Origin of the sequence: Pseudovibrio sp. Ad37 (assembly GCF_001623075.1) — a bacterium.
Lineage (GTDB): Bacteria > Pseudomonadota > Alphaproteobacteria > Rhizobiales > Stappiaceae > Pseudovibrio.
In genome coordinates, this window is sequence record NZ_LMCF01000024.1 from 57,672 (window position 1) to 239,042 (window position 181,371).

A 181,371-nucleotide genomic window follows, 5' to 3' on the forward strand; every position below is an offset into this window, starting at 1 on the left:
CTCGCACCGTGAAACAGGCTATGATTCTTTTTAGGGCCAATGTGGTAGACCTTCGCATGATCTATGGTGCGCAGATCAGCCTGAACAACATCACCTGACGAGACAATCGAGTTATAACAGGTTTGTGGAACACCCAAACTGCGAAGATGCTCTTCAATCTCATGGGATGGGCGCGGTGCGTTGGTAATCAGAACGACAGGCTTGCCACAACGCGCCTTATAGGTCTCAAGTGCGTCAATTGCTGCCGGAAATGCGCTCACTCCATTATGTAAAACACCCCAGACATCACATAGAATGCCGTTGAATTGATCTGCAATCTGGCTGAGGCCAGTGATGGGGGATTGCTGCTTCATATGATGTTCTCTTGGAGGAAACTTGGATACGCTCTTGAAAAAAGAGTAGAGTTGAGCCAAATCCTCATAGCCTGAGCAGGTGGCGACGACAAGTAGATATAATCACTGCTCATCTCGCATTGATATTGAGCGCAAATCTCTGTCACAAATATGATTTGGATACGCCATGTATATGCGGAACAACCTTTGAGACGGAGCGGTTATGGCGGTAAGACAACTTAGCGATACGACAATTAACAGAATTGCCGCTGGTGAAGTGATCGAGCGGCCTGCAAGTGTCGTCAAAGAGCTGGTTGAAAACGCAGTTGATGCTGGTGCTACGCGCATCGAGATCGTCACTGCGACCGGTGGCAAAAGCCTGCTGCGCATTACAGACAATGGTGCAGGCATGACGAAGGGAGACCTTCAACTCGCCGTTCGCCGCCATTGCACATCCAAACTGCCTGAAGATGATCTCATGGACATCCGGACCATGGGTTTTCGCGGAGAAGCGCTGCCATCCATTGGCGCAATCTCACGTTTGGAAATAACCACACGCCATGCCTCGGAACCTCACGCCTGGAAAATCGAAGTTGAAGGCGGTCAGGACAATGATATTGAGCCAGCTGCATTAAACTCCGGAACGCGCGTCGAAGTAAAAGATATCTTCTTCTCCGTACCCGCGCGTCTGAAGTTCCTAAAGTCTGACCGTGCTGAAGCAACAGCGATCACAGAAATCATCAAGCGGATCGCTCTTGCAAATCCAACAGTGAGATTCTCACTCTCTGGATCAGATCGCCGGCAACTGGAACTGCCAGCTTGTACCGGAGATGACGCAGATCTCGCCCGGATCGGACAAATACTCGGTGCAGAGTTTACAAAGAACGCTATGGAGATTGAGGCGCTGAGGGAAGGGATACATCTGTACGGATATGCAGGCCTGCCGACCTTCCACCGCGCCAACTCACAGCACCAGTTTTTCTTCGTAAATGGCCGTCCGGTAAGAGATAAATTGCTTTTAGGCTCCCTGAAAGCAGCATACTCAGACGTGCTATCTCGTGATCGCCACCCGATTGTAGTGCTCAACATCGATCTTGACCCTCACCAAGTAGACGTAAACGTACATCCGGCAAAGGCAGACGTACGCTTCCGAGATGGTCAGCTGGTTCGTGGACTGATGATCGGTGCTCTGAAGAATGCCTTCGTTCAGTCAGGTTTTAGAGCATCCACTGCAAACACCCAGTCTGCAATTAACGCCATTCGCCCAATGGGACAAAGCGCAGGCTTCAATGTTCATTCAGGCGCATCTATGCATACGCCGCAAGGCAATAGAGAAGCCCCTCAAAACTACTCATGGCAACAATCGTCCTATCGACCGGAAGAGAGTACTGCAGGTGTGTGGAGTGCTGCAGATATTCCGGAAGTTGGATCCAGCGAAATGCAGTTGGGTCTTATGGAAGCCAATGCACTTTATTCAGCACCAATGGATCAGTCGCAGTTGCCAGAGAACGAGCAGGGCACACAGGCCTATCAACTGGTCGACGCGCCATCCGCAGACTCACGAGCCCATGGACATCAGTTACTGGAAGACCGAGAAAATTTCCCGCTTGGAGCTGCCAGGGCGCAAATCCACGAAACTTACATCGTGTCGCAAACTAAAGACGGGTTGGTCATCGTAGACCAGCACGCAGCCCACGAACGTCTTGTCTATGAACAACTAAAAGAGGACTTGTCGAAACGCGATGTGTCTCGGCAGATGCTCCTTATCCCGGAAATTGTCGATCTCCCTGAAGAGGATGTCGCACGACTAGAAGAGCGTGCGTCAGAGCTTGAAGAAGTTGGCCTTGTTCTGGAGCGCTTCGGTCCGGGGGCAATTGCAGTGCGAGAAACCCCATCCATGCTAAAACGCCTTAATATCAAAGCGCTTGTGCAGGATCTTGCCGACGATTTTGCGGAGTTCGACAGCTCAACCCGCATCAGAGTGAAGCTGGATCTGGTTGCCGCAACAATGGCATGTCACGGATCAATCAGAGCAGGGCGGAGAATGCGACCTGAAGAGATGGACAATCTGCTTCGCGATATGGAAGCAACGCCAAAATCTGGGCAATGCAATCACGGCAGACCAACATGGATCGAGCTGAAGCTCTCCGATATTGAGCGCTTGTTTGGTCGTCACTAGTTTTTACGACAAAAACCAGAAGAGGCGGATCAATGATCCGCCTCTTCCAGTTCGTATTCTCGATTACACTAGGCAATCGATGGGTTCTGACATGTGGCCTCAGAAGTCCCGTTGAACACGGAGCAGGATTGAGATGATATCTTGTTGGCCGATTGGGCGAGTTGGGTTACCATTGTTGATTGTGTTATCTGGATAAAGATCACCCAAACCTAGGTTACGATACGCAACTTCAGTGCCGATTTCGAAGCCGCTCACTGGTGTCCAACCAATCTTACCAACTACATCCCATTGATTTTGATTCCAGAGCTGATTTGGACGAACGTTGGCGAAAGAGGCTTGAATGGCCGCATTCCACTCAGGAGAAAAATCAGCTTGGAAGCCCCATGCAATAGACCAAGCGGTTGAAATCCCGTCTTCGCCATCTGTAAGTGAGGTTGCATCCCAGACTACGTTCTGCCAGTCGCTGTTAACGTAGCCTAAGGCACCTTGAGCAAAAGTTGCTTGGACGACGCCTTGGAAGCCAGAAAGATAGCTTGTAAACCATGGAATGTTGAATTCAATACCGCCACCGACGGCCCAACCAAGCTTTCCAGATGGATAAGATTCAAGATAACGGATCTCTGTCAAAGCACCCATAATCTGTGCGGAACCCCAACCCTGATCAAGTCGGATGTTAGCAACAAGGTCAGGGAAGCGCATGCCACCGTAGCCTTGGTTAAATCCGGTGGAGTCAAGATATTCACCGGTAAAGAGGTTCTGCTGGCGAGCTGTTCTGTCTTCCACAGACCAGCTGGTGGACAAGCCGTTACCCAGATCGAAGGTATAACCAGCAAGCCAGAGGTTTTGGTCAGAGTACGCAACGGTGGTGATCGCACCGTAGGCATAACCGGTCCAGAAGTCATAGAAGGACTGTGCACGACCGATGGTCATACCGCCAAACTGTACGAACGCATAATCAAGCGTCATAACAGTGTTGTCCTGTTCAACCCCAAAAGAGCCGACTGGATTGTTCACGTTAGGAACAGAGCTGTCATCCTGAATAAAGCCAGGTGTGTCGACTGTTCCGAACAAATCAATGTAAGCACGAAGCAAGCCGTATTCTGTTTGAGTTCGGGCGTCCATGCGGAGGTAGCCACGTGCACGAGTGGATGTTGAATTTCTTGTCCGCTCAGACCAGTCGCTTGGGGCCGCCCCAAAGTTGTTGAAACGGTATTCTGCACGAACACGACCGCGAATTCTCAAACAGGTATCAGTGCCTGGAATATAAAAATATCCAGTACCGTAGGCGTCACAAATCTGGACGTATTCTACGGGCTCCGGTGCAACGGGAAGATCGGCTGCAAGGACCGGAGTGGCACTCATCATAAGCGCTGCTGCGGCGCTAGTTGTAAAATGGCGCATAATTCGACTCCTAAATCGGGTAGAAACCCACTCCTCAAACAAGGTTTATTGACAAAACTACTTAAGGCGGCCCAAATGCTGCCTAAGCAAAACTAATTTTATTGTTGTGTACGCGAATTCCCTGCAGCAATTGATGCCAGCACATGCTTGTTGATGCAATAATAACTCTAAGAATAACCTAGAGTTATCAAGCTAATCGAAACCGCTGTTTCATTCCTGCAACGCTTTTATCCCAAACTAGGTAGATGTATCAAATACAATTCAGGGGTGCTTCTAATTGAATTAAACCATTGTTATTATTCGTTAAAAAATCATTACGCAGATTTGCGAGCCCTTTTCCTATGCAAGCTGCGTCATTCGAATCATAGACACAAATGGGGTCCGTATCAGGGAGGTGTAACGCTCCATGATAAGTATAGTGATAGTATTTACAGGTATTCGAATTTTGCGTTGTTTTGGGAGAATTTGCGTTCTTTTGAGGACTGACGCGCCGCTATGCGAACTGTGAACCTCAATCCCGCAAATCTCTGTTTTTCAGGAGGCGGAGGGCCAATGCATCCTCTAGCCCACCCACACCGGACCAGATCCTCAGCCACAATATAGTGTCATCACCTCAGAACGTCGGACAGCAACGATCTGTTTCAATCAATTCGGCTGAAGACCCCATGCTCCCCTCTGCTCACAGTCCTCGTCCACCTGCGCCATTTCACACATCACGGCGGTCCTCTATCCAGCGCACAGAGGGGAGGGCAACAAAAAAGGCCTTCCCGAAACCACATCGGAAAGGCCTTCTTCTACCCTTTATATATACGGTCGCTCTGGGCTACACGCCGAGATACCTGAGAATGAGGATCTGACTGTCGCCCGCATGGCGTACATCCAGCCCTTCAAACCCGTCAGGGATCACTGGAGAAACGCTCGCATCTTCTTCCCAGATGCAAAGGGCGCCTTTATTAAGCCAGCCGCCAGCCACGGCACTGGACAGAGCCTTCTCGCCGAGTTCAAAGCGGTAAGGTGGATCCAGAAATACCAGGTCGAACGGAGCAATGGTTCCCGCTTCCCCTAAAGATGTCGCATCGCGTCGTAAGATCTTTGTGGCGCCCATCAGTCCAGTGGTCTCCACATTCCGGCGGATCAGACCACGCGGCTCAACAGCCTCTTCAACAAAGACGCAGTACTTGCCGCCACGGCTCATCGCTTCCAGACCAAGAGCGCCGGTCCCTGCAAACAGGTCCAGAACGCGTGCGTCCTGAACCGGGTTGTCATAGGAGTGAGCGAGCACATTAAAAATGGTCTCTCTCATCCGGTCACTGGTAGGCCGTGTGTTTTGTGTCTTGGGCGTAGCGAGAGCAGTTCCCCGAAAGCGTCCAGCAACAATTCTCACGATTTTCTGCCGCCTTTGTTTCCACGAGACGCACCAGAGCGATCACCACCTGGGCGACCACCACGTGCTTTATCGCCGCCAAAGCTCTTGCCGCCGCCACGTGGGCCTTTGCTGAAGCTTGGCTTGCCGCCGTCACGACCACCTTCACGAGGGCCCTTGCTAAAGCTTGGCTTGCCGCCATCACGACCACCTTCACGAGGGCCCTTGCTAAAGCTTGGCTTGCCGCCATCACGGCCACCTTCACGAGGGCCTTTGCTGAAGCTTGGCTTACCGCCATCACGGCCACCTTCACGAGGGCCTTTGCTGAAGCTTGGCTTGCCGCCATCACGGCCACCTTCACGAGGGCCTTTGCTAAAGCTCGGCTTACCGCCATCACGGCCACCTTCGCGAGGACCTTTGCTGAAGCTCGGCTTACCGCCATCACGGCCACCTTCGCGAGGGCCTTTGCTGAAGCCGCGCTTTTCGCCATCACGGCCACCTTCGCGAGGGCCTTTGCTAAAGCCACGCTTGTCGCCATCGCGACCACCATCGCGACCGCCTTCGCGCTTATCGCCACGTGGTCCCTTATTGAAACCACCACGCTTTTCATCAGAAGGCGCATCATCGCGGGAGCGACGGTTGGAGAAGCGGCGCTCACCTGGTGTTGGACCGGTATCGCCAGAATAACGCGCATTGTCTGCAGGGTTAAAGTCACCACCGCGACCACCGTCACGTTTTGGAGCATCTGCCTCAGCTGAACGTTTTGTGCCGCCATGAGCCAGATCGAAGTCACCGCGCTTGGTGCGGGTGCCAAAACGACGCTCTTCCGGCTTACGCTTCGCAGCGGTTCTGCCTTCGTCCTCATCAAAGCTTGGAGTGTATGTATCTACGCTGCCGTCTGCGCTGAACACGCGGCGCGGCTTGATGTAACCACCACGCTCGTTGCTGCCAAAGCGGGAAGGTCCAGCCTGACGGTCACGATCACCGAATGATTTGCGGTCGCCGCGGTCACGATCACCGAATGATTTGCGGTCGCCGCGGTCACGATCACCAAATGGCTTGCGATCGCCACGGTCACGATCACCGAATGACTTGCGTTCACCACGATCACGATCGCCGAATGGCTTACGATCACCGCGATCACGGTCGCCAAAGGATTTACGCTCACCACGGTCTTCAGAAGGCTTGCGGTCACCAAAGGTTGGTTTCACACCAACGCGCTTACGGTCACCAAACGGGTTCTGTTCAGAGCGTTCACCACCACTATCTTTCTGGTCGCTGCCATGGCGCAGTGGCTTGCTCTTGTTCTTAGCAAGAACAGCAGCAGCATCTTTTGCGCTGATCCAGCCACCACCGGCACCACCGGAAGATTTCTTTCTCTTCTTCAGTTCGGCTTGTTTGCTGGTCCGGGTATCCATCTGGTTGACGATAGGGGCGTCAAAGTCCAGGTCAGCTTCAGTAACAAGGCGTTCGCCCAGCTGGTCTTGAAGCACACGGCCACGGATTTCCTGCAGTTCACTGTCACCAAGGTCGCCCAGCTGGAACGGACCAAAGGAAATGCGGATCAGGCGGTTCACGGAAAGGTCAAGATGCTCAAGAATCCGCTTAACTTCGCGGTTCTTGCCTTCACGCAGGCCAATGGTCAGCCAAACGTTGTCGCCTTTTTCAGTGTCCAGTGTCGCTTCAATAGCGCCATAAAGAACACCGTCAATGGCAACACCGTCTTTCAGGGCATCCAGCTGCTCTTGAGTCACCTTGCCGTAGGCGCGCACGCGGTAGCGGCGCAGCCAGCCAGTTGCAGGCAATTCAATCACGCGGGAAAGGCCACCATCATTGGTCAGCAGCAGCAAACCTTCGGTGTTGATGTCCAGGCGGCCAACAGTCACAACGCGTGGCATGTCAGCAGGCAGGATGTCAAAAACAGTTTTACGACCCTCAGGGTCTTTATTCGTGGTTACCGTGCCACGTGGTTTGTGGAACAGCCAGAGGCGCGTCCGCTCACGGGTTGGCAGAGGTTTGCCATCAACGACAACCTTGTCTTTTTGGGTAACGGTAAAAGCTGGTGTTTCCAGCACGGTGCCGTTGACGCTGACACGGCCAGCTTCAATCCATGTTTCTGCATCACGGCGAGAGCACAGACCAGCACGTGCCATTGCCTTGGCAATACGTTCGCCTGCAACGGTGACTGTCTGATTTGGTTTTTTGTCGCCGGAGGATTTTTTGGTCTGCTCGCCAGATTTGCGGGGGGAGCTAGATGGTTTTTTACCGCTGTTTTTCATTGGCTCTTGCCCGGCGAACCGGGGCCTTTAACTTTCTACACTCTGATCAGATACACTGGATGAGCTCGCATAGGCGTCACCGCCTTGGCTGCCCAGCAGTCTGCCAGATGCCACACAATATTCGAATGTCGTTAGAGCGCGTTCCGTTTGATTGCATAGAACCAGACGATAAGAATTCACTCATAAAAAGAAAACGGAGCGCGACGCGTGGATGCATTCAAAACGCGGGCGTGCTCTATCCCGGTCATAACCTAAGAGGCGCCAGTTGGCAAAGGGGCAAAAGCAGACTCTCGATTTTTTTTCTGATTTTGTTGGCTCAGACTCACCTGACACTTTCATAAATGATGACAGCTTGAGTGATCAGAACATTTGCACGTCGCATAGGTCTAGCTCTTGTTAAACTGCTTTATCTCTTGTTTTTGCGTGTCTTTATCCAAAACCTGCTTCCACTTTTTAGCAATAAGCACTAGCTTGGCCCCATGAAGACGCCCACATTGAACTCTACTTTTATGGATCTGGCATTGGAGGAAGCGCGCGCAGCAGAAATGCGCGGCGAAGTCCCCATTGGCTGTGTTGTTGTAAAAGATGGAAGTGTCTTATCCTCTGCGGGCAACTGCACATTGGAGCTGAATGACCCCACCGCCCACGCAGAAGTGCTTGCCATTCGCGAAGCCGGAAAGCAGCTCAGCTCCCAGCGGTTGGAAGGTTGCGACCTCTACGTCACGCTGGAACCATGTCCAATGTGCGCCGCTGCCATCTCTTTCGCCCGCATCCGCAGGCTCTATTATGGGGCAGGGGATGCCAAAGGCGGCGGCGTAGACCACGGCGTCCGCTTCTACTCCTCCCCAACCTGCCACCACACCCCCGACGTCTACTCCGGCCTGGCCGAAACAGATTCAGCCGCAATGCTCAAAACGTTCTTTCAAGGGAAGCGGGGTTGAGTGAAGACTACCCATGAACTGAGATATGTTCTGAACCATTACTGGAAGCTTAGAGAATTTGAATTATGCATTTCCGTTACCTAAAAATCACAATGCAGGCGTGGCTCTTTTCCCTTGTATGCCTCCATTCTTCTTTCGTTTTTGCGCACGATTTTGAAGCTACGCTGGCATTGGCAAGGGGGGGGGATGTTGGTGCCCAAGTAGAGCTTGCCGGGATGTATGTACATGGGCGCGAAGTGCAAAAGGACTATGCTAAGGCGCTGAAATGGTTTCGTCTGGCAGAAGAACAGGGAAATGCAGAAGCACAATTTGGTTTAGGCGTAATGTATGAATATGGCTATGGAGTTTCACAAAATTTCGTGAGAGCTATTGAATGGTATCGTTTAGCAGCGATCTCCGGGAACTCTTATGCGCGATACAACTTGGGACTTTTGTACTACCAAGGGCAAGGTGCTTTGAAGGATTTGAAGGCTGCAAGAGAGTGGTGGCTCAAGGCAGCGGAGCAGGGCAATTCCCGTGCACAGTACGATCTTGGATTGCTGTTCGATTACGGTAGGGGCGTCCGTGAAGATAAGGTAGAAGCAGCAAAATGGTACCGCCGAGCGGCTGATAACGGACATCCAGACGCTCAAGCACGGCTTGGCTGGATGTATGTAGATGGCCGAGCAATGCAGAAGGACTATGCTAAGGCGCTGAAGTGGCTTCATCTAGCTGCAGATCAGGGAAATGCAGATGCTCAACTACGGCTAGGCATTATGTACTACAAGGGGAAAGGTGTACCGCAAAGTTCTGTCGAAGCAGCAAAGTGGCACCGCAGAGCCGCCGATAACGGACATCCAGAAGCCCAATTTTTACTTGGTAGTATGTACCACAGAGGCAAGGGGGTACAACAAAGTTTTACTGAAGCACTAAAATGGTTGCGCCTTGCTGTTGCACAGGGCAACGCAAATGCTCAGTTTGTTCTGGGACTAAACTATCTATCTGGCGACGGTGTACCAACAGACTATTCTGAAGCAATGAACTTGTTTCGTCTCTCAGCAGATCAGGGATATGTAGATGCACAGTATTACCTTGGACTACTGTATGATGCAGGCGACGGTGTGCCTAAGGACCACTTTAAAGCAGTTGGATGGTACCTTCTTGCCGCTAATCAGGGTCACGACCAAGCACTATTCAATTTGGGAAGCTTATTTTCAAAAGGAGATGGAGTCCCTCAAAGTGAGGCAGTCGCAAAAATACTATTGTCTCTTGCGGCGAAGTGGGGCAACGAAAAGGCACAAAATAATCTGGGCACGATGTACGCTAGAGGTGAGGGCGGTCGACAGGACTTCAAGCGGGCATACGTTTGGCTCTCAATTGCGGCATCTGGTGGAGACGATGTGGCTGTGCAAAATATGAACAAAATTGAGCAACACCTTTCATTGCAGGAACGTAACGAAGCGAAGCAGGAAGCTTCGGAGTTCCTCGCCAAGATGAAAAATCAGTGAGGCTTCTGCCTCACTATAACTCCTAAGTCGTCCTCTTCGCCGCGATCAAAGACCCTCCTGCAATCGCCAGCGCTGCGATTACGATGTTAGCGGCAAGGGTGCCTTCTCCAAACGCGATCAGCAGAAGCGTCGAGATTAAGGGCGCGCCATAAGCGAGGACGCCGAGCAGCTGCACGTTGCCGTGCTTCACGCCAAAGTCCCACGTGTAAAAGGCAATGCCCACGGGCCCCAGACCCAAACCAATCACGGCGATGATTTGTGTAAGATCCTGAGGGACAGCTGTGGTCTCCCAGAGGAAATGCGCGAGCCAGCCAAACACGGCAGTTAAAGCACAATAGCCGATCACCGCATCGGAAGAGGTGGTCTTGATCAGTCGGCTCAAAACAGAATAGCTGGACCAGATCAACGCACAACCCGCCGCCGCCACATAGCCAACAACGTACTCCCACTGCAGATTGCCTGCTGAACTGTCCCAGCCAAGCAAAACCCAATACCCAGCAAGAGCGACAAGAGCGCCGCCAACATGCCACCTTGTAATGGTTTCTCCCGGCAACAGGGCAGAGAACAATACAATGAGCAGCGGCCAGATGTAGGCAATCAGTCCGGCCTCAACAGCAGGCGCATTCTGCAAAGCAACAAAGTACAGCGCATGGAACCCAAACAATCCGCCAACACCAAGCAACCAGCCGGACAGAGGCAGCTTGAAGGCAGAACGCACATTAGCCTTTCCCGTCAACAGCTTGCCGGAGAGTGTGAGTGTCGCTACCGTAAACGTCATGGCCAGCAACTGGAACGGCGGAAACTGATCATCGGTCAGCTTGGTCAGCACAGCAAGCGTGCCCCATAAAACAATGGAGATACTCCCGACAGAGGTCGCAGCGCTGACCTTGCCAGCTGATTGGTTCTGTAACATTTAAAATTCCGCTTGAAGACTGAGGCCATCACATCGCTGGAGGTTCCAACGAAACCGACCAGATCCTGCCTCATTTCCTGCATATTAGAATTAGGCAAAACAGGAAATAGATTTTCTTTTTGAGATTTTCGAAAGACCGCGGTATCCCTGAGCAAGCAGTCCTCTTAAACAAGCTTTTGGACCAAGAGTGGAGATCTGGAACGAAGTCATGCCCTATCAAGCTGTCATCCGTGAATATGACCGGCTGGAACTCGGACACCACCACGCATTCGCGCAGGCTGTTGTTCCGTTACAGGGCGAAATGCAGATTGAAATTGGCGGCCACTTCAAGCAACTGACAGTCGGCTCCGTCTGCCTCATAGCGCCAGAAACCCTGCATGACAGCGAAACCACCTCCGGCAGCCGCTTCCTGATCATCGATGTTAGCGACAAAGCAGCCATCTCTCAATTCTTCCGGCACGCAAACGACTGCCACCAGGAACTCTCACCACTCGCACTAAAGTACCTCAACTTCGTCGCCTCACTCGCAGACACGTTTGAGGTAGACGCAAACGGCACTGCCTCCATCCTGAACACAGCGCTGGAACTGGCAACAGGCCGGACGACTGACTTCCTCAATCAAAGCACAGTCACAAAGCGATTGCAGAGCGTAAAAGAGCAGCTGCCCACTCACAACAAGATTTCGGATATTGCGAAAGAGGGCGGCTACTCAGTCAGCAGCCTGCAAAAGAAACTCAAAGCCTCCTACGGTAAATCCCCAAAACAACTGCAGCTGGAGATGCGGTTGGACAAAGCGCTCTCATTACTCAGATCATCCGATCAATCCATCGCCGCCATCTCCTTCCAGGTTGGCTACGAGAACGCCTCGTCCTTCACCAATATCTTCAAAAAACACTTCGGCCTGACGCCCTCTGAGTACAGAGCCCAGTACCGTGCTTCCATGATGAGCCACGGCTAAATCCGTGCAGCTGTGAGTTCTTTCTGAAACTCTCTCATTTTCATCAGCGGCTTTACTCTCTGTTTCATACGGCAACGATCAGCCCATGCCATTAGTCGTGCAGCCGATATAATCGGGCAGAAGAGGTGCGTCACAAGCAGGGCACCGTGGTAAAGGTAGATCAGGTGGTTCCATGCTGGAGTTTAACAGCCATACCAATCACAGAAACCCCTCAGGCAGAGCATGGGCGCTGCAGGCGATCCAGAACATTGAGGCGGACTACAATCGCTCGGCTGACACGCACCTGATCAAACTAAACATTCCCAAACTCACAAGGGCAGGGATTGATCTTTACCTGAAAGACGAAAGCACCCACCCAAGCGGAAGTCTCAAACACAGGTTGGCACGCTCGCTCTTCTTATATGGCATCTGCAACGGCTGGATCCGGGAAGGGACACCAATTGTAGAATCCTCTTCAGGCTCAACGGCGATCTCAGAAGCGTATTTTGCACGGCTGATCGGAAATCCTTTCGTCGCAATCGCTCCCAAGGCAACTGCAACAGGCAAGATAAGAGAGATCGAAGCGCTGGGCGGTGAGGTGCATTTGGTTGAGCCCTATCAGATCTATAAGGAAGCGGCGCGACTGGCGAAAGAACTGGGCGGCCATTATGTGGGCCAATTCACCTATGCGGAGCGCGCAACCGATTGGCGCGGTAACAACAATATCGCGCAAAGCCTGTTCTCCCAAATGGAACTGGAACGCTTCCCGGCACCCAAATGGATAGTCATGAGTGCTGGAACAGGCGGGACAACGGCAACCCTTGGTCGATACATCCGGCTCCATACTGAGGACTACTCCAAAACACAGCTCTGTGTGGTGGATCCTGAAAATTCGGTGTTTCATGAGTATTACCGAAACAGAGACAAAAGCATCGTCAGGAACAGACCCTCGCTGATTGAGGGGATCGGCAGACCGAGAGTAGAACCATCCTTCATGCCGGATGTCATAGACAGAATGATCGACATACCAGATGCGGCGAGTATCGCGACAATCAGATGGCTGGAAGGCGTGATCCTGCGCAAGTGCGGCGGCTCAACAGGCACAAACCTGTATGGAGCTCTCGCATTGGCCAAGGAGATGATGGAAAACGACCAGGAAGGCTCCATCGTCACTCTCATCTGCGACAGCGGAGAGCGGTATCTGGACACCCTTTACAATGACGATTGGGTGGCCAGTAAAAATCTGGATCTCTTACCCTACATGCACAAGCTCATCGACTTCGCCGAAATAGACAGCATTTAGCGTGCTTGTCAGGTAGGACAGTCTGTTCCAACTGGTCACAGACTGTGTGGGTCTCGAACCGACGACAATATGGTTGCCGTCTGCACCATCAAGGCAGATCATAGAAACCTAATGCATTGCCAGAAGGATCGGCAAACTCCGAATATGTAACGACCTCTGGTATTTCGACTGCTTCACCAGTGTCGATATTCAACTCAGATCGTACTTTTTGAGCAGCTGCCATCTCCTCCACTAGAAAGCGAAGGATGGTGCCACTTGATTGTGCGTCATCCGCTTCAAAGATTTGAAGCCAAACTCCCGGCGCAACCTTGAACTCCACGATGCCGGGAACTGGTCTGATTACTTCAGTGTCTGGGCCAAGAAAGTTCGTATACCACGCCTCTGCTTCTGCCAAGGAAGGCACAGGCACGCCAATAGTCACCTGTTGAAATGGCTCTGCCGAGACAATACTCGCGAAAGCCAACGAGGCAACACAGACCAATGCGAACCTGCGAGATTATATTTTGCAGCGAATTAAACGACATAATTTTTCCTTTATGACTTAAATATAGTAACTATACTTTATGTACATAAAGCCATTTGTCAACATCACCTCTTTTGGCCCCGGAATATTGAGAGTGTCACGGTCTCAAGCATGTTCCCCTTTTTGGGAAGGAAGAGGGGATGCAATCTTTAGAGATGTCGTGATGGCTGAAAAGTGTAATCCTGCGCAAATGTGGCGGCTCAACAGGTGCAAACCTTTATGGAGCTCTGGCATTGGCCAAAAAGATGATGGAATGCGATCAGGGAGGCTCCGTCCTCATTTGCGACGGAGATGAGCGTCATCTGAACATCCTTTAGGAAGATGATTGGGGGAGATGGTATTGGCATCCTAAACTACAAGCAGGCTTAGTTCGGGTAAGCTGGAGCTGGTTCTTGCCAGTTTGCTTTGGAGAAACACCAGTCGGTTCTGATTGTGTTCGCTATCAGCAATCACTGAGTCAACAAGTACCTATAGGTTCGACGTAGATGGCCATTTTTACATATCCAGGGTCGTTCTACAGACCCTGGAATAGACTGAAGTTTTTGACGTGAAGTCTCGACTATTTGGCAGCCTTTGAGGTCAGCTTCGCCAAAACACCGCGCATTTTCTCGATTACTGGGGACTTATCGACATTATCCAGATCCTTCATTGTTTCTTTCGGATCCTCATAAGCCAACCAGACCTGACCCTCGGAATCTTCATAGACCTGCACTTTGAGTGGTAGGAATAGACCTGCCCGCGGATCGATCTCCATCGCAGGTGTGCCAAGAGCCGGATTACCGAAAATCAGTAACTGGTTCGCTGGAATGGACATGCCAACTTTTTCGGCTCCTGCTGCATGATCAACACGAGCAAATATTGTTGCCCCTGCCTTTTGAGCAGTAGCCTCCAGTGCATCCATAGTCTCTTGCACTGCCTTGTTGGTGTTGACCTTGATAATATCTTGAGCCATGGCGGGATACAAACTTCCAAGTATTAGAGCTGAGGCCAGAAACAAACTACGCAAATCATTATCCTTCTTGTGAAACTAATTCGACGTGGGGGACATAAAGTTAAATGCAACAGAAGCCCAACATAAACTCCAAGCTGAAGAAATAGAGCCTTTCCCCTACCGGAGTTTATTTATTTAACTATGGAAATATTCTGACTACATATAAATTATTTTCACATGATCGTGTTTTGTGACTGGCAGCTACGGGATGAGGCTTTCAGCCACCTAGTAAACTTTATCCGAGTAGCGACATCATCTAAACGAATTGTCTCAGTCCTTGATGGGACCGCCAAGCGAGGGATTATGATCGTTCGTCCCTCGACGCCACCTGCTGTATTTGAAGTTTTGATTTCTAGTTGCGAATGCTTCTTAATTGCAATAAGTTTGTCTCTAGTGAAACTCAGCTCGAAGACTTCGACTGTTGAGGACGGAATAAGCCCGACTTTGCGCACACCATCAAGGAAGGCATCTTATGTCGACAAATACAGCTGCAGATACCTCAATTGACTTACCTACTAAATTTCGAAGTGCTGGATTGCGTTTCACAAAGCAAAGGTGCCTCATTGCAGAGCACTTATTTTCTGGTGGTCATCGGCATATAGACGCTGCCATGCTGTATGCAGAGCTTCTCGCAAACGGCAAGCACCTGTCTCTTGCCACAATCTACAACGCACTACGCGATTTTGAGCAGCATAATCTCATCCGGCGCATTGCAGTCTCAGCAGATAAGGTGTGGTATGACACGGATATTGGCGATCATCGCCATTTCTATGTTCCCACTGAAAATCGCATTATGGATTGCCCTGATCAGAAGCTATCACTCGCAAAGTTTGCCGATCCCCCAGAGGGGTATCAAGTGACGAGCATCGACATAGTTGTACACTTGGCACCCAAAAATTAAAGTTGGTGCTAGCAAACTCCAATGTCAGGCAGTTTCTTTCAAGATGATACCACTCTTCCATCCCACATCTTGTGCCTCTCTCAAAACAGCGAAATCAAGAACGCCTGCGAGACTTAGACAGTGACACGGGAATAGCCTTGCTCGTTGGGGTGCCGGATTGATCGCCTACGGAGTAAACTGGAACGAGGACATTCACCTCCGGGAAGTAAGAGGCGATGCAGCCCTGTGGCATGTCGTAGGGCACCACCTGAAAATCGAGAGCACGCCGATTGCGTCCATCTTCGCTCACCGTCCCGATATCAACCTTTTCACCCTTGGAAACACCCGCTCGTCGCATGTCGATCGGGTTCATGAACACCACCTTGCGCCCGCCAGAGATACCTCGGTAACGGTCGTTGAGTGTGTAAACGGTGGTGTTGAACTGATCGTTGGATCGAAGGCTCTGCAAGGTGAACGTGAGCTTGGGGGCTCTGGAGGTTTGCTGTGCCGATGTCGCAAGCGGAAGCGAGTAGCCGGAAAACTCAGCTTTGCCGGACTTTGTTGCCCACCTTCGGTCGGCAATCGGATTACTCAGATAAAATCCGCCCGGCGTTCGCACCTGGCCGTTAAACCCGGCAAACTCGGGCAGCACTTCCTCAATCTTTTCCCGAATGCGATCGTAATTCTCAATGTAATGCGTCCAGTTGACCACCTTGTTGCCAACGGTCGCTCTGGCCAGTCCGGCAATAATCGCAGGTTCTGACATCAAAAGATCAGAGGCTGGCGGATTTACTCCAGTAGATCCATGGATTCTGGAGAGTGAATCCTCCACAGTGACCATCTGCTCACCAGAACGCTGGTCGTCGTATTCAGTGCGGCCCAGGCTAGGCAGAATATAGGAGAGGGCACCTGTCATCAGATGACTGCGGTTCAGCTTGGTTGCTATGCTCACCGTCAGGCGACATTTGCGTATGGCTTCTTCTGTCAGGTTTGTGTCCGGCGCAGAGCGGGTAAAATTGCCTCCAAGGCTCATAAAGACCCGCAGCTTGCCCTCATTCATCATCTTGATGGATTCAACAGCATCAACACCGGCATCCATCGGCGGTTCAAACTCAAAGGCTTGCTGCAAAGAGGTGAGAAATTCCTCAGAAGGGTCAGAGGTAATGCCCATACGGCGAATACCCTGCGTGTTCGCATGGCCCGGCATAGGGCAAGCTCCAGCCCCCCGCTTGCCAACGTTTCCGCGAATAAACAGCAGGTTCATCATCTCGCGGATTGTTGCAACAGAGTGTTTGTGCTGGCTGATCCCTGTGCCCCACGTGATGATCGGGCGATCTGCCTGCACATAAATCGCAGCTGCTCTTTCAATCTCGTCGCGGGAGAGGCCAGACTGGTCTTCAATCTCTTTCCAAGGCGTCAGTTCAAGCGCTTTCTCATAGCTCTCAAACCCGTTGCAGTTCTCTTCAATAAACACCCGGTCAATATGGCTATGGGTGAGTATGCGCTCATAGTCCCACGCCAGAATGGTCTTCACCATGCCGCGTACAGCCGCCATGTCACCGCCCAGCTTCGGGGTGAAGAAATGGCTCGCAACAGGTGCGGAACCAAACCGCATCATCTCCAACTGGTTCTTGGGGTCTGCGTAGCGCTCCAGTCCGCGCTCTTTAAGCGGGTTAAAGGAGATCACATGTGCGCCGCGCTGGGTGGCTGCACGTAACACCGGCAACATACGCGGGTCAGTCGAGCCCGGATTGTGGCCAAAAACAAAGATGGCATCCGCTTTGGAGAAGTCTTCCAGACGAACAGTGGCTAAACGGCTGCCTATCGCTTCTTCAAGCGCAATTCCGCTGGCTTCGTGGCACATGTTGGAGCTGGACGGGAAGTTGGTGGAGCCATAAACACGCCCAAACAACTGGTAAAGGAAGGCGGCCTCGTTGCTCGCATGACCGGAGGTGTAAAACACGACCTCTTTGGGATCTTTGATGCCCCGCAGTTCTGCACCAATCTCCTTGAAAGCTTCAGCCCAACTGATCTCGTTATAGCGGTCCGTTATTCTGTTATAGCGCAGCGGCGCTGTCAGACGACCCTGATCCTCAAGGTCAATGTCGGAAAAAGTCTGCAGTTCAGAAACCGTGTATTCCTGAAAGAAAGAGTCTGTAACCCTCTTATCTGTCATCTCGGTGGCCACGGCTTTGACGCCGTTTTCACAAAACTCGATGGACGAAGTCTTTTCAGGGTCAACCCACGCACAGCCAGGACCAATAAAACCTTCAGGCTGGTTGGTTTTCAAAACTGTCTGGATTCCTGAAGTAAGCGACGTGTTTTGCAACAGAGCCTGACCACAGCTCCACACGGCACCCCAGCCACCAGCGGGAGCTGTTGATTTCTTTGCAATAATAGTGTCGGACACGCCGGACTCCTCAGGCTCTTAAAACGCCCACGAACTTGATGAGTCGCTAGCTGTAGCGTGTGAAGCTGTATCCACGGTTGCAACTAAACAGATTTAAACAATTCTCTTGTGCTAGCTTGACAGCCAGATCGCTGGGCGTTGCCATCACGGCAAGCGTTCCCACTCGGGCACTGACGGCTTTTTGCACCAGATCAGAGCTGCACCGGCTTGTTGTGATGACCAGATCAACGGATTCACCACTGCGCACGCCAGCACCAAGCGCTTTGTCCATGGCGTTGTGTCGGCCAATATCTTCACGCACAGCCAGTAGCTTATCACCACAACATACCGCAGCTGCATGCAAGCCTCCGCCATAAATACCGTTGAGTGTTTGCTTGGATTGCATCGCTTCAAACATGGCCCCAATGCTCGCGGTTTTGGGAGCAGGCTGCTGGGAAAGCGGGGTGAGGGCACGTAAGGCGGCACGAATGCTATCAAGACCGCACAGGCCACAGCCAGACGTTCCGGTCAGCAGGCGCTTGCGCTTCAAAGCCGTGAAGAACAACTCATCATCAATATCCAGATTGACGCTGATGCCTTCCTCGCCATGCTCATTCAGATTGATCGAGCGCACATCGCTGATGGAGGACACAATCGACTCGCTAATAGCAAAGCCAACGGCAAAGTCTTCCAGGTCTCTGGGCGTGGCCATAAACACAGCAAAGCCTTCTCCATTCAACGTCACCGCAATGGGGACTTCTGGAGGAAGTTTTCTGCCTTCAGCAATCGGTGTTTGCCACTCAGGGTCCAGAATAGACAACCCAGACTCCACTTCTTTCTATTCTTCTTATCAAGAGATTAGGTAGTTCTCGATCTTTTGGTCAAGCTCAACCTTTACCTCATCACGAAGCCCGGCGCTATCCTCCAATATTTCTCGTGCCTTCAAAAAATCAAGCACTTGATATTGCTTGATGTTTGGGAAGATCGAAAGATCAGGTGCGCGCATCTTCAACTTTTCCTGAGAAATGGTCTGCATGAGGATCTGGGTCGCCCCAAACACGCTTTCTGTCGCACTAGGAAAATCGCGTTTTTTACTTCTTTTGGGCGTGCCGACTACATCCACCGCAATCACCATGTCACAATCGCTCGGTAGTGCATCAAAGGGCAGCGGGTTTACAACGCCGCCATCAATGAGAACGGTATCGTTCAGGTGCACAGGCCGGAAGACAAACGGAATAGCGATACTGGCTGAGACCGCATCCACCAGATTACCTTCTGAAAACCGAACTTCCTCTGCCTTGTAGTAATCCGCGGCAATGGCCTGAAACGGGATGGAAAGCTCGGAAAAATCGTTCTTCAGCACATCCCCCACAAAGACTTCAAGCACGCGTTTGGAATCAAACTGACCAATGCTGGACTTACCACCAAGCAGATCCGCAAAGCGTTTGGGCATACTCACTTCAACCAGCTTGCTGAGCACCTTCTTCCACTCGCCAAGTGTTTCAAGAGTATACGCCTCAAGCTCGTCTCCGCTCACGCCACCTGCATATCCTGCACCAATCAAAGCGCCGATGGATGTACCGGTTATGGCATGAGGTGTGATGCCCATGTCATCAAGAGCTTGCAAAACCGGGATATGGGAGAGACCACGGGCGCCTCCGCCACCAAGGGCAAGGCCAATCTTGGGAGTGCTCATTGAAAGCCTGATCCTTTAATAACTCTCATTAAAAATATAGGTGCTCTGGTTTGCTTTCCAATTGAAAACCGAGAGAAATACCGTGATAATCACGAATGACGAACATAGATAAACAATAGATGGGCACTGGGGCAAACATATCAATTGATTTGGTGGCAGTTAAGCACACAGCTTGGCTGGTTGATATGAAGCAAGGCTCCAATCTTGCGGTGTAAATGATGAACTATTCCATGGGTTATCCGGCAGGCTTTGATCGAAATCTACTGCAGTTTTCTCAAGATCTATGGAACTGTTCGTCCCTGCAAAGCCGCTGGGAAGAACTTACCAGTTTTGCTGAAAAGCTGGGGTTTGAAAAGGGTGCCTACATCATCGTTCCCAAAATCGAAGGCCGTGTAGAAGACCGGCAGCCGATTTGCTTGTCAAATCACGCAGATGATTGGGTCGATCATTACAACAGCCATCATTACTACTTCAAAGATCCCGGTATGGATCACCTGCTCAGCGGCAAGAAAGCGGATCAGCTCTGGACGGATTACACCGTCAGACCAACCGGGAAGATTGATGAAGGCTTCTTCCATGATGTCCGCTCAGCGGGGTTGAAGTTTGGGGTGACCATCCCGGTGGACTGCTCCAACAAGCATTTGGTCGGTGGTGCCAGCTTTGCCTCTTGTGAACGGACACAGCTCGGCTTTGATGCACAGATGACGGCAAAGTATCCGATCCTGAAAGGTGCGGTGCAACTTTTCCATACCTACGCGCAAGAACCTGAAACCCTGAGTGAGTTTTTCGGGTTCACGCCGAGGGAGCATGAATGTCTGCTGTGGTTGACGGCGGGGAGGGCAAATAAAGAGATTGCCCACATCCTGAATCTCTCAGAGAAAACCGTAGAACATCACATCAAACGGGCCTGCAAAAAGCTGCGAGTGACGAACCGTACGCATGCCGTTGCTCGTGCTATGACCTTTCAGTTGCTTTCGCCCTAGGCCGTCGCAACTTTAAGGGGTAGGGGAAAATCCCCCATTGTTATGAGTTGTGCATTTATGCATAATCAAAATTGCTAGAGGTTGCACTTTAGCTCCTGCATGGCAACTTTTCGCCTCGTGCAGTTGTTTGTGGTAGTTTATCAATTTGATCTGTTGGTTGGGCACAGGCTGTCGTTGTCCAACTGAAAGTGTAGATAAATTTAACTCCTCCGAAGCTTGCTTCGGAGGTTTTTTTTGGCAATGACATCAGTCGGCACAAAAAAGTCGGAAAAAAAAGAGCGGCTCGAAAAGCCGCTCTCTGTAAACTCAGGTTATTGGGTAAAGAACCGCTTAGTCCTGCTGCTCACGCTCAACAGCGCGCCAGCCGATATCTTTGCGGTAGAACCCGCCCGGCCAGTTGATCTTCTCAACGGCCGCATATGCTTTTTCACGCGCTTGAGAAACAGTCGCCGCCCGCGCTGTGATGTTCAGAACACGCCCGCCATTGGACAGCAGTTTGTCATCAGTAGAAACAGTACCGGCATGGAAAATCTCCACATCCGGGTCAGCAGCAGCCTCAGTCAGGCCTTTAATCTCACTCAACTTCTCATAGGAGCCCGGATAGCCCTTGGTCGCCATCACAACAGTGATCGCAGGATCTGTGTGCCATTCCGCGTCTACCAGATCCAATGTCCCTTCAGCGCAGCCAAGCAGAATCGGCAGTAGATCGGTCTTCAGGCGCATCATCAGAACCTGACATTCCGGATCGCCAAAGCGCACGTTATACTCAATCAGCTTCGGACCGTCCTTCGTGATCATCAGACCTGCATAAAGCACGCCTTTGAACGGACAACCCTGCGTTTTCATGTCTGCAATGGTCGGGTGAATGATCTCTCTCATCACCCGGTCCCTCATCTCCTCGGTCATCACAGGGGCAGGGGAGTAAGCACCCATACCGCCAGTGTTCGGACCTTCATCACCATCGAACGCTCGTTTGTGATCCTGTGCTGTCGCCAGCGGGAGAGCATTCTTACCGTCTGAAAGAACAAAGAAGCTGGCTTCTTCGCCTTCAAGAAATTCTTCAACAACCACTTCTGCGCCAGCATCACCGAAGGCACCGTCAAAGCAGCTGGTGACTGCATCGAGTGCTTCCTGCTCGTTCATGGCCATGATGACGCCCTTACCTGCAGCAAGGCCATCTGCTTTCACCACGATCGGAGCGCCTTGCTCACGAATGTAGGACTTAGCAGCCTCGGCATTATCAAACCGGCGATATGCAGCGGTTGGCACGTTTGCGCGGGAGCACATGTCCTTGGTGAAACCTTTTGACCCTTCCAGCTGAGCAGCAGCCGAAGAAGGACCAAACACACGCAAACCAGCATGAGTAAGACTGTCAGACAGGCCATCAACCAGTGGAGCTTCCGGGCCAATTACAACAAAATTGATGTCGTGGAGGCGGCAGAACTCGATAACACTGCGATGATCAGTCGGGTCCAGTGCAATACACTTGGCAAATTGCTCGATGCCTGCATTGCCCGGGGCAACAAACAGTTCGTTCAGCACCGGAGATTTCGCCAGAGACCATGCCAGCGCATGTTCACGCCCGCCAGAACCGATCAGCAGAATATTCATTGAAGTAGACCCTGAAAATAAGAAGGGAACAGGTTCCCCAGTTGTGCGTCTAGGATGTGATGCAGCCTGTAGCATGAGTATGGCTCACAGTAAACGAACAACAGCTCTGGAGAGACCAAAATGCCCCGTCCATCAGTCGAACTGTTGCTGGTTACACCACTGTTTATGAATGAATTCTTCGAGCTTCTGGCAAAATGGGGAGAGCAAGACACCCTTTCAGAGCCGGTTCGTTCGCTGGAAGAAACTGCCCGCAGGTTGCTGGTAGACCCAAGTGCAGGGCAGGCATGGTTGATCAGGAGCACGGGAAAAAGCCTCGGGTTTGTGCTCGTAAGCTATCGGTATAGCGTACGGGCCGGCGGCAAAGTCGGGTTCATTGAGCAGGTAGCGCTCGCTCCAATGGAAGGGATTGAGCGACTGTTACCTCCTGTGCTGCAAGCATTGGAGGATGATCTGGCACAAAAGTCTGTCGTTAAAATGGAAGTTTCGCTGAAGAGACCGGAGCGAAAGACCAGAAAACAGTTCTTCGAGGAATTTGGCTTCTTGACGCAAAGTGTTGATCTGTTGGAAAAGACAATTCACTACGAAGAGGAATTTCCTCTCAGCTTTTAAAGCGAACTTGGAATTTGCTGTGTGAAGGGAAACAAGCGCAGATAAGCTCCAGACATGACGGTGAGGTGGCAATGTTCAATACCAAAGACACTGGTCCAGTTGCAGATGCAGTAAAGCGTCATTGGGTTGACACGCGCTTGCCGCCAGGCCTTCGCCCCTTTGCTCGTCTTGCCAGGTGGGAGCGGCCAATCGGCTGGTACCTGCTTATGTGGCCGTGTTTGTGGTCTCTGGCCCTTGCATCCAATGCAGCAGGATCTGCCATCCCAAACATCTGGTACGCCGTGCTGATGTTTATCGGCGCAGTGGCAATGCGCGGCGCAGGCTGTACCTACAACGATATCGTTGACAAGGATATTGACGATAAGGTCGAGCGCACACGCTCTCGTCCAATTCCCTCAGGTCAGGTCTCCAGCAAACAAGCCAAAATCTTTATGGCACTGCAAGCGCTCGCCGGTTTGGTCGTACTGCTGCAGTTCAACACCTTCACCATCGTCCTGGGCATATCCTCTCTGGCAATTGTTGCTGCCTACCCATTCATGAAACGCATCACCGACTGGCCACAGTTCGTGCTTGGTCTGGCGTTCTCCTGGGGGGCATTGATGGGATGGGCCGCTGTCTTTGGCAGCCTGTCACTGGCACCGGTACTGCTGTATTGCGGAGGTATCCTCTGGACAATCGGCTACGACACCATCTACGCCCACCAGGATAAAGAGGACGACGCTTTGGTCGGTGTGCGCTCAACAGCGCGATTGTTTGGTGAAAAAACCCGTCAGGCTCTTGTCATTCTTTATGGCGCAACAGTTGTTCTGTTTGCAGGCGCCTTCATTGCTGCAGGCAGTGGCCCACTTGCATTTGCTGGATTAGCGCTTGGTGCGTTTCACCTGCTGAACCAGATCCGTGTATTGGACATTGACGATGGCGATCAGTGCCTTCAGCTCTTCAAGTCCAACTCAACCTTTGGCTTGATCCTGTTTATCGGATTGGTGCTGGATGGCCTCGCGACCTATTACCTTTAGAGCGTATTCCTGAAAAGTGGTTTCGGTTTTCAGATAAGAATACGCGTGAAAATAAAGGCTGAGAGCATGTTATGTGAATGGAAATGAACACAACAGGCTCTAAGAGTTTCAACGCCGCAAAGATGTGAAACGGCGGGAGCTGGCGAAAATCTTCTGCAGTCGTGTTGGCTTGCCTGTTTCGCGGCCAACAAGAAAACGCGGGCGTCGTCCAGTCAAGGCACGAAGCTTTCTGCGTGGCAGCGCCTCACCTTTAGAGCAAGTGTTAAGTCCAAGACGGGCCAACTTTGAGGTGCCATCGCTATCAATCATGAGCAGTGGTAGTGCCAAAACATCTGACCAGGCTTCCCAGTAATCCGCTGTCAGCTCCATATCTGTGCTGGTATAAAGCGGAATGCTCAAGGCATGATCGCGACGCAGTAAAATGACCTGATACTCAAGCTCATCACTAATCTCATTGACTGTCGCTCTGGCACCAACACCAGAGTAAGACCCAAGCGGAACCGTTAAGGTCAGCGGAAGACCGCCCATCTCACGGCGTATAAGCACCTTGTCTGGATCAATGCGAATATCGGATCTGTTAACGCCCGGTGTTTCAAGAAGATCATCTGGCAGCTCCGCTTGCATACGAAACGGCAGCGAGACACTCACACGATTAGTGTGGTTGTCGTTGCTCGCAAGGCCCAAAAACTGCGATTTGTAGTTGGTCACGGAACTGCCCCTCCCTCCACAGGTGTGGAGGTTTCAATTCATCATCTTTTCAAACTAGAGGAAAATTACAGGGTAGAATCTGCGTAAGTTCTTAACTCGAATGGTTAAAAAACTCTGTTTTTAAAGAGGCTTAGCGAACCTTTTCCGAACTTGATAAAATTCTAACTATCTTTAAGTGGGCTCATTTATACGCCAAGCCATACTTGGCAAGTTGCTGCAATTTCTGCGTACAGCCCCGCGATTATTGGCAGGTGTGCTTGCTCTTAAGACAGGCACGCCCTAAACACGAAGAGCAAGATAACAGGAGGTCCATGCGAATGTCTGACGCAATTGCCAATTCAAAGCTTGAAGAGCAGGCAGTGAGCTTGGTGGAAGCTGCAAAAGCAGCCGGCGCCGTTGCAGCAGACGCAATCGCAGTTACGGGCATGTCACTGTCTGTTTCCGTGCGTGAAGGCAAGGTTGAAAACACCGATCGCGCAGAAGGCAATGACGTTACACTCCGCGTATTTGTCGGCAAGCAGGTTGCCAGTATTTCGTCCAATGCAAGTGACGATCCTGCTGAGCTTGCAGCCCGTGCCGTTGAAATGGCAAAGGTCACGCCGGAAGATCCATACGCTGGGCTTGCTGAACCTGAGCGTCTCCTCAAAGACATCCCTCATCTGGACCTGATAGATCCACGTGAGGTGAATGCCGATGAGCTGACCAGAACCGCGCTCGACGCTGAAGCTGCGGCTCTCGCAGTTGAGGGCGTCTCCAAATCAGGCGGTGCAGGCGCAAGCTGGGGGCTTTCTGGCATTGTGCTGGCGACAAGCCACGGCTTTGTTGGAGCCTATCAGCGTTCCCGCTCAGGCTTTTCCATGACAGCCATCGCTGGCGAAGGCACTGGCATGGAGCGTGATTACGAATTCGATTCCCGCACCTATTGGGATGATCTGATGTCTGCGGAAGAAGTGGGCCGGATTGCAGCAGAGCGCACCGTGCGCCGCCTCAATCCGCGCCAGCTGGAAACCCGAAAAGCGCCGGTGGTTTATGAACCACGCACAGCGCGCTCCCTGCTTGGTCACTTTGCAGGCGCGATCAACGGAGCAGCCATCGCCCGTGGAACCAGCTTCCTGAAAGATAAAATGGGGCAACAGGTCTTCGGTAAAGGCATCACCATCTCCGATGATCCGTTCAAGGCGCGCGGTGGCGGGACCGCTCCATTTGATGCGGAAGGCACTGGAGCTCAATACCTCAACATGATCGAGGACGGTATTCTGGGTCATTGGTTCCTTGACGGATACGCTGCGCGTGAGCTTGGCCTGACCTCAAATGGTCGTGCACGCCGTTCCGGGTCCTCCACCTCTCCAAGCGCAACCAATCTGACGCTTCAGGCGGGTGAGAAAACACCGGAAGAAATCTTAAGAGATATCGGCGAAGGTTTGTTGGTAACGGATTTGATTGGTCACGGTGCAAACGGTGTAACAGGTGACTACTCCCGAGGAGCTTCTGGTTACTGGGTCGAAAATGGCGAAATCGCCTATCCAGTGAGCGAAATCACCATCGCAGGCAACCTCAAGGACATGTTCCTGAACCTGACACCGGCATCTGATCTGGACGAACGATATGCAGTGGCTACGCCAACAGTGGTTATCGAAGGACTGACGATTGCCGGAAGCTAACAAATATAGCGTGCAGGAAGATTTGGAGCTGCTGGTTTCAGCAGCTCTGGAGGGCGGCAAGATCGCCCTTTCTTATTTTGGGAACTCACCAAAAAACTGGACCAAAGAAGGTGACTCTCCGGTGTCTGTCGCTGACATCGAAGTCGATCAGTTTCTGGCCTCCAAACTGCGTGAAGCTCGCCCCGACTACGGTTGGCTTTCGGAAGAAACGGAAGACGATCTCGTCCGTAAAGACTATGAGACAGTTTTTATCATCGACCCTATTGATGGAACACGTGCGTTTTTGAATGGGCGCGATGAGTGGTGCCTGTCGCTGGCAGTGGTCAAAAATGGTCGCCCTACAGCTGGCGTAATTTTTTGCCCGGTGCGTGATGAGCTTTACACCTCCGTAGAGGGAGGAGGCAGCTATCTCAATCAGGAAAAGATTGCGGTTTCAGACCGCCCGTCCGTCACCGGCGCCTACATCGCAGGCCCAGTCAGTTTCCTTGAAAAAGAAGGTGTAAAGAGTGAGCAGATTCGGTTCAGTCCGTATCTGGGCTCACTTGCCTACCGTTTTGCACTGGTTGCCTGTGGGAAATTGGATGCAGGTCTGGCGCGTGCAAGAGCCCGCGATTGGGACCTTGCCGCAGCGGATTTAATCATCAGTGAAGCTGGCGGCCAGTTAGTAGACTTGTCTGGATCGACCCTCTACTACAATAAAACTAGAACAAATCACCCCGGACTAGTAGCATCTTCTGCCAAATTGTTTAAAAGGCTTCAGGGAATATCCGTAGAGGATTAATCCTTATCGGTTTCCGGTCGGACTCTCTGTGAAGAAGGTGAGCGAACACTATGAGTGCTCAAGAAGAAAACCAACAGCTACTTCACCTCGTGTTTGGTGGTGAATTAGAAGATATCAGCAATGTTCGCTTTAAAGATCTTAAGGATCTGGACATTGTAGGCATCTACCCGAACTATGCTGAGGCACACGTCGCGTGGAAAGCAAAGGCGCAAGGTACCGTTGATAACGCATTGATGCGTTACTTTATTGTACACATGCACCGTCTGCTTGATCCGGGCGCAGAAACCAAGTAAGTACTGCGCCTCCCGGGAATTCTGCCCGAACTCAAATGGGCTTGTGAAATGTTGAAAAAACTAGGCAAACACCCGCTTGTCATGAAGCTTGCGGGCACTGCCATGGCGTATTATCTGCTCTTTGTCTACAAGAGCAGTAAACTCACCATCGATCCTCCAGAGGTCTATGAGGAACATGAGGAGGGTGCACCATTCATCGCGTCCATGTGGCACGGTCAGCATTTCATGTTGCCCTTTGCTTGTCCAAAGCACTGGGACATTAGGGTTATGATTTCCCGCAGTGCTGACGGCGAAATGCAAGCGGTTTGCGCATCAAAACTGGGGCTGGGTACAATCCGGGCCGCTGGTGCGCAGCGCTCCAGTCAAATCAAAAAACGTGGAGGCATGCGCGGCTTTATTGAAGCTGTGCGCGTACTCAAAGCAGGCGCCACAGTCTCCATGACAGCAGACGTGCCTAAAGGCCCTGCGCGTAAGGCAGGCAAAGGCATCGTACAGCTGGCCAAGCACTCCGGTCGGCCAATCCTGCCCGTAGCAATGGCAACCAGCCGTCATTATGACCTTGATACTTGGGATAAGGCATCCATCAATTTGCCGTTCAGCCATATTGGGTTATGCTTTGGTAAACCTATTCCTGTGCCGGCTGATGCAAGCGATGAACAGGTCGAGGAAATTCGTCAGCGTCTGGAAAACAGCATGAACGAAATAACTGACAAAGCTTACGCAATCGCCAAATCAGGCAAATAACAAACACTGGCAGAACTGGGTCCCATGAGTTCAGTGATCTTCAGAGTCTATCAAGGTCTTGGCCGTCTGGCCGCGCCGCTCCTTGTTGGCTTGTACAAGTTGCGCGCCCGCCAGGGTAAAGAAGATCAGAACCGCAAAGGGGAACGGTTTGGTGTCGCTTCCAAAGAGCGCCCATCTGGCAACCTGATTTGGATTCATGCCGCAAGTGTAGGAGAGGCCAACGCCGTCTTGCCGCTTGCAAAGCAGGTCGTTGACAGTGGCTCCAAAGTTCTGCTCACAACAGCGACGCTGACATCTGCACAGGTGGTGGAAGCCTCAGCGCCTGAGGGCGTGATCCATCAGTTTGTTCCTTATGATACGCGCGGCAACATCAAGAGGTTTCTGAACCATTGGTCACCTTGTCTGGCAATCACAGTTGAATCAGAAATCTGGCCTGCAACATTTCATGAGCTGGAAAAGCGGCAAATCCCACTGATCATCGTCAACGGACGCATGTCAGAAGGTTCCTTTTCAAATTGGAACCGTGTTCCCTCCTTTGCCCATTCAGTCTTTGGAACCGTTGATTGCGTGCTCGCCCAGTCAGATGACGATGCAGCCCGGTTCAAGCAATTGGGTGCAATCCGCGTCAGGCCTACGGGCAATATCAAGTTTGACGGCAATATCCCTGAGTGTGACCCGGTAGAACTCGCTGACTTTAAAGATCAGCTCGAAGGTCGCGCACGATGGCTTGCAGCCAGCACGCACCCAGAGGAAGAAGTTGAGATTGCCAAGGCTCATCAAGAGCTCAAGCACAAGTTTGATCGCTTGTTGACGATTATCGTTCCAAGACACCCGGTCCGGGCACAGGAAATTCGTGACGAGCTGGAGCAGATGGGCCTTGTGTGCACTCAGCGCTCTCGAGGCGAAGCCATTACCAATGCGACCGATATCTATATAGCAGACACGCTCGGCGAGCTTGGCTTGTTCTATCGTGTTGCACCGATTGTGTTTATGGGCGGCTCTCTGAGGCCAATCGGTGGGCACAATCTCCTTGAACCAGCTCAAGTGGGCTGCGCGATCCTATCTGGTGTGCACACTCAGAATTTTGCATGGATCTATCGTCACTTCTCAAAGGAAGAAGGCGTTCTTCTGGTACACAATACAGGTGAGTTAGCTGCTCAAGTCGAAAGCCTGCTTCACAATCCAGAAGATGTTCAAAAACGGGCTGATACAGCAAAAGCGCTGGTCGAATCTGGACGCGGTGCTCTTGCGGCGACACAGCTTGAGCTGCAGCAGTATTTGCCTGTGAAGCAGCCAGCAGCAGGGAAGGAGTAGAAGATGAACGCTCCTGACTTCTGGTGGACACGAAACGGAACCTGGCAAGCCAAACTCTTGAGCCCGTTAGGTGCTCTTTACGGCTACATGGCGACACGTCGTTTCAAGTACAATCCCAGATACAAAGCCCGCCAGCCTGTCATCTGCATTGGCAACTTCACAGCAGGCGGTACCGGTAAAACACCATTCGCGCTGGCGTTGAACGCCCTGTTGAAAGAGGCTGGCCACAAACCCGGCTTTCTTCTGCGTGGCTACGGTGGTTCGATTAAAGGACCGCTGCTTGTAGAGCCGTCAAAATATGCTGCCGCAGAAGTCGGCGATGAAGCGTTGTTACTGGCACGCCGCGGCCCAACTGTGATCTCTGCTGATCGTACAGCTGGTGCCAAGCTTCTGGAAGAGCAGGATATTTCTGTCATCATTATGGATGATGGGTTCCAGAACCCGTCTTTACATAAGGACTTCTCTATCGTTCTTCTGGATGCGAAGACCGGTATTGGCAATGCCAGATGTATTCCGGCTGGTCCATTGAGAATGCCGTTCAAGAAACAGCTGCAGCAAGTTGGTCTGCTGATGGTTGTGGGTGAGGGCGATGCGAGTATCGATCAGCAGATGGCGGCACAGCAAGCTGGGATCGATTTGATGCACGCCGCAATCCGTCCTGTATCTGCGGATGCCTTGGATGGGGAACGCGTGCTTGCATTTGCTGGAATTGGTCGACCTGAAAAGCTCTATGCCAGCCTGCGGGAGGCGGGAGCTGAGGTCATTGAGACCATGTCCTTCCCAGATCATCACTACTTCACGAAAGAGGACGCACGCCTCATACTGCGTGAAGCTGAAGCGCAGGACTTGCTGCCAATCACGACCACAAAGGATTACGTGCGTTTGGATGGCCGTGAAGAGCAGTCGATCGCGCGGCTTGCAAACGTGACAAGTGTGCTGGAAGTGGAGATGAAAATCGCTGATCCAGACGCCCTCATTGAGCGCCTGAAACCTGTGCTGGACTGCGGAAAGTCTTAGGCCTGTAAGCCGTTGCTCTCATAGGCTTTAAGGGCTGCATCCGCATCAATGTACGCTTCCTGGCGAGATACACTCCAGTACTTGAGTTCTTCAAGCATGATCGTTTTGCCAGTGATCGCACACTTTACAAAGTTACCTGGTGCTTTCACCTGATAATCACCATCTAAGTATTGGATACGTGCTTCTGTTGGAACGCGTGGCTGTTCAAAACGGTTCATTATTTCAGCATCCAGAGTTGTTGCGTTTTTCCTTTCTTACCGCTCAAACCTTAAAAAGGCCAGCGGTAAGAACAAGCATCTTATGCAAATCAATCTGGCAGCAATTAAGCAGCTGCCAGTTTCTCCTTGCGGATCTTGTCGATCGTTCGCCAGCAAACATATTGGGCCAGAAAGGCGAAGACGACACCGCCAATAGCTTGCCCTGCCAGAACACCATTTGCCTGGTAGAAGTAAGCGCCAGCAATGGTGAACGGGATAGTCCCAAGAGTTGCTCTGCCCCAGTTAAACAGCATGGAGTAAATTGGGAAACCCAGATTGTTGAACACAGCATTGGTGACAAACAAAGCCGCATTGAACAAGAAACCAGCTGCCGCAAATGTACAGAAGAAGAAGACCAGTGAGGCGCTGTCACCTTCAGCATTGAAGAACTGCACCAGTGGCTCCTGCAACATAAACAGCAAACCCCAGGCTGACAGCGTGTAAATTACGATCAGTAAAAGAGAATCCTTCACAACCTTGCTAAGCCGGTCGAATTCCATGGCCCCAAAATTCTGGCCAATAATAGGACCAACTGCGCCGGAAAGAGCGAACAGCGCGCCGAAAGCAACAGGAATAATCCGGCCTACAATTGCGAAGCCCGCGACTGCTCCATCACCAAACTGGGCCATTTCCGCAATAATCCAGGCATTACCTGCTGGTGTTGCGATGTTGGTCAACATTGCTGGTGTCGCCACTTTGAACAGATCGACCGTATCGCTGACAGTCTTCGAAATCTCAGGCTTGCCGAGCATGTTGTGCTTGATGATCAGGATATAAAGGCCAACACCAACCATCACTAGGCGAGAAACAACAGAAGCGATTGCAGCACCAGTGATGCCCATATCAAACCCGAAAATTAGGATCGGATCTAAAATGGCTGTCACAAAGCCGCTGGACAAAGTCACAAACATCGCACCACGTGCATCACCCACGGATCTCAACAGTGCAGAAAGCACCATTGCACCAACGAGGAACGGCATGGAAGGCACGACGATGTAAAGGAAGAGCAACGTAAAATCGAGCGTTCGCCCAGACGCCCCGAGCAACATCGCCAGATCATCCAGAAATGCCAGACTACCAGCCACGACAGCGAGTGATATCAGTGTTGATATTATAAGCGACATGCTCACAAGGCGGTGTGCGCCTTTCACATCACCTTGCCCGATACGCCGGGCAACGGAAGCACTGGCGGCAATGGAAAGTCCAATGCCAATTGCAGAGTTGAAAAACATGATGGTTCCGGCATAGCCAATTGCCGCCGCAAGTTCTTCAATACCCAACTGTGCAATGTAAAAAAGGTTTGCAAAATCAACGAGAAAAATAGCAATCAATCCGACTGAGCCGGTGGATGTCATGACCAGCACATGGCGCATGGTCGAGCCATAGGTGAATTTTGCATCCCGTGTGCCGGATGAAGTTGGTCTGGACATAAAAACTCACTTTTGGCGATGCTGATAGCAATCGCAAGAGAGGGCCTCAATGACCCTGCAATCGTGTATCTTTCCGCTGGAACAGTGTTTCAGCATCTTCTTCAGCTCGGTTTGTAGGCTTTGGAGACGAATAATCTTGTCTTCCACCTCAGTCAGGTGAGCCCGTGCAATCTCGTCTGCGCCCTCGCAGTCATCCTCCGGGTGTTCCTTAAGCAGCATAAGGCTCTCGATCATTTCCAAAGAGAAACCGAGATCACGGCCATGACGGATGAAAGAAAGTCGGTTCAGGTGGTCTTCGCCATAACGACGCTGACCGCCCTCAGTGCGCGGAGGTTCCGGAAGCAGCTTTTTTTGCTCGTAAAAACGAATAGTCTGGACTTTAACGCCAGCCTTCTTCGCAAGATCACCGATTGAGTATTCACCAGCCATATCGAACCATACGGATTAATGTGGTCTCTGCGAGAAAGCAGTGCCGCAGATCACGAAATGTTGAAATGAGAGCGGACCACGCCCACGCAATAAATGTGCTTCAAATCAACGAGCGTCAAGAGCAGGGCTCTGATAACTTGATTTAATCAGTCAGGTTTTTCTGATTTGCTTTCATCGCGTGGCGTGCGCTGGTGTAACTTGTCAGAGCCAGCAAGATCACCACCGGCAAGCTGCATTGTCAGGCGTTCATCGTCTCGTTTGCGAACATCATCTTCGACTTCGTCAATACGGTCTGCCGGCAAACCAAGAAACTCAAGCGCTTTCCGACCAAAGGTCAGGCTGGACTCAAAAGTCTCACGGATCTGATAGTCAACGCCCAGACGGGTGAGATCAAGCGCATGAGCCCGGTCCGTGGCACGGCAATAAAGGGCTGCATTGGGGAACGCGGATCTGATCTGCAAAATTGCCTGCTTCATGACGCGGTCATCCTCAATGCAGAGAGCAATCAGGGTCGCATTCTCACCACCAGCTGCCTTGAGCACGTCTGGCCGCGTCGCATCACCATAATAAACCCTATAGCCATATTGGCGAGCATAGTTGATCCGGTCCGGCTTGTTGTCGAGAGCTGTGACGGAAATCCCTTCAGAAGTCAGCATCTGCGCAACCATCATACCAAAACGCCCAAATCCAACGATCAGTACGCTTGGACAAGCATCCTCAAAGGTCTCGATTTTATTGGTTGTGTCGCCATGCTTCTTCATCCGCTCCGCAACAAAATCCAGACCTACCGCACCCAGCGGTGTGAGCAGCATGGTCAAAATAACAATAGCGCTGAGGATATTCGCAGATTCCTCTGGCAAGATTGCCGCAGCAGTTGCCGTTGAAAACAGCACAAAGGCAAACTCCCCGCCTTGTGGTAGAGTAACTGCCACGCGCAGAGCATCAGAGTTGGAAGAGCCAAACAATCGAGATAGGCCCCAGAGCAGAATACCCTTGGTGAGCATGAGCAACACGACCGCAGAAACGACACGCTGCCAGTTTGCGACGATCAAATCAAGTTCCAGCGCCATCCCCACAGTCATGAAGAACAGACCCATGAGCATGGTACGGAAAGGCTCAATATCCGCTTCCAGCGTATGCCGATAGCTGGATTCCGCCAGCATCACACCAGAAAGAAAAGCACCCAATGCCATGGAGAGGCCAACAAGGCTCATCAAACCAGCACTGCCCAGAGCAACCAGCAGTGCTGCGGCAATCATCAACTCACGAGCGCCAGAAGCCGTCAAAAGCTGGAAGAGGGGAGAAAGCAGGAAGCGGCCCGCAAAGATTACAAAGCCAACAGCGGCGACAACTGTGACCACCTGCATAGCAATGGAAGCTTCTTCCACATCCGCTTCAGCAGGGGCCAGAATACTGACCATGGCAAGCAGAGGTACAATAGCCATGTCCTGCAGCAGCAAGATGCCGAAGGCTCGTTGGCCATACTTGGTGCTCAGGTGTCCACGCTCCTGCAGCATTTGCAAGGCAAAGGCTGTGGATGACAAGGCAAGACCAAGCCCGGCGATCAGGGCAACCTGCCAGGACAGGCCAAACACCATAGCGCCTAAGGTCAGTATTAAACCTGAGATAACAACCTGTGCCGTCCCAAGCCCGAAAATGTCTCGCCGCATGGTCCATAATCGGGCAGGTTCCAGTTCCAAGCCGATCACAAACAACAGCAGAACGACCCCAAGCTCAGCGAAGCCCAATATGCGCTCAGGCTCATTGAAGAAGCCGATGCCATAGGGGCCAATCGCCATCCCAGCTGCGAGGAAGCCGACCACAGCACCAAGGCCAAGCCGTTTGGTGATGGGCACAGCGATAACTGCAGCGGAAAGAACCACAATGGTTTCGATAAAGAACGGAGGGACGTGAGCTTCTGCCATTGGCATCCTAAAAAGCGGAATTCAAACTACTAAAACAGACTTTTCTGATTTCAGTCGATTTTGAGGGGAATACCTTAATTGTATCTAAGAGAAAATGTAGTTTTCCGTATAAAGCTAGTCTGAAGATGGCTTGTGTGGTGAAGTTTTTTCAGAATTCTCTGATTGTTCCTTCTCGGCCTTCTTTTCAGCTTCCGCAAGGCGGCGTGCAGGTTCGTTCAGGGCAGTTGATTCTGATTTCGGTTTGATCAAAGGTTTCACTGGCACATCGGGCAGTTTGAATTTCTTGTAACCCGCATACAGCCCACCCACCTGCTGCAACGCCAAAAGTTCAGCATCTCTACGCCGCACATCTGCAAGAATTTCATAGGTGCGGTCTTCATCCTCGCCCAACTCCTCCAGTATTTCCCGCCCGAACTGTAAAGCCGACTCCAGGGTCTCACGCAGCTGATAGTCTGCGCCCGCTGTCACAAGTTGAATAGCGTGACGACGGTCATGCGCGCGGGCGAAGATTTTGGCGAGCGGGAACTGTGTTTTCGTCATGCGCACAATCTGGCTCGTTGTCTCGGCCCGTTCCGTACAAACCGCAATCACACTGGCATTTTCCGCCCCTGCTGCCCGCAATACATTCAAGCGTCGCCCATCTCCGTAGTAGATACGGTAGCCAAACCGAGAGGCCTCCCGGATATGCTGTGCGTCTGTATCCAGAACGGTCACAGTTGAGCCCTGCGCAATCAACATCTGAGAAGCAAGCTGGCCAAAGCGCCCAAACCCGATCACCAGAACATCGGTGCGATCTCCCGTTGTATTGGGTATATCCGGCTTTACGGGCTCCGGTCTGAGCTTTACGCCAAACCATTGCGAGAGCCGAACACTCAGCAGAGTAAATGCCATGGTAAAAGAGATGATTGCGGAGAGCAGGCTGCTCTGATGCGGGTTCAGCAAATCAACGGCAACAGATGCTGAGAAGATGACAAACCCAAACTCTCCAGCTTGAGCCAGCAATCCACCGATCTGCAAACTGTTTTCTGGTGTGTGGCCGGACAAGCGGGTGATAGAAAAAATGCTCAGACACTTCACGACCATCAAACCAAAACTGCAGGCCAGCACCATCACCCAGTTCTGATAGACAAAGTTTAGATCGATGGACATGCCAACCGTGATGAAGAAGAATCCGAGCAACAACCCACGAAAAGGCTCCAGATCAGCCTCAAGCTCATGCCGGAAAGAGCTTTCTGCCAGCATCACACCCGCAATAAACGCGCCCAATGCACTGGAAAGGCCCACCGCCTTCATCAGCGCAGCTGCGCCGAGCACGGTAAGTAGCGCAGAGGCTGTCATCATCTCTCTGGCCCCAATACGGGCAAACAGCCGAAACAATGGCGTAAGCAAATAGCGGCCAACAGCAACCAACAGTAGGACGGTAGAGGCCATAATCAGCGCCGTTTCCCAGCCCGGCCTTTGCCCTGTATCGATGGAAACAGGTGCAACAATCGCCATCAATGCCAGAATGGGAACAATCATCATGTCCTGAAACAGCAAGATTGCGATAGAGGTCTGCCCCATAGGTGTTGTGCGATCACCGCGATCTTGTAAAATGCGCAGGGAAAGAGCTGTTGAGGAAAGGGCGAGCGAAAGACCTATAATGAGGGATTTTTGCCAGGTTAGTCCCGAGAAATAGATAACAAGTCCAATAAGAAGCGCAGAAAGACTCACCTGAGCAGACCCTGAGCCAAAAATCTCCTTACGCAGAGACCATAAGCGCCCAGGCTTCAGCTCCAGCCCGATCAGAAACAGCAGCATGACCACGCCAAGCTCGCCTATGGGCCGTAATTCATCAGGGGCACTAAACGGACTGCCGAGATACTGTCCAATTCCCCAAGGCCCTAAGATAACACCCGCAATCAGATAGCCGACGATGGTTCCGACCCGGATCAACTTGGCAAACGGCACCACCAGAATCGCCATGCTTAGAAACAGCATGATGTCTGTCACAAAATCCAGTTGGTGGAGTGTGATCATGAAAGGGTGCGGCTCATCATTATTTTTGCAAGAAGCTACAGACCCAGCGTAAATTCGGTTTGAACGGATTGCAGACAAGCTGAGGTAAATCTTCAGGACCCTTAACGAAGTGCCAGTTTGAGCTCTCAGGTTGTAGTGAAACAAGGTGCAATTTGGTGCTTGAACCTACAGTGACTAGAGCCTTTACAGTCGATTCATTCTCGATTGGAGGCGCAAAATGCTAGACAAACCCAACACGCAACCAGACATCCTGCTCAAGGAAACCCCACTACTCAACTTTAGAGCGCCAGCAATCCGGAAGCTTGTCGATCAGCGCAAATGGAAGGACCTCCCTCTCTTTGATCGCGCTGGAACAGTCTACGACTTCGTTCGCGATGAAATCCTGTTTGGCTACAACAAAGCAGACAATATTCCAGCAAGTCAGGTGCTGGCTGATGGAATAGGGCAGTGCAACACCAAAGGCACTCTCCTCATGGCACTGATGCGAGCCGTTGGAATTCCCTGCCGTCTGCACGGCTTCACTATCCATAAAGAGCTACAGCGTGGTGTGGTGCCGGAGTTGGTCTATAAGATCGCCCCGGATAACATTCTCCACTCGTGGGTTGAGATCTATCTGGAGGACCGCTGGATCAATCTGGAAGGCTTCATTTTGGATGATGTGTTTCTCTTCGCCTTGCAGCAGAAGTTCGTACCAAGCAGACAATCTCTATGTGGTTATGGCGTTGGCACCAACTGCCTCAGCGCGCCACAAGTCAATTGGGTAGGGCAGGACACCTACATCCAGAAAACAGGCATCAACAATGACTTTGGTACATATACGAGCCCAGACGATTTCTACGCCGAGCACATGCAGGCGTTTTCGCCAGTGATGAAGGTGCTTTATGAGAACGGTATTCGTCACGTGATGAACTGGAGAACCAACCGCATCCGTGCGGGCAAGGTGCCTATAATCCCTCTGCGGGATTAGAAGCATCACCACAAAGAAAAAGGGGCATCTCTGCCCCTTTCAAACTCATAGCACCTGTCTGAACCAATCAGGTTGCCGTGCCACCAATCGTCATTTCATTGATGCGCATGGTAGGTTGTCCAACACCAACCGGCACGCCTTGGCCGGCCTTACCGCAGGTTCCGATACCCGGATCCAGCTTCATGTCGTTGCCGATCATGGACACGCGTTTGAGCGCATCTGGACCATTACCAATCAGCATTGCACCTTTCACTGGAGCGCCAATCTTGCCGTTTTGAACACGATAAGCTTCCGTGCAGGAGAAGACGAACTTGCCAGAAGTGATATCCACCTGACCACCACCGAAGGATACAGCATAAATGCCGTCTTCAAGGCTCTCGATGATCTCCTGCGGGTCATCATTGCCAGCCTCCATGATCGTATTGGTCATGCGCGGCAAAGGTTGATGTGAGAAGGACTCGCGGCGGCCATTACCAGTTGGCTCAACACCCATCAGGCGTGCGTTCTGACGGTCCTGCATGTATCCAACAAGAACACCATCCTCGATGAGTGTGGTTCGGCCAGTCGGCGTACCTTCATCATCAACAGAGAGAGAGCCGCGACGTTTGGAAATTGTGCCGTCATCAACAATGGTCACACCTTTTGCGGCAACCTGCTGTCCCATCAAGCCTGCAAACGCAGATGTTTTCTTGCGGTTGAAGTCACCCTCAAGGCCATGCCCCACGGCTTCATGCAGCAAAATGCCCGGCCAGCCATTACCTAGCACCACGTCAAACGTTCCTGCAGGAGCAGGGATCGCTTCCAGATTGACCAGAGCCTGACGTAGAGCTTCTTCAACGGCATGCTGCCAGCTGGTCTCAGCAACAAACTCACCAAACCCTTCGCGGCCACCAGAGCCAAAAGAGCCGGTCTCCTGCTTGTCGCCGTCACCAGCCACAATGGAAACGTTGAGGCGCACCAGTGGGCGTACATCACGAATACGGTGACGGTCAGCACGCAGGATGTCGACTGTTTTCCAGCTGCCAGCAAGAGACACAGTTACCTGCTGCACACGCGGATCTTTTGCGCGTGCATAGGCGTCAATTTCCTGCAGCAGCTGCACTTTTTCAGCAAAGCTCGGGCTGCCAATCGGGTTTTCATCTGTGTAGAGCTTCTGATTGGTGCGAGCTGGCGGCGCTGCATAGGTACCGGAATGGCCGCTTTGTACAGAAGCCACTGCATCAGCTGCGCGTTTCAAAGCAGCCTCAGAAATGTCGTCGGAATGGGCATAACCAGAAGCCTCACCCACAACAGCGCGCAGGCCAAATCCCTGGCCAGTGCTGAAGGTGGAGGACTTCAGGCGTCCGTTGTCGAACACAAGTCCCTCGTTCTGGCTGTACTCCAGATAAAGTTCCCCATCGTCGGCGCCTTTCAGCGCTGCAGCAGTAATCTGGCGCGCTGTTTCCTCGTCCAGTCCAGAAGTCTGGAGAAGATCAATCGGTTTATCGCTCATGGGTAAAACTCCGAAATAATGGATTTGCTCTGTTGTGGCGAACAATCCGTGCACTTTCAAGGCTTACTATTCAATAAAGGAGGAGGGAAGGCCATCGCTCCCAAGTATTTGAGGGTCAATGCAAGAAGGCGAGTACCAATCCGGCACAAACCAGAACAGCTCCAGAAACCCGATCGAGCTTGAATTTTGCAGTGGGTGCTGACAACCAGTTGCGGGAATACCCGCCAAGCACGGCAATTAACCCATCAATGAGCACCGCCATGACAAGATAAGTCACACCCATCACCGCCAGCTGTGGGTCTGGCGGATATGCCTTATCAATGAACTGCGGAAAAAAAGCAGCCATGAACAGCAGTGATTTTGGGTTTGAAAGACCAACAAAGAAGCCAACTTTCAAATGCTTCCGGCCTCGGCTTTCTATCTTGTCATGCCGCCCCGCTCGCAGCCAGCTGGAGATGCCCAGAAAGATCAGATAGGCTGCTCCCCCAAGCTGAATAATCTCGAAGGCGTCAGGGTAGGTGTGCACCACCCAGGAAAGGCCAAGTACAACGGCAAGGATCTGAATAGCTTGCGCGATTGTCATGCCAGCCATAACAATCAAACCTGTTGAAGTACCTTCACGAGTGGACTTGGCCAATATCATCATCACGTTAGGGCCGGGGATCGCCAGCAAAACGAATGTTGCTGCAATAAATCCAAGGTAAAGACTGATATTCATCATCTGGATTTGATACCCAAATCTGTAATGGTGAACGCAAGCAGCAGAGTGCGAGCTATTGTAGAGTATGGTCCCAAACATGCATGAGTTCCCCAATCAAACTCTTGGGATTTCACGAAGAGTTTTATGCATGCTCCGTGTTTCATCTGAAAACCAGCAATCCCATAAGGAAAACCCCGGCAGTGAGCAGGACACCACTGTTGAACCGCTTCAGGACGTCTTCCACTCGTGGAGATCGGAACAATCGTTCAACCAATCCGCCACCAAGTACGAGTGGCAGATCCAGACAGGTCGCAATTAATAGAAATGTTGTGCCGAGAACGACAAACTGGGCATCTACCGGATGCGCGTGGTTGAGGAAATGAGGGAAAAGAGCTGCTAGAAAAATGAGAGTTTTCGGATTGGCAATGCTGATCATGAAACCCGTGAGAAAGTCTGAGCCCTGACTGCTGGGTTCGGCAATCCTACGGCTTGCGGCTCTCCATCTTCGAAGGCCGAGGTAAATCAGGTAAGCCGCCCCTAAAACAGTCACGGCCTCAAAGACATAAGGATAGCTGACAATGAGCCAGGAAAGACCAAAGGAAACCAACACCACCTGAATGGCTTCCGCTGCTTTGACGCCGATGAGTGTAAAGAGACCTGCAAAAGTTCCTCCAGATGCGGATCTGGAAAGGATCAACATTTTGCTGGCGTCAGGCACAGACATGATAATCAATGTTGTGACAACAAACGCAATATAGACATGCATTGCTATGGGCACGGATCACCTGCAAAGGTCCGATCTGTTCGCATCAGAAGGCAGACGCTGCCGCAATCAAACAGAATGTGCTTCCATAGAAAACAGCACACCAAATTCAAGGTGCAAAAACCCTTTGCTTTGCGTGCCTCATTTTAGGAAAACTAAGAGGTCTCTTTGAAAAATGCAGAGACTGGTATTAATTTTTTTAGTGATGGAAATAACAGTGCTTCAATATTTTCAAGCGCAGGCCAAAAACAACGCTTGGGCGAATTATAGACTACTTTCCAGTTGCAAGAAGCTCTCTGACGATGAGCTAACTGCACAGCGGACAAGCTTTTTCCCTTCAATCCTTATGACACTGAATCATATCGTCACTGTGGATTGGTTCTATGTCAGTGCCCTAGAAGGAACGCCGCTCGGGATTAATGCATTTGATCCTGAGTACCCTTTTGAGCAACTGCCATCTCTTTTCGAAACTCAAAGAAACTCAGATCAGAAATTAATTACACACATAGGTTCAATGGATCTCGTTGATCTCTCCAAAATACATGTGCTGAGAGATGACAAGCCTTTGAGTGAGCGAGCAGACAGGCTTCTTCTGCATCTCTTCCAACATCAGACACACCATCGCGGGCAAGTGCATGCCATGTTGAGCGGAACTTCAGTCGCACCACCTCAGCTCGATGAGTTCTTTCTCAGCAATGAGATGGAGCAGAAGGCCCGTAAGGATGACTTTGCCGCACTCGGGTTCTGTGAGGCAGACATTTGGCCCGATCGCGGGTGAATAGATAGTTATGCAGTACCGTTTCCCGCGACTGAAAAGACAAAAGCCGAGGCGATTTTTATCGTCTCGGCTTTTGGATTATATTCGAAGAGAAGCACTCATGCTTAAGGCAGGGCAGCGATTGCTTCTTTCAGACCAGTCAGGGAAATCGGAATACCGATACCTTCTTCTGGTGTTTCAAAGATAATGAAGGTTGCAGTCTGACCGGTTGTGAGCTTGTCGATCAGATCCTTTTCCAGCATCGCTTCAGAAACGCAACCGCTTGGAGCAGGCAGACAGCGGATGAATGGCATCCGGCCAACATCTTTACCATCTACATTCAGGCCAAGTTGCATAGGCAGCAAAACGCCAAGTGGAGCGAGAATGCGCAAAACGGTCGCTTGCTGGTCAGCCGTCCTAAGAATAATCGCTGTCAGACCCACAGTATCACGTGCAGAATCTGTCACACTTTGAATAAGAGCACACTGCTCGACGTTGGAGCCCGGAGATTTGGCGCAACGCTGCTGCCAATCACCAAACTCGCCTTTGAGTTCGCCAAGTGCTTGTTGAGCATGACCCGCTCCGGAAAATCCGGCGGCACCCGCCACTGTCATCGCAACTGTTAGAGTCAGCGTGCGTAAAAACTGCTTCAAAAAACCTTCCTCCAGTTCACCGGCTGTGCAGTGTCTGTCTCCCCAGCCAGCCAGCGTGGGGTGTTTCCCTAAAATATTGGAATACCGCTCCTGACGTCAAAGCGCAAACTGGCATTCTTGGCTGTCCACTTAACTGACGAGGAAGGAGGGATCCAGCTCTCATTGTTCATGCCGAGGTAACGTTCCTTTTTGCCGATAAAGTGACGATTTAGTGAGTGAATTGGGACGCATAGATGGAAATGATCGATTTTCTATATAGGGAGAAGTAACTAGGTGAAAACAGCGTAGATCATTCAAAATCCAATTGCATCTGCGGATTTCTTATGTTTTTTGTCCATCTCATTGATTTAAGTCAAGTGATGCTGCGACTTATAGTCGCTATAACCTTAGGGGAATCGCGTAGAAACCCTTATTGGGTTATTATGTCGCAGATATTCACGCAGGTGTGAGGACTGGTCGGACGGGCCAACGTGGGCACCTCACATGTGTGGACAAGAAGAGGATTGTCGTTTCGACGGCATTAAGAGGGACAGGGAGCGCAAGACGTGATGAAGCTCTTGAAGCATCACCTGGCGACCATTGCCGCAACTATGGCAATCGGGTTGACGGGTTTTATGGCTAGTGCAGTCAATGCAGCACAGCCAACGCCGTGGCAGATGGGTATGCAGCCTGCGGCGACAACAGTGATGAAAGATATTCGCTGGTTTAACGATTTTACGCTGATCATTATCTCAGCAATTACAGTGTTCGTAGCACTTCTGTTGCTCATCGTGATATTCAGATTTCGCAAGAAGGCGAACCCAACGCCATCTCGCACTTCACACAACACCATGATCGAGGTCGTTTGGACAGTTGTTCCAATCCTCATTCTGGTGATGATCTCAGTTCCGTCTTTCCGTTTGCTCTTCAAACAGCTTGATATCCCTGAATACGAAATGACCATCAAGGCAACTGGTTACCAGTGGTATTGGGGTTATGAGTATGCAGATGAAGGCATGGAAGATGTTTCATTCGATGCTTATATGCTTGAAGATGCTTCTGAATTAGCAAAAGACAACTATGATCAATCTCGCGAAGCTCTCAAGCCAAATGAACCACGTCTACTGGCTGCCGACTACAACATTGTTGTCCCAGTCAATACCACAGTGCGTGTTCAGGTAACCGCAGCAGACGTGATCCACTCATTTGCTGTTCCTGCCTTCGGTATCAAGATCGACGCTGTTCCATACCGCCTCAATGAAACCTGGTTCCGTGCTGATAATACCGGCATGTTCTACGGCCAATGTTCCGAGCTATGCGGAACACGTCATGCTTTCATGCCAATTGCCGTACAGGTTGTGACCAAAGAACAGTATCAGGCCTGGGCCGAAGCTGCTCGGTCGGACGTCGACGAAGCAAACACACTCCTCGCAAAACTGATTGCTGATGAGAAGAAGGTTGCTGCTGTCGCAGCCACTGACGTGAAGGTTGTGTCCCGTTAATCGGGACCACTGATTGAGCCGAGTATGCGCGCGTTAAGGACTGCTGTGCATACGAGCAAGAACTTTACGAGGGAGCACAATTATGTCTGCGTCTGAAACGCATGCACATGACCATCCAACTGGATGGGTGCGGTGGGTCTACTCCACCAACCACAAGGATATCGGTATCCTTTATCTGATCTTCGCGATCATGGCTGGCATCGTCGGCGGTCTTCTGTCCATCGCAATGCGTATGGAACTGCAGGAACCGGGAATGCAGTTTTTCCCGAATGCTGGCATGTTCAATGTGTTCACCACAGCGCATGCGCTGATCATGATCTTCTTCATGGTAATGCCAGCGCTTATCGGTGGCTTTGCGAACTATTTTGTTCCGATCATGATCGGTGCGCCTGACATGGCGTTCCCACGCATGAACAACATTTCCTTCTGGCTTCTGCCACCAGCATTTATCTTGCTATTGCTGTCTTTGTTCGTTCCTGGAGCCGCAGGTGAGTATGGTGTTGGCGGAGGGTGGACTATCTACCCGCCGTTGTCGACATCGTCATCTCCTGGTCCTGCGATGGACTTTGCAATTCTGGCGCTTCACGTTGCCGGTGCATCTTCCATTCTGGGTGCCATCAACTTCATCACCACCATCTTCAATATGCGCGCGCCTGGCATGACCATGCACAAGATGCCGCTGTTCGTATGGTCCGTGCTTGTAACAGTCTTCCTGCTGTTGATTTCTCTGCCGGTTCTGGCTGGCGCGATCACCATGTTGCTGACAGACCGTAACTTCGACACTACCTTCTTCACAGCTGCTGGTGGTGGTGACCCGATATTGTTCCAGCACTTGTTCTGGTTCTTCGGCCACCCTGAAGTGTACATCCTGATCTTGCCTGCATTCGGCATCATCTCCCATATCATCTCCACCTTCTCGCACAAGCCAGTGTTCGGTTACATCGGCATGGCCTACGCGATGGTTGCAATTGGTGTTGTTGGCTTTGTCGTTTGGGCGCACCACATGTTCACCGTTGGTCTGTCCGCAGATACGCAGGCGTACTTCCTGTTCGCCACCATGGTGATTGCAGTGCCGACTGGCATTAAGATCTTCTCATGGATTGCGACCATGTGGGGCGGTTCTATCGAGTTCCGCACGCCAATGATCTGGGCGATCGGCTTTGTGTTCCTGTTCACCGTTGGCGGTGTAACCGGCGTTCAGCTGGCAAACGCAGGTCTCGACCGCGCACTGCATGACACCTACTACGTTGTGGCTCACTTCCACTACGTTCTGTCTCTGGGTGCTGTGTTCGCGATCTTTGCAGCCTGGTACTACTGGTTCCCTAAGATCTCCGGTTACATGTACTCCGAGTTCCTCGGAAACCTGCACTTCACACTTATGTTCATCGGTGTGAACCTCGTGTTCTTCCCGCAGCACTTCCTTGGTCTTGCTGGTATGCCACGCCGTTATGCCGACTACCCGGACGCATATGCTGGCTGGAACATGGTTTCCTCCTACGGTTCCTACCTCACCGGTTTTGCAGTGCTCATCTTCTTGTGGTGTGTCCTTGACGCATTCATCAAAAAGCGTGTGGCTGGCGATAACCCATGGGGCAAAGGCGCGACTACTCTGGAATGGACACTGTCTTCACCTCCTCCATTCCACCAGTTCGAGATTCTTCCAAAGATCAAGTAACTGCATCGAAATTGCCGGGGGCGTGTAAGCGCCCTCGGTTCTAGCTAAAGCACAAGCCCGGAAGTGCTCCAATGTTCCGGGGATGAAGACTAGAACGCTGAAAAACGGCACAGGCTTCAATATCGCGACAGAGGTACAGGCATGACAATGCTGGAACAGACACAAGGACTTCATGAGGATGCAACCGACCTTGGTGGTCGTGGAAGTGTTTCTGATTACATCGCGCTGCTCAAGCCGCGGGTAATGTCTCTTGTTGTGTTCACAGCAGCTGTTGGTCTGGTCATGGCTCCAGGCAATCAGCACCCAGTCCTCAGCTTCATTTCTATTCTTTGCATCGCCATTGGTGGTGGTGCATCTGGTGCGTTGAACATGTGGTGGGATGCAGACATTGATGCTATCATGTCTCGCACTAAAAAGCGCCCGATCCCGGCAGGCAAAATTACACGTCAGGAAGCCTTTGCTTTTGGCATGATTTTGTCCTTCGGTTCGGTCCTGACCCTAGGTCTGGTGGCAAACTGGATGGCCGCTGGCCTGCTGGCATTCACGATCTTCTTTTACGTGGTCATCTACACAATGTGGCTCAAGCGCAGCACGCCGCAGAACATCGTTATCGGTGGTGCAGCTGGCGCGCTTCCGCCAATGGTCGGCTGGGCAGCTGTTACAGGTGACGTTACGCTGGTCAGCATTGCACTGTTCATGATCACCTTCACTTGGACACCTCCACACTTCTGGGCTTTGGCGCTGGTTAAAAACGGCGACTATCAGGCTGCTGGCGTCCCAATGTTGCCGGTCGTCGCAGGCGAAACCGCGACCCGTCACCAAATCGTTTTGTATTCTTTGTTGTTGCTACCGGTTGGTATGGCACCATACTTCCTAGGCTTTGCCTCCGTATTTTATGGTGTTGGTTCTGCCATGCTTGGTTTGGTATTCCTCGGTTATGCGATCCGTGTCTGGAGAGTGCGCGAGGGTGATGCAGCCAAGAAAACAGCGATGTCTCTCTTTAAGTTCTCTTTGTTCTATCTCATGCTGATTTTTGCTGGGTTGCTCGCTGAGAACATGATTAGTCTGGTCTAACGCATAACTGGAAAGAGAAGAAAATGAGCAAGCAAAAAGCAGTTCTTTCTGAAGAGCAAATCAAGACCCGCCGCGGGCGTTCAGTGGCTCTTGCAGTCACACTCGGCGTTCTTGTTGCTATGTTTTATGTGATCACCATCGTGAAGCTCGGTCCGGGCATCATGGATCGTCCACTGTAAGAGACGCAAATGACTGATCAAAAACAAAAAACAGCAGAACAAGCCAAAGTAAATCGCAGCAATGCAACCGTTGCTGTGATTTGCGGTGGTATATTCTTTGGAATGGTTGGTTTGTCCTTTGCAGCTGTCCCGCTTTATCAGCTCTTCTGTCAGGTGACAGGCTATGGTGGAACAACACAGCGTGCAGAAGAGGCATCCGATACGATCCTGGATCGTGAGATCATCGTGAGCTTTGACGCCAACGTCGCTCCGGGTCTGGATTGGGATTTCAAACCAAAACAAAAGAAAGTCCGCGTGAAGCTGGGTCAGATGACCGAGATCATGTACGAGGCCCAAAGCCTCGCACAGCATAGCTCTACTGGGACTTCCACATTCAACGTGGCACCTTTCGAAGTAGGGGGCTACTTCAACAAAATTGATTGCTTCTGCTTTACCGAGCAACCGCTCAAGGCAGGAGAAAAGATCGATATGCCGGTCGTGTTTTTCATCGACCCGGAACTGGACAAGGACGAGAGCCTGAAGAACATTAAGGAAATCACCTTGTCCTACACATTCTTTGAATTGCCGAAAGACGGCGAGGAAGAAACAGCTGCAGTGGCTTCTCCAAGCGACGCGGCCACTGACAAGCTTTAGGTTGCGAGACGGATCTGCCTTTTGCAGAAGCGACCTTTTTTGAAATGGGGAGAAAGATATGGCTGGTGTTAAAAACCACGATTATCACATTATCGAGCCAAGCCCATGGCCATTTGTTGGGTCAGTTGGGGCGCTGGTTATGGCAATCGGCGCGATTGTATTCATGCGCATGAGTGAGGGCGGCGTAAGCTTCTCGTTTCTGAGCAACGCTGATGGCGAAACAACCGTTGGCTTTACGCTGAACGGTTGGGGCCTGTTTGCAATTGGTCTTACTATCGTTCTTTACACTATGTTTATGTGGTGGCGTGACACGGTTAAAGAATCTCGCGAAGGGCACCATACACGCGTTGTATCCTTGCACCTGCGCTACGGCATGCTGCTGTTCATCCTGTCCGAGGTTATGTTCTTCGTTGCATGGTTCTGGGCATTCTTTGATGCATCCCTGTTCGCGGGTGAAGCCGCGCAGTTTGGCCGCGTTGAGCACACTGGTGGTGTTTGGCCTCCACAGGGCATCGAAACCTTCGATCCGTGGCACCTGCCACTGCTGAACACCTTGATCCTGCTTCTGTCCGGTACAACTGTAACCTGGGCACACCACGCATTGGTTCATGGGGACCGTGATGGCCTGAAATGGGGCCTGATCGCGACAGTCGTTCTGGGTGTGATCTTCACCATCTGTCAGGCCTACGAATACTCTCATGCAGCATTTGGCTTCTCCGAGAACATTTACGGCGCAACCTTCTTCATGGCGACAGGATTCCATGGCTTCCACGTGATCGTGGGCACCATCTTCCTCGCTGTGTGTTTGTTCCGCGCACTGGCTGGTCACTTCTCCACCACCAAGCACTTTGGCTTCGAGGCTGCTGCCTGGTACTGGCACTTTGTGGATGTGGTTTGGCTGTTCCTGTTTGCATCCGTTTACATCTGGGGCGGCTAAGCTCGCGGCATTAGCCAAGAGTGGGTCTGGAATTCAGACGAAAAATGAAAAAAGATAAGGGCGGCGCAAGCCGCCTTTTTTATATGTATATGACCTAGGTGCCTTGCCAGCGTTCAAAGTCACCTGTGTATCCGAGGCTTCGCATGAGTGAGAGGAAGAAGACAAAGGCCTATCTTGGCCTTCCTGCCAATCCATTTTCAGCTGGTCTGCGCGGAAAATGTCCACGGTGCGGGGAAGGGCCATTGTTTCAGGGTCTACTAAACCTGCGTGCGTCTTGTTCCAGATGCGGTCTTTCCTATGACTTTGCAGATTCTGGAGACGGGCCTGCAGTCTTTGTCATTCTCATTCTGGGGTTTATTCTTGTTGGTGGTGTTTTGTTCGTTGAGTTTGCGTACGAACCTCCACTCTGGCTGCATTTGATTATCTGGGCACCCGTAACTGTGGTGTTGAGTGTGACGCTTCTGCGCATACTCAAAGGCCTGTTGATTGCATTGCAGTACAAGAACAATGCAGCGGAAGGAAAGCTTGATGATCGCTGAAAGGGAGATTGGCGATGCTTCATCTGATTCAAAGCCTGCGCGAAAAAACGATGTCGCCTGGCATGAGGAACCTGAGCCGGTTCCTGAACACACTCATCGCAACACGAGAAAAAACAAAGATAACACCGTGACTGATGATCAAATGGAACATGACGACACTGATGCTGAGGAAACAGTAGCAAAGCCTGGGCTAGTTGCATTTCTCAAACGCTACTGGATCTTGCACCTGTGTGCTGCAGTTGGGCTAGCTATTCTTGCCAATCTGAGTTTGTGGCAGTTCAATCGTCTGGATGAAAAGGTGGCGTTGATTGCGCGCGCTGAAGTACGGGCGACTGAACCTGCTGTTGCAGCGCCCGGCCCGGCAACCTGGGAAGATATGTCGAGCGATGAAATCGACTATATGCCTGTTGAGCTGTCTGGCCAGTTTATTATCGGCGAGCTGTACTACTTTGATACCCTGACCAAGCCGAAAGGCCCACTGGGCGGGCAGGGGTATTTTGTCTACGCACCCTTCATCACGAATGACGGCTGGAACGTTTTGGTCAACCGCGGCTTTGTTCCAATTGATCGTAAAGAGTTCAGCACACGTTTGGGTTCAGCTCCACCGCGCGGACAAATAACCATATCCGGCCTTGCCCGCAGAGCCGAAGTGGCGAGCATGTTCTCCGCAGAACCAAACCAGAAGACCAATGTGTGGTATGTGCGCGAACCGAAGGTTATGGCTGAAGCTATGGGATTGCTCCCGGACCAGACCGCGCCCTACACGATTGACCTTCAGGAGACAGTAAGCGTTGCTGGTGATCTGCCTCAGGCAGGTGAGACCCGTATGACGTTCTCTAACAATCACCTGCAATATGCCTTCACATGGGCAGGTCTGGCACTCACTCTGGTCGGCGTCTACTTTGCCTTCCTGATCAAAGCATGGCTGGATCGGGGCAAGGTCTCTTCTGAGAATGAAGATGACGATGATGAAGACGACGATGATTTTGATGCGGAAGAGGAAAAACGGAAGGCTGATCGCTTCCGGATGATATCTGACGCGGCAAGGCGCAAGCGAAATAAATTTCAGCGATAGACCGCAAAAAAGGGGAGCATGGCTCCCCTTAAACGTTCTTGGACAACTTGCTTTATAGCTGAGAAAGAATGTTCTCAGCAGAGGAGATCGTTGCTTCTCCCGGAGTTTCTTCAATATTAAGAGAAGCCAGCACGCCATCTTTCACGATCATGGAATAGCGCTTGGAACGGATGCCCATACCAAAGGCGCTTGCGTCAAGCTCAAGGCCAACTGCCTTTGTGAAATCAGCGCTGCCATCGGCGAGGAAGAGGATCTTGTCATCAGCGCGTGTGTCTCGCGCCCAGGCACCCATGACAAACGCGTCGTTCACGGAAACAACAGCAATTGTTTCGACGCCTTTTGCCTTGATAGCTTCTGCATTGTCGATGAAACCCGGCAGGTGGTTCAGATGGCAGGTTGGCGTGAACGCGCCAGGAACTGCGAACAGGACTACGGTTTTGCCGGCAAACAGCTCTTCACTGTTCGCATCCACTGGCCCGTCTGCACTCATGGTTTTGAATATAACACTTGGCAGCTTTTCGCCTACTTGAATGATCATGGAAAGTTCCCCCAATTTGCTTTTGCTGATCACAACTTAACAGACATCTCAATCAGAGGCCTGCATCTAAAAAGAAACGGGCTTCAGTTGTAGCTGCGAGCTCTCTATTTCGCAAATACAACTAAAGCCCGTAAACAAGCTTATTTCGAAGCGCTGGCCTGAGGAACTGAAACGCTTTGAGTTTCCTCAAAAGCACCATCCTTAGTCACCAGTGTAAGGCGGAGCTCAATGTCGCTCACATCTTCTGGCAGTCCAATGTAGGACATAGTCCAGTGTGCCCTGCCTTTTTTCACAGAGGTCAGCTTTGGCACGCCATGATAAGAACCAACTGGACCTTCAATGAAGAGCTCCGGCGATTTGTCCTTGGAGGAGACTTTCGCGCTGATGTTTACAGTGCGGTCCTTGCCTTCTCCGGTGATTTTTATCTCTGGAAACAAGCTCGGCATGTCACCTTGCGTGATTGGAACCCGCGCAAACGCATCATTGACCAGTTTGTCAGCAACATCATCTTTCATCGTGGCCGCAGGAAAGACGAGTGAAACTTCTGCCTGTCCAGGGATACAAATGTCTTTGCAGATGCCAAAGGTCAGGTTTGCATTCAAAATGGCGGGGCGCCCGTCATCCATGCGTTTAATCAGCAAAGGCAGCACCACCTTATCTGAATAGATCAGAGATGTGGAAAATCCGTCAGAGTAAGCCTTAGGCGCGGGGAACATCAGCTCCGCGCTAGCTATATTGACTGAATTAACAAAGCTGGCTTCTGTCGGAATACCGGCTTCACCTGGATATCTCCAGTATGTGTGCCAGCCTTCTTCAAGGCGAAATTCAATCCCGCCGCGATAGAGGCCATCGGTGTTAGGCTCACTCGCACGTAAAAGGCGAACTGCACCGCCTTGAACAATAACCCATTCAGACACACTTGATGACAAGGCGCTTGAAACAGAGGCGGAGAGCACCGCAGCAGCGATGAGGGTCGATTTGAAGAATCTAGAAATCATAGAGTCTATTTAAACGGTCCCTTTTCAAATTCCCATTAAGATTGCCTCTCAGACAATCAATGATCCGTGAACAATCTCACCTTTTTTCCACTGATCATTGATCACCGGAAAAATCCGTGAGTACCTATAATATAATTGCCTCTACACTGAACTGAGGCAATCCGTTTGAAGCATGAGGAGAGCGCCCCCAACATGTCTGGTGAAAAACCGGGTTACATTGACGGACAATATCTCATTGCCATGCCCACTATGGAGGATGGCCGTTTTGCCCATTCCGTCATCTACGTGTGTGCACACTCTGAAGAGGGAGCGATGGGGATTGTGCTCAATCAGCCGGCCCCTAACATCACATTTGGGCAACTTTTGGGTCAGTTGAACATCGTCGAAGACGAAAATGAAGATCCGCTGGCAATCGATATTTCAGAACGCAAAGTCTATCGCGGTGGGCCAGTTGATGCCGGTCGCGGTTTTGTCCTTCACTCAGACGACTATTTTCTGGAGGAGACAAGCCTCAAGATTGAAGACGGTGTTGTCCTCACTGCGACGGTCGAAGTTTTGCGTGCCATCGCAGCAGGCAAAGGCCCTAAGAAGTCATTGTTGGCATTGGGTTATGCTGGCTGGGCACCCGGCCAACTTGAGACGGAATTACAGGCAAACGGTTGGCTGACGTGTCAAACAGATCCCTCATTGATCTTTGAAGGAGAGGGCGATCAGAAGTGGCACAACGCGCTTGATATTCTTGGGATCGATCCTGGGATGTTGTCTACCGACATTGGCCACGCATGATCTTACGTGCCTAAACGAGATTTCGCCGTGCAAGTTCCTACAATTTCTGCTATTTCCCTGTGCGCACTTGAAACGCAAATGCGACAGTTTTGGGAATCTAATTTCAGATTCCAGCTAAAAACCTGAGAAATACCAATGGGGTATGGCACTAAAATGCCCTGATTCAGGTTGAGCGAGAAGGGATGTAACGGTGAGATATGTAAGTACGCGCGGCGATGCACCAGAACTCAACTTTTCTGAGGTGCTGCTCACGGGGTTGGCACGCGACGGCGGTTTGTATCTACCAAAAGAGTTCCCGCAATTATCTACTGAGGAAATTTCAGGATTTGCTGGAAAGCCTTACAGCGAAGTCGCTCTTAAGGTCATCGCCCCGTTCGTTGGCGACTCCATTCCGCATGACGACCTGAAAAAAATGATCGAGGAAGCCTATGCCAGCTTCTCGCATAAGGCTGTCGCGCCGCTCGTCCAAACTGCTCCCAACACCTACGTGCTGGAACTCTTCCACGGCCCGACCCTTGCGTTCAAAGATGTTGCAATGCAGCTACTCGGTCGCTTGATGGATTATGTGCTGGCTCAAAAAGGTGCGCGTGCAACCATCGTTGGCGCCACTTCAGGCGACACGGGCGGTGCTGCAATTGAAGCATTCCGTGGCCGCGAGCGCACAGACGTTTTTATTCTTTTCCCTGAAGGGCGCGTCTCTCCTGTTCAACAGCGCCAGATGACCACCTCCAAGGAAGACAACATTCATGCCCTCGCAGTCAAAGGCAACTTTGATGATTGTCAGGGCATCCTGAAAGATCTCTTCAACGACTTTTCTTTCCGAGAGCGCGTGGGCTTGTCTGGTGTAAACTCCATCAACTGGGCACGCATTGTGGCTCAGGTGGTGTATTACTTCACGTCCGCAGTGTCTCTGGGTGCTCCACATCGCAAAGTGTCCTTCACAGTACCGACTGGCAACTTTGGTGACGTGTTTGCTGGCTATGTGGCAGCTCAGATAGGGCTGCCAATTGAGAAGCTGGTGATCGCGACCAACACCAACGATATTCTGGCCCGTACTCTGGACACAGGCCGCTATGAAATGCGCGGTGTTGTGGCGACCACTGCACCGTCCATGGACATTCAGGTGTCGTCCAACTTCGAGCGTCTGCTGTTTGCTGCAAATAGCGAAGACAGTGCAACTGTTAAAGCTCAGATGGACAGTCTCAAGCAGTCCGGTGGCTTCACTCTCTCAGAAAAAGCCCTAGGTTTTATCAAAGAGAAGTTCTCAGCAGGTCGCGCAAGCGAAGAAGAAACAGCTAAGACCATCACTGATACTCTCAAGGAAAGTGGTTATCTGCTTGACCCGCACACTGCGGTCGCGATCCATGTCTCCAAAGAGCACAATGATGGTGTTACCCCGATGATCGTGCTGTCGACAGCACACCCGGCAAAATTCCCAGCGGCAGTAGAAAGTGCATCAGGTATTCATCCTGACCTGCCAGCTCATCTTGCTGACCTGATGGAACGTGAAGAGAAGTTTTCCGTTCTGCCAGCAGATGCGCAGGAAATTGCGAAATTCGTTGAAGGCAATGCACGTGCCGTGAAAGCAGGCGTTTAATGGCGGTCAAACTAACAAAATTAGAAAATGGCCTGACTGTAGTTACTGATCAAATGGAATACCTCAAGACAACAGCTCTTGGGGTATGGGTGAAAGCTGGTTCTCGCTCTGAAGGCGAGCATGAAAACGGCATCACCCACCTTCTGGAGCACATGGCATTCAAGGGCACCAGCAAGCGCAATGCCCGCGAAATTGCAGAGGAAATCGAAGCCGTTGGCGGCGAGATGAATGCCTCCACAAGTGTTGAGCATACAAATTACTATGTGCGCACCTTGGCAGATGATGCGCCTTTGGGGTTGGATATTCTCTCCGACATCCTTCAGGATTCAATCATTGACCCTGAAGAGCTTGCTCGCGAAAAACACGTAATCCTTCAAGAAATTGGCGCAGCACAAGACATGCCTGATGACCAGGTATTTGATGTGCTTCTGGAAACCGCATGGCCGGACCAGCCACTCGGTCGCCCAATTCTTGGTACGCCTGAAACTGTCACCGGCTTTTCTGCGGATGCCATCCGTCAGTACGTCGCGCGCAAGTACACAGCATCCGATATGGTGCTTGCTGCTGCTGGTGCAGTCGATCATGAAGCGCTCGTAGAATTGGCTGAAGCCAGCTTCTCAAAGCTGTCGAACGCAGCACCGGATGAAGACTATGTAGCGCAGTATGTCGGCGGTGAAGGCTCCATTGAGCGTGAACTGCAGGAATTGCAGGTCATCCTTGGTTTCGAAGGCCTGCCATACGAACATGAAGACTACTATGCTGTGCAGGTGCTTGCCTCGATCCTCGGCGGCGGCATGTCATCGCGCCTCTTCCAGGAAGTGCGCGAAAAGCGCGGTCTATGCTATTCTGTCTACGCGTTCCATTGGGCGTTCGCGGATACCGGCTTCTTTGGTGTTCATGCCGCAACTGGACCAGAAGATGCCGCAGAACTGACCGAAGTGCTGGTGGAACAGCTGAAAGAAATTGCCAAGGGCGTGACCGAAAAGGAAGTGTCCCGCGCCAAAGCGCAGCTGCGATCCGGATTGCTGATGGCATTGGAAAGCCCGGCAGCTCGTGCAGGCCAGATCGCCCGTCAGGTGATGATCTACGGTCATCCCGTCGCGCTGGAAGAACTGGAACGTCGCCTCAATGTTGTGTCTGCTGACCGTGTGCAGATCTTGGCAGAAAGGCTGTTTGCCTCTGACAACCCTACATATGTGAAGGTTGGACCAAAGGCGCCTATGCTAAATTATGCTGAGCTAAAAGAGCGTTTGGCAGGGATCAAAGCATAAGCCTATTGCAATTCAGGTAATGCTTTTTGCATAATGGAGCTCTGATTAAGAGGGGAGAGAAGCTGTGTCATTTTTCAAAACAAGCACATCTCCCCAATCTCTTGCGACATTGACCACAGGCCGACTGTATTTACGTGCGCCATCCATGGCGGATTTCGCGCAGTGGTATGATCTGCGAGCTCAAAGCAGAGACTTTCTGCAGCCGTGGGAACCCACGTGGCCAGCTGATGATCTGACAAAAGCTGCCTTCCGAAAACGCATCCGGCGTTACAATCGCAACATCCGCGAAGGCTCTCACTACCCGTTTTTTCTGTTCAACCGGGATACCGACGAGTTGATGGGTGGTTTGAACCTTTCCAACGTCCGTCGTGGTGTCGCACAGGCAACCTCGCTTGGGTACTGGATGGGAGCCTCCTTTGCAGGCAATGGCTTCATGAAGGAAGCCGTTCAGCGCGTCTGTTGTTTCTGCTTCAATGATTTACACTTGCACCGCATCGAAGCAGCCTGTCTGCCTTCAAATGAGGTCTCCAGAGCGCTCTTAATGAAGGTTGGATTCTCTGAACTGGGCTTTGCACCCTCGTATTTATTCATAAACGGAATGTGGCAAGACCATATTTTGTTTGGCAAAATCCGGGATTCCGCGCCTATACCAGTCAAAGTCCTGCCACAATCAGAGGCAGATGGGGATAAATTGCCTGTAACACATGCTTGAACCATGAAACTGGCGCCTTGACGATGTAATGATCTTGGCAAGGAATTCAGTTAATTTTTCGTTATCGTGGAGAAGCCGGTGTCAGGGACTTATTGTCAGCGCATGCAGAACGTTATTCAGGCTGTTCTGTTAAGCGCTCTCCTGCTCATTGTGGTTGCGTCACAAGCCTTGGCTTTGGAGGCGATTGTCGTCCCCAAGGATGTTGATGCACTCGATCTGACCAGCTCCGTCGATATCTACCCCAACACCAGCAAAAGCATTCAGGTTTCCACCGCTCCAGACTCGGATGGCATCGTCAGACGCATCGAAGTGCGTTCCATTGATGATACCGCCAGCTCTTGGGCTGTGTTCGCGCTCTCCAATCCGGGGGAGGAGCAGATCGACCGCCTGCTTGTTGCACCTTACTACAAGATGACTGGCGGCGGTGTATTGGTGCCGGACCTTGGTCAGCGCCGCATCGTGTCATTGACACCTAGTCAGGGCATCCCACCAATTCGCGAGCGCAGCACTGAAGCAGATATTTACCGCATCACGCTAGATCCGGGTGCGAATGTGACCTTCATCGCGGAGGTCAACACCCCAAGCCTACCGGAACTCCGCCTCTGGAAGCCAGAAGCTTACAAAGACAACATCAACGCTTACACGCTTTACCGCGGTATCGTACTTGGTATTGCTGGCCTCTTGGCGCTGTTCCTCACTATCTTGTTTGTGGTGAAGGGAACTGTTCTCTTCCCGGCAACTGCGGCTCTGGCGTGGGCTGTTCTTGTTTATTTATGTATCGACTTCGGCTTCTGGAACCTCGTCTTCGGGCGAACGCTGGGGGATGATCAGCTCTATCGAGCGGTGGCGGAAATCAGTCTCACAGCCGCGCTTGTGGTCTTCCTTTACGCCTATCTCGGCCTCAGCCGCTGGCACATCCATTATACGCACCTCGCAATCGGCTTGTTTATCACTGTGCTCAGCCTGTTTGGCTTGGCGCTTTGGGATCCAACCATTGCAGCTGGTATCTCCCGTATCCTGATGGGTGGTGTGGCAATCGCTGGCTTCGGTGTCATCCTGATGCTCACCGTTCGCGGGTTCGAACGCGCGATTATGCTGCTGCCGACATGGTTCTTGTTCCTCGCATGGCTGTTCGCTGCGTGGATGGCAACGACAGGCATGTTGCAAAGTGATCTGGTGCAGCCAGCGCTGGCAGGTGGTCTTGTTCTCTTCGTTCTGCTGCTCGGTTTTACCGTCATGCAGCATGCCTTTGCAGGGTCTGGTCTCTCCCACAGTGTGATGAGTGATGTCGAACGCCGGGCTCTGGCGCTGACAGGCTCCGGCGACATCATCTGGGACTGGGACGTCGACCGCGACAAAATCCACACCAGCGGTGGCCTGGAAGAAGCTCTGGGCATCAAGCCAGGTCTTCTGGATGGTCCAGCCCGCCTCTGGCTCGAAATTTTGCATCCGCAGGACCGTGACCTGTTCCGTGGCACATTGGACGCCGTGATTGACCATCGCCGTGGCCGCGTTAATCAGGCGTTCCGCCTCCGTGGTGAAGATGGTCATTACCGCTGGTTCAAAATGCGCGCCCGTCCGGTGCTCGGCTCTGATGGTGAAGTGATCCGCTGCGTTGGTACGTTGCTGGACATCACCTCTCAGAAAACCGCTGAAGAGCGCCTGATGCATGATGCCGTGCACGACAACCTGACTGGCCTGCCAAACCGTGAACTGTTTATGGACCGCCTTGTTGCTGCGCTCGCTCGCTCCAGAGCAGAAGGCAATGGCAACCCGACTGTCATCCTGATCGATCTCGACCGCTTCAAGCAAGTCAACGACAGCATCGGTCAGACAGCTGGCGATTCCATGCTGCTCACCGCTGCACGCCGCCTCTCTCGTCTGATCAAACCGCAGGACTCTCTGTCTCGCATTTCAGCAGATACCTTCGCAGTGCTGATGATCTCCGAGCAGGACGCAACACGCATCGCATCCTTTGCAGATGAGCTCCGCAAATCTCTGCGCACACCAGTCACCTTCGGTGATCAGGAAGTGTTCCTGACAGCATCCATCGGTGCTTCCATCTTTGATGGTGGCCCTGAAAAGGCAACCGACCTGATGCGCGATGCGGAGATCGCACTCAACCACGCCAAGCGCCTCGGCGGTGACCGTATCGAGATCTTCCGCCCAACGCTGAAGCCAGTGGCAAGCAACACGCTCGCGCTGGACAACGACCTGCGCTCCGCTCTTGAAAAAGACGAGATCAAGGTTTTCTTCCAGCCAATCGTACGTCTGTCTGACAAGACGACAGCTGGCTTCGAAGCATTGGCGCGCTGGGAACATCCAAGCCGCGGTCTGATCCCACCATCCGAGTTCATCCCAGTTGCTGAACAAAGCGGCCTGATCAACGAGCTTGGCCTGCGTGTGATGGAGAAGGGGGCTCGTCAGCTTGCACAATGGCAGCGCGAATTCAAACACGCACTACCGCTGTTTGTCTCCGTCAACATCTCTTCTCGTCAGCTGTTGAAGCCGGACCTCATTAACGATGTGAAAGCAGTACTGGCACGCACAGCGCTGACACCGGGCTCTTTGAAACTGGAGCTGACTGAATCTCTGGTCATGCAGAATCCGGAATTTTCTGTGCAGGTTCTTGAGCGCCTCAAAGGTCTGGGCGCTGGTCTGTCTCTGGATGATTTCGGTACAGGCTATTCATCCCTGAGCTACCTCCAGCGCTTCCAGTTCGACACCATCAAGATCGATCAGTCCTTCGTCCGTCCTAACGGCCAAAGCGCTCGTCCGGTCATCCTGCGTACCATCGTAGCGCTGGGGCATGACCTTGGTATGGAAGTGGTTGCGGAAGGCGCTGAGACTGAGTCAGATGCACTGGAGCTGTTCCAGCTTGGCTGCGAATACGTGCAGGGCTTCCACTTCGGTCAACCAATGCGTGCTGCTGAAGCAGGCCGTATGCTCAAAGAACAGTTCGCCCAGCAGGGCCGCAACAACCAAAGCTGATACGGCAGGTAAGTTAGAAAGGCTCTGCATGGTTGCAATGGAAAATTGTAAGCATGTGGCCTTCGCAGCAGAGCTGGAGAAAAATTGATCTATCTCCGCCAAGTTTCCTCTGAATAACTCCTGCGGTGACATACTCGAGGCAATTTTCTAAGAGCATCTATTCGGGCTCTCTTTTCCCTATCTGAGATTATTAGCTGCATGTTTTGTTTTGGTAATGCGTGTCGAAAACTACACGTCGCTTTGGGCTTGTTTCTGGTTACATCCAGTACCCTAACACCGGCAAGTGCCACGCCATCGCTGGTGTTGAACCTTGATACTCAAAAAGTCCTGTACGCTGAAGATGCAGGCGATCCATGGTATCCCGCTTCAACAACCAAGTTGATGACCGCACTCGTAACCTTTGAGGCTCTTGCCAACAGAGAGGTCGACCTTGAAACGTCAGTGGTGATGTCCCCTTGGGCGATGAGGCAGGACTCATTGAAGTCCGGCTTGAAGGTTGGAAGCGTCATGACACTGCAGGATGCGCTTTTTGCAGTGCTCGTTGGATCAGCCAATGATGTCGCAGTGGCACTGGCTGAAAGTGTTGCGGGGAGTGAAGATGCATTCGCGCAGCGCATGAATGCCACCGCGCAACGTCTTGGGATGACCGCAAGCCACTTTGTCAATGCCAACGGTTTGTTCGAGCCCACTCAGCAAACATCCGCACGTGATCTGGCCATTTTGGCGAGCGAAGTCTATCTGCGTTTCCCTCAATACCGGGACGTGTTCGCCACATCAAAAGTGCTTATTGATGGTGTCGAAATCAAATCTTACAATGAGTTGTTGACACGACTGCCGGGCACAGTTGGCATGAAGACAGGTTTTGTCTGTTCATCTGGCCGTAATATCGTTGCACTTACAGATCGTGGTGGGCAACGCTTTATGGCTGTCATTCTTGGCGCGACGACGGGGCGGGAGCGCAGCGAAAGGGCAGCCAAACTCCTGACTGAGGCAATGGCTGGTGAACTAGCCCCCAATGGTCAGCAACTAAAAGAAATTGCAAACGATCTGCATCGTCAGCCTGAAAATATGCGCAAACAAGTTTGTAGCAGCCAAAGTGCAGCCTATGAAGCACAGCAAAATAAGCGCTATCCAATGGGCATCGGCAGGAACAAGAGTTACCTGAAAGCAGCGGTGAAGCACAAAAGTCATAGCATCCGCACTTGGAAGGCTGCTGTTGGTTTTAGCAGCCTGCTACCCTATCCAAAGCCGAAGTAACTCACGGCAATGCCTGTCACATGTCAGAGTTTGGCAGGCTTGGAAGTGAACTTGATACCGGCTTCTTCGCAATGCAGCCAGACGACCTTACCGCTGAAGGAAAGTTTGCGGGCTGGCACCTGAATTTTCACCGTGTCACCGGACGCGAGCTTTCCGGTATTGACCAGCAGCCGACAACCACCGTTGCTGATGTCCTCAATCACGCAGGATCGGTTGAAATTATCCGTAAGCAGAACCGCAGGCCAATGACAGGCATGCCGTTTGAAGTCTCGGTTCTCTATCTCTAAAAGTTTCGGACGAGGTATCATGTGACCACCGGCCTTTACGTCAATATACGGTAACTAGAATCATTAGTTTGGAAACTGATGTACGCATTATCAATTATATGTTGCGCAGATATTAACGCGCAGGCGGCCTATTGTCTCAGTCTAAGCTATTAATATCATGAGACAATTTACGAAAGCTTCAACTCTAAAATATGTTGAAGGGATGTGTCGCCTGTAACCTGCGGGAAGCACTACGTAAATTTGAGGCTGCAACCATCAAACGGGCTTCTGAAGGGAAGGGCTGTTCTAGTTACCAGAAATAACTGACAATTCACAGTCACCAACAGAAACCTCAAGCGGTGTGCCGCCAAACGGCTCTCCATCGATTTGAACAGCTGCCGCGCGATAGGCATCTATACGGGCTGTTTTGATGGTTCGGCACTCAACATTATGGGATTTGGCGACGCTGCCAGTAAGTAAGCGGCATGCGTATTTAAAGAGCGCCCACACTCCGTCTTCTTTGAAGATCAGTAGGTGCAGCTTCTTCTCTAAAATGGAAGCATCCGGCACCACGAGGTGCTTACCAGCGTAATAGCGACCATTAGTGATCAACACCATGGCACATTGCAGTTCTTCATCGTCTGCACGGACTTTAAAGCTGCCTTTACGGCGCGAAAAGGCCAGCTGGGCGGCAATGAAGAGATAAGCAAACCGACCGTAACGGCGCTTCAGGCGCAGGGGTACAACATGCACCACTTCTGCATCAAAGCCGGTTGAAGTGGAAAGAAAAAACGGGCGCCCGTTGGCAAAGCCATTGTGCAGTTTCGTCGTCTTGCCTGCGATGATGGTTTTAGCAATCTCACGCGGGGTATTCGGTACACTCAGTTCATGAGCAAGTACATTTGCAGTGCCAAATGGAATAATTGCCAGATGTGGCTTCATTCCACGCCCCAGCATGGCAGATGCAGCCTCGCTGACAGAGGCGTCCCCACCAGCAACAGCCAGAATATCCGTATTCAGATCAGGGTCCGTGCAGGTCTCAGCGATTTCGCTGGCACGACTGGTGAGTTTCAACTCCACCTTCATCCCAGCGTCCTCAAGGCACTTCACGATCTCAGTGATGCTCTGAAAACGGAAAGACGTTGCTGTTGGATTGGCAAGAATAAGCACGCGCTTGGCCTTGTGCGATTTCTTTTTCGCCTCATCCGGCCGAGAGTGGGGAAGCTGGTTTTCCATAAACCTGACCTTGCCTTCCCGACTTACTTGGATTTCTGAAAGGGTTTCATACCCTTACGCGCAAGTTCATCAGCACGCTCGTTTTCTTCGTGCCCGGCATGACCTTTGATCCAATGCCACGCAACATCATGGCGTTGTGCCGCTGTATCCAGCAGTTGCCATAAATCAGCGTTTTTAACGGGTGAGTTGGACGCAGTCCGCCAACCTTTACGCTTCCAGTTATGCATCCACTGAGTGATGCCGTTTTTCACATATGAGCTGTCTGTATAAAGATCGACGGCGCAAGAACGCTTCAGGGAATCAAGAGCCTGAATGGCCGCCATCAACTCCATGCGGTTGTTGGTTGTATCAGGCTCGCCGCCACACAATTCTTTCTCGTGCTCGCCAAAGCGCAGCAGCACGCCCCAGCCGCCAGGTCCCGGGTTGCCGGAGCAGGCTCCATCAGTCCACGTCTCAACACGTTTGGTATCGGTCATTTATCCAGCCCGTATGCACTCGCATTGGATACGCCACGATGGAACCTGAGTTTGTGCAGGTATTCAAGTGGATCTTTCGGAACAACAAGCGCACCTTCCGGCACAGACAGCCAGTCGTAAAGACGGGTCAGCAGGAAGCGCAGCGCTGCACCACGACACAGCAAAGGTAGGTTGTTGAACTCATGCTCGCTGAACGGGCGCACACTGCGATAACCTTCCAGTAATGCCCGTGCTTTCGTGACGTTGAACATGCCATCCGGCTCAAAGCACCATGCATTGATGCAGATTGCCACGTCATAGGCAAAAGCATCATTACAGGCAAAATAGAAATCGATCAGACCGGAAAGTTCCTTGCCCAGATAAAATACATTGTCCGGGAAAAGGTCGGCGTGAATAACACCGTTTGGCAGTTCTTTCGGCCACAGTGCCTGCAGTTCATCCAGTTCCGCAGTCAGCTCTTCTGCAAGGCCAACCTTCACTTCATGCGCACGCCCACGGCTGGCATCTAGTAAAGGAGCCCAGCCATTAACACTCAGAGAGTTTGGTCGTTTGATCTCAAAGTCGGCGCCTGCCAGATGCATCCGCGCCATGCCTTTACCCAGCTCTGCGCAATGCACCAGCTGAGGCTTACGAACCCACATACCATCAAGGAACGTAACCATGGCTGCAGGACGTCCTGCAAGCTCGCCAAGCATCTGCCCGTCACGGTCAATAAGCGGAGTAGGGCAGTTCAGGCCCTTACTGGCAAGATGCTGCATCAGTCCCAGAAAAAACGGCAAATCATCAGGATTAACGCGTTTTTCGTAGAGCGTCAGGATGTAATAGCCCGTCTCCGTATGAACGAGATAGTTGGAGTTTTCGACACCTTCAGCAATGCCCTTGTAAGAGAGCAAATTGCCAATGTTGAAACGGTCGATGAAAGCGCCCAGCTCTTCATCGGAAACATCGGTATATACAGCCATAACTATTCAGCCGGACTTGTTCCGCCAGGTGCGGCAGCGGTCCGTAACTCTTTCGGTAGATTGAATGAAATGTCTTCTTCAGCAGTTGTAACGGTTTCCAGTGTCACATCATAATGCTCACGGAAGGATTCAACAATTTCTTCAACAAGGATTTCAGGGGCAGACGCACCGGCGGTGATACCGATTATTTTTGCACCTTCAAAATCATCCCAGAAGATCTCGGAGGCTCGCTGAATGAGAAAAGCCTTCTCACAACCTGCTCTCTCACCAACTTCGCGCAGGCGCTTGGAGTTGGAGGAGTTTGGTGCGCCAACAACAATCATGGCATCGCACTTTGGTGCAATTTCCTTCACAGCGTGCTGGCGATTGGTTGTTGCGTAGCAGATGTCATCCTTGTGCGGCTTCGCAATGGTCGGGAAGCGTTCTTCAAGAATTTTGACGATCTCTTCTGTGTCATCAACAGAAAGAGTCGTTTGAGAAATCCACGCCAATTGCCGGTCGGTCTTCGGTTTAAACTGGCGAGCATCCTCTGCTGTCTCAATAAGAGAGACACGTCCACGCGGCAGCTGACCCATGGTGCCAACAACTTCCGGATGGCCTTTATGACCGATCAGCAGAATTTCGCGCTCACGCCTGTCATGCAAAATAGCTTCTTTGTGCACCTTGGAAACCAGCGGACAGGTCGCATCAAGGAAGAACAGATTACGCAGTCGCGCAGCCTCTGGCACAGATTTTGGTACTCCGTGTGCAGAGAAAATAACAGGACGGTCGTCTACCGGTATCTCATCTAATTCCTCAACAAAAACAGCACCTTTGTTGCGCAGAGATTCAACCACATACTTATTGTGAACGATCTCGTGGCGCACATAAACAGGAGCACCGTATTTCTCGAGAGCGAGGTCGACGATCTGGATCGCGCGATCAACACCGGCACAAAAGCCACGTGGAGCGCAAAGAAGAATTTTGATCGGTGCCTTTGTGGTCGGCGTAACCTGCATGATGTATTCCTGAGTTTTGACTTTGAGCAATTGAAGGATGTTGACTGCCTCTGTCAAGAAAAAGAGTTTTTAATCGGGCATCAAGGGCTGATTTTCTCCAATATTCAGCCTGTCAGCTTCCTCTACTGTGTTTCAGGTGCCTGATGTATCTCGCCATTTGCGTTTGTGGCTGATATAGAAACAAAAACTGCAGGTAAATTTGGGATTCGTATGGTGGGCAATTTATTGGCAAAATCACTGCTCAAAAACACAGGCCGGGCAATTCTTCTGGCAGCACTTGGTGCTTCACTGGCAGGTTGCGGCAGCTTTATGTCATCGGACAACGAGCTGGAAGCATCCTCTGCAAACCCGCCTGCAACTGAAAAGACCTTTGATCTGTCCGTTCTTCACGCGCCAGCCTTATGCCCCGCCTTGCAGGAGCTTTCAGGAACAACCATCCTGACAGTGTATCCGCGCGGAAAAGAAAAGACGCCCGAGAACCTGAGCTATCAGGCCATCATCAGAGATTGGGCGCGTACTTGTAAAAAGTCCGGTCAGAATTCCGCGATGAAATTGGGTATCGCAGGCAACATTACACCCGGTCCAACCTGGAAAGGCGGCGAAATTTTGCTTCCTGTGCGTGTAGCAGTCACACAAGGTGTGGATGGCGGAGAAAAAACAATCTACTCCAAACTCTTCAGCGTTCCTGTCACTTTAGGGGCCGGATCGCCGTCTGCGACATGGGCATTTGTGGAAGAAAATATTATCCTTCCGAATGAACCGGGACAAAATGTTGTCTTTGGATTCGACGAAAACTAAAAAATAGGTTAGTAAGTGATTACAGCTTGGCGTCATAGTGTCGCGCCAGCCTTCTTGAATGACACGTTGCAGTCATTCAGGGGGAATACATTCGCCGGTCTGAGGAGGACTGGCGCGTGATAGAGCTGTGCGGGAGAGAATAAGCCACCCATTGGGTTATCGCCGAAGGAGCAACCGCCCCGGAAACTCTCAGGCAAAAGGACCGCACAGTAAGCAACACTCTGGAAAGCAGTGCCGAGCACGCAATCCTGTTGGATCGCATGTTAAGGCTCTCACCGAAGGAGTAACCGCTCTGGTATTTGTAGCTACCAGCGTGGGAAATCTCTCAGGTTCTCGAGACAGAGGGGGCGTACTCGATCATTCCGCGAATTTGGAATGGTCGTTGATGTGTACGCCACTGTCTGAGGGGACCATATGGCTGAAGCTGTAGACCTGCTAAAAACACCGCTTTTCGATCTTCATGTAGAGCTTGGCGCTAAAATGGTGCCGTTCGCTGGTTATGATATGCCAGTGCAGTTCCCGCTTGGCGTGATGAAAGAACACCTCTTCACACGTGAAAGCGCAGGCCTCTTTGATGTGACTCACATGGGGCAGGCTTGGCTCGTAGGCCCAGATCACGCAACCACTGCTGCTGCTCTGGAAACACTTGTTCCTTCCAACATGAAAGAACTGAAGCCGGGCAAACAGCGTTACACCGTTCTGCTCAACGACAACGGCTGCATCATTGATGATCTCATGGTCTCTCGTCCTCTGGCGAGCGAAGATGATGGTCGCCTCATGCTTGTCGTAAATGCTGCATGTAAAGACAACGATTATAAAATCATTGCAGCAGCCCTTCCGGAAAACGTAAAGCTTGAGATCGTTGAAGATCGCGCTTTGATCGCAATCCAAGGTCCAAAAGCTGCTGAAGTAATGGCGCTGCACGCACCAGAAGCTGCAGAAATGGGCTTCATGGAAGCGCGTCCTCTGGAATTTGACGGGATCTCCGTTATCGCCTCCCGCTCAGGTTACACTGGCGAAGACGGCTATGAGATTTCCATTCCTGCTGGCGCTGCTGAAGCAGTTGCAAAAGCGTTGCTCGCAGATGAACGCGTTGAATCCATCGGGCTTGGCGCTCGTGACAGCCTGCGTCTTGAAGCAGGTCTTTGCCTTTATGGTCACGACATCGACGAAAACACCACACCTGTTGAAGGCAACATTACCTTCTGCATGCAGAAGCGCCGCAAAGAAGCAGGTGATTTCCCAGGTGGTGAACGTGTGCTGAAGCAACTGGCTGAAGGCACCGAAAATCTCCGTGTGGGCTTGCTGCTTGAAGGCCGTGCTCCAGCACGTGAAGGCGCGGAAATCCGCGTCCCGGGTACAGAAGAAATTGTTGGCCGCGTCACATCTGGCGGATATGGGCCAACTCTCGGCGCACCAGTTGCGATGGGCTATGTCCCGTCTAATCTGGCAGAAATTGGCACAGAATTAGAGCTTGTGGTCCGTGGCCGCGCACTTCCTGCCAAGGTTGCTGAGATGCCGTTTGTAGCGCAGCGCTACTACCGCAAACCAAAATAATTCCGGTGAGGGCAGCGGGCTGCCCCAATCACATTTCAATCGACAAACGACAGTGTAGGGAACGCTTAAATGAGCACATATTTCACAAAAGACCACGAGTGGCTGAAGGTTGAGGGAGACGTAGTAACCGTCGGTATCACTGAGTTCGCACAGAGCCAGCTGGGCGATGTTGTGTTCGTCGAACTGCCAGAAAACGGCAAAACCGTCGATCAGGACGATGAAGTTGCTGTTGTGGAATCCGTGAAAGCTGCATCTGAAGTATATGCGCCGCTCGATGGTGAGATCGTTGAAGGCAACGAACTGCTCGTTGATGAGCCTGCAAAAGTGAATGAAGACCCAGAAGGCGCTGCATGGTTCTTCAAAATGAAGCTCGGGAATGCTGCACAGCTAGAAGCCCTGATGAGCGAAGCTGACTACAAAGCATTTGTAGAAACGCTTTAAGGCAAAGCGTACTCCCGAAAAGCCCGACCGGTTTTCGGAATAAGAATACGCAATAAGCCAAAAGCCGTTCATCACCTGCCATGCACGACAGCCGCATGGCAGGAACTGGCAGAAGCCCTGTTCGCTTTTGCTGCAATGTGCATCAGACAATCTGATGGAGAGAGAACATGCGGTATCTTCCGCTTTCAGACAACGACCGCGCCGACATGCTGGCGCGTATCGGCGTAGACTCAATTGATGAGCTGTTTGCCGATATCCCAGAGGCCGTTCGCCTTGAAGAACTGACAACCTTGCCGCGTCGCAAGACCGAAATGCAAGTTGAGCGCCAGCTCAGCGCAATGGCGAACAAGAATGTCAGTGCCGGATCTCTACCGTTCTTCGTTGGGGCAGGGGCGTACAAACACCACGTGCCAGCAACGGTTGATCATCTGATCCAGCGTTCTGAATTTCTGACAAGCTACACCCCGTATCAGCCAGAAATCACACAGGGCACGCTTCAGGCACTCTTCGAGTTCCAGACACAGGTGGCAAACCTGACCGGAATGGAAGTCGCCAACGCGTCCATGTACGATGGATCTACCGGCACAGCTGAAGCTGTGTTGATGGCGCACCGTGTAACCCGCAAGAAAAAAGCGGTTCTTTCCGGTGGTCTGCATCCGCAGTATCGTGAAGTGGTTGAAGGTGTTTCTGCAAAGTTGCCTGGTGCTTCTGTTGCGGCCCTCCCGGCAGACCCAACTGGTACAGAAGATATTCTGGCACAGATCGACGACGAAACCTCCTGTGTGGTGGTTCAGTCTCCGTCCTTCTATGGCCAGCTGATCGATCTGAAGCCGATTGCAGAAAAAGCGCACAAGCACAAAGCTCTGTTGATCGCAGTGTTCACTGAAGTTGTTTCCCTCGGCCTTCTGGAAAGCCCGGGTGCTCAGGGTGCGGACATCGTGGTTGGCGAAGGCCAGTCCATCGGAAACCCGCTCACCTTCGGTGGTCCTTACGTTGGTCTGTTTGCAACCCGCCAGAAGTACATCCGCAACATGCCGGGTCGTGTTTGTGGTGAAACAACGGATGCTGAAGGCAAGCGCGGTTTCGTGTTGACCCTTTCCACCCGTGAGCAGCACATCCGTCGTGACAAAGCGACTTCCAACATCTGCACCAACTCTGGTCTGTGTTCCTTGGCGTTCACCATCCACATGACCTTGTTGGGCGGCAAAGGCCTCGCACGCCTTGCCCGCATCAACCACATGAGCGCAGTTGCACTGGCAGATGCTCTTTCTGCGGTTGAGGGTGTTGAAGTGCTGAACTCCGCGTACTTCAACGAGTTCACAATTCGCACGCCAAAGAATGCACACGACGTGATTGAAGCTCTTGCTGCAAAGGGCGTTCTGGGCGGTGTTCCTGTTTGCCGTCTGGACAAATCCGGTGGTGATATCGACAACCTGATCGTTGTTGCAAGCACAGAAGTGAATACCGATGAGGACCGTGCAGCCTATGCGCAAGCTCTGAAGGAGGTGCTGGCATGACTATGAGCCATAAGGGACGTCCAACACGCGCTGGTGAAGCTGGCTCCCCAATGCCGCACCAGACCTTTACGGGCAACAAAGCATTGGACATGGAAGAGCCGCTCATCTTTGAGATCGGCCACATGGACAACTGTGGTGTGGACCTTGACGAGCCAATGGACTTCGTTCCACACCTCGGCAACCACATGCGTTCTGAGCCGGTAGAGCTTCCAGCTCTGTCCGAGCCGGAAACCATGCGCCACTACGTCCGCATGTCCCGCAACAACTATGCGATTGATTCAGGCCTGTACCCACTGGGTTCCTGCACCATGAAGCATAACCCGCGTCTTAACGAGAAGATGGCGCGTCTGCCGGGCTTTGCTGACATTCACCCACTGCAGCCAATCTCCACAGTTCCAGGCGCATTCGAGCTGATCTCTGAACTGGCTGACTGGCTGATGGAACTCACCGGTACCAACGCTGTGGCCATGAGCCCGAAAGCTGGTGCTCACGGTGAGCAGTGCGGCATGATGTCTATCAAGCACGCAATTGCAGCCAAAGGTGAAGAACGCTCCATCGTTCTGGTTCCGGAAAGTGCTCACGGCACCAACCCGGCAACCGCTGCACTGGTTGGCTACAAGGTTGTGTCTATCCCGGCACGTGAAGACGGCACAGTGGCCGTGGAAGCTGTGATCGAAAAGATCGAAGCCCACGCAGGTCAGGTGGCAGCACTTATGCTCACCAACCCGAACACCTGTGGTCTGTTTGAGCCAGACGTGATTGAGATTGCAAATGCAATCCATGAAGCTGGTGGCTACTTCTACTGCGATGGCGCTAACTTCAACGCGATTGTTGGTAAGGCAAAACCGGGCGATCTTGGCATCGACGCCATGCACATCAACCTGCATAAAACCTTCTCCACGCCGCACGGCGGTGGTGGCCCAGGTTCTGGTCCGGTTGTTCTGTCTGATCGTCTGGCACCATACGCTCCGCTTCCATTCATCCGCAAAAATGGCGATGAACTGGAGATTGTTGAGACAACCGATCAGCTGAAGGACGGTGAACAGCCATTTGGCCGTATGACCGCATTCTTCGGTCAGATGGGCATGTATGTACGCGCGCTGTCTTACATGCAGTCTCACGGCTCTGATGGCCTCAAGCAGGCATCTGAAGATGCTGTGCTGAACGCCAACTACGTCCGTGTTGGCCTGCAGGACCTGATGACCCTGCCATTCGGCGTGAAGCCATGCATGCACGAAGTTCTGTTTGATGACAGCTTCCTGAATGACACTGGTGTTTCCACGCTCGACTTCGCAAAAGCGATGATCGACGAAGGCTACCACCCAATGACCATGTACTTCCCACTGGTCGTAAGTGGTGCAATGTTGATCGAACCAACCGAAAGCGAAAGCCGCGCCTCTCTGGACCTGTTCGTCGCAACCATGCGCGATCTGGTGATGAGTGCAAAAGCAGGCGAAAAAGACCGCTTCGAAGGTGCTCCGTTCCTGGCTCCGCGCCGTCGTCTGGATGAAACAGCGGCTGCGCGTAAACCAATCCTAAAATGGGTGGCTCCAGAACCAACCAAGGTGGAACCAGAACTCGCGTAACAACGAGCTTTCTGTAAAAACTTATAGCCCGGCTCTTGAAAAAGACGCCGGGCTTTTTTCTGAGCGGCCCAATCCATGCCCATACCGATGCCCATGGATATTGATTGATCAGAATATGCGGATACTGGCAGTGTCCTGCCCGGTATACGGTCATTCGTGCTTAGCAGATAAAACGGGTGAGGTGGGGGATGCGTAAGGCACCTAAATGGCGCAGTTGGCTGCCAACAAGTCGGCAACTTCGATTCCGGGTGCAATCAACCCTTGCCAGAACCTTCCCGTCCATCGGTGATCGAAACAACTTCTTTCCAGACAATGCAAACCTAAGGCTCGCACCAAATGAACACTTGCTAACCGTTGATGAGCGCAGCTCTTGTGCGCTGCCGCAAGAGGTGCAGGCGTTTTTTGAAGAACACGGCGCATTGGAGCAAAGCCGCTATCCTTTGCCAATCACACCTGCCGGTCACACGCAGCTCAGGATGTATAAGCTCGTTGATGCGCTGGTCCTCGGCAGCACCGGAGCAACCGTCTTAAAGGCGCAACATCGCCAGATAGAAGCCGCAGCACCCAACACCATGCGGTTTGCGCGGTTAAAGGACAGGACGATCCAGACTGCAGCCATCAACATGCTGGGCATGGCCGCTGGTCATCGCCACTACTACCACTTTTTGTGCGATGTGGCCTTCCCGCTTCTGTTTCTGCTAGAGCAACTGGAGCCGCTGACATTCCCGCTGAAAATACTGCTTCGGGAAAATCTCCCAGAGTTTCAGAAAGAGTTTTACGAGCATCTGGCTCAGGAAACACCTCTTCTCAGCCTGGAAGAGTGCAAAGCGAACGAACGCATCCATTGCAAGACGTTGTTTCACTGCACACCAGCGATGAACTGCGAATACAGAGTCCCAGCCAGCGAGCAGGCAGCATCTATGGTCGCGACGCATTATCTGGCTGCATACCAGCTTGATATGCACAAGACGCCAGCCACAAGGCTTTATATCGCGCGGGATGATGCAAAAACACGCCGAATAGTGAACGAGAAGTCACTCAAAGAGCAGTTGGAGGCACGGGGTTTTCAAAGCGTCATTCCCAGCAAACTAAGCCACAAAGAGCAGGTTGAACTCTTCAACAACGCCAGGATCATCGTTGGAACCCACGGCGCTGGCCTGACAAATCTGCTGTTTACACAAGCAGGTGGCAAGCTGATTGAGATCTTCCCCGCAGATTACGTCCAGAGCGCTTATGCATGGCTCGCACATGTGCGCGGACTAAGATACGCGCCGGTTATTGGAGAAAAGAGCGGGGCGCACCAACACTTCTCTCTGTCTCAAAACGCAATCGGACAGATCCTGCACGAAGTTGATGCTTTGGAACTCGCTTAAACCGACTTGGACATTGCAGGCACTATAATCGCTGCCAGTGCGGCGGAACAATCAAACTGTCATCCAGATTGGGGTTCTTGAACCACTTAAGCGGCGCTATCACGTGTTTCTCTTTATTCCCGTTCAAAAAAGCAGCCCACCAGCTGAAGGTGCTGTTGGCGGTGACGATGTGATCGCAAGATGACATAACCATCAGATCTTCATAGTCTTTTCCATCCTGCATCGGATCCGCAAAAAACACATTGTCTTGCTGCGGAACCACCTCACGCGCTCGTTCAGGGCTGTCAGAGAAGACATAGAAGGTCAGGCCGGGAATGCGCTCTGAGAGGAAATCCATCGCGCCCTTGTAATAGCCAGCAGAGCACAGCCCAAAATTCTGCAGATTGTGCGCCTGACTATAATCGCCATAGCGCACATGCAAGGCAACAGATGGCCCGGAGTTAATCCGTTGCAGCAGTTTCAGCCGCTCAAGCACCATTGGTTTCTTGAGCGTGATCTCTTCTCGCAACTGCTCCATGATGGAAAATGGCATCTCCCACTTTTGCCAATACCCGTCCAGATAAGCGCTTTGCTTGAAGACGGGCGTATCTCCATCTCGCAGCAATTCGTCCTCGCGCATGTAGCGGCGTTGATAGAAGGGATAGAACTTGCGGCATATCTTGACGGTTTGCCCAAACCCCTGCGCTGGCCAAAGCACTGCAGACATTTCAGATTCAGTGGCAGATAAACCCTGCGTTTTGAAAAGGTTGAGGCAATAGGAGCGGTTGAAGTACTGCGCGTACTCACTGTGGTCGAAACGAAGTTTCATCCTCGTTTCAAGCGCGATTTTCCGCCCGAAAGCATACTGAAAAAGCTGATTGCCAATGCCGCCGCGGATACGGACAATCAATGTTGGTTTGAGCTTGCGCCGACGCGCAGCACCAGACTTTCGCACCTGAGAAGCAACTGACATACGTCCCCCGTACACAAATCAGCGTGTTTACCCCTCAGCCTACCGGAGCTTTGGCAAAGGCTCACTACTAGGTTTTTGGGAGTAAATCTCCTAGGTCGAGCTGAAACTGTGCTAGGTCTGCGAGGATAAGTTGTAATGTGCTCCTGCGGTATCATGAAAATGCCATGCTTGCTGATAACACTGCACTCGATATAACCAGCTGGATTTGCTTATGAACTACGATTTACTTATTTGGGATTGCGACGGCTGTTTGATTGATAGCGAGTGGATTGGCTGTCAGGTCGAGGCCGAAGGCTTCACCAAAGCTGGATACCCGATCAGCACGGAAGAAATGATCGCCCGCTTCTGCGGCGTGTCGTCAGCAGAAGTATTTGGCCAGGTTGAAGCGGAAATTGGCGTCAACATCCGCCACCATGAGGCGCTCGTAAATCAGGATGAAGCGCTAAAGGCAGCCTTTGAGCAGCATCTCAAGCCAATCGCTGGCATCCATGAAGCATTGCATGAGTTGGATAACTCATTCCCGAATTTGCAAATGTGCATCGCCTCTGGCAGTTCCATGGACCGTCTGGAACATACCCTCAAGCTCACAAATCTATATGATCGGTTTGAGAATAAATATTTCTCGGCTGATCTGGTTGAAAAGGGCAAGCCAGCGCCAGATGTGTTCCTGAAAGCAGCAAGCGAGATGGGCGTCGCTCCCGAAAAATGCGTTGTTGTTGAAGACAGTCACCTCGGCTTGCAAGCAGCTCGGGCAGCAGGCATGACCGCCCTCGGCTTCACCGGAGCCTCCCACGGCAACGCAGATTTACACAGCCGTCTTGAACAGCAAAACCCAATGGCAATCTTTAATGATATGAAAGAGTTAGCCGATCTCATCAAAAAGCTGAATATGCTCAAAAGTACAGCTTGAGGAACGCCGAGCAGCACAAACTGCCAAAACTTTCTTGACAGGGCAGGGGCGTTGCGGTCATACACTTGGGCATGAACAAGAGCCTGACCATCATTTCTGCGGTTTATTATTATGCGCCCGACATATCGGCGGCCGCGTTCCTATAAACTCATGTAAAATTGAGGTCAGAACCAAAAGCCGCCGCGTAGGCGGCTTTCGTATTTTAGCTCTCCTGCGCGGCGAAGGAGAGCATTATGAAACATACCGTTGTAGACACCACCCGCTGCTTCCGCCCAAAATCTGAAGCCCTTCAACTGCTGATCGATCGCGGTTTCCTGCATCAATGCACGGATTTGGAAGCGCTGGACGAAAAACTCCAAGCAGGCCCCATCACAGCATACGCTGGATTTGATGCAACGGCTGACAGCCTGCATGTCGGCCACCTGCTGCCATTAATGGCCATGCGTTGGCTGCAGAAAACCGGACATAAACCAATCCTGTTGGTGGGCGGCGGTACCACGCGCGTTGGTGATCCAAGCTTCCGCACTGAAAGTCGTCCGCTGCTGGATGATACCCAGATAGAACACAATCTCGCAGGTATCCGCGCAACCGTAGAACGCCTCTTCGACTTGTCTGAAGGGCAGGGCCAAATCGTCAACAACGCTGAATGGCTGGACGAGTTCCGCTTCCTCGAGTTCCTGCGGGACTTCGGTACGCACTTCACCGTCAACCGCATGATGACCTTCGACAGCGTCCGCTCCCGCCTTGAGGCACAACAACCACTCTCCGTGCTCGAGTTTTGCTACATGATGCTGCAAGCCGTCGACTTCGTTGAGCTCAACCAGCGCTTCGACTGCACATTGCAGATCGGTGGTTCCGATCAGTGGGGCAACATCGTCAATGGTGTGGACCTTGGTCGCCGTTCAGGCAGCCAGCTCTTCGGCTTCACCCTGCCACTGCTAACAACAGCCTCGGGCAGCAAAATGGGCAAAACCGCAGAAGGCGCTGTGTGGCTCAACCCATCCCGCCTCTCCAGCTTCGGCTTCTGGCAGTTCTGGCGCAATGCGGATGATGCTGATGTACCTCGGCTACTGAAACTCTTCACCGATCTGCCACTGGGCGAAATTGACCGCCTGTCTTCCTTACAAGGGCAGGAGCTGAATGAGGCCAAAAAGATCCTGGCAACACAAGTCACCGGCATCGTCCACGGTCTGGCCGCAGCAGAAGCTGCTCTCCAGCAAGGCGAGGCGCTCTTCAGCGGCCAGGAAGCCCTCACCCAACCAACCCACGAACTCCCTCTGGCTCTGCTCGCCAAACCACTCGGCCTACTGGACCTACTGGTTAAAACTGGCTTCGCCACCACCAACAGCGAAGCCCGCCGCCTCATCCGCGGCGGCGGTGTTCGTCTGAATACATCCATTGTCCTAGAAGAAACCCGGGTGATTTCAGAAGGCGACCTGAAACCGGGTGAACGCCTGACATTAGCGGTTGGGAAGCGTCGTAAGGCATTGGTGGAGTTTGTATAAATAAGTAGAAGGTGGCGGTCAGTCCAGAACTGGCCGCTTCTATGCAGGCTACAAGACCTCACCATTCACGATCGACCAGTGATGAGGTTGAAGTTCTCGTAGGTTCTTAAAGATCAGCTTGTTGTCACTATTGGAAACTGCTGCCTTCACATCCCCACCCCAATGAACCAACCGCTCCTGACAAATACCGCAGGGTGTTAATCTAACAAAGGGGCTGTTCTCATCATCCCGGCAGATACACAGGGAATGAGTTACAACTTCGTCCAGCTTATGCGCTTCCAGAATTGCACCTACTTCCATGCAAAGGGATAGGCCATCATTCTTGGTATCTGGTGCAATGCTGGTTAGAATTTTGCCGCTCTCTGTTCTTAAAGATGCTGCCCCACCCCAACCATTAGGATAACGATGCTCAATCAGCAGCTTAGCTGCATCAAACAGAGTTTGCTCAATAATCATATCTCAAAGTATTACACCCTAAAAGAGTCTTGTACATCGAAGAAAGGCGGCTCTGCCCCGTCCGAGAAATTGACAGGGCAGAGACCAGTACTATTCGATATCAAAATCTAAAATAGCCTGTTTGATTGCCTCAAACTGAGTTTGAGTGTTGTTCCCACAACTGGAGCGTTCCATAAACTTGCTCCCGGGAACCACTGCTGCTTTCAAGCCGTTACATGTTACCGGCATGGTCTGAGAGAAGTTTCCGAGGCCAAAGAGGTGGAGCAGGAGTGATGACCCCAGAGTGACCGTGTTGCGCTCATAATAATAAGCAAGGAAATCACTTGGCAGGATGTAATGTCCCCAGTGAATGAGTTTGCCATCTGTCGGTAGCTTGTCATCTTGCACGTTGCTTGTTTCGGTATCTACCACGCGGATCGGACAATACATTTGGCCGCTATCGGTTTCCACGAGTGCCCAGAAAGTCCCTGCAACATCATCACTGACTACCTGAACAATTTCTTTCAGCTCAGAGAATGCGTCCGTGGTGGTTCCATTATTGAAGTCAGACACCTGCTGTTTGGTGACAGATTGAGTTGAGAGGTCTCTCAATATTAGAGAAATTTCTTCAGCACTGCTGCCCAGATACTCGACAAAACTTTGGTCTTCCCTAAATGAGTCTTGCGCAATCTTTGATTTCGAAACATCGGGATTTTCGCAGTAGATAAAATATGAGCGCTGGCTTTTCTCATAAGCAACAAAACCGCTGCTATGGAATGGGCGATAGCGAAGTGTTTTTGAATCTGTCATTGGGCCAATGTACAGACTGGGCATCTGTGGTGTGGTTGCGCTGATGTTCTTCAGATCAGCTTTGTCTTCGGTTTTTGTAAGACCTAAAGAGCCGAACATAACATTTTTGGGCTGTATCAGGCTCAGGCTAGAATTTGTTTGCTCAGTGGACATTTGCTTCTCTCGTTGTTGTTTTGATTGCACGGAGAAGACGAGGCTGCTGACATCCTGTGAGAGGGCATAAGCGCTAGGTTTTAGCCAAAGTAAACAAACCATAAAAAAAGCCCCCGCCTAGAAAGGCAGGGGCCAAGTCATATGGATATGAAGCAGGGACAAACCCTGTAAACCGTGGGGCGAGGTCGCCACACGAACTGTGTAAGACGCTACTTAGGCATTTGCGAGCGGACGACTTCCCGAAGGGCGTCAACCGGCTCAAGAGCCTTGCCACGTTTAATGTGCCAGAAGGTCCAGCCATTGCAGGCTTGCTGACCCTGAACGAGCGCACCCACCTTATGGATGGATCCTGAATGCTCGCCGCAGATCAAAGAACCATCGGCGCGAACCGTAGCCTTGAAGCGTCCACGGGCATCGGTCAGTTCCGCGCCCGGTGTCAATAATCCTGTCTCCAACAAATTGCCAAACGGAACCCGTGGAAGGGAACGTTTGCCTTGTGTCATCGCCAGAAAATCATCGTTGGCAGGTGTAACCCGGTCAATCCGTTCGGAAGCTGCTTTAATGTAAGAGTCTTCACGCTCACATCCCACAAAGTGGCGGCCAAGCTTCTTGGCAACAGCACCGGTGGTGCCTGTGCCAAAGAATGGATCAAGGATCACATCGCCCTGGTTTGAAGTGGAGAGCAGCACGCGGTAAAGCAGGCTCTCCGGCTTCTGAGTTGGATGCACTTTGTCGCCGTTGTCGTCCTTCAGGCGTTCATGACCAGTGCAGATAGGCAGCACCCAGTCAGACCGCATCTGAAGATCGTCGTTAAACGTCTTCATCGCATCGTAGTTAAAGGTCGGCTTGCTCTCTTGTGAAGGGCAGGCCCAGATGAGCGTCTCATGAGCATTAGTAAAACGTTTGCCACGGAAGTTCGGCATCGGGTTTGTTTTCAGCCAAACCACATCATTGTTGATCCAGAACCCAAGGTCCTGCATCACCGCACCAACGCGGAAAATGTTGTGATAAGAGCCAATAACCCAGATGGACCCGTTTGGCTTCAACACGCGGCGAACCGCTTGCAGCCAAGCACGAGTGAACTCATCATAAGCTTTAAAGCTGGAGAACTGATCCCAGTGATCATCGCAGGCATCTACCTTCGAATGATCAGGTCTGTGCAGATCTCCGCCCAGCTGTAGGTTATAAGGGGGATCGGCGAAAACCACATCCACGCTGTTGTCCGGAAGCTTGTTCAAAGCCTCAACACAGTCGCCCTTAATAATTGTATCAAGCCAGTCTGGCTTGGTGGAAATGTGGGGTGCCATCAAGGACACCCCTTCTTTACGCTGTACTCTCATTGCGACGCAACACCTCACGCAATTCATGAGTGCTATGGTTACCCACTATGGTAAACCAGAGGTTAATAGTGGATATCTTTTATTATTTTAGAATCAACGCTTTATTTACAGATTCGAATATTCGTCTCGAAGTTAACTCCCATTAATATTCGACCGCGGATTCCCTTGGGGTAGAGGTTTATGAGGAGTTAAAATGGCGAAAATAGAGACCCTAAATATTTTTTTGAGAGTCAAGCTTTTTTGCTGGCTAAAAAGAACAAGGTAAACGCACTGCGGGGACAGCGGGTAAATCGGTTAACGAGTATGGCAAGGCTTACGCTGCGGACAGCGCAAAAAAAAGCGCGCCATGTAAGGCGCGCTTCCAAATTGCAAATCAGTGCAGGAGAGGGGCTTACTCAATCCCCATGCAGTTGGCGTAGAACGTGACGGTCGCTGGCCAGTCAGAAAACACACCGCTCACTTTCACATCCTGTGCGAGCACATCCAGCAGCTCATAAACGCTGCCTTCGCTGGTGATTGCATCATTGATGCTGCGATAATACCAGCCGCCTTTGTTGTGAGAGAGCAGGCCGGAGCGCTCCAGCGTCCAGGTAAAGATCTTGATGCCAGCCTCATTCGCAGCCTTTGCATAAGCCGATGGCACGATCTTCCCGTCATCCAGAGTGACAAGCATCCAAAGAGGAGGGGAGATATAGTTCACGCCCATCTTTTTCAGCTCAGCCATGGACGGCTTGAAGCTGGTTGGATCAGATGCGTCAAAGCCCTGCATACGGAACCGACCATCAAGGAACACGGCCTGCTTTCCAAACTCAGGCTCATTCTTGATCCAGTACAGCACATCATCCAAAAAGAAGGACTGCGGATAAACGTCAGATGCCGGAACACCTGCTGTTTTATACTCTTCAATTAGCTTCTGAGCGAAATCTTCCTGAGTGAACCCGTCAAACGGCATTTTTACGCTCGGGCGCTTCAACTCCGGCGTAAATTTAACGCCCTGTTCTTTGAAGAGCTTAATGGATTGAGCATGGGTCATCAAAGTCCCACCAGCACCAGCTGCCGCATAAAGGTCCGTGCGCCAGTCAGCTGTGCCTTTCAGGAAGTCCTCAACCGTTGTTGCAGCTGGATTTGAGGCGTCCATTTTGCCAGTGAGACCTTGGAACTCCGCCAATGTGATCTCAGAGGTTCTGCATTCTGCAGCTGCTTTCTCGCCATTGGCAGCAGCAGTAAACGGAGCAACACACGTGCTGGCCAGATCAGTCGCGAGGATATTTGTTGTTGTCGCCAGATCATTTTGAGAATGACGGCAGACCAGCTCCTTATCTTTGGTGAAGGTAACATCACATTCCTGCACCCCCGCACCCATCACAGCCGCAGCTTGATAAGACTCTAAAGTATGCTCAGGAAACTGCAGCGGTGCCCCACGGTGCCCGATCGTGAAACTGGAAGCCTTTGCAGGATTGCCGATACAGGCGCGCAACTTGTCCTTCAATGGGCTCTCTTGCATCTGTGCAACGAGAAAAGCAGGCCGCGGCCCCAACTGGGCGGCGTGTGCGCTCACAGTGAGGCAGGTGCCAGCCACCAAACCAAGCGCAGCAGTACGAACAAAGTGCATAAAAAGATCCCTCCCGATCATCTGAAGCGTAGTCCCGAAAAGTGCCTCTAGAACTCGCCAATGCAATTTTCGGGATAGTTTTACAGAATAAACTGAAGGAGATAAGGGTAAATATGTAGCTATGAATCTCAATTCTGTGTGCAGAGCTGAATCTGACGCTGCGTGAAAATATCCTCACTCACTAAAAAATAAACCATATTTGTCCGCAGTTTGTCTTGACCCTGTCGTAAACATCCCTCAGATATATAGTGACACGAAAGAGGAGAAACCGAACGTGTCGACTATATCCGATAGCGACGTTGTGATGGAAAGCCGTTCCATCCGTACGCCTGAGACAATTCCCCCACAATCCTTTAAAGATGCCAGTGAAGCTGTTGCGCACCTGATCTATCTGTTTGATCGGGCGACTGACTTTCTACGTGAGAATTTTAAAGAGGCTGCACAGGGCAGCATGTCGGAAACCCGGGTCAGAGCATTTTACCCGGAACTGCGATTTGAAGTATCCAGCCACATCCGCGTTGATACGCGCCTGTCCTATGGCTTTGTGGCAAGGCCTGGCAAATACAAAACCACAGTCACCCGGCCAGATCTTTTTAAGAACTACCTGGAACATCAGATTGATCTCCTGATCAAAAACCACGGTCTTGAAGTGGTGATCGCTGAAAGTGATCAGCCGATCCCGCTGCACTTTGCCTTTTATGATGGCGCACACGTGGAAGGCGCTTTGCCATCCAGCGAAGAGCGCCCGTTGCGTGATGTGTTTGATGTGCCGGATCTTGCCGTCATGGATGATGCCATCTCCAATGGCACCTACCGTTCGAAAGATGGCTTTGAGCCGCTTGCGCCGTTTACGGCTCCGCGCGTGGATTATTCCCTGCATCGCTTGCAGCACTACACCGCAACCGCGCCGCGCTATTTCCAGAACTTCGTGCTCTTCACAAACTATCAGTTCTACATTGACGGCTTTGCGCAGATGGCAAAAGAGCTGATCAATGATCCGGAGAGCGGATATGTGGCCTTTGTCGAGCCGGGCAATCTCATCACCTACGCAGGTGATAAAGAGCCGCGCGAAGGTGTGGCCCCGCCGCGCCTGCCACAAATGCCAGCCTATCACCTGCTGCGGGAGGACAACTCCGGCATCACCATGGTGAACATCGGTGTTGGCCCGTCCAATGCAAAAACCATCACCGACCACATTGCAGTGCTTCGCCCACATGCCTGGTTGATGCTTGGCCACTGCGCTGGGCTCAGAAGCAGCCAGCAGCTCGGTGATTACGTACTGGCTCATGGTTATGTGCGTGAAGACAAAGTGCTGGATGCTGACCTGCCAACATGGGTTCCAATCCCGCCACTGGCAGAAGTGCAGGTCGCGCTGGAAGATGCCGTTGAAAAGACCACCGGTTACAGCGGCTATGATCTGAAGCGTGTAATGCGTACAGGAACTGTAGCCTCCATCGATAACCGCAACTGGGAACTGCGCGACCACCGCGAGCCGGTGCAGCGTTTCTCCCAGTCCCGTGCGATCGCGCTGGATATGGAATCCGCAACCATCGCCGCCAACGGTTTCCGCTTCCGCGTTCCCTATGGAACCTTGCTCTGCGTATCAGACAAGCCGCTGCATGGTGAGCTGAAGCTGCCCGGCATGGCGACAGACTTCTACCGGACGCAAGTGAACCAGCATCTGGAAATTGGTGTGAAGACCATGGAGGTCCTGAGGGAAATGCCGTTGGAACGGCTCCACTCTCGCAAACTCCGCAGTTTCATGGAAACCGCATTCCAATAAGCACCAATCAGCATTTGTAGAAACAAGAAAAGCCGGGCTCCAGACCCGGCTTTTTGCTGCGCACTTAGATCACGCCGCCGGCCTTCAGTGCTTTCATCATTACCGTTGGCAGGGCTTCTCCCTCAAGCTCATCTGGTGCTGACCACCAATACCCGTCAGGTTCATCATAATGGGCTGGTGCCTGTGCCTGCCAGACGCTCATTTCCAGATGGAAATGCGTGAAGGTGTGCTTCACGTCCTTCGGCGTACGCACCCAATCCGCAGTGATCGGAGCATGTGAGAGGTCTTCCATCGCTGCATCATCTGCCCAATGCGTCGTGATGGGCTCACTCATGCCTGCAAGCAGTCCTTTATCTTCGCGTTTGCGCAAAAGAATGCGGCCACGTGCGTCGCTGAGCAGAAAGGCCATACCACGCCGTGTCGGTTTCACCTTCTTGGGGGCTTTGCGTGGCAGCGTGTCCGCAATGCCTTGCTTGCGACCCTCACAAACATCCATCCACGGGCAAATGCCACAGGCCGGAGACTTCGGCGTGCAGATCGTGGCACCAAGGTCCATGATGGCCTGCGCAAAGTCGCCGGGTCGGTCATGCGGTGTCACTTCAGCCATCAATGGCTTCACTTCAGCTTTGAGGGCAGGGAGCTCTGTCAGCAATGCATGGCGGCGCGACAGAACCCTCTCCACATTGCCATCAACCACAGCTGCATGGCGCCCAAAGGCTATCGTGGAGATTGCAGCAGCCGTGTAAGGGCCGATGCCGGGGAGCTTTAAAAGCCGCTCTTCTTCCTCAGGAAAACGCCCATTGTGATGCAATTGGACAAATTTTGCACACTTATACAGATTTCTTGCACGGGAATAATAACCAAGCCCAGCCCACGCTTTTAGGATGTCTTCTTCCTCCGCATTGGCCATATCAGCAAGTGTTGGCCATGTCTTTATGAAGAGATTGAAGTAGTTTTTCACTGCCGCAACAGTAGTCTGCTGAAGCATGATTTCTGAGAGCCAGACATGGTAAGGGTCTGGTTTTAAACCGGAAAGTATATCAGCAGGAGCTGTTCGCCATGGCAGTTGGCGAGAATTTCTGTCATACCAGTAAAGAACAACTAGATTATCTTGCATGGTTTTGTGGGTTAACCTTGGTTTTGATCCCTAAATAATTGGGGTTCCCTTGGTAATTCATGGTACCGCGGAAAACGGGACTGAATTAAGGCTAATATAAAGCAATGGTCATATATGTGCCTTAATCTAATGGCGTGATGAAGACGATGAAAGCAACTGCGCAAAATCGGGTTTCCAGGAGATCAAGCCATCAGCTAAACGAGCTGATTGGTAAGACCATGCACCCTGTCGCGCGCAAGCGCGGATTTGCCAGTGCCGACCTTCTCACCGCCTGGCCAGAACTTGTCGGCAAGAAGTATCACGGAAAAGTACAGCCCGGTAGGCTTGTTTGGCCAAGAGCCAAAAGCTCTGAAGGAGAGCCGGTTGCAGAACCTGCAACACTTCTTGTTCATGCGGATGGCTCCACTGCTTTGTTCTTCACGCATGAAGCTCCACAACTGCGAGATCGGATAAACGCCTTTTTAGGCTGGAATGCGGTTGGCCGCATCAAGGTTGTGCAGCGTCCGGCGCTCAGAACCAAAAAGATCACACCAAAACCGCTTCGTGAGCTGTCAGAAATTGAAAACCGCCGCATTGAGCAAAAGGTTGCGTCAGTCTCTGATGAACGGTTGAAGAATGCGCTGGAAAAGCTCGGCAAGAACCTCATTGCCCGCACACCTGCAAGCAACTCCTGATCCATCCTTAAAGACCTGCAGTTCTGAATGAGTGATTACTGGCTGACCACCAGATCATGCCCCTTTGCGGTATATCCCAGCAAAAGGTCAGGGCGCTCCATCAAAAGATAGGCTGTCGTTGTTTCCTGCGCATTCCGCAGCTCAATGGTATCACCATTCACCGCCCACGCCGTCACGCTGCTCAGCTCTTCATTGGTGCAGCCGCTTGTTGCCGCATGTCCGTTTGGAAAACTGCTGGTCACGGCTGGTGTCACAACAGCAGCGCCTGACGGGGTCTTGCTAAACTGAACCCGGCAAGGAGCTGAGCTGTTTCCGCTGCCCTCGCTGACAACCCAGTTCGTAGAGGTAAGTGCGCCCAAATCTGCCGTACCTGTATAAATTGTATTGGATGTCGCAGGTATAGCGGTCGTTTCAATCGTCGTTTCTTGAGTAGTTGTAGGTATAGCTTCAACGAAATCTTCAGATACAGAGGCTTGGCAGGCAATCAGTGGTGTGCTGAGAAGCATTAAGGTAGTCAAGCGCTTCATAATGTATCCGTATATCTTGTTAGAGAGTTCTATAAATATTTAATAACTCATTAATGAGGCAAAAACAAAACAACACGAGAAATTATTGTTGTTTTCCATGCATAAATTCTGTGGGTATGTACTAGCAGTGCAAATTTAATCATAGCGAATATCTTGGAACGCTCTCTGCCCGTTTATCGCGAAATGGCAGAACCTCTTTGTTTTAAACGAAGAAAATCGTTTTCTTGCCTAACGTATGCGTCAATCCTGCTGCCTTACCAAAATTTAATATGACTACTCAGGATATTCGGTAGCATCCGACAAGTATTTGCCATAGTTTCCTGAAAACCAATTGTTGCTGGAAAGCGAGCTGTGGGCATGGCTGTATTCTGCGGATGTTCACCAGTTTGTGATCAATGGCTCTTGGGTTGGAGTGGTTATACTCCAGACCAGATGCTGGCTGTCTTTATGGCGATAAACGCGCCGGGTCAGCCAACAGGGCAACACATTTTAACTTGGGATAGAAAAACGTGACACTCTCTCGCCGTAAGTTTCTTGAGCGCACCAGTGCTCTTACAGCCGCTTCTCTTGCCTTTGCCGCTATGCCAACTGTTGCCTCTGCACAGACCTATTCCGAGGCAGACCTGAATAAGGTTGGCCCGTTGGGTGATAAGGTTATCGGCCAGGCAGACGCTCCTGTCACTGTCATTGAATATGCCTCTTTGACATGTGGTCACTGCGCCAACTTCCACAACACCACATATAAAGAGCTGAAGAAGAAATACATCGACACCGGCAAAGTGCGTTTCATCTTCCGTGAATTCCCGCTGGATACAGTCGCCGCAGCTGGCTTTATGCTTGCGCGCTGTGCACCGGAAGACAAATACTTCGACATTATGTCTCTGATGTTCGAACAGCAGCGCAGCTGGGCATTCACCAATGATCCATACAGCGCCCTGTTGAATATGGGCAAGCAGCTCGGTTTCACTGAAGAAGCTGTAAAGGCTTGCTTGACGAATCAGGAAATACTAGACGGAGTAACCGAAGTTCGTGACTACGGCTCAGACACGCTGGGTGTAGATTCAACACCGACCTTCTTTATCAACGGTGAAAAAGTAAGCGGAGCACTCTCTCTTGAGGAGTTCAGCAAGTACGTGGATAAGAATCTGTAAGACAAGCGGGCAGCCCTCAGGGCTGAATCTCCTGCTCGCAGATCTATGCGCGTATGATCGCTTACACCCTGTTGTAAGAGTAGGGGGCGCTCCATGAAGTTTCAGCGCCTCCGTGTCCTTGGGTTCAAATCCTTTGTTGAGCCTATGGAGTTTGTCATTGAAGACGGCCTGACAGGCGTTGTCGGGCCCAATGGCTGCGGAAAGTCCAATCTTGTAGAAGCGCTGCGCTGGGTTATGGGAGAGAGCTCCTATAAGAACATGCGCGCCTCTGGAATGGATGATGTAATTTTCTCGGGCAGCCTCAACCGCCCGGCGCGTAACACAGCCGAAGTGACGCTCTTTCTCGACAACCAAGATCGAACAGCACCCACTGGATATAACGACAGTGATACGCTGGAAGTCACCCGCCGCATCGAGCGCGAAGCTGGCTCTGTCTATAAGATCAACGGCAAAGACGCTCGTGCAAGAGACGTACAGCTGCTGTTTGCCGACGCCTCCACCGGTGCGCGCTCACCGGCAATGGTGCGACAGGGGCAAATCGGCGAGCTGATTTCGTCCAAACCAACATCGCGTAGAAAGATCCTGGAAGAAGCCGCAGGCATCTCCGGTTTGCACAGCCGCCGGAAAGAAGCAGAAATCCGTCTGCGGGCTGCTGAAACCAATCTGGAGCGACTGGAAGATGTGGTTGTTCAAATTGAAGGGCAACTCGACGGCCTGAAGCGACAAGCAAGACAAGCCACCCGCTACCGCAACCTCTCCTCAGAAATTCGCAAGGCCGAAGCGACGATCCTTTATCTGCGCTGGCAGGAAGCAACAGCCGCGCTGGACGCAGCCCGCAAGCAATATGCGGATGCTGAGATCGGAATGCGAGACATCGCAGGCCTGCAGGCGTCCACGGCGAAAGAGCAGGCACTCGCTGCCCACGAAATCCCAAAGCTCAGAGAAGCCGCAGGTGGCGCTGCTGCTGCACTCCAGCATCTGATTATCGCGAAAAACGATCTTGAGTCAGAAGACCGCCGGATCAGGGAAAAGCTGATGGACCTTCAGGCGCGTCTTGCTCAGATGGAGCAGGACATCGAGCGTGAAGCACAGCTTGCCAGCGAAAACACCAGTCATTTGGAAGAGCTGGAGGAGGAAAAACAAGAACTCCTCGAAGCTGCCGAGACTTTGGACGAGCGTGCGGCTGAAGCCGAAGAACTGGTGTTGATCGCGGAAGACAATCTCGATGCCAGCGAGATGAAACACTCTCGGATCACACAGGATCACGCCAGCCTCCTCGCCAAGCACACCCAGCTCGACAATCAGATCTCAGGCATTCGCCAGAAGAGCGCCCGCTTTAAAGAAGAAGCAGACCGCTTCAAAGGCCAGCTTGAAGCTGTTGAGGCAGATATTAAAGCGGCCAGTGGCCCAAGCGATAAACGCGAAGAGCTGGAAAAGGCTCTGGAAGAGCTGGCTGAAGCAGAAGAAACCGCAGTCGAAGCAGAAGAAACTCTGGCAACGGCACGCGAAACGGAAAACAACTGTCGCACTCCATTGAATGAAGCGCATTCAGCTCTTTCCAGATATGAGACCGAAGCCAAGACACTGCAGGCCGTCCTCTCTGCTGGCCAAAGCGGAGACTGGACACCCGCTGTAGACCGCATGAGCGTGAACCCGGGTTTGGAAACAGCGCTGGGTGCCGCCTTGGGCGAAGACCTTGATGCTGCAATGGAAGAAGATGCGCCGGTCCGTTGGAGCCTGAATGCGGGGGCGGGCAGTGATCCTGCCCTTCCAGCAGGTGCTACACCGCTTTCCGAATATGTGCAGGCGCCCAATGAGCTGGCACGCCGTCTCGCTCAGGTTGGCCTGATTGAGGCTGAACACGGCTCAGCTTTGCGCAAAGAGCTGAAAGTTGGCCAGCGACTGGTCAGCAAGCAAGGGGACCTGTGGCGCTGGGATGGTTTGATCATCGCAGCAGATGCACCAACACCAGCTGCACAACGCCTCGCGCAACGAAACCGCTTGGCGGAACTGGAAGACCTTGTCGAACAGACGAGGGATCTGGTGGAAGAAAAGAAAGAAGCGCTGGAGACCGCGACCGAGCACAGGCGTCAGGCGGAAGTTGCTGAACAGGATATGCGTCAGAAACTGCGCCTGGAGCAATCTCGCATTGTCGCCTTGCGGGAAGAACTCGCGACTGCTGAGCGTGCCTTAACAGAATTGTCGGTGCGTAAAACAACGCTTGAAGAACAGCTTCGCCGCGCAAATGAAGATTATGAAGAGACTGCAGCTTCGCTCGAAGAAGCCGAGAGCGCTCTGGAAGAACTACCGGATATTGCAGGCGTAACAGCTGAGCTGGAAAGTGCGTCCAAAGATGTTTCCACCTGCCGCAGCAAACTGGCAGAGGCCAAAGGAGCCACCGATGCGCTGAAGCGGGAAGGGGAGCTGCGTGCGCGGCGCCTTGAAACCATTGAACGCGACAGACAGAATTGGGTTCAGCGCGCGCAAAACGCAGACAAGCAAATCTCCGTCCTGCGCCAGCGTCGTGATGATGCCGCAGAAGAGCGTCTCATCCTGTTGGAGAGCCCGGAGGAGATCGAGCTCAAACGTCAGGACCTGATGAATGGCCTCACATCTGCAGAGAGTGCACGCAAGGCAGCTGATGACAAACTCGCGGAAGGTGAAAAGCGCCAGCTGATCGCCGACCAGAAGGCCCGTGAAGCCATGGAAGGCTTATCTGGTGCTCGCGAGCGTAAGGTCCGTGCCGAAGAGCGCCTTGAAGCCGCCAAAGAGCGCCGCCTGGAAATTGAACGCCGCGTGGATGAGGTGTTGGAGGTCAATGTCTCTCGTCTGCATGAGATGGCCGGACTGTCGCAAGATGCGCCTTTGCCGGATGCCGAAGGCGCCGAACGCAAGCTTGATCGTTTGAAGGCTGAGCGGGAACGTCTTGGAGGCGTAAACCTGCGTGCTGATGAGGAAATGCAGGAAATTACGGAGCAGCGAGACACGCTGATCACCGAAAGAGACGACCTGATTGAGGCCATCAGGAAGTTGCGCACAGGAATCATGAACCTGAACAAGGAAGCGAGAGAGCGTCTCTTGAGCTCTTTTGATCAGGTCAACGACCACTTCAAGCGTTTATTCACACACTTGTTCGGCGGTGGAACAGCAGAGCTGAAACTGGTGGATGCGGAAGACCCGCTCGACGCGGGTTTGGAGATCTTCGCACGCCCTCCGGGCAAGAAGCCGCAGACCATGACACTGCTGTCAGGTGGTGAGCAGGCTCTCACCGCCATGGCGCTCATATTCGCAGTTTTCCTTACGAATCCGGCGCCAATCTGTGTTCTGGACGAGGTTGACGCTCCGTTGGACGATGCCAATGTTGAGCGTTATTGTGCTTTGCTGGAAGATATGACGCAAAACACGGCAACGCGTTTCACTGTCATCACACACAACCCGATTACCATGGCGCGCATGTCCAGATTGTTCGGCGTAACCATGGCTGAAAGAGGGGTCTCTCAGCTCGTATCAGTAGATCTTGAGACGGCTGAACGATTCACGGAACCGGCCTAAAATAGGGTACAATACGGGCTTGAAAGTATCCTTTATACGTATTCTCTGTTAGAAACTCTGGAAACACTTTAAATATCAGTTATTTAGCTTAAGTAGCTCTAACCTTGACAGTGCAGATCACGAGCATTATGGTGCCCCCGACTTTCAGGGGCATCCATGTCTTTGAACTATCTGCCGGTATCTAGGAAGAATGAACATGTCTCCCGATGAGAATAAGCAGAGTGAAAAAGACATGAAAGAAACTGATCGTCACCTGTCTGAGCGGCTAGAAAAGCTCGGCAAAACGTTGGATACACGCTTGGACGAAGCCTCTGCTAAAGAGGAACCGAACAAGACCAGCGCGATGTCAGGCTTGTCACAGGCTTGGAAGATGTCTTCCGAGTTTATTGCCGCTATCTTTGTCGGGGGGGCACTCGGCTGGATGGCGGATAGCTGGATCGGGACCAAGCCGTGGGGGATGATAATTCTCCTGATGCTTGGCTTCGTTGCGGGAATATTAAACGTCCTTCGGGAGGCGGGCAAAGTCGCCGGCCCTGAAAGACGGATGAATTCCGGCAAGAAGCAGGACTAACTAATTCATCGCGCTCTTGCGCTCGTAAATTGGCACTTCAGGGGTACTACCTGTGGCTGGAAATTCAGGCAACGCGATCGATCCGATCCACCAGTTTCATATCTCCAAGATCTTTCCTGTGGAGATTGGCGGTGTTGATTTCTCCTTTACCAACGCTTCCTTGTTCATGGTTGTCACCGTCGCTGTAGCGACCTTGTTCCTCGTTCTGTCTACCAACAGACGTGGTCTGGTCCCTAGCCGCGCTCAACTCATGGCGGAAATGTCCTACGAGTTTGTTGCTGCCACATTGCGAGGATCAGCAGGCAATGACGGAATGCGGTTCTTCCCGCTCGTCTTCTCCCTGTTCATGTTCGTTTTCGTTGCAAACATGCTCGGGATGTTCCCATACTTCTTCACCGTTACAAGTCAGATCATCGTGACATTTGCACTCGCAATTCTCGTGATTGGCACTGTAACGATCTACGGTTTCTTCAAGCACGGTGCAGGCTTCCTTAAGCTGTTCGTCCCAAGTGGCGTTCCAGTTGGGGTTATTCCTCTGGTGTCCACGATTGAAGTTATCTCTTTCCTTTCACGTCCAGTTAGCTTGTCCGTTCGTTTGTTCGCAAACATGCTTGCTGGTCATATCACTCTGAAGGTTTTCGCAGGTTTTGTTGTCATGCTCACCGGTTTCGGTGCAGTTGGCATCGCATCTGCGATCCTGCCTCTGATACTTACAGTTGCCATCACGGCTCTTGAGTTCCTCGTGGCATTTCTTCAGGCCTACGTCTTTACCGTTCTTACCTGCATGTATCTTGCAGATGCGCTCCATCCGAGCCACTAAGTAACGTGTAGAATCCGGGTTTTAAACCCAAAAACAAAGTCATAGACGCTATTGCTAGTTTAGGAGCACTTGTCATGGATGCAGAAGCAGCAAAATACATTGGTGCCGGTATCGCCTGCCTTGGTATGGGTGGTGCAGCTCTCGGTCTTGGAAACATCTTCGGCAGCTTCCTTGCCGGCGCACTGCGCAACCCATCTGCAGCAGATGGACAGTTTGGCCGCCTCATCCTCGGCTTTGCTGTGACCGAAGCTCTCGGCATCTTCTCCCTTCTCGTCGCACTTCTGCTGCTGTTCGCAGTATAATCGACGACAACGATTAGAGCGTTTTATGGTGACGGTTCCTCTTGGTAGGGACCGTCTCTAAAATCATAAAACGTTACGAAGAGCGTTCACGGAGAAGTTGATGTCGAATACTCAAGGCAACCTGAATACAACTGCCGAAGTTGGCATTGTAGAGGATAGCGGTAGCTTTCCTCCGTTCGACAGCACGACTTACCCGTCTCAGCTGTTGTGGTTGGTTCTTTCCTTCGGCGTTTTCTACTGGGTAATGTCGAAAGTGGTCCTTCCACGTATCGGCGGTATCCTTGAAGATCGTCGCGATCGCATCGCAGGAGATATGGCAGAAGCATCCCGTCTCAAACAAGAGACAGATGAAGCCATTGCATCCTACGAAAGTGCTCTAGCTGAAGCGCGCAAAAAAGCCACTACCATGGCTCATGATGCACGCTCTAAGGTGAAAGCAGAGACAGAAAGCGCCCGCGCAGCGGCTGAAGAGCAGCTGGCAGCTAAGCTTTCCGAATCTGAACAGAGCATTTCCAAGATCACAGCTGAAAGCCTGTCTCATGTTGGCGAAATCGCTGCAGAGACTGCAGGCGAGCTTGTGAAGGCACTTATCGGTGGCCGTGCTCCAGCGAAAGCTGAAGTTGCCAAAGCCGTTGATGCTGCACTTAAGTAAGGGGTGACAGAATGTTCGATGCAAGCCTTTGGGCACTCGTTGGTCTCATCCTCTTCTTTGTCCTGATGTGGTACCTGAAAGTACCTGGCAAGGTTGGTGCAATGCTTGACCAGCAAGCGGACAACATCAAGCAAGAGCTTGAAGGCGCCCGTAAGCTGCGTGAAGAAGCTCAGGCTCTGATGGCCGAGTACCAGCGCAAGCGTAAAGAGGCTGAAGCGGAAGCAGATCAGATCGTTGCTGATGCAAAAGTTGAAGCTGATCGTCTGGCTGAAGAAGCCAAGGCAGCTCTCGAAGAGATGATTGCACGTCGCACCAAAGCAGCCGAAGCGAAAATCGCTCAGGCTGAAGCAAATGCGATTGCACAGGTTCGCTCCCGTGCTGCAGATGTTGCAGTTCAGGCCGCTGAAACCATCGTCGCTTCCAGCACTGCCAAAGAAGAAGTTCAGGATAAAGTGCTCAAGCAGAGCATCAAACAGGTTTCTGAAAACCTGAATTGATCCTCAGAATTTCTGACAAGAATATCAAAAAAGGCTCCCGAATTTCGGGAGCCTTTTTCTTTGTCTAAACATTACTTGGCTTCAGCGTCCTGATAGCGAACTAGACATGCCATTCAGCAAGTCCCAACCGTTCTGAGGTGTCGATTTTAATTGGCAATGGGCTGTCATCCGGCTGATGCATCAAAACAACATCCGCTTCTGTGCAGTGCGGTCAACAACGCTATGATGCTGCCGGAGCTGAATGCATCAGCGTGAATGGTGTTCCCGGGCACCAGAATACCACTGCCATGTGGAACAAGGAAGTTGGTGAGAGCAAACTGATCTTCTTCAAGCTGCGTCCCTACAGTGATCACAATCTCACTCTGTTCAGAAGCTGGCATGAACACATGCGGGAAGTCATGCGTTTCAATAAAGAAACCGTTCGTCACATCCAGCCGGTACTGCGGATAGGCCTTGCCAAACTCATACTCAACAGCATTCAGATTGCCATCAAACTTCAGCGGGACTGTCTGTCCGTCATCGAAGATTTTGACCCCGAAGGCCGCCGCTATGTTATCCCGGTTAGGACTGATTGGCGTCACAAGAGGAATGTCGAGGCTTGTCTCAGCGGAGGCAAACAGTCCGCTTGCCCCAAACACGTTTCCGGGTGCAGGAACCTGTACGGTTGATGCATCCAGCCATCTGCCTTGCGTTTGCAGATAAGACCCATCAGGCAATTTCGCGATATCAGCAGGGGAGGTAGCAACTGACTTGTGTGTACCAGCTGTTTCCTGAGCTGGTTAGGAACGGGGCTTTGGCAGACAACACTGCATCTTTGCCGCCCTCCACGACGTTGTGAAGCGCATTTGTCGTCATTCCGAGTTTGTCATTCACCACGCGATGAACAGAAACTGCAGCAAGACTGGAATCCACTTGCCGCTCCGGAATAGCAGGATTGTATTTTACGTTGATACCAAGATCACCAAGATGACGTTCCTTATACGTCTCTTGGTGATCAGCAGGCTTGGCAGTGTTTTGAACCGCCTGTGGTTGGACTGGGAGGGTCTCGTTCCGCACGGCACTGTGATAGCTGGCATTTCAATGCTCCTGAATTTAGAGTTGCAATGCCGCTATGATGTGAGCTGTTACGCCTCTGGGTTGTGCCAAAATGCACTCAAAGGCGAGTAAGTGCCGCAAGGTCATTCAGCTCTGCATTATAATGCGAGAGCATTGGAAAGGCCTGTGTGCTTGGGTTCAAAGCTGGAACGCCTCTTTTAAATTGGCTATGACGGCCAGTCGGGATCATCGCTGATAATACGAAACACACATTTCCATTTACAATTCTAATCGATCACATGGACACCAATAGTGGCGTCCCTAAAATAAGTGCCGACCTCACACGAATTGGGGAAAGTTCTGCCGTCCTAGGCCAAACGAGTACCTCAAGAACAACGGTTTCTTGCGCTTCCTAGTGGCATAAGTCTTGCTTGATTGAATTCTGAATTCTGAATTCTGAATTTTGCTTAAATTATGAGTTTTGATCAATTGATGAGCCACGCTAATTTTTCACTCGCCAAACCACTAGCTTCTCTCAATGCTGTTCGCATTGAGGCTGATGAAGTAAGGCCAATCAATCCAGAAGAAGCGCTCAGTTTTATTAGGTTGGCAAATGCGGAGATAGATAAGTTCTACACGAAGGGCGCACCAATCAAAATTTCCACGAGCGGATCATCGGCGGAGATGATCGACATACAGCGTTTACTTCTGCAAACGCAGGAAATTTGGCAAAAGCACTTTGGATAAGCTGCGGACAGCTCTGAAATCCTTTTAGTTCAGCTAAGTCATGTCGCACTCTTTCTGACTTCGGAGAGATGCGTGGCTAAATTGTCTCCAAGTTTACCCCTACTGCAAGGCTGTCGAGTTTGTTTTGTACGTGCTTCAATGTGATGGTGTCGTTTACAGCTTGAACGCAACCTTCAAAGCCAGGAAACAGCTTTGCAGAATCCATATTATGCTGCTTCAAAATACGAAGTAGCTTTGGAACTTCCAAAATGGGGAGAGTCACACACTCCAAAATCATTTGGAGGCGATCTGCATTGCTAAGATCCTTATGCACTTCCAGGAAACGATGGCAGCAGAGTATTGCTTCATCAAGAGCCAGGTTTACTTTGTCTAAGTGTGCCCATTTTTCATTCATGATGTATGGTTGGTGTAATGTAAATGCACCGAGCTGCGCGACGATATTTTTGTTACTTTGTGTCGGAGGTTCAACAAAGTCGATATCAAATGGCATCGCTTTACGTGAGTATTCATTCTTTAGACAAGCCATTGCATTTTTAGAAATCGACTTGGCTCGGTCTCTGTTCAGTACCCAAACATGAATTTGTTGACATGATAGTTTTTTTAAAAAGTTGTCATCGGTTCTTACTCTAGGCTGCCCTTCTCTTAGCAGCTCATTAAGTATATTTAACGCGCCTGAAGCGGCAAACGTCATGGCAGCTCCAGAAGAGCGTGTCCAATCTAGTAGCCTGGTTTTCATCCCGTAATGCTGTGCTAGGGCAATCAATTCGCGTAGATTTTCATTTGGAAACCAAGGCGATAAGCTCGTACTAGAGTTCTCGTCAGCCTCCATAAGGCTGCGATGAACTTCACTAGGAACTCTAGGAAGATCTAACCCCAACTCTCTCGCCCTACGATAGAATTCAATAAGGTTTGCTAGTTCTTTGTTGCCACGAAATGGTTTTACGTTGTCAAACCACGGCATAGCATCAGGGCGTAAAGCAGATGGAATAAGTTTGAAAGAGGCGTCTTTATGTCCTCTAAAAAGTAAACGACCTTCTTGGTCTGGATCTGCAGTCTGACGTTTGATGAGATAATCGTAAAATTCTTGAGCAGTAAGGGTTGGTTGAGTACGGACAATAGATTTAAGATCAGATTTCATGAAAAAGACCTGCTTCTTTAAGTACAATAATATGATGTCTTTTCTTACCCCTCAATCATCTCCCGAATAGGTCGGAAGGAACAGCGGTGGAGCGGTGTTACGCCGTGTGCTGCCAGTGCTTCCTGATGCTGTTTGGTGCCGTAGCCTTTGTGTTTGGCAAAGCCATACTCCGGGAAATGCTTGTCCATCTTCACCATCAGGCGGTCACGGGTCACCTTGGCAACGATGGAAGCAGCTGAGATGGCGAGGCAGCGGCCATCACCCTTGATCAGCGCTTGCCCTTCCTGCGGCAGGTGATGGGGCACATCCCTACCATCAATGAAGAACCGTTTCACCGGAACGCTGAGCGAGCGGGCGCAGGTGCGCATGCCCTGCAAGGTTGCTTCGCGAATGTTGATCCGGTCAACGGTCTGTGCACTTTGCACGCAAACACTCACATCAGCCATCTCAAGGATCTGCTCAAAGAGCTCCTCGCGCTTGGCCTCGGCCAACTTCTTGGAGTCGTTCAGCCCCTCTGGCAAGTTGTTGTAGTCGAGGCTGGCAGCAGCAACCACCACAGGGCCAGCCCATGGCCCGCGCCCTGCTTCATCAATACCGGCAAACCGCCCTTGCAGGTCTTGCTCAACAGAGCGCTCAAAGCGCAGGTCAGGCGCATCAGGAAAGGCGATATCAAAGAGGGAGTTTGCAAAATACGACATGCCCCTCATTGCCATGTAGCCCAGCAGCTTTCAAGCATCAAAACACGCCTCGTCTACAGCAATGAAAGCTGCACACCGCCGCAAGTTGGTTTGATGAAATGGTCACAGGACAACTTCATTGAGCGCGAGGATAAACCCTTGCTCTTACACGCCAGCTGAAAGCGCTTTGCCAGCTGGTCAGCGTAAGGACCTTTACCCTTGAAGCGCTGCGTCCACCGAGCGTCATAGTCTTTTCCATCACGCATGGAACGCAAAAGGCTCAGCACACGCCGGTAACTGCCCGGAGCTTCCCGCAAAAGCCATTCCTTGAAGAGTTCAGAAACCTCTCGAGGAAGACGCAGCAAAATGTAACTGGCCTCTGTCGCACCATGCTCTTTACAAACCTCAAGAATGCTTTCAAGTTCATGATCCGTCAGTCCGGGAATGATCGGAGCTGCCAGCACAGCGGTTGGAATACCCGCATCAGACAGTGCTTTGATCGCTTGCAAACGGCGAGGCGGCGTAGACGCGCGTGGTTCAAGGCTCCGCGCGATCTTTCGGTCCAGCGTGGTCACAGAAATTGCCACCTTTGCCAGATTGCGCTCTGCCATTTCGCTAAGAATATCGATATCCCGCATGACCAGCGCTGACTTGGTGACAATGGTCACCGGATGGCCCGTCTTGTTCAACACCTCCAGAACATCGCGCATGATTTTGTGCGTACGTTCAATCGGCTGATAGGGATCAGTATTAGTGCCAATCGCAATGGGTTTGGGTTGATAAGAGGATGCACCCAGCTCCCGTTCCAGCACCTGTGCTGCATTGGGCTTGGCAAACAAGCGGCTTTCAAAATCCAGTCCTGGCGACAGGCCCATATACGCATGGGTTGGCCGCGCAAAGCAGTAGATGCAGCCATGCTCACAGCCCCGATACGGATTGATTGAGCGATCAAAAGGCAGGTCAGGAGAGCTGTTCTTGGTGATCACATGGCGTGCAGTTTCAATCTGCACTTCTGTCTTGATCGGGGGAAGTTCATCAATTGTTCCCCAGCCGTCATCCATCAGCTCCCGGCTTTCCGCCTCAAACCGGCCAGCCTTGTTGGAATGGGCAGCACGGCCCCGTCCTGTCATATTGACCGGAAGCGAAGACCCTAAAGGATCAGCGGCCTCAGTTTCGGCCCTGTGATTTTGTGCAGTTGACATGGGGCATGCACTTTCATCTTCTTATGAGAACATAAGTGGAACATTGCTCAAAATATCTGGATTTGCAAGCCTTTACTTTCCAAAGCTAAGGCAAATCACTGTAAGCTGTTGGAATGATTAGCGCACTTATTCCCACCTATAACAGCGAGCACCGGCTGGTGCTCACCCTGTCCGCTCTGGTCCCAGCTTCCGCAGAAGGTATCCTGAAAGAAGTCATTATCGCCGATGAAGGTTCATCTGATGGGACCGAGATCGTCGCGGATGCCAGCGGCGCAGATTTCGTCAGCACCACCGCAAAATCGGGCTCAGCTCTGGCGCAAGGGCTCAAACAGTGCACCCGTTCCAACTGGATTTTGCTGATCCAACCCGGAGCCATATTACAAGCGGGCTGGCAGACAGAAGCAGCTGCTTTTATAGAGCGCGCGGAGCGGGTAGGAACTGCCAAAAATCTGATTGGCGTGTTTCCCAGCCGCACAGAAGAATTCGGCACTGTCGCACAACTCAAGCAGAAGCTTATAACCCTCAAGCATCGGTTGCTGAAAGCATCATGCCACCAGCTCCCCATGCTGATGCACAAAGACCATCTACAACAAGCGCTCGCGAATGCGTCAGGAGTGAGCCAGCAGGATCAGCTCCAGAAGGTTTTGAGGGCTAGCCGGGTCCATTGGTTGAACGGTACAGTGATCTTTCAAAATACGACGAGATAACGCGGTACCAGCTTGGAGAGCTCATGGATTGGAATCAACACCTGAACCAATACTGCGAGCGCACCTCCGATGCATTCTGGTCTGAGCCACTCAATGCAGTGAGCAACGCTGCTTTCATCATTGCTGCGCTGATTGCCCTTCAATTCTGGTTGAACGCACGTAGCAACGCAAAAAAAACGCATTCAACGCAAACCAACGCACAAGATAACGCAGCTTTGGTTCTCATTGCTCTGTTGACCATAATTGGGATCGGGTCGTTCCTGTTCCACACCTTCGCAACCCTCTGGTCTATGCTGGCTGATGTCATCCCGATTGCGATCTTCATGCTGGTTTACTTCTACCTTGCCACGCGTCGATACATGGATGCCAACCTCTTGATATCACTGGGCGCAACGCTGCTCTTCTTTGGGGCAATGGCATTTGGCCCAAGGCTGTTTGAGGGGATACTCGGATCCACCGCTGGCTACTTCCCGGCACTCCTCGCAATCCTGCTTTTTGCAGGCCTGACCCGCAGCAAAAACAGGCAAACAACCAACGCTCTGTTAGCCGCTGGCGTGGTCTTCGCACTTTCGATGAGTTTCCGGATTTTGGACGAACCAATTTGCTCAATTTTGCCAGTTGGAACACATTCCTTGTGGCATATTTTGAATGCAATTGTTTTGCTTATTCTAATTCGCGCATTTATACGCTTTAAGACGTATTGAGATACTGCAAAATCCTAGGCGATGGTCTAGGTTTTGCAAAACTGCGACATCTGAACCGGAAGTCATAGTGATTCCCGGTGGCGAGCCGCTCATTCACTCGGTCAGGCAAGAATAGACGATGACGGACAAAAAACGCCCTACCTCCGGCGAACTCGATGAACAAGCGCTCTTTTACCATGAGTATCCGCGCGCGGGTAAATTGGAAATTCAGGCAACTAAGCCATTGGGAAACCAGCGAGATTTGGCGCTTGCCTATTCTCCGGGTGTGGCTGCTCCGTGTTTGGCAATCCATAAGGATGAGTCAAAAGCGGCTGACTATACCGCACGTCAAAACCTTGTTGGTGTCATCTCCAATGGTACCGCAGTTCTGGGTTTAGGCGCGATTGGTCCTCTGGCATCCAAGCCGGTGATGGAAGGTAAGGCTGTCCTCTTCAAAAAGTTCGCTGGCATTGATGTATTCGACATCGAAGTCGACGAGACCAACGTTGATAAGTTCGTTGATGCAGTTGGCGTTCTGGAGCCAACCTTCGGCGGCATCAACCTGGAAGACATCAAAGCGCCAGAGTGTTTCCAGATCGAGAAACGCCTGCGCGAAAGAATGAATATCCCGGTTTTCCATGATGATCAGCATGGTACAGCGATCATCGTGTCAGCTGCGGTGCGCAATGGCATGGAGCTCTCCGGCAAAAAGCTGGATGAGATTAAAGTCGTCGCTTCCGGCGCGGGCGCCGCAGCGTTGGCTTGCCTTAACCTGCTGGTGTCCTCCGGTGTAAAGCGCGAGAACATCTGGGTTTCTGACATTGAGGGCGTTGTTTATGAGGGCCGCGAAGCCCTTATGGATGAATGGAAATCCGTGTTCGCGCAGAAAACCGACAAGCGCACGCTGGATGATATCATCGAAGGCGCTGACGTCTTCATCGGCTTGTCCGCAGCTGGCGTGCTGAAGCCGGAGATGGTCGCCAAGATGGCAAAACGCCCTCTGGTGATGGGCCTTGCCAACCCGAACCCGGAAATTATGCCTGAAGATGCGCTGGCTGTTCGTGACGATGTGGTCATGTGTACAGGCCGTTCGGATTACCCGAACCAGGTGAATAACGTCCTCTGCTTCCCATACATATTCCGCGGCGCTCTGGATGTTGGTGCAACTGCCATCAACGAAGAAATGAAGTTGGCAGCTGTTGAGGCAATTGCTGCTTTGGCACGGGAAGAACCGACCGATGTGGTGGCAAAAGCCTACGGCGGTGTCACCCATACATTCGGCCCGAACTACCTCATTCCATCCCCGTTCGATAACCGCTTGATCCTGCGCATTGCCCCTGCTGTTGCAAAAGCTGCCATGGAAACTGGCGTCGCAACCCGCCCGATCGAAGACTTCGACGCCTACATGGATAAGCTGAACCGCTTTGTGTTCCGCTCCGGTATGGTGATGAAGCCAATCATCTCTCAGGCAAAGGCAGACAAGCAGCGCGTGATCTATGCCGATGGTGAAGACGAACGCGTTCTGCGTGCCGCTCAGGTGGTGCTGGAAGAAGGCCTCGCGACACCAATCCTCATTGGTCGTCCGCAGGTTCTGGAAAACCGTTGTGAGCGCTTCGGTCTGCGCATTCGCCCGGGCACAGATTTTGAGTTTGTGAACCCAGAAGACGATCCGCGCTACCGCTCCTATGTTGATACACTGGTGCAACTGGTTGGCCGTAAAGGCGTAACGCCGGAAGCAGCCAGAACGATGGTGCGTACAAACTCCACCGTCATTGGTGCACTGGCGTTGCATAGAGAAGAAGCTGATGCGCTGATCACTGGCCTCGAAGGCCGCTTTGATAAGCATCTGCGTGACATCAACAACATCATTGGTTGTTCCGAAGGTGTAACGGATTTCTCAACGCTCTCACTGCTGATCAACTCCAGCGGTGCGTACTTCCTGGCAGACACTTACGTGACTGAATGTCCATCTGCTGAAGAGATCGCAGAGATCACACATCTGGCGTCTGAGCAGATCAAGCGCTTTGGTATCACACCGCGTGTTGCGCTGCTGTCCCACTCCAACTTCGGCTCCCGTCCGTCAGAAACCTCCAACAAGATGCGGGAAGCCCTGCAGATGGTTTGGAAACAGCTGCCAGAGCTGGAAGCTGAAGGTGAAATGCATGGTGACGCTGCGTTGAAGCCGGAAATCTTGAAACGTTACATGCCAGATGCGCATATCTCCGGCCCTGCGAACCTGCTGGTGTTCCCAACTCTGGATGCCTCCAACATCGCATTGAACCTCATCAAGGCAATGACAGACGCGCTTCACGTTGGTCCGATTTTGCTGGGCGCAAAGAAAACGGCTCACATCATCACGCCATCCGTGACCTCACGCGGCATCGTAAATATGACAGCACTTTCAGCTGTTGATGCACAATGTCGTAAGCAAAATGCAGGCGTTTGCCTGGCACCACATAGCTAAAACAACTCCTTCGGCGGGCACTGGTTAATATGCCCGCCGAAGTTTTGTCAGCTTGAAAATACCTTCCCCTTACGGCATGCTGGCTGCATTGATACCGCTTAATATTACGGGGAGGGTAGTATGAGCTTTACAGAAGCGACCGGGCGTCGCATTGATCGCCTGCTGGGCGAGTACGGCGAAAGCCACCAAAATCACAAAAACAAAGCCATTCACTGGATCTGTGTGCCGGTCATTTTCTGGACGGTAACCGCACTGCTGTGGTCTGTTCCAACACCGATCGGGTTGTCGAACATCTCACCGTGGCTGAACTGGTGCACGATCGGGCTGGGGCTATCGATCATCTACTACCTGTCATTGTCCATCACGCTGGCAATTGGCATGGCCGTTTTCTCAGCATTGATGATTTGGATTAACATGACTTATCAGCAGTTTGGGCTTGGCATCCCACTCTGGCAGACAGCATTGGCAGTGTTTGTGATTGCTTGGGTGGGCCAGTTTATCGGCCATCATATTGAGGGGAAAAAGCCGTCTTTCTTTAAAGATCTGCAGTTCCTGTTGGTTGGACCTGCCTGGCTCATGCATTTCATTTTTAAAAAGATTGGCATCCCGTATTGAGGGACAAAATAAAAAACGCTGCTCTTAAGGCAGCGTTTTTTCTGGGTTGATGTAAACATCACCAATTTCGCGCGTATCCATCTGCTGAAGAGCAGGGTGTGAAAGTGGGTCAGCACAATAAGGCTTTGAGCCTGCAGCTGCTTTGGTCTTTCGGGGGGATTTGCCGCGCAATAGATCTTTAAAAAGATTTTTCATTGTCATTTCCTTTGTGACTTGATGGAGCGACAATGCGTCAATTGCATTGCAAGTGCTATCTGGAATAACTAAACCCCGGTTTAGATTTACTGCTCGGAACTGTCCTCGATGAAAAATCTCAATCAAGTCAGCCTCGCTGGCCTTCGCGTTGTTGAAGCCGTCGGGCGCCTGGGCTCCCTGAAAAATGCGGCTGAAGAGTTGGGCATTACGTCCGGCGCCGTCAGCCAGCAACTGCACAAAACCGAGCATCAGTTGGGCCGCCCGCTGTTCACTCGAGAGACAGGCGGATTGAAGCTGACAAGCCTTGGTGCCGAGATTTGTCACGAACTCACATCAGGCCTCAAGCAAATCTCAGAGGCTGTTGCATTGGCAGATCGGGACAGAGAAGAAAGTCTCTTTCTATCTGTAGCTCCGCTGTTGGCTGAGAAATGGCTGGTCTGGCGCTTGAGCAGTTTTATGAAGGCAAATCCGGACATCAATCTCAGGCTGGATGCCAACGACCAGTTGGTGAACCTCAATCACTCCGATGTAGACGCCTGTGTCCGCGTCCATAAACGAGCGCCTGATGATGTTTACTCAGAGCGCCTGTGTGAGCACTTCATCTATCCGGTCTGCTCTCCTGAGATCGCGGAGCGCCTCAAAGAGCCACGGGATCTTCTGAATGAAGTGATCATCCGCGACTATAACTCCTATTACCGTTGGAGCGACTGGTTGGCCCCGTTTGGTCTCAAAGAAAGTCAGCTTCCAAGAGGTCACGGCTTCTCCAACGCATCTCTCTGCATGGATGCTGCAATTGCAGGCCACGGCGTGTTCTTGGGCTGGGATACGCTGGTTGCCAATGCTGTGAAGCAGGGTCAGTTGAAGATTCCGTTCGGTCACCGCTGTTCAACAGGACGATCCTACTGGTTCATCTGCAGGGAAGGGGCCTTGCGCAGTCCTAGTGTTCGCAAGCTGCGGGATTGGCTGAAAGAAGAAATCGCACAAACAGCGGTTGAGTACGAAAAAGCTGTCAAAGTCTAATCAAATAAAAAGCCCGGTAACTCAAGCGAGTCCCGGGCTTTAAAATGTCTTATGGTGTTAGCTTATCCAGCGATCTTTGAGAAATCAGCGACCTGATGAACAGCTGCACGAATTTCAGAAAGGATCTTCAGACGGTTCTCGCGAACCTCCGGCTTTTCAGCATTCACGTGGATGTCGTCAAAAAAGCCGTCAACAGGACCGCGCAGTTTAGCAAGAGCAGCCATTGCAGCGGAGAAGTCAGCAGCATCAAGCAGCGGCTTGATTTCAACCAGAACGCTATCCAGCGCAGCTGCCAAGTCTTTTTCTGCCTGTTCTTCCAGCAGAGCAGCATCAGGCTTGCCTGTAAAGGCCTTGCCGTCCTTCTTCTCTTCCGCACGCAGAATGTTCGCGGCACGCTTGTAACCTGCCAGCAGGTTGACCCCGTCTTCGCTGCCCAGCAATCCAGCAAGAGCTTCTGCCTGTTTCACGATCAGATTGATATCATCCTGACCACCACGAGCCAGAACTGCGTCAACCAGATCATGACGCACGCCTTTGTCTTTCAGAACCACCTTCATGCGGTCTGCGAAGAAGCTGAGCAGATCATCAATCAGACCTGACTCCAGAGAGGTCTCAGGGATCTTGTCGGAAACGTTTGCCAGCACCACGTCAGCCGCTTTGGAAACCATGGAGAAGATGTCTTTAACAACGCCTTCGCCGGTTTTGCCTTTGCCGATGAATGGAAGATCGGACAGTGCACTTTCACCGCGTGCAGCTGCAATGTCTGCAAGGTTGCGGCGCAGGCTCTGAACCAGAACATCACGCAGTGGCAGGCGCAGGTCGTTTTCCAGCACAAGGCGGATAACACCCAAAGCAGCACGGCGCAGCGCAAACGGATCTTTGGATCCGGTTGGCTTCTCGTCGATTGCCCAGAAGCCAGCAAGAATGTCCAGTTTGTCTGCCAAAGCAACAGCGATGGAAACAGGTGATACTGGTACATCATCAGACGCGCCAGCTGGCTTGTAGTGATCTTCAATCGCCTGAGAAACAGCAGTATCTTCGCCCTGTGCTTCTGCATAGTAGCGACCCATCAGGCCTTGCAGCTCAGGGAACTCGAAAACCATTGCAGAAACGAGGTCAGCTTTCGCAAGACGCGCAGCACGCTTGGTTTGCTCGATATCAGCACCAACAAGTGGAGCGATTTCCGCAGCAAGACGCTCAAGGCGATCAACACGGGCAGCTACAGTGCCCAGCTTCTCGTGGAACACGATGTCCTGCAGCTTGGAGACGTTGCTCTCCAGCTTGATCTTAAGGTCCGTTTCCCAAAAGAACTTGGCGTCGGAAAGGCGTGCAGAAACAACCTTTTCGTTACCCGCAATGATCTTGGTTCCACCATCCTTTGCAACGATATTTGTAGTCAATGCAAACTTGTTGGAGAGGCGAGATGTTGCTGGATCGCTCAGCACGAAGTTCTTCTGGTTCACCTTAATGGTGAGCTGAATGACTTCGTCAGGCAGCTGAAGGAAGCTCTCATCGTAGGAACCGATAAGCACGGTCGGCCACTCGTTGAGGCCAGACACTTCGTCAAGAAGGCCAGCATCTTCAACCAGTTCAAGACCAAGCGCCATAGCCGCGTTTTTCGCATCTACATCGATGATGTCTTTGCGGCGGTCCGCATCAAGCACAACCTTGGCAGCTTCCAGCTTGGACATATAGTCTTCCAGGCGGCGCACTTCGATTGCTTCAGGCGCCATAAAGCGGTGACCATAGGTGGTCTGGCCGGATTTGATGCCATCAACTTCAAACGGAATAACTTCTGGCTCTTCGGTCTCAGGACCGAAGGTACAAACGATTGAGTGCAGTGGGCGAACCCAGCGCAAGCTGCCAGAACCCCAGCGCTGAGATTTCGGCCAAGGGAAGTTGCGAATGATGTCTGGCATCACGTCAGCAACAATATCCTCGGTCTTCCGACCTGGCTTCTCGATAACAGCGACGTAAAAATCACCCTTTTTCGGGTCATTTTGAACTTCAGCATCGTCAATAGAAGAAAGGCCTGCGCCACGCAGGAATCCGGCCAATGCTTTCTCAGGCGAGCCAACGCGCGGGCCCTTCCGCTCTTCACGGGTTGCTTTGGAGCCTGCAAGCAAGCCAGCAATGTGCAGTGTCAGGCGGCGTGGAGTGGCATAAGCCTTCGCGCCTTCATAGGTTACACCTGCATCAACAAGAGCATTGGTCAGGAGGGATTTCAAATCCTCAGCCGCACGACGCTGCATGCGGGCAGGAATTTCCTCGCTAAAGAGTTCGAGGAGAAGATCTGGCATTGGTGAACGACGCCTTTAACTGGTCAATCAATCGCGAATTTCTAAGGTGGATAGTGCCTAGCAATACTCAAGGGCATTGTCACCCCCAATAGGCAGCGCGGAACCGTAATTGAGCAAAAAACATCAGCCGGGCACAACCAATCAACAGGGGTGTGAACAGCTGCCTTGCATCAGACTTTGTGGTGCTGAGATAATCTAAGCGCGTCTACGCAGGTTCCTCAGTAGTTTCATTGAGTTCGCCAAACAGGTTGAGTTCCAGTTGCAGGCTGTTGGGATCCTGACTAGAGCTGCCCACGACCACATCGTAGATGATGCGTTCAACCACCATCTGGTTGCGTTCACTATCAAATATAGCAAGCTCCTCAATCGGGATGGAGACAGTCACTTGCCTGCTTTCACCAGCTGGAATACGAAGACGCTGGAAGCCCTTCAGTTCCTGTTTGGCGCGTTCTACTGCGGACCCTTTAGGGGCAATATAAACTTGCGAAACTTCTTCCGCCTCGATTTGCCCGATATTGGCGATGGAGAAGTGAACGTCAATGCTACCAGTAAGGAGCTCATCAGGCGGTGTAACAACAAGCTCGGAATAATGGAATTGAGAGTAGCTCAGACCAAACCCGAATGGATACGCTGGTGTAACATCATCTTTGTCCAGTTTTCTGTATCCATGCCAAAGGTCATAGATCACTTTATGCGCATTGCGATCAAAGTCAGGCAGGTCACTTTCTCGTCGTGGGATGACAAACGGCAGCTTGCCACTGGGGGAGACTTCGCCGGATAGAATTCGGGCAAGTGCAGTTCCTCCCTCCATCCCTGGATACCAATGCAGTAAGATGGCAGCAGGTTTATCCTGCCATTCGTTCATCAAAATAGTGCCGCCACCCATAACAACCACGACACAGTTGGAATTTGCGGCACAGACCTGCTTAATCAATTCAACATCGTGCGGAGGCAGACGAAGGCTCTGCCTGTCGCCGGAGCCATAACCGTCTTCAGCTCCTCCGGACTCCTGAGGTTTGCCCGCAGAACCTCCTCCTCTAAATGCGCGTAAAAACTGAGAGGCAATCTTCGCTTCTTCGCGGTTCCGAGGTTGAGGAAGAACCTCATGAAAGCGTGCTGCCAGATCAACGGAAACCCATTCACCTTCACGGCTGTGGTCATTTCCGACCACCAGCACAACGGCATCTGCTCGTTTTGCGATCTGCAGGGCGCGATTGATGTTCTGGCCTCTGTCCTGCCAGATGTCGATCTTGTGTTTGTAGTAGGAACGAAGGCCTGCGAGTGGCGTGGTTATATGTGTCGGCTGTGTATCACTCGTTCCTTTGTCACCTGTGTTGGCGACACTCGCCAAACGACCAATAACACCAATGCTTTGAATGTCCTTAAGAGGCAGAAACCCACCTTCGTTCTTCAGGAGCACGGTCGACTTCTCAGCGGCTTCCTGCGCAACAGATCGAAACTCCGCGCAGCCAACGCGGGTCTTCTCGTAACGGCCTTTCCGCAGCACTCTGAGCTGTTGCAGAATAAGCCTGTAACAGGCGTCATCCAATGCTGCCTCGGAGATCTCTCCATCATCGATCAGCTCTGACAGGTGCTGGTGAAAGTGCAGTTGGAACGGCATCTCCAGATCCATGCCGGCAAGGGCAGCCTCTCTCGCATTGCGAATGCCGAACAGGAAGTCACTCAGTACAAAACCCTTAAACCCCCAATCTGTTTTCAGCAGTTGGGTGAGAAGCTCTTTGTTGTGTCCGCAAAGCTCGCCATTGATGGAACTGTAAGACGTCATGACAGCCGCTGCACCTGCCTCAACTGCCTTCCTGAAGTGAGGAAGATACATCTCATAAAGTGCCCGCTGGCTCACTGTAACATTGAGGGAAAGCTTGGAGTGTTCCATGGATGCCAGAGCAAAGTTTTTGATGCATGCCATGCCATGTTGTTGAACACCGCGAACGAGAGCTGATCCCATTGCGCCGATCAGGAAGCTGTCTTCACCATAAGATTCCTGTGCTCGTCCCCATGCCGGATGGCGCATCAGGTTAAGTGACACCCCCCCAAACAACGTGCCACCAAAGGCGCGCATCTCATATCCAATGATTGCGCCAATCCGTTCTTCCAGCTCAGGGTCAAATGTTGCCGCTCTTGCAATCACTGCAGGAAACGTTGTGGCGCCCTTCAGCACGATCCCGCGTGAGCCTTCTGTGTAATGAACACCCGGCAAATGATGCTCTGGCAACGCCCCCGCTGCCCACGGGCCGGATTGAGAGCCACTCTTCATCATCTCCCGAACGCCTGGCCAGAAGGCTTGATCACCGTCTCGCATGATCAGCTTATCATCACGGCTCAACCGCGAAACAATCGCATTGGCGATCTGCTCATCACTCAGGTTTTGCGTGGAGGAAGGTTGAGCAGTCATCTCAGGTTGAGGAACGGAAGAGGCTGCTGCAGTGCCATCTTCATGCGCTTCGGTACTTTCGACAGTCATGGAACAGAGAACTCCGCGAATGCACCCCAATTTGGATCAGCGCATAGATACGCAGGCAGCTGGCAACAGGGGGAGTGATTGGCAAATCAAACAGGATATCGCTTTAAAAATATCCGTTTGATTGCAGTCCTGAAAACCTACTGATTATCAGCAGGCATCTTTCAAGGAGTCGAAGTGCAGAGAGAAGCGACAACAAAAAATGCCGAGGCATTTCTGTCCCGGCACTTAAAATTCATCATATTGGTTGGGACTAGCCTTTGTAGCCCACACCACCAGCTTCGGTCTGCAGGAAGGCTGCACCACAAGCTTTGGAAAGTTCACGCACACGCAGAATATAGCTCTGCCGCTCAGTTACGGAAATGACACCGCGTGCATCAAGCAGGTTGAACACGTGGGAGCATTTTAGCGCTTGGTCATAAGCAGGCATAACAACCTTCTGGAGGCCATCGCCAGCTTTCTCCATTGCTTCTGCGCTTACTGCCAGCAGACGCTTACACTCGCGCTCATGGTCCGCAAAGTGGCGGAACAGCATTTCAGTATCGGAATGTTCGAAGTTATGACGGGAATATTCCTGCTCGGCCTGCAAAAACACATCGCCGTAAGTAACCTTCTCGTCGCCTTCAAGGCCATTGAAGTTCAGGTCGTAAACATTGTCGACACCCTGAACATACATGGCAATGCGCTCAAGGCCATAAGTCAACTCACCAGCAACTGGCTTACATTCAAAACCAGCTACTTGTTGGAAGTATGTGAACTGAGAAACTTCCATGCCGTCACACCAGCATTCCCAACCAAGGCCCCATGCGCCCAGTGTTGGGTTTTCCCAATCATCCTCAACAAAGCGGATGTCATGGATGTCTGTATCAATGCCGATTGCACGCAAGGAAGCCAGATACAGTTCCTGAAGGTTCGCAGGAGAAGGCTTCAGCATAACCTGAAACTGATAGTAGTGCTGCAAGCGCATTGGGTTTTCGCCATAGCGACCATCGGTAGGACGGCGAGATGGCTGGACATACGCCACTTTCCATGGACGAGGTCCAAGCGAACGCAGTGTTGTTGATGGATGGGAAGTGCCCGCGCCCACTTCCATGTCATATGGCTGCACAATAACGCAGCCCTGATCGGCCCAGAATCTCTGGAGAGTCATGAGGAGACCCTGAAAGGACTTGGTTGGCTGCATATGTGCCGGAACGGCTTCACTAGACATGGGAGTGTTTCCTGAAAATCCAAAATGTACTGCACCGAAACGGCGCAAAATCCAAGTTGAGGCACAGGTGCCACGTCAAACGGGGAAGGTCAAGCATTCCTGAAAAATCAAAGATATTTTGTGAAAAAGACGGGGAGTAAGGCGGATTACTCTTCTCATGCTCATTTCCGGAATCGCAGCTGTGTTTCGGCGCAGGCCCATACCCCACAATATCAAGGATATTGAGCCCGGGAAAAAGCTTATTTAGTGGCAGGGTCATTGTAGTCTGCATAAAAGCTGGAGAGCGTACCGATGGTGATGTCCCGCCTGCCTGTTCTGAGTGATCGTCAAGGATTTGACCGCCGCTGGTATGCGCCAAGTCTGAAACGCGTCTACGCCCCTGCCTCAGCTGCAGAAGTAACAGCCGCTTGGAGAGAGGTGATTGCGTCAGGAGCAAAAGCAGGCGAACTGCAAATTACCTGTGGTCGCCACTGCTATGAGAACTTCGTCTACAATGCGGGCACAAAATACATCATCGATCTGACCGGGCTACGCGGTGTGGGCAGTGATCCAAACTACGGGTATTACATCGATGTCGGCTTTGGAAACTGGGATATGTATCGCATGTTCAACAACATGTTTGATACCACATTGCCAGCGGGCAGCTGCTATTCAGTCGGACTAGGCGGGCACATCACTGGCGGAGGGTATGGTCTCTTTTCCCGCGCATTTGGATTGACCGTTGATTACCTGTCTGCAGTGGACGTGGTGATCATGCCTCAAGGGGCTCCAACGCCTGAACTCTATGAGAAAGTTTCTCCCGTGTGAACCACCCGGATCTGTTCTGGGCGATCTGTAGCGGTGGTGGAGGAAACTTCGGCATTATCACCCGCTACTATTTCCAGGACACTCCGAAAGCACCGCAATATCTTTACACCACCGCGTTTTCATTTGATTGGCAGGATGAAAATGGAAACCTGCTGATCACAGAACCTGTCCTCAAGCAACTATTGGACAACTTCACCCAGTTCTCACAGGAAGGGCAGGACGGAGACAAATCCAAGTGGCCCAGCTTTGGCATATTCCATGCGAACCATCTTGCTGCTGGGAAAATGGTTTTCGCATCCTATTATTTTGATGCCCCATCACTCGGGGTTCAAGGACAGGAGTATGAGGCCTATTTGAATGACAGGATCAAGGACCAGAAGAAAACACTGGGCGAGATAACAAGACTATCAACCGAGCCGGGCCCCGTAAACGGACATCCATGGCACGGTACTGCAAAAGCTATCAGTCCGGTGAGTGCAACTGCCCAACTTCGTCGTTTCACGTTTCTGGAGGGCGTTCAAAACACAAATGGTTCTGGCCCCAATCAGTTTGGAAAATATAAATCCGCATACATGAAGAAAGGCTTCACTGATGACATGGTCGCCGCGCTTCATGAACATCTGCAGAAGGTCCCGGATGGAGTGTCACTGAGCGATATGAGCCAGAGCCTGTGCCAGATTGACAGTTACGGCTGTGCTATAAATCAGGTCTCCAGCACAACAACACCAATCGCACAACGCAGCTCAATCATGAAACTGCAATACCAAACCTATTGGGACAATGGCGCGGCAATCGGACAGGATAACAAGCAGCTTGAGAAAGCCCATGTTGGCTGGATCAACGAAATGTATACTGACGTTTACGCGAAATATGGCGGTTTTCCTGATCCTCGAAACGATCCAGACGACATTGTCGACGGTTGTTACTTCAACTATCCAGATTCATGTTTGGGAGTAAATGGGGAGAACTCACCCAGCATAGATCACGCCATGTATCTCTATTTTCTGGAAAATTACGATACAGGTCCAGCAGATCGAAACCTGCGGGCAATCAAATCAAACTGGAATCCGCAAAACTGGTTTGCAAGCGCACAATCTATTCCTGTTAAATAAGGAATACGCGCGAAACTACGACGGCACCAGGCCCGCAGACCAAACGTCATGCGGGCACCTGTCAGTCAAAGACTAGAGCAGGGCTCTTAGTAGTTGCTTACAGGGCGGTATTTGCCAGTGGCCGGATCTTCAACCAGACGCGTATATGCTGGGTCAACCGGACGCTTGCGAGCAGTTGCATAGGCAGGCTGTTTCTTGAATGCCATATTGGAAATTTCTTTCTTTACGGCTTTGTAAAGAGCATATCCACCTGCAATCAAAGCAACAGTTCCTAATACCTCAGTCATCTGCATTTTCCTTCCATCACTTATGTGAAGCATTGTTATTTCTGGCAATTTAGGCAATCCTATGGAGATTGCCTAAAGACCAAACTTTGCCCAAAGGCTTTTTTCTTCTAGGGTAGCAAGTGCAGCAGCAGGCAATGTGCCAGCAGCCTCATTCAGACCTCCCTGAAAGTTTGCACCGGGAATAAAGCGGCTAAGAAAGCGCTTTTTGGTGCCAACAAATTTCACTTTGGTTTCTTTGCCGTACCGTTCATGGATCGTGGAGTGAAGATCGCCCAGACTATCTACGAGGCCCAGATCACGCGCTTTGGCTCCAGTCCAAAACAAGCCGGAAAATAGGTTTTCGTCATCGCTCAGCACGTCACCGCGGCGGCTCTTCACCATGTCGATGAACATCTCATGGATTTCGTGCTGCAATGTTTTGAGGTGCTCAATGTCCTCTTTAACTTCCGGTGAGAACGGGTCCAGCGTGACCTTCTTGTCTCCGCTGGCATAAACACGGCGCTGAACGCCGGTTTTCTCCAGAAGCTCCGTAAAGCCAAACCCGGCAGATACGACACCAATGGATCCAACAATAGAGGACGGATCAACAATGATGTCATCACCAGCCAGTGCAATCATGTAGCCGCCAGATGCAGCAACATCTTCTACAAAAACAAGAATTTGCTTGTTGTTTTCATCAGCCAGCTGACGAATGCGTTTGAAGATCAGATGAGATTGAACCGGCGAACCGCCAGGTGAGTTGATGGACAAGGCAACAGCCGGAGCTTCTTTAAAGCTGAAGGCTATTTCTAGTGCGTCTTCAACACTGCTCAGGTTCAAACCTGATTTCAATGGAGATGCAGCACCAATAGCACCATTCAAACGGACGACGGGTACGATAGGTCTTACTTTGCCCAATTTGCCGGGAAGGTAGCTGCGCAGCTTGTTCAACAACTCAAAATTCTCCTTTGCGTCGATAACTTGTATGTCGTTGGGGTAACCAACTTCATCCAATATAGGCAGCAATCATCAGGAGAGAAGAGCTTTTGCCAAAAGAAATGGCAATTTACGCAATAAAACGCAACAGTGTGATCCTCATAACAAATCTACACCTTAAGAACTCAGAGAGCCTAATCAAAACAGCGGGGATTACTCGGTTGTTTCAAGCTCGGCACGAATCTGGAGCATGTCTCGCCAGGCATATCTTTTCTCAGCAGGGCTGCGCAGAAGATACGCAGGGTGATAAGTCGCAATCGCCTTGCGCTGAGTACCCTCGCCGCCATAGCTCAGCCATTTCCCACGCAACTTGCGAATACCGTCACGGGCACCGCTGAGCGTCTTGGCAGAGGCCGCACCGAGGAAAACAACAATCTCCGGATCAACCAGCTCAATCTGCCGCTGAATAAATGGACGGCAAATCTCAGTTTCATGCGGGGTAGGGGTGCGGTTTCCCGGTGGACGCCATGGAACCACGTTGGCAATGTAAACCATTGACCGGTCAAGTCCGGCAGCTTTCAACATCCGGTCCAGCAGGTGACCCGAACGCCCCACGAACGGCACGCCCTGAATGTCCTCTTCGCGTCCTGGAGCTTCGCCAACAAACATGATGCGTGCTTTGGAACTTCCGTCCCCAAACACAAGGTTCTTTGCCGTCAGCCGCAGATTACAGCCTTCAAAACCAGCAAGGATTTTCCGTAGCTCATCAAGAGACTGTGCTGAACCCGCTGCGGTTCTGGCCGAACCAACTGTTTCTGCATTCGGAATAACAGCATTCGCGTCTGTCGCCGCAGTCGGCGTAGATGTCGTGATAGCGGCTTCCTTGGCAGCACGCTGCCGCTCCAGAATCTGCTTCGCTTTCTGCTTGTCGTCTGCAGAAACGCCATTCTCGCGCAGGTTTCGTGCCATTTCGGCAGGCGAAACGCTGAGGTTTTTGGACTGTGACGGCGCTGGCTCTGGTGCGCTGAACGAACTGACTGGAGCGATGTTCTGCTGCGGAGCAGGGCGGGCCTGCACCTGCTTTTCCATCTGGCTCTGAGTTTGCGCAAAGCGGTCCACTGGAGCATCTTCCAACGCACAGTCGACGCCGACAGCGCTTAAAAACTCCAGATAAGCCTCCAGCTCGGCGGCATTTGCGACAGGAACTTCAGACATAGCCATTTACTAGTTGTGGCACACAGATCGGCACAGGCAAAAGGGAATAACTCTTTTGCAATGCACCATGGATGGGCAGCAGCCCAGTCCGCCCTATATTCATCATGAAAGCGCAACTGTCCAATAGAAAAACGAGAATGAGCTAACTCAATGGGGAACAGTGTAAAGTGGTTCACGTTAACTTGGGGAAATTACAATAATTCCTTAAGGTGTAGATAGTTTTTTTGCTGGGGTACCTGACGGAATGCACCTTAAAACGCATTGCGCTATAGTATCCGCTCAATTACACAGAGACTAAATAAAGTTTTGACACTTGAGGTGCTGGAAAATAATGCGCTGCCACATCATTTGACGCGAAATGAAGTGGATAAAGTGTAAAGGGAGAATACTATGTCTGAAGGGGAAACTCTGGCAGAGCGCGAATCCATGGAATTCGACGTTGTGGTTGTAGGTGGTGGTCCTGCAGGTCTATCAGCGGCAATCCGGATTAAGCAGCAGGCTGCGGAGAAGGGAGAGGAAGTCTCCGTCGTCGTGCTCGAAAAGGGCTCTGAAGTTGGCGCTCATATTCTGTCTGGCGCCGTGATTGATCCAATTGGCATCGATCGCCTGATCCCTGACTGGCGTGAAGACGAGAGTGCTCCGATCAAGACACCTGTCACAGCAGACCATTTCAATCTGCTTGGCCCTGCAGGTTCCCTTCGTCTGCCAAACTTCCTGATGCCGAAGCTCATGAACAACCACGGCAATTACATCGTGTCTCTGGGCAATGTCTGTCGCTGGCTTGCAGAAAGAGCAGAAGCGCTCGGTGTGGAAATCTATCCAGGCTTCGCAGCTGCTGAAGTGCTTTACGATGATGCAGGCAAGGTGATCGGTGTTGCAACGGGCGATTTGGGCGTTGCGCGTGATGGGTCTCATAAAGATGGCTACATGCGCGGCATGGCGCTGCTCGGCAAGTACACGTTGATCGCCGAAGGTGTCCGTGGCTCGCTTGCGAAGACGCTAGTAGACAAGTTCGACCTTGACCGCGACAGTGACCATCCGAAATTCGGTATTGGCATCAAAGAGCTGTGGGAAGTAGACCCATCCAAGCATAAGCCGGGTCTGGTTCAGCACTCCATGGGTTGGCCGCTGGACGGAAAAACTCAGGGCGGCTCTTTCCTTTACCATCTGGAAGACAATCAGGTTGCCGTTGGGTTTGTTGTCAACCTCAACTACCAGAACCCGTATATGTCTCCGTTTGATGAATTCCAGCGTTTCAAAACCCATGCGGGTGTGAAGGACGTCTTTGAAGGTGGTAAGCGCATTTCGTACGGTGCACGTGCTATCTCCGAAGGGGGATATCAGTCCGTACCGAAGCTGTCTTTCCCAGGTGGCCTTCTCATCGGGTGTTCCGCTGGCTTCGTCAACGTTCCGCGCATCAAAGGCTCTCACAACGCCGTTCTCTCCGGTATTATGGCAGCGGATATGGTCGTTGAATCGCTGGGCCGTGGTGAAGCACACGAAGAGCTGGATCAGTTCGACGGCGCATGGCGCAATTCCGAAATCGGCAAGGATCTCTGGAAGGTACGCAATGTAAAACCATTGCAGACCAAGTTTGGCAGCTTGCTGGGCATGGTCTTCGGTGGCCTCGACATGTGGACCAACGAGCTGATGGGCTTCTCCTTCTTCGGCACCATGAAACATGGCAAAACCGATGCTGCGAGCCTGAAGCCAGCGAAGGATTGCAAGAAGATCATTTACCCGAAACCAGACGGGAAGATCTCCTTCGACAAGCTGTCCTCTGTCTTCCTCTCAAACACCAACCACGAGGAAGACCAGCCGATCCATCTGAAGCTGCGCGACGAGACTTTGCAGAAGCTTTCCGAGCACGATGTCTACGCTGGTCCGTCGAACCGTTATTGTCCCGCTGGTGTGTATGAGTGGGTAGAAGAAAACGGCGAACCACCTCGCTTCCAGATCAATGCTCAAAACTGCGTTCACTGTAAGACCTGTGACATCAAAGACCCGAACGGCAACATCACCTGGACCGTTCCGGAAGGCACAGGCGGACCGAACTATCCAAACATGTAGTTTTTTCAAAAGCCTCTCCTGATTTGGGGAGGCTTTTTCTTTTAGGGATTACCAGTTGGAAGAGCTGCGCGATTGGCATGAACTGCGTGATTGGATGGGATGGTTGTTTGTTGCGCTTTGCGTTTTATACCCTGCTTACCAGACAAAGAAGGGCGGTATAAAACTCGGAATGCGCACGTACCTGCGCTATTCCATTTACTATAAGATACTCGCTCTGCTTTCTCTCGTTCTAGCAATTTACATTCTAATTATTTTTTTAGATTCCCCGGTTTTCCTGCTGTTTTTGGGAGGGCCTTTGGTCGTTCCGGGTTTCTTCCTAACTTATCTAGCTTTCTTTGTAAGGATCAGTTTTGATGAGTATGGTGTGTATTATAAGTTTCTGTTTTTTAATGAGAAAAATTCCCCGTGGAGTGCATGCCTAGGCCGGGGGACACTAGTCTTGCCCGGGACTACTTTTATGAGGTTCAAGGGTGTTGGAATAGTATTTTGCTCTGAAAAAACTCAGGGTTGGGAGGAGCTGGCAGAGATGATAAATCGTGTAGACATTGATCTGCCCCCGCAAGTTTAGCCAATTGCGGGGAATTTTGTCTTCGCTGAGTAATGGCTTAACATTCAGCCGATCTCAATATCGAGCCCCAGATCCAGAATAGGAGCGGAGTGCGTGATCCAGCCGGATGAGATGATATCAACGCCAGCTTCGGCAATCGCCTGAATGGTCGAAAGCGTAATCGTACCAGACGCTTCCAGCACAGCTTGACCCTTGTTGATCTCAACCGCCTGCCTCAAAAGACCAGGCCCCATATTGTCCAGCATCACCACATCAGGCTTTGCGGTCAGGACTTCCTTCAGCTGGACGAGTGTATCCACTTCAACCTCAATGCGCACAAGGTGTCCGGCAAAAGCACGAGCGCTCTCAATCGCGGGAACAACACCACCTGCAACGGCGATGTGATTGTCCTTAATCAGGATCGCATCATCCAGACCAAAGCGGTGGTTCATACCGCCGCCACAGCGCACCGCATACTTCTCGAAACTACGCAGTCCCGGAGTTGTTTTTCGGGTGCAAACCACTTTTGCGTTGGTATGTGAAATTTTGCGTTGAAATGCGTTCGTAGCGCTCGCAATGCCCGAAAGATGGCTCAAAAAGTTGAGAGCCACACGTTCCGCTTCCAGCAGTGCACGAGCGGGACCGTGAATGCGGGCGATAATGGTACCCGGCTCCAACTTATCCCCGTCCTGCGCCAGCACGCTAACATCGAGAGTAGGATCAACCTGACGAAACGCGGAAAGAGCCAGATCAATGCCAGCCAGCACGCCATCCTTACGAGCCGCAATCACACCCGTGGCAACAGCATCAGCCGGAATAGTCGCTTGCGAGGTGATGTCACCTGCGCGGCCAAAGTCCTCAAGCAAAGCAGCTTTGACGGCATCATCCACCATGATCAACGAAAGCTCGGGCAATGAAGATGGGCGGCTCATAGCATATCTTCCTCTTCAACGGCCCGCTGGCCAACATCGCTGGCAGCAGCCTTGCTCGCCAGCTTCTCAATTTGTGCAAGCTTCACAAAGGAGCGCTTGGCAGCCTCCGCCTTCTGCGGGAAGTCAGAACGGAAATGACCGCCACGGCTTTCTTCGCGAAGCAGAGCGGAGCCTGTAATCAGCTTGGCTGCAATCACCATGTTGAGGATGGAGTCGCGGCGGCACAGCGTCTCAGCGTTCTGCAACCGTGCAAGCGTCCTTGTCAGCCCTTCTGCATCACGAACCACACCAACATGGCGGGACATAGCAGAACGAACCATGGAAACGACTGCACGTTCCTGCGGGTTGCGTGTGGAGGCCTGATCATCAACATCATCGATTTCAGCCCAATGATGCACGCGGTGATGCGGCATGAGAGCCTGAATGTCTTCTGCAATGCGACCTGCAAACACAACAGCTTCAAGCAAAGAGTTGGATGCCAGACGATTGGCACCATGGGCGCCCGTCGCCGCAACTTCACCAGCTGCCCAAAGGTTGTCGACAGAGGTACGACCAGAGGCATCGGTCAGAACACCACCCATGTGGTAATGTGCTGCCGGAGCAACAGGGATCAAACCATTGATCGGATCAATACCAGCCTTCTCGCAGGCTGCATAAACGCGGGTAAAGTGCTCAGGGAAGCTTGCCCCAATGGCCTCTCGGCAATCAAGGAAAGCACCACAGCCAGCCGCAAGTTCTGTATGGATCGCGCGCGCAACAATATCACGAGGGGCCAGCTCAAGATCAGGATGGATGCCATCCATAAAGCGATGACCGTCATTGTTGACGAGGATCGCACCATCACCGCGGATCGCTTCACTTGCAAGCGGAGCAGGGTCCTGCTCAACATTGAGAGCTGTTGGGTGGAATTGAACAAACTCAGCGTCAGAAACCAGCGCACCTGCACGGGCAGCCATCGCAAGGCCATGTCCGTTTGCTTCACCCGGATTGGTGGTTGTCGAGTAAAGATGGCCAACACCACCGGAGGCCAACACCACAGCTTTCGCAGGAATGGTAATGCGCTGCGTCCCACCACGACGACGAGCCGTTATGCCGGTAACATAACGACCTTCCGCGATCAGCTGACAACCAATGTATCCTTCGATGATGCGGATAGACGGCGTCTTGTAGGCCGCATCAACAAGCGCCTGCATAATGGCTTCGCCAGCCATGTCACCACGCACACGCACAACACGGTGGCTGGAGTGGGCAGCTTCGCGGGAAAGGGCCAGTTTGCCAGCAAGGTCTTTGTCAAAGGGCACGCCATAACCCAGCAGATCGTGAATGCGGTCAGATGCTTCACGTGTCATGCCTTCAACAATGGCTTCTTCGCAAATGCCGTCGCCTGCCGTCAGCGTATCCTGCGTATGGGCGGAGTGGTGATCGCCCTCGGCCACAGCAGCAGCAATGCCGCCTTGTGCCCATGCAGATGAGGTGCCACCACCAATCGGCGCGTTGGTCACAATGGTCACTGGCCGCGGCGCAAGCTTGAGCGCGCAAAACAGGCCAGCAAGGCCACCACCTAAGATTACAACATCATCCACGCCGTTCAGGGCAACAGCAGGGGCGAGAGAAGAACCGAACTGAGACATTTCAGAGATTATTCCAGACTATGGGGACCTGATCTAAAAGGCCCGCTGCCGTTAAAGGCAGCAGGGTGCACTGAAGACTTTTCAATATGCCAGCTACACGAAAGCCTCTAGTTCTTCAAGTTGATCATGCGTTCTACGGAGGCGCGAGCGCGATCCGCCACACTTTCATCAACAATCACTTCACCAGACATATCGAGCAAACAGTCCAGAATTTTGGTGAGGGTGATGCGCTTCATGTGTGGGCACAAGTTACATGGGCGGATGTAGTTGACGCCCGGTGTAGAGGAGGCAACATTGTCCGCCATGGAGCACTCGGTGATCATCATCACCTTCTCAGGGCTGTTGTTCTTCACCCAGTCGACCATATGAGAGGTTGAGCCAGCAAAGTCAGCTTCTGCAACAACTTCCGGCGGGCACTCAGGGTGCGCGATGATCTTCACATCAGGGTCAATGGCACGGTAGTCGCGCAGCTCTTCCGCCGTAAAGCGCTCATGCACTTCGCAGGAACCAGCATAGGTCAGCACGTCAACATCAGTCTGGTTGTTGACGTTGGCTGCAAGGTACTGATCAGGGATCAGCAGCACCTTGTCAGTGCCCATGGCTTCAACAACCTGCGCCGCGTTGGAAGAGGTGCAACAAATATCGCACTCAGCTTTCACATCAGCGGAGGTGTTTACATAGGTGATGATCGGAACGCCCGGATTGGCTTCGCGCAGCTTTCGTACATCTGCACCTGTAATGGATTCTGCAAGGGAGCAACCTGCATCCATATCCGGGATCAAAACGGTCTTTTCCGGAGACAGAATTTTGGAGGTCTCAGCCATGAAGTGCACACCGCACTGAACGATAACCTGAGATTCAGTCTTCGCAGCTTCTTTCGCCAGCTGCAGGCTGTCGCCAACAATATCAGCCACACCGTGGAAGATATCCGGGGTCATATAATTGTGCGCCAGAATAACGGCGTCGCGGTCTTTCTTCACCTTGTTGATCGCAAAAATCAACGGAGCAAGAGCAGCCCATTCAATCGCAGGAATGAAGTCCTTTACCTTCTCATAGGCTTCTGCTGTCGCTTCTGCGACCTCAGGCGTGTAGGCAAGGTCTGGACGCTCCAAAGGCACGTACTGTTTTTGAACAGCAGCACCATCAATGCCGGCAGTAATGTCGTTGACAGCAAGGCTACCTGTTTCAGCGACTGTAGTCGTGGCGGACATGCGCTATCCCTTATTCTGCCGGTTTGAAACCGGATTATACTCAATGTGAGTATAAGGGACTTATAAAAACACGGCGACAACGCCGATGCCAACCCTTATGCTCATTTTGAGTTTTTATAGACCTCTTCCCTCGCGTCGACAACCTATTCTTTTGCCGGATGCATATGATTGCTGCGTTTAAGCTCGATTTAGCCTTACTGAGTAATCACTTAATTTCCTAAATTTGCAGGGTACAAATGAGAAAAGCCCGACATTTTCATCCATCTGGGAAAATGCCGGGCGCAAATCACTTGAGAGCCGAAAAGGGCTCTTACTTGGCTGGGACGTAGCTGGATGGGTTACCATCAGCGCCCTGATTGACCATGTAGTACTGGTTTTCACCGCTGTCGAACACGAGGAAGCCATCCTGATCAGCAGGCTTGGTCTGTGTGCCCCATGGAGATTGAATGATCACTTCAGCAGTTGGGACATAACCGATGGCAGACATGCGAACCATCTCAACAGGAACGGTCTTCAGCGCTCCTGTCAAGCCTGCGTCTTTTGCAGTAAACAGCGCCAAAACCTCTGGAGCCATATCCAGACGTTTTACAAGGCGGGTGTTTTTCGCAGCGACGTCTTCCAGACCAACCATCTCATACTTGGAGGTGAAGGTCTCTTTGCCAATCACGTAAAAATCAGGGCCAGTCTTGCTCATTTGCAGCGCAACAACAGAACCTACATTCTTTGCGATGTAAGCATCATCGTAGCTGGTGGAATCTACAGAACCCAACGGGCCACGGATCGCTTCTGGCAGGTCTGCCAATGTGTCGCCAGTGATCTTCCAGCCGAGGATTGGACGGTCCTTGATGTAAAGCTCTTTGGCAGGTGCATGCTTTTCAACGCGTGCAGTCAGCTCAGCCTGGCTTTGCACATCGTCCTGCGCAGAAGCTGTCAAAGGTGCGCTTACAGCAAAGGCAAGCAGGCCTGCTGCGAGTGTTTTTCCGAAAGAAAATGAGTAGGTCATGGTCGGCCCCTAAATGTTGACGGGGGAATTAGGTCAGGACCCAAATCAAAGTCAAGCGACTCCGCCAGTTTCGCTAGCAATTTGAAATATATTAGTATTCTCACATATGCCTGCGTTTGATCAGAGAGGGCTTTAAAGCAAAATGCCTTAGGGATAAAAACTCATTCCAATTGCTGATGGATGACCTAAGTATTTTCAATTATTGCAGAACGGAAAATTAGATTAAACCTGATTACTCCCCGCTGCTCAGCGAAAAACGGACACCATTGGTCCAGCGTCTGGTCGAAACTCTCTGCCGGATGCAGGAAAGGAAATTGCATGTCTCAAGCGACCCAGGTCGAGAACCAATCCTCTGTCCGGCGCGGCCCTAATGTCCCGCTCCTTATTATCAGCGGATGTATCATCGGCATTCTCTCGTTTGGACCACGGGCAACTCTGGGCTTGTTCCTGACGCCTATGTCCTCAGAGTTTGGTTGGGGCAGGGATGTGTTTGCCTTTGCGCTGGCACTTCAAAACCTCGTTTGGGGCGTTGCACAGCCTTTCGCTGGTATGATGGCAGATAAATTCGGCACAGGAAGAACTCTGGTACTCGGCGCGATCATCTACGCCATCGGCCTTTATCTTATGAGCCTGTCAGACACGCCACTCTTGTTGCAGGTCTCCGCAGGTGTTTTGATCGGTCTGGGTGTCGCCTTCACATCCTTCTCGCTTGTTCTGGCAGCCTTCGCCCGGTCTGTTCAGCCCAAATATCACGGTATCGCCTTTGGTATGGGTACAGCTGCCAGCTCCTTCGGCCAGTTTCTCTTTGCACCGCTGGGCCTGGGCCTGATCGAAAACTATGGCTGGTCCAGCGCACTGATCTATATGGCAGCTGTCGTCGCCATCGTGCCCCTGTTCGCTTATATCCTGCGTGGCCGTTCCGCAGCTCCAGCTGCTGGCAGCTCTGCCAACCCGCAGGACAACATGACCCTGTCTCAGACATTGGGTCTGGCCTTCAAAACCAGAGACTACATCCTGCTGGTCTTCGGCTTTTTCGTCTGCGGCTTCCACGTGGCTTTCATCACCGTGCACATGCCGACCTTCATTGTGGATCAGGGCTTTGATGTCTCCGTCGGTGCCTGGGCGCTGGCTTTGATCGGCCTGTTCAACATTGTTGGGTCCATGTCCTCCGGTGTGTTGGGGTCTCGTGTGCCGAAGCAGTATCTGCTCTCCTTCATCTATCTGGCCCGCGCCATCGCAATCACGCTTTACATCACACTACCAATCTCAGAGATGTCGACACTGATCTTCGCAGCCACCATGGGCATTCTGTGGCTCTCCACCGTTCCGCCAACTTCAGGGCTCGTCGCTGTCATGTTTGGCCCGCGTTATATGGGAACGCTGTTCGGCATCGTGTTCTTCTCTCACCAGATTGGCTCCTTCCTGGGAGTGTATCTGGGCGGTGTGCTTTATGAGCGCAGCGGCAACTACGATGCCATCTGGTGGCTCGGAATCGCACTCGGTATTTTCGCGGCCATCGTGCACTGGCCAATCCGTGAACAGTCTGCCACAGCAGGGCGTCTGGTAGCTAAGCCTGCGTAAGACGCCTATTGGGTGAACTAGCTAGGTTTGTCAGTGTGTTACACCGGAATATTGCCTAGCGTTATTTTCTTGCCTTATGGCCTTCCTTCTGCCAGCTTTCATGCAACATGAATTGGCGAGAAGGATTGGCCATGAGCGAGTTTGATGCCCTTTGGATTGAAGCAGATGAAAGCGGCCGTAAGCCACTGCCTGCCAAATGGAACAAGGTGACCGTTGATCAGCTCTCTGCAGGAGACGTGACGGTCAAAGTCACGCACACCACCATCAACTACAAAGATGGGATGGCCCTCGCAGGCGCACCGGGCATCACCCGCAAGTTCCCCATGGTGCCGGGTATTGATGTGGTTGGCGAAGTGCTCACCAGTCAAAGCGACCGCTTCAAACCGGGCGATCAGGTTCTCCTCAACGGCTACGGTGTCGGTGAAGTTCACACCGGCGCCTACGCGCAAGTCGCCCGCTTGAAGTCTGAATGCGTTCTGCATCGCCCGGAAGAAATCTCAGCCGCCCGTGCAGCCGCCATTGGCACCGCAGGTTACACAGCCATGCTCTGTGTGATGGCGCTGGAGAAATACGGCCTGACACCGGATCACGGTCCGATCGCGGTCTCTGGTGCATCCGGTGGTGTTGGATCAGTTGCAATCAGCCTGCTCTCTAAACTCGGCTTCGAAACCATCGCCTTCACAGGGCGCACCGAGGAAGCTGACTTCCTCAAAGGCCTCGGCGCAACAGAAGTGCTCGATCGAGCTGAGCTGGTTGAAAAAGGCAAACCACTTGGCAAAGAACGCTGGGCTGGCGCGGTTGATGTTGCGGGCAACCACACACTTGCAAACCTGCTGGCACAGACCAACTACGGCGGCGCTGTTGCTGCGTGTGGTCTTGCTCAGGGCATGGATCTTCCAGCATCCGTCATGCCATTCATCCTACGCGGTGTTGCTCTGCTCGGCGTGGATTCCGTAATGGCGCCAATGGCTCTTCGCGAACAGGCTTATCGCCGTCTTGTGCAAGATCTTGACCTCGCCAAGCTGGACACCCTGTCAGAGACCATCAAACTGGCAGATGTCGAAGAACGTGCCGCCAAGCTTCTAAAAGGGCAGGTGCGCGGACGCACAATCGTGGAAGTCGAGTAAAGCAGGCACACTCTTCTAGAGCGCATTCCGTTTGATTGGATCTAATCCAGCGGCACGAATTCGCTCCAGCAAGGATGTGAGCGCGCGTTCTGTAAATGTAAATGAACGCGTCGTGCTCTTAAGGCAAAAAGAAACCCCGCATCAGCCAATCGCTGGTGCGGGGTTAAATATTGGAGCGGTCAGGCCACCAAAATTCTCTCACATATGAGGTCGTGGATTAGCTCCAGCCACCTCGATAGGTCTTGTAGAAGATGTGCTTACCAATGCGCTTTTTACGCTGCATGGTCGGTGCCCAGTTCGGGTGAACATAAGTTGCATGGTAATGAGTGGAGGCGTCCACAGCTGGAATGCTCACTTCACCCTTTACGATTTGCTGCGCGATCTTCTTCGCTTTGGCCCATGGACCAGCTTCAGTCACACGCTCAGGAATGCCATCGCAGGCGAAGGAGAACTGGCAGGCGTTCTTCATGCCTTTGTTCTGATAAACTACACCGCACACCGTGTTCGGGTAAGCCGGGTTTTTCAGACGGTTGAGAACAACCTGCGCAACGGCAATCTGCCCCTCACGTGGTTCACTGCGCGCTTCAAAATAGATCGCCTCAGCCAGACAGCGCATTTCTTTCTTGGATTTTCTCACAGAGCTCGGCAACTGGCGCATGTACCACCAGTGCGGATTGGTCTCTGAAGTAGAGGCCAGCTCTTTGTCTGAAAGTCTTGGCTTGCCGGAAGGCGTAATCGAAACTTTAGGCTTGCTCAACAGCGCATCAAACGGTGCTTTGTTGGTTTGCGGTGTTGCTGGAGCATAAGCGGTTGCCAAAGCAATTTCGTTTTGCTTGGCGATGGAAAGCGTCGCTGGCTTAACTGTCTTCTGCGCAATCTGTTTGCGAGCTGCCAGTGCTGCACGGCGCGCTGCCTTGCCAAGTGGTGACGTGTCGGCCTGCCCATTGTTGTCGGCAAGTCCAGCCAGCGCATCTCCGCCGTAATGGCCGTTGAAAGCCATTTGCGGGAGCTGGGAAACAAATCTGTCGGAGCTCTTCGGTTTGCCTGCATTTTGAATGAAAGCCACAACACGGCTCGGCAGAGTAGTGACGAGCATATCACTCTTACCGGTGCGGTTCACCGCATGGCGCTGTGGAGTTTTCTTCTCAGGAGCTACGAAGTACTTTGCAAATTTCTGACTATCCCGTGCGGAGACAGATTGCATCCATCGCGGCGTTTCCTCGTCGAGGTTTCCGGTCAGTGCCGGAATATCCTGCAACGCAACTGGAGATGCAGCAAAGGTTCCAACTGCAAGCCCTGCAGCTAGAATAGGGTACCTAAAGTACATGAGGACAGCACGGCGTCCTGCATTCTTCTTCATCCCATGGCCCGACATACGCAATCTACTCCAAATCAACGCCCAAAAACTCAGCGCCTCTCACTCCCTGAAAAGGGAATCCAAACTCTGAGATCGACAGGATGAAGAAGCCCGATAAAACACTCCCGCCCGTCAATTTTCCGGATGAGTGCATTTTTCGCTTTTAACCTTGATATAAAGTTAAGCCCGCCAAAACCCCAGTTATTCTGCCACAGTTCACGCCGCTGACAGCCAGCATATGGTTAATATGCAGGAACGGTACTCACCAAAAAACTAGGGCTATTTCATGTCTGGGTGGATTTTTCAGTTGGCCAAAAATCATAGGAAACAAAAGGCTTCATGCAGGAAATGACACCTGTGATATCTTGGCGTGGCTGTAGGATATCAACACAATCAAAATCTTAACAAGATTAACCATAAGGCTCCCTGTTAAATCCACAACTCCGTTTTTCCTATGAATTTTTGCCGAGAAAAAACTCAAAAAAATTGTAGATAACCTTACGTCATTTAAGGCGAAAATGTGAATCAGAGCAAACTAACGCGTAATCCCGGGGCCGGGCGCTCTTTCAAAATGTCTCTTCTGAACCGGTAAAGAGCTGCTGGACGCCCGCCCGTCGCGGTTGAAGTTCTGCCCGTCTGCTTAACCAGTTGTCCCGTTTCCACCAAACGGCGGAAGTTCTGTTTGTGAATATGCCGGCCAGAAATCGCCTCTACCGTCTGCTGCAGATCGGTCAGGGTAAATTCAGGTGGCATCAATTCGAAGACAACGGGCCGATACTTCAGTTTTGCCCGCAACCGGGAAAGTGCCGTTGCCAGAATACGGCGGTGATCATGGGCAAGGCCCTCGCCAAGGTCTGGCAAGGTGCTGCGTTCCAGCGCAGTTGGCTGCTTATCGCGCAAGGCCTCACGCATAAGACCAGAGCCATAAAGCAACTCGTAACGGTCCAAAACGCGTTCCTCATCCCATTTCAAAGAGCCCACACCAAAGGCGAGCTGGTAACGATCTTTCCGGCTCAGCTCATGGTAAGTCTTGGCATCATCATCCGGGGCCTTGCTGAAGGTCTCCATACTGGGATGAATAGTCTCTTCCAGCATCTTCGGCTGACCGCCACGCCAGTCTTCCCAGGGAAAAAAGTCATACCAGGGACGCCAGCGAGCACCTTGTCTGGCAAGCAGCCGTTCAGATTCTGGTGTCTGACGCGTCAATGCCAGATAGCCGACAGAAACCATATGCGGCTCACCAATCCGCGCCAGAGAATATCTGTCGCGGTCACCAAAGGTGTAAAGCTGTTCCACATGGCCAATATGAAGGGCGGTCTGTTCTTCAACAAACGCACGCAAACCCAGCTCAAAGGTGCGGTGTACGCGTGGGTCAAACGGGCCGGAAGGCAGGCCAGACAACTCGTCAGGCACTTTTTGCGGCACAGTCAGCACAAAGGGCACTTTGTCTTTTACGGAAACAATGACAGCACTCAGACCAATGCCAAGCTGGACAGGCTCCATGTCAGCACCGCGTTGGGCTGCATTTCCTGTTTCCACTGCATTGCTCATCAATGTTTGCTCCGTATCCGTCATGCCAGTTCAACAAGTGCGGCAGGATCAAGCGAGAACAGGTTGCCCTCAAAAGTCTCTGCACCACGACCAAGCTCGATGATTGATTGTATCATGCGCCCATTTCGCTGCAAAAGAGTGTCTGCCAAAGAGATAAGCAGCGGGTTGGGTGTGGCTACAGGAGAAACCTTGCGCAAATGTTGGGCCAGCGCACGTTCATCCGTATCCGGCATAATCGCACAGGCAATGATGTAGGCAGCAGCTGTAGACCGGCTGACACCGGCCCAGCAATGCACCAGCAAACAGCCGTTACATGCAGCATCGCGGGAAAAATCCAGCAGTTGCTCTACATGCGTCGCATTGGGGGCAAGCAGACCTTCACGTGCTTCAGTAATGTCGTTGAACTCCAGCACCAGATGGTGAGCAGGCTTTGTCTCAGAAGGCAAGATCACCTCTGTTCCCGGAGAAACGAGAGAGAGCACATGGCTCGGCCTTGCTGAGGTCAACGTGTCTTCCAGCTTGGAAAGTGGACAGACATGCAGCATCAGCGGCCTCCAACTCTTTTGCGAGCGTCATCAAGCTCAGCAAACCGGGCCAGAAAGACCTCTTGCGCATCCTTGGTTGGCAGCGGCTCAATGCTTGCTGCCAAGGCGTCCAGTTGCTCTGCTGTAACCTTTGCAGGCTTACCAAAAATTTTGTCAGCTTCGTCCTTGCTAAAGCCTGCCAGATGGATTGCTTCCAGATAGGCACTGATAATGTCAGCCTTCTTGGCAAGCTTGGCAATGCTGACTGGCAAGTCGGGGGGCAGGTTGAACGCCCTGTGAATGGCATGGTGCAGCCGCTCTTCAACGGCCTTGTAGGTGCCACCCATCACGTTCTTGAAAGGGGAGATCATATCTCCGATCACATACTCAGGCGCGTCATGCAGCAAGACTGCCATACGCCATTGAATATCAAGATCAGGCTTGAGCATCAGCGCAATCTCTTCCACCACCACGCAGTGCTGGGCAACAGAGAACGCATGATCTCCAATTGTCTGCCCATTCCACCGTGCAACGCGCGCAAGGCCGTGCGCTATATCAGAGAGTTCCACATCCAACGGAGACGGATCAAGAAGATTAAGTCGTCTGCCAGAAAGCATCCGCTGCCAGGCACGGGGGGAAGATGAGGAAAGCTCTGCACACATTAGTCAATCAAGCCAGTCGTCAAGGTTAAGGTGGTGTCTACAGTGTATCTCCGAAAAGTGGAAACCGGTTTTCGGATAAAGATACGCAAAACAAAGGCTAAAGCAGTTCATGTGTTCCAGCTTAAATGCGAACTGCTTTAGCTGTATCTCTTAATCAGATGAAGGCCAGTTGAAACTTGCCCATTCTTGAATGGAAGGGGTGAGGGGAACACCATCACATGTCAGCGATACACCTGCATCCATCGCAGTTTTCACACGGTCCAGTCTCAGCAGGGCGAGCCCATCGGTATCTTGCGAAGACCCCAATGTTCCAACGCTCTTCTCTCCAGCCAAAACATCGCTACCAGCGGCAGGAAGAGCACTTTCAGCGGAAACTTTGATGATACGCTTGCGGGCGGTTCCGCGGTGCTTCATGCGGGAAACAACTTCCTGCCCGATAAAGCAACCTTTGGAGAAAGCCACTCCATTGAGACTGTCCATGTCCGTATCATGCGGAAAGACGTCTGCCAGCTGAAAGTCCAGCCCACTCTGCGGAATGCCAAGTTTGATGCGGTGCGCATGATAGTCAGCTTCTGAGGCAGTCTCTGCAACTTCGCCGGAGGAAACATAACGAACACCCATGTCAGCATGGCGAGGATCGCGCGGTTTATCCGCTGGCAAATCATCTCCCCAGTCTGCGATCACATGCATGGTCTCATCAGCAGGTTCCACAGTCACCTTGGCGCGAAGCTTATAAAAACCAAGACGCTTGGCAAACGCATCAAGTTCATCAGCGCTCACATCAATCAGGAAACCGCCTGTACTCTCATCTGCAAACACAATGAAGTCCCAGAGGATCTTTCCCTGAGGCGTAAGAAGAGCACCAAATGCGCTGGAGGTCGCACTAATCTCGCTGATGTCACAGCTCACGAGATTTTGCAGAAACTCCTTGGCATCTTCGCCAAAAACCTTCACGAGCCGACGCGAAGTGAGAATGGTACGTTGTGATGCCATGGGTCCGTCCTTCCAATGAATAAAACAACAAGAGTGTTTCATAACCCATCAGCTATGCGCACACCACGGAAAAAGAATAGTTTCTGTGGGTGACGAGGGAACTCCTCGCCTGCGCCCTGACACCTGCATGCGGGAGGAAAAACGCAAAATATGAGGCAGGTAAATAGAAATGTAAGTGCACTGAGTTGTTTACCGGAACATTCCAGTATTGCCGCGTTTTCAATATCTTTCTGCAATTACAATCAATGTTTCGACGTCGCAAAACTGTCGTGTGCGTGAACTAACTCTTTCTCTCGATTGATTTCAGTTCTTGATTCTGGAGATGCACGTGACATCAACTATCAGGCAGTCAAAGAAACGTTTGGATCGTGCAGTACATCGTTCAAAACTGATCTCCATAGAAGGCGCGTTGGAGCGTCTGTTCACCTTCGCATTTAAGGGACTGGTTTATCCGCAGATCTGGGAGGATCCAGAGGTGGATATGCAGGCACTGCAACTCAAGCCAGATTCCAAAATGGTGACAATTGCCTCTGGTGGCTGCAATGTCATGTCTTATCTCACCGCAAACCCGCAAGAGATTACGGCGGTCGATCTCAACCGCGCGCATGTGGCTTTGAACCGCCTGAAATTGACCGCGCTGGAAGAGTTCCCCGATTACGAGACGTTCTATCGGTTCTTCGGTGAGGCTGATGAAAAAGCCAATATTGCCGCCTATGAGAAGTATCTGAAGCCCGCCATTGATCCTGAAACCATGGCCTACTGGGAAGGGCGGGACATGACAGCGTGGGGCCGCAAGCGCATCACCCTGTTCTCACGAGACCTCTACCATCACGGCATGCTCGGCTACTTCATTGGTCTTGGTCACTTCCTTGCAAAAATTTACGGCGTTGACCTGCGCAAAATGGCAGACGCACGTGACCTGAACGAACAGCGGTCATATTTCGACAAGGTTCTGGCACCGCTGTTCGATAAACGCCTGATCCGCTGGGCGACCTCTAAAAAGATGTCGCTCTATGGCCTCGGCATCCCCCCGGCACAATATGAGAGCCTCGCCGCAGAAGGCGGTGGCAACATGGCAGGCGTTCTCAAACAACGCCTGGAAAAGCTGGCCTGCGACTTTCCGATGGAAGACAACTACTTCGCCTGGCAAGCTTTCACCCGCGGATACGCGCCCTCTCAAACACACAATGGAACCGGTCTTTCCGGCCCTTTGCCACCCTATCTGAAGCCGCAACACTTCCCGGAAATTCGGAAAAGAGCCTCTCATGTGCGCGTTGTTAATCGGTCTTTCACAGAGCATCTGGATAATCAGGATGCAAACAGCCTTGATGCCTACGTCCTGCTCGATGCGCAGGACTGGATGACAGACAGGCAGCTGAACGATCTATGGGCAGGAATATCCCGAACGGCACGGCAAGGAGCGCGCGTCATCTTCAGAACGGCTGGTGAGCCAAGCATTCTGCCGGGGCGGGTCAATAACGAAATACTGGGGCAGTGGACCTATGAGGCGGCTGAAAGTGTACGCCTCAACAAGCTGGACCGCTCCTCTATCTACGGTGGTTTCCACCTCTACATCTATAACTGAACAAGAATAAGCATGTGAGGGAAGTGAAATGGCGAATGTAAAGTCCTCAGCCTCACTGATGGATAAAATCTATAAGAACCAACGGCATTTTTATGATCTGACCAGAAAGCATTACCTTCTTGGCCGGGATCATTTGATCAAACATTTGGCAGCACCGCGTGGCAGCACAGTGCTGGAGCTCGGCTGCGGCACTGGTCGCAATCTGATTGAGGCAGCAAGAGCTTACCCGACCTGCCAGTTCTTTGGCGTCGATATCTCAGCAGAAATGCTGAAGACCGCAGAGGCCAACATTCACAAAGCGGACCTGTCTCACCGGATTCATCTGGCTCAGGGTGATGCAACGAGCTTTGATCCGTTCGAAAAATTCGGCATCGACACATTTGACCGTGTCTTCCTGTCCTACTGCGTCTCAATGATCCCGCCATGGGAAGACGCTCTGCGCAACGGCACAAAGCTTCTGGCAAAAGGTGGCCAGTTGTCTGTTGTTGATTTTGGTCAGCAGGAAAAACTGCCCGGCTTGTTCAAGCTGATGCTCAAGAAGTGGCTCGGCAGGTTCCATGTTTTACCGCGTGAGAACTTTCACGAAGTCATGAAAGGGCTGGCCGACGACAACAGAGCCAAACTGCGGTTCCTGCCTCTGTACCGTGGTTATGCCTACTACGCGGAACTCGACAGCAGCTTTTACACCCGCTTCATGGAAAAGCCTGAGCAGATGGACCTGCTGAAAGCGGAAAACGAAAGCCACCGCGAAATCCGCAAGGCGGGGTAACTGAGCAAAGAAAAGCCCACCAGAGCATCTGATGGGCTTTCATCAATCGGTCATTGAAGACAACTTAGTCTCCGGCAATAAAGCTCCGCACATCCCCATCCTTGGAAATGCCAAGGCGATAGAAGGTCCATGCGCCATAATCCAGCATCTCAAAGTAATCGGCTGCAGTGACGATCTGGTACATCTCAACCTTCTGCGAAGGCGTCAGATCATGCAAAGGGTAGCGGGCAAAATAAGGCCAGATGTAAGTCTCTTCTTCCGTTCCCTCATTGAGCCGCAAATATCCGGCTGTCACAATATCCAGTAGGATCGCAAGGATCTCGTGCCCTTCACCATCACCAGAGCTGTCTTTCAAAAAGCTGACCGGATCGCGCACAGGTGTGAACGAGAGTTCTGGTGGTTGCTCCTGCTTTGCAAACAAAGGTGCCAACGCAGCAACATTGCCACTGCGAGCAATCTTGATCAGCGTCGCACGGGTTGCTCTGACAGCCTCCGGCAATTCTGTATCGTCATAAAAGACGTCCAGCTTTGGCAACGGAGGTTCCTCTGCAAACTCACTGTCCAGCGCATCTTCACTGCTGGTATCTCTGTTGAAACCTTCATCAAGCAGAGGAAATTGTTCAGCCTTGGGGCGTTGGATGCGAATCGTTTCGGTCTTGATTGCCTGTGTTGCAGCCATAGCCGGAGCTGTAGTGCAAAGTAACCCTATGATGAGTAGGCGAAAATACATGAAGTGCTCCGAAACGGATAAGAGGCGCGTGCTTTGCCCTTAGTTTAAGGGCTTGTTGGGAATCAAGGAAGAAACGGACCCTAACCTATGCACAAGCTAGAGAGCCTTTAGAAAATTTATAGGAAGATCTGACAGGTCTTCTGCGCAGTTGGGAAGTATGGATTAAAGCGTTGAATATTGAACTCTTCATTACAGGCATGATTATCGGGCTCGTCACGTCTGCTCCGATTGGCCCTGTAAACGTGTTGGCGATTAGGAGGGCAGTGCACTACGGCTTCCTTCCAGGCCTTATTGCAGGCTTCGGGGCAGTTCTGGCCGATGGTGTATTTGCAACCGCTGCTGCCTTTGGTGTGACGGCAATATCGGAGTTCGTTGAACGCCACGAGTTCTATATCCAGACGATAGGCGGGTTTCTTCTGATCATCTTCGGCATCGTCGTGTTCCGGTCTCACCCACATTTAAAGGGTGGCAGCGATGGTGGTCCAACGATTTGGCGTGGGATGATTGTCTCTTTCGCCATGACTGTGACCAACCCAGGAGCAATTCTTGGCTTTATCGCTATTTTCGGCTCACTGGGAGAGCATGCGCCCGAGAAGGGGGACTATGTCGGCGCTCTGGCGCTCGTGCTGGGCGTGTTGAGTGGTGCTCTTCTATGGTGGGCTTGCCTGTCAGCGCTTGTGTCCAAGCTGCGAAACCGCATGAATGACAACTGGCTTTCCACCATCAACCACGGGGCAGGCATTATCCTGCTGCTCTTTGCAGCGCTCATCCTTGCCATGGTTGCAAGTGATTTGATTTTCTAGAGCGCGGTGCGTGAATGCAAATAAACGCTACGTGCTCTAACACACCGGACCGGAATCAAAAAAGCCCCGATCAATCGGGGCTCTTTGAAAAACAGCAGTGCTGAAATTAGTGCAGACGACGTTCCAAAGAGTAGTCACCGCGCTCAACGCGCTGTGGCAATTCCTGCGCAAATTTGGAAACAGCTTCTTCTCCATAAAGAGAAACCAGATCCATCATTGCTGAGAACAGCGCTGCATGCGCAAGAGCTGTACTGTCGATGCCGTGGGAAAGACCATCCTCCCAAGCTTCCTGAATGAAGCTTAGAGCCAGTCGGCGGATGTCTGCATCAGATGCATCGATCTCTTCTGTGAATTCGCCGGCGATAGCGTCGTCCTTGATCATGCTGGCTCTCATGTCCCTCTATGTGCTGCTTCTTGTTATTTGCCGTTACATGTAACGGGCAAACGAAAACAAATGAAGCGTCGCATGCCTTATCTGTTAAACGGAAGTTAACACGCAAAACGGCAGGAACAACCGACTCACTGATGTTTTGGTAAACTCGTCCAGAGCTTCTGTAAGTTATGGTTAATATTTGTGGCGAAGCCGAGTTATCCAAAAAACACGCAATAATTGTCTGTGGAAAACGGTTGCAACCGGCTTTTCTATCAATCGCGGCTGTACTTGCCCGTTACTTCTTGGGTGATAATTACACCTTCATCGGCGAATCTGCGAGAGGCTTCAACAGCCGCCGGAGTGCAGGTTTGATAGACCGATGCGAACCCCCGATAGCTCTGATTAAACCGCTCAACAAGACGCCGGCGTCTCAGCTCGTTCTGCACTTCTGCACCCAGCAAGGAGTACATGCGCTGACGCCATTCATCTGCTTCATCATGCCCACAAAGCGGGCGTAAATAATGGAGGGCGCCAAGTATTTCTGAGAGGCGAATAAGCTGTTGCTCGTAGGGAGGTTCTTTCAACTCTGGCTGTACAGGTTGACCCGGAGATTGCGGGGAGCTCTGAGCAAATGCAGCAGGGGCCGCCGCAACACTCAAAAGCATCAGACCAAGGCAAATCCCCCGGCCTGTCGGCCAGGCAGGTTTCGCAAAATTACGTGTCCAAGCTTTAAGTCTTGCAATGTCAGTCAAGCTACATCCCACAGCATGCTGGTTGCTTCAGATTCTGTAAGGATGGCCGTCTCCCGGCACTCTGTCCACTATGGAACCTTGGGGATTTCCGGTTTTCCCTTGTTGCACAGCAGGCTGCAGGACTGATGCTTGTGCGTATTCTAAAAAAGTAGTTCCGGTTTTCGGATAAGAACACGTGTAAAAATTAAGAAGTCAGAGCTTGAGGCGTCAATGTAAATGCACAGGTTCTGCTCTAACTACATCTTAGAAGATTTAGAATGTGCTGTTGCATGCCGGGCGCGAGAGGCAGGTTCATAGCCTCCTCCCAAGTGTACCATCCCAGTTCAGCAGCATCAGAGCGTGCTTCCTCCTCACCTTTGACCTGCGTACAGCGAAAGACATGGATGCGATATTGCTCCTTGCAGTCTTCCGCAGAAGGGTAGGACACTGTCCATTCCTTCAGGTCTGAGGCGCACAAAGATGTTTCTTCTTTAAACTCTCTTTGTGCGGCATCCTTAAGGTTTTCACTGGGAAGAACCTTACCGCCAGGAAAACTCCAGAGGCCTTTGGAGGGCGACTGGGCTCGTTTTACGAGCAGAACTTTTTCGTTCTGCACACAGGCAACACTGGTTGCCTCAATGTATTCCGGAATAATTTTTTTGCTCATGAGAACAGGGCGTCAACATCCGCTTGCGTGCTTTCCTCAGTGCTGATTGTCTCATCCGGCAGATGTCCATGGATGATTGACCCGGCTTGCGAAAGCAGGGGCCTGATGACGGTAACGGCTTTATCCTGAACGATTTGCAGCAGTTCACCTGTTACTTCAGCGGAGCCTAGCATTTTTTGTAAGGAGATAACTTCCTGATCAACTTCGCCAATACACTTCTCCAGAGCATTCCGCAGCGGCAAATCAACAGCTCCGTATGCACGGATAGCCAATTCTTTTGCTGAGAATTTAGAGGCACTGAAATGTGTGATATAGTCAGCGGGTTCCCAGGCCAGAACATCTTCTGCGCAATCGGGAATATCAGGAAGCATTTCAAGAAGCATAACAACCTCATTGAAATGATTAAGATAGTCAGTTGCAAGGCCCGTGGATGGATTGATGTTTGCATGCGTCAAAAGCTCAGGAGAAAGTTCTCCTACGCCGATTTTATCGCAGTACATATCCATTGCAGCCTCCCAGCTTCCTATCTGTCGCGCGGAACCTATCTCTCGATTGGTTGCAATTTTACTAAAATGCGAACAGAGTAATCTGCATGTGTGGTAGATATAGCCTGTCAGCGTCTCCGGAAGAAGTCAAAGCGTTGTTTGATTATATCGAACAGCCAAATTTTCCACCGAGATACAACATAGCACCGACTCAGCCAATTGCACTCGTAAAACACGAAAATGGTGGGCGCCACTTTGGGTTAGCACGATGGGGCCTGGTCCCGTCATGGGTCAAAGACCCAGCAAGTTTCACGCTTTTGCTCAATGCCAGAGCCGAAACTTTGGAGGAGAAACCCTCGTTTCGTGCAGCGGTGCGTCACCGTAGATGCTTGATACCTGCAAACGGTTTTTACGAGTGGCAACGCAAAGGTGCGGCAAAGCAGCCCTATTGGATTGCCCCAGCGGATGGACGCCTTCTGGCCTTCGCTGGCCTGTGGGAAACTTATTCCCATCCTGATGGCGGAGACATTGATACCGCTGCTGTAATCACCGTCGAGTCGAATATGACGGTGAAACCGGTTCACCACCGGATGCCCGCAATCATCGCGCCGGAGCATTTTGACGACTGGTTGAGCAACGGCACAATCATGGCTCGAGACGCTATAAAGCTCTTACAACCTGCAGATGAGGGGCTGTTAATCACCACGCCTGTTTCAACGCGGGTGAACAGCGTCGCCAATGATGACCCGTCCTTGTGGGAACGGGAGGTCATTCCAGTTCCTCCTGAGCCAGTCAAAACACCTGCCAAGCCAAAACCTCAAAAGAAGGTTGCAGGCGGCTCTTCAAGAAACAACGGGCAGTTAGACTTGTTTTAGCCTCTGAGCAACATACTGGACACCAACATGATGAGACGATGAGGGATCAAGCATGCTGGCGTCGCTTAAAGGTAAATCTGTCATTGTGACGGGTGGTTCTCGAGGGATCGGCTTGGGCATCTCACTGGCTTTTGCTCGCGCCGGAGCCTTTGTCACCATAGCAGCGCGCGGAGAAGAAGCTGGCGCCAACGCTGTGGAGGAAATCGCACTGGCTGGCGGGGCAGGGCAATTCCTTCAGTGTGATGTCACCCAGTGGCAAGCGGTAAAGGCCATGGTCGATGAGACCACAGAAGAAAACGGGCTGGACATTATATGCGCCAACGCAGGCATCTTCCCCAAGCAGACGATTGAGGAGATGGAGCCCGAGCATTGGGATCATGTGCTTGATACAAACTTGCGCTCCTCCTTCTACTGCGTAAAGGCAGCGCTCCCGCATATGAAACAAGCAGGGCACGGGCGGATTATCCTTACCTCGTCAATAACGGGCCCAATTACAGGGGATGCAGGCTGGTCTCATTATGCAGCCTCCAAAGCGGGGCAACTGGGCCTCATGCGAACAGCTGCCTTGGAGTTGGCCCCGCACAAGATCACAGTGAACTCGGTTCTGCCCGGCAATATCAGGACAGAAGCGCTGGATGATCTCGGTGATGAGTATCTGAAGAAGATGGGGCAGACTATTCCACTTGGCCGATTGGGTGCGCCACAAGACGTAGCAAGTGCTGTGCTCTTCCTCGCCAGCGAGGAGGCAGGCTACATCACCGGACAGCAGATTGTCGTTGATGGAGGACAGGTGCTCCCGGAAGGACTGGAAGCACCTGAACAGTAATGTCTAGAGAACACGGCCCGGATTGAACATGTTCGTCGGGTCGAGAGCCTTCTTAACAGAGCGCATCATGTTCATCTCTGTGGCGCTCTTTACCTCTGCCAGCAAATCACGCTTCAAAATGCCGATGCCATGCTCTGCAGAGATTGAGCCGTTGTAACTGGCAACAATCCCATGCACGACACGGTTCACATCATCCCATTTCGCAAGATACTCGGCTTTATCGGCATCCTTCGGCTGGGTGATGTTAAAATGGATATTGCCGTCGCCCATATGGCCAAACGGAACCGGACGACATCCCGGCACAGCCTCTTTAACAGCGGCGATCGCTTCTTCCAGAAACTCGGGAACCTTTGCAACAGGCACAGAGACATCGTGCTTGATGGATCCGCCCTCAAATTTCTGTGCCTCAGAAAGCCCATGCCGCAATCGCCAGAAGTCAGCAGCCTGCGCTTTACTCTGCGCCAGCAATCCATCGCGCAAGAGTTCGGCCTCAAAAGCCTCGGTGAAGATAGTCTCTGTCAGGCTGGCAATGTCGATATCTTTTGTACCCGCCGAGATCTCGATGAGCACATACCATGGATGCTGCTCTTCGAACGGATAGCGCGACAGTTCCATATGCTCACAAACGAACTGCATGCCAGTCTGTGGCATCAACTCAAATCCGGTAAGCATGTTCCCGGCGTGACTTTTTGCCAATGAAAACAGTGAAAGTGCCTTAGCAGGCGAATCTAGCGCGACCAGAGCCACCTCTACCGACGCCGGAGCTGGGTATAATTTGAGGCTGGCACCCGTAATGATCCCCAAAGTGCCCTCTGAGCCGATAAATAATTGTTTCAAATCGTAACCGGTATTGTCTTTGCGCAGGGTCCGAAGCCCTTCCCAGACCTCACCATTTGCGAGTACAACTTCGAGCCCGAGAACAAGATCTCGTGTGTTTCCATAGGACAGGACGGCAGTGCCTCCGGCGTTGGTTGCAATGTTGCCGCCAATCTCACAGGAACCTTGCGAAGCGAGCGTCAAAGGGAACAATCGATCATGCTTTTCAGCCGCATCATGAACAGCCTGCAGCGTAACGCCTGCATCTGCTACCATCGTATAACCTTCAGGGTCGATGTGGCGAATTTTATTTAATCTAGAAAGGGATAGCACGATTTCGCTACCATCTGGATTGGGGATTTGCCCCCCAACCAAACCCGTGTTGCCACCCTGTGGAACCACAGTGAGACCGTGCTGAGCCGCAAGCTTCACGCACTCTGCAACCTCTGATGTGGAACCGGGCCGCAGCACCATGGGAGTGGCGCCTCGAAATTTGTCCCTCCACTCAACAAGAAATGGGGCCTTGTCATGGTCGCTGACAAGCACATTTGCGTCCCCAATGATCTTTTGAAACGCGTTCACCAAATTTGGAATAGTCATGTTTCCGTCGCAGTGTTGGAAGTTGATCTGGCTCTAACTATCAGATAATGGGAGCGCAAGAACACGTCCATGTCTGATTGGACTTTTTTCGACGGCTTGAAGCCAAATGAACAGTATGCCATAGCATTTTGGGGCTGTTCACTAGATTAAGTGATATTCACTCAGGAGAAAAACATGGCAGAAGCGCAAGGATTGATGGCCGGCAAACGTGGTCTCATCATGGGACTGGCCAACAATCGGTCCATCGCTTGGGGTATTGCAACAGCACTACACGATGCCGGAGCTGAAATCGCACTCACCTATCAGGGTGAAGCGCTGAAGAAGCGTGTTGAACCATTAGCAGAAAAGCTCGATGCACTTGTTGTAGGTGATTGTGACGTTACGAACGAAGCAAGCATTGATGCAGCATTTGAAGTTCTGGAGCAAAAATGGGGCAAGATCGACTTCGTCATTCATGCGATCGCTTTCTCTGATAAAGAAGAACTGACTGGCCGTTATCTGGATACCAGCGCAGACAACTTTGCAAAGACAATGCAGATTTCCTGCTACTCGCTGGCATCCATTGCCCGCCGTGCAGAAAAGCTGATGACCGAAGGTGGTTCCATTGTAACTCTCACCTACTACGGTGCTGAGAAGGTCATGCCAAACTACAACGTCATGGGCGTTGCAAAGGCTGCATTGGAAGCAAGCGTCAAGTACCTCGCAGTTGATCTTGGTCCTAAGAAGATCCGCGTGAACGCGATTTCTGCAGGTCCGATAAAAACACTGGCAGCAGCTGGTATCGGCGATTTCCGTTACATCCTCAAATGGAACGAGTACAACGCACCGCTGCGTGAAACCGTAACCATCAATGACGTTGGAAACTCCGCTCTCTACCTCACATCCGACCTGTCCCGCTCTGTCACTGGTGAAACTCACCACGTTGACAGCGGCTACCATGTGGTTGGTATGAAGGCAGTAGACGCCCCGGATATCTCCGTCGTCTAAATTGCTTCAGCAATTAGGTTTGAGAAAAGGCGCTTCTTGGAGCGCCTTTTTTGCGCTTGAGAGGCTGGTAAAGGTACATATGACTTAAATCAAGAATGTGTGCATAACTGTTGTTTTCTAACGAGGAATGACACATGTACCTCGTAAGAAGCCGCTACAAATCGGTTGCCGACTAATCTCCTACAGAAGGCCCATGGAATGACTGGCTCGTTGATGCCCCTTGCGAAAACCACACCAACTCCGCTTTTGTATGTCCGTCACGGACAAACAGACTGGAACCTGGAAGGGCGTATGCAGGGCGGTCAGGATATTCCGCTCAACGACACCGGTCGCAAGCAGGCCCGGCGCAACGGTATGGTGATGAAGGATTTTCTCCCAGACCTTGGCAAGACCGCAGATGATTTCATCTTTGTCAGCTCACCAATGATCCGCGCGCGCGAGACCATGGAAATTCTGCGCAAGGAAATGGGGCTGGATCCGACCGATTACAAAGTGGATGACCGTCTTCGTGAAATCACATTTGGCAATGTGGAGGGAATGACCGTTCCTGAAATGATGATCAAGCGTCCCGAAGTGGTTCGTATGCGGCGTGAAGATAAATGGGGCTATGTGCATCCCGAAGGCGAGAGCTACAAAATGGTCTCTGACCGCATCGCCGAATGGATGTCTGAGCAAAAAGACCCCATGATCATCGTCGCGCACGGCGTAGTCATGCGCGTTCTGCGCGGCCTGCTCTGTGGCTACGCTCCTGCTGAAATCCCGGATCTGGAGACGCCACAAGATCAGTTCCTTCTTTGGAGAGACGGTTCCGAGGCGTGGATCTAAGTTCACAACAATCCGGATACACTCAGCTGCATTCCGATCAACGGACGTACCAATGCACGCTCTCACGTCCAGCGCTGTACCAAGCCTTTAAGATTGGGGGCTTACAACGCAATTCTTGGTCGTTAAATTGATCAGGTTTTTGCGTCAGCGACAAACTGTGACACATAAAGTGAATACTACAGCAAAGGCAGTCCACGACATTTTGGAGTGCTTTGCTACAATCTGCATAAAGACCAGCTAAACAGGCTACCTAAATCAGTTGTAACTCGTTATTTTTAGGCAACAAGAGCAGAACGCTCACCTATGAAATCTCGACACTCTTAAACTTTTTGGAAGATCTTGATGAAGACGTCTCGACCACTCAAGGCAATCAGCAGCAATACCGTTTTTGGAGAGGGCGATGTCTTCGTACTCTTCGGCGAACTTTTTGGTCGCGGATATGCGACTGGCTTGATCGATCAGGCAAAGGCAACCGGGATGACTGTGATCGGCATTACTGTCGGTCGTCCGGATGAAAACAACAAGCCACGCGCCCTGACACCAGAAGAGCTGGCAGAAGCCGAAGCCAATCTGGGCGGCAAAATCATCAACGTACCTCTGCGTGCGGGTTTTGAACTGGACGCACCTGAAGGCACAGCGACACCGACTGATCTGGTCAACGAAATGACCATTAAAGATTGGCAGGATCACAAGCTCGACTGGGATCATGTTGAGATCTGCCGCGGTCTTGGCTCCAGCCGGTTTAAAGGCGCTCTTGCTCAGGTCATGGAACAGCTGGATACCATGATCCCAGCGGGTAAGAACGTCTTCTTCGCCCACACAATGGCAGGCGGTATTCCGCGTGCAAAAGTGTTTATGGCAATCGCGAACCGCATCTACAAAGGCCGCGGTGCACGCTACATGCCATCTCAGTCTCTTATCGAGAGTGATCTGGGCAAGCTGATCCTTAAAAACTTCGAGGAAGTAACTGCAAACAGCTTCGGTTACCTGCTGGAAGCCAGTAAGACGCTCCGCGACCGCGTGGAAGCAGCTGGCGGCGAAGTGCGCTACACTGCGTATGGCTATCACGGCACCCGCATCCTGATCGAGGATGAGTATCGCTGGCAGACTTACACAAACTACACGCAGGGCTACGCTAAAATGGCTCTGGAGAACTTTGCTGAAAGCGCGTGGAAAGACGGCGTGAAGGCAACAGTGTTCAACTGCCCTGAGATCCGCACCAACTCTTCAGACGTGTTTGCTGGCATCGAGCTGTCACTCTTGCCACTGCTGCAAGCTTTCAAGAAAGAAGGCGGCGGCGCATGGGTGGATGCACTCTGGCAGAAGTGCGAAGGCATGCTCAAGCCTGAAGCGTCTCTGGAAGAGGTTCTGCAAAAGGTATCCGATTATCAGACCAGTGAGGCAATGCAGCCATTCTACAACTTCGAAGCTTGGCCAATGCCAAACTCAGCGGAGCAGGTAGACAAGACTGTTGGTACCTCGCAGGAAATCGTGGATATGCATAGTGAACGCAATGTTCTGGTTAGCGATGAGCTTAGCCAGCATGTTGTTGCAGCAACTGGCATGCTCATGTTTGGCGAAGCCAGCCAGCCAGCCGGCCCGGCTCTTTGGCTCGACCATGACTTGGTTGCAAAAAGACTTATTCAGGAACACGGCGCCTAAGGTTTATCCAAGGCCAGCGTTCTGAATGAAAAGTTTGAATGAATGAGAAAAACCCGAGGACGTGCCCAACGCGTTGCTCGGGTTTTTTGCATGAAATGGAGCTTACGCATTAAAGTGGGGGTGTCTGAATGTGCATTTCACGCCTTGAGATTTCCCATTTCCAGACCTGCAACTGGGAACAAGCCTAAATCCAGCTTGTTCATTCGGGAAAATTACGCAAGTGCTGCAAGGCTCTCAATTGACCTGCCGTCGGAACCCACCTAAAACCACTGTAATTCTCAGAGCGCGTTCCGTTTGATTGAAGAGAGTCAGCCGGACAGGACGTGCTCATGCTCTAAAAGTGAACTGCTAGAACATGTCCCACAACACCTTTGGTCATCTGTTTCGCGTAACAACATGGGGCGAAAGCCACGGACCAGCGCTTGGCTGCGTCGTCGATGGTTGTCCGCCTCTGCTTCCAATCACAGCAGAAGAGATTCAGGTGTATCTGGACCAGCGCAAGCCGGGGCAAAACAAGTTTACCACCCAGCGCCGTGAACCAGATCAGGTCAAAATTCTCTCTGGTGTGATGGTGGATGAAGACGGCGTACAACGTACGACCGGTACGCCCATCTCCCTGATGATCGAGAACACTGATCAGCGCTCCAAGGATTACTCCGAAATCAAAGAGCGCTACCGTCCGGGCCACGCAGATTACGCCTACGATGCCAAATATGGTATCCGCGACTATCGCGGCGGTGGACGTTCATCAGCACGCGAAACAGCGTCCCGCGTGGCTGCGGGTGGTTTGGCGCGCAAAGTCATTCCAAACATCCTGATCCGCGGCGCTCTGGTCCAGATGGGCCCGCATAAGATCAATCGCGACAACTGGGATTGGAACGAAGTGGGCAACAATCCATTCTTTTGCCCGGATGCGGAAGCTGCCAAGTTCTTCGAAGAATACCTCGATGGGATCCGCAAGGAGGGCTCTTCAATTGGGGCCGTGATTGAAGTAGTCGCAGAACATGTACCAGTGGGTCTTGGTGCCCCGCTTTACGGCAAGCTGGATCAAGACCTCGCATCAGCCATGATGTCCATCAACGCTGTGAAGGGTGTTGAGATCGGCAACGGTTTTGAAGCTGCATGTTTGACTGGTGAAGAGAACGCTGACGAAATGCGTATGGGCGAAGATGGCAAGCCTGACTTCCTGTCCAACCAAGCAGGTGGCGTGCTGGGCGGTATCTCTTCCGGTGCGCCGGTTGTGGTCCGCTTTGCTGTAAAGCCAACCTCTTCCATCCTGACACCACGCAAATCCATCACCCGCAGTGGGGAAGAGGTCGACGTGATGACCAAAGGTCGTCACGACCCTTGCGTTGGCATCCGCGCAGTTCCGGTTGGAGAAGCCATGATGGCCTGTGTTCTGGCTGACCATGTCCTGCGTGACAGAGGCCAGTGCGGCGAACGCTAGAGCGTGTTCCGTTTGATTGGATGCAATCAAACGACAAGAATTCGCTCCACCAAAGGTGTTAGAGCCCGGTGCGTGAATGTAAATGAACGCGACGTGCGCTAAGATTCTATTCAACCTCTGATTTCATTCTTATTGAAAAGGCGCTGGCAAAACCGGCGCCTTTTTTACTACGGGCAATAGCAAATACATCGCAGCTGTGAGATGTTGCCTGTCTTCAAGCATGTGGCCGTCTCCAAAAAACTTATTCCCCTTCTGGGTTCCTCCCATACTCTGAACCTATGCCTACGTAACGGGCTGCTGGCGGAGCGACCGTCAGTTTGTCGTAGGTTGGGCGGGGCTTCTGGAAGACGTAACGCACCTTTCAGTGGTCCGGTGAACCGAACTTCAAACGTGACCGCATGGTTTGAGGGGAAGGGCCCAGGACTATAGGGTATCACGCGGCGACGGATACAAGAGCACCGGCAGGGGAACCCGCTTTTGCGAAGGTATCAGTCAAAGACGGAGGAACTGTTCGGGCATGGAAACGTGTCTGGATAAGCCACTGTCTTTTCAGGAAACTGACTATCGTGCCTTATAGGCAAAAGAGGCGACGCTGTTCATTATAAAAAGCCCGGGCAAGGCGTGTAGCCAATGCCGAAGAAACTAACTTAACAAACAGCGCAGGTATTGCCTGCCGCCTTGCTCATCCCGACTATCGGGAACTCTGGTTCAACACTGCATGGAAGGCCATGTGGTGCTTTAAGTGCTTCTTTGATCAGTTTGCGAACTCGGGGCAGGCCCAATGCATGCAATCGAGCGTGTTCGCACAAAGCCGCAAACCGTTTATTCACCTCAAGATCACCCACAGATACGACCTAGGTAGAAAGCGGTAAGCTTTTTTCGATTTGCCCCTTGATTTCCGAGTTCAAAAGCGCGATTTCAGTATCACTGAAAATTGCAAGGCCAAGGGGCTAGGATTATGCGCTTGACTGAATGGTTAGAAGACGCTGCTGAAAGCAGGAGTGCCTTTGCACGCCGCGCTGGTTTGTCTCCTGCATCTGTAACGGCTCTGTGCAACGACCCAAGCGCGTGGATTTCTCGAGAAATGGCCCAAAAAATCGCTGAAGCGACGGGCCATCAGGTGACCCCCAACGATTTTCTCGGACTAAAAGAAAACAAGGAGTACGTCGTGTCTCAAACAAGAGTAGCCGAAGCCCTGCGCGCTTTCGAAAACGGCGAGATGGTTGTTGTAACCGACGATGATGATCGCGAAAACGAAGGTGATCTCATTGTAGCAGCCAACATGATCACCCCTGAGCAGATGGCATTCATCATCCGTCACACCTCCGGGATCGTGTGTGCTCCAATGACGCTCAAAGAAGCAAAGCGCCTGCACCTTGAGCCGATGGTCGCCAACAATGACGCTCCACTGGCAACTGCATTCACCGTCTCCGTTGACTATGCGCCAGGCCTGACAACAGGCATTTCAGCTGAGCAGCGCTGTGCAACAGTTCGTGGCCTTGCCAATCCAAATGCTGGCGCAGCTGATTTCGTCCGTCCGGGTCACATCTTCCCATTGGTCGCAAAAGAGGGCGGCGTCCTCATGCGCTCCGGTCACACAGAAGCAGCGGTAGACCTGTGTAAGCTGACTGGCCTGCCGGAAGTTGGCGTCATCAGTGAGCTGGTGAATGATGATGGCACTGTAAAGCGCGGTGAGCAGGTTGAAGACTTCGCCCGTGAGCATAACCTGAAAATGGTTTCTGTCGCGGATCTCATTGCATGGCGTCAGCGTCATGAAAACCTTGTGAGCCGTATCGACGAGTTCGACGTAGAGACCACAGCAGGCAAAGCACGTGCCATCGTGTATTCTACTCCGTTCGACAATGTTGGCCACTTGGCGCTGGTTTACGGCGACGTGCGTGATGGTCAGGATATTCCGGTCAGGCTCCATCTGGAAAACGTTCTGGATGATGTGTTTGGGCAAACCAAACCTCTGGAAGCAATCATGGAAGACTTTGCGGAACGAGGCCGAGGCATTATTGTTTACCTGCGTGAAGGTGCGGTAGGCGTCGCAAGCAAGTCCAACCGTCATCGTGATAACCTGGAAGCTGCTGAGCATGAGCAGCACGATTCCGCTCAAGGCCGGTCTGAGGACTGGCGCGAAGTTGGTCTCGGTGCACAGATCCTGAAAGATCTAGGAGCCAACTCTATCCGGGTTATTGCATCGCGTGAGCGCCACTATGTTGGCCTAGAAGGCTTCGGCTTGAAAGTTGAAGCAACAGAAACTCCGGCGGACTAATAAACAGGCCCCCGGCGCAATATGGAAAGTGGCGGGGGCATGTCTCAGTTTGATCTTGATCCATGGCAGGAAGAGCAAAGCTCGGCTGAACCATTCACACTGGGCTATCGAAAAGGGACGGGCGAGCCCGTTGTCTACGGCAGCCTGCTGCTCGGGGCAGCTCTTCTTGGTACGGGCATTGTAAGCGGTTCACTGATCCCTGCATTGGCATCACTACCCGTTTTTCTCAGCGTTCACTGGCATTACCCTTTCGTCGATAAACGCCCTCAAATCGCAGCCAATGAGACCGGGCTCTATCTGGAAAGGCTTGGCGTTCTGCGCTGGTCAGCAATTGCTGAGCTTTCCCTTTACAAAACAGCTGTCCGCACCATGGAATTCAACCAACTGCACATCAAACTCAAAGGTCCGATTGACGACTGCCTCGTAAAGCGAGAGCCCCAGTCTATGCCGCGACGGGCCATGAGAAAGAACTGGCGCTTGAAGCAAGCCAAGTCGAACGCACCAGTACTTGAAGTGGATTTACATCTCCTTGCGTGTGACCCTGAGATCCTCTTGCAAAAAACTAGACAGTTCTGGCGGGGCCAATGATGTTTCTCTGCAACACTGATCTATAAACAATCATTGGGCAGATTAAATACCTCAGAATTCTTTGTTTAGCCGCAAATCCGCTTATCCTGTTACAAGACGTTAACACTCTTAACCTAACTTTTATTAGGAAGGACAGCACCCGGAAGGCAATTATCATGCAGCTGAACCGCACGGAGACAAAGGGAAACACATGCAGCTTTACCAGTCTGGATAAGGATTGGGGGGCCGATGATGATTATCTTTTCAACTTCGCTTGCACGCCAGGTGGAAGCGTTTTGCAAATTGCCTGCGGCACAGGTGCACTGTCCAACGCGCTGTCCAGACAAGGTGTAGACACTGTTGGTGTTGACCGAAATCCGAAGAAAATCGCACAAGCCGTGAAACGGTCTGAGACGGTAACGTGGTTGGAAGCAGATGCCCGAACGGTGCACCTCAATCAGAAATTTGACCGCATTATCATCACTGGCAATGCTTTCCAGGCCTTTGCAACCAATACGGATCAGATTCTCGTTCTCCAAACCATCGCTGCTCATCTGAAACCAAATGGCAAATTCGCCTTCGGCATGGAAAACCCGAAAGCACGCCCATGGGAGAAGTGGGGCCAGAAAGGCAAACCTCTTTTGGTACGCTCAGTTGAAGGGCAAAGAGTGTCGCTGTGGCAGGATACAGCCGGGCCAGACAAAAACGGTCTCGTGTCCATGCAAACCCACTACGACAGCGATGGTCAGCATTACTCCAGAAACAACATGCGCCGCTTCGTGCATCGCGATCATATCCGCGACCTGTTGGAAGCCGTTGGCCTGCGCGCAACAGCTTCCTATGGGGACTGGTCAGCACTCAACCTGAATGATGCTGCACCTTTCATTATCGTCAGCGGTGGCCTGAGCACCTAACGCTCCTCAGGCTCCCAGAACTTACACCCCATCAATAATCGTCAGGCTACACTTAGCAGCACCATGACGGATCTTGGCAACAGGGGCATACTCCGGACAGTTCAAAAACGCCTGCGCCTTTTCCATATTTGGAAACTCCACAATGACGAGACGGTGTGGTATCCATAAATCATTCTCAACCACATCCATATCACCGCCACGTGCCCTGTAGATGCCGCCGAAGCTCTCAGCAATCGGGCGAGCCTGGGCCTTGTAATCCTCATAGGCGATGGGATCTTCAATTTTTGTATCAACAATGACGTAAGCTGGCATATACTTCTCCTGTAATTGGAAAAGAGCCTACCTGATTTGGTTGTCTTGGGAAATTACGCGGCAGACTTAGTGCCGTTATCTTTAGGGGAAGGCTGCCCTTTGCCTCTTTGCCGCTTGAAATAACGTGGGCGGGTCCGGCGGATGATCTTCTTGAAACGACCACTGGATCGTACTTCAATCCAATGCAGAGCCTGATTGAGCCAGGTGAAGTTTTTCCTGTGCCGCCGTACGAATTTTGCAAACCTGCGGCTTGTGGCAATCAGCAGGACTGTCCCCAGCGCCAACAGCGGTACGCCCGTTGGAATAGGGGTCCAGACCGTGAGCAGGCCCAGTACGATGCAAATGATAGCGGCAAAAACTGAAAGGCCCTTGATCAATGGCTCGACCACCTGTGCGCGTCACAAACTTGGTTAAGTATACACAAGGGGCGTGAAGCTTCCGTAACACGGGCTTTCAAACTTAGGGCAAATATCGAAAGTTCAGGGAAGGCGGCAAATTACTCGCAACTTGCCGCCTGCATAATCACCGCTTATGCGCCGCGTTCCAGCAGAGCAACCACTTCAACATGAGGGGAATAGAGAAACTGATCAATCGGTACAACGCGTTTGATCTGATAGCCACCTTCCAGCAACTCTCGAATGTCACGAGCAAAACTGGCAGGGCTGCAGGAAACAGCAACGATCTTCTTGACTGGAGACTTAGCAAGTTCCTGTGCTTGGGCAAGAGCACCAGCACGCGGCGGATCAAACACCACACCATCAAAACCCTTGCCAAAGTTATCAAGCTCTTTAGCAACAATTGGTCGGCGGAACAGATCCCGGCGTTCAGTAGTGACTTTCTTAAGGCCCTTGGCCCGGCGCAATCCAAGATCAAGCGCTTTCAGTGACGTTGCTTCGCCTTCCACCGCATGCGCATTGGCAAACTGTCCGATATTGAAGGTCAGCGTGCCCGCACCGCAGAACAGATCAGCTACACGCTTGCAGCCGCTCAAACCCTCTGAAAGAAGATCGCCCATGGTTTTTTCGGCGCTCATGGCTGCCTGGATAAAGCCACCGGACGGGATTGGAACAGCGACGCCGCTCATGTCCAGTAAAGGAGGACGGATCTCAATAATTGTCTCACCATCAACAGTCAGGCGTGCAAAGTCATTCTCAACAGCACCCTGTGACAGTTCAAGGTAATGTTTGTCTTTGTTTTTACCCAACCCACCAATAGCAACATCAAGGCCGCTCTGTGTTGTCGTCACGGTGAACTTCAGTTCGCCCTTACGCGGCAAAATTTCGCCAGCAAGCTTGCGAAGTCCCGGTACGGCTTTCATGAGCTCAGGCGCAATCACAGGGCATTCTTCAATGTCAACAAGACGGTTGGATTTAGCTGTGTGATAGCCAAACAGCACTTTATGGCCTGCTTTTACAGCTGCAAACACAGCACGGCGACGACTGCCCTTGCCGCAAACCACAACATCTTCCACTGGCGTTTCAATGCCACGGGAGGCCAGCGCGTCAATCACTTGTTGCCGCTTGAAGTTCTTGTAGGAAGCCTCATCCATATGCTGCAAAGAGCAGCCGCCACATGTGCTGAAATGCTTGCACACGGACGCGACGCGATGCGCGCTCGGCTCAATGATCTCGTTAAGTTCCGCACGTGTTCCTTGCACCTGGGCGCTGACAAGCTCGCCCTCAAGTGTATAGGGAACAAAGATCTGTCCGGCATCGGTCTCGGCAACACCATCACCCTTATGGGCAAGGCGTGCAATACGGAGGGTTTCTACAGTGGCTTCAGGCTTCTTAGACATGGCACAGCGTTTACAGCGCTGCACTGAGACATGCAATGCTTGATCTCGCGAAGTCCGGCATTCTGTTTGAGGGAGAATGGGCGGCGATGTTTAGTCTTCGATCTGATCTAGGGGAAGTAATCCTCTATGACGCAAAGGTAATGTGGAAAATTGCTGTATAGGCGTACTCAGCGCCACTTTATACTGAGTTTCAGATGAGATTTTGTCGATCTATTTAAAATGTTCTCTGAAATAAACTTTTTGTTTGTCTATTTGATCGATTTCCCAACGTAATGTGCTGGTTGCATGCGTGTAGGTATACATTCTATGGCTGCAACTTCCCCAAAAATAATCGGCGATGTTCTGCAGGAGTTTTCAATGCCGTCTTTGAAATTAAAAGGGAAATTGACATTTTGGGTCGTCGTGATTGCGCTGGTGTCGATGGTTGCCTCATCGGGATCTGTCTTGTTCATTGGGGCAGGAGTTATTGAAGAACAAGCAATCAGGCTTTCTAACGAAATCGCCAAGGAAAGTGCAGCCGTCGTCAAAGCTGAACTGGATCAATCTTTTGCCGTCGCGCGAAACACAGCCAATGCATTAGATGCACTCAGGAAAAGTGGGGATGCTAATCGTGACGCTTCTGCTGAGATCCTCAAAAGCGTCCTCAAGAGCAATGAACAACTGATTGGCAGTTGGGCGGCTTGGGAACCTAATGCATTTGATGGCAAGGATCAGGGCTGGGCCAATAAGCCATATCATGACCAAACCGGAAGATTTATCCCGTACTGGTTCCGCTCGGGTGGACAGATTGGCCGGGAAGCACTTGTCGATTATGAAAAGGATGGGGCAGGTGACTACTACTTGCTTGCACAAAGAAGTGGTGAAGAGATCATTCTGGAGCCCTACACCTACTCTGTTGGTGGCGTGGATACCCTAATCACATCTCTTGTTGTACCGGTGGATGGCTTTGGAGCCAGAGACGGTGTTGCCGGTGTGGACATTGCGCTCTCTGACATACAGGAGCGATTGAATGGCATGCATCCCTATGAGCAAGGCTATCTCACGCTGATCAGCTCTTCCGGAACAATTGTTTCCAATCCAGATAGCCAGCTTGTGTCCAAAGCTGCTGGTTCAGCTGGTTTTTCAAAAGCAATTCTTGAGCCGTTAAACTCCCGAAAAACCCGCATTCTGCCCAACACGCAGGTCGGTAATGTTGAAATGCTGCAAGTCGGTGTTCCAATCAGCATCGCAAAAACCGAAGAGCCATGGCTGCTAGTCATCACCATCCCACGCAGTAAGATCCTTGAAGCATCCAATCAGATGTTCTCACTTGTTTCTGTCTTGGGTGTCGTTCTCGCACTCTTTGCAGCTTTGGGCGCATGGATATTTGCCAGTTCTTTGAGCAAGCCAATTTCTTCTCTGACCAGGGTTATGGGTGAGTTGGCATCAGGAAATCTGAATGTCGATATCTCAGAGCGCCGCCAGCAGGATGAGATCTCGGACATGATCACTGCTGTACGGGTGTTCAAAGACAATGCCATCAAAGTAAAGGAGATGGAGGCAGACAAGAAAGAGCAGGAAAGTAAGCGCAGAGCAGAAGAGAAGGCCACGCGGACGAGGATTGTTTCTGACTTTGAAAAGAGCGTGGGCACCGTCGTGCAGACTGTTTCATCCGCAGCCACAGGCATGAAGTCATATGCCGAGGTGCTTGAGCCTGCTGCAACGAGAGCACAGTCTCGTGCACAAGCTGGGGCAAGTGCTGCAGAGGCGACCTCTGTTAACGTACAAACCGTTAGTTCTGCAGCGGAGGAGCTGACAGCATCCATTCGCGAAATTGGGATGCAGGTTGATCTGGCCTCAAGAACGGTTGCAGTGGCAGTCTCTAAGTCCGAGCAAACCAACATCACCGTGCGTGGTCTTTCCGAAGCCGTGCTGAAAATTGGCGAAGTGATTGATATCATCAATGCCATTGCCGATCAGACCAACCTTCTTGCCTTGAATGCCACTATTGAAGCGGCCCGAGCTGGGGAATCTGGCAAAGGGTTTGCCGTAGTTGCTAATGAAGTGAAGGATCTGGCTAATCAAACAGGGCGGGCAACCCAAAGCATTGCTGAACAGATCAGCGGCGTTCAGGAAGCAACGCAAGGAGCTGTTGATGAGATCGCGGGCATTTCCAAAACCATCAGCGAACTTGACGAAGTAGCCTCCAATATTGCTGCTGCAGTTGAAGAGCAGGGCGTGGCAACCAGTGAGATTGCCAGAAGTGCCGAGCTTGCATCCAACGGAACCAAGGAAGTCTTCGCCAGCGTAAATGACATAGGCAAAGCGGCAGAGGATACCAGCGACTCCGCGTTGAGCGTAAAAAAGGCCTCAGTGGATCTGACTGATCTTGCTGAAGAGCTCAAAGAACGCGTGGAAGGCTTCGTGTCTCAGCTTCGCGCATAATTGCGAGACTTTAAAGAAGCACTGGACTACCCTCTCCTGAGCACTTCTATGCCTCGGGAGAGGGCTTCACGAAAACTATGCTGGTGTCTTTTGGCAGGCCATCAGATACTCAGCATTTCCGTCACCACCTTTGATCGGGGAGGAGGTGATGCCAAGGACGGACCAACCCGGTTGGGCATTCATCCACTCTTGCAGCTCAACAGAGATCTCCTCTGCAATCTCAAGAGTAACAAGACCACCTTTCCCAATCCGCTCACGTCCAGCTTCAAATTGTGGCTTGACGAGGAAGACACCTACAGCACCATCAGCAGCCAGCTCAAGAGCTGGTGGTAAGGCAAGTTTCAGAGAGATAAAGCTCACATCGGAAACCAGAAACTCCGGATGCTGACCTTCTAGATGTTCAAGCGTCAGCTCACGGGCATTCAGTCCGTCTTTACGGACAACGCGTTGGTTGTTGGAAATCTTATCCGCCAGTTGATCATGTCCAACATCAATGGCATGGACAATCTGAGCACCATGCTCCAGCAGAACCTGCGTGAAGCCTCCAGTCGAGGCGCCAATATCGAGGCAGATCTTCCCAGCAGGGTCGAGGTCAAAATGCTCCAGGCCTTTGATGAGCTTCAAAGCAGCGCGGGAGACATAGTCAGAGGCCGGATCATCGATAGTGATGTCAGGTTTGCCCGCTATCTTCTGCGAAGGCTTTTTTGCAGGCGTACCGTCTATCATGACTGTGTTGCGCAAAATTGCATCACGAGCACGGGCCCGCGTTTCAAAATAGCCATGTTCGACGAGGAATTGATCAAGCCGCATATGTCACCTGACTGGGATGATTAAAAGCTTAGCCTAAAGGCCGAAGCAACCAGCCAGTGCATTTAACAGTTTGTCTGAGAAAAGCAAATTGCCATAGCGCATCCAAAGGAATGCGGTGGCTGCGATCAGCAGAAGTCCAACGGCAGCTGTGCCAGCATAGAGAGCTGCATGATCTTTCATATCTTCATCCAAAAAAGGGTGCCTGAATACTCAGACACCCTAAACTTATATTAGCTACCAAGCAACTTTCTGATTTTTGGAAGCGCTGTTTCTTCAGGTTCCTGATAGCTGATGGTTCCCACGAAATCCAAATCACCGTTCAGCATGTAAACAGCTGCGGTGTGGTCCATGGTGTAATCACCGTCTTCCAATGGCACTTTTCTCGCATAAACGCGGTAGTCTTTGACGACTTTTTTAACCTGGTCGACGGAGCCTGTCAGTGGAACGACGTGAGAGCCAAACGCAGCAACATAATCTGCAATAACGTCTGGTGTATCGCGTTCAGGATCAACGCTGACGAAAACGAAGTTCAGGTCATCTGCCTTCGGGCCCAGATTATCAATCCATCCCTGCATATCAGAGAGGGTTGTTGGGCACACATCAGGACAGTATGTGAAGCCGAAGAACATCAGAGTTGGTTTGCCATCAAGGTTCTTGTCTGTAAAGACTTGTCCTTTGCCATCAACCAGCTCAAACGGGCCACCGATCTGCACAGTGGCAGCCTGCGGGACATCCTCGTTCACAAACTTCATTACTGTTACAGCAGAAACTGCGGCAACGAGCAATGCGACTGCAGCCCACGCTCCATATCGAATTGTTTTCGCAACGTTCATCTTAATCCACCCGTGCACAGTTCAATTGGTTAGTGGTGCATTTTACCGGATTTTGCACCCATTTTCATAACTGGGAATGTCACTTCTACTGGACCGGCTTTTTCGAATTCCAGAGTAACTTTGAGCTCTTCACCCATTTTGAATGCTTGGTTCAGACCCATGAACATGACGTGGTAGCTGCCAGGCTTCAACTCAAGTGTTTCGCCAGCAGGAATAACAATGCCATCGTCCAGCTTACGCATTTTCATGACGCCATCGTTCACAGCCATTTCGTGAATTTCAGTACGCTTGGCATAGCCGGAAACTGCACCTGTCAGGTGTGCATCTTCGCTGCCATTGTTGGTGATAGAAACGAAAGCTCCGCCACCTTTTGCTTTTGGTGGAGTAGCGCGTGTCCAGGCATCTTTAATGGTCAGGTCACCGTGTTGAATGCTGTCCGCGAGAGCAGCAGAACCAGTGAACGCAACAAGAGCTGCTGTAACAAGAAGAGCACGTGTTTTCATAATATCCATCCAAGGAATAGCTCCCTACCTGTAAACTCAGGCAGAAGAGATCAGTCAAATCAGGTTTTGTTGATCAAGGGAAAACCTAGGCGACTGGAGGAGCCCGGATGAGGAAATTATGACCACGGAGGCTTCTGTCAATTACGAGAGCACTATCAAGGGAGAGAGAACCAGCAACCACAAGGGTAGGACTCTGCCAGTTCTCGGGCTCTATCGAAAAATAAGTCGCCTGTTTGGACGTATGCGGGCACATGAACGTGCAATCGCAGCCTATTCCCAACGGATTTTCGGTATGAGTGGAGCCTTCGACCTTTGCAATCTGCGAGCCGCCTGAAGGGGCACACAATTGCATAAGCGCAGCAACCGAAGGATCAGCAGCTGCGCCGGAAAAACTCAGGACAAGCAACAGTACTCGGGCCAGCATCGCAACGCCAGCAAGCAAGACGAGCGGATGCCGCTCGCTTCTGAGTACATGTAATGTATTACTTGGCTTGACCATGGGTCTTTCTTAGTTGCTTCCGCTGAGTGTGTCTACACTCAGTCAGGAGGGCATTTGGAATTATCCTGAGTCTCATCAGTTGTAGGCGGATTTTCATCCTCATCATTGCGATTTGGCAAATCACCAACTTCTTCTGACGCCATGCCCTCATCCTGTTCATAGGCAGGGAACTCTTCAGGCGGAATAACGTAAGGATCTTCGATATCTAGCGGGTCAGGCGTGAGCACGGCACCCATGTTGGATGTTGCACCGTATTCGAAGTCTGTCTTCTCCAGGTCTTCGTCTGCAGGGCGAATAACCAGGCGGCTGACAACGAAGAGCGCAAGAGCTACTTCAACAAGTGCCACCCATATGAATAGCCCTTCAGGACCGATACTGAACATCAGGCCTGCTGCAACGGTTGGTCCAATCATCGACCCGATTCCGTTCGACATCAGAACGCCGGAAGATGTTTCGACGTAGTCTTCTGCTTCCACATAGTCGAATGCGTGGGCAGCAACAATCGCGTATGTTGGCTGACTAGCCATGCCAAGGATCAGGAATACGGTGAATGTGGTCCAGAAGTTTCCGCTCTCAAGCGTAAAGAGGACCAGTGCTGCCGCTGCCGCGGCGAAGCCCAAGAGCAAAATAATGATACGACGGTCTACACGGTCAGACAGACGACCAATCGGCCACTGTGTAATCGCACCACCCAAAACGATGGCCGCTGCAAAATACGCCGCCTCGTTGGTGCTGTAGCCGATCTGCTTGGCGTAAAGCGGCGCCAGCGCCCACATGGAACTGTTGGCAAGGCCAATCAGCAAACAACCAATCAGGGCCACAGCTGAGGTCTGATAGAGGTTGATCGGGCGGAAACGCACCAACGTAATAGGAGCTGGCTGAACAGCTTTGGTGAGCACAACGGGAACCACCGCAACGCTGACAAAAATTGACGCAATTGCAAATGGCACAAAGGTACTAACGTCAAAGCCCACAATCATCAGCTGGCCACCCATGGTGGCACCCAGATAGCAGATGATGTAAAGCGACATGACTGTGCCACGGTTCTCATTAGTTGCCCGGTCATTCAACCAGCTTTCAACAACTAAAACGATGCCAGCAAAACACACACCAGTGATGATGCGGAAAAGCGCCCACGCCAAAGGATCCACCAGAATAGGGTGGAGCAGTGCGGCGCCAGACATCAAAGAAACAAGTGCAGCAAATGCACGGATATGACCGGCCCGCAGAATGAGAAACGGACCAAACAGGCACCCAATCACAAAGCCAATGTAAAAACTGGACGAGATCAGACCAATCTGGAGGTCTCCAAATCCGGCCAAATCAGCTTTGAGGGGGATAAGCGTCGAAGAAAGTCCATGCCCTGCAAGAATCAGGGCGGTGGACAGCATCAAGGACGCAAAGGTTGCAAGCAGCAGTATCATGCGCGCACCAGCCAACGATGTAAAACTGGATTCACACTACATATCATATGCAAAAAGAAAATAAGGAGAGCAGCGAAAGCTGCCCCTCATTTAATTTTTTGATGAGTTATGAACACAAATACAATGTTCTACACCAGCCTTAACGGCAAATCCTCTGCTTTACCAAGGGTTTCAAAGACACGGTGTACAATCCCTGATGCATCTAATCCGGCATCTTTGTACATGGTCTCTGGCTTCGCGTGGTCCTGGAAAACGTCCGGCAGGATCATGCTGCGAACTTTAAGAGAGCCATCAAGTAAACCGTTGTCAGAGAGGAACTGAAGCACCTGGCTTCCGAAGCCGCCGATAGAACCTTCTTCGATGGTGATCAACACATCGTGCTCTTTAGCAAGGCGCACGATCATTTCTGTATCAAGCGGTTTGGCAAAGCGTGCATCAGCAACCGTTGTTGAAAGACCCGCTGCATCAAGCGTATCGGCAGCCCTCAGGGCTTCCTGCAAACGACCACCCAATGAAACCAAAGCAACGCTGGAACCTTCTTTTACGATACGGCCTTTGCCGATCTCCAGAGGCATGCCGAATTCCGGCAGATCAATGCCAATGCCTTCACCGCGTGGATAACGGAAGGCAATCGGGCCTTCATCATAAGCCGCAGCAGTGGAAACCATATGAACCAGCTCTGCTTCATCACCAGGTGACATGATTACCATGCCCGGCAGGCAGGAGAGGAATGCAGTGTCAAATGAACCAGCATGCGTTGCGCCATCCGCACCAACCAGACCAGCGCGGTCAATCGGGAAGCGCACAGGCAGCTTCTGGATTGCAACATCATGAACGAGCTGATCGTAGCCACGCTGGAGGAAAGTTGAGTAAATCGCACAGAACGGCTTGAAACCCTCAGAGGCAAGGCCGGCGGCAAATGTCACAGCATGCTGCTCAGCAATGCCCACATCGAACATGCGGGTTGGATGAGCTTTCTCAAACACATCCAGGCCAGTTCCGTCCGGCATCGCAGCTGTGATGCCAACGATTTTCTCGTCTTTGTTCGCTTCTTCAATTAGTGCATTGGCAAAAACGCGAGTATAGGCGGGTGCATTCGGTTTCGGCTTAGACTGCTCACCCGTCACAACATCAAACTTGGCAACGGCGTGATATTTGTTGCTTGCATTCTCGGCAGGCAGGTAGCCTTTACCCTTCTGGGTCACCACATGAACGAGGATCGGGCCTTCTTTGGCATCCCGAACGTTCTTTAGGACCGGCAGAAGGTGATCCAGATTATGCCCATCAACGGGGCCGACATAATAGAAACCAAGCTCTTCAAACAGTGTGCCGCCGGTAAAGAAGCTGCGGGCAAACTCTTCTGCCTGCGCTGCTTTTTCCTGCAGTGGTTTTGGCAATGCGCTTGCGACCTGCTTAGCCGCCTCGCGGAAGCCCTTATAAGTCTTGCCGGAAACAAGACGCGCGAGGCTCGCGGAAAGGGCACCAACAGGTGGAGCGATCGACATGTCATTGTCGTTTAAAATAACGATCAGGCGGGAGTTCAGCGCGCCCGCATTGTTCATGGCTTCATAAGCCATGCCAGCGGACATCGCGCCATCACCAATCACAGCGATCACATTGTTATCGCCGCCGGCAAGGTCGCGGGCCACAGCCATGCCAAGACCAGCTGAAATAGAAGTGGAAGAGTGTCCGGCACCAAATGGGTCGTAATCACTCTCGGAGCGCTTGGTGAAGCCACTCAAGCCGCCATCCTGACGCAGTGTGCGAATACGCTCTTTGCGGTCAGTCAGAATTTTGTGCGGGTAACACTGGTGTCCTACATCCCAGATCAACCGATCTTTGGGCGTGTCGAAGACATGGTGGAGCGCAACGGTGAGTTCAACAACACCTAATCCAGCTCCTAAATGCCCTCCTGTAACAGAAACAGCATCAACCATCTCCTCTCGAAGCTCTTCAGCAACTTGTTGAAGGCGGTCCTCGGGGACCTTTTTGAGATCAGATGGGTTTTGAATTTGATCTAGCAGGGACATCAGGGTCTTCTTAAGTCTTTTGACTATTTGGCAGCTTAACACAGAACGACCCGACCATGGCATATGTTCTAAATTATGGCCGAAACGACTGTCTTCCGTAATTGACCACGATTATAGCAAGCCTGCCCTCTGTGCAATTGCCTGTCATGAATAATTGATCGTTTATGCTAGGTCCTTTTGTAGGGATGCCTCTTCAAAACCTGTGTCAATAGGGGATGAGAACGTATTTTTTTTCATTTGCTAGTATTAATTGCGCTTTTGTCACCCCATGGGGTGATGCAATCTGCGACGAAACGTCCTATGTCGAATGTGTGGTCGATGGGGCCACGTGCACAGTGATCGACTTGGGGCTACGGTTTTCGTAGCCCCCTTTTTTTTGCCTATACCAATATCCGGCGATAAATGAAGAATACTTGTCGATTTAAACTAGACCGTCCGGTCGGTTATACGATCTATCCAGTGCTTTGTATTCTCTGTCTTGAAATAATATTCTGTGAAATATCTCCGGTTAAGTATTGTTCCAATTAAAACTTATCGGCTCAATAGAATAACGGGTGTGTTATGTGCTCAATAGTTTTTGTCCAATTTTATTTAGTAGGCTAAATAATAAATTATCACGAAATTTTTATCATTTAAGTAAAACGACGTTCCTGATGAATCAGGTGCAAACAAAAAACCCCGCTCAAGGCGGGGTCTGTTGAAAAAATGAACGCGTGTACTGGAGCGAAAATTCTAGTTATTGTGTTTAGAACTAGAATTTCAATTCCATATTAGCTGAATTTATTGCTCGTCCAGCGCTTCTGTGCCAACTGCGTTTCCAGATGTGTTCATCTGGATTTTCTCTACCTTCTCTTCAGCAGCTTTGAGCAAGCCATCGCACTTTTCACGCAAGGCTTCTCCCCGAGCATAAAGCTCAATGCTCTTTTCCAGAGGCACGTTGCCTTGTTCCAGATTGCGAACAATGGTTTCCAGCTCAGCTAATGCTTGCTCAAAGGAAAGGTTTTCAATGGAACCGGCTGCTTCTTCTGTCACCAAACTGTCCTCGCTCAGTTGGGAGTAGGTGCACTCCCAATTAGTAATCCATCAATGTCATTACATGAGCGGCGGCAGATCGCGCAAGACCTTCCAGATCATACCCACCTTCTAAAAGCGAAACGACACGTCCTTGACAGCAATCATCCGCAATTTCGATGAGTTTGCGGGTCGCCCACGCAAAGTCTAGCTCTGTGAGGCGCAGGCCGCCAAGTGGATCACGTTCATGAGCATCAAAGCCCGCGGATATAATGATCAGATCCGGTGAGAACTCACGGATGCGCGGCAAAATCGCGTAATCAAGGGCCTCGCGGAACTGAGTTCCATCATCGCCTGCCGTGAGTGGGGCGTTGACAATGTTGTTGTGCTCACCCGTTTCATTCACGGCACCGGTGCCTGGAAACAGCGGCATTTGGTGAGTGGAGGTGTACATCACGGTTGGATCGTTCCAGAAGATTTCCTGAGTTCCGTTTCCGTGGTGAACGTCAAAATCCATGATTGCCACACGTTCCAGCCCATAAACGTCTTGCGCATAGCGGGCAGCAATCGCGGCGTTGTTAAACAGGCAGAAGCCAGAGGTAAGAGCGGATTCTGCGTGATGTCCTGGAGGTCTGCAAGCAGCAAAGGCGTTGGAAGCGCGCTTACTCATCACTTCATCCACACAGCGCGTAGAGCCGCCGACAGCTCGCATCGCCGCTTCCCAGCTCCCCGGAGACAGGTTGGTGTCTGGCGCAAAGTCGATGAGGCCTTCTTCAGGGTTCATGTTGTGGATGGAGTTGATGTAGTCAGAGCTGTGAACCCGGGCAATATCCTGAAACGTCCCAAATGGCGCGATATCGCGATCCAGCATGAAGAACCTTTCGTTCTCAAGCATACGATCAATAGCCAGCAAACGGTCAGGGCGTTCTGGATGACCAAGCGGAGTAAGATGATTTAAAAAAGCCTGATGGTGCAGCAGCAAAGTACTCAAGATATTGAACCCGTTAAAAATGAAGTCAGGTACACAGCCCGTTTTAGAGATCGCTCCAATAGCGACGTTAGAGCGCGAAGTGGGCACACTTACTCTAGTGTGGTGGCACCTAAATCCAATCCTGTGAAAAATTGGGCGAATTACATATACAAGTCCACATTGCTGCGCAGTCTGTCAATTGTACACCCCTCCAGTTTATCTCGGTAATTGGGATGAGGTGCTGATAAATCTCAGTGGTTATGCCTGCGTGGAATGCCCGGCTGTCCCGTGAGTAAGACAAGAAAAATCCGGAGTGCGTGTATAACACGCAACCCCGGATTAAAGGTGCGAGCAATCTGTGTTGCTCGTGGGGGAGGTCCGCTGCATCTCTAAGAAATACATGACTGTAATATTGGGCCAATTCTTTAAATTTGCACGCTGATTATTCCCCCACTCCTTGAATTCATACTGAGCGGAAAGAGAATAGGTTAACACCTATTCTTTAAGTGTTGCATAAATACAAGGAATTATACAATAAGCCCAAAGTATTCAGGGGTAGTTATCCTGTGCTCTCAACGGGTTGCAGCGGAGAGGTCTTGAGTAAATACAAAGAAGAAGGCAAAGCGCGGTCTGTTTTCGGCGTTCTGAACAGCGTTTAATCGCGGGGAGCAGCAGCACGGGCAAGCCGGTCATTAATAGCTTCCCCCAGTCCATGATGAGGGATTGGCATGACTGCAATTTTACCGTTTTCTCCAAGATCAGCCTGACGCAATGCAGTAAACAAGCGCGCAGCAGCCTCGGTCAGATCTTCTGAGTCGCTGAGAGGAACCAGCTTGGCAGCTTTATCGGAGCCTTTGGGCAGATTAGCACCAAAGGTAATCAACGCTTCCCCTTCCGCCACATCCTCTGCATTCAGGCGAATGTGGGAGTTGGGAGCGTAGTGGGATGTCAGCATCCCGGGCGCCATCGGGGCGCTGTCATCTGTTCCCGCACGCACCAGAGTTTCACCAAGCACAGCTTCAATATCTTCACGGGCAAGGCCACCAGGTCGCAGAAGTGTTGGGCGGTCCCCCACAAGCGAAACGATTGTTGATTCAACCCCCACAGAGGTCGCCCCGGAATCGATGAGGTAAGACAAGTGATCTTTAAGATCGTTGATAACATCTTCTGCAGTCGTGCCGCTGATCCGTCCAGAAAGGTTGGCCGAAGGCGCAGCCAGCGGGCGTCCCGTATGCTTGCACAATGCCCGCATCACCTCTGAACGAGGTACTCTGAGCGCAATTGTTTCAAGACCTGCCACAGCCAGATCCGAGACCGGGCTGGTTGGTCGCTTTGGCAACACAAGAGTCAACGGACCCGGCCAAAAAGCCTCGGCGAGTTTGAGAGCGCGGTCATAAAAAAAAGCGTGGGTTTGTGCAGCTTCCAGACTATCTATATGAGAAATTAAGGGGTTGAAACTTGGCCGCCCTTTCGCCTCATATATACCAGCACAGGCTTTGCCATTGGTTGCATCTGCAGCCAGTCCATATACCGTCTCAGTAGGTATCGCGACGAGTTTCCCATCGCTCAGCGCATCGCAAATATCTTGGAAAATTTGCGTATCTTCCAACTGGGTGTCAGATGGGTGTAAGCGCCAGAGTTTCATACCTTTTCTTTCTTACTAAGACGAATGTAGGGGGCTACCTGCCTCTAAGGGACGCTTGACGTATAGGTTAATCACACTACTGTCCCAAACAGGAAAAATTCTGTAGCGGCCTTTTGATGGGCAAAAGCCAATTCGTCAAGTCGCTATAGCGTATTCCCGAGACGTGAGCGTCGGTTTTCGGATGAGAGTATGCGCAAATATACGCGTATTTCCGAGGAGTGGCCGCCAGCTGTCGGTGCGGACTACGCATAAATACATCTCTAAGGCGGTTTGCTGGCCCTATATGGAAGGCAGGCGGCCTTAGAAGGGGAGGAAAACAAAATGTATCGTGCACCACTGAGTGAAATTGTATTCACGCTGAAAGAAGTCGCAGGTTTAGGACAGCTTCAGGCGCAGCCGGGACAGGAAGAGCTTTCGGATGATTTGATCGAAGCTATTCTGGGCGAGGCAGCAAAGTTTGCAGAGGAAGAGATCGCGCCACTCAATAGGGTTGGAGATGAAAATCCGGCACAATTGATCGATGGAAGCGTCAAAACCTCACCGGGCTGGAAAGAGGCCTACACCAGTTGGCGTCAGGGTGGTTGGAGTGCGTTGACGGGCGACCCGGAGTACGGAGGGCAGGGCCTTCCAAACATGCTCCATGTTGCCGTGTTTGAGATGTGGAACGCAGGCAGCATGGCCTTCACTCTGTGCCCTACACTCACCACAGGCGCTGTAGAGGCCATCGAGAAGCATGGCTCCCCAGAACTCAAAGCCAAGTACCTCGAAAAGCTCACCAGTGGCGAGTGGACAGGCACAATGAACCTGACTGAGCCACAAGCAGGCTCAGACCTGAACGCTCTACGTGCCAAGGCAGAGCCAGTGGGAGACGGGTCCTACAAGATCTCTGGCCAGAAGATCTTCATCACCTATGGTGACCACGACATGACGGAGAACGTGGTCCATCTGGTGCTGGCACGTTTACCGGACGCGCCAGCTGGCACGCGTGGTATCTCGCTGTTTGCAGTGCCAAAGTATTTCGTCAACGACGATGGCAGTCTCGGCGAAAAGAATGACGTGACCGTAGCTGGTGTGGAGCACAAGCTCGGCATCCACGGCTCTCCAACCTGCACCATGTCCTTTGGCGATAAGGGCGGTGCCGTTGGGTGGCTCATCGGTGAGGAAAACAGAGGCTTAGCCTGCATGTTCACCATGATGAACAACGCCCGCCTCGCAGTGGGTGTGCAGGGCCTCGGCATCGCAGAGCGTGCCTTCCAGGAATCCCTGGCATTCTCTTTGGACCGCAAACAGGGCCGCGGCGTTGGGTCAAAGACCGATGGTATGGACCCGATCGCGGTTCACCCGGATATTAAACGTACCCTTCTTTCAATGAAGTCACAGACGCAGGTTGCCCGCGCAATCTGTTACGCCTGCGCGCACGCACTGGACATGGCGAAAGTCGCGCCAGATGCAGACCAGAAGAAGTTCTGGGCAGAGCGTGCTGGCTTGCTCACACCAATCGCAAAAGCACTCTCCACCGACTTTGGGGTGGATGTCGCCTCGCTTGGTATCCAGATTCACGGTGGTATGGGCTTCATTGAAGAAACCGGCGCAGCCCAACATCTCCGTGACGCACGCATCGCTCCTATCTATGAAGGCACCAACGGCATTCAGTCCATCGATCTTGTGATGCGTAAGCTGCCAATGTCCGGTGGTGATCAGGTGCGCAGCCTCATCTCTGAGATCAAGGAGATCGCAGCGAGTGTGAACGCCGACAACACCGGCGAGCTGGGTGATCTTGGCGCCAAGCTTGATGCAGCCGTTGCTGATCTGGAAACCGCTACCGAATGGATGTTGGCCGCGCAGGCTGATGGGAAGGTTCCTGAAGCGCTTGCAGGTGCGACGCCATACCTGCGTCTGGCAGGTATCACCCTAGGCGCAGGCTTGCTGGCAAAAGGCGCGCTGGCATCCAAGGATGCACCGGAGACGTTGAAGAAGCCGCGCTACCTGATGGCGCGCAGCTTTGCAGAAACTGTTTTGGGTGAGAGCGCTCCGCTGAAAGACGACGTAACACGCGCAGCTGAAGCAATTCTTGCATTCGATGCTGCTGAACTTGCCTGATCCAAGAGGCAGTCAACCGTATTTAAAGGGTGAGGCGGAACAGGCCTCACCAATCAGTTTGGGAGGGACACATGATCAGCATTGAACGGGACGGCGCAGTCCAGATCATCCGCATGGATCGCGTAGAAAAGAAAAACGCACTGACACAAGCCATGTACATGGATATGGCAGATGCGCTGAAGACAGAAGACGAAAGCATCCGCTGCCATGTCATGCTTGGCCGTCCGGGTGTCTTCACCGCAGGCAATGATATTGCAGACTTCCTTAAGGCCGCAATGTCAGGCGAAGGCTTGGAAGCTGGCGGTGTAGGTAAATTCCTCGGCGCACTCCATGAGCCGTCCAGACCTGTCATCGCGGGCATCGATGGCCCTGCTATCGGCGTGGGCACCACCATGCTGTTCCATTTCGATATGGTGTTTGCTACGGAAAATGCGCTCTTCAAAACGCCGTTCACCGATCTCGGCATCATTCCTGAAGCAGGCTCAACGCTGATCGGCCCAGAGACAATGGGTTACCACAAAGCGTTCGAAATGTTGGCCTTGGGTGAGAGCTTCACTGCCGAGATGGCTAAGGAAGCGGGCTTTGTAAATCACGTGGTATCCCCTGATGAGCTGGAGGATCGTGTGCTTGCGATAGCGCAGAAGGTAGCGTCCAAGCCTCAAAATGCCCTACGCATTTCCAGAGAGCTCCTGCGTGGCAAGCGTGAGCCGCTTGAAAAGCGCATTTTTGAGGAAATCGGTCTCTTTGCTGAGCTGCTTAAATCTGATGAGGCTCGCGAAGCCTTCATGAAGTTCATGAGCAAAGCTTAACTCGTTCAGATGCGGTGTTTATCGCCGCATCTTATTTCAGGAATTTGGGGGAAACATGGGAAGTCTGAAGGGTAAAACACTGTTCATTACCGGTGCATCTCGTGGAATTGGTCTCGCGATTGGCAAGCGGGCAGCACAAGATGGCGCGAACATTGTGATCGCCGCAAAAACGGCAGAACCGCATCCGAAGCTGGAAGGAACGATCTACACAGCGGCCAAAGAGGTTGAGGATGCCGGAGGCCAGGCGCTCCCGCTCGTGGTTGATGTGCGCAGTGAAGAGAGCGTCGACAATGCAATGAAGGCAGCTGCTGAGAAGTTCGGCGGCATCGATATTGTGGTCAACAATGCCAGTGCGATCAACCTGACTCCGGTTCAGAAAATCGACATGAAGCGTTTTGACCTGATGCACCAGATCAACACGCGCGGTACTTTGCTCTGCTCTAAACTGGCGATCCCGTATCTGAAAGAAGCAGAAAACCCGCATATCATGATGCTTTCTCCGCCGCTGGACATGCAGGAGAAGTGGTTCAAGAACCATACACCGTACTCCATTGCCAAGTACGGCATGAGCCTTGTTGTACTGGGACTTGCCGGAGAACTGCGCTCTAAGAAGATTGCTGTAAACGCCCTTTGGCCGCGCACGACCATTGCCACGGCTGCTGTTCAGAATCTGCTTGGTGGTGATATGATGGTTCAGGCAAGCCGGACGCCAGACATTCTGGCAGATGCTGCACATCTGATCTTCACAAAACCGGCAGCAGAAACCACTGGCAACTTCTTCATTGATGATACATTGCTGGCGGAAAACGGTATGATCGATTTTGACAAGTACCGCGTGAATCCGAAAGTGAATCTGCAGCCAGATTTCTTTGTTCCCGATGACAGTGTAGCGCCAGTCAGCCTGGCTGCAATCGAAGCTTAGCTTTGATCGTTGAGGCACTCTGCTTCTGAGAGATTCAAAGCATGGCAAAATAAAAGGCGGGGTAACCCGCCTTTATCATTGGTAATGATTAGTCGAACTCGGGACCGCGTGCCGAATACGGCTTCACTTCTTTCCAGGCGCGCATCAGATTTTCAAGTTCTTCATCTGTCTGTTCTGGCAGGACAATTTCAAGCCCAACAAGAAGGTCGCCGTGGCCACCTTCTTTCTTCGGCAGGCCCTTGCCTTTCAGCCGCATGGTCTTTCCGCTGCTGGTATTTGCAGGGATTGTCAGGTTAACCGCGCCGCTGAGAGTTGGAATGCGTACTTTCCCGCCAAGAACGGCTTCATAAAGGGTGAGGGGGACATCTACACGAATATCTTCTCCATCCACTTTGAAGAGCTTGTGTGTGGAAATACGAACTTCTACCAGTGCATCACCAGCCTGACCACTCTTGGCAGAAGCAAAACCTTGCCCTTTCAGGCGGATCTTGTCGCCGCTCTGCGTGCCAGCCGGAATTTTTACATTCACCGTCTTGCCGCTTGGCAGCTTCACCTGAACCTTGCCATGGTGGGCAAGGTCTTCAAGTGTCACCCGTGCAATCAGGTTGGCATCAGCTCCCTTGGTAGGGCCAGCATGGAAATGAGATTCTCCACCGCCTGCGCTGCGGCGTTTGCCGCCGCCAAAGCCACCAAGAATATCATTGAGGATATCGTCAAAACCGCCAGCATCCTGAGGGCCACCTGCACCGCCGTGGCCTTCGCCAAAGCCCTGCTCAAACCGGAAACCACCATGACGCCCTGAATTACGGAAACCTTCGAAGCCACCGCCACCACCCGGGCCGCCATAAAACTTGGGTTTGCCATCCGCGTCTATCTCACCGCGATCAAACTGTCCGCGCTTATCTTTGTCGCCCAAAATTTCATAGGCTTGGTTCGCTTCAGAGAAGCGCTCCTTAGCCTTTGGATTGTCTGCATTCTGGTCTGGGTGGAACTGTTTGGCCAGTTTGCGAAACGCTTTCTTGATCTCTGCCTCACTGGCATTTTTGCTAACACCAAGAACAGAATAGGGATCTCTCATCGTCATCCATCAAATTGAAATAAGGGCAGTTTATAACTCACCCTTTACATAACCTTGAGTTCGACGGGGCGCAAGCAGCCGTAGCCGAACTTAGCTAATCAGACGTGAGTATTTCAGTGGTTTTAATCTAGTAGGACACGTCGCATTTGCGAAACTGAAGCGAGGAAGAGTTATTCAGTGACAGTTGCATCGGTTTGGAACGGAGCAAGCTGGACAATCTTCATTTTACGATTGGTATCCGGGCAGCTGCGCCCCTGATAGGCTCTGACGCCGCCAACAGTGTTTGCGCTGGTCACAAAATCGGTGCAACCCGCAATGCTTTCTGTTTTATCAACGGACATGAGAGAAGTGATTGTCCCACTGTTGCCGCTGACAGGGTTAGTCCAGGCCATAGGTGCAAACCGGTTTTTGGCTTGCCCACTCTCGTTCAGAGCTTCCTCAATGGTATTCGTAATAACCGTACGGTCGGTGCGATGAATCTCGCTATCCGCGACCTTTTGCTTGGTATCAACTGTCTCTGTCAGGTTCAGAGGTTCTTGATACTCACTGTTGTTCACAGATATGGACATCTGAGTGCAGGCAGGAAGTGTCAGCAAGAGCGCAGCCGAGACAAAACACGACTGGCGTAAACGGGTTTTCTTGCTATACAAAACTGCCATATTACTACTAGAGCCTCAGGTTGAATCCGTTGTTTTAACGAATTCCGGTTCATCCACAGTGTGAGGATCCTAAAGGGACTATTAACTATGAATGGTGACATCCAAAATCTGGAAGAAAAGTTTACAAATAGTTACTCCGAAAGCGTAGAGGTTCCTTTTCAACTATTTGGTGAATGGCTTGCACTTGCAGAAAAGAACGAGCCTAATGATCCTAATGCCATGTCAGTCGCGACTGTAGATGAGAATGGCATGCCCAATGTGCGGATGTTACTCCTTAAAGGTTACAGTCCACAGGGTTTTGTGTTTTATACAAACTTTGAAAGCACAAAAGGCCGTGAAATTCTTGCTCACCCTAAGGTTGCTTTGTGTTTTCACTGGAAAAGCTTGCGCAGGCAAGTCCGGGTACGTGGCAACGTTATCCACGTAACTGAAGACCAGGCCGACGAATACTATAACTCACGGCCACGAAAAAGCCGCATTGGTGCATGGGCATCCAAACAATCCCGTCCATTGGAAAGCCGTTTCGCGCTTGAGAAAGAAGTTGCCAAATACGCTGCTAAATATGCTGTTGGTGACATTCCGCGCCCCGAATATTGGAGCGGCTGCATTTTGGAACCATTGGAAATCGAATTCTGGCACGACCGTGCCTTCCGTCTGCATGACAGATTTGTCTTCAAAAGAGACAGCGCAGAAGATCAATGGGATAAAGTGCGTCTGTATCCATAATGCATTTCAGATGAAGGCTGAGCGCATCACAAACGTGGTGCGCTTCGTCATTTATCAGCAACAGAACATGAGCCGCTATATAAAGCATATATAGATATGGGGCAGGGCTGCGGGATCGTTACGCAGAAGACGTAACGGTTGATGCTTCTACGAGGCAGGCATAAAAATAAGGCGGCTCGCAATCCTGCGGGTCGCCTTCTTTATTCAGATAACCAGATGTCCGTTCAGGCCATCAAGTTTCTGGAAAGCCATGTCCAAATAAGACGTGGCTTACGCATTGAAGCAGTTATCAATGTGATTGGAATACATAATCAAGCAATTCGGTTCTTGAAAAACAAGCTGGAATTTCTGATTTGTAGCCCCTGACGCATCAGTCAGTCGGAAGAGGGTATTCTTCCTGAACCTTAGGCTGATATGCCTCTTTCTGCTTACCGTTACAGCAGTTTGCAGCATTGACAGCCTGAATGCCCACTGGACGATAAAGTTTGTCCAGATCAGGTTTAGCGTTTTTCTTTTGTTGCTCAGTCGTTCCGAAGGCCATTTTAGTCCGTCCCCTTGGGACAAGTTGTGTTGCAGAAATCGTGATGCTTATCCAGAATGAGTAGCCGGATAGCCCGATATAAGCGTCAGCTCATATGCAGGAGTGATACTCAAATCGGGCATGAATATGTTAGCGCCAAAAAAACTAAAAAAGCCAATCTAATTTCAAGGGGGGAATTTCCCAATAAACTCAGCAATTTGAATGCATGAAACATGACGTTAACTAATTGCTCAGCAGGCTTTCCGGAAATTATTATTATTATACAAAAGGATAGGATCTCAGGTTGTGAGCTAGTTAAAATTATCGCGACTAAACCATTAATGTATCAGGCTATTTTGAGTGACATTTGGCCGCGATTTCCCTGACTGCGAAACTGACAAAAAACTGTGTATTTAGTGTGCCAAGAAGCTTGTGGCCGATTGATTAGCATCGCTCATAGTGATTGGTGCTCGTAATACCCTGTATAAGTGCGTAGATTGAGCCGCTTGCATAAGAACTATTTTGCTCGGGTAATCTCCCGAAGACGGTCTCCCATATAAACCGTCAAATGCGCTGAAGGAAAATGACAATGAACGTGCGCGCCGTACTGTTTGATCGCGATGGAACTCTCATTGATTTCAATAGGACATGGGGCACGGTGCTCCAACATGTTCTGATGGATCTGGCAGATGGAAATCTAAAGCTGGCCACTGAACTTGGCAAGCTCGTGAAGTTTGATTACGCCAGCTGTGCCTGCGAACCGGGCAGCCCTATTCTGACCAATCCGCCAAGCGGTTACAGCGAACCATGGGCCAATCATCTTGGTGTTGAGTTCAACCGCGCGTTCTTGGATCGTATTGAAGACCTTATTCTGGAACATGCAGCAGACTGTGTTGCAGCATTTGATGACACAGCATCATCTATCAAAGCCTTGGCAGCTGCTGGTTTGCCGATCGGTCTGGCAACGAATGGTACAGAAGCGAGTGCCATAGCCCAGCTGAAGCGCCTTGGTATTCTCGACTACTTCACCTTCGTTGTGGGCTACGACAGCGGTCATGGTGAAAAGCCGGAGCCGGGCCAGCTCTTCGGGTTTGCAAAGCACACAGGTATAGAACCTCAGCACATCGCAATGGTGGGTGACAGCCTTCACGACATGCATGCAGCCCAAAACGCAGGCATGGTGCGCGTTGGCGTAACAACTGGCGCTTTGACCACTGAAGAGCTGAAGGATCACTGTGACCACCTGCTCGACAGCCTGACTGATCTTGTGAACCTGGTTGGCCTGAAGGCGACAGGCGAGGGCGCTGCTGTTTAATAAGATGCTGTTAATGCGGCGGTTCATCCGCCGCAATTCCCCTCTCTCAAAATCTGCGCGAAAATAATGGCAGTATTCAACCCTCGGTAATTCTGAACTGCTACTATCTGGTATCGTAAAGTAAAGAGCTGTAACCTTCATGCCGAACGGTTAAGTTGAACTCTGAGCTGCAGATTGAAGAGAGTGGGATAGAATGACCCTGCAATTGCCCTCGAAACATTCTCGCACTGCCCTGCGCAGTCGTCGCATTGGCGCAATTGCGATCCCGTTCCTCTTTATCTCCGTTGCTGGTCATTACTTCGAGTTGTTCAATACAGAAGTGCTGCTCGTTCTCTTTGTAATTGGCTTTTTCATGGGCGCTGCCGCCATTGCGCTGGCTGCCATGGCCGTGGTTGATTTGTGGAACAACGGCGGCAAAGGGTTCGGCAACAGTTTCTTGGGCACTTTTTATGGTGCCATCGTCCTTGCCCCACTACTTGTCGCGACACTGGGGCTCTATCTGTTCCCGCCACTCAATGATGTCTCAACAGATATGGACGAGCCACCTGCGCTGATTGCCGGAGATCGTATTGATGATGAAATTGGGCAGGACAAGCAGCTCATGCAAAAGGCCAGCTATCCTGACATCGTCCCGCGCCGGTTCCGCCTGCCTCCTCCTGAGCTGCACAACGCTGTTTCCAGCGTGGCCTCCAGCATGGGGTGGAAAGTGATTTATGAGTTACCCGCGGGTTTCCCGGATGAGCCCACCTACCTGCTCATGGAAGCGCGCATGCCATACTTCTCTTTGAAGGATGATGTCGCCATTCGCATCCAGCCCGATAGAGTAGGTACACTTTTGGATATCCGCTCTGCGTCCCGCTTTGGCAGTCATGATTTTGGCACCAATGCCCGCCGTATAAGAGGGTTTCTGGCAAGTCTGGATAAAGTGCTCTTGCAAAACTACGGCATCACAGCCCGGGTTGAAGAACCTGAGCTGGTCTTGCAGGATGAGGCCGAGCAACCGGCTCAGCTAAAAATCTCAGAGAGCGTACCGCTGCTGGAAGCGCCATTAGAGCTACCACCTTCAATTGCATCCATGTTGAAAGAGCGTGGCGCCGCGCCAATCCCATCACAAAAGCCTGCGCAATAAATCGCGAGTATCTCTCATAAGATCAGCTGTTGTTTTGGGGTGTGTGGTCTCGAGATGAAAATAGGCCCAGAAACGACATAACCAGCGCCGGGGAAGCACTGGTTATGAAAGCTTGCGTGAACAACGAGTACCGCTTTAAGGCTATCGCGAAACTCTGAGAGTTCTGAAGCCAGGGAAGCCGTTGAACTCTATGAATTCAATATGACTCATTTAATAGCATATGTGTGTGATAATTGTCACGACCTCACAAAAAAATACGCCCAGAAACGGGCGTATCTTTGATAACTCAAAATATTGCTTTGAAATCAGGCGTTTGCTTGGATGCGAAGATCTGCAAAAACATCTTCCAAACGTTTGATAGCCTCTTCAACAGTTGATTTTGGACAGGCCAGATTGAATCGCAGGAACGTTTCTCCGCCTTTTCCAAACGTGCTGCCGATGTTGACGGCGACCTTTGCCTGCTTTTGAATACGCGTCACGATCTCATCAAACGGCAGGTCTACTTCTTTGAAGTCGACCCACTGCAAATAAGTGCTTGCCATGCGCATCACTTTAGCGCCGGGAATAGCAGCTTCCAGCCCTTCAATCAGCAGCTCCTGATTGGCCGCAATGTAGTCGCAAGCTTCAGTGAGCCACTCATCGCCATGGTTGTAAGCCTCAGTCGTGGCCTGTGAGCCAAGCGGGGTGGCGTGAACTCCACAAGCTGTAAAGACCTTGCGGATTTTATCGCGCAGCTCTTTGTTGCTGATGATGCACGCAGCCGTCGCAAATCCAGCCAGATTGAAGGTCTTGGAAGCAGATGTGAATGTTATCGTCCGCTCTGCAATTGCCTCAGACAATGTCGAGGTTACCACATGCTTGGATCCATCCAGAATAAGGTCGTGGTGGATCTCATCAGAGATGATCAGGATGTTGTGCTCAAGGCAGAACTCGCAAATGCGGGTCAGCTCCTCTGCAGTCCAAACACGACCACCCGGATTGTGAGGACTACACAGCAGCAGGATCTTGGTGCGTTCATCAATCTGATCGGCCAGATGGTCAAAGTCCATGTAGTAAGCGCCATCACGCTCAATCAGCTGGCTTTCAACAAGGCGGCGGTTGTTGTCGCGCACGGCGCGGCCAAATGCGTGATAAACTGGTGAGAACACCAGGACACCATCGCCTTCCTCAGAAAACGCCTGAATAGCCATGGAGTAACCAGCAACAACTCCCGGTACTGTGGTGATCCAGTCTGGAGAGACATCGAACTGGTGACGTCGCTTCATCCAGGAAATGACGGCTTCCTTGTAAGGCGCATCATTGCCGTAGTAGCCGTTGATCCCGTGCTCCGCAGCGCGGGCAACCATGTCATTCACGGCTTGTGGTGGGCGGAAGTCCATATCAGCGACCCACATCGGCAAACCGTCATCAGGACTAATGCCATAGCGACTTTCCATCTCATCCCATTTCAGGGAATGAGTGTTTCTGCGATCGATCTTCTGGTCAAAAATACTGGTCATTACGTCTCTAAGTGTTGGAGAGATCGGTTTCTCTGGGGTGTCCTGACAGTGTGTAAGCTAAGCTATGTCAGCTCACGCAACGTGAATTTTGCGGAGAGTGTAACCTTAGCATCGCACAAGACAACCCCTTGCGCGATGAGATCATCCAGTTGTGCAAGAACATTGAGCGCGGCTGCGCCATGCAGCTTTGGGTCCACATCCGTGTAGATGGCTTTCACCATGGTCATGACGTCATCATCCCCAGCATGCAAACGTTCAAGAATAGCATCGGAGCGCAACTGACGATGCTGCTTTAACTGAGGAAGAAAGACCTTCGGGTTGTTCACTTCGCCGCCATGGGACGGGAAATAGCGAGTTTCACTGCGCGCTATGAGCTTGTCGAGCGACTTCATGTAGGCGTTCATGGACCCGTCTGGAGGCGCCACAATGGTCGTGGACCAAGCCATCACATGATCACCGGGTAGCATCACACCTTGCTCAGGAAGGGCGAAAGACAGGTGATTCTCTGTGTGACCCGGCGTTGCAACCACTTCAATTGTCACGCCATCAACAGAGATTTTGGCACCATCCTCCAGCTCTTCATCCGGTGCAAAGTCCTTTTGAGAGCTCGCATCCATAGGCGTTTCGGCCATATCAGCAAACGAAACTGCTCGTTTATGAGGTCCGCACCCCATCACGGGAGCGCCTGTCTTTTCCTTCAAAGGGCCAGCAAGAGGGGAGTGATCCACATGGGTGTGGCTGACGAGAATAGCTTTGACCGGTCGGCCATCAATGGCCTTCATCAACGCGTCCAGATGCTCCAGATCCATCGGGCCCGGATCGATGACAACAACCTCGTTTTTACCAACAAGGAAAGTGTTAGTTCCTGCAAACGTTAGGGCACTCGGGTTATTGCAGGTTACGCGCGACAGCTCATCGGTGATCGCAACAAGCTCACCATGTCGTGCATCAAAATCGCGATTGAAGTCCATCTTGCTCATGTCAGGTCTCTCCCATTGCCTCCATAAATAAGCCTTTGGCAAATAAGAGGCAATGGCAACTAGGCCTGATTGATGGTCGACTTTCTGCTCACGCCGCGCTTTCCATCGCAAACGACGCAAAACACCAATTTTCAAAAAGCTTCATTTTTTTATTGCAATTAAGAATGAGTTGCAACTAGACTGCCGGAAGAAACAGGATGCCTGCAGAAATTCTAATGGTATCTTTATTTAAAGAGCTCAGGGCGAAGATGTTGGCTGAGAACAACGAGGCCGGGTCCTAAAACTGTGCAAGATGATGAGCGTGAAAATTTGCTCAAGTCGTTTTAGAAAGTTGGATTTTATGCGCTACTTAAAAGCTGCTGTGCTTGCAGTAACAGTCATGATTTTCGCAGGTCTCTCCGGCCTGTCAGCAGCATTTGCAAAAACTCCGATCAATGCAGTTGCAACAGTCGGCATGGTCGCCGACGCTGTGCGTGCAGTTGGTGGAGACAATGTTACCGTTGAAGCGCTGATGGGAACCGGCATCGATCCTCACTCTTATCGTCAAACCCGCTCTGATGTGGTGAAACTGGGCCGTGCAGATGCAATTTTCGCAAACGGTCTGTTTCTGGAAGCGCAGATGGAAGATCTGCTGCTGAAGCTACAAAAACGTAAGCCTGTCTTCTTCATCGGTGAATCCATCGACTCTGCCAAACTCGAAGGGTCAACCGCGTACACCGGCCGCTATGACCCGCACGTCTGGATGAGCCCGACCCTGTGGCAAGGCGCAATCAATGGCGTGACCGAAGCCTTCATCTCCATAGACCCTGAAAACGAGCAGGAATATCGCGACAACGCAGCAGCCTATCTGGTTCAAGTGCAGAAGCTGGCAGACTACGGCGATAAGATCCTCCAGACAGTACCTCAAGAGCGCCGTGTTCTTGTAACCGCGCACGATGCCTTCACCTATCTTGGTCGCGACTTCAATCTGGAAGTGGTCGGCATTCAGGGCATCTCCACAAACTCTGAAGCTGGTTTGCAGCGGATTGAGACACTGGTTGATCTTCTTGTAGATCGCAAAGTCACAGCAGTGTTTGTTGAATCGTCAGTATCAGAGCGCAATGTACGTGCGCTGGTCGAGGGGGCAGCTGCCAAAGGCCACAAGGTCGAAGTCGGCGGCGAGCTGTTCTCAGATGCAATGGGCCAGTCCAATACCTATGAAGGAACGTATATCGGTATGATCGACCATAACATGACCTCGATTACACGTGCTCTGGGCGGTGAAGCACCAGCACAGGGTATGCAGGGTAAGCTTGGAGCAGGTCACTAAGATGCATGATAGAAGTTCCTCAGGTCTGCACTTGTTGCACGACACCAACACCTCAAAAGCTGTGAGCTCGCAAGATCTGCCGTTCACCGTGCAGGGCATGACGGTCGCATACCATCACAAACCAGTTCTTTGGGGGGTGTCATACTCTGCCCCCAAAGGCTGCCTGACAGCCATCATCGGCCCTAATGGTGCTGGTAAGTCCACATTCCTGAAAGCCGCTCTTGGCCTGATCCCGAAACTCTCCGGCGACACCAAAGTGTTCGGTGCGCCAATCGAAAAGTCACTGAAGCGTATCGCCTACGTTCCGCAGCGTTCTGCCGTAGATTGGGATTTTCCGGCAACCGCGATCGATGTTGTGTTGATGGGTCTTTATGGCCAAATCGGTTGGTTCCGCTGGCCATCCCGTAAACACCGGCAAAAGGCGATGGACTGCCTGAAGTCCGTTGGCATGCAGGATTTTGCAAACCGACAGATCGGTCAGCTCTCTGGTGGTCAGCAGCAGCGAGTGTTCCTTGCAAGAGCATTGGCGCAGAATTCTGAAGTCTATCTCATGGACGAACCGTTCGCCGGTGTGGATGCTGCAACAGAAAAAGCAATCGTAGCGGTGCTCCGCCAACTGGTAGCAGATGGCAAGACCGTTCTTGTAGTTCACCACGACCTTGAAACCGTGCGTGATTACTACTCCCACATCCTGCTACTCAATGGGCAGCATGTGGCAGACGGCCCGGTGGAGACAACCTTCACCGCTGAGAACCTGCAAAAAGCGTATGGCGGACGCCTTGCCAGCACCCAGCTGGATGGTCTCTCTGAAGCCTCAAACGCGTAAGGCGACGTCATGGAACAGTTCTTTGCCGCCCTTACTTTGTCCGCAGGCTACAACACAGCGCTGGTTTGCATCGGCGCAGCCCTTCTGGGGGCGGCCAGTGGTGCCATCGGTGTCTTTGTTTTGCTCAGAAAGCGGACACTGATCTCGGACGCCGTCAGTCACGCAACACTTCCCGGCGTCGCGCTCGCCTTCATTATCGCACAGGTTTACTTTGACTCTGGTCGCTCCCTGCCAGTGCTCCTGTTTGGTGCGGCCTTGTCTGCTGGTATCGGCGTTCTCGCCGTGGATTGGATCAAAACCCACACTCGCCTCACAGAAGATGCCGCCATCGGCACCGTACTCTCCACCTTCTTCGCCGTGGGTATGGTACTGCTGACGATCATCCAGTCCATGTCCATTGCAGGGCAGGCGGGTCTGGAAGGCTTCCTGCTTGGTGCAACCTCCGGCATGCTCAAGTCTGAGGCGCTGACCATCTCAGTGGCAGCAGCACTCGTTGGCCTTGCCGTTGTGCTGCGCATGAAAGAATTCTCGCTGCTGTGCTTTGATGAAAGCTTTGCAGCAGCCTGTGGCTACAACGTGCGTTGGCTGGACCGCACATTGCTTCTGCTTTTGCTGGGCATTGTGGTGATCGGCCTTAAAACAGTAGGTCTCGTTCTCATTATTGCTTTAGCAATCATCCCACCTGTAGCTGCCCGTTTCTGGACAGACCGCGTGCCGGTGTTGGTTGCCATTGCAGCAGGTATTGGCGCCTCGGGAAGCTACATCGGAGCTGCTCTCTCAGCCAGTGCACCAAACATGCCAACAGGCGGTTTGATCGTGCTGGTGCTCTTCAGTTTCTTTGTAGTTTCCCTGCTTATTTCGCCTGTCAGAGGCATTCTGGCAGCAGCGCTCAAGCACTATCGTTTCCAGCGCATCGTGCACTTGCGTCAGGGTTTGCTTGCCATCGCACACGATGAACCGGTGCTGGAACCTCTCACCCGCTCCATCCTCCGTCGTGGTGGATTCATGGGCGGTGACGGTCAGCCAACGGTCAAAGGCCAGTCTGAAGCTCGCCTCATTGAGCGAGATCAGAAACTCTGGAACCTCTACCGCGAAATGCACCCAGAAGAATCCCATGCACTGGCAGACTGGTCTCTGAAGCCAATCGGAGAAGTTTTGCCCGCTGATACAGTCAGGGTGCTGGAACAGGAACTAAGCCCGCATGTTGTGCGCGGTGGTGAAACAAGCAGAGGAGGAGCAGTCTGATGGATATTTTCCTGCAATTTGACCTCCCAAGCATCCTGCTCGGATCTCTGGCAGCGCTCGCTTGCGGTCTTCTTGGCAACTTCCTCGTTCTGCGCAAGCAGGCGCTCATGGGCGATGCAATCTCCCATGTGGTTCTGCCAGGTATCGTGATCGGCTTCCTGTTCACCCATGAGACCAGCTCCTGGGCCATGATGCTCGGAGCAGGGGGAGCAGCTATCTTCGCAGTCCTTCTGATTGAGCTTATCCGGCGTATCGGCAATGTAGATCCGGGGGCAGCCATGGGTGTGGTGTTCACCACCATGTTCGCAGCAGGCGTTGTGATTCTGGAGCAAACCGGGACCGCTGGCGTCCATCTGGATGTGGAGCACGCGCTCTACGGCAATCTGGAAAGTGCAATCTGGCTGGATGCCTATTCGCTCTCAGACCTGTGGAACTGGCAGGTGCTCATGACCATGCCGGAAAGCATCAAGCAGCTGTTTGTTGTTAACATGCTGGTGATTATGTTTATCGTGCTGTTCTTCAAAGAGTTGAAGATCTCCAGCTTTGACCCGTTGCTCTCTGCAAGCCTTGGTTTCTCGCCTAAGTGGCTTGGCCTTTCACTCATTGTCATGGTGGCAATCGCGGCTGTTGCTGCATTTACAGCTGTAGGGTCAATCCTTGTGATTGCTATGTTTATCTGCCCGGCAGCAACGGCTCGCATGCTGACAGATAATCTGAAAGTCCAGCTCTTCATCTCCGGCATAGCATCTCTGTCCGCTGGCCTGTTTGGCTACTTGCTGGCAGCGTTTGGTCCGGGCCTCCTTGGCTACGAATTTTCCGTGTCCGCAGCCGGTATGATTGCGGTTGTCGCTGGTCTGCAGCAGGTGCTTGCCATGTTGTTTGCTCCGCAGTATGGCGTCGTTATGCGGCGTCGCCGGCAAAGAGCGCACGCAAGCGTCTGATAGAGCCTGTAGGCTGCGACAATTGAAAGGGAGTACCTGAAAAGGTGCTCCCTTTTTAGTTTGCCAAATAAATAACAGATTGAAATTACCTAGAGTTTTCAGGTCAACCTATAGAAATATAAATACAATATTGCCTAGCCCGCTAATAATGAGCTACGCTCCATAAGTTAATATACGTAAATTGTCATGGGTCTGTCACAGGTTGCAGTTAGCTGCCTAGGTGATGGAACCGGAGGGGCGCCGAATCTAAGTATCGCGCCTCGGTTGCTATTAAGAATTCTTTGTCTCTTGAGGGTCCGTAAATGTCTATCTCTCGTCGTTCGGTTATAAAAGGCACTGCCGCAGCCTCCGCTGCTGCGATTGCCGCTCCTGCAATTTTGAAGGCCTCTGATGCGCTGGCATCTTCTGGTCAGGTGAATGTGTTCGCATGGGGCGATTACGTTCAGGACAACATGATCAAGAAGTTTGAAGGTGACACAGGCATCAAGATCAACCTGTCCACCTTTGGTTCCAACGATGAAGCTGAGCAAAAGCTGAAAGCAGCTGGTGGCAAGGGCTTTGACGTGATCTTCCCGTCCATCACCAACGGTGCCAACTACTACCCGGATGACCTGCTGGCGCCTCTCGATGAGAGCAAGCTCAAGGTTGATGCTGTTGTGCCTTCCATGCTGCGCGACAGCGTGAAGCTGGGCGGCACCTACCGTGGCAAGCGTATGCTGCTGCCATTCGATTGGGGCACAGAGGCAATCACCTTTGACAGCTCCGTGTTCCCGCTGTCAAACGACGAAGTTTCCTTCGGCTCCCTCTGGGCACCAGAAGCAAAAGGCAAGGCTGCCTTCCGTCAGAAGTCCGCTCTGATCGGCACCGGCCTATACCTCGATGCAATCGGCAAAGTGAAATCTGACCGTATGCTTGATGTTTACAAGACCGAGGAAGACGCCCGCCGCGTTTGGGACGAAGTGGCCAAGTTCATCATTGAGCGCAAAGCAAATATTGCTGCGTTCTGGAACAACGCAACCGAAGCAACAAACGCCTTCAAACAGGCTGGCGCGTCTATCGGCCAGACATGGGACACAACCGGTCTGCTGCTCAGCCGCGAAGATGCAAAATGGAAGTACCGCATGCCAAAAGAAGGCGGCATGACCTGGATGGATTCCATGGGCATTCCAAGCGGTGCGGCCAACACAGAACAAGCCTACGCCTTCATCAACGCCATGCTTGACCCGCAAATGGCAGGCATGTTCAGCTCAAACACCGGCTACAACTCCGCCGTTGTTGGCGCTGCAAACCATGCAGGCGAAACCTACAAGAAGCAGTTCCTGGAAATCTACAACAACGACACGCTGGCGAACCTGTGGTGGTACCCGGCAGATACGCCGTGGTTCGCTCCGCTGCGTCAGGAATACGTTGACAAGATCACCAACGCTTAAGGGCGTTGAAAGCAAAGCGCGGCATCAGCCGCGCTTTGCACATCCGCTCCTAAGAAATGCAGCAGCAAGACTGCGCACCTTACGAGCACGGACTGTGCACTGGTCAAAATGTCAGGCACGCAGAAAACCTCTGAATTTCCAATCTTTAAAAGATTGAAGCGAAGCAATAGGCACTTCATGCACGGCAATGATGTAATTCTTGAAAACCTCTCCATGAAATTTGGCGATTTCGTCGCCGTCCAGCCCACTGACCTTAAGATCAACGCTGGTGAGTTTTTCTCCATCCTCGGCCCGTCTGGTTGTGGCAAAACAACCATTTTGCGCATGATCTCCGGCTTTCTCACCCCATCACAGGGCCGTGTCGTGATCGGCGAGAAAGACATGTCCGGCATCCGTGCAAACGCCAGACCAACCGCTCTGATCTTTCAGAACCTTGCGCTGTTTCCGCTCATGAGCGTACGAGACAACATTGCCTTCGGTCTGGAAGCACGCGGCATCGCAAAGAAGACCCGGCTGGAAAAGGCGCAGGAGCTTTTGTCTCTGGTCGCGCTGGATGGTCAGGGCGACAAACTGCCAACAGCATTATCAGGCGGACAGCGCCAGCGCGTTGCCATTGCCCGTGCCCTTGCAGTTGAGCCCTCTGTGCTCCTGCTTGATGAGCCGCTCTCCGCACTCGATCTCAAACTCCGCCAGCACATGCGCGCAGAGTTGAAAGACCTGCAGCGCAAAACGGGTGTAACCTTCATCTACATCACGCACGATCAGGGTGAAGCGCTGACCATGTCAGATCGCGTTGCGGTCATGAACAAAGGCGTAGTGGAACAGGTTGCCACCTCTGACGAGATCTACGCGCACCCCAAAACGCCATTTGTAGCAAGCTTTGTGGGTGAGCAGAACATCTTCAAAGGCAAGGTCATTGGCAAAGAAGGTGACTTCGCAATTCTGGAAACATCGCAAGGCAAGCTCTTTGGCCAGAACGCACACGGCTTGAATGAGGGAGAGGAGGCCATCCTCTTCGTGCGTCCTGAGCGAATGACTCTGGAAGAAAAGCAGGGCCAGCAAAACGGCCTCTCCGCAATTCTGGAGCGCCGCGACATGGAAGGTCCTTTTGTGAACCTCCATATGCGTGCAGGGGACCAGCCCGTTGCAATCCATGTGACCAATGTTGAGCAGACCCATCAGCCTTTGGGCGCAGACCAGAAGCTCTGGTTTGCTGCGCAAGATGCCGTTGTGATGCGTCCGGGAGAGCTGGCCAGTGAATAGTCTGATCAAGAGTTACGGCAAAGGCCTGACCTCCCTCTTTATAGGCTTGGCTGCGATCTGGATTGTGGTGCTGATTATACTGCCGCAAATGTCCATGATCGACCGAGCCTTCACCTATGAAGACAGGGGCGGAGCCGCAGCAACGCTGGCGTTGGAAATTGATCGCGCTTATGAAGATGTGTTCCAGATCAACACCAGACTGGTGGAGCTTCAGGCCGAAAAAGAAGACCTGATCGCTGGCACGTCCACGGTTCCCCAGCAAGACAGTGCCTCCGCACTCAACCCGTTTGCCACACCCGCACCCTCCGATGATACCACTGGCCTCAATCCATTTGGAACGCCGTCAGTACCAGAAGCAAATGATACATCCGGGCTGAACCCGTTTGGTGCACCATCAGCAGGCAACACAAGCGCGGTAAGCCGCAGCCTTGCCGAAATTGAGGCCGAAGAAGCACCGCTACTAGCGCAAAAAGGCGAGTTGGAAGCCCAAATTGCTGCGCTGGAAATAACTGAGAAATCCACGACAGACGCTGTCGGCTTGGATACCTCTTATTCGCTCAAGAACTTCACCATGATGAGTTCTGTCCATTTCCAGATCTTCCTTGCTACCATCATCTACGCGCTGTGCGTCACCATTCTTGCGTTTGCGCTGTGCTATCCAGTGGCCTACGCCGTTGCGATGACCACGAACCGCAACAAGCTTGCGATCCTGATGCTTGGCCTGCTGATCCCCTACGCAATCAACGAGCTGCTGCGCATCTTCTCGTGGATCATGATCCTGGAAAAGCAAGGCGTGCTCAACGGCCTGCTGGACCTGCTGGGCATCATCAACATGGAAGCGGGAGAAGGCTTCCGCTTTGTTGCCTCCAATGGTGCCGTGTTTACTGTGATGGTCTACGCCTACGTGCTCTTCATGGTTTTCCCGATCTACAATACGGTCGATACGCTCGACAAAAACCAGATCGAAGCAGCAAAGGATCTGGGCGCGTCCACATGGCGTATTCACTGGCGCGTGGTTCTCCCGCACGCCAAACCCGGTATTGCCGTTGGCGCGATCATGACCTTCATGCTCTCTGCAGGTTCTATTGCAGTTCCAAGTGCTGTGGGCCGTGGCCTGCACCCCGATTGGTTCTCTCAGGTGATCTACCGCCGTTTCTTTGAGGCAGACAGCTGGAACCAGGGTGCCGCATACTCGTTGGCGCTTCTGGTGGCCTGTATCATCTTTATTCTGTTTAACATGTGGGTCTTCCGCGTCGGCATTCGGGACATCGCGAAATGACATCAACAACACTCGAAAACGGCGCCATGAAAGAACAGGTTAAATCTCCCATTGATTGGGCTGCTACCATCCTCAATGGCTATCTGGTGATCTTTTTCGCCTACATGTTCCTGCCCATGATCTTCATGGTGATTGCAGCCTTCAACGCATCACCAACCCCCTCTGTCATCGACTGGCAAGGCTTCACGCTGGACTGGTTTCGCGCACTGCCAGAGGATCAGCGTTTCATTGACGGGCTTTGGCATTCGTTGGTCATCGCGCTGGGCGTCATCATCATCTCAATCCCTCTTGGATTGGCTGGGGCTTTGCTGCTCACACGCCTGCAATCCCAAGCCACCACATTCCTCTATACCGTCCTTGTGTCGCCCATGCTCACACCGGGCATCGTGCTGGGGGCAACCACGCTTATCTTCTGGCGGGATGCCTTCGGGGTGGAAGGTGGCCTGCTGACCGCAACCATCGCTCAGTCCAGCTTCATCGCCTCCTACTGCATGCTCATGTTCATGGCACGCCTGCAACGTCAGGATATCGTGCAGGAAGAAGCGGCGTTGGATCTGGGGGCCTCCTCGTTCTTTGTGTTCCGCAAGATCACACTGCCATTCCTCATGCCGACCATTCTCACAGCTGCTGCAATCTCGTTCTTGCAGTCTATTGAGAACTACAACACCACCTTCTTTGCCATTGGCCCAAGCTGGACATTGGTTACGGAGATTGGGGCGCGCATGCGGTTTGGCATATCCCCTGTCATCAATGTCATCGGTGTTCTCTTTGTAGCAATTACGATAATTGCTGCTACAGTCTACGTGATGGCTCGCCGTAGGAAGGGACGCGGTTGAGTGTAATTGGGGGATGCGATGACATCAGGCGAAACGGGCGTCTTGGAGCAATTTTCACTATGCAAGGCAGAGGTGCTTCTGCCTGCATCAACTCAAAGCGCCTATGCGTGCTTTCTGGAGAAAATCGACGCCTGGTGGCCCGCAGAGTACAGGTTCGCACCTGAGGGTGTACTCGGCATCGAGCCACTGGTGGGCGGTTCGTGTTTTGAAGATGTGGAAGATGGCAGGCGCCTGCATTGGGGCACCATTCAGGAGCTGGAGGAGGGCTGCAAGATTGTCCTTGCCTGGCAGATCTCTCCCAAGCGCCTGCTGATTGAAGACCCGCAAAAAGCTGGCATCGTCACAATTCAGTTTTCAGATGTTGAGGGTGGAACGCAGCTCAAACTGGTGCATAGTCATTTCGAGCGCTACGGAGACGGCTGGCGGGAGTACCTGCGTGCCATGAACTCCAGCGCCGGATGGGCGTACTGCCTGAACAAGCTGAAAACTGCCATCGTGAAACTCTAAGGCGTATCACCGAGAAGTGGACGCTGGATTCCAGATTAAGAGACGCATTTAGGAGCCTTCATGAAGCTCAAGTTTCGTTGCCTGCCAGAACTCCACGGACATATTCCTGAGCCGGTAGAAGCAAAGGCATCACTGCCTGATTGGTTGAAAGACATCCCTTCAACGGCTGAAAGTGAGTTGCTGGGCAACGAACAGGTGCGCACACTCAAACACTGCCCACCAATCATCGACGGTTTTTCAACGGGCATCCTCTTCAAGCTGCCCTGTGATGTGACGATGAAAGGCGGCGAGTTCTCATGGCACTGGCCAAAGCCAGTCTCACCAAAAGCACAACAAACCCGATCACCCATCGGCCTGCATGTGCCAGAACAGGCAACCGGTGCGCCACTGAGAACAAACCCGGGCGACTTCATTATCAAGCTCAATAACTTCTGGAGCATTGAGGCCCCTGAAGGCATCTCACTGCTCTTCACCCATCCGCTTAATCGCGAAGAGTTGCCGTTCAGAACACTGGCAGGTGTGGTGGATTGTGACCGCTTCAAAGGTGGCTTCGTTCATTTTCCAGCGCTTTGGAAAGACCCAAAATTCGAAGGCACGCTAAAAGCAGGCACTCCAATCGCACAAGCTTTCCCATTCAAGCGAGAGGCGTTGGAGCTGGATTGCGCTCCGATGGATGAAGACGAATTCGAAACCCATCTGGACACACAAGGCAAACTACAGGCAGAACCGGGCCACTACCGCAAATCTGTCCGTGCCAAGCGCTCCGTTGAAGCTTAAGAGGCCAGTCATAGACCGTCTTATGGAAGCATAGCTTTCGAGTTCAATGGCACGCGCCCGAATGATCCTTGGCTCATAATTTTCAGCAATTCAGGGCGCACAGGCGGATTGTTGGCAAACAATCGCCGCAACATGTTGATGCCTTCATCATTGCCCTGCATCTGCATGGCTTCTGCTGCACCAAGAATATTCTCAGCATCATTTTCCAGCTCAGCCCGCTTTTGGAAGGCTTGCAGGGCCAGGTCCGGAACCTCCATGTGCAGTGCAATGCGGGCAAGGTTCAGCAAACCATCGCTATCATCAGGGTAGGCGGCGGTGAACTCGGCAAAGTCATTGAGCGCTGAGGCAAAATCCTCCATGTCCAGACAAGCCGCAGCCCGTTCAAACATAGCGCCTTTGTGTTGTGGGTTGAGGTCCAGTGTCTTCTGGAAATTCTCAAGGGCCTGCACATTGTTGCCCGCACGGCGGCGCACGAGGCCAAGGTTGTACCAAAGGCTCGGGTTGGTCTCATCCTCCTCCAGCATGAGAAGAATGTACTTTTCCGCTACCGCCCAATCCTTCTGTGCAATCGCAGCTTCCAGCTTTTCGAGAATCTCTTCCATCGTTCGCCCTTTGTTACGCCCCACAAACGCGGCCCCATCACGGAAGCCGGAACCCGCTTGCAAGACCTATTTAAAGACGCAGGCCATTTAAATACAATTACCAAAGGTAAGAGGGGGAGGACACTGCACTTCAATTGAGCACTAAACGCTAAACATGATAGTTGCATGACGTCTGCACTGCCGCATATGAAGGTTTGCCGATTAATTATTATTCCTCAGCTTCTTGAGCCTCCCCCTTTGAAGTGGTCCACGCCTATAGTTAGGAAACCGGAGGACCATAGATGGCTATCAAGCGCCCCAAACCTGAAGATATTGTTGTGAAGTTACGGCAGGTTGAAGTTCTGATGGGGCAAGGCATGCCCCGGAT

Annotated in this window: 170 protein-coding genes and 1 riboswitch (1 of these 171 cut by a window edge); of the genes, 89 read left to right on the forward strand and 81 right to left on the reverse strand. The window is 51.8% G+C overall.

Translation table 11 applies throughout. The annotated features are described in order from the left end of the window. Nucleotides 1-353, reverse strand: the start of a protein-coding gene (locus PsAD37_RS06615; RefSeq protein WP_063295475.1) for a TIGR01459 family HAD-type hydrolase. The gene continues 502 nt to the left of window position 1, outside the view; 353 of the gene's 855 nt are visible here — the first part of the coding sequence; the start codon lies at nucleotides 351-353; its stop codon lies off the left edge, out of view. A 202-nt stretch (nucleotides 354-555) separates the two neighbouring features. Between PsAD37_RS06615 and mutL the strand changes: the two genes are divergently transcribed. Further along, nucleotides 556-2,511 (forward strand): DNA mismatch repair endonuclease MutL, encoded by a 1,956-nt coding sequence (mutL, locus tag PsAD37_RS06620; protein ID WP_063295476.1) that lies wholly within the window; start codon nucleotides 556-558, stop codon nucleotides 2,509-2,511. 99 nt (nucleotides 2,512-2,610) lie between these two features. Here the strand turns inward: mutL and PsAD37_RS06625 are convergent, their stop codons facing one another. The 3 genes from PsAD37_RS06625 to PsAD37_RS06635 form a co-directional block, all read right to left on the reverse strand. Next, on the reverse strand, nucleotides 2,611-3,912 hold the full coding sequence (locus PsAD37_RS06625) for a porin (RefSeq protein WP_063295477.1): 1,302 nt from the start codon (nucleotides 3,910-3,912) through the stop codon (nucleotides 2,611-2,613). Nucleotides 3,913-4,735: 823 nt separating this feature from the next. Further along, nucleotides 4,736-5,296, reverse strand: a complete 561-nt coding sequence (rsmD, locus tag PsAD37_RS06630) for a 16S rRNA (guanine(966)-N(2))-methyltransferase RsmD (protein WP_063295478.1) — start codon at nucleotides 5,294-5,296, stop codon at nucleotides 4,736-4,738. Further along, complete coding sequence (locus tag PsAD37_RS06635; RefSeq protein WP_084407675.1) at nucleotides 5,293-7,554, reverse strand: pseudouridine synthase; 2,262 nt, start codon at nucleotides 7,552-7,554, stop codon at nucleotides 5,293-5,295. The genes rsmD and PsAD37_RS06635 overlap by 4 nt, the downstream gene beginning before the upstream one ends. Nucleotides 7,555-8,063: 509 nt before the next feature. On the opposite strand from PsAD37_RS06635, the gene PsAD37_RS06640 reads away from it, so the two are divergent. Both PsAD37_RS06640 and PsAD37_RS06645 read left to right on the forward strand, forming a co-directional pair. Then, nucleotides 8,064-8,495 (forward strand): nucleoside deaminase, encoded by a 432-nt coding sequence (locus tag PsAD37_RS06640; RefSeq protein ID WP_063295479.1) that lies wholly within the window; start codon nucleotides 8,064-8,066, stop codon nucleotides 8,493-8,495. A gap of 65 nt (nucleotides 8,496-8,560) precedes the next feature. After that, nucleotides 8,561-9,982, forward strand: a complete 1,422-nt coding sequence (locus PsAD37_RS06645) for a tetratricopeptide repeat protein (RefSeq protein ID WP_063295480.1) — start codon at nucleotides 8,561-8,563, stop codon at nucleotides 9,980-9,982. A 22-nt stretch (nucleotides 9,983-10,004) separates the two neighbouring features. Here the strand turns inward: PsAD37_RS06645 and PsAD37_RS06650 are convergent, their stop codons facing one another. Further along, entirely contained in the window at nucleotides 10,005-10,895 is an 891-nt protein-coding gene (locus tag PsAD37_RS06650) for a DMT family transporter (protein ID WP_063295481.1), read from the reverse strand. Between the two features lie 208 nt (nucleotides 10,896-11,103). Here PsAD37_RS06650 and PsAD37_RS06655 point away from each other — a divergent pair, with 208 nt between their 5' ends. Then, complete coding sequence (locus PsAD37_RS06655; protein WP_153039682.1) at nucleotides 11,104-11,853, forward strand: AraC family transcriptional regulator; 750 nt, start codon at nucleotides 11,104-11,106, stop codon at nucleotides 11,851-11,853. Nucleotides 11,854-12,025: 172 nt separating this feature from the next. After that, nucleotides 12,026-13,135: a PLP-dependent cysteine synthase family protein gene (locus PsAD37_RS06660; protein WP_153039683.1), complete on the forward strand. Its 1,110-nt coding sequence runs from the start codon at nucleotides 12,026-12,028 to the stop codon at nucleotides 13,133-13,135. 88 nt (nucleotides 13,136-13,223) lie between these two features. Here the strand turns inward: PsAD37_RS06660 and PsAD37_RS06665 are convergent, their stop codons facing one another. Both PsAD37_RS06665 and PsAD37_RS06670 read right to left on the reverse strand, forming a co-directional pair. Continuing rightward, entirely contained in the window at nucleotides 13,224-13,544 is a 321-nt protein-coding gene (locus tag PsAD37_RS06665) for a VOC family protein (RefSeq protein WP_208991738.1), read from the reverse strand. A 673-nt stretch (nucleotides 13,545-14,217) separates the two neighbouring features. Then, the gene (locus tag PsAD37_RS06670) at nucleotides 14,218-14,610 is read right to left on the reverse strand and encodes a DUF302 domain-containing protein (RefSeq protein WP_063295483.1); all 393 of its coding nucleotides are present in this window, start codon (nucleotides 14,608-14,610) and stop codon (nucleotides 14,218-14,220) included. A gap of 511 nt (nucleotides 14,611-15,121) precedes the next feature. On the opposite strand from PsAD37_RS06670, the gene PsAD37_RS06675 reads away from it, so the two are divergent. Then, nucleotides 15,122-15,550, forward strand: coding sequence for a Fur family transcriptional regulator (locus tag PsAD37_RS06675; RefSeq protein ID WP_063295484.1), 429 nt, complete (start codon nucleotides 15,122-15,124; stop codon nucleotides 15,548-15,550). A gap of 94 nt (nucleotides 15,551-15,644) precedes the next feature. Here PsAD37_RS06675 and PsAD37_RS06680 read toward each other — a convergent pair whose 3' ends face one another. The 3 genes from PsAD37_RS06680 to PsAD37_RS06690 are packed head-to-tail and all read right to left on the reverse strand — an operon-like array spanning nucleotide 15,645 to nucleotide 19,614. Next, nucleotides 15,645-17,939 carry an FdhF/YdeP family oxidoreductase gene (locus tag PsAD37_RS06680; RefSeq protein ID WP_063295485.1) on the reverse strand — a complete coding sequence of 765 codons (2,295 nt, stop codon included), beginning with the start codon at nucleotides 17,937-17,939 and terminating at the stop codon, nucleotides 15,645-15,647. 46 nt (nucleotides 17,940-17,985) lie between these two features. Further along, nucleotides 17,986-18,738 (reverse strand): formate dehydrogenase accessory sulfurtransferase FdhD, encoded by a 753-nt coding sequence (gene fdhD, locus PsAD37_RS06685; protein WP_063295593.1) that lies wholly within the window; start codon nucleotides 18,736-18,738, stop codon nucleotides 17,986-17,988. A 30-nt stretch (nucleotides 18,739-18,768) separates the two neighbouring features. Further along, complete coding sequence (locus PsAD37_RS06690) at nucleotides 18,769-19,614, reverse strand: patatin-like phospholipase family protein (protein WP_063295486.1); 846 nt, start codon at nucleotides 19,612-19,614, stop codon at nucleotides 18,769-18,771. Nucleotides 19,615-19,829: 215 nt separating this feature from the next. On the opposite strand from PsAD37_RS06690, the gene PsAD37_RS06695 reads away from it, so the two are divergent. Beyond that, entirely contained in the window at nucleotides 19,830-20,597 is a 768-nt protein-coding gene (locus tag PsAD37_RS06695; RefSeq protein WP_208860111.1) for a LuxR family transcriptional regulator, read from the forward strand. 330 nt (nucleotides 20,598-20,927) lie between these two features. Here PsAD37_RS06695 and purD read toward each other — a convergent pair whose 3' ends face one another. Then, entirely contained in the window at nucleotides 20,928-22,208 is a 1,281-nt protein-coding gene (purD, locus tag PsAD37_RS06700) for a phosphoribosylamine--glycine ligase (protein ID WP_063295487.1), read from the reverse strand. Nucleotides 22,209-22,328: 120 nt separating this feature from the next. On the opposite strand from purD, the gene PsAD37_RS06705 reads away from it, so the two are divergent. Together PsAD37_RS06705 and ubiA are read left to right on the forward strand one after the other, a co-directional pair. Next, the gene (locus PsAD37_RS06705; protein WP_063295488.1) at nucleotides 22,329-22,817 is read left to right on the forward strand and encodes a hypothetical protein; all 489 of its coding nucleotides are present in this window, start codon (nucleotides 22,329-22,331) and stop codon (nucleotides 22,815-22,817) included. A gap of 71 nt (nucleotides 22,818-22,888) precedes the next feature. Next, on the forward strand, nucleotides 22,889-23,833 hold the full coding sequence (gene ubiA, locus PsAD37_RS06710; RefSeq protein ID WP_063295489.1) for a 4-hydroxybenzoate octaprenyltransferase: 945 nt from the start codon (nucleotides 22,889-22,891) through the stop codon (nucleotides 23,831-23,833). A gap of 108 nt (nucleotides 23,834-23,941) precedes the next feature. Here the strand turns inward: ubiA and PsAD37_RS06715 are convergent, their stop codons facing one another. Continuing rightward, the gene (locus PsAD37_RS06715) at nucleotides 23,942-24,541 is read right to left on the reverse strand and encodes a DUF6101 family protein (protein WP_063295490.1); all 600 of its coding nucleotides are present in this window, start codon (nucleotides 24,539-24,541) and stop codon (nucleotides 23,942-23,944) included. Between the two features lie 317 nt (nucleotides 24,542-24,858). On the opposite strand from PsAD37_RS06715, the gene PsAD37_RS06720 reads away from it, so the two are divergent. Genes PsAD37_RS06720 through lpxK form a run of 6 tightly spaced genes read left to right on the forward strand, consistent with a single transcriptional unit; the run spans nucleotide 24,859 to nucleotide 30,351 of the window. Then, complete coding sequence (locus PsAD37_RS06720; RefSeq protein ID WP_063295491.1) at nucleotides 24,859-26,202, forward strand: TldD/PmbA family protein; 1,344 nt, start codon at nucleotides 24,859-24,861, stop codon at nucleotides 26,200-26,202. Continuing rightward, nucleotides 26,189-26,983, forward strand: coding sequence for a 3'(2'),5'-bisphosphate nucleotidase CysQ (locus PsAD37_RS06725; RefSeq protein WP_063295492.1), 795 nt, complete (start codon nucleotides 26,189-26,191; stop codon nucleotides 26,981-26,983). The genes PsAD37_RS06720 and PsAD37_RS06725 overlap by 14 nt, the downstream gene beginning before the upstream one ends. A 50-nt stretch (nucleotides 26,984-27,033) precedes the next feature. Next, the gene (locus tag PsAD37_RS06730) at nucleotides 27,034-27,276 is read left to right on the forward strand and encodes a DUF4170 domain-containing protein (protein WP_057462263.1); all 243 of its coding nucleotides are present in this window, start codon (nucleotides 27,034-27,036) and stop codon (nucleotides 27,274-27,276) included. 48 nt (nucleotides 27,277-27,324) lie between these two features. Beyond that, nucleotides 27,325-28,020: a lysophospholipid acyltransferase family protein gene (locus tag PsAD37_RS06735; protein WP_057462264.1), complete on the forward strand. Its 696-nt coding sequence runs from the start codon at nucleotides 27,325-27,327 to the stop codon at nucleotides 28,018-28,020. Nucleotides 28,021-28,044: 24 nt separating this feature from the next. Continuing rightward, nucleotides 28,045-29,334: a 3-deoxy-D-manno-octulosonic acid transferase gene (locus tag PsAD37_RS06740; protein WP_063295493.1), complete on the forward strand. Its 1,290-nt coding sequence runs from the start codon at nucleotides 28,045-28,047 to the stop codon at nucleotides 29,332-29,334. 3 nt (nucleotides 29,335-29,337) lie between these two features. Continuing rightward, a complete protein-coding gene (lpxK, locus tag PsAD37_RS06745) occupies nucleotides 29,338-30,351 on the forward strand; it encodes a tetraacyldisaccharide 4'-kinase (protein WP_063295494.1) in 1,014 nt (337 codons plus the stop codon). On the opposite strand, the gene PsAD37_RS06750 is transcribed toward lpxK, so the two are convergent. The 5 genes from PsAD37_RS06750 to PsAD37_RS06770 all read right to left on the reverse strand — a co-directional run bounded on the left by PsAD37_RS06750 (nucleotide 30,348) and on the right by PsAD37_RS06770 (nucleotide 36,411). Beyond that, a complete protein-coding gene (locus PsAD37_RS06750; RefSeq protein ID WP_093517470.1) occupies nucleotides 30,348-30,569 on the reverse strand; it encodes a DUF2093 domain-containing protein in 222 nt (73 codons plus the stop codon). The two genes, lpxK and PsAD37_RS06750, sit on opposite strands and share 4 nt — an antisense overlap. Before the next feature lie 104 nt (nucleotides 30,570-30,673). Continuing rightward, nucleotides 30,674-32,038, reverse strand: coding sequence for an MATE family efflux transporter (locus PsAD37_RS06755; RefSeq protein WP_063295495.1), 1,365 nt, complete (start codon nucleotides 32,036-32,038; stop codon nucleotides 30,674-30,676). 6 nt (nucleotides 32,039-32,044) lie between these two features. Continuing rightward, nucleotides 32,045-32,467, reverse strand: coding sequence for a helix-turn-helix domain-containing protein (locus PsAD37_RS06760; RefSeq protein WP_057462269.1), 423 nt, complete (start codon nucleotides 32,465-32,467; stop codon nucleotides 32,045-32,047). A gap of 146 nt (nucleotides 32,468-32,613) precedes the next feature. Further along, a complete protein-coding gene (locus PsAD37_RS06765) occupies nucleotides 32,614-34,392 on the reverse strand; it encodes a monovalent cation:proton antiporter-2 (CPA2) family protein (RefSeq protein WP_063295595.1) in 1,779 nt (592 codons plus the stop codon). A gap of 114 nt (nucleotides 34,393-34,506) precedes the next feature. After that, complete coding sequence (locus tag PsAD37_RS06770) at nucleotides 34,507-36,411, reverse strand: monovalent cation:proton antiporter-2 (CPA2) family protein (RefSeq protein WP_063295596.1); 1,905 nt, start codon at nucleotides 36,409-36,411, stop codon at nucleotides 34,507-34,509. 217 nt (nucleotides 36,412-36,628) lie between these two features. Between PsAD37_RS06770 and PsAD37_RS06775 the strand changes: the two genes are divergently transcribed. Further along, a complete protein-coding gene (locus PsAD37_RS06775) occupies nucleotides 36,629-37,378 on the forward strand; it encodes a transglutaminase family protein (RefSeq protein WP_063295496.1) in 750 nt (249 codons plus the stop codon). A gap of 67 nt (nucleotides 37,379-37,445) precedes the next feature. Here PsAD37_RS06775 and tldD read toward each other — a convergent pair whose 3' ends face one another. From tldD to PsAD37_RS06790, 3 genes are all read right to left on the reverse strand, one after another. Then, complete coding sequence (gene tldD / locus PsAD37_RS06780) at nucleotides 37,446-38,870, reverse strand: metalloprotease TldD (protein WP_063295497.1); 1,425 nt, start codon at nucleotides 38,868-38,870, stop codon at nucleotides 37,446-37,448. Nucleotides 38,871-38,985: 115 nt separating this feature from the next. After that, nucleotides 38,986-39,591 carry a LysE family translocator gene (locus PsAD37_RS06785; protein WP_208991739.1) on the reverse strand — a complete coding sequence of 202 codons (606 nt, stop codon included), beginning with the start codon at nucleotides 39,589-39,591 and terminating at the stop codon, nucleotides 38,986-38,988. A 139-nt stretch (nucleotides 39,592-39,730) separates the two neighbouring features. Then, on the reverse strand, nucleotides 39,731-40,348 hold the full coding sequence (locus tag PsAD37_RS06790; RefSeq protein ID WP_208991740.1) for a LysE family translocator: 618 nt from the start codon (nucleotides 40,346-40,348) through the stop codon (nucleotides 39,731-39,733). A gap of 160 nt (nucleotides 40,349-40,508) precedes the next feature. Here PsAD37_RS06790 and PsAD37_RS06795 point away from each other — a divergent pair, with 160 nt between their 5' ends. Further along, nucleotides 40,509-41,111, forward strand: a complete 603-nt coding sequence (locus PsAD37_RS06795; protein WP_342633576.1) for a DinB family protein — start codon at nucleotides 40,509-40,511, stop codon at nucleotides 41,109-41,111. 104 nt (nucleotides 41,112-41,215) lie between these two features. On the opposite strand, the gene PsAD37_RS06800 is transcribed toward PsAD37_RS06795, so the two are convergent. Then, nucleotides 41,216-41,743, reverse strand: coding sequence for an invasion associated locus B family protein (locus PsAD37_RS06800; protein WP_084407677.1), 528 nt, complete (start codon nucleotides 41,741-41,743; stop codon nucleotides 41,216-41,218). A gap of 548 nt (nucleotides 41,744-42,291) precedes the next feature. Between PsAD37_RS06800 and coxB the strand changes: the two genes are divergently transcribed. The 8 genes from coxB (at nucleotide 42,292) to PsAD37_RS06835 (ending at nucleotide 49,336) form a co-directional block, all read left to right on the forward strand. Further along, complete coding sequence (gene coxB, locus PsAD37_RS06805) at nucleotides 42,292-43,224, forward strand: cytochrome c oxidase subunit II (RefSeq protein WP_063295499.1); 933 nt, start codon at nucleotides 42,292-42,294, stop codon at nucleotides 43,222-43,224. A gap of 82 nt (nucleotides 43,225-43,306) precedes the next feature. Further along, nucleotides 43,307-44,899, forward strand: a complete 1,593-nt coding sequence (gene ctaD, locus PsAD37_RS06810; RefSeq protein ID WP_063295500.1) for a cytochrome c oxidase subunit I — start codon at nucleotides 43,307-43,309, stop codon at nucleotides 44,897-44,899. A 141-nt stretch (nucleotides 44,900-45,040) separates the two neighbouring features. After that, complete coding sequence (locus tag PsAD37_RS06815) at nucleotides 45,041-45,973, forward strand: heme o synthase (protein ID WP_063295501.1); 933 nt, start codon at nucleotides 45,041-45,043, stop codon at nucleotides 45,971-45,973. 23 nt (nucleotides 45,974-45,996) lie between these two features. Beyond that, nucleotides 45,997-46,152, forward strand: coding sequence for a hypothetical protein (locus tag PsAD37_RS28300; RefSeq protein ID WP_167550270.1), 156 nt, complete (start codon nucleotides 45,997-45,999; stop codon nucleotides 46,150-46,152). A 9-nt stretch (nucleotides 46,153-46,161) separates the two neighbouring features. Then, the gene (locus PsAD37_RS06820) at nucleotides 46,162-46,785 is read left to right on the forward strand and encodes a cytochrome c oxidase assembly protein (protein ID WP_063295502.1); all 624 of its coding nucleotides are present in this window, start codon (nucleotides 46,162-46,164) and stop codon (nucleotides 46,783-46,785) included. A gap of 58 nt (nucleotides 46,786-46,843) precedes the next feature. Further along, entirely contained in the window at nucleotides 46,844-47,722 is an 879-nt protein-coding gene (locus tag PsAD37_RS06825) for a cytochrome c oxidase subunit 3 (protein WP_063287206.1), read from the forward strand. Between the two features lie 143 nt (nucleotides 47,723-47,865). Then, entirely contained in the window at nucleotides 47,866-48,261 is a 396-nt protein-coding gene (locus PsAD37_RS06830; RefSeq protein WP_208989245.1) for a DUF983 domain-containing protein, read from the forward strand. After that, nucleotides 48,251-49,336, forward strand: coding sequence for an SURF1 family protein (locus PsAD37_RS06835; RefSeq protein WP_063295503.1), 1,086 nt, complete (start codon nucleotides 48,251-48,253; stop codon nucleotides 49,334-49,336). The genes PsAD37_RS06830 and PsAD37_RS06835 overlap by 11 nt, the downstream gene beginning before the upstream one ends. A 52-nt stretch (nucleotides 49,337-49,388) precedes the next feature. Here the strand turns inward: PsAD37_RS06835 and PsAD37_RS06840 are convergent, their stop codons facing one another. Together PsAD37_RS06840 and PsAD37_RS06845 are read right to left on the reverse strand one after the other, a co-directional pair. Beyond that, nucleotides 49,389-49,874, reverse strand: a complete 486-nt coding sequence (locus tag PsAD37_RS06840) for a peroxiredoxin (protein WP_063295504.1) — start codon at nucleotides 49,872-49,874, stop codon at nucleotides 49,389-49,391. A gap of 140 nt (nucleotides 49,875-50,014) precedes the next feature. Continuing rightward, entirely contained in the window at nucleotides 50,015-50,872 is an 858-nt protein-coding gene (locus PsAD37_RS06845) for a protein-disulfide reductase DsbD domain-containing protein (RefSeq protein ID WP_063295505.1), read from the reverse strand. Between the two features lie 192 nt (nucleotides 50,873-51,064). On the opposite strand from PsAD37_RS06845, the gene PsAD37_RS06850 reads away from it, so the two are divergent. The 6 genes from PsAD37_RS06850 to PsAD37_RS06875 all read left to right on the forward strand — a co-directional run bounded on the left by PsAD37_RS06850 (nucleotide 51,065) and on the right by PsAD37_RS06875 (nucleotide 59,486). Beyond that, a complete protein-coding gene (locus PsAD37_RS06850) occupies nucleotides 51,065-51,658 on the forward strand; it encodes a YqgE/AlgH family protein (RefSeq protein ID WP_063295506.1) in 594 nt (197 codons plus the stop codon). 190 nt (nucleotides 51,659-51,848) lie between these two features. Next, nucleotides 51,849-53,255 carry a threonine synthase gene (gene thrC, locus PsAD37_RS06855; protein ID WP_063295507.1) on the forward strand — a complete coding sequence of 469 codons (1,407 nt, stop codon included), beginning with the start codon at nucleotides 51,849-51,851 and terminating at the stop codon, nucleotides 53,253-53,255. Further along, on the forward strand, nucleotides 53,255-54,526 hold the full coding sequence (locus tag PsAD37_RS06860; RefSeq protein ID WP_063293739.1) for a pitrilysin family protein: 1,272 nt from the start codon (nucleotides 53,255-53,257) through the stop codon (nucleotides 54,524-54,526). The genes thrC and PsAD37_RS06860 overlap by 1 nt, the downstream gene beginning before the upstream one ends. Before the next feature lie 64 nt (nucleotides 54,527-54,590). Continuing rightward, on the forward strand, nucleotides 54,591-55,238 hold the full coding sequence (locus PsAD37_RS06865) for a GNAT family N-acetyltransferase (protein WP_063295508.1): 648 nt from the start codon (nucleotides 54,591-54,593) through the stop codon (nucleotides 55,236-55,238). Nucleotides 55,239-55,340: 102 nt separating this feature from the next. Next, on the forward strand, nucleotides 55,341-58,229 hold the full coding sequence (locus PsAD37_RS06870) for an EAL domain-containing protein (RefSeq protein ID WP_063287212.1): 2,889 nt from the start codon (nucleotides 55,341-55,343) through the stop codon (nucleotides 58,227-58,229). Nucleotides 58,230-58,427: 198 nt separating this feature from the next. Further along, nucleotides 58,428-59,486, forward strand: coding sequence for a D-alanyl-D-alanine carboxypeptidase family protein (locus tag PsAD37_RS06875; RefSeq protein ID WP_063295509.1), 1,059 nt, complete (start codon nucleotides 58,428-58,430; stop codon nucleotides 59,484-59,486). Nucleotides 59,487-59,509: 23 nt separating this feature from the next. Here PsAD37_RS06875 and PsAD37_RS27410 read toward each other — a convergent pair whose 3' ends face one another. From PsAD37_RS27410 to ispH, 5 genes are all read right to left on the reverse strand, one after another. Continuing rightward, complete coding sequence (locus PsAD37_RS27410; protein ID WP_084407678.1) at nucleotides 59,510-59,794, reverse strand: PilZ domain-containing protein; 285 nt, start codon at nucleotides 59,792-59,794, stop codon at nucleotides 59,510-59,512. Nucleotides 59,795-60,058: 264 nt separating this feature from the next. Then, complete coding sequence (locus tag PsAD37_RS06885) at nucleotides 60,059-60,988, reverse strand: diacylglycerol kinase family protein (RefSeq protein WP_063295511.1); 930 nt, start codon at nucleotides 60,986-60,988, stop codon at nucleotides 60,059-60,061. Between the two features lie 23 nt (nucleotides 60,989-61,011). Beyond that, nucleotides 61,012-61,464, reverse strand: a complete 453-nt coding sequence (rnhA, locus tag PsAD37_RS06890) for a ribonuclease HI (protein WP_057462906.1) — start codon at nucleotides 61,462-61,464, stop codon at nucleotides 61,012-61,014. Next, a complete protein-coding gene (locus tag PsAD37_RS06895; RefSeq protein WP_063295512.1) occupies nucleotides 61,461-62,426 on the reverse strand; it encodes a homoserine kinase in 966 nt (321 codons plus the stop codon). The genes rnhA and PsAD37_RS06895 overlap by 4 nt, the downstream gene beginning before the upstream one ends. A gap of 2 nt (nucleotides 62,427-62,428) precedes the next feature. Continuing rightward, nucleotides 62,429-63,424, reverse strand: a complete 996-nt coding sequence (ispH, locus tag PsAD37_RS06900) for a 4-hydroxy-3-methylbut-2-enyl diphosphate reductase (protein ID WP_193778227.1) — start codon at nucleotides 63,422-63,424, stop codon at nucleotides 62,429-62,431. Nucleotides 63,425-63,634: 210 nt separating this feature from the next. Between ispH and PsAD37_RS06905 the strand changes: the two genes are divergently transcribed. The 6 genes from PsAD37_RS06905 to PsAD37_RS06930 all read left to right on the forward strand — a co-directional run bounded on the left by PsAD37_RS06905 (nucleotide 63,635) and on the right by PsAD37_RS06930 (nucleotide 70,696). Continuing rightward, nucleotides 63,635-64,222, forward strand: coding sequence for a hypothetical protein (locus PsAD37_RS06905; protein ID WP_063295600.1), 588 nt, complete (start codon nucleotides 63,635-63,637; stop codon nucleotides 64,220-64,222). Nucleotides 64,223-64,342: 120 nt separating this feature from the next. Further along, nucleotides 64,343-64,437, forward strand: a riboswitch (glycine riboswitch). 199 nt (nucleotides 64,438-64,636) lie between these two features. Further along, a complete protein-coding gene (gcvT, locus tag PsAD37_RS06910; RefSeq protein ID WP_063295514.1) occupies nucleotides 64,637-65,779 on the forward strand; it encodes a glycine cleavage system aminomethyltransferase GcvT in 1,143 nt (380 codons plus the stop codon). A gap of 69 nt (nucleotides 65,780-65,848) precedes the next feature. Beyond that, on the forward strand, nucleotides 65,849-66,220 hold the full coding sequence (gcvH, locus tag PsAD37_RS06915) for a glycine cleavage system protein GcvH (RefSeq protein WP_057462902.1): 372 nt from the start codon (nucleotides 65,849-65,851) through the stop codon (nucleotides 66,218-66,220). Between the two features lie 167 nt (nucleotides 66,221-66,387). Beyond that, nucleotides 66,388-67,737 (forward strand): aminomethyl-transferring glycine dehydrogenase subunit GcvPA, encoded by a 1,350-nt coding sequence (gene gcvPA, locus PsAD37_RS06920; protein WP_063293744.1) that lies wholly within the window; start codon nucleotides 66,388-66,390, stop codon nucleotides 67,735-67,737. After that, a complete protein-coding gene (gene gcvPB / locus PsAD37_RS06925; protein ID WP_063295515.1) occupies nucleotides 67,734-69,323 on the forward strand; it encodes an aminomethyl-transferring glycine dehydrogenase subunit GcvPB in 1,590 nt (529 codons plus the stop codon). Before gcvPA ends, gcvPB begins: the two co-directional genes overlap by 4 nt. Nucleotides 69,324-69,511: 188 nt before the next feature. Continuing rightward, nucleotides 69,512-70,696, forward strand: a complete 1,185-nt coding sequence (locus PsAD37_RS06930; RefSeq protein WP_063295516.1) for a DUF563 domain-containing protein — start codon at nucleotides 69,512-69,514, stop codon at nucleotides 70,694-70,696. Nucleotides 70,697-70,718: 22 nt separating this feature from the next. On the opposite strand, the gene PsAD37_RS06935 is transcribed toward PsAD37_RS06930, so the two are convergent. Continuing rightward, nucleotides 70,719-71,648 (reverse strand): alpha-1,2-fucosyltransferase, encoded by a 930-nt coding sequence (locus PsAD37_RS06935; protein ID WP_063295517.1) that lies wholly within the window; start codon nucleotides 71,646-71,648, stop codon nucleotides 70,719-70,721. Nucleotides 71,649-71,859: 211 nt separating this feature from the next. On the opposite strand from PsAD37_RS06935, the gene PsAD37_RS06940 reads away from it, so the two are divergent. Both PsAD37_RS06940 and tyrS read left to right on the forward strand, forming a co-directional pair. After that, complete coding sequence (locus tag PsAD37_RS06940) at nucleotides 71,860-72,558, forward strand: HAD family phosphatase (protein WP_063295518.1); 699 nt, start codon at nucleotides 71,860-71,862, stop codon at nucleotides 72,556-72,558. Nucleotides 72,559-72,791: 233 nt separating this feature from the next. Further along, complete coding sequence (gene tyrS, locus PsAD37_RS06945) at nucleotides 72,792-74,063, forward strand: tyrosine--tRNA ligase (protein ID WP_063295519.1); 1,272 nt, start codon at nucleotides 72,792-72,794, stop codon at nucleotides 74,061-74,063. Between the two features lie 48 nt (nucleotides 74,064-74,111). Here tyrS and PsAD37_RS06950 read toward each other — a convergent pair whose 3' ends face one another. The 4 genes from PsAD37_RS06950 to PsAD37_RS06965 all read right to left on the reverse strand — a co-directional run bounded on the left by PsAD37_RS06950 (nucleotide 74,112) and on the right by PsAD37_RS06965 (nucleotide 78,413). Further along, complete coding sequence (locus PsAD37_RS06950; RefSeq protein WP_063295520.1) at nucleotides 74,112-74,519, reverse strand: cytidine deaminase; 408 nt, start codon at nucleotides 74,517-74,519, stop codon at nucleotides 74,112-74,114. 90 nt (nucleotides 74,520-74,609) lie between these two features. After that, the gene (locus PsAD37_RS06955; RefSeq protein ID WP_063295521.1) at nucleotides 74,610-75,461 is read right to left on the reverse strand and encodes a hypothetical protein; all 852 of its coding nucleotides are present in this window, start codon (nucleotides 75,459-75,461) and stop codon (nucleotides 74,610-74,612) included. Nucleotides 75,462-75,670: 209 nt separating this feature from the next. Beyond that, a complete protein-coding gene (locus PsAD37_RS06960; RefSeq protein ID WP_063287226.1) occupies nucleotides 75,671-76,768 on the reverse strand; it encodes a site-specific DNA-methyltransferase in 1,098 nt (365 codons plus the stop codon). A gap of 424 nt (nucleotides 76,769-77,192) precedes the next feature. Then, entirely contained in the window at nucleotides 77,193-78,413 is a 1,221-nt protein-coding gene (locus PsAD37_RS06965) for a glycerophosphodiester phosphodiesterase family protein (RefSeq protein ID WP_063295522.1), read from the reverse strand. 304 nt (nucleotides 78,414-78,717) lie between these two features. Here PsAD37_RS06965 and PsAD37_RS06970 point away from each other — a divergent pair, with 304 nt between their 5' ends. Further along, the gene (locus tag PsAD37_RS06970; protein WP_063293848.1) at nucleotides 78,718-80,196 is read left to right on the forward strand and encodes an AMP nucleosidase; all 1,479 of its coding nucleotides are present in this window, start codon (nucleotides 78,718-78,720) and stop codon (nucleotides 80,194-80,196) included. Nucleotides 80,197-80,260: 64 nt separating this feature from the next. Here PsAD37_RS06970 and mutY read toward each other — a convergent pair whose 3' ends face one another. Next, nucleotides 80,261-81,313: an A/G-specific adenine glycosylase gene (gene mutY, locus PsAD37_RS06975; RefSeq protein ID WP_063295523.1), complete on the reverse strand. Its 1,053-nt coding sequence runs from the start codon at nucleotides 81,311-81,313 to the stop codon at nucleotides 80,261-80,263. A gap of 146 nt (nucleotides 81,314-81,459) precedes the next feature. Between mutY and PsAD37_RS06980 the strand changes: the two genes are divergently transcribed. Next, a complete protein-coding gene (locus PsAD37_RS06980; protein WP_208985563.1) occupies nucleotides 81,460-81,987 on the forward strand; it encodes a DUF721 domain-containing protein in 528 nt (175 codons plus the stop codon). Nucleotides 81,988-82,022: 35 nt separating this feature from the next. Here PsAD37_RS06980 and PsAD37_RS06985 read toward each other — a convergent pair whose 3' ends face one another. Next, nucleotides 82,023-82,514, reverse strand: coding sequence for a hypothetical protein (locus PsAD37_RS06985; RefSeq protein WP_152986677.1), 492 nt, complete (start codon nucleotides 82,512-82,514; stop codon nucleotides 82,023-82,025). 509 nt (nucleotides 82,515-83,023) lie between these two features. Here PsAD37_RS06985 and PsAD37_RS06990 point away from each other — a divergent pair. The 7 genes from PsAD37_RS06990 (at nucleotide 83,024) to PsAD37_RS07020 (ending at nucleotide 90,059) form a co-directional block, all read left to right on the forward strand. Continuing rightward, nucleotides 83,024-83,665: a DsbA family protein gene (locus PsAD37_RS06990; protein WP_057462890.1), complete on the forward strand. Its 642-nt coding sequence runs from the start codon at nucleotides 83,024-83,026 to the stop codon at nucleotides 83,663-83,665. A 93-nt stretch (nucleotides 83,666-83,758) separates the two neighbouring features. After that, complete coding sequence (gene smc, locus PsAD37_RS06995) at nucleotides 83,759-87,217, forward strand: chromosome segregation protein SMC (protein ID WP_063295524.1); 3,459 nt, start codon at nucleotides 83,759-83,761, stop codon at nucleotides 87,215-87,217. 196 nt (nucleotides 87,218-87,413) lie between these two features. After that, nucleotides 87,414-87,788, forward strand: coding sequence for an AtpZ/AtpI family protein (locus tag PsAD37_RS07000; RefSeq protein WP_108817844.1), 375 nt, complete (start codon nucleotides 87,414-87,416; stop codon nucleotides 87,786-87,788). A gap of 52 nt (nucleotides 87,789-87,840) precedes the next feature. Then, complete coding sequence (locus PsAD37_RS07005) at nucleotides 87,841-88,608, forward strand: F0F1 ATP synthase subunit A (protein WP_057462888.1); 768 nt, start codon at nucleotides 87,841-87,843, stop codon at nucleotides 88,606-88,608. Between the two features lie 74 nt (nucleotides 88,609-88,682). Further along, complete coding sequence (locus PsAD37_RS07010) at nucleotides 88,683-88,910, forward strand: F0F1 ATP synthase subunit C (RefSeq protein WP_063295525.1); 228 nt, start codon at nucleotides 88,683-88,685, stop codon at nucleotides 88,908-88,910. A 100-nt stretch (nucleotides 88,911-89,010) separates the two neighbouring features. After that, a complete protein-coding gene (locus tag PsAD37_RS07015; protein WP_063295526.1) occupies nucleotides 89,011-89,562 on the forward strand; it encodes a F0F1 ATP synthase subunit B in 552 nt (183 codons plus the stop codon). A gap of 11 nt (nucleotides 89,563-89,573) precedes the next feature. After that, on the forward strand, nucleotides 89,574-90,059 hold the full coding sequence (locus tag PsAD37_RS07020; protein WP_063295527.1) for an ATP F0F1 synthase subunit B: 486 nt from the start codon (nucleotides 89,574-89,576) through the stop codon (nucleotides 90,057-90,059). Nucleotides 90,060-90,223: 164 nt separating this feature from the next. Here PsAD37_RS07020 and PsAD37_RS28660 read toward each other — a convergent pair whose 3' ends face one another. Beyond that, on the reverse strand, nucleotides 90,224-90,775 hold the full coding sequence (locus PsAD37_RS28660) for a hypothetical protein (protein WP_208991741.1): 552 nt from the start codon (nucleotides 90,773-90,775) through the stop codon (nucleotides 90,224-90,226). 10 nt (nucleotides 90,776-90,785) lie between these two features. After that, the gene (locus PsAD37_RS28665; protein ID WP_208991742.1) at nucleotides 90,786-91,115 is read right to left on the reverse strand and encodes a hypothetical protein; all 330 of its coding nucleotides are present in this window, start codon (nucleotides 91,113-91,115) and stop codon (nucleotides 90,786-90,788) included. 453 nt (nucleotides 91,116-91,568) lie between these two features. On the opposite strand from PsAD37_RS28665, the gene PsAD37_RS07030 reads away from it, so the two are divergent. Beyond that, a complete protein-coding gene (locus PsAD37_RS07030; RefSeq protein WP_208991743.1) occupies nucleotides 91,569-91,841 on the forward strand; it encodes a hypothetical protein in 273 nt (90 codons plus the stop codon). 76 nt (nucleotides 91,842-91,917) lie between these two features. Here PsAD37_RS07030 and PsAD37_RS07035 read toward each other — a convergent pair whose 3' ends face one another. From PsAD37_RS07035 to PsAD37_RS07045, 3 genes are read right to left on the reverse strand one after another with little or no spacing between them, the layout of a single operon-like run. Beyond that, nucleotides 91,918-92,979, reverse strand: coding sequence for an FRG domain-containing protein (locus PsAD37_RS07035; protein ID WP_153039685.1), 1,062 nt, complete (start codon nucleotides 92,977-92,979; stop codon nucleotides 91,918-91,920). A 44-nt stretch (nucleotides 92,980-93,023) separates the two neighbouring features. Next, the gene (locus tag PsAD37_RS07040) at nucleotides 93,024-93,677 is read right to left on the reverse strand and encodes a ribonuclease HII (RefSeq protein WP_063295529.1); all 654 of its coding nucleotides are present in this window, start codon (nucleotides 93,675-93,677) and stop codon (nucleotides 93,024-93,026) included. A gap of 53 nt (nucleotides 93,678-93,730) precedes the next feature. Continuing rightward, complete coding sequence (locus PsAD37_RS07045; protein ID WP_063295530.1) at nucleotides 93,731-94,858, reverse strand: PA0069 family radical SAM protein; 1,128 nt, start codon at nucleotides 94,856-94,858, stop codon at nucleotides 93,731-93,733. A 113-nt stretch (nucleotides 94,859-94,971) separates the two neighbouring features. Between PsAD37_RS07045 and PsAD37_RS07050 the strand changes: the two genes are divergently transcribed. The 4 genes from PsAD37_RS07050 to PsAD37_RS07065 all read left to right on the forward strand — a co-directional run bounded on the left by PsAD37_RS07050 (nucleotide 94,972) and on the right by PsAD37_RS07065 (nucleotide 99,327). Beyond that, nucleotides 94,972-95,565, forward strand: a complete 594-nt coding sequence (locus tag PsAD37_RS07050) for a glycosyltransferase family 2 protein (RefSeq protein ID WP_063295531.1) — start codon at nucleotides 94,972-94,974, stop codon at nucleotides 95,563-95,565. Nucleotides 95,566-95,588: 23 nt separating this feature from the next. Then, entirely contained in the window at nucleotides 95,589-96,269 is a 681-nt protein-coding gene (locus tag PsAD37_RS07055; protein WP_063295532.1) for a ceramidase domain-containing protein, read from the forward strand. Between the two features lie 118 nt (nucleotides 96,270-96,387). Further along, nucleotides 96,388-98,712 (forward strand): NADP-dependent malic enzyme, encoded by a 2,325-nt coding sequence (locus tag PsAD37_RS07060; protein ID WP_063295533.1) that lies wholly within the window; start codon nucleotides 96,388-96,390, stop codon nucleotides 98,710-98,712. 120 nt (nucleotides 98,713-98,832) lie between these two features. Continuing rightward, entirely contained in the window at nucleotides 98,833-99,327 is a 495-nt protein-coding gene (locus PsAD37_RS07065; protein WP_063295534.1) for a DUF962 domain-containing protein, read from the forward strand. A 24-nt stretch (nucleotides 99,328-99,351) separates the two neighbouring features. On the opposite strand, the gene PsAD37_RS28305 is transcribed toward PsAD37_RS07065, so the two are convergent. Further along, nucleotides 99,352-99,522, reverse strand: coding sequence for a hypothetical protein (locus tag PsAD37_RS28305; protein ID WP_193778230.1), 171 nt, complete (start codon nucleotides 99,520-99,522; stop codon nucleotides 99,352-99,354). Nucleotides 99,523-99,630: 108 nt separating this feature from the next. Between PsAD37_RS28305 and PsAD37_RS07070 the strand changes: the two genes are divergently transcribed. Continuing rightward, nucleotides 99,631-100,542 (forward strand): LysR substrate-binding domain-containing protein, encoded by a 912-nt coding sequence (locus PsAD37_RS07070; RefSeq protein ID WP_057464858.1) that lies wholly within the window; start codon nucleotides 99,631-99,633, stop codon nucleotides 100,540-100,542. Between the two features lie 62 nt (nucleotides 100,543-100,604). On the opposite strand, the gene glyS is transcribed toward PsAD37_RS07070, so the two are convergent. The 3 genes from glyS to PsAD37_RS07085 form a co-directional block, all read right to left on the reverse strand. Beyond that, the gene (gene glyS / locus PsAD37_RS07075; RefSeq protein ID WP_063295535.1) at nucleotides 100,605-102,842 is read right to left on the reverse strand and encodes a glycine--tRNA ligase subunit beta; all 2,238 of its coding nucleotides are present in this window, start codon (nucleotides 102,840-102,842) and stop codon (nucleotides 100,605-100,607) included. Nucleotides 102,843-103,047: 205 nt separating this feature from the next. Beyond that, on the reverse strand, nucleotides 103,048-105,324 hold the full coding sequence (locus PsAD37_RS07080; RefSeq protein ID WP_063295536.1) for a beta-glucosidase: 2,277 nt from the start codon (nucleotides 105,322-105,324) through the stop codon (nucleotides 103,048-103,050). Between the two features lie 250 nt (nucleotides 105,325-105,574). Next, nucleotides 105,575-106,531 (reverse strand): glycine--tRNA ligase subunit alpha, encoded by a 957-nt coding sequence (locus PsAD37_RS07085; protein WP_063295537.1) that lies wholly within the window; start codon nucleotides 106,529-106,531, stop codon nucleotides 105,575-105,577. Between the two features lie 291 nt (nucleotides 106,532-106,822). On the opposite strand from PsAD37_RS07085, the gene PsAD37_RS07090 reads away from it, so the two are divergent. Both PsAD37_RS07090 and PsAD37_RS07095 read left to right on the forward strand, forming a co-directional pair. Further along, nucleotides 106,823-107,338 (forward strand): FAD-binding protein, encoded by a 516-nt coding sequence (locus tag PsAD37_RS07090; protein ID WP_063295538.1) that lies wholly within the window; start codon nucleotides 106,823-106,825, stop codon nucleotides 107,336-107,338. Then, a complete protein-coding gene (locus PsAD37_RS07095) occupies nucleotides 107,335-108,450 on the forward strand; it encodes a BBE domain-containing protein (protein WP_063295539.1) in 1,116 nt (371 codons plus the stop codon). The genes PsAD37_RS07090 and PsAD37_RS07095 overlap by 4 nt, the downstream gene beginning before the upstream one ends. An 86-nt stretch (nucleotides 108,451-108,536) precedes the next feature. On the opposite strand, the gene PsAD37_RS07100 is transcribed toward PsAD37_RS07095, so the two are convergent. The 3 genes from PsAD37_RS07100 to PsAD37_RS07110 all read right to left on the reverse strand — a co-directional run bounded on the left by PsAD37_RS07100 (nucleotide 108,537) and on the right by PsAD37_RS07110 (nucleotide 110,867). Continuing rightward, the gene (locus PsAD37_RS07100; protein WP_208860103.1) at nucleotides 108,537-108,737 is read right to left on the reverse strand and encodes a hypothetical protein; all 201 of its coding nucleotides are present in this window, start codon (nucleotides 108,735-108,737) and stop codon (nucleotides 108,537-108,539) included. Between the two features lie 72 nt (nucleotides 108,738-108,809). Beyond that, nucleotides 108,810-109,670, reverse strand: a complete 861-nt coding sequence (locus PsAD37_RS07105) for a S49 family peptidase (RefSeq protein ID WP_063295602.1) — start codon at nucleotides 109,668-109,670, stop codon at nucleotides 108,810-108,812. 195 nt (nucleotides 109,671-109,865) lie between these two features. Further along, nucleotides 109,866-110,867, reverse strand: coding sequence for a uracil-DNA glycosylase family protein (locus tag PsAD37_RS07110; protein WP_208991744.1), 1,002 nt, complete (start codon nucleotides 110,865-110,867; stop codon nucleotides 109,866-109,868). 390 nt (nucleotides 110,868-111,257) lie between these two features. Between PsAD37_RS07110 and PsAD37_RS07115 the strand changes: the two genes are divergently transcribed. Then, the gene (locus PsAD37_RS07115) at nucleotides 111,258-112,937 is read left to right on the forward strand and encodes an electron transfer flavoprotein-ubiquinone oxidoreductase (RefSeq protein WP_063295541.1); all 1,680 of its coding nucleotides are present in this window, start codon (nucleotides 111,258-111,260) and stop codon (nucleotides 112,935-112,937) included. A 55-nt stretch (nucleotides 112,938-112,992) separates the two neighbouring features. Further along, on the forward strand, nucleotides 112,993-113,505 hold the full coding sequence (locus PsAD37_RS07120) for a hypothetical protein (RefSeq protein ID WP_153039687.1): 513 nt from the start codon (nucleotides 112,993-112,995) through the stop codon (nucleotides 113,503-113,505). 44 nt (nucleotides 113,506-113,549) lie between these two features. Here PsAD37_RS07120 and nadC read toward each other — a convergent pair whose 3' ends face one another. From nadC to PsAD37_RS07140, 4 genes are all read right to left on the reverse strand, one after another. Then, nucleotides 113,550-114,416: a carboxylating nicotinate-nucleotide diphosphorylase gene (nadC, locus tag PsAD37_RS07125; RefSeq protein ID WP_063295543.1), complete on the reverse strand. Its 867-nt coding sequence runs from the start codon at nucleotides 114,414-114,416 to the stop codon at nucleotides 113,550-113,552. Next, on the reverse strand, nucleotides 114,413-116,047 hold the full coding sequence (locus PsAD37_RS07130; RefSeq protein ID WP_063295544.1) for an L-aspartate oxidase: 1,635 nt from the start codon (nucleotides 116,045-116,047) through the stop codon (nucleotides 114,413-114,415). The genes nadC and PsAD37_RS07130 overlap by 4 nt, the downstream gene beginning before the upstream one ends. 107 nt (nucleotides 116,048-116,154) lie before the next feature. After that, complete coding sequence (nadA, locus tag PsAD37_RS07135) at nucleotides 116,155-117,258, reverse strand: quinolinate synthase NadA (protein ID WP_063295545.1); 1,104 nt, start codon at nucleotides 117,256-117,258, stop codon at nucleotides 116,155-116,157. A 310-nt stretch (nucleotides 117,259-117,568) separates the two neighbouring features. Continuing rightward, a complete protein-coding gene (locus PsAD37_RS07140) occupies nucleotides 117,569-118,261 on the reverse strand; it encodes a hypothetical protein (protein ID WP_063295546.1) in 693 nt (230 codons plus the stop codon). A gap of 318 nt (nucleotides 118,262-118,579) precedes the next feature. Here PsAD37_RS07140 and PsAD37_RS07145 point away from each other — a divergent pair, with 318 nt between their 5' ends. After that, the gene (locus tag PsAD37_RS07145; RefSeq protein ID WP_063295547.1) at nucleotides 118,580-119,842 is read left to right on the forward strand and encodes an MFS transporter; all 1,263 of its coding nucleotides are present in this window, start codon (nucleotides 118,580-118,582) and stop codon (nucleotides 119,840-119,842) included. A gap of 107 nt (nucleotides 119,843-119,949) precedes the next feature. After that, entirely contained in the window at nucleotides 119,950-120,969 is a 1,020-nt protein-coding gene (locus tag PsAD37_RS07150; protein WP_063295548.1) for an MDR family oxidoreductase, read from the forward strand. A 217-nt stretch (nucleotides 120,970-121,186) separates the two neighbouring features. Here the strand turns inward: PsAD37_RS07150 and PsAD37_RS07155 are convergent, their stop codons facing one another. The 5 genes from PsAD37_RS07155 to PsAD37_RS07175 form a co-directional block, all read right to left on the reverse strand. Further along, a complete protein-coding gene (locus tag PsAD37_RS07155) occupies nucleotides 121,187-122,344 on the reverse strand; it encodes a cell wall hydrolase (RefSeq protein ID WP_063295549.1) in 1,158 nt (385 codons plus the stop codon). 507 nt (nucleotides 122,345-122,851) lie between these two features. Further along, complete coding sequence (locus tag PsAD37_RS07160) at nucleotides 122,852-123,877, reverse strand: NAD regulator (RefSeq protein ID WP_084407680.1); 1,026 nt, start codon at nucleotides 123,875-123,877, stop codon at nucleotides 122,852-122,854. 20 nt (nucleotides 123,878-123,897) lie between these two features. Continuing rightward, nucleotides 123,898-124,422: a tyrosine phosphatase family protein gene (locus PsAD37_RS07165; protein WP_063295550.1), complete on the reverse strand. Its 525-nt coding sequence runs from the start codon at nucleotides 124,420-124,422 to the stop codon at nucleotides 123,898-123,900. Beyond that, complete coding sequence (locus PsAD37_RS07170) at nucleotides 124,422-125,063, reverse strand: YfbR-like 5'-deoxynucleotidase (RefSeq protein WP_063295551.1); 642 nt, start codon at nucleotides 125,061-125,063, stop codon at nucleotides 124,422-124,424. The genes PsAD37_RS07165 and PsAD37_RS07170 overlap by 1 nt, the downstream gene beginning before the upstream one ends. Nucleotides 125,064-125,213: 150 nt before the next feature. Further along, nucleotides 125,214-126,056 (reverse strand): folate-binding protein YgfZ, encoded by an 843-nt coding sequence (locus tag PsAD37_RS07175; RefSeq protein WP_063295552.1) that lies wholly within the window; start codon nucleotides 126,054-126,056, stop codon nucleotides 125,214-125,216. Between the two features lie 322 nt (nucleotides 126,057-126,378). Between PsAD37_RS07175 and PsAD37_RS07180 the strand changes: the two genes are divergently transcribed. Both PsAD37_RS07180 and PsAD37_RS07185 read left to right on the forward strand, forming a co-directional pair. Further along, nucleotides 126,379-127,641 (forward strand): DUF3419 family protein, encoded by a 1,263-nt coding sequence (locus tag PsAD37_RS07180; protein WP_063295604.1) that lies wholly within the window; start codon nucleotides 126,379-126,381, stop codon nucleotides 127,639-127,641. A gap of 28 nt (nucleotides 127,642-127,669) precedes the next feature. After that, nucleotides 127,670-128,410 carry a class I SAM-dependent methyltransferase gene (locus PsAD37_RS07185; protein ID WP_057464874.1) on the forward strand — a complete coding sequence of 247 codons (741 nt, stop codon included), beginning with the start codon at nucleotides 127,670-127,672 and terminating at the stop codon, nucleotides 128,408-128,410. Nucleotides 128,411-128,474: 64 nt separating this feature from the next. Here the strand turns inward: PsAD37_RS07185 and PsAD37_RS07190 are convergent, their stop codons facing one another. Continuing rightward, complete coding sequence (locus PsAD37_RS07190; protein WP_208981731.1) at nucleotides 128,475-129,140, reverse strand: hypothetical protein; 666 nt, start codon at nucleotides 129,138-129,140, stop codon at nucleotides 128,475-128,477. Nucleotides 129,141-129,310: 170 nt separating this feature from the next. Between PsAD37_RS07190 and PsAD37_RS07195 the strand changes: the two genes are divergently transcribed. Beyond that, the gene (locus PsAD37_RS07195; protein ID WP_208991746.1) at nucleotides 129,311-129,943 is read left to right on the forward strand and encodes a LysE family translocator; all 633 of its coding nucleotides are present in this window, start codon (nucleotides 129,311-129,313) and stop codon (nucleotides 129,941-129,943) included. Between the two features lie 106 nt (nucleotides 129,944-130,049). Here PsAD37_RS07195 and PsAD37_RS07200 read toward each other — a convergent pair whose 3' ends face one another. The 4 genes from PsAD37_RS07200 to PsAD37_RS07215 all read right to left on the reverse strand — a co-directional run bounded on the left by PsAD37_RS07200 (nucleotide 130,050) and on the right by PsAD37_RS07215 (nucleotide 132,220). Further along, complete coding sequence (locus PsAD37_RS07200; protein ID WP_014284380.1) at nucleotides 130,050-130,325, reverse strand: hypothetical protein; 276 nt, start codon at nucleotides 130,323-130,325, stop codon at nucleotides 130,050-130,052. Between the two features lie 263 nt (nucleotides 130,326-130,588). Continuing rightward, complete coding sequence (locus PsAD37_RS07205) at nucleotides 130,589-131,068, reverse strand: TIGR02301 family protein (protein ID WP_057464876.1); 480 nt, start codon at nucleotides 131,066-131,068, stop codon at nucleotides 130,589-130,591. A 232-nt stretch (nucleotides 131,069-131,300) separates the two neighbouring features. Further along, nucleotides 131,301-131,714 (reverse strand): NUDIX hydrolase, encoded by a 414-nt coding sequence (locus PsAD37_RS07210; protein ID WP_063287262.1) that lies wholly within the window; start codon nucleotides 131,712-131,714, stop codon nucleotides 131,301-131,303. Next, nucleotides 131,711-132,220: a hypothetical protein gene (locus PsAD37_RS07215; protein WP_057464878.1), complete on the reverse strand. Its 510-nt coding sequence runs from the start codon at nucleotides 132,218-132,220 to the stop codon at nucleotides 131,711-131,713. Before PsAD37_RS07215 ends, PsAD37_RS07210 begins: the two co-directional genes overlap by 4 nt. Nucleotides 132,221-132,306: 86 nt before the next feature. Between PsAD37_RS07215 and PsAD37_RS07220 the strand changes: the two genes are divergently transcribed. Continuing rightward, nucleotides 132,307-133,074, forward strand: a complete 768-nt coding sequence (locus tag PsAD37_RS07220) for an SOS response-associated peptidase (protein WP_063293784.1) — start codon at nucleotides 132,307-132,309, stop codon at nucleotides 133,072-133,074. A 52-nt stretch (nucleotides 133,075-133,126) separates the two neighbouring features. After that, nucleotides 133,127-133,900, forward strand: coding sequence for a 3-oxoacyl-ACP reductase FabG (fabG, locus tag PsAD37_RS07225; RefSeq protein ID WP_063295553.1), 774 nt, complete (start codon nucleotides 133,127-133,129; stop codon nucleotides 133,898-133,900). Between the two features lie 3 nt (nucleotides 133,901-133,903). On the opposite strand, the gene PsAD37_RS07230 is transcribed toward fabG, so the two are convergent. Continuing rightward, a complete protein-coding gene (locus tag PsAD37_RS07230; protein ID WP_063295554.1) occupies nucleotides 133,904-135,316 on the reverse strand; it encodes an FAD-binding oxidoreductase in 1,413 nt (470 codons plus the stop codon). 174 nt (nucleotides 135,317-135,490) lie between these two features. Between PsAD37_RS07230 and fabI the strand changes: the two genes are divergently transcribed. The 7 genes from fabI (at nucleotide 135,491) to PsAD37_RS07265 (ending at nucleotide 143,996) form a co-directional block, all read left to right on the forward strand. Then, nucleotides 135,491-136,303, forward strand: a complete 813-nt coding sequence (fabI, locus tag PsAD37_RS07235) for an enoyl-ACP reductase FabI (protein WP_063295555.1) — start codon at nucleotides 135,491-135,493, stop codon at nucleotides 136,301-136,303. A gap of 198 nt (nucleotides 136,304-136,501) precedes the next feature. Further along, nucleotides 136,502-137,128, forward strand: a complete 627-nt coding sequence (locus PsAD37_RS07240; protein ID WP_063295556.1) for a histidine phosphatase family protein — start codon at nucleotides 136,502-136,504, stop codon at nucleotides 137,126-137,128. Nucleotides 137,129-137,470: 342 nt separating this feature from the next. Beyond that, nucleotides 137,471-138,790, forward strand: a complete 1,320-nt coding sequence (locus PsAD37_RS07245) for a hypothetical protein (protein WP_063295557.1) — start codon at nucleotides 137,471-137,473, stop codon at nucleotides 138,788-138,790. Nucleotides 138,791-139,145: 355 nt separating this feature from the next. Continuing rightward, nucleotides 139,146-140,237, forward strand: coding sequence for a chorismate synthase (gene aroC / locus PsAD37_RS07250; RefSeq protein WP_057464885.1), 1,092 nt, complete (start codon nucleotides 139,146-139,148; stop codon nucleotides 140,235-140,237). 958 nt (nucleotides 140,238-141,195) lie between these two features. Then, a complete protein-coding gene (gene ribB, locus PsAD37_RS07255; protein WP_063295558.1) occupies nucleotides 141,196-142,515 on the forward strand; it encodes a 3,4-dihydroxy-2-butanone-4-phosphate synthase in 1,320 nt (439 codons plus the stop codon). A gap of 39 nt (nucleotides 142,516-142,554) precedes the next feature. Further along, nucleotides 142,555-143,103, forward strand: coding sequence for a hypothetical protein (locus tag PsAD37_RS07260; RefSeq protein ID WP_208991747.1), 549 nt, complete (start codon nucleotides 142,555-142,557; stop codon nucleotides 143,101-143,103). Between the two features lie 155 nt (nucleotides 143,104-143,258). Then, on the forward strand, nucleotides 143,259-143,996 hold the full coding sequence (locus tag PsAD37_RS07265; protein WP_063295560.1) for a trans-aconitate 2-methyltransferase: 738 nt from the start codon (nucleotides 143,259-143,261) through the stop codon (nucleotides 143,994-143,996). Between the two features lie 21 nt (nucleotides 143,997-144,017). Here PsAD37_RS07265 and PsAD37_RS07270 read toward each other — a convergent pair whose 3' ends face one another. From PsAD37_RS07270 to PsAD37_RS07280, 3 genes are all read right to left on the reverse strand, one after another. Then, nucleotides 144,018-144,308, reverse strand: a complete 291-nt coding sequence (locus PsAD37_RS07270; RefSeq protein WP_063295561.1) for a DUF1330 domain-containing protein — start codon at nucleotides 144,306-144,308, stop codon at nucleotides 144,018-144,020. Between the two features lie 53 nt (nucleotides 144,309-144,361). Further along, complete coding sequence (locus PsAD37_RS07275; protein WP_208860097.1) at nucleotides 144,362-144,697, reverse strand: hypothetical protein; 336 nt, start codon at nucleotides 144,695-144,697, stop codon at nucleotides 144,362-144,364. Between the two features lie 140 nt (nucleotides 144,698-144,837). Further along, nucleotides 144,838-146,103, reverse strand: coding sequence for a class I SAM-dependent RNA methyltransferase (locus PsAD37_RS07280; RefSeq protein WP_063295606.1), 1,266 nt, complete (start codon nucleotides 146,101-146,103; stop codon nucleotides 144,838-144,840). 357 nt (nucleotides 146,104-146,460) lie between these two features. On the opposite strand from PsAD37_RS07280, the gene PsAD37_RS07285 reads away from it, so the two are divergent. Beyond that, entirely contained in the window at nucleotides 146,461-148,527 is a 2,067-nt protein-coding gene (locus PsAD37_RS07285; RefSeq protein WP_063295607.1) for a methyl-accepting chemotaxis protein, read from the forward strand. A gap of 75 nt (nucleotides 148,528-148,602) precedes the next feature. Here the strand turns inward: PsAD37_RS07285 and PsAD37_RS07290 are convergent, their stop codons facing one another. The 10 genes from PsAD37_RS07290 to PsAD37_RS07330 form a co-directional block, all read right to left on the reverse strand. After that, complete coding sequence (locus PsAD37_RS07290; RefSeq protein ID WP_063295563.1) at nucleotides 148,603-149,337, reverse strand: TlyA family RNA methyltransferase; 735 nt, start codon at nucleotides 149,335-149,337, stop codon at nucleotides 148,603-148,605. A gap of 33 nt (nucleotides 149,338-149,370) precedes the next feature. Beyond that, entirely contained in the window at nucleotides 149,371-149,517 is a 147-nt protein-coding gene (locus PsAD37_RS28310) for a hypothetical protein (protein ID WP_164845264.1), read from the reverse strand. Between the two features lie 50 nt (nucleotides 149,518-149,567). Next, entirely contained in the window at nucleotides 149,568-150,170 is a 603-nt protein-coding gene (locus tag PsAD37_RS07295) for an SCO family protein (protein WP_063295564.1), read from the reverse strand. A gap of 29 nt (nucleotides 150,171-150,199) precedes the next feature. Continuing rightward, nucleotides 150,200-150,673, reverse strand: a complete 474-nt coding sequence (locus PsAD37_RS07300; protein WP_208991748.1) for a copper chaperone PCu(A)C — start codon at nucleotides 150,671-150,673, stop codon at nucleotides 150,200-150,202. An 85-nt stretch (nucleotides 150,674-150,758) separates the two neighbouring features. Continuing rightward, nucleotides 150,759-151,172: a hypothetical protein gene (locus PsAD37_RS28005; protein WP_153039688.1), complete on the reverse strand. Its 414-nt coding sequence runs from the start codon at nucleotides 151,170-151,172 to the stop codon at nucleotides 150,759-150,761. Between the two features lie 38 nt (nucleotides 151,173-151,210). Further along, nucleotides 151,211-152,596 carry an MFS transporter gene (locus tag PsAD37_RS07310; RefSeq protein ID WP_063295608.1) on the reverse strand — a complete coding sequence of 462 codons (1,386 nt, stop codon included), beginning with the start codon at nucleotides 152,594-152,596 and terminating at the stop codon, nucleotides 151,211-151,213. 128 nt (nucleotides 152,597-152,724) lie between these two features. Then, complete coding sequence (dxs, locus tag PsAD37_RS07315; protein ID WP_063295567.1) at nucleotides 152,725-154,626, reverse strand: 1-deoxy-D-xylulose-5-phosphate synthase; 1,902 nt, start codon at nucleotides 154,624-154,626, stop codon at nucleotides 152,725-152,727. A 780-nt stretch (nucleotides 154,627-155,406) separates the two neighbouring features. Further along, nucleotides 155,407-155,661 (reverse strand): exodeoxyribonuclease VII small subunit, encoded by a 255-nt coding sequence (locus tag PsAD37_RS07320; RefSeq protein WP_208985567.1) that lies wholly within the window; start codon nucleotides 155,659-155,661, stop codon nucleotides 155,407-155,409. A gap of 37 nt (nucleotides 155,662-155,698) precedes the next feature. Then, nucleotides 155,699-156,619, reverse strand: coding sequence for a histone deacetylase family protein (locus PsAD37_RS07325; protein WP_063295609.1), 921 nt, complete (start codon nucleotides 156,617-156,619; stop codon nucleotides 155,699-155,701). A 643-nt stretch (nucleotides 156,620-157,262) separates the two neighbouring features. Further along, nucleotides 157,263-158,252, reverse strand: a complete 990-nt coding sequence (locus tag PsAD37_RS07330) for an L-threonylcarbamoyladenylate synthase (protein WP_063295568.1) — start codon at nucleotides 158,250-158,252, stop codon at nucleotides 157,263-157,265. A 321-nt stretch (nucleotides 158,253-158,573) separates the two neighbouring features. Here PsAD37_RS07330 and PsAD37_RS07335 point away from each other — a divergent pair, with 321 nt between their 5' ends. The 3 genes from PsAD37_RS07335 (at nucleotide 158,574) to PsAD37_RS07345 (ending at nucleotide 162,083) form a co-directional block, all read left to right on the forward strand. Next, the gene (locus PsAD37_RS07335; RefSeq protein ID WP_063295569.1) at nucleotides 158,574-160,352 is read left to right on the forward strand and encodes an acyl-CoA dehydrogenase; all 1,779 of its coding nucleotides are present in this window, start codon (nucleotides 158,574-158,576) and stop codon (nucleotides 160,350-160,352) included. Nucleotides 160,353-160,423: 71 nt separating this feature from the next. After that, on the forward strand, nucleotides 160,424-161,161 hold the full coding sequence (locus PsAD37_RS07340; protein WP_063295570.1) for a crotonase/enoyl-CoA hydratase family protein: 738 nt from the start codon (nucleotides 160,424-160,426) through the stop codon (nucleotides 161,159-161,161). 55 nt (nucleotides 161,162-161,216) lie between these two features. Further along, complete coding sequence (locus tag PsAD37_RS07345) at nucleotides 161,217-162,083, forward strand: NAD(P)-dependent oxidoreductase (RefSeq protein WP_063295571.1); 867 nt, start codon at nucleotides 161,217-161,219, stop codon at nucleotides 162,081-162,083. 88 nt (nucleotides 162,084-162,171) lie between these two features. On the opposite strand, the gene PsAD37_RS07350 is transcribed toward PsAD37_RS07345, so the two are convergent. Together PsAD37_RS07350 and PsAD37_RS07355 are read right to left on the reverse strand one after the other, a co-directional pair. After that, complete coding sequence (locus PsAD37_RS07350; RefSeq protein ID WP_063295572.1) at nucleotides 162,172-163,161, reverse strand: DnaJ C-terminal domain-containing protein; 990 nt, start codon at nucleotides 163,159-163,161, stop codon at nucleotides 162,172-162,174. 170 nt (nucleotides 163,162-163,331) lie between these two features. Beyond that, nucleotides 163,332-163,820: an RT0821/Lpp0805 family surface protein gene (locus PsAD37_RS07355; protein ID WP_063295573.1), complete on the reverse strand. Its 489-nt coding sequence runs from the start codon at nucleotides 163,818-163,820 to the stop codon at nucleotides 163,332-163,334. Between the two features lie 99 nt (nucleotides 163,821-163,919). Between PsAD37_RS07355 and pdxH the strand changes: the two genes are divergently transcribed. Next, nucleotides 163,920-164,546, forward strand: a complete 627-nt coding sequence (gene pdxH / locus PsAD37_RS07360) for a pyridoxamine 5'-phosphate oxidase (RefSeq protein WP_370446587.1) — start codon at nucleotides 163,920-163,922, stop codon at nucleotides 164,544-164,546. 370 nt (nucleotides 164,547-164,916) lie between these two features. On the opposite strand, the gene PsAD37_RS28315 is transcribed toward pdxH, so the two are convergent. Continuing rightward, nucleotides 164,917-165,087 carry a hypothetical protein gene (locus PsAD37_RS28315; RefSeq protein ID WP_167550269.1) on the reverse strand — a complete coding sequence of 57 codons (171 nt, stop codon included), beginning with the start codon at nucleotides 165,085-165,087 and terminating at the stop codon, nucleotides 164,917-164,919. Nucleotides 165,088-165,655: 568 nt separating this feature from the next. Between PsAD37_RS28315 and PsAD37_RS07370 the strand changes: the two genes are divergently transcribed. Both PsAD37_RS07370 and PsAD37_RS07375 read left to right on the forward strand, forming a co-directional pair. Continuing rightward, on the forward strand, nucleotides 165,656-166,381 hold the full coding sequence (locus PsAD37_RS07370; protein ID WP_208991749.1) for an HAD family hydrolase: 726 nt from the start codon (nucleotides 165,656-165,658) through the stop codon (nucleotides 166,379-166,381). A 193-nt stretch (nucleotides 166,382-166,574) separates the two neighbouring features. Continuing rightward, nucleotides 166,575-167,510 (forward strand): DUF1499 domain-containing protein, encoded by a 936-nt coding sequence (locus PsAD37_RS07375; RefSeq protein ID WP_063295577.1) that lies wholly within the window; start codon nucleotides 166,575-166,577, stop codon nucleotides 167,508-167,510. 305 nt (nucleotides 167,511-167,815) lie between these two features. Here the strand turns inward: PsAD37_RS07375 and PsAD37_RS07380 are convergent, their stop codons facing one another. Together PsAD37_RS07380 and PsAD37_RS07385 are read right to left on the reverse strand one after the other, a co-directional pair. After that, on the reverse strand, nucleotides 167,816-169,009 hold the full coding sequence (locus PsAD37_RS07380; protein ID WP_063295578.1) for a MalY/PatB family protein: 1,194 nt from the start codon (nucleotides 169,007-169,009) through the stop codon (nucleotides 167,816-167,818). A 62-nt stretch (nucleotides 169,010-169,071) separates the two neighbouring features. Then, on the reverse strand, nucleotides 169,072-169,989 hold the full coding sequence (locus tag PsAD37_RS07385) for an MBL fold metallo-hydrolase (protein WP_063295579.1): 918 nt from the start codon (nucleotides 169,987-169,989) through the stop codon (nucleotides 169,072-169,074). Nucleotides 169,990-170,329: 340 nt separating this feature from the next. On the opposite strand from PsAD37_RS07385, the gene PsAD37_RS07390 reads away from it, so the two are divergent. The 10 genes from PsAD37_RS07390 to PsAD37_RS07440 all read left to right on the forward strand — a co-directional run bounded on the left by PsAD37_RS07390 (nucleotide 170,330) and on the right by PsAD37_RS07440 (nucleotide 180,402). Then, nucleotides 170,330-171,298 carry a metal ABC transporter solute-binding protein, Zn/Mn family gene (locus PsAD37_RS07390; protein ID WP_063295580.1) on the forward strand — a complete coding sequence of 323 codons (969 nt, stop codon included), beginning with the start codon at nucleotides 170,330-170,332 and terminating at the stop codon, nucleotides 171,296-171,298. Nucleotide 171,299: 1 nt separating this feature from the next. Continuing rightward, a complete protein-coding gene (locus PsAD37_RS07395) occupies nucleotides 171,300-172,124 on the forward strand; it encodes a metal ABC transporter ATP-binding protein (RefSeq protein WP_063295581.1) in 825 nt (274 codons plus the stop codon). A gap of 9 nt (nucleotides 172,125-172,133) precedes the next feature. Beyond that, on the forward strand, nucleotides 172,134-173,369 hold the full coding sequence (locus PsAD37_RS07400; RefSeq protein WP_063295582.1) for a metal ABC transporter permease: 1,236 nt from the start codon (nucleotides 172,134-172,136) through the stop codon (nucleotides 173,367-173,369). Continuing rightward, nucleotides 173,369-174,310 carry a metal ABC transporter permease gene (locus PsAD37_RS07405; RefSeq protein WP_063295583.1) on the forward strand — a complete coding sequence of 314 codons (942 nt, stop codon included), beginning with the start codon at nucleotides 173,369-173,371 and terminating at the stop codon, nucleotides 174,308-174,310. Before PsAD37_RS07400 ends, PsAD37_RS07405 begins: the two co-directional genes overlap by 1 nt. A 302-nt stretch (nucleotides 174,311-174,612) precedes the next feature. Then, nucleotides 174,613-175,740, forward strand: coding sequence for an extracellular solute-binding protein (locus tag PsAD37_RS07410; RefSeq protein WP_057464907.1), 1,128 nt, complete (start codon nucleotides 174,613-174,615; stop codon nucleotides 175,738-175,740). Nucleotides 175,741-175,917: 177 nt separating this feature from the next. Further along, nucleotides 175,918-177,003, forward strand: coding sequence for an ABC transporter ATP-binding protein (locus tag PsAD37_RS07420; RefSeq protein WP_057464909.1), 1,086 nt, complete (start codon nucleotides 175,918-175,920; stop codon nucleotides 177,001-177,003). Further along, a complete protein-coding gene (locus PsAD37_RS29045; RefSeq protein ID WP_063295584.1) occupies nucleotides 176,996-178,282 on the forward strand; it encodes an ABC transporter permease in 1,287 nt (428 codons plus the stop codon). Before PsAD37_RS07420 ends, PsAD37_RS29045 begins: the two co-directional genes overlap by 8 nt. Beyond that, complete coding sequence (locus tag PsAD37_RS07430; RefSeq protein ID WP_063295585.1) at nucleotides 178,279-179,118, forward strand: ABC transporter permease; 840 nt, start codon at nucleotides 178,279-178,281, stop codon at nucleotides 179,116-179,118. Before PsAD37_RS29045 ends, PsAD37_RS07430 begins: the two co-directional genes overlap by 4 nt. A gap of 18 nt (nucleotides 179,119-179,136) precedes the next feature. Then, the gene (locus PsAD37_RS07435; protein ID WP_063287294.1) at nucleotides 179,137-179,625 is read left to right on the forward strand and encodes an SRPBCC family protein; all 489 of its coding nucleotides are present in this window, start codon (nucleotides 179,137-179,139) and stop codon (nucleotides 179,623-179,625) included. A 60-nt stretch (nucleotides 179,626-179,685) separates the two neighbouring features. Then, nucleotides 179,686-180,402 carry a hypothetical protein gene (locus PsAD37_RS07440; RefSeq protein WP_063295586.1) on the forward strand — a complete coding sequence of 239 codons (717 nt, stop codon included), beginning with the start codon at nucleotides 179,686-179,688 and terminating at the stop codon, nucleotides 180,400-180,402. A gap of 20 nt (nucleotides 180,403-180,422) precedes the next feature. Here PsAD37_RS07440 and PsAD37_RS07445 read toward each other — a convergent pair whose 3' ends face one another. After that, entirely contained in the window at nucleotides 180,423-181,004 is a 582-nt protein-coding gene (locus PsAD37_RS07445) for a tetratricopeptide repeat protein (protein ID WP_063295587.1), read from the reverse strand. Nucleotides 181,005-181,371: the final 367 nt, after the last annotated feature.

What these genes read in the sequence shown, in the direction of transcription:
- PsAD37_RS07420 (WP_057464909.1), top strand. Translation starts at nt 175,918, where the DNA reads ATGCACGGCAATGATGTAATTCTTGAAAACCTCTCCATGAAATTTGGC.
- PsAD37_RS07160 (WP_084407680.1), bottom strand. Translation starts at nt 123,877, where the DNA reads ATGAGCAATGCAGTGGAAACAGGAAATGCAGCCCAACGCGGTGCTGAC.
- PsAD37_RS06750 (WP_093517470.1), bottom strand. Translation starts at nt 30,569, where the DNA reads ATGAACCGTTTTGAACAGCCACGCGTTCCAACAGAAGCACGTATCCAA.
- PsAD37_RS07245 (WP_063295557.1), top strand. Translation starts at nt 137,471, where the DNA reads ATGAAGACGTCTCGACCACTCAAGGCAATCAGCAGCAATACCGTTTTT.
- PsAD37_RS06985 (WP_152986677.1), bottom strand. Translation starts at nt 82,514, where the DNA reads ATGAAGCGCTTGACTACCTTAATGCTTCTCAGCACACCACTGATTGCC.
- PsAD37_RS06740 (WP_063295493.1), top strand. Translation starts at nt 28,045, where the DNA reads ATGAGTTCAGTGATCTTCAGAGTCTATCAAGGTCTTGGCCGTCTGGCC.
- PsAD37_RS06765 (WP_063295595.1), bottom strand. Translation starts at nt 34,392, where the DNA reads ATGGCAGAAGCTCACGTCCCTCCGTTCTTTATCGAAACCATTGTGGTT.
- PsAD37_RS28315 (WP_167550269.1), bottom strand. Translation starts at nt 165,087, where the DNA reads ATGGCCTTCGGAACGACTGAGCAACAAAAGAAAAACGCTAAACCTGAT.
- PsAD37_RS07060 (WP_063295533.1), top strand. Translation starts at nt 96,388, where the DNA reads ATGACGGACAAAAAACGCCCTACCTCCGGCGAACTCGATGAACAAGCG.
- PsAD37_RS07270 (WP_063295561.1), bottom strand. Translation starts at nt 144,308, where the DNA reads ATGCCAGCTTACGTCATTGTTGATACAAAAATTGAAGATCCCATCGCC.
- PsAD37_RS07230 (WP_063295554.1), bottom strand. Translation starts at nt 135,316, where the DNA reads ATGACTATTCCAAATTTGGTGAACGCGTTTCAAAAGATCATTGGGGAC.
- PsAD37_RS06690 (WP_063295486.1), bottom strand. Translation starts at nt 19,614, where the DNA reads ATGAGCACTCCCAAGATTGGCCTTGCCCTTGGTGGCGGAGGCGCCCGT.
- PsAD37_RS06825 (WP_063287206.1), top strand. Translation starts at nt 46,844, where the DNA reads ATGGCTGGTGTTAAAAACCACGATTATCACATTATCGAGCCAAGCCCA.
- PsAD37_RS07350 (WP_063295572.1), bottom strand. Translation starts at nt 163,161, where the DNA reads ATGAGAGATCCCTATTCTGTTCTTGGTGTTAGCAAAAATGCCAGTGAG.
- PsAD37_RS07380 (WP_063295578.1), bottom strand. Translation starts at nt 169,009, where the DNA reads ATGACCAGTATTTTTGACCAGAAGATCGATCGCAGAAACACTCATTCC.
- gcvPA (WP_063293744.1), top strand. Translation starts at nt 66,388, where the DNA reads ATGCGGTATCTTCCGCTTTCAGACAACGACCGCGCCGACATGCTGGCG.
- fabI (WP_063295555.1), top strand. Translation starts at nt 135,491, where the DNA reads ATGGCAGAAGCGCAAGGATTGATGGCCGGCAAACGTGGTCTCATCATG.
- PsAD37_RS07400 (WP_063295582.1), top strand. Translation starts at nt 172,134, where the DNA reads ATGGAACAGTTCTTTGCCGCCCTTACTTTGTCCGCAGGCTACAACACA.
- PsAD37_RS07430 (WP_063295585.1), top strand. Translation starts at nt 178,279, where the DNA reads ATGACATCAACAACACTCGAAAACGGCGCCATGAAAGAACAGGTTAAA.
- PsAD37_RS06970 (WP_063293848.1), top strand. Translation starts at nt 78,718, where the DNA reads ATGGAAAGCCGTTCCATCCGTACGCCTGAGACAATTCCCCCACAATCC.
- PsAD37_RS07145 (WP_063295547.1), top strand. Translation starts at nt 118,580, where the DNA reads ATGTCTCAAGCGACCCAGGTCGAGAACCAATCCTCTGTCCGGCGCGGC.
- PsAD37_RS06885 (WP_063295511.1), bottom strand. Translation starts at nt 60,988, where the DNA reads ATGGAAAACCAGCTTCCCCACTCTCGGCCGGATGAGGCGAAAAAGAAA.
- PsAD37_RS07035 (WP_153039685.1), bottom strand. Translation starts at nt 92,979, where the DNA reads ATGAAATCTGATCTTAAATCTATTGTCCGTACTCAACCAACCCTTACT.
- tldD (WP_063295497.1), bottom strand. Translation starts at nt 38,870, where the DNA reads ATGAGCGATAAACCGATTGATCTTCTCCAGACTTCTGGACTGGACGAG.
- PsAD37_RS06640 (WP_063295479.1), top strand. Translation starts at nt 8,064, where the DNA reads ATGGATCTGGCATTGGAGGAAGCGCGCGCAGCAGAAATGCGCGGCGAA.
- PsAD37_RS07190 (WP_208981731.1), bottom strand. Translation starts at nt 129,140, where the DNA reads ATGTATTTTCGCCTACTCATCATAGGGTTACTTTGCACTACAGCTCCG.
- PsAD37_RS06940 (WP_063295518.1), top strand. Translation starts at nt 71,860, where the DNA reads ATGAACTACGATTTACTTATTTGGGATTGCGACGGCTGTTTGATTGAT.
- PsAD37_RS06930 (WP_063295516.1), top strand. Translation starts at nt 69,512, where the DNA reads ATGCGTAAGGCACCTAAATGGCGCAGTTGGCTGCCAACAAGTCGGCAA.
- PsAD37_RS27410 (WP_084407678.1), bottom strand. Translation starts at nt 59,794, where the DNA reads ATGATACCTCGTCCGAAACTTTTAGAGATAGAGAACCGAGACTTCAAA.
- PsAD37_RS06845 (WP_063295505.1), bottom strand. Translation starts at nt 50,872, where the DNA reads ATGATTTCTAGATTCTTCAAATCGACCCTCATCGCTGCTGCGGTGCTC.
- PsAD37_RS06960 (WP_063287226.1), bottom strand. Translation starts at nt 76,768, where the DNA reads ATGGCACCCCACATTTCCACCAAGCCAGACTGGCTTGATACAATTATT.
- PsAD37_RS06815 (WP_063295501.1), top strand. Translation starts at nt 45,041, where the DNA reads ATGACAATGCTGGAACAGACACAAGGACTTCATGAGGATGCAACCGAC.
- PsAD37_RS07410 (WP_057464907.1), top strand. Translation starts at nt 174,613, where the DNA reads ATGTCTATCTCTCGTCGTTCGGTTATAAAAGGCACTGCCGCAGCCTCC.
- PsAD37_RS07280 (WP_063295606.1), bottom strand. Translation starts at nt 146,103, where the DNA reads ATGTCTAAGAAGCCTGAAGCCACTGTAGAAACCCTCCGTATTGCACGC.
- PsAD37_RS06675 (WP_063295484.1), top strand. Translation starts at nt 15,122, where the DNA reads ATGTCGACAAATACAGCTGCAGATACCTCAATTGACTTACCTACTAAA.
- ispH (WP_193778227.1), bottom strand. Translation starts at nt 63,424, where the DNA reads ATGCAGGTTACGCCGACCACAAAGGCACCGATCAAAATTCTTCTTTGC.
- glyS (WP_063295535.1), bottom strand. Translation starts at nt 102,842, where the DNA reads ATGCCAGATCTTCTCCTCGAACTCTTTAGCGAGGAAATTCCTGCCCGC.
- PsAD37_RS06655 (WP_153039682.1), top strand. Translation starts at nt 11,104, where the DNA reads ATGCCCTATCAAGCTGTCATCCGTGAATATGACCGGCTGGAACTCGGA.
- PsAD37_RS06730 (WP_057462263.1), top strand. Translation starts at nt 27,034, where the DNA reads ATGAGTGCTCAAGAAGAAAACCAACAGCTACTTCACCTCGTGTTTGGT.
- PsAD37_RS06760 (WP_057462269.1), bottom strand. Translation starts at nt 32,467, where the DNA reads ATGGCTGGTGAATACTCAATCGGTGATCTTGCGAAGAAGGCTGGCGTT.
- gcvPB (WP_063295515.1), top strand. Translation starts at nt 67,734, where the DNA reads ATGACTATGAGCCATAAGGGACGTCCAACACGCGCTGGTGAAGCTGGC.
- PsAD37_RS28305 (WP_193778230.1), bottom strand. Translation starts at nt 99,522, where the DNA reads ATGAAAAATCTTTTTAAAGATCTATTGCGCGGCAAATCCCCCCGAAAG.
- PsAD37_RS06625 (WP_063295477.1), bottom strand. Translation starts at nt 3,912, where the DNA reads ATGCGCCATTTTACAACTAGCGCCGCAGCAGCGCTTATGATGAGTGCC.
- PsAD37_RS07375 (WP_063295577.1), top strand. Translation starts at nt 166,575, where the DNA reads ATGACCCTGCAATTGCCCTCGAAACATTCTCGCACTGCCCTGCGCAGT.
- PsAD37_RS07220 (WP_063293784.1), top strand. Translation starts at nt 132,307, where the DNA reads ATGTGTGGTAGATATAGCCTGTCAGCGTCTCCGGAAGAAGTCAAAGCG.
- PsAD37_RS06705 (WP_063295488.1), top strand. Translation starts at nt 22,329, where the DNA reads ATGCCCCGTCCATCAGTCGAACTGTTGCTGGTTACACCACTGTTTATG.
- PsAD37_RS07010 (WP_063295525.1), top strand. Translation starts at nt 88,683, where the DNA reads ATGGATGCAGAAGCAGCAAAATACATTGGTGCCGGTATCGCCTGCCTT.
- fabG (WP_063295553.1), top strand. Translation starts at nt 133,127, where the DNA reads ATGCTGGCGTCGCTTAAAGGTAAATCTGTCATTGTGACGGGTGGTTCT.
- smc (WP_063295524.1), top strand. Translation starts at nt 83,759, where the DNA reads ATGAAGTTTCAGCGCCTCCGTGTCCTTGGGTTCAAATCCTTTGTTGAG.
- PsAD37_RS06695 (WP_208860111.1), top strand. Translation starts at nt 19,830, where the DNA reads ATGATGAACTATTCCATGGGTTATCCGGCAGGCTTTGATCGAAATCTA.
- PsAD37_RS07115 (WP_063295541.1), top strand. Translation starts at nt 111,258, where the DNA reads ATGTCTGAAGGGGAAACTCTGGCAGAGCGCGAATCCATGGAATTCGAC.
- PsAD37_RS07080 (WP_063295536.1), bottom strand. Translation starts at nt 105,324, where the DNA reads ATGACTGTCGAAAGTACCGAAGCGCATGAAGATGGCACTGCAGCAGCC.
- PsAD37_RS07445 (WP_063295587.1), bottom strand. Translation starts at nt 181,004, where the DNA reads ATGGAAGAGATTCTCGAAAAGCTGGAAGCTGCGATTGCACAGAAGGAT.
- PsAD37_RS06785 (WP_208991739.1), bottom strand. Translation starts at nt 39,591, where the DNA reads ATGATGAATATCAGTCTTTACCTTGGATTTATTGCAGCAACATTCGTT.
- PsAD37_RS07150 (WP_063295548.1), top strand. Translation starts at nt 119,950, where the DNA reads ATGAATTGGCGAGAAGGATTGGCCATGAGCGAGTTTGATGCCCTTTGG.
- PsAD37_RS07435 (WP_063287294.1), top strand. Translation starts at nt 179,137, where the DNA reads ATGACATCAGGCGAAACGGGCGTCTTGGAGCAATTTTCACTATGCAAG.
- PsAD37_RS07200 (WP_014284380.1), bottom strand. Translation starts at nt 130,325, where the DNA reads ATGATCAAGGACGACGCTATCGCCGGCGAATTCACAGAAGAGATCGAT.
- mutY (WP_063295523.1), bottom strand. Translation starts at nt 81,313, where the DNA reads ATGCAAGATAATCTAGTTGTTCTTTACTGGTATGACAGAAATTCTCGC.
- PsAD37_RS07355 (WP_063295573.1), bottom strand. Translation starts at nt 163,820, where the DNA reads ATGGCAGTTTTGTATAGCAAGAAAACCCGTTTACGCCAGTCGTGTTTT.
- PsAD37_RS07040 (WP_063295529.1), bottom strand. Translation starts at nt 93,677, where the DNA reads ATGTCGTATTTTGCAAACTCCCTCTTTGATATCGCCTTTCCTGATGCG.
- PsAD37_RS07070 (WP_057464858.1), top strand. Translation starts at nt 99,631, where the DNA reads ATGAAAAATCTCAATCAAGTCAGCCTCGCTGGCCTTCGCGTTGTTGAA.
- PsAD37_RS07240 (WP_063295556.1), top strand. Translation starts at nt 136,502, where the DNA reads ATGACTGGCTCGTTGATGCCCCTTGCGAAAACCACACCAACTCCGCTT.
- PsAD37_RS06645 (WP_063295480.1), top strand. Translation starts at nt 8,561, where the DNA reads ATGCATTTCCGTTACCTAAAAATCACAATGCAGGCGTGGCTCTTTTCC.
- PsAD37_RS06860 (WP_063293739.1), top strand. Translation starts at nt 53,255, where the DNA reads ATGGCGGTCAAACTAACAAAATTAGAAAATGGCCTGACTGTAGTTACT.
- PsAD37_RS07110 (WP_208991744.1), bottom strand. Translation starts at nt 110,867, where the DNA reads ATGTCTGAAGTTCCTGTCGCAAATGCCGCCGAGCTGGAGGCTTATCTG.
- PsAD37_RS06905 (WP_063295600.1), top strand. Translation starts at nt 63,635, where the DNA reads ATGGTGGGCAATTTATTGGCAAAATCACTGCTCAAAAACACAGGCCGG.
- PsAD37_RS06635 (WP_084407675.1), bottom strand. Translation starts at nt 7,554, where the DNA reads ATGAAAAACAGCGGTAAAAAACCATCTAGCTCCCCCCGCAAATCTGGC.
- dxs (WP_063295567.1), bottom strand. Translation starts at nt 154,626, where the DNA reads ATGTCCCTGCTAGATCAAATTCAAAACCCATCTGATCTCAAAAAGGTC.
- purD (WP_063295487.1), bottom strand. Translation starts at nt 22,208, where the DNA reads ATGAATATTCTGCTGATCGGTTCTGGCGGGCGTGAACATGCGCTGGCA.
- PsAD37_RS06875 (WP_063295509.1), top strand. Translation starts at nt 58,428, where the DNA reads ATGTTTTGTTTTGGTAATGCGTGTCGAAAACTACACGTCGCTTTGGGC.
- gcvH (WP_057462902.1), top strand. Translation starts at nt 65,849, where the DNA reads ATGAGCACATATTTCACAAAAGACCACGAGTGGCTGAAGGTTGAGGGA.
- PsAD37_RS07340 (WP_063295570.1), top strand. Translation starts at nt 160,424, where the DNA reads ATGATCAGCATTGAACGGGACGGCGCAGTCCAGATCATCCGCATGGAT.
- PsAD37_RS07265 (WP_063295560.1), top strand. Translation starts at nt 143,259, where the DNA reads ATGCAGCTGAACCGCACGGAGACAAAGGGAAACACATGCAGCTTTACC.
- PsAD37_RS07175 (WP_063295552.1), bottom strand. Translation starts at nt 126,056, where the DNA reads ATGGCATCACAACGTACCATTCTCACTTCGCGTCGGCTCGTGAAGGTT.
- PsAD37_RS07290 (WP_063295563.1), bottom strand. Translation starts at nt 149,337, where the DNA reads ATGCGGCTTGATCAATTCCTCGTCGAACATGGCTATTTTGAAACGCGG.
- PsAD37_RS28310 (WP_164845264.1), bottom strand. Translation starts at nt 149,517, where the DNA reads ATGAAAGATCATGCAGCTCTCTATGCTGGCACAGCTGCCGTTGGACTT.
- PsAD37_RS07330 (WP_063295568.1), bottom strand. Translation starts at nt 158,252, where the DNA reads ATGAAACTCTGGCGCTTACACCCATCTGACACCCAGTTGGAAGATACG.
- PsAD37_RS07395 (WP_063295581.1), top strand. Translation starts at nt 171,300, where the DNA reads ATGCATGATAGAAGTTCCTCAGGTCTGCACTTGTTGCACGACACCAAC.
- PsAD37_RS06840 (WP_063295504.1), bottom strand. Translation starts at nt 49,874, where the DNA reads ATGATCATTCAAGTAGGCGAAAAGCTGCCAAGTGTTATATTCAAAACC.
- PsAD37_RS07210 (WP_063287262.1), bottom strand. Translation starts at nt 131,714, where the DNA reads ATGAGCAAAAAAATTATTCCGGAATACATTGAGGCAACCAGTGTTGCC.
- ribB (WP_063295558.1), top strand. Translation starts at nt 141,196, where the DNA reads ATGCGCTTGACTGAATGGTTAGAAGACGCTGCTGAAAGCAGGAGTGCC.
- tyrS (WP_063295519.1), top strand. Translation starts at nt 72,792, where the DNA reads ATGAAACATACCGTTGTAGACACCACCCGCTGCTTCCGCCCAAAATCT.
- PsAD37_RS07045 (WP_063295530.1), bottom strand. Translation starts at nt 94,858, where the DNA reads ATGTCAACTGCACAAAATCACAGGGCCGAAACTGAGGCCGCTGATCCT.
- PsAD37_RS07055 (WP_063295532.1), top strand. Translation starts at nt 95,589, where the DNA reads ATGGATTGGAATCAACACCTGAACCAATACTGCGAGCGCACCTCCGAT.
- PsAD37_RS07165 (WP_063295550.1), bottom strand. Translation starts at nt 124,422, where the DNA reads ATGCTGCATGTCTGTCCACTTTCCAAGCTGGAAGACACGTTGACCTCA.
- PsAD37_RS28300 (WP_167550270.1), top strand. Translation starts at nt 45,997, where the DNA reads ATGAGCAAGCAAAAAGCAGTTCTTTCTGAAGAGCAAATCAAGACCCGC.
- PsAD37_RS07020 (WP_063295527.1), top strand. Translation starts at nt 89,574, where the DNA reads ATGTTCGATGCAAGCCTTTGGGCACTCGTTGGTCTCATCCTCTTCTTT.
- PsAD37_RS07030 (WP_208991743.1), top strand. Translation starts at nt 91,569, where the DNA reads ATGAGTTTTGATCAATTGATGAGCCACGCTAATTTTTCACTCGCCAAA.
- PsAD37_RS06820 (WP_063295502.1), top strand. Translation starts at nt 46,162, where the DNA reads ATGACTGATCAAAAACAAAAAACAGCAGAACAAGCCAAAGTAAATCGC.
- PsAD37_RS06935 (WP_063295517.1), bottom strand. Translation starts at nt 71,648, where the DNA reads ATGTCAGTTGCTTCTCAGGTGCGAAAGTCTGGTGCTGCGCGTCGGCGC.
- PsAD37_RS07140 (WP_063295546.1), bottom strand. Translation starts at nt 118,261, where the DNA reads ATGACCTACTCATTTTCTTTCGGAAAAACACTCGCAGCAGGCCTGCTT.
- ubiA (WP_063295489.1), top strand. Translation starts at nt 22,889, where the DNA reads ATGTTCAATACCAAAGACACTGGTCCAGTTGCAGATGCAGTAAAGCGT.
- PsAD37_RS07155 (WP_063295549.1), bottom strand. Translation starts at nt 122,344, where the DNA reads ATGTCGGGCCATGGGATGAAGAAGAATGCAGGACGCCGTGCTGTCCTC.
- PsAD37_RS07215 (WP_057464878.1), bottom strand. Translation starts at nt 132,220, where the DNA reads ATGGATATGTACTGCGATAAAATCGGCGTAGGAGAACTTTCTCCTGAG.
- PsAD37_RS07065 (WP_063295534.1), top strand. Translation starts at nt 98,833, where the DNA reads ATGAGCTTTACAGAAGCGACCGGGCGTCGCATTGATCGCCTGCTGGGC.
- PsAD37_RS07050 (WP_063295531.1), top strand. Translation starts at nt 94,972, where the DNA reads ATGATTAGCGCACTTATTCCCACCTATAACAGCGAGCACCGGCTGGTG.
- PsAD37_RS07260 (WP_208991747.1), top strand. Translation starts at nt 142,555, where the DNA reads ATGTCTCAGTTTGATCTTGATCCATGGCAGGAAGAGCAAAGCTCGGCT.
- mutL (WP_063295476.1), top strand. Translation starts at nt 556, where the DNA reads ATGGCGGTAAGACAACTTAGCGATACGACAATTAACAGAATTGCCGCT.
- PsAD37_RS06660 (WP_153039683.1), top strand. Translation starts at nt 12,026, where the DNA reads ATGCTGGAGTTTAACAGCCATACCAATCACAGAAACCCCTCAGGCAGA.
- PsAD37_RS06770 (WP_063295596.1), bottom strand. Translation starts at nt 36,411, where the DNA reads ATGATCACACTCCACCAACTGGATTTTGTGACAGACATCATGCTGTTT.
- PsAD37_RS07130 (WP_063295544.1), bottom strand. Translation starts at nt 116,047, where the DNA reads ATGTCTCAGTTCGGTTCTTCTCTCGCCCCTGCTGTTGCCCTGAACGGC.
- PsAD37_RS07185 (WP_057464874.1), top strand. Translation starts at nt 127,670, where the DNA reads ATGGCGAATGTAAAGTCCTCAGCCTCACTGATGGATAAAATCTATAAG.
- PsAD37_RS07100 (WP_208860103.1), bottom strand. Translation starts at nt 108,737, where the DNA reads ATGACTGAGGTATTAGGAACTGTTGCTTTGATTGCAGGTGGATATGCT.
- PsAD37_RS07370 (WP_208991749.1), top strand. Translation starts at nt 165,656, where the DNA reads ATGAACGTGCGCGCCGTACTGTTTGATCGCGATGGAACTCTCATTGAT.
- PsAD37_RS07295 (WP_063295564.1), bottom strand. Translation starts at nt 150,170, where the DNA reads ATGAACGTTGCGAAAACAATTCGATATGGAGCGTGGGCTGCAGTCGCA.
- PsAD37_RS06895 (WP_063295512.1), bottom strand. Translation starts at nt 62,426, where the DNA reads ATGGCTGTATATACCGATGTTTCCGATGAAGAGCTGGGCGCTTTCATC.
- PsAD37_RS06850 (WP_063295506.1), top strand. Translation starts at nt 51,065, where the DNA reads ATGTCTGGTGAAAAACCGGGTTACATTGACGGACAATATCTCATTGCC.
- PsAD37_RS07345 (WP_063295571.1), top strand. Translation starts at nt 161,217, where the DNA reads ATGGGAAGTCTGAAGGGTAAAACACTGTTCATTACCGGTGCATCTCGT.
- PsAD37_RS06755 (WP_063295495.1), bottom strand. Translation starts at nt 32,038, where the DNA reads ATGTCCAGACCAACTTCATCCGGCACACGGGATGCAAAATTCACCTAT.
- PsAD37_RS07300 (WP_208991748.1), bottom strand. Translation starts at nt 150,673, where the DNA reads ATGAAAACACGTGCTCTTCTTGTTACAGCAGCTCTTGTTGCGTTCACT.
- PsAD37_RS07335 (WP_063295569.1), top strand. Translation starts at nt 158,574, where the DNA reads ATGTATCGTGCACCACTGAGTGAAATTGTATTCACGCTGAAAGAAGTC.
- PsAD37_RS06835 (WP_063295503.1), top strand. Translation starts at nt 48,251, where the DNA reads ATGATCGCTGAAAGGGAGATTGGCGATGCTTCATCTGATTCAAAGCCT.
- PsAD37_RS06830 (WP_208989245.1), top strand. Translation starts at nt 47,866, where the DNA reads ATGAGTGAGAGGAAGAAGACAAAGGCCTATCTTGGCCTTCCTGCCAAT.
- PsAD37_RS06965 (WP_063295522.1), bottom strand. Translation starts at nt 78,413, where the DNA reads ATGCACTTTGTTCGTACTGCTGCGCTTGGTTTGGTGGCTGGCACCTGC.
- rnhA (WP_057462906.1), bottom strand. Translation starts at nt 61,464, where the DNA reads ATGACCGATACCAAACGTGTTGAGACGTGGACTGATGGAGCCTGCTCC.
- PsAD37_RS07285 (WP_063295607.1), top strand. Translation starts at nt 146,461, where the DNA reads ATGCCGTCTTTGAAATTAAAAGGGAAATTGACATTTTGGGTCGTCGTG.
- PsAD37_RS06775 (WP_063295496.1), top strand. Translation starts at nt 36,629, where the DNA reads ATGCTAGACAAACCCAACACGCAACCAGACATCCTGCTCAAGGAAACC.
- PsAD37_RS07310 (WP_063295608.1), bottom strand. Translation starts at nt 152,596, where the DNA reads ATGATACTGCTGCTTGCAACCTTTGCGTCCTTGATGCTGTCCACCGCC.
- PsAD37_RS06650 (WP_063295481.1), bottom strand. Translation starts at nt 10,895, where the DNA reads ATGTTACAGAACCAATCAGCTGGCAAGGTCAGCGCTGCGACCTCTGTC.
- PsAD37_RS07090 (WP_063295538.1), top strand. Translation starts at nt 106,823, where the DNA reads ATGGTGATGTCCCGCCTGCCTGTTCTGAGTGATCGTCAAGGATTTGAC.
- PsAD37_RS07000 (WP_108817844.1), top strand. Translation starts at nt 87,414, where the DNA reads ATGTCTCCCGATGAGAATAAGCAGAGTGAAAAAGACATGAAAGAAACT.
- PsAD37_RS07440 (WP_063295586.1), top strand. Translation starts at nt 179,686, where the DNA reads ATGAAGCTCAAGTTTCGTTGCCTGCCAGAACTCCACGGACATATTCCT.
- PsAD37_RS07385 (WP_063295579.1), bottom strand. Translation starts at nt 169,989, where the DNA reads ATGAGCAAGATGGACTTCAATCGCGATTTTGATGCACGACATGGTGAG.
- PsAD37_RS07085 (WP_063295537.1), bottom strand. Translation starts at nt 106,531, where the DNA reads ATGTCTAGTGAAGCCGTTCCGGCACATATGCAGCCAACCAAGTCCTTT.
- ctaD (WP_063295500.1), top strand. Translation starts at nt 43,307, where the DNA reads ATGTCTGCGTCTGAAACGCATGCACATGACCATCCAACTGGATGGGTG.
- PsAD37_RS06795 (WP_342633576.1), top strand. Translation starts at nt 40,509, where the DNA reads ATGCAGAGACTGGTATTAATTTTTTTAGTGATGGAAATAACAGTGCTT.
- PsAD37_RS07390 (WP_063295580.1), top strand. Translation starts at nt 170,330, where the DNA reads ATGCGCTACTTAAAAGCTGCTGTGCTTGCAGTAACAGTCATGATTTTC.
- PsAD37_RS06980 (WP_208985563.1), top strand. Translation starts at nt 81,460, where the DNA reads ATGAAAGCAACTGCGCAAAATCGGGTTTCCAGGAGATCAAGCCATCAG.
- PsAD37_RS06670 (WP_063295483.1), bottom strand. Translation starts at nt 14,610, where the DNA reads ATGGCTCAAGATATTATCAAGGTCAACACCAACAAGGCAGTGCAAGAG.
- PsAD37_RS28005 (WP_153039688.1), bottom strand. Translation starts at nt 151,172, where the DNA reads ATGGTCAAGCCAAGTAATACATTACATGTACTCAGAAGCGAGCGGCAT.
- PsAD37_RS07015 (WP_063295526.1), top strand. Translation starts at nt 89,011, where the DNA reads ATGTCGAATACTCAAGGCAACCTGAATACAACTGCCGAAGTTGGCATT.
- nadC (WP_063295543.1), bottom strand. Translation starts at nt 114,416, where the DNA reads ATGAGCCGCCCATCTTCATTGCCCGAGCTTTCGTTGATCATGGTGGAT.
- PsAD37_RS07180 (WP_063295604.1), top strand. Translation starts at nt 126,379, where the DNA reads ATGCACGTGACATCAACTATCAGGCAGTCAAAGAAACGTTTGGATCGT.
- nadA (WP_063295545.1), bottom strand. Translation starts at nt 117,258, where the DNA reads ATGTCCGCCACGACTACAGTCGCTGAAACAGGTAGCCTTGCTGTCAAC.
- PsAD37_RS06735 (WP_057462264.1), top strand. Translation starts at nt 27,325, where the DNA reads ATGTTGAAAAAACTAGGCAAACACCCGCTTGTCATGAAGCTTGCGGGC.
- PsAD37_RS06955 (WP_063295521.1), bottom strand. Translation starts at nt 75,461, where the DNA reads ATGTCCACTGAGCAAACAAATTCTAGCCTGAGCCTGATACAGCCCAAA.
- coxB (WP_063295499.1), top strand. Translation starts at nt 42,292, where the DNA reads ATGAAGCTCTTGAAGCATCACCTGGCGACCATTGCCGCAACTATGGCA.
- PsAD37_RS07405 (WP_063295583.1), top strand. Translation starts at nt 173,369, where the DNA reads ATGGATATTTTCCTGCAATTTGACCTCCCAAGCATCCTGCTCGGATCT.
- PsAD37_RS06720 (WP_063295491.1), top strand. Translation starts at nt 24,859, where the DNA reads ATGTCTGACGCAATTGCCAATTCAAAGCTTGAAGAGCAGGCAGTGAGC.
- PsAD37_RS07170 (WP_063295551.1), bottom strand. Translation starts at nt 125,063, where the DNA reads ATGTGTGCAGAGCTTTCCTCATCTTCCCCCCGTGCCTGGCAGCGGATG.
- lpxK (WP_063295494.1), top strand. Translation starts at nt 29,338, where the DNA reads ATGAACGCTCCTGACTTCTGGTGGACACGAAACGGAACCTGGCAAGCC.
- PsAD37_RS06870 (WP_063287212.1), top strand. Translation starts at nt 55,341, where the DNA reads ATGCAGAACGTTATTCAGGCTGTTCTGTTAAGCGCTCTCCTGCTCATT.
- PsAD37_RS06950 (WP_063295520.1), bottom strand. Translation starts at nt 74,519, where the DNA reads ATGATTATTGAGCAAACTCTGTTTGATGCAGCTAAGCTGCTGATTGAG.
- aroC (WP_057464885.1), top strand. Translation starts at nt 139,146, where the DNA reads ATGTCCCACAACACCTTTGGTCATCTGTTTCGCGTAACAACATGGGGC.
- gcvT (WP_063295514.1), top strand. Translation starts at nt 64,637, where the DNA reads ATGGCTGAAGCTGTAGACCTGCTAAAAACACCGCTTTTCGATCTTCAT.